The organism is Acidobacteriota bacterium, from assembly GCA_016716715.1.
Lineage (GTDB): Bacteria > Acidobacteriota > Thermoanaerobaculia > UBA5066 > UBA5066 > Fen-183.
Genome location: JADJVE010000003.1, coordinates 283,540 through 514,225, shown reverse-complemented (window position 1 = coordinate 514,225; position 230,686 = coordinate 283,540). Strand labels below are relative to the sequence as shown.

The window sequence follows — 230,686 nt, the reverse complement described above, 5'->3', positions numbered from 1 at the left end:
TGAACGTGTGATCGCTCATGTAGTTCATTTTCCTGTCGATCTCGCCCTTCAGGAAGTGGAGCGACCCGTCCTTCATCACGAATCTCTGATTGCCCTCGTATTCCCCGATGCACGCTTCGACGAACCCGGCCGGAGGCGACTGGGGAGAAATCATCGACGCGTAGTCCTGGGCCATGAAGAGCAGGCGCTGCTTCTCCTTCTTGTCGGTTTTCCGTTCCGAGAGGGTCTTCAACGCGCTCGCCATGGCGTTCGCGAGGGCCCTGTCGGGTGCGACGGCGATGTCGGGAGCGATTCCCGCGCCCTCCCAGTTCGTCCCGCTCACGGCGTTCCTGTTGAGGATCGTCGGAACCATCACGAACAGCCGGTCGTCGATGACGAAGTGCTGGCCGGGGTTCGCCAGCCCCTTCGTTCGCGAGCCGACGATCACGGCGCGCTTCGCCTGCTGGAGTGTGTACGCCACCGCTTCCGCGGCCGACGCCGTCCGCTCGCTGACGAGCACGTAAATAGGGGTCTCGAGCATCTGCTTCACGTCGGGAGAGCGTGTCACGGTCGAGACCGTCGTCTGATTCGTCGTCCGGCTCCACGATTCGCCGATCCGCGTGCCCTCCGGAAGGAAGTAGCTCAGGAGGAAGTCGGACGTCTCCGACGCTCCGCCGCCGTTGTCCGTGAGGTCGAGAACGAGCGCCGAGGAGCTGTGCAGGAAGTTCATCGCTCCGACGAAGGCGTCCCTGACGAACCGCAATTCGACGAAGTTGTCGAACTTGAAGTACCCGACGTTGCCGTCGAGGGACTCGGCCTTCCTGAGCCTGAAGTTGTTCTCCCGGAGCATCCTGAGGAACTCCGGAGAAACGTCTTTCGCTCCGGCGGCCTCGTTCCTTAGTTGCGCGACGATCCGCGGGTTGTTGAGGACCCTGAGGTGCTTGTCCCTGGCAGCCGCCTGCATGTCCTGGTTCAGGGCGTCGAGGAAGTCGTCCGGCTTCACCTTGGCGCTATACGTGCCGGCCTTCGCGTTCGCCCGAAGGGCGGCCTCGACCGCCTTCGCCCTCTCGGGGTAGACGTAGTTGGCGACGACGAGCTCGATCGTCTTATCGATCACGGCCTGCTGCCGGGCCTGATCCAGCGTGGGCCCCTGGGCGACGCAGACGGACTGGAAGACGAGAACGGCGGCGGATGAAAGCGCGGTCGAGAGCTTCATGAATCCTCCGAGGCGCCGGGATCGACGGGTTCCGGGCCTTCACGGCGAGAAACGCCGGGAGGACGGTCTTGGTTAACGGCCGAGGAGCCTCACGTCGCCCAGCCGAAGTACAGCGCCGTGACCCCGTAGGTGTCCACGAAGCCGTGGGCGAGGACGCTCGCCCACAGGTTTCGACCAGAGATCAGGTACGCGGCTCCGAACATGAGCCCTGCAACACCCGAGTCGACGATGCCGGCGGGGCCTTTGTAGAAGTGACCGAAACCGAAAAGAACGGCTACGAAGACCATCCCGGCCAGATACGCGGCCGCGGATCCCTTCCCGATATCGGCCGCGCGTGTGAGCAGGTAGCCCCGATATCCGAACTCTTCGCCGAACGCCGCCCACGTCCAGACGAGCCCGAGCCACAGGAGCGCGGTCTTGAGGTCGCCGGCCATGGCTTCGCTTCCCGCGGGCGCCACGATCGGAGGCCACACCTTCGAGGCGAGCGTCTCGACGAATCCGCCCAGGACGATCCTGAGCGCCGCCGCCGCGACCGCGACCGCGACGATGCGCCACCACGACTTCGGGCGGCGAAACGGCAGCGCGGCCCAGCCGCCGCTGCGCACCCGGAACGAGATCAGGCCCAGCACGGCGAGGATGGGCACTTCGTTGGGCAGGACCCGAAACACGTTATGCCCGATCACGATGCCCGTGCCCAGCAGGAGCTCGAGAGCGCTCAGAGCGCGAGAGTCGGTGAATTTCATGTCAGGCTTCTCCTGCCGGACCCTCGCGCCGCAGCTGGCGAACGCCCCATCGGCCGAAACGCATCGTGAGCAGATAGAGCCCGAGTCCCAGGGCGAAGCCAATCGGTACGATCCACCAGCCCAGGAGCTCCCGGCCTCCAGACGGAGAGGCGCCGAATCCCAGCCGAAGGCTCAGGTCTCCTTCCGGGCCAATCCAGAGGCCGGCAGTGTCGGGGTGTAACACCTTGAGCGCCGCGCACAGAACAATCGCGGCACAGAGAGCGAAGCCCACGGCGGAACCGGCGAGTACGAAAACGCCCGCGAGGCTGATGCTCGCCGCCCGGAGGAGACCGCGGAGGATCGTCAGCGGGGAGCGGGCCGACTGCGCCCGCAGGAGCACGTGGTTCGTCCGGTACTGGCGAGCCAGCTCCTCGGGGCCGCCCAGCCCGGCGAGGGCCGATTCGACCGCGTCGGAGGTCAGACCTCCGCCGACGGTCGCCTTGTCGAGAACGTGGCTCCGCAGCTCGTTCACGATGTCGGAGACGTGCTCTTCGGGAAGCCCTCGGAGCGCTCTCCGGACATCGTGGAGGTACCCGTCGAGGCGGTGTTGCGGGGCGTGGTCGTCCGGCATCAGCGTTCCCCTTTTCGAAGCGGCTCGATCAGCCCGTCGAGATTCGAGGAGAACCTCGACCAGAACCGTGCCATCTGCGCGGCCCGGCGGCGGCCGCCGACGGTGAGCCGGTAGTACTTCCGCGGATGGCCGGCCTCGGCCTCTACCCATTCCGACTCGAGGTAGCCCTCCGTCTTCAGCCGGCTCAGCAGCGGATAGACGGTCCCCTCCGGGACGTCGAGGTCCGCGACGTCGGCCAGGTGCCGCAGGATGTCCAGTCCGTAGCGTTTCCCGGACCACAGGGCGGCCAGGATCGCCAGCTCGAGACAGCCTTTCCGGATCTGGACTTCCCACTTGTCGAGCGGGTCGAGCGCCTTCGCCGATGGAATCCCGGAACCAACCATACGACGACACGATACCTCGTTATACGATGTATGTCGAGGCGAGTTTGGGCGCAAATCCCGCCGCCCGTACCACCAAACCGGCAATTCGCGGGTTTTCGCCAGGCCCGGGCAGGCCCTTGCGCCCTAGGTTGCGAAGCACGAGAACGGCAGAGCAGCCGAACAGGACCGGCTGCGGGAGAACATCGATGGAATCGACCAAACGACGCCGCGTGGGCGTGACGGCGGCCTTCTTCGCAGCGCTCGTTGCCGCGTTCGTCGCGGTCCGTTGTCCCGGCGGCGCGAGGGCGAAGAGCAAGGCCCTGGCGAACGGAGCGGAGTCGCTTCGACGCCGTGCCGACCTCGGGTTCGCGGCCGGGAACCTCACGCCCGGCAAAGGGCTCCAGGTCGTCCGGGTTGCGCCCGGGGCGGCGGCCGAGCGTGCGGGCCTGCGGGCCGGCGATCGACTCGTCGGCATCGGCGAGCGGACGTTCGCCACGGGGCTCGACGCGGACGCGGGCCTGGCGGCGCTCCGGTCCGGGGAGCCGGCAACGCTCCGGATCGTCCGCGGGGAAGAGCCCTTCGCCGTACGGGTCGTCTTCGATGCGATGCCCCTCGACGACATGCCGGGCGTCGAGTTCTCGTACGAGGAAATCCGAAACCCGCGCTCCGGTGCGCGGCAGCGTGTCATCGTCTCGCGGCCGCGCGCGGTCGCGAAGCGGCTGCCGGCGGTGTTCTTCATCCCCTGGCTCAGCTGCGATTCGGTCGAGGCGGCGCCGGGAGCGCGCGGCGGGATCGAGACACTCCTCTATCGCATCGCATCGGAGTCGGGGCTCGTCCTCATGAGGGTCGAGAAGCCGGGCGTTGGGGACAGCGAGGGCGTGTGCAGCGAGACCGATCTCGACACGGAGCTCGCCGGGAACCGGTCTGCGTTCGACGCGCTGAAGAAGCACCGCTGGGTGGATCCGGCGCGGATCGTCGCGATGGGCCAGAGCTTCGCCGGCGGCCTGCTCCCCCTCGTCGCGCCGCGCGAGGAGACGCGGGGGTACCTGTTCCTGAACAGCTGGGTGCGGACGTGGCTCGAGCGGCTCCTCGAGTTCGAGAGGCGGCGGCTGGAAGCCGCAGGCCTCTCCGCGGGCGACGTGTCGACCCGCATGCGCCGTCTCGCCGAGCTCTACGGTCTCGTGCTGGAGGGCGGCCTGACGCCTGCGGAGGCGATCCGGAGGAAGCCGGCGCTCGGGCTCGTCTGGGAGGATGCGCCGGCGCATCAGTACGGGCGGCCGATCCGATTCCTTCAGCAGCTCCAGGCGACGAACGTGAGCGCGGCGTGGGAGAAGGTCGATCGGCCCACGCTCGCCGTCTTCGGAGAAGCCGACCTCGTGATGAGCCGGAGCGATCACGAAAGGGTCGTGGCGATGGTGAACCGGAACACGCCCGGCGCCGCGCAGCTCCTGACGGTACCCGGAATGGACCACGGCCTCTCGGCGCCGCTTCCTGGGGGCGGAGAAGGACTTCCGGAACTCGTGGCGACGACGGTCCTGAACTGGCTCAGAAGGGTGGCCGGTTCGCCGTGATGCTCAGACTCGCAAAGGACGTCGTACCCCGTATGGACCCGCTGGCGCGAGACAATGGGCAAGCTCCAAATCGTTCCCACGGGAAGGTGGACATGGCATTCCCCACTCGACCAGCCCTTTCGCGAGGCGCCGCCGCGGCCCTTGCTCTCTTTCTTTCCGAGAATCTCCTCTCGTCTCCCCTCCCCGATCCCCTCGACGCCGCGCCGTCGCGGTTCGCGACGTCCGAGGGCGTCAAGGTCCACTACAAGAGCCTAGACGACCCCGCGGCGAAGACGGCCGTCGTCTTCATCCACGGCCTCGCGTGCGACATGACGTCGTGGCGCGCGCAGGCGAGCGCCTTCGACGGCAAGGCACGGATGCTGTTCGTGGACCTGCCCGGCCACGGAAGGAGCGACCGGCCCAACGTCGACTACACGATGGATCGGTTCGCCGCGTCCGTCGACGCCGTCATGCGCGATGCCGGCGTGGAGCGCGCGCTTCTCGTCGGCCACAGCATGGGGACGCCCGTGGCGCGGCAGTTCTGGCGCAGGTACCCCGCGAAGACGCTCGGAATCGCCGCCGTGGACGGGGCGCTGCGGTCGTATTTCAAGGACCCTGCGCAGGTCGACGCGTTCGTCGCGCGCTTCTCGGGACCGGACTTCGAGAAGGCGATGAGCGGGTTTTTCGAGTCCACGTTCACGCCGGCGACGCCGGACTCCGTCAAGGCCGACGTCCGGAAGATGGCGGCCGGATTCACGCAGCCCGTCGCCGCGAGCGCGATGAAGGGGATGTTCGACCTCGCGGTCTGGACGGACGATCCGATCAAGGTGCCGCTCCTCGTCCTCGTCGCGAAGAGCCCGATGTGGAATGCGGATTACTTCGCCTACGTGAAGACGCTGAACCCGGACGCCACGATCGTCGAGATCGCCGGTACTGGACATTTCGTCATGCTCGAGAGACCGGCCGAGGTGAACGCCGCCCTCGTCGCGTTCGCGGCGGCCGCGGGCGCGATCCCGATGCGGGCGGCGCGGCCCGGCCGGCCCGCCGACGTCTCCTCACCGGAGGCGCTCGTCGCGGCCGTGTACGACGTGATCTCCGGGCCGGCCGGACAAAAACGGGACTGGGAGCGCTTCCGCTCTCTCTTCGCGGACGGCGCGCGGTTGATCCCGACCGGGCCGCGCCCGGCGGGCGACTTCGGCCCGCGCGTCTATGACCCGGACGGCTACATCCGGCGCTCGGAGCCGGTCTTCGAGACGACGGCGTTCTTCGAAAAGGAGGTCGCGCGCCGCGTCGAGAGATTCGGACACATCGTGCAAGTCTTCTCGACCTACGAGGCGCGGCACGACCCAAACGGACGCGGCGCCGTTCGTCCGCGGCATCAACTCGTTCCAGCTGCTCTTCGACGGGACGCGCTGGTGGGTCGTGACGATCTTCTGGGAAGCCGAGTCCGAGGCCGTGAAGATCCCGAAGGAATACCTTCCCTAGCGTCTCCCCAGCTCCAGCGCCTTGAAGCCCGTCCCCGCGCCGCGCGGGTCGAGGAGGAACGCGAGGGCGGGCTCGCGCGCCGCGCGCGCCACGGCATCGGGGACGTGCCGGGCGAGGAACGCGCCTTGCGTCTCGAGCGGCGAGACGTCGAACCCCGCCTCGGAGGCCCACGCGGCAATGTCCGTGAAGTTCACATCAGCCGTCACGTCCGCCTTCCCGCCCCAGCGGTAGAGCTCCTCCCCCTCCAGGCGCTGGTGGTGCGCGTAACCGCGCACCGTACCAAGAGGCCTCCGGTCGTAGAGCGTCTCGATCGTGTCGCCGTAGTCGAGGAGGAGGACAGAACCGGACAGAAGAGAAGAGAAAGACTTCTTTGAAAGGAAGAGGGAGCGGACGGACGGTGCGATTTCGACGCGCTGCCCCTCGGGCCACGTCCGAGAAAGAGCGCTGAAGGCGCCGGGCGCCGCGCCTCCGGGGCCGTCACTCGGCGCAGGCCGCCATACCTCCCGCCACTGATCCCCTTTCAAAGAGATCCAGAGCGCCTGCCACCCGCTGCCCGACCGCCTCAGGACCCGCACGGGAAAAGCGTCGAGCAGCTCCGAGGCGTAGACGACCGCCCGGCCGCCGCAGGCGGCGAGCGCGTCCTCCATCGTCCCGTGCCACGTCGCGCGCGCCCCAAGGCGCGCACGCTGCGCCTCCGCAAGTACCGGCGAGGTCTCGACGAGGTGTAGCTTGACCGTCCGCCGGGCGAGCAGCGGCAGCGACGCGAGGACCGCCTCGGCGAGCGCGCCCGAGCCGGGGCCCAGTTCGACGAGATCCCAGCGCGCGAACGGGCCGCCGAGCGCGCGCCGCCGCCCGGCCGCCCACGCGGCCACCGCCTCGCCGAGCGCGGGGTGCAACGTCGAGGCCGTCGCGAAGTCGCCGCGCCGGCCGACGTCCCGGATATTGCGCGCGTAGTACCCGAGCTCCGCGTCGTGCAGCGCGAGATCCATCCACCTCTCGAACGGAACGGCTCCGCCGGCCTCGGCGACGCGGCGGGCGAGAGATGGGGCGGCGGCACGGTCCACGCGCCCATGATCCGCCAGGGTCCGTCCCGGCGCCCGAGACGCCGTCGCAGAAGAGCGCGTAAACTCCATCTCCTATGCGTAAACCCTCGCCGGACTGGGTAAACATCCTCTTTCTCTGCCTCACGCCCGTGGTCGGCTTCGGCGGCACGGCCTGGTACGCCGCCACGCACGGAATCGTTTGGTGGGAGCCGGTTCTCGCGCTCGCGCTCTTCATGGCGATCGGGATCGGGATCGGCTCCGGCTACCACCGCTGCTTCGCGCACCGCACATACGACTGCCACCCCGCGGCCGAGTCCGTCCTCCTCTTCTTCGGGGCGCTCGCGCTCCAGAACTCCGCGCTGCGCTGGGCGCGCGACCACCGCGATCACCACCGCTACACGGACACGGACCGCGACCCGTACTCGGTGAACCGCGGGTTCCTCTGGGCGCACGTCTTCTGGGTGTTCTACAAGCAGCCCCCGGACGCGAGCTTCGAAAACGTGCCCGACCTCCTGAAGAACCCGCGCGTCATGTGGCAGCACCGCTGGTCCCGCTTCCTCGGGATCGGCGTCGGCCTCGGCCTGCCGACGCTCATCGGCGCGTTCTTCGGGCGGCCGCTGGGGGGCCTCCTCTGGGGCGGGTTCCTGAGGATCGTCCTCGTCCACCACACGACGTTCCTCATCAACTCCGCGGCGCACGTTTGGGGCAAGCGGCCGTACTCGACCGAGGTCTCGGCGCGCGACAACTGGTTCCTCGCGTTCTTCACGCACGGCGAAGGGTTCCACAACTTTCACCACACGTTTCCGTCCGACTTCCGCAACGGCCTCCGCTGGTACCACTGGGATCCGAACAAATGGGCGATCCTCGTCCTGAAGGTCACCGGTCTCGCGCGAAACCTCCGGCGGACGCCGGGGCCGCTCATCGAGCGGGCGCGGGAGCGCGTCCTCGAGGCGGCGTCGGGACTCTCGACGAGCTCGACCGCCTGAGGCGGACCAGCCCCCCACGCGTCGAAGCCCGGAATCCCCTCGTTTGACCGGGAGCGGGGGTGATGCTACTTTCCCCGGTCTCTCCGACCCGGGTGGGGCTGTAGCTCAGTTGGGAGAGCGCCTGAATGGCATTCAGGAGGTCGACGGTTCGATCCCGTTCAGCTCCACCATTTCATTCTCTCACCTCCCACCCGTCCGGCCCCCGCCTCGCCCCCCCAGGGAGCGTGCGCGCCAGGCAGGCGGGCGCGTTCGATCCCGTTCAGCTCCACCACTTCTTCACCGTTCGATCACGTAGATGTTCCCGGCCTTCTTGTGGATGCTGAAGAAGACCTTCTTCCCGTCGCGCGTGAAAGAAGGGTAGTCGAGGAAGAACGTGCCGTCCTGCTTGACGGGCAGCTCGCGGACGCGGCCGGTCGCCACGGAAATCACGCAGATCCGGCGGTGGTCACGCAGGAACAGGATCTCGTCGGGGTTCGCGGGTGACCAGCGGGCGTGCGAGTCCTCGAACGCACCGTCCGTGAGCCGCCTCGGCGCGCTCCCGTCCGCGGGGAGGATCCACAGCTCGCGCGTCGCATCTTTCTGGACGTGCGCCGCGAGAGCCCGTCCGTCCGGCGACCAGGAGGCGTCCCCGACGTTCCGGGCGCCCGGGACCGCCCCGAGGCGGCGAACCGCCTTCGTGGCGACCGTGTAAAGGGAGAGCGGCTCGCCCGGCACCGCGAACGCGAGGGTCGTCCCGTCCGGGGAAAACTCGCCCGCGCCCGAAGACCGGATGCCGGTGTCAGTCCCGCCGACGTTCCCGAGCGTGTGGAGGTGGATCGTCCCCCGGAGGACGTACGCCACCTGACGGCCGTCCGCGGACCACTGTCCGCCGTTCTGGTCGATCGCCGAGACCTGCTCGCGGAACCTGCCGGAAGGGTCGAGCGTCCAGAGGGCGATCCGGCCCGTGCGGTCCGACTCGGCCAGCAGCGTCTTGCCGTCGGGCGAGAGCGCCGGATACTGCTCGAGCGTGGTCTCGGACGTGACCTGCCGGAGCGCCCCCGAGGGAAGTGACAGCTCCCAGATGTCGCCGTTGGTCCTTGTCGTCGCGAACGCGATGGATTTGCCGTCGCGGCTCACCGTGGCGTCCACGTCCTGTCCCGGGCCGAGCGTGACGCGGCGGGGCGCGCCGGCCACCTTGCCGTTCGAGACCGGCAGCTCCCAAAGGTTCGTGACGTTGTCGAAGGCCGAGTAAACGAGGGAGCGACCTTCGGGCGACCACGAAGGGTGGAGGACGAGCGCCTTCCCGCGCGTCAGCTCCGCCGGCGCGCCGCCCGCCGCGGCGACGGCGCGCAGACTGAAGACGCCTCCCGCGGCGCGCGATGCGTAAGCGATCCACTTTCCGTCGGGAGACCAGCTCGGCTGGTAGTTGAAGTCGGCGTCGTCGGTGAGCCGGGCGGGCGGCCCGCCCTCGGCGGAGATCGTCCAGAGGTCCCATTTCCCACCGCGGTTCGACTGGAAGACGACGCGCTTCCCGTCCGGCGACCAGGCCGGGTAGTAGCCGTCGTCCACGAGCTTGACGGCCGCCCCGCCGAGAGCGGGCGCGATGAAGAGGTCTCCGGCGCGCCCGTCCACGAGCTCCGTGAGCTCCGTCTGCCCGAGGACGACGCCGAGCCGCCCGCCGTGGTCGCGGGCGGAGCAGAAGGCGATCTTCGTCCCGTCGGGGGACCAGGCCGGGTGCGTCTCGTCGGCATCCGTCGCGGCGACGCGGATGGGCGCCCCGCCACCGCGCGGCTCGACCACGACGTCGAGGCTCCCGCGCTCGTCCGTGACGTAGGCGAGGAATTTCCCGTCGGGCGAAAAGGCGGGCTGCTGCTGGAGTCCGGGCGAGAGCGTGGCGCGCGTGAGCCGCGGCGAGGTCTCGGGTCGCGAGAGCCCCCGGACCCTCACCACCGCGAAGGCGGTGAGGAGACCGAGGACGGCGCCGAGGAGGACGAGGAGAGAGCGCGCGCCTGCGCCCCGGCGCGGCGCGGTCCCCGCCGCCGCCGGACCCGGTTCAGACATCGAAGAGAGCCGCGCCGCCGTCTGCGAAAGATCGCGAGCGAGATCCCTCGTCGAGGCGTAGCGGTCGTCGGGATCCTTCGCGAGGCAGCGCTCCACGATCCACCGCAGCGGCGCCGGCGTCGCGAGGGCCGTCGACGACAGGGGCTCGGGCTCCTCCCGGAGGATCGCGGTCAGCGTCTCCGGACGCGTCGGGCGCTCGAACGGGCGGCGTCCCGCGACCATTTCGTAGATCACCGCTCCGAGCGAGAACTGGTCCGACCGGAAATCCACCGGCCTGCCGACGGCCTGCTCGGGCGACATGTACGCCACCGTGCCCATGATCATTCCCGGTTCCGTGCCTCCCGACACGGTCGGCGCGACCGACGCCTCGCCGGACGCCTCGGGCGGACCCGAGAGCTTGGCGAGGCCGAAGTCCAGGATCTTCACGAGGCCGTCGGGCGTGACCATCAGGTTCTCGGGCTTGAGATCCCGATGCACGATTCCCGCCGCGTGGGCCTTCGCGAGCCCTTCGGCCACCTGCGAGGCAATCGAGAGGATCTTCTTCGTCGGCAGCGGACCCTCGGCGAGCTTCGCGCGCAGCGTCGCTCCCTCGATCAGCTCCATGACCAGGATGTGGCGTCCGCCGCTTTCTTCGAATGAATGGACCGCCGCGATATTTGGGTGATTCAGCGCGGCGAGCGCCCGGGCCTCCCTTTCGAACCGCAGCTTTCTCTCTTCACCTTCTAAGAAATCCTCCGGCAGTACCTTTATTGCGACTTCCCTCGCGAGCCGAAGGTCCTTCGCGCGGTAAACCTCCCCCATCCCGCCCGCGCCGAGCGGCGAGAGGACTTCGTAGGAGCCGAGACGGGTGCCGGGAGTCAACAACGTGCTTCGGGTGAGTCTACGCGGTCGTGGCCTCCGGCTTCCGCCCGTAGCGCTGCGTCGCGTAGCCGGTCAGCAGGCCGACGATCGCGCCGGGCAGCATGATCTCGAAGTAGTACTTGCCCTGCATGTTCGCGACGAGGAACGCGAAGATGAGACCAAGCGCGGTCCCGAAGACGAGCGTGGCGGGCACGGACCGGACCTTCCGCGCGAAGACGCCGATCAGGACGCCCGCCACGAGGCCCTTGAACGTCGACCCCGCCACGATGCCTACGATCTGCGATCTCACCTCCGGCGTGAACCACGCCGTGAGTCCGTCGACGGCCCCCAGCGCCGCCCCAACGAGCAATCCGAGCAGAACCTTGTTCATCGTGTCCTCCTGAGGATCCATTCAACGCGCCGGGGAATTCCTTTAACGTCGCAGCAGGATAAAGAGCCCGCGCGTGATGAGATAGACCGCGACGAGCCCGACCGCGACCCGGTGACGCTTCAGGATCCGGAGCGCCCGCTCGGCGGGCCCTTCGGCGTGGGCCTCGACGCGCTCCCCGTCGAGGAACCTCGCGACGTCGGCTGCGAGCGCGGAAACGTCGGGATACCTCTCGCCGCGATCCTGCGCCGTCGCCCGCGCCACGATCGCCGCGAGGGCTTTGGGCGGATCCTGCGCCGGCGCCACCCGAAGCAACGCGTCAAGGACCGCGCCCAGCCCGTAGACGTCCGCGCGCACGTCGACGGGACCGCCCGCGGCCTGCTCCGGCGCCATGAACCCGGGCGTGCCGGATGCGTCCGCCGTCACGGACGCCGCCGCGCGGGCGAGCCCCCAGTCGAGCACGAGCACCTCGCCGAACGGGCCCACCATGACGTTGGAGGGCTTGAGATCCCGGTGGACGACACCGGCCGCGTTCGCAAACGCGACGGGCTCGCACACCCTCAGGAAGAGCCGCAGCCGCTCCGGCAGCGTCCCGGTTCGCGCGGCGGCCGCGGCGAGGCCTTCGCCCCGGACGAGCTTCATCGCGTAGAACGCGCGCCCGTCGGGCAACAGGCCCGCGTCGTGCACGGGGACGAGGCCGGGGTGTTCGAGCCGGGCGAGCACCCGGGCTTCGGCCATCAGCGCCTCAGCGGGCCCCTCGCCTTCGAGGGACACGTCCACGACTTTGAGCGCGAGGCGCCGGCCGAGGATTTCGTCCTCCACCTCGAAGACCGCGCCCATGCCACCGGTCCCGACCGTCCCGGCCAGCCGGTAGCGCGTGCCGGAGAGATCCGGCGAGCGCACCGCCTCCCGCAGCCGCGCGACGGCCGAATCGGGGAGCGTCACGGGGGCGGCTCCACTCCGAGAAGCGCGCGCGCCTCGGTACGGAACTCCGCGTCGGAGACCGTCAGCTCCCGAAGGACGTCGAGGACGATGCGGCGGAAGTCGCGCCGGGCCGCCGCGAGCTGGTTCGTGACGTCGACGGCGGTCGTCCCGAAGCGGAGCGCGAGGTCCTCGTACCGCGGCCGCGCCGCGGCCGCGTCCCCTTCGAGGTCGTAGGCTGTGAAGAGCGCGAATCGAATCGAGTGCCCATTCGAGGCGCACAGGGCCCGGAAACGCTCGACCGCCACCGAAAAGACGCTCCTCGCCCACTCCCTTTCGAAGAAGTCTTCCGGCGAAAGGTCGCAAGCGCCCGGACGTTCCTCGACCTCGCGCCGAACGGCGTCGACGTCGAACGAAACAAACTTCATCTCTCCGCCGCGCTTGAGGCGGGTCCGGGCCTTCCATTCGTTCGCAACCAATCCGTCGACGAGGACGCGCAGATACGTCCTCAGGCGCGCCTTCGACGGGTCGAAGCGGGACAGCCATTCCTTTTCGACGAGCTTCGTGAAGAGCTCCTGCGTGAGGTCGGCGGCTTCCTCGTGCGAGAGTCCGGCCTTCAGCCGCACGTACGTGTAGACCGGCTTCCAGTACGCCTCCGCGAGCGTCTCGAGCGCGCGCGAGCGCGCGGCGGCGTCGCCGCCCGTGACCGCGGCGACGAGGGACCCGCGCGTGTCGGGAAAGGGCGCCATGAGAGCGAAACGCTAGCACGCGCCGCTTCCGGCGGCCCCACGCCGTGGGCTCCGCCGCGAACGGCCGGCGGCACGACGGCATGATAGCATGACGGCAGGAGAACAGCGCATGCCTCAGGTCAGCGGTTCGGACATCAAGGTCGTCGGGAAAAGCGGCCAGATTTCGCTCGGGAAGAGCTACGCGGGCAGGGCCCTCAGGGTCGAGCACCGCGGAGAAGGGGTCATCGTCCTCACGGCCGTGGCGGTGGTGCCCGAGAGTCAGCTCTGGACACTGCAGGAGCCCGACCGCTCGCGGATCGCGCGCGGCCTCACCTGGGCCGCCGCGACGACGCCGGAGCAGACCGACGTCGACGGTCTCCTGACGCGCGCCGTGAAAGGAAAGGCCCGTTCGCGTGGCCGCCGCCGCTAAACGGGTCCGGCTCGACCTCAACAGTCCCGAGTTTCAGGACGTCTTCTTTCGCCTCGAGACGCAGGAACTGAAGCAGGTCGTCGCGTCCTTGCTCCGTCTCCGCGAGCTGGACTGGAGCGCGGTCTATCGGCATACCGGCTTCCGCTGGGAAGAGATCCGGCATCTGAAGGCTCCGAACGGCGCGGGCGTCCATTCGCTCCGCCTGAGCCAGAAGGTCCGCGCGTTCGCCTTCCGGGAAGGCGATTTCCTCCGCTTCATCTCGCTGCATCCCGATCACGATTCGGCCTACCGCCGCTGAGTCCGGACGCCGGCCCGGGGCGGGCCCCCCCCGCCCCCGCCCCCCCCCCCCCCCCCAACCCCCCCCCCCCCCCCCCCCCCCCCAGGCGCCCCCCCCGGGGGGGGCCCCCCCCCCCCGCCCCCCCCCCCCCCCCCCCCCCCCCCCCCCCCCCCCCCCCCCCCCCCGCCCCCCCCCCCCCCCCCCCCCCCGCCCCCCCCCCCCCCCCCCCCCCCCCCCCCCCCCCCCCCCCCCGCCCCCCCCCCCCCCCCCCCCCCCCCCCCCCCCCCCCCCCCCCCCCCCCCCCCCCCCCCCCCCCCCCCCCCCCCCCCCCCCCCCCCCCCCCCCCCCCCCCCCCCCCCCCCCCCCCCCCCCCCCCCCCCGCGGCCCCCCCCCCCCCCCCCCCCCCCCCCCGGGGCCCCCCCCCCCCCCCCCCCCCCCCCCCCCCCCCCCCCCCCCCCCGCCCCCCCCCCCCCCCCCCCCCCCCCCCCCCCCCCCCCCCCCCCCCCCCCCCCCCCCCCCCCCCCCCCCCCCCCCCCCCCCCGCCCCCCCCCCCACCCCCCCCCCCCCCCCCCCCCCCCCCCCCGAGCCCCCCCCCCCCCCCCCCCCCCCCCCCCCCCCCCCCCCCCCCCCCCCGGCCCCCCCCCCCCCCCCCCCCCCCCCCCCCGCCCCCCCCCCCCCCCCCCCCGGCCCCCCCCCCCCCCCCCCCCCCCCCCCCCCCCCCCCCCCCCCCCCCCCCCCCCCCCCCCCCCCGGCCCCCCCCCCCCCCCCCCCCCCCCCCCGCTCCCCCCCCCCCCCCCCCCCCCCCCGCACCCCCCCCCCCCCCCCCCCCCCCCCCCCCCCCCCCCCCCCCCCCCCCCCCCCCCCCCCCCCCCCCCCCCCCCCCCCCCCCCCCCCCCCCCCCCCCGGGGCCCCCCCCCCCCCCCCCCCCCCCCCCCCCCCCCCGCCCCCCCCCCCCCCCCCCCCCCCCCCCCCCCCCCGCCCCCCCCCCCCCGGGGGCCCCCCCCCGGGGCCCCCCCCCCCGGCCCCCCCCCGGGGGGGCCCCCCCCCCCGCCCCCCCCCCCCCCCCGGGGGCCCCCCCCCCCCCCCCCCCCCCCCCGGCCCCCCCCCCCCCCCCCCCCCCCCCCCCCCCCCCCGCCGCCCCCCCCCCCCCCCCCCCCCCCCCCCCCCCCCCCCCCCCCGCCCGGCCGGGGCCCCCCCCCCCCCCCCCCCCCCCCCCCCCCCCGGCCCCCCCCCCCCCCCCCCCCCCCCCCCCCCCCCCCCCCCCCCCCCCCCCCCCCCCCCCCCCCCCCCCCCCCCCCCCCCTTCCCCCCCCCCCCCCCCCCCCCCCCCCCCCCCCCCCCCCCCCCCCCCCCCCCCCCCCCCCCCCCCCCCCCGGGGGCCCCCCCCCCCCCCCCCCCCCCCCCCCCCCCCCCCCCCCCCCCCCCCCCCCCCCCCCCCCCCCCCCCCCCCCCCCCCCCCCCCCCCAACCCCCCCCCCCCCCCCCCCCCCCCCCCCCCCGCCCGGCCCCCCCCCCCCCCCCCCCCCCCAACCCCCCCCGCCCCAACCCCCCCCCCGCCCCCCCCCCCCCCCCCCCCCCCGGGCGCCCCCCCCCCCCCCCCCCCAACCCCGCCCCCCCCCCCCCCCCCCCCCCCCCCCCCCCCCCCCCCCCCCCCCCCCCCCCCCCCCCCCCCCCCCCCCCGGCCCCCCCCCCCCCCCCCCCCCCCCCCCCCCCCCCCCCCCCCCCCCCCCCCCCCCCCCCCCCCCCCCGGCCCCCCCCCCCCCCCCCCCCACCCCCCCCCCCCCCCCCCCCCCCCCCCCCCCCCCCCCCCCCCCCCCCCCCCCCCCCCCCCCCCCCCCCCCCCCCGGCCCCCCCCCCCGCGGCACCCCCCCCCCCCCCCCCCCCCGGGCCCCCGGGCCCCCCCCCCCCCCCCCCCCCCGGCGCCCCCCCCCCCCCCCCCCCCCCCCGCGCCGGAACCCCCAGCCCCCCCCCCCCCCCCCCCCCCCCCCCCCCCCCCCCCCCGGGCCCCCCCCCCGGCGCCCCGCCCCCCCCCCCCCCCCCCGCCCCCGCCCCCCCCCCCCCCCCCCCCCCCCGCCCGCCCCCCCCCCCCCCCCCCCCCGGGTCTATACCCGTTGGCCCCCCCCCCCCCCCCCCCCCCCCCCCCCGCCCCCCCCCCCCCCCCCCCCCCCCCCCCCCCCCCCCCCCCCCCCCCCCCCCCCCCCCCCCCCCCCCCCCCCCCCCCCCCCCCCCCCCCCCCCCCCCCCCCCCCCCCCCCCCCCCCCCCCCGCCGCCCCCCCCCCCCCCCCCCGCGGGCCCGGCCCCCCCCCCCCCCCCCCCCGGGCCCCCCCCCCCCCCCCCCCCCCCCCCCCCCCCCCCCCCCCCCCCCCCCCCCCCCCCCCGGCCGCCCCCCCAGGGGAACCCCGGCCCACCCCCCCCCCCCACCCCCCCCCCCCCCCCCCCCCCCCCCCCCCCCCCCCCCCCCCCCCGCCCCCCCCCCCCCCCCCGCCGCCCCCCCCCCCCCCCCCCCCCCCCCCCAACCCCCCCCCCCCCCCCCCCCCCCCCCCCCCCCCCCCCCCCCCCCCCCCCCCCCAACCCACCCCCCGGCCCGCCCCACCCCCCCCCCCCCCCCCCCCCCCCCCCCCCCCCCCCCCCCCCCCCCCCCCCCCCCCCCGGAAACCCCCCCCCGCCACCCAACGCCCCCCGCCCCCCGAGCCCGCCGACCCCCGGCAATCACCTCCGGCAGGAGTGTCCTCGGGTCGTTCGTGACGTTGTCGATCGCGGACGCGTAGGCCGCGAAGCTGCCCCCCGCCGTCGGCGTCGAAAGCACGAGCCGCGCCCCGGAGACATCCGTCCCGACGCCCACGTCCCGGACGACCCTCGATACCTGCGTCATCCCGAGGGGCTGCAGCGCGTACGTCTTCGTCCCCAGCGTGGCCCCGTCCCCGCCCACGAGCCTGACGTCCACGGCCAGCGCGGCCTCGGTGGCGTTCGTCAGGATCAGGTTGGTCCGGAAGGCGCCGTCCTCGCGCACCGCGAGGATCGAGCGCTCCGTTCCGTTCCGGATCAGGTCCGCCGCCGTCGCCGCCGGCACGCTCTGCCCGAACGTGCCGCCGAAGCCGGGCGTGGACGTCTGGCCGAGCACGGCCACGAGCGCGCTGTCGGACGCCGGAAACTGCGACGCGACGCGAATCGCTCCGTAGTCCGAGGCGAGTCCGAACACCGAGCCCAGGACGTCGGCGTAGGCCACGGATCGCCGGGCCGCGAGGTCGAACGTCTGCTCGGCCCCCGTCCGCCCGTCCTTGTTGTTGCCGAGGAACTTTACCGTGTACCGCGCGGAGACGTCGCCCGTGTACGCGACCGCGAGATCCGTCGTGTAGAACGCGCCGCCCGCGCCGGCGGCCCGCGCGCTGGAGGGCAGGATCCAGAAGTCCGCGCCCGGCCGCGCGCTCGCGATCGGGCCGATCGGCAGGAGCGTGCGCGGGTCGTTCGTGACGTTGTCGATCGTGCTCGCGTACGCGGCGAAGCTCTTTCCCGGGGTCGGCGTGGAGAGGACGAGCCGCGCGCCGGACACGTCCCCCGAGACGCCGAGGGCGCGGACGACGCGCGAGACCTGCGTCATGCCGAGCGGCGGCAGCGTGTACCGCGCCGAGGCCAGCGCGGTCGGCTGGGCGGCCGGCACCCGCTGAAGAGCGAGCGACGTTCCGTTGTCGGCGACGAGCGTCACGTCGACGTCGAGCGCGTCCTCCCCGGCGTTCGCGAGGATGAGGTTCGTGCGGAAGGCGGCGTTCTCGCGGACGGCGAGCACGGACCGGGGCACGCCGCCGCCGACGAGGTCTTCGGCCATCGCCGCCGGAACGCTCTGGCCGAAGGTGCCGCCGAAGCCGGGCGTCGAGGTCTGCGCGAGCGCCCGGACCGCGGCGGAGGCGGAGGTGACGCGGATCGCGCCGAAGTCGGCGGTCTTTCCGAACACCGACCCGAGGACGTCCGAAAACGTCGTCGACCGGCCCGCGGGGAGCGGGAACGAAAGCTCGGGCCCGCCGCGCCCGTCCGCGTCGTGCCCGAGGAACTTCAGCTGGACGGTGGCGTCGGACGCTCCCGTGTTCGCCACCGTGACGTCGGTCGTGTAGAACGCGCCGCCCGCGCCGGCGGCCCGCGCGCTCGAGGGGAAGAGGGCCGACATGCCCGCGGGCGCCGAGTCGACGACCGCCCAGTAGGCCGGCTTCGCCTGGAGTTCGGTGTCGAAGAGGAGCGGAAGATCCAGCCGGGGGATCGGGAAGGTCGTCAGCCATGTGTTGTCGTCGGCGACGCCCCAGAGCGTCACGGAGCTGACGGAGGCCTTCAGGCGCCGGTACTCGCGGAAGAAGTCCCGGTACCGCGTCGCCTGCTGGTAGAGGAGCTCGGGCGGGATCTCCGGGTAGCTCGACGTCGTGTCCGTGTAGACGCTGACGTCCATCTCGGTGATCTGGTTGTCGAGGCCGAGGGCCGCGAACGCCTGGATCGCGGCCGAAGCGTCGGAGGCGGGCGGCCCGGCGAGGTTCACGTGCATCTGGTGTCCGACGCAGCTCACGGGCACGCCGCGCGCCTTCATGCCCTGCACGACCGCGACGAGCGCCTGGCGCCTCCGCGCGTCCGTCGTGCTGTACTCGTTGATGCAGAGCTTTGCGCCGGGCGCCTCCGCGGACGCGACCTGGAACGCCCTGTCGATGAAGTCGGTCGGGCCCGCGAGCCGGTACCAGTCGCTCCGCCGGAGGCCGTCGGACTGATCGGGGTCAGTCACCTCGTTCACGACGTCCCACGTCGACACGACGTCCCGGTAGCGGCGCACGACCTTCCGGATGTGGTCGTCGAGGCGCTGGAGCATCAGCGCGCGGTTCGAGGGTGTCGCGGCGAGGTCGGCGCCCGAGGCGTCCTTGAAGAGCCACGCCGGGTTCTGGTCGTGCCAGAGCAGCGTGTGGCCGCGCAGCGTCAGCCCGTTCGACCGCGCGAAGTTCGCGATCGCGTCCGCGTCCGCGAAGGCGTAGTTCGCGTCCGCCTCCCCCAGCGTCGGGTGAATGGGGCCCGTCTTCATGGCGTTCCCGGCCGTGAGGCTGCCGAGGTGCTTGCGGATCAGCGACGCGTGAATAGGGTCTGCGATCAGCGCGGGCGAGACGGCTCCGCCGAAGCGGAACTCGCCCGCAAGGACGTCCTTCAGGGAGGGGATCGACGTCTGGATCGGGAGCGCCGGAGCGTACGCCACCGAGACGTCGTCGACGTAGAAGGAAGCCTTCGAGGGGTACGTCGTGCTGCCCGAGGGCGGGGCCGGGTCGGCCTCGCCGGTCTCGACGTAAAGAGCGAGCGCGTCCGCGTCGTCGGCGGGCGTGTAGAGCGCCGACAGCTTCGTCCACGCGCCGGCCGTGACCGTGGCCTGGGGCACGACGTTCACGTAAGTGGTGCTGCCCGAATACGTGCGCTGCAGGGTCACGCCCATGGGCACGCTCGGGAAGGACGGATCCGCCACGAGCCGCGCCCACACGGTGACGCGGTAGCGGAAGCCCTTCGTCATCTTCCCGAGGACGTTGAGGCTCGGCCCCTGATACGGCCGGCGGCGGCCGGTCGTCTTGAGGCTGCGCGTTCCGCCGTGGGCCTGCTCCGTGGAGTTGGCGACGGCCGCGTCGCCGCCGCGCGGGCCCCAGTTCCGCACCGTCGTGCCGTCCGGCAGCACGTAGCCCTTCAGCGTGCCGTCCTCGAAGTCCGACGTGAAGCCGGTCTGGTCCGGCCCCGTCTGGGCGGCGGCCCGGAGCGACAGGGCGAGAGCGGCGGCGAGCCCCAGGCGGATCGCCCGGGACGAGCGGTTCGGGCGGGAAGAGAGCGGTGTGCGGGTGCGCATTTGCCCTAGACGCGAGAGCCGGTCGGCCGACGGACCTGATGCAGACGCATTAGTCCGAAATCCCTCGTGGGATCCGGGGGCTTAGACTCGGCCGCCGAAGGGGGCGCCCATGCGCTGGAACGACCAAGGCGGCGGACTCGGGCCGGACATCGAGGACCGGCGGGGCGAAGGCGGCGGCGGCGGCTTCAACTTCGGAGGCGGCGGCATGCGCCTCGGCTGCGGCGGGATCATCCTGCTCGGCGTCCTCTCGCTCATCTTCAAGCAGAACTTCTTCGCGCTCCTCGCCCCGCAGGGCGGGGGATCTCCTCAGGCGAGCGTCGACTCGCGGCCCGTGGCGCCGCCCTCGGCGAAGGAAGACGAACGCGCGCGCTTCGTGAACTTCGTCGTCAACGACGTGCAGAAGACGTGGGACCAGGTCTTCCCGTCGCTCGGGCGCAACTACACGCACGCAAAGCTCGTCCTCTACCGCGACGCGACGCGCTCGGGCTGCGGCTTCGCGCAGGCGCAAATGGGGCCGTTCTACTGCCCCACCGACCGCAAGGTCTACCTCGACATGGGCTTCTTCGACGAGCTCGGCCAGCGCTTCGGCGCGCCCGGCGACTTCGCGCAGGCGTACGTCATCGCGCACGAGTTCGGCCACCACGTCCAGACGCTGCTCGGCATCGAGGGCGGCGTCCGGAAGGCCATGGAGCAGAACCCCTCGCAGGAGAAGGCGCTCTCCGTGCGCCTCGAGCTGCAGGCCGACTGTCTCGCGGGCGTCTGGGGCCACGGCACCGCCGAGCGGAACATTCTCGAGAACGGCGACGTCGAGAAGGGGCTCGCCGCGGCGGCGGCCGTCGGCGACGACCGCCTCCAGCGCGCCGCCGGGCAGCGCGTGAACCCGGAGAGCTGGACGCACGGCTCGGCCGCCCAGCGCACGGAGTGGTTCACGAGGGGCCTGCGGGAAGGCACCGTCGGGGCCTGCGACACGTTCAAGTCCGGCCGCTGAGCCGTCCCCCCGGGAGGCCGTGTCAACCCGGCAAGGCTCTTGCACGTCCAACCGGCGGAGGGACCCACCCGTGAGGAATCCCACTGCTCCCGTTCTCGCGCTCGCCGCTGCCGCCGCCCTCCTCGCGGGGTCGGGCTGTTCGAGCGTAACGACGACCGTCGATTACGACCCTGCCACGAACTTCGGCGCCTACAAGACCTTCGCCTTCAAGGACGTCCACGGGCGCGGCGAGTTCCAGATGAAGCGCGTCGAGGCCGCGATCGAGAAGACGCTTGCCGCGAAGGGCCTCACGAAAATGGACCTCAAAGCGGACGGGAAGCCCGACCTGTGGGTCGTCCTCCATACGAAGTTGAAGAACGACAAGCAGATCATGACGTACAACTCGGGCTGGGGATGGGGATGGGGCGGCTACGGCTGGCGCGGCTACGGCGGGGGCTGGGGCGGCGGTGGCTGGACGACGGCCCGTGTCTACGACGTCCCCGTGGGCACGCTCGTCGTGGATCTCGTCGACACGAAGGAGAAGGAGCTCGTCTGGCGCGGCGCCGCCTCGCGCGACGTGAGCTCCAGCGAGACGCCGCAGGACCGGGCCGAGATCACGCAGAAAGCGATCGACAAGCTCTTCGAGGGCTTCCCGCCGGGCGTCCCGCCGAAGAATCCCTGAACCCTTCCCTCAGGCCCCGCGGCTGCCGCGGAGACGCTCCAGCGCGACCATCTGCTCGGTCGCGCGGAGCGTCAGCTCGTCCTTGCCCAGCTCGCGGAGCGGAGCCCACGCGGCCCGCAGGCTCCGCGCGAGCGGGTCGGGCAGCGTGCGGAGCCAGCCCTCGATCCTGAGGTCCACGAACTCGCGCTTCTCCTCGATCGTGAGCTCGCGCGCGAGCAGGAGGCGCGGCGCCTCCTCGGAGTCCACGAGCGTCTGGAGGATGGTCCAGCGGCCGCCGGGCTTCTCCGCGCAGAGCGCGCCGAAGACGCCGCTCGACGTCTCCCGGATGAGCTCCTCCTCGCGCGTCGTGAGGCTCTCGTGCTCCTTCGTCTCGTCCCAGCTGTCGGAATCGTCCGCCATGTAGCGCAGGTAGAGCATCGCGAAGAGGCACGTCGGCTCGACGAGCTCCGCGCGCGAGCGCACGTCCGCCCACACCGCCGCCGCGGCCCTCAAACACCGGCGCGCGGCCGTCTCCGCGAACTTCTTCCCGAAGACGAGCGCGACGGCCTCGCGCACGAAGTGCGGCAGCTCGCTCGCGAGGATCTCCCGGTAGCCCGGCACCTGCCGGTCGAGCAGAACCGCCGCGCGCTTGTCGAGCGCCGCGAGGTCGCTCGTGACGGCGGGGAGGCCGAGCGTCGTGCAGCCGAGGTTGTAGTTGATCGCCCGCGGCAGCGTCACGCCCTCCGGCCACGCGTCCCGGAGGTCCCGGTTGTCGGGCAGCCCGTGGCCCCCGCCCCACTCCTCGGGGTAGACGGGGATCGAGCGGCCGTAGTTCACGGAGCCCGTCGCTCGGATCCTGACGCGCGTCTGCGGGACGAGCCCGCTGAACGGCGCGAGGAGCGGCGCGATCCGGAGGAGCGTCTCCGTGTGCGCCTTCACGCCCGCCTCGAGCAGCTCGAGGAGCGACTCGCGCTCCCCCGCTCCGACGGCGGGCGCCGGCCGCTTCGCCGCGGCCGCCTCGCGGAACTTCGCGGCGAGACGGAGCGTCGCCTCCGGCGAGTCCGCGCGGATCCCCTGCAGCGTGACGCCGTCCGCGCGCGCGAACTGCGTGACGACGCCCTCGTGCTCCGGGTCGAAGCCGCCGCGGAACCCGGCACGGCCCGCGCCGATCAGGAACGTCACCCGGGGCGCGGGCTCGCCGATCCGGTGGGCGCGCTCCGCGAGCCGGCGCTCGGCCTCGTCGCGCGCGGCGATCGTCAGCGTGTACGCGGCGTCCGTCGCGATCTTGCCGCTCTGCTCCGCGGTGTCGGACATCGCGACGAAGACGCGGACGACGGACTCCTTCGCGTCGAAGCCCGTCCGGAGGCCCTGCGGCGTCGGGAGGTCGCTCGCGCCGTGGTTGCGCGCGAGCGCCTGGTAGTAGGCCTCGAGAAGGTCCGGGAGGCGCGCGAGGGCGCCGACGTTCTCGACGAGCGGGACGAGGCGCACGCGCGACACGCGGGCGACGACGTCCGCGCGCCGCGCCTGCGGAATCCGGGCCGAGAGGAACGCGTCGATCCGCTCGGGCGGGCCGTCGAAGAGGCCGGCCACGGCCTGCTGGTAGAGCGTCCCGATCTTGACGACGGCGCCGATCTCGGCGCGCGCGTTCACCTGCGGGATGCTCAATTCGTAGATCGCGTTGCGCGCCGGGACGATCCCGAGCTTCTCGCACGCGAGCAGGAAGAGCACGTTCGCGCGCGCGACGGACGCGAGGATCTTCGAGATCTTCTCCTCGTCCTGCTCGATCCAGGGGTTCGGCACGCGGAACAGCAGGTGCCGGTCCTCGCCCGGGACGAGCCCGTGCCGGAGGAGCGCGAGGACGGCCTTCTCCGGCACGTCCACCCACTCCGGGCTGATCTGCCGGCCCTCGTAGTCGAGCAGGACCTCCGAGCAGGGCCCGAGGAGGTCCGCGATCGTCTCCTCGAACTCCGCGCGCGCGTCGACGAGCGGGTTCCACTCGAGGTACGTCAGCGCCTCGTGCGCGCGGTCGGGCGTCCCCTCGGGCGCCGCGCGGAGCGCCCGCGCAAGCTGCTCCGCCCGGTGCGCCGTCGAGTCCGGGTGCTTCGTGCCCGTGAGGCGCGCGGGCCCCTGCTGCGGGCGGGCGGCGGCGCGGCTCCGCGCCTCCGCGAACGACCGGGCGTCGAGAGCGTCGAGCGCGTCGTACCCGCCTTCCGTGCAGGCGCTCTCCCACACGGACGCCTCGACCGTCCGCCCGGCCGGCGGCGCGGGCGCGCTGGAGCCCAAGCGCGAGGCCGCCTCGATGCGCGTCTTCACGCGGTCCATGAAGACTTCGAGCTCCGGCACGTCCTTCGAGCCGTACGAGAGCCGCTGCCACGTCCCGTAGCGCGCGGCGTCCGGCCCGGCGAACGCGGCGAACGGGATGCCGCCGACGCCGCCGGTGAGCAGGAGCTCGAACGCGTCCACCGACGTCTTGACGACGGCCCGCTCCTTCACGCCGTTGCGGAGCCGGTCGAAGGACGCCCCGACGAGACCCGGGAACGCGAGCGGCGCGTAGAACGTGCCGCCGAAGTCCGTCCGCTCGACGCCGAGCGGGGCGAGCGCGTCGGCCGCCTGCAGCATGAAGTCGCGGCGCTCGCGCATGTACGGGGACGGCCGCCGGAGCGCCGCGAGCGGGCTCTGGAGCGCCGCGAGCGCCCAGTCCTGTGCGAGCGTCGACGGAGTCGCGACGAGCCACGCGGAGAGGTTCGCGAGGATCTCGCGGGCCCTCACGCCGTTCGACCGGATCTCGTCCGAGAGGACGAGCCAGCAGGCGCGCGTCCCCGTCGACGCGCCGAACATGTCCATCTTCGACAGGCCCGACATCGTCACGACCCAGTCGCGCCACTCGGGGTTCGCGAACGCCGGGTTCACGAAGGAGTCGACGTAGTCGAGGCGCTGGTAGACGGAGTCGTACAGGACGAAGACGCGCCGCTTCACGGCGACGCGCACGATCTCCTCGACGAGCGCGCGCGGGTAGACGCGTCCCGTGGGGTTGTGCGGGTTGTTCAGGATGACCGAAGACACTCCGCCCTTGGCGAGGATCCGGTCGAGCGCCTCGGGGTCGGGCAGGAAGCCGGGCGCGTCCGTCGGCAGCTCCACGACGCGCTTGCCCGCGCGCTCGATGAACCAGTCGTACTCCCAGCTCGGCCGCGGCACGACGACGCCCGACCCGTCCGCGCCGAGGACCTCGAGGACGATCGCGAGCCCTGCGCGCGTCCCCGGCGTGAAGAGGATCTCGTCCGGCAGGAACCGCACGTCGGACGTCGGGTAGTCCCTCAACCCGTCGCGATTGAAGAAGTCCGCGATCTCGCTCCGGACGTCCATCCGGCCGACGGCGGGCCCGTAGCTGTGGACCGTGTTGCGCGTGATGCGCTGGGCCGCGCGGACGACCTCCGGGTGGGGCGCGAAGTCCGAGTTCTTGTAGTCGCCTTGCGTCAGGTCGAGGGCGCCCTCCTGCTGCACGCGCCGCGCGAAAGCGCGGACGAGCGGCTCGGGAGTCGAAAGCGCGCGCGTGGAGAGGATCCTCACGCGCGCCGTTTTAGCACCTTCCCGCCGGCGCGACCGGATCTCAGAAGGACGCTTCGATCCCCGCGAGATATCGCCGGCTCGGGGCCGGGAAGCCGTTCACCTCCGCGTACTCGCGGTTGAACACGTTCGTGACCCGGACCCACGGCGAAAGCGACCAGACGAGGGGCGGCAGAGTGACCGCGGCGTCCATGCGGAAGTACGACGGGCTCTCGACGACCGTCGTGAAGTCCGCCGCGTCGCGGTCGGTCCGCGCTCCGACGAGAATCCCGGTCACGCTCCACGAACCGCCCTTCCCGAAACCGGACCCGGCCGTCAGCGACGCGCGGTTGCGGGGCCGGCGGATCAGCGGGACGTCGAGATCGAGATCCTGCGCGTCGAGATACGTGTACGAGGCGCGCAGGAAGGCCCGGTCGCCGACGGCGGTTCGGACGGCCACCTCGACGCCTCGCGTCCGCGCGTGGCCGACGTTCGCGTTGGAGAAGGTCTGCGCGTCGTACTGGATGAGGTCCCGGATGTCGTTCCAGAAGCCCGTGGCCTCCGCGACGACACCTTCCGCGATCGTCAGCTCGCCGCCGACCTCCCAGCCCGTGGAGCGCTCGGGCTGGAGGTTTGGGTTCCCCGAATACGGGTAGTAGAGCTCGCCGAGCGACGGCGCGCGGAACGCCGAGCCCGCGGCCGCGCGGAGCTTCAGCGACGGCAGCGCTCGCCACGCGATCGTCACGCGCGGAGAGACGGCGCCGCCGAACGCGCTGTGGTCGTCCCAGCGGGCGCCGGCCGTGGCGACGAGCTTCTCGCCCGCGAGCGCGATGCGGTCCTCCGCGAAGAGCGCGAACGTGCGGGACGTCGCCCCGTCCAGCGCGACGCCGAAGTTGCTCTCGCTCGAAACCTCGGTGCGCTCGTAGTCGGCGCCGACCGCGAGTCGGTGCGCGCCCCACGTGCCCGACGCGGCGACACGGCCCCCCGCGCGGCGCGCGTCCGTCGTCGACGACGTGAAGAACGGGTCGGCGGGATCGGCGTAGCCGGGCATGTCGCGGACGTAGCGGACCGAGGCGGAGAGAGAGAGATTCTTTGCGAGTGAAAGAGAAAGAGGAACCTCGACGGTGGTCGTCTCGCCGGAAGTCGAACGCTGCGGCGTCGGCACGGCGCCATCCGTGGGGATGCCCGTCCGGCCGGTGTCCCGCCGGACGACGACGCCCGCCGTGGCGCCCTCGCCGAGCCGCGTGGTCAGCGCCCCCGAGAGGGTCGTTCCAGAGAAGAATTCGTTGAATTGGTCCCCGGAAGAGAGAGTTCTTCGAAAGGCGAACGTGGAGGAAAGCGCACCTTCCGAGAATCCCCCTTCCAGGGAACCTTCTTTCCCCCCGGCATTTCCGAGCGCCAGGCTCGCGTGTCCGCTCACCCCCGCGTCCCCCGCCCGGCGCGTGAAGATCTGCACGACGCCGCCGATCGCCTCCGAGCCATAGAGCGCCGAGAACGGACCGCGCACGACCTCGACGCGCTCGACGTTCGCGGTCGAGATCGCCGAGAGGTCGGTCCCGCCGAAGTACGGACTGTTCAGGGTCACCCCGTCGAGGAGGACGAGCGTCTGCGTCGAAGAGGTGCCGCGCAAAAAGAGCGACGTCACGCCGCCGGCGCCGCCCGACTGCACGACGTCCAGTCCGGGCACGGTGCGCAGGAGGTCGAGGACGGTGGCAGACTTCGCGCGCGCGATCTCGGCGGCGTCGATCACCGTCGCGGCGGCGCCGAGCGAAACCGAAGGCTCCGGCGCGGCCTCGGCCGAGACGACGACGTCGGCTGCGATCGGCGCGGCGGCGGGAAGCGGGGCGGGTTCCGCCGCGAGGAGCGGAAGCGGGCACAGGACGAGGGCGCGGGAGAGCCGGGCGAGACCGCGGAAAACCAAGGGAACACCTCCGTTCCGGTGGCCTCGCCCTCCCATCGGGAAGGAGCGGCGGGCCCGGCGCGCGGAGGCGGGCGAGCCGCGACTTCCCGAGCCCCGGAGAAGGCGACGCTGATGCGATGTTCCTCGGGCAGGTCTCCTGGCTCCCGGATCGTCCGCGCCCGGCCCCTTCCCGGCGGCGCGACCGGCTGAACCGATCTCTCGCCGCCAGTGGGATCTCGCCGGGCGCGTCCCCGGTCACAGTGGCGGGGGCCGCGCGGGAATCACACCCGCTTCCCTCTTTCACCCCCCGGAGGTCGAGGGGACTCGAGGACGATTTAAAAGAACGCGGGAGAGAGTCTACTTCTTCTTCTGCTTGCTCTTCGGGTTGTTGAGCGCTTCGAGGAGCGACGAGCCGAAGATCGAGACGGAAGGCGCCGCGGCCTTCTCGCGCTTCGCGGATTCCTCGCGGTAGCTCCGGAGATCGCCGCGGTCGGCCTCGGCCTTCGCGCCGGCGGCGGACAGCGAGATGCGCTTTCTCTGGGTGTCGAGGCCGATGACCTTGACCTCCACCTTCTGGCCGGAGGCGAAGTGCTTCGTGACCGTTCCGGGCGGAACCCCCGTCTCGCTGTTCGGGATGAGGCCCGTGAGGCCCGCCTCGAGGCGGACGAACACGCCGAACACCGCGACGCTCTCAACCTCGCCCTTCACGACCGTGCCTTCGCCGTAGCGCTCGCCGATGCCGGACCACGGGTCGCCCGTGGCGACTTCGCGCAGTGAGAGCGACAGGCGGCGGTGCGCCGCGTCGACTTCCTTCACCCAGCCCTGGACGGTCTGCCCGACGGCGACCTGCGGATCCTTCGCGGAGACGCCCGGCGGGAGCGCCGAGACGTGCACGAGGCCGTCGATGCCCGGCTCCACCTCGACGAAGAGACCGAAGTCGGCGTGGCGGGCCACGGTGCCGGTGAACGAAGCGCCGGGAGCGAAACGCTCGCCGAGCGTCGCCCACGGGTCCACTTCGAGCTCCTTCATCGAGAGCGAGATGCGCTTGCCCTCGCCCGCGAGCTTCGTGACCTTCACGGTGACTTCCTGGCCGACCGTGAGGACGTCCTTCGGGTGCGCGACGCGGCGGCGCGAGATCTCCGTGACGTGGACGAGCCCGTCCACGCCGCCGAGGTCGACGAATGCGCCGAAGTCGGTGAGGGAGCGGACCTTGCCCGTCATGACGGAGCCGAGCTCAATCTTCGCGCGCGTCTCGGCGGCCTTGGCCTCGTTGTCTTCCTTGAGGAGGGCGACGCGCGAGACGACGACGCGGCGGCCGTCCTCGGAGTACTCGATGACCCGGAAGTCGAAGTTCTTGCCGACGAACTCGGCGAGGCCGGGCTCGTCGTGGCGGCCGAGGTCGATCTGCGAGACCGGGCAGAACGCGCGGAGGCCGTGCGCCCCGCCGATCAGGACGTCGAACCCGCCCTTGTTGCGGGCGGAGACCTTGCCGGCCACGGGGATCTTCGCCTCGGCGGCGGCCCGGAGCTCGGCCTTCGTCTTGTGCCCGATCGCCAGCTTGCGGCTGATCCGGACGTCCGGCGAGGCCTTGATCACGACGGCCTCGATGCGGTCGCCGACCTTCTCGCCGTCGAGCTCCTTGAGATCCATGATCGCTTCGGATTTCCCGCCGATCGAGACGAGGACGACGTCGGGCGTGATGCCGGCGATCGTGCCGTTCACGACCTGGCCCTCGACGAGCTTCTTGCGGGGCTTCGCGTCGTCGGCGGCCATGGCGGCTTCGAAAGTCTTCTTGTCCGCCGACTCGGCTCCGTCGGTGGGGTGAGCGGCAATCAGGGTCTGAGACACGGGGGAACTCCTACCCGCACGCGCAAGCTCCGCGAGGAGTCTCCGGACGGCGGGAGGCGGATTCTAACCGAAGCGGTAAGATGAGACTTCTTCTCGTAATCCCCCTACCCGAGGAGTGGGAAAGATGACTGAACCCGGTGTCCTCTCCGCGCCCGTGGCGTTGCCCGCCGCCGCCGCTCTCGCGGCCGTGGCGCCGACGCGCGACGAGCTCAGGAGGTGGTATGCGCTCATGCATCTCGCGCGCATCCTCGACGACAAGGCTCCGAACTACCTGAAGCAGGGCCTCGGCTGGTCGTATCACGCGCCCTCCGCCGGCCACGACGGCATCCAGGTCGCGCTCGGCGTCACCTTCCGCCCGAATGTCGACTATCTCTTTCCCTATTACCGCGACCTCACGACGTGCGTCGCGGCCGGGCTCAGCGCGGACGAGATCCTCCTGAACGGCATGTCCAAGCGCGCGGACGTCGCCTCCGGCGGGCGCCACATGTCGAACCACTTCGCGAAGCCCGCGATCCACGTCCAGAACGTCTCGTCCTGCGTCTCGAACCACGCTCAGCACGCGACCGGGCTCGGAAGGGCGATCAAGACGTATGGCGCCGACTCGGTCGTCTACTGCTCGCAGGGCGAGTCCTCGACGTCCGAGGGCTACTTCTACGAGGCCGTCAACGGGGCCTCGCGCGAGAAGCTGCCCGTCGTCTTCGTCGTGCAGGACAACGGCTACGGGATCTCCGTCCCGAAGAGCGACCAGACGGCGAACCTGTACGCGTCCGACAACTTCGCGGGCTTTCTGAACGTGAAGATCGTCCACTGCGACGGCAAGGATCTCTTCGACTCACTGCGCGCGATGCGCGAGGCCGTGGCCTACGTGAAGTCCGGCGCTGGCTGCGCGCTCGTCCACGCCGATTGCGTGCGCATCAACTCGCACTCGAACTCCGACCGCCACGAGCTCTACCGCACGCCCGAGGAGCTGGCCGCCGCGAAGGCTCTCGACCCGCTGCCGCGCCTCCGCCGGACGCTCGTCGAAGGCGGCGCGTTCACCGAGGACGAGATCGCCGAGATCGAGGCCTCCAACGTCCGCCTCTACGACGACGCCGCCGACCGCTGCCGCAAGGCGCCGGACCCTGACCCCGCGTCCATCTTCGATTTCGTCTCACCCGAGCCGTGGGTCCCCGCGGGCGACGGTCTCGCGTCCGTGGCCCGCACGCCGGAGGCGGTGGACGGCGCCGCGGCGCCCGAGCTCACGCTCATCCAGTCGCTGAACCTCACCCTCAAGGAGATGTTCCGCGAGAACCCGGACACGTACATCTGGGGGCAGGACGTCGCGTACAAGGAAAAGGGCGGCATCTTCAACGTCACGAAGGGCATGCAGCAGGAGTTCGGGGCGAAGAGGGTCTTCAACGGCCCGATCGCCGAGGACTTCATCCTCGGGACGGCCGACGGCTTCTCGCGCTTCTCCGACAAGATCCGCGTCGTCGTCGAGGGCGCCGAGTTCGCGGACTACTTCTGGCCCGCGGCCGAGCAGATGGTCGAGATGTCGCACGAGTACTGGCGCACGAACGGCCAGTTCGTCCCGAACGTCACCGTGCGCATCGCGTCGGGCGGGTACATCGGCGGCGGCCTCTACCACTCGCAGAACATCGAAGGCTGGCTCACGACGCTTCCCGGAATCCGCGTCGTCGTCCCCGCCTTTGCGGACGACGCGGCGGGACTCCTCCGCACCGCGATCCGCTCGCGCGGGATCACGGTCTACCTCGAGCCGAAGTACCTCTACAACGCGCGCGAGGCGCGGACGCACGTACCTGTCGACTTCGCCGTGCCGTTCGGCAAGGCGCGCCTCCGCCGCACGGGGAAGGACCTCACGATCGTCGCGTTCGGGACGCCCGTCCACTTCGCGCTCGACGCGGCCGCCGCGCTCGCGAAGGAGGGCAAGGAGGTCGAGGTCCTCGACCTGCGCTCGCTCGTCCCGCTCGACTTCGAGGCGATCGCCGCGAGCGTGCGGAAGACGTCGCGCGTCCTCGTCGTCCACGAGGACAAGGTCCACGGCGGCTTCGGCGGCGAGATCGCCGCGCGCATCGCGTCCGAGCTCTTCGAGCACCTCGACGCGCCCGTCGACCGCGTGGGCTCCACGTTCACGCCCGTCGGCTTCAACCGCATCCTCGAGCGCGCGATCCTGCCCGACACCGCGCGCGTGCTGGCGGCTGCCCGCAAGACGCTCGCGTACTGACGCCGCCCGGCGCTCCTCGCCGGTGATAGGTTTCCCTCAGGAGGAGCGGCCTCTTGCGAATGCGTTTGTGTCTCGCCGCCGTCTTCGCGCTCGTCTTCGCGGCGCCGCTGCGCGCCCAGAACCTCGTCTCGGATCCCGCGTTCACGCAGGGAGTCGGCGCGTGGAGCAGCCTCGGCGTCACGGGCAGTTTCACGATGACGTTCAACGCGGGCGTCAGCCGGCGCCCGGGCTCCGGGAGCGCCCTTCTGTCCTTCGACTCCCCCGCCTTCGGCAGTTACGTCACGTGCGTGAACGTCGTCCCCGGCCAGCAGTACGACTGGGGCTACTCGATCCGCTACCCGGACGCCGCGAGGCTGATCGGGCTCAACGAGCTGTTTGACAGGTTCACCGGGCCCGGATGCACGGGAACGAGTCTCGGCGGCTATTTCCTGCCGCTGTCCCCCGGAGCTGCCAACGTGAACGTCTGGCTCGACACGTTCGCCGCCCGGTTCGTCGCTCCCGCAACCTGCCAGAGCGTCCGCATCGGCTTTGGCGCCGTCGGCCTCGGCGGCGCGAAGATCACCGCGCAGCTCGACGACGTCTACGTCGGGGCCACCGGCACCGTCCCGCCGATCGACCCGCCCGCGCCCGCCCCGGCTCTTTCGACGCTCTCCCTCCTCGTCCTCGCGGGCGCGCTCGCGCTCGCCGGGGCGTACCGGTCGGCGGCCGGGTGACGCGTCAAGGTCTCTGCGCGGCGCTCGCCGCCGCCGTTGCCGTCGCATTCGCCGGCACGGCGCGGAGCCAGAATCTGATTCCGGATCCCGCCTTCAGTCAAGGCGTCGGCGCGTGGAGCGCAGGCGGCATTTCGGGCGGCTTTTCGATGACGTTCGCGCCGGGTTTCAGCAAACGCTCCGGTTCCGGCTCGGCGCTGCTCGCCTTCGACTCGCCGGCGAGCGGCGTGTATTCGGTCTGCGTCAACGTCACCGGAGGGCAGACCTACGAGTGGGGGTATTCGATCTTCTTTCCGGATCCCGCTCGCACGACGGGCCTCTACGAGACGCTCTCGGGATACAGCGGGGCGGGCTGCACGGGCTCGGTCGTCGGGGGCTACGCGCTTGGGATCGTGCCGGGAGCGACGAACGTCTGGGGAAGCGTCAAGGCCTTTCTCTTTCCGGCTCCCGCGAACTGCCGGAGCATCCTCGTCGGATTCGGCACCGTCGGCGTTCAGGGTCTGAAGGCCACGGCATACGTGGACGACGTGTATCTCGCGCTCGCGGGCAGCGTCCCGCCGATCGATCCGCCCGCGCCGGCCCCGGCTCTTTCGACCCTCTCCCTGATCGCCCTCGGTGGAGCGCTCGCGCTGGCCGGCGCACGTGTCCTCAAGGCCTGACGGACTTGCCCACCGCCGAGGCGCGCACGCGACGCCTCGTGTCCTGATGCGGCTGCATCGGTGACCCGCGGGACTGAGACCCGTTATCGTCGGGCCTCTCGCGGCGTCGGCCTCCCGCCCGACCGCCCGTTGCTGGAGGCCCGATGAAGAAGCTCCTCTCGAACCTCGCCTCGCTCAAGCTGACCGTCGTCCTCGTGCTCCTGATCGGCGTCGTCCTGTCGGCCGGCACGATCCTGGAGTCCATGCGCGGAACCGAGGCCGCAAAGGCCGTCTACGAGGCCTCGTGGCTCTACGCGCTGCTCATGCTCTTTGCGGTCAACGTCGTCTGCGCGCTCGTCGACCGCTGGCCGACGAACCGCTGGCGGATCGGGTTCGCGATCACGCACCTCTCGATGCTCCTCATCCTCGCCGGCGCCCTCGTGACGCTCGTCGCGAAGACCGAGGGCCAGATGCCGATCTGGGAGGGCGAGCAGTCGAACTCGATCCTGCGCGAAAAGGCCGGGCAGCAGGTCCCGCCGATCACGCTCCCCTTCGCGATCCGCCTCGACGCGTTCGAGCTGGACACGTACCCGGGCACGGGCATGCCCATGCAGTACCGCAGCCGCGTGCGCATCGTCGCCGGCTCGGCGCAAACCCCCGGAATCATCGAGATGAACAAGCCGCTCTCGTACGGCGGCTACAGCTTCTTCCAGAGCAGCTACCGCATCGAGGAGGGGCGCCGCGCGACCATCCTCTCCGTCTCGCGCGACCCGGGGCAGCCGATCGTCTTCGTCGGCTATTACCTCCTCGTCGCGGGCATGATCGTCGTCTTCGCGACACGCCTCATCCAGTTCCGGATGGCCGCGGCGACGCGCGCTCCCGTCCCGCTCACGATCGGCCTCCTCGCGGCCGCGTTCGCGCTCGCCGCGCCCGCGCGCGCCCTCGAGGTGCCCGACGCCGCAACCGTCGAAAAGCTGCGCGTCCTGCCGGTCCAGCACGACGGCCGGACGATGCCGTTCGACACGCAGGCGCGCGAAGCGATCCGCAAGGTCACCGGGATGTCCTCCTGGCCTGGCGTCGACCACGTCGCAATGGCCGCGGGCTGGGCGTTCGACGCGCAGGGCTGGCAGAGCGCGCCGATCGTGAAGGTCGGTGGCGCCGCGTTGGCTCAGGCCGCCGGCCTTCCCCCCGGCACGCGCTACGCGAGCTTCGCGCAGCTCCTCGCCTCGCAGGCGTTCCGCCAGGCGAGCGCCGCCGCGCACGAGGCCGAGCACGAGCACGAGGGCAGGAAGCCCTCGAACCTCGACAAGGACGTTCTGAAGCTGGAAGGGCGCCTGGAAACCCTCTATGGGTACTTCCAGGGCGACGCGATCCACCCGTTCCCGTCCCCGGACGCGAAGGGCGCGTGGCGGTCCGCGAAGGGCCTGCGGTCGGCCCCCGAGCTCGCGTCGGTCCCCGACCGCGTGCGCGCCTCCGGCGCCCCGTCCCACTACCCAGACGCGAAGGCGATCGCGCGCGAGATCACGTACAACAAAGTGCGGCCGGGCCGCATCGCGTGGCTCCTGCTGCTGCCCGCCGCGATCGCCGCGGGGCTCTCCGTCGGCGACCGCCGCGTCCGCCTGCGACCGATCGCCGCCGCCCTCCTCGTCGCGGGCTTCGCCGCGATGACGTGGGGGATCGCGCTGCGCTGGCAGATCGCCGGCCGCGTTCCGGCCTCGAACATGTACGAGTCGATGCTCTTTCTCGGCTGGGGCGTCGGCCTGTTCGGCGTCGTCGCCGTCCTGCTGAGGCAGCGGCTGCTCCTCTCGAACGCCGCCGGCATGGGCGCGCTCGCGATGCTGCTCGTCGACCTCCTGCCGATGGACCCCTTCATCCATCCGATGATGCCGGTCCTCTCCGGCACGCCGTGGCTCGCGATCCACGTCCCGATCATCGTCGTGAGCTACTCGGTCCTCGCGATGGCGACCGGGCTCGCGCATCTCGTCGTCGGCGTCGAGATCTTCGCGCCGAAGCGGCGCGACCTTTCGGCGCGCTGGAGCGAGCTCCTCTACTGGTACATCCACGTCGGCTCGATCCTGCTCATCGCCGGCATCCTGACCGGCTCGATCTGGGCCGCCTCGTCGTGGGGCCGTTACTGGGGCTGGGACCCGAAGGAAGTCTGGTCGCTCGTCGCGTTCCTCGCGTACATGGCGATCCTGCACGCGCGCTTCGACGAGCAGATCCGCGAATTCGGCGTCGCCGTCTGCTCGATCGCGGCCTTCTGGACGATCCTCATGACGTACCTCGGCGTGAACTTCGTCCTCGCCTCGGGCCTCCACTCCTACGGCTTCGGCAGCTCCAGCCTGCTGCAGTCGATGGCCCTCGTCGCGGCCGTGGAGATCGCGTTCCTCGCCTGGGGATGGCGGGCGCGAAGGGGGCAAGAGCACGGGCGGAGGCCTCACGCTCCCGGCCGCGAGGACTTGAGCATCGACTCCCACGCCGCTCGCTGAGCCTCGACTGTCGCCTTCGGTCAGCGCTTGTTCGAGAGCGTGTGGTCGATGACTTCCTGGAACGTCTCGAACGGTCTCGACCCGACGTAGGGACGGCCGTCGATGAAGAACGTCGGCGTGCCGTTCAGGCCGAGGGCCTCGCCGGCCTTGCGGTCCGCGTCCACCTTGGCCGCCATCCGGCCGGAGTCGAGGCACGCGTCGAACTTCGGGGCGTCGAGGCCGAGCTTCTTGGCGTGGGCCTTCAGGTCGTCGACCTTCAGTGCCTGCTGGTTCGCAAACAGGACGTCGTGCATGTCCCAATAGCGCTGCTGCTCGCCCGCGCAGTGGGCCGCCTCGGCGGCCTTCGGCGCGTTCGAATGGATGGAGAGCGGAAGGTCCCGGTACACGAGGCGAACCTTGCCCGGGTACGCCTCGAGGACGCGCTTCACCGTGGCCTCTGCGCCGGCGCAGTACGAGCACTCGTAGTCCGAGAACTCGACGATCGTGACCGGGGCATCCGGGCTCCCCTTCGACGGGCCCTCGGCCTTGACGTCCACGCGGTTCGGGAGGTACGGCGGGAACGTGATCTGGACCTTCGCCTCGGCCTTCAGGCGGGCCACGTACGCCTGCCGGACCTGCTGCGTCTGCTCGCCTCTGAGGTATCGGGCGATCTCGGCCTTGACCTCGGGGAACGGCGGCAGCTGCCGGCCGGAGGCCTTCGTCTGGTCGTAGACCGATTGCAGCTGGGCCTCGTCGGGGTCTCCGACCTTGCTCGTGATCTCGCGTGCGACGAGGGCGTCCGTCGTGAGGCCTTCCTTCTTCGCCCTCGCGTCGAGGAGGCGCTGCTCGACGAGCGCGTCGAGCGCCCGCCGCTTCATTCCCCAGACCTCTTCCGCGAACCGCGCTTCCGCGGCCGCCAGCGGGCCCTTGACCTCGGCCGCGAGGTCGGCGTCCGTGATGACCGTGCCGTCGATGCGGGCCACGGCAGCTTTCGGGTCCTGGTTGGCGGGAGTCGCATGCGACGACTCCGCGCAGAGGGAAAGAAGGAAGAGAGTCAGGGAGAGTCCGGCCACGAGCTTCATCGGTCGGTCATGCATGCGAGCGTTCCGGTCAGTTTCTCATGCCGTGGCGCGCGGCCGCCGGCTCCTGACCTCCGCGTCGCCTAGACTTCCCGATCATGAAATCGCCGCTCGCCGCGTTCTGCCTCTTCGCCGCCGTGTGTCTCGCGCCGCCGGCCCCCGCAGCCCCCGGCGCCCTCGAGGCCGTCGAGACGCTCTCGAAGCCGGGGCGATTCGACAAGTACCCGTCCGTGGCCTTCGACGCGGCGGGCGACCTCTGGTGCGCGTTCACGACAACGGAGGGCGGGAACGACCGCGTCGTCGTCCGGCGGCGGAAGGGTGGCGTGTGGTCGGACGAGTCGCGCGTCGACGCGGGCGACGGCCTCGAGACTGGCGCGAAACTCGTCCTCGACGGGAAGAACCGCCTGCGCGCCTTCTGGCACGGCAAGAGGAAGGGCGGGTGGGCGGTCTACTCGCGCACCCTCGCGGGCGGCGCGTGGGGACCGGAAAGAAGGATTTCTCGTGAAGGAAGAGACGCTTTGCACCCGGTCGTCGCACGCGACTTCTCGCGTCGCATTTGGGTAGCGTGGGAGGAGTTCAAACGCGGCGGGTTCGCGATCTCGCTCGTCGCGGAGAACGGGTCGGGATGGAGCGCGCCGGTTCGTGTCTCCAGTTCCGGCACCGACCGCCGCCCGGCTCTCGCGGCGCCGCCGGACGGAGGCGTCTGGCTGGCGTGGGACTCGACGCACACCGGCAACTACGACGTCTTCCTCGCGCGGGCGCGTTCCGCCGGTTCCGGCGCGCCGAGCCTCGGCGTGCCGATCGCCGTCACGTCCGACGCGGCAATCGACGACTCGCCGTCTCTCGCGTGCGGCAAGGACGGCGCGCTCTGGATCGCGTGGAACTCGATTAGAGGCCACTCGGCAGACGCGTTCCGCGCGGACCGCCACTCGGGCGACGCGTTCGTGAGGGTTTACAGGGACGGCTCCTTCTCCGCGCCCCCCGGCACCGCGCCGGCCGCCCTGCCGGGGCAGGTCAGCTTCGGGATGACGGACAAGTCCCTGCGCGACGTCGAGGAGCCCTACTGGCACTGGAAGCAGACGCAGAACTATCCGTCGGTCTTCCTCGACGGCGACGGGCGCGCGTGGATCGTGTGGCGGACGGACGCGACCGGCGCGCACAACTTCGATCTCTGGGCGCGCGTCCACGACGGGCGAAGCTGGTCGTCGGAGCTGCACGTCACGACGTTCTCGCCCGGCCGCGACGAGTTCCCGTCGGCGGCTCTCGCGCCCGACGGCTCGCTCGCTCTCGCGTGGGAAGCGCAGACGCTGCCGAAGGCGGGCGAGACGCTGACGGGCGGGGACGTGGACGCGTACAACACGCACTCCAGCCCGAACGTCGTCCTCGCCGGACGGCTCGTGGCGCCGACCGAGGGCTGGACACCCGGCGCGCTCGCTGCCGCGCCGCCCGACCGCTTCGAGGCAATGCCCGACCTCGAGCCGCGAGCGCCCGGCCCCGAGCCGCGCACGGCGACGGCCGGCGGCGGCCGCTGGCACGTCTACTTCGGCGACCCGCACAGCCACAGCATCCTCTCGGACGCGAAGACGGGCCACCCCCGACCAGCTGCTCGCGCTTTCGCGCGACCGGCTCGGCCTCGACTTCGACGTCGTCTCCGACCACTCCGAGATGGGCCTCCTCCAGCCGTCGGAGTTCGCGGAGCTGCGCGCGACGGCGGGCGCGTTCGACGCGCCGGGCCGCTTCGTGAGCCTCACGGGCTGGGAGTGGACGGCGGGCTCGAGCTTCGGCCACCGCGTCCTCCTCTATAAGGACGACGGGCCGGAGCACACGCACCGTTCCACCGACGCGGAGAGCGACACGATCGAGAAGCTCTACCGGCACGCGCGCGAGCACGGCGCCGTGATGTCGCCGCACCACACGGGGCACGCGCTCTGGGGGCGCTGGAACCCGGCGGCCGCGCACGACGAGGAGCTGGAGCCGAACTTCGAGATCGCCTCGTGGCACGGGCGGTACGAGTTCTACGGCAACCCGCGCGAAGGACGCCGGCAGGTGCCGGGCCACCAGTACCAGGACGCGCTGCGCCTCGGCCGCCACGTGGGCGTCATGGGCGCGAGCGACACGCACCACCTCTCGCCCGGCGAGGGCGGGCTCACGGCGGTCCTCGCCGAGCGGCTGGACCGCGCGTCGATCTTCGACGCGATCCGGAATCGCCGGAACTACGCGACGACCGGCGCGCGCATCGTCCTCGAGTTCACGGCGGACGGCGCCCCGATGGGCTCGATCCTCTCGGGAAAGGGTCCGATGACGCTGGACGTACGTGTCGAAGGGACCGCCCCGATCGACCGCGTCGAGATCGTCCGGAACCTCCGCGACACGTTCGCGGCGGTCCGGATGCGCCAGACGCCCGGCGAGGCGGCGGCCGAGTACGTCCTCTACGACCCGAAGGACCCGCAGGGCGTGAACTGGCTGAAGACGGAAGACGCGCGGCGCATTTCCTTCAGCGTGCAGGACTCTCCCGACGCGGGGGGAGAGACGAGCTGGTACGTACGCGTCACCCAGGCCGACGGCGAGCAGGCGTGGTCGTCCCCCATCTGGGCGAGGCACTGACGACGAGACGCGCGCTGCAAAGAAGAAGGGCGGCTCCCCTCGTGGAGAGCCGCCCCTGCGGGTTCGGAAAAACGTCAGCCAGAGGCTATTCGGAAAGGATCAGAACCTCGACGCGGCGGTTCTCGGCGCGACCCTTCACGGTCTTGTTGTCCCCGACCGGCTTGGTGTCGCCGAAGCCAGCGGTGTGGATCCGCGCCGGGTCGATCCCGCGCTTCACGAGCCGTTCCTTGACGGCTTCGGCTCGCTTCGCGGAAAGGGTCTGGTTGTAAGCCTTGGGGCCCGTGCTGTCCGTGTGGCCCTCGAGGTCGAACTTGGCGGTCGGGTACTTCTTGAGGAACTCGACGGCCTTCTCCACGTCGGCGTCATCCGCCTTGGCGAACGTCGCCTTGTTGGTGGCGAAGTTGACGTGCAGCGTCAGGCGGTCGATGACCCTCGGAACGACGGTGACCATCGCGGAGGCGTCACGCGCCCCGCCCGCGCCGTTCGCGCCCAGCTTGTAGGTCGTCGTCGCGTCGGGGCAGACCTTCTTCGAGCCGTTCAGGTCCACGTTTCCAACGCCCTGGTCGATCATGGCGCCGGAGGCGTTCGACGTCGTCCACGTCAGCGTCGAGCACTCGCCCTGCTTGACCGAAGCCGGGTTCGCCGCGAAGGTGATGACAGGCGCGGCGGGAGGCGCCTTCACGACCGGGGGCGGCGGCGGCACGGGCTTGGGCGGGCACAGCGCCTTCGCGCGGGCCATCGACTCGTTCGCGAGCTCGATCGCCTTCTTCGTGTCGCAAGGCGTGCAGACCGCGAAGGCGTCGTTCTTCAGCTTCTCGGCGGCGGCGAACAGCTCCGGGCAGTCCTTGTCCTTGCCGGCCTTGCGGGCGTCGGCGATGGCCTGGTCCGCGGCGGTCAGCTCCTTGGGAACCCCGCATCCCGAAAGAAATCCCACAGAGAGAAGGACGGCTGCCGTCGCAAGCAGCGATCTGGTCATCCTGATTTTCGTCATCGTGCACTCCATTTCAATTTTCAGTTCCCTTTGAACGTTCTGCCTACTCTATCAAGATAGTCCCTGCGTGCGATCCGCGCCGCCATTGAGGCTCATTTCCCAGGGCGGCTGAGCCAGAGGTACTGGTAGGCGATTCCGTACGAGTCGAAACGGGATCCGACCCGGGCGTCCACGCCCGTTGAGGCGGACACCTTGATCGAGTGGCCCCTCGCGACGGGGACCGAAGCGGTCAGGCCGGCCCGGCTGTTCGCCTGGCGCGTGTCGCCGGGAATGTCGTTCGTGTACGTCTTCCCGCCCGCGTAGTACGTCGCGTCGGCGGCGATCCAGAGGCCGGGCCGGACCGTGTACCCGACGTGGGCCTGCAAGGTGTAGAGCGGGTCCTGCGAGCGGACGTTCTCGCCGGGGTAGGTCTGGGTATTGTCGAGGAACAGCCAGACGCCGGCCGAGGCCTCGAGCGTCCAGTGCCCCGCCGGGTAAGACAGGCCGAACTCCGGACGGAACGCCCAGCGGTTCGTTCCGATGTTGATGAGCTTCTCGTTGCTGTACTGGCCCGTCGGGGCGACGACGATGACGCTGAATCCGAGCGTCGGCTCGGGCTTGCGGGCCATGAACTCCTTCATCGAGAGCGCCGGCCCGCCGAGGAGGTTCACGACGAAGCGCAGGCGCAGGTCCGCGAGGCCCGAGCGGGTGATGGACTGGTACGTCTCTCCCACGTTGCCGTCCACCGACGCCCAGACGTACGGGACCACGACGGCGACGGACGAGATCCGCCCGAAGAGGCTGAACGTGTGCCCGTACCCTCCGACGACGCCGTTGATGAAGGCGCGGACGTCGGAGAAGGGCAGCGAGGGGTCGAAGAGGACCTCGCCCGACTGGTACGAGTAGTTCGTGATGACGAAGTTCGCGTTCATCGGCGCGGGGGCGTAGGCGCGCGGCTCGAGATCCTGGGCGCGGGCGGAGGACGCGGCGGTGAGAAATAGGCCCATCGCCAGCAGCCTCACGAGACGGATTTGCAGGTCTTTCATGGCGCCCGGATCGTATCCGGAAAACGGCGCCCGCGGCGGCGGCGGCAAGTTCATTCCTTCGATCGATCGCAATCGGACCATTGGCCGACCGCGCTAACCTCGGCGCGTGGATCCGATCGCGGCGGCCCGGACGTTTCTGCCCTTCTGGCTGCCGCTCCTCCCCCTCCTCGTGCTCCCCTTCGCCTTTCTTGCGGGGTGGCTCGCGCGCAAGCGCACGCGTTTCGCGGCCGTGATGGTCTCGTCCGTCGCCGGCGCGCTGGTCGCGCACCTCGCCGGGCCCCTCTCGCTCGTCGGGCCGGGCGTGGCCGGCTTCCTCGGAGGCACGGCCGCATTCGCGGGCTACGGACTCGGGAGAAGGCGGGCTCCCCCGACGCCGCCCGAGAGCATCGCCCGCCGGGCTGCCTCATTGGGCGCGGCTCTCCTCGTCCTCGTCGCGGTCGAGGTGGGCCGTCCGAGGGTCATGCCTGTCCTCTCCCGGAGGAGTCCTCTCGCCGCCGTGGCGCTGACGGGCGGCGGGGCGGGGCCGCTGTCCGATCTCGCGAGCGATCGCGCCGCCGGCGAAAAGCCGGCCGCCGCCGTCGCGTTCTACCGCGCCGCGTTCATGCTGGACGGGCGGCCCGGGCACCTCGCGAACGCCGCGTTCGTCGAGAACCGGCTGGCTCGCTGCGCCGAGGCGCGGGCTCTTGCGGACGAGGCCGGGCGCGCGGCGCAGCGCCCGGGCGTCTCGGAGCTGGACCGCCATCTCGCCACCCGCGCCGCCGCCGTGGCGGCCCGTTGCGCAGCCGCGTCGGCCGCCGACGAAAAGCCGGACTGAGCTCCTAGAGCTTCTCCCAGAACTCCTCGTCGCTCTCGACGGACGCGAGGACGTGCCGTTCGTTGGGCGAGCCCATCTCGCCGGCCCCGAGCGGCACGAACCGCCGCCCCGTCGCGTCGAGGCCCTTCACGCGGCCGGTTCCGATGTCGTAGACCCACCCGTAGATCTCGAGCTCGCCCTTTTCGACGAGCGGGCGCACGAACGGGAACGTGAGGAGGTTGCGGACCTGCGCGATCACGTTGTAGTCGACGACGTACTCGAGCATCTCCTCGTCCGACGCGCCCGGGTGCGCCTCGAGGGCGGCGCGCCGCGCGAGGTCCGCGTACGAGACCCACTGCTTGACCGCGGGCATGGCGTCGAGCGCCTCCGGGTGGAGGACGCCACGCATCGCACCGCAGTTCGAGTGGCCGCAGAGGATCACGTCGCGGATGCCGAGGGCGACGAGCGCGTACTCGAGCGACGCCGTCGTCCCGCCGTAGGCCGAGCCCGCGGGCGGGACGATGTTGCCCGCGTTGCGGATGATGAAGAGATCGCCGGGCTCGGCCTGGAGCATCAGGTTCGGCACGACACGCGAGTCCGAGCACGCGATGAACACGGCCTGCGGTGTCTGGTTCTTCGCGAGGCGCTCGAAGAGCTCCTTGTGCCGCGGGTAGGCGATCCGCTGGAACAGCGTCAGGCCTTCGAGAACGTTTCTCACGACGAGAAGTCTAACGTCACCGCGAACGACGGGATTAGGATGCGGGGGAATGGGAGAGGCCATGACTCAGACATCCTCCAGCCCCCGCCGTCCCGACCGACCCTCCCGCGCTCTTCTTGCGCTCCTCTGCGCCGCGCTCCTCGTCCCCGGCGAGGGCGCGCTCCTCGCGCAGGCGGCGTCACCGGCGGCAGCCGAACCGGCCCCGGTGTTGCTCACCCCGGACCAGCTCGATTCGCTGGTGGCCCCGGTCGCCCTCTACCCGGACGACCTGCTCGCCCAGACGCTCGTCGCGGCCACCTACCCGCTCGAGCTCATGCAGCTCCAGCAGTGGCTCGCGAAGAACAAGGGCCTGAAGGACAAGGCTCTCGCCGACGCCGTTGGCAAGCAGCCCTGGGACCCCTCGATCCAGTCGATGGCGCCGTTGCCCGACGTCGTCAAGAGGCTCTGCGACGACATCCAGTGGACGACGGACCTCGGGAACGCGTTCCTCGACCAGCAAAAGGACGTCATGAACGCCGTCCAGCGCATGCGGAAGAAGGCCCAGGAGAAGGGCGCGCTGAAGACAAACGAGCAGCAGAAGGTCGAAACCAAGGTTGTCGAGACGCAGACGGTCATCGTCGTCCAGTCCGCGAACCCCGAGGTCATCTACGTCCCGGTCTACAGCCCGACGGTCGTCTATCCGCCGCCGGTCTACCCCTACCCGCCGATCTACTACCCGCCGCCTCCTCCTCCGGGCGCGGCGTTCATGACGTTCACGGCCGGCGTCATGATCGGCGCGGCCGTCTGGGGCGGCTCGTGCTGCGGCTGCGGTTGGGGGGGCTCCAACAACACCGTGAACGTCAACGTGAACAACAACTACAACAAGAATACGAACGTTCAGGCCGGAAACGTGCAGCACAACTCCGCGCACCGCGGCGGCGCGCCGTACTCGAGCAGCGCCTCGGCGAACAAGTACGGCGGATCGACGAAGGGCGGCGCGGCCGGACGCCAGCAGAGCGCCGGCGCGAGCGCCAACTCCGCGAATCGCAGCGGAGGAGGCGGGGGCACGAGCCCCAGCGCGAGCACCGCGAATCGCAGCGGAGGAGGCGGGGGCGCGAGCCCCAGCGCGAGCACGTCGAGCCGTGGCGGAGGTGGCGGCGGCGGCGCGAGCCCCAGCACCAGCTCGGCGAGCCGAGGCGGTGGAGGGGGCGGTGGAAGCCCCAGCGCCATGAGCGGCGGATCGGGCGGTTTCAGCGGCAGCAGCGCGAAGGCGAGCAGCTCCCGCGGCTCTTCGAGCATGAGCGGGGGCGGCGGATCGCGCGGCGGCGGCGGCGGCGGACGCGGAGGACGCCGGTGAGAGGAGAGACGAAGATGAAGACGAGCCTGCTCCTCGCTCTCCCCCTGCTTCTTTCCTTCGAAGGCAATCTTTCGGCGGCCGCGCCAGCGGCCGCTCCGAAGCAGAAGAGTTTCTCCTCCCCGAACGCCGCCGCAGACGCGCTGATCTCCGCGGCCGCGCGATTCGACGTTCCGGCCCTCACCGAAATCCTAGGGCCGGACGGCGTCGACCTCGTCGTCTCGAAGGACCCCGTCCAGGACCGGAACGCGGCCGCGGCGTTCGCGAGGAGGGCTCTCGAGAAGCACTCCGTGGTGACCGACCCGAAGAACGCGGGCCGCGCGACGCTCGTCGTCGGGGACGAGGGCTGGCCGGCGCCGATCCCGATCGTCCGGAAGGGCGGCCAGTGGCTCTTCGACACGAAGGCGGGCCGGCAGGAGATCCTCTACCGCCGCATCGGGAGAAACGAGCTGGACGCCATCGAGGTCTGCCGCGATTTCGTCACGGCGCAGCACGCCTACGCGGTCGAAAAGCACGACGACTCCCGCGTGAACCAGTACGCGCAGAAGATCATCAGCACCCCCGGGAAGCAGGACGGCCTCGCGTGGCGCGGGCCCGACGGGACGCCGGCCGGACCCCTCGGAGACACGATCGCCCAGGCGATCGCCGCGGGCTATTCGAAGAAGTCCGAGCCGCTGCACGGCTACTACTTCAAGGTGCTGAAGGGCCAGGGCCCGGCGGCGCCGCTCGGGGAGATGGACTTCGTCGTGGAAGGCGCGATGATCGGCGGCTTCGCCCTCGCCGCGGCGCCGGCCGACTACCGCGTGACCGGCGTGAAGACGTTCATCGTGAGTCACACCGGCGTCGTCTACGAGAAGGACCTCGGGCCGAAGACGCTCGAGCAGTTCGAGGCGATGGACCGCTACAACCCGGACAAGACGTGGAGGCCGGTCGAGGAGCCCTGACGACCACCAGGCACCCCGACTCCTTCGTCACTGCGTCGAGCCGGACTTCTGCGCAATGAGCAGCTCGAGAAATTGCCGATCCAGGGCGTCCTTCTCCCTGACGGTCTGCTTCAGTTTCAGGAGGAGCGCCGGGGATGCGAACGGCACCTCGACGCCCTGGATGACCGCCGGTTCGACCCCCTCGATCGCCTCCGCGTAGTCCACGCCGCAGGCGCTTTTCATCAGGTCTACGACGACCTCGTCCGCAACTCGGACGACGACGTACCGGTTCAGATCCGTCGGCCGCACCTCTCGCACGGCCTTGTCCGGGAGGACCGACAGCGCATCCTGGATCCGTTCGAAATTCTCCGGCGAGTCGTCGACGAGGAGGTCGATGTCTTCCGTGGCGCGGACGAACCCGGCGTGAATGACGGCCATGCCGCCCACGACGACATACCGTGCACCCCGCTCGTTCAGCGCGCGGCAGATCGTCAGGAGGTCTTCGAGGAGGGGGGGACGCGACTCGAGGCCCGCGCCATCATCCGGATCGACCATTCTTGGCTCTCCTCGAAGGTCTGGAACCGGTGGACGCCCCGTGGCAGGAAGGGGCGGTTGCCCCGCAGATCGACCACGAGCTGAAGGAGCCCGGAGGCCTTGTCGAGGCCCGCACGAGCGGCCCGGCGCCGTCCGACCTGCCTGAGCGGAAGGGGATCCTCGATCACGTCTTCATGATACAGCGGGAACGCGGGAACCAGACGGAGACAGAAGTCCGCTCCGTCGCCTCACTTCGAGGGCTTCTCGTGGTGTCCGCCGAACTGGAAGCGCATCGCCGAGAGCAGCTTGTTCTGGAAGTCCGCCTCGCCGCGCGAGCTGAAGCGCTCGTAGAGGGCGGCCGTGAGGACCTCGGCGGGCGTGCCCTCGTCGATCGCGGCCATGATCGTCCAGCGCCCCTCGCCCGAGTCCGAGACCCGTCCCGAGAAGCTCTCGAGGTCCGGCGACTCGAGAAGCGCGATGGCCGTCAGGTCGAGCAGCCAGGACGAAACGACGCTCCCGCGGCGCCAGACTTCGGCGATGTCCGCGAGGTTCATGTCGTACTGGTAATGCGCGGGATCGCGGAGAGGCGTCGTCTCGGCGTCGACCTCCCGGCGCGTCTTGCCCACGTTCGCGTTCCTGAGGATGTTGAGCCCTTCGGCGTAGGCGGCCATGAGCCCGTACTCGATCCCGTTGTGGACCATCTTGACGAAATGGCCGGCGCCGTTCGGCCCGCAGTGGAGGTAGCCCTCCTCCGCGGTTCCCTTCGCCTTCTCGCGCCCCGGCGTCCTCGGGATATCTCCCTTGCCGGGAGCCAGCCGCTTGAAGATCGGGTCGAGACGCTGCACGACGTCCGTCTCGCCGCCGATCATCATGCAGTAGCCGCGCTCGAGGCCCCACACGCCGCCGCTCGTGCCGACGTCGACGTAGTGGATTCCCTTCGCCGCCAGCTCCTTCGCGCGGCGGATGTCGTCGACGTAGTACGAGTTGCCGCCGTCGATCAGGACGTCGCCCTTCTCGAGAAGGGGCAGAAGGTCGGCGATCGTCTTGTCGACGACGGCCGCGGGGACCATCAGCCAGATCGCGCGCGGCTTCGCGAGCTTCTCGACGAAGTCGGCGAGGGAGGAAGCGCCGACGGCCTTCTCCTGCGCGAGGTGGGCGACCGGCTCCGGCGCCCTGTCGAAGACGACGCAGTCGTGGCCGCCGCCGATCAGCCGGCGAACCATGTTCGCCCCCATCCGCCCGAGTCCGATCATTCCGAGTTGCATGGCGTGCTCCTGCCCACATTCTCGCTGAGCCGGCACCAGGGCGGGCGCTCTTCAGCCTGTCAGTACTTCGCGATGTACTTCTTGCCTTCCATGCAGGCGCAGAACGCCTTCTTGAAGCTGGTCATCTGGGCCGCCGTGGCCTGCTGCGCCTGCGCGCCCTGCGCCTGCACCTGCTCCGCCTGCGCCTCGGCCTGCTTCTTCTTCCTGCGGCCCGCGACGGCTCCGACGGCGGCGCCAACGGCGGCGCCCGTCCCGGTATCGCCAGCCACGGCTCCGATGAGGGCGCCGCCTGCCGCGCCCTTCGCCGCAGTCTTGACGCCCTGGCCCTCGCCGGCCGCCTGCGCCTGCGCCGTGGCTTGCGCGGTCTGTTGCTGCTGCGCCTGCGCCTGTTTCTGGAGCTCGAACGGGTCGGTCCCCGTGTTCTTCACCGCCCAGTCGTAGCAGGCGGACTCGTCCTTGGACTGCTGTTGGGCGTTCTGCCCGACCTGCGGGAAGGCGGCGATGTTGAGGCTGGAGGAAAGAGACTTTTGCTGCGCGAGAAGGGTGAGGCCCTCGCCCGCGAGGATCGTGAACAGGATGGCGGCAATGGTCTTCTTCATGGCCGTACGCTTCCTTCCGCTCTACTTCTGGGCCGCCGGCATGGGCGTACACATCGCGGAGACGGCGAGGACCAGATCCTCCCGGGCGATGGCCACCGACGCGCTGCCCGTCTTCTCGGCAATGACGAAGCTGAAGGCTCGGCCGTTCTCGAGGCCCTGAAGGACGATGAGGCCGCCCTCGCGCCGCAGGGACTCGATCGGGGTCGTGCGGTTCTGGCCGCTCGCCGGCGTCGTGGAGATGAGCTTCGCTCCGAGATCGACGTTGACGAACTGCGGGACGAGCGCCCCGTCGGGGGTGTCGTCCATGCAGCCGTCGATGTAACAGCGCGAGATCGTGACGACCGAGCACAGGAAGCGGTTCGAACCGGTCAGATCGTCCGCAACGGCCGCGGGCGCCGCTGCGACGAGGAGCAGGGCGCTCAGGCCGATAGTCGCGAATAGTTTCTTGGACACTTGATTCCTCCAGTAGTTTGGCTCGACAGGTCAGAAGTCCGGGTCCGGGAAAGCCGCCTCCCGGCCCTCGGTGAATGCACGGATGCCCTCGATGCGGTCTGGATGGACGACGGAGCGCCAGTGCGCTTCCATCATGATCGAGGCCGCCTGCTCGGAGGTCTCGCCCTGGCTCATGCGCACGGCCCGCTTGACCGCCTGAACCGCCGTCGGTGAGTTGCTCGCGATCTTCTCCGCGACGCGCAACACGGCCGTCAGAAGGCCGGCCCGCGGGTGGATCTCGTTGACGAGGCCGAGCCGGTGCGCCTCGCGCGCCGTGATGGGGTCGCCGGTCATCAGCATCTGCAGGGCCATGCCCGGCGGAAGCGCCCGGGGCAGGAAGACGGGAGCGCCGCCGCCCGCCGAAAGGCCGACGATCGCTTCCGGCTGGCCGAACGAGGCCTCGTCGGAGGCGATGATGAAGTCCGCGCTGATCGCCATCTCGCAGCCGCCGCCGTAGGCCATCCCGTTCACCGCCGCGATCACGGGCCTGCGCAGCTCGCGAAGGGTATAGAGGACCCGGTCGAAGACCTGGCGCTGGCGCAGCCATTGCTCCTTCGTCATCTCCTTGCGCTGGTACAGGTCGCCGCCGACGGAGAACGCTCGGTCGCCCGCACCGGTGAGGACGGCGCATCGCACGGAGGGCCGCGCGGCGATCGTCTCGAGAACGTCGATCAGGCTCGCCGCCAGCTCCGTCGTGATCGCGTTGTCGGCGTGCGGCCGGTTCAGCGTGACGACCGCCACCCGCGCGTCCGACACGTACTCGAGGAGCACGAGTCGTTCGGGCTCCGGAACGCTCCCGGGCTTGACGTAGCCCATCCGTTGCATGCGTGTCCCGGCTTTCAACTGGTCCATGTTTTCTCCTCGTAGGAACGCGAGGGGGCCCGGAAACCCGGGCCCCCTTTGCCACCGGATCTCTTTGGCCTTACCCGACCCGCCGGGACGCCGCCTGCAGCTCGGTCGTCGAGGGCAGCTTGGAGGTCGTCGTCTTCTTCCACTGCTCGTCGAGCAGCTCCTTCGCGGCCTGCTCGAGGAACTCGGGCGCCGCCCACTTCGCGACGTCGAAGTCGTTCTTGATGTACCCGTTCTTCACCATGAAGTTCTTGCCGACCTCGACGGATGCGAGGTTCAGGGGCGACAGGTTCGGAACCATGTCGACGTCCTTGATGCCCCGGTACGTGTCCTCGACGTCGAGGTAGTACGTCTGCTTGTCGAGGATCGCCGCGGCGGCGCGCTTGTACTCGTTGGCCCAGCGCCCGACCTTGATCATGCCCTTCATGAACGTGACGGCGAGCTCCGGGTGCTTCTCGGCCATGACGTCCGTGCAGGTGATGGCGGCGGGGATGTTGGCGACCTGCAGGCGCCAGTCGGGACGCTTCGACAGGTCCTCGATGATTGCGAACTTGCCCGTCGCCTCGGAGAGCACGCTCAGGACCTTGCTCTGGCTGTACATCGCGTCGATCTTTCCGCTCTCGAGAGCCGTCTCTAGGGGCCGGAACGCGAGGTCGTGCTTGTGGTCGCGCTTGAGCTGCCACTCGGAGGGGTTCTCGATGGGCGTCAGCATCTCGGGCTTGTTGTACCAGTCGTCCGGATACGGGAACTCGACGATCTCGACGTCCTTCATGGACATGCCGTTCATCCGAAGCATCAGCTCGATGCCCTGGTGCTCCTGGATGCGCCACCAGTCGTTCTTGATCGTGTTGAGGCTCTTGGAAAGCCCGATCTTCTTGCCCTTCAGGTCCTGCATCCGGTAGACGTCGTCCTTGGCGCGCACGAGGAGCACGCCGCCCTCCTTCGGGACGTGCGTGACCCCGAGGAGGCGGGTCCGCCGGATGTCGGCGTGGACCGCCACGGGCGGAAAGAGGCCGCCGAAGCGGATGAGATTGTCGAGGTTGTGGATGTAGTGCGGGTACCAGTCGTTCTCCGCCGCGGAGCGCAAATAGGCGTACTTGACGCCGATCTTCTTGTACTCCTCCTTGGTCCAGCCCAGCTCCTGGTCCACGTTGCTGGCGGAAATGAGGGGGCAGTTCGTGTACCACACTTCTTTCCAGTTCAGCTTCACCGTGCTGAGTGTCAACTTCGCTTCGATGGTGGCAGTGGTCATGTTCTTCTCCTTTCGAGAGAGATCGCCCGGGGAGCACGCGGTGGGATCCCCGCTCTTTTTCGTTGCCGTCGTCATGCTTTTTCTACTTGGCGAAACGCCTGAGCGGCGTGTCGGTTGGTCGGGTAGAGACGGTCCTTTCCGATCAACGTCAGCAGGTGATACCGGGATAACCAGGAGAGGGTCGATTGATTGGCGCGGCTGATGGCAAAGATCACGCCACGCTTCGCAAGGCGGGACGCCACCTCGTGAAGGGCCTGCTCGCCGGTGGTGTCGATGTCCACCATGGCCTCCGCGTCCAACACGAACCATTTGACGGGGGAAGTCGCGCGCGCTATCACCTTCTCCACTTCCTCCTCGAACAGCGGAGCGTTGGCGAAGTAGAGCGGCGCGCCGAATCGATAAATGAGAAGCCCCGGCGTGTCGGCCGCATGCTCTTCATCCTCGGAGACGAAGTGACTGCCGTCCGGCGCCTCCTTCAGCACCCACGTGCCGGGCCGGGAGGCGCGACGCAGCAGGTCGATCGTGGCCATCAGGAAGGCAATGACGACCGCCTGCATGGGCCCGAACACGAGCACGCTCAGGAGACACACCATCGCAACCCAGAACTCCGAGCGCCGCAGCACCCACAGCTCGCGAAGCTCCTTGACTTCGATGAGGTTCAGGACGGCATTGGCGACGACGCCCGCGAGGGCCGCCGTCGGCAGGTAGGCGAGTTGACCGGTGAAGAACACCATGACCAGTGCGACGGTCGCCGCGGCGACGAGGCTGGAGAGCTGGGTGCGCGAACCGGCAGCTTCCATGGCCGCGGTGCGGGAGGCGCTCGGGCCGGAGACCAGTGAGCCGGTGAAGCCGGACGCGACGCTGGCCATGCCGTAGGCAAACATCACCTGATCTCCGTCGGCCTTCGTGTCGTGCCTGCGGCCGCAACTGCGGACGAGGAGCAGCGCTTCGCACATCGTTATGCCGACGATCGCGAGGGCTCCGGGCAGAACGCGTAGATAGTCGGCGACCGGGATCCCGGGCACGGTCAGAGACGGCAGGCCCGCCTGCAGTTTCCCCAGCACGGTGACCCCTTTGGCATCCAGACCGAGCGCCCCCACGGCGATGGTCGTCAGAGCCAAGGCGATCAGCGCCGCCGGCGCCTTGGGCGCGAACCTCTTCATCAGTCGGACGATGGCGAACGCGCCGACGCCAACCGCCACCGAGTAGAGGTTTGCACGGGGGATGGACTCGATCAGGACGACCACCTCGGCAAAGTAGCCCGTGGTGTTGACGGAGGTCGCGATGGAATCGTGCACCTGCTCGGCGAGCGCCCCGATCCCTGCCGCGTGCCCGTGAGAGGCGCCGAGAATCCTCCGAATCTGGTTCGTCAGAACCTCGATCCCGAGGCCGGTGATGAAGCCCGCCAGCACCGCGCGGGATAGAAAATTGGCGAGAAATGCCAGGCGGAAGAACCAGAACACGAAAAAGAGCAGGCCGCACACCAACGCCAGCGCCAGGGCGTACTGTGCCCGCATCGGATCGCCGATCGGCGCGAAGCCGATCAACATGGCTCCGAGGATCGCGGAGATCGGCGCGTCCGGGCTCCCGACCACATGACGCGAGCTGGTGAACAGGGCAAAGACCGCCAGCGGGATGATCCCAGCATAGAGGCCAAAGACGGGAGGCAGTCCGGCCACCTGCGCGTAGCCGATGTTCAGCGGGATCATCAGGGCGGCCAGCGTGACGCCCGCCGAGACTTCCCGTGGAACGTCCGCGAGCTTGAGCCCCCGCAGCCCGTCGAACGGACGCGGCCACCGGATCGAGGCGAGCGCGCCCGAAGCATTCTCACTCATGAGGTCAACCCTCCATCTCGATCCGCGTTAGCGCGCCTCAGGAAGAAGAGCTTCCGGATCGTGCCCTCTCCCATCACCCGCCCCAGTTCCTTCACGCCGAAGTACGGGACGAAGGCCACGAAGACGATCAGGCTGTTCGCGACCAACTCGTGGGAGTTCTTGGCCAGGAGCGCGTCGACCCCGCCCATGAACCCCTCCCCCGTGAAGAGCCCCTTGATCCCGAACTCGACGACCTTGAAGACTGCACAGAACAACGTGAAGACGAGGGTCTTGTAGACGGTCGGGAAGATGAGCGGTTTCGCCCCCAGGCCGCGGCCGAGGCGGAAGATGCTCCCGATCATGATGACCTTCCCGAGGATCACCGCCTCGATGAGGGCGACCCAGTAGTGCGTGTACTCGATGTCATGGGCAGCCAGAACGAGCCTTCGGTAGATCGTGAAGGCGGCGAACACGATCGTCAGGTAGACGATGTTGATCCCGTACTCGATCAGCTCGTGCTTGGCCTTTTCCTTCAGGCTCTGCTTCGTCGTGTCGGATTCGGCCATGTGTCCCTCCCGGCCGCTCACCGGACTGTGAGCGCCCGCGACAGCAGCCCGCCGGACAGGCTCCTCGCCTTGAACCCGTTCTGCAGGAGGACGCGCGTCGCGTAGTACGCGCGCTGAGCGGAGCGACAGATGACGAGGATCTCCTTGTCCTTTGGAAGCTCCCCGAGGCGGGCGCGGAGCAGGTGGAGCGGAATGTTGACGGCGCCGGGGACGCTCTCGACGGTCAGCTCGACCGGCTGGCGCACGTCGAGGAGGAACGCGCCCTTCGTCTCGTTCCAGTGGGCGAGCGGCATGTCGCCATGCAGGACGTCGGCAGCGACCATCCCCGCGAAGTTCACCGGGTCCTTCGCGCTCCCGAACTGGGGCGCGTAGCAGAGCTCGGCCTCCTCGAGGTCGTAGACGGTGGCGCGCATCTGGAGCGCCATGGCGAGGGCGCTGATCCGCTTGTCCACCGCCGGGCCGTCCACGCCGAGCGCCTGCGCGCCGAGGAGCTTTCCGTCGGACTTGCGGAACAGGACCTTGAGTCCGAGCATCTTCGCGCCCGGGTAGTACCCGGCGTGCGAGTTCGGGAAGAGGTAGATCTTCTCCCAGTCCTTGTCGCCGAGCTTCCGGAGCGTCCGTTCGTTCACGCCGGTCCAGGCCGCCGCGCCGCCGAAGAGGCCGATGATCGAGGTTCCCTGCGTGCCGCGGTAACGGGACTTGCGTCCGGCGATGACGTCGGCCGCGATCCGCCCCTGTCGGTTCGCGGGCCCCGCGAGGGCGACGAGGCTCCACTGGCCGGTCACCCAGTCCTTCACCTCGACCGCGTCGCCGACGGCGAAGATGTGCGGGTCGCTCGTCCTCATGTGCTCGTCGACGCGGATCCCGCCGCGCTCGCCGATCGCGAGGCCGGCGGATCTTGCGAGCGTCGTGTCGGGGCGGACGCCGATCGCGAGGATCACGACGTCGGCGGGGTACGTTTTCCCGGAGGTCGCCTTCACCTCGAGCGCCCCGCCCTCGAGCTGCGTGAAGCCCGCCACGCCGTCGCCGAGGACCAGCTTGACGCCGTTCCGCTTCACGTGCTCCTCGACGAGGCGGGCCATCTCGGGATCGAGCGGTCCGAGGAGCTGATCGAGCTTCTGGATGAGCGTCACCTCGAAGCCGAGGTGGACGAGGTTCTCGGCCGTTTCGAGACCGATGAACCCTCCGCCGACGACCACGGCGCGCGTCGTCGGCTTCACGAACTGGATGCCGGAGTAGCTGAACATCCCGGCGAGGAACGTCGTGCCCTTCTCGATCCACTCGCGGATGGCCTTCACGTCCGGCACGGTCCGCACGTGGAAGATCCCCGGCAGGTCGATCCCGGGCAGGGGCGGATGGAAGGACGGCGCCCCGGGCGACAGGACGAGCTCGTCGTAGGGCTCCGCCGTCACCTTGCCCGTCTTCACGTCCCGCAGGTCCACCGTCTTCTTCTTCGGGTCGATGGAGACCGCCTCGCAGTTCGTCCGGACGTCGATCCCGAGGTTCGCCTTGAAGTACTGCTCGTTGGCGACGAGGAGGCTCGACTCCTTCGCGATCACCCCCGAGACGTGGTACGGGAGCCCGCAGTTCGCGTACGAGACGTACGGCCCCTTATCCACCATGAGGATCTCGGCCTTCTCGTCCAGACGCCGCAGGCGCGCCGCGCACGACGCTCCGCCCGCCACTCCACCCACGATGACGACTTTCATGACGAACTCTCCTTTGCCCCTGCATGACGCTCGTGGAAACGCAGCCTGTCGACCGCCGGCAGCAGGTCGGTCACGATTGCGCGTTTGAGAACGAACGCGTCGGCGCCGGCCCCCAGGGCCGCTCGGCGCACGTTCGGCTCGTCGTGGACGCTGAGGACGATCACCTTGAGGCCGGGACAGCGGTCCCGCAGCGCTTGCAGCCAGCCCAGGCTCCTGTCCTTTGCCAGGGAGAGATCCACGACAGCCACGTCGGGCTGGAGCCGGCCTGCTCCATCGAGCAAGGACGCCTCATCAGCGACCATGACGACGGTCTCGAAAGCCGTCTCGAGCATTCCGCGGACGCCTTCCGTGAGACCGTGGTGGCGATCCGCGAGGAGAACGCAACTCAGCGGTTTCTCGCGCATGGAGCAACCTCTCCCGCGGCCAGACTTCACCGCGGGTCCGGCTCACTCCGGACTCCCGGGCAAGCTAGTCGGGCGACAGAGGGTTGTGACCTCGGAAAACTACGGGGCCCGGCGCTGGGGATTTACGGGGTCCGGTCCGAAGGTCAGAGCTCGACGAGGCCGTGCTTGATGGCGAAATGGGTCAGCTCGGCGTTCGTGTGAAGGTCCAGCGCTTCCATGATCTGGTACTTGTGGAACTCCACGGTCCGCGCCGAAATCCCGAGATGCGACGCGATCTCCTTCGCCGAATGCCCCTCCGCAAGGAGCTGGAGAACCTCCCGCTGCCGCGGCGTGAGGGCACCGATCGGGCCGCCGGCCTTCTCCGGCCCCTGTTTCATGGCTCCCAGGACCTCTCCCGCGAGCTGCGGCGTGAGGTAGGTCTTCCCCTCGAGCGCGGCGCGAATCGCGGAGATCAGCTCGGCCGACGCCGAGTGCTTGAGCACGAAGCCCGCCGCCCCGGCGTCGAGAGCACGCCGCGCGAACGTCGCATCCCGGTGCATGGTGAGGAACACCACCGGAACGCGATCTCCGCCCTGCCTCAGCTGGACCAGGGCGTCGATGCCGTTGAGGTGGGGCATGGTGACGTCGGCGACGATGACGTCCGGCCGCAGCATGCGGGCCGCCTCGAGCAGCGCGCGCCCGTCTTCCACGACGCCCACAAGGTCGAACTCGACCGCGAGCAGGCTCTTCAACGCCTCCGCCACCAGGAGGTGGTCGTCGGCGAGGAGCACCCGAGGGCGGCGGGGGGAGTTCATCGCGGCCCTCCCTCCGCGGGAACCCAGGCGACGATCGCGGAGCCCTGGCCCGGCGCGCTCTCGACGTCGAGCGTGCCGTTCACGAGCCGCACGCGTTCGCGCATGCTCGCGAGGCCGAGGCTCCTCCCCGTCCCCGGGCCTGCCGGATCGAAGCCGACGCCGTCGTCACGGACCGCGAGGAGGAGGCCCCCATCCATCGGCCGCAGGGTGACCGCCGCGGCGCGCGCACCGGCGTGGCGGACCACGTTGTTGAGCGCCTCCTGTGCCACGCGAAACAGACAGAGAGCCGCGTCCCTCCCGACGACGCCGGACAGCGGGTCGAGCCTGAGCGAGACGTCGAGCCGGCCCTGCCGTCCGAGCCGCTCGCATTCCGTCCGGAGAGCCTCTGCAAGGCCGAGCTCCTCGAGAACCGAAGGGTGGAGCTGATACGCCAGGGTGTGGACGTCCTCGCTGAGGCGCACGAGCCCCTCGCGAACGGCCTTCATCGTGTCGGCCTGCGGCGTGCCCGGCGCGGCGAGCTCGGCGCGGCCGACGTCAATCGCCAGCACGGCGAGCCGCTGCGTCAGGTCGTCGTGCAGCTCGCGAGCCAGGAGCGCGCGTTCCTCTTCGTGGGCCTGGATCAGGCGCTGGCTCAGGTCGCGCAGCGTGTCCTCGGCGCGCTTTCGTTCCGTGATGTCGCGGAGGACGCCGAACGTGCGGATCCTCCGTCCGGCGGCATCGCGCGCGCTCACGCCTGACAGATGATGGATCCAGATCTCCCCGCGGGTGGGATGCAGGTAGCGATACTCAAAGGAGAGCCGGTCCCGCCTGCCGTCATCCAGCTGCTGGCGTGCGTCCAGCACACGCGGACGGTCGTCTGGTTGCAGATGCTCTATCCAGAATTCCAGGGCTCCGAGTCCCCGGTCCCGGTCCGGGGGAATGCCGCAGAGATCGCGCAGCCGCTCGTCGAAGTACATGACACCCTGGTCGAAGTCGACCTCGTAGAAGGCGAGGCCGGCAAGATCGGCCCCGGACGACAGGCGGGCCTCACTCAAGCGAAGCGCCTCTTCGGTGCGCTTTCGGATCAGCGCGTTACTGAAGACCTGCACGACCAGCTGCAGCCGATTCACCAGCATATCCGGCCAGTCGCGGTTCGCCTGGACTGTGTTGAAGGCCAGCGCGCCCAAGGGCGGCTCGCCCCCAACAGCAAGCGGGAGCGTCAGGTTTGACTTGATGCCGACACGCCGGGCGGAGTCCAGGTCCACGGAGGCCTCGGCCGGCAGCTCCTCCAACGAACAGAGGACGATCATCCGACCGGCCAGCATCTTCTGTACGGTCCAGGGGTACTGCTCCTGGTGTAGCGGCTCGGAAGGTGGCGGACCTTCCTGGGCGTAATAGAAGTGGGTGGGCATGATGGCGCCCGGAGTCGCAGCCGACCACTGCCACAGCACCGCGAGGTCTATGCCGAGAAGCTCGCAGACGCGGCTCAGCGCGTCTTCGATCTCGCGGTCCACGTCGCGAGGGGCGAGGTTGATGAACCGGGAAGAGAGGTTGGCGAGCAGCGCCTCGAACTCGAGACGGCTCTCGAGGCGTTCCGCGGAAGAGCTCGCCTGTTCGGTCATCAGGATCGGCCAAGCGCCTGATACCGTTCGATCGCCGCGCGCGCGTTGAAGAGCATGCGCTCGCGGCCGAGGCGCTCGTCCAGCCCGGCCTTGCGCACGACCTCGAGGACGCCGGGGTTCATCCCCACGAGCCAGACCACGACGCCGCCGTCGGTCACGCGTCTCTCGCGCTCGATCAGCATCTGGAGGGCGGAGTACTCGATGTCGTGCACGCGGCTCAGGTCCAGCGCGACGACGCGCGGCCTGTACTGCTCCACGAGCGCTCGAATCTGGTCGCCCACGTTCTGGGCGTTCGCGAAGTAGAGGCGACCCTCGGGCCGCAGGATCAGGAGGCCCTCGAACGTCTCGTCGTCGGGGTGCTCGGGCGAGAGCGGCCGGAGGACATCGGCTCCGCGCTTTCGGCCGATGACGGAGACGCGCGGATGGGCCGTCTGGCTGGCCAGACCGATCATCGAAAGGATGACCGCCACGACGATGCCTTTCAGCGTGCCGAACACGAGCACCCCGAGCATGGCGGCGATCGCCCATCGGAACTCCATCGTGCGCACTTTGAGAATGCCGCGGAATTCCGAGGGCTGGATCAGCCCGATCGAGTAGACGATGACGACCGCCGCAAGCGTGGCGTTCGGCAGCAGGCCCAGCAGGGGCGCCAGAAACAGCATGGTCGCGAGCGCCGTCCCCGCGGTGACGAGCGACGCCTTCTGCGACCTGCCGCCCGCGGCGCGCACGACCGCGGTCTGCGAGGTGCCGCCGCCGGCCGGCATCGCGCCGAGCAGCGCGCCCCCGAGGTTGGCGGCCCCCGTGGCGACCAGCTCGCGGTTCGCGTCGATCGGCGGATCGTCGGGCGCCGCGAAGGCGCGGCCCGCCGCGATCGTCTCCGTGAAGCTCATGAGGGCGATTCCGAGCGCGCCCGGGGCCAGATGGGCGATCAGGGCGGGATCCGGCAGCGTGAGCGACGGAAATCCCCGCGGGATCAGGCCCACCGTCGAGACGCCCAGCGCCTCGAGGCCGAAGAACCACGACGCGGCAATCCCGCCGCCGACGGCGACGAGCGGCGCGGGCGAGTGAGGCCAGAGGCGCTCCATGCCGATCAGGACGAGCAGCGTCGCGCCGGCCACGAGAAGCGTGACCTGCGAGGTCTCCGGGACGTGGCGCGCGACGCCGAGGACGTCGCGGAAGAAGCCCTGCTTCGCGATGTGGACTCCGAGGAGCTTCGGCACCTGGTCCAGCACGATCACGAGGCCGATGCCGGCCTTGAAGCCCGTCAGAACCGGCGTGGAGATGAAGTTGGCGACGAACCCCAGCTTCAGGAGCCTCGCCACGACCAGCATCGCGCCCACGAGCGCGACGAGCGTGGCGGTCGCCGTCACGAGCTTCGCCGGATCGCCGTCCGGCACCGCGAGGCCCAGCTGCGTGCCGGCGAGGATCCCCAGCGTGGTGGTGCTGCTGACGCTGAGGACGCGCGACGAGCCGAGCAGCGCGTAGACGGCCGTCGGGACGAACGCGGTGTAGAGCCCGACGGCGACGGGCAGGCCCGCGACCGACGCGTAGGCCATCGCCTTGGGCAAGACGACTGCCGCGGCCGTGAGCCCGGCAACCGTGTCGAATCGAAACGTGGGGGCGCCTGGCGGACCTGCGGCCGTGCTGGTCATGCTCGAACAGTGGGCACGATACCCGAGCCCAACGCGAACCGCGAGAGAGACCCGCCATTTCAGGCCGTACGCCGTTCAGGAGTCCCGCCGCTCTGGTACGCTGGTTGCGTGCTGAGCTACACGCCCGCCGAGCGGCTCGCCGATGCGCAGGATCGTCCTTACTTCCTCTGGGACTGCGGTCTCACGCTGAACCAGTTCCGCAAGGGACTGACGGATCCCGACCCGGAGGTGCGCGCCTATCTGGTCGGCAAGCTCATGCGTCAGGCCAAGCCAGACGACGTGTTCCTGTTCGTCCGCCCCCGCGAGATCCTGGATCTCTGGCCGCGGCTGACGCGCTATCTCGGGCGCACGCGAGAGTTCTGGTCATGGCTCTTCGAAACGTGGGAGGGTCAGGGCTGTGTCTGGCGATAGGCTCACGGCCCTCCAGCGCCGCATCCTTGGAGTGCTTGCTGAGATCACTCCGCGCTGGACGTTGACGGGTGGAGGCGCCCTGGCGGGGGTGCACTTGGGCCACCGTGGGACCAGGGATCTGGACCTCTTCTGGAGGAACCGATCGGAGCTCGGCAACGTCGTAGCCGACGCCATGTCGGTGTTGCGAGCGGCGGGCCTCGAAATTCATGTTCTCAGGACGGCACCCGCGTTCAGCGAGCTCCGCGTGTCGGACGGACGAGAGACCTGTGTGGTGGACCTCGTCGCCGAGCCCTTCGCCGCAATCGAGCCTCCAGAGCAGACACTCATCGATGGTGCGGCCATTTCAGTGGATAGCAAGCACGAGATTCTCGCGAGCAAGCTCGCAACATTGCTCGAGCGATCCGAAGTCCGTGACCTGGTCGACGTCAAAGCGCTGCTGGACGCAGGGGGCGATCTCCAAGCGGGCTTGCGCGACGCCCCCAAAAAGGACGCCGGGTTCTCGTCCTTGACGCTGGCCTGGGTACTGAGAGACTTCGACCCGCTTCCGGCGGTGAAAGCGCTCGGCTGGAGCGCCCGCGAAGTGGAGGAACTGGTGTCCTTCCGTCAGTGGCTGATAACGCAACTCACGGCCAGCGCTGCTCCGGAATAGTCGTCGTTCTCCCGCATCCGGCGGAGACTGTATCGACGGATCAGTCCAGGCGGATGCCGAGTCGGAAGCTGAGGATTTCCTTCGCCGTGAACGGAGAGGAGTTCCACGCGAGCGTCGGACCTTCGACGAGGATGTCGATGATCCCGGCGTTCAGCATGACGCCGAGGCGCGTGCCGGCCTGGAAGTAATACTGGCTGCCGGCGTCGCCGTGGACTCCCGGCGACACGTCGAACTCCTCGTCCCCGCGGACCTTCGGTCCGTATTCGACACGCACCGGCGTCAGCGCGAGGCCGACGACCTTGAGCGCGTACCAGCGCACGGTGGCGGCGAGCGTGCCCGTGAGGTACTTCGACTCGCCGGAAGTCACGCGGTGGCCGACGGCCAGCGACACCGCCGGAACCCACTCGAACCGGCCGCCCCAGCGGTTGCGGTCCCACGCGACCTCGCCTCCGAGCACACCGAGCCCGTAGTTGCGCCCCTCGACGGCGTTCTCGGGCTTCTCCGCGACGGTCACGCCCGTAACGACGTACCACGAGGGCCTCCGGCCCTTGAGATGGCCGTAAGGCGCGGGCGGCGGAACCCACGTATCGTCCTTGCGAACGGCCAGCGTCTCCTTCGAAAGGAGGAGGCCGCGGTCCTTCTCCAGCCGGCTGGAGGCCGGGGCGTAGAGGAGGCCGACGCCGAACGTCCACTCCACGCGGGGCTTCAGCCAGTTCACCTCCATCGGCGCATCGACCGAGAGGAAAAGGCCGTCCTTCAGCTTGTAGTTGAAGCGGAAGAAGCGCGAATAGAGTTCCGGACCGGCCCGGTCGCCCCCGTACGTGACCCGCAGGCCGGCGGCCGTGAAGCCGAGCGACGCGCGTAGCCCGACCGGGAGCACGAGGTCGACCCCGATCCCGACGAGGCCGGCTCCGCCGCCGCCGTCCGTGTACTGCCGGTAGCCGGCGTTCGCGTTCAGGGCGTAAAGGAACGGATTCAGATCCTCCGAGTACTTGAGCAGCGTGCCGCGAGCGGCGATATCGACGAAGTGGCCCGTCGGGTTCCAGGTCGCGTCGAGTCCAAACAGCGCAAATCGACCAGGCGCGGGATCCGCCTTCTCGCGCTCGGCGCACTCCGCACCCGCGCAGGGGTGGGCGGGCGCGAACCATTTGTCCTTGTACGCGCGCCACGCGTCCGAGCGCTCGGGCGCCGTCTCCGTCCCCTTGGGAGCCGCGAGCTGAATGGCGCGCAGCTCTCTCACGAGGACGAGGAGATCGACGAGCGCGCGCCGCGCGTGGTCGCCCTCCGGCGAGAGGCACTCGTAGGGAACGCCGTAGGGCTCGTCCGTCCGCTTCTCGCAATGCGCCTCGCCGCCTTCGATCACGTACGTCTTGTCGCGGTGGTCGTCCCACTTGTGATACGAGGCGTCCGGGATGCGCGCGGCCCGCTCCGTGGGCAGCTTCACGAGCTTCTCGATCGGCTTCCAGACCCTCAGGTAGCCGATGCGCCCGTCCTCCGCCCGCTCGGTGTGCGATCCGGAGAACGAATCGCCCACGGCATGCATGAACTCGTAGAGGCCATGCGAGCTGCGGCGCGTCGCGGGGCCTCCGACGACGACGACCTGCCGGAGGAGCCCGTCGAGGAGGTCGTTGCAGCGCACGACCGCGCTCGTCGCGAGGGCGCGCGGCACCGCGGTTCCGGGCAGCGCGTCCGTCTGCGCGTCGTCGAGCGTCGCCATGTAGTGGAAGCACTGGCCGACGTCGCTGAACTGGCGGCGGAAGGCGGCGTCCGGCCTGTCGGTCAGCGGCTGCGGCCAGTCGAGGAGCGGGTTCGACGCGGGAGCGTCGATGCACGCCGCGGGCGGCGTGCCGGCGCGCCCGAAGCAAAACGGAAGGTCGAGGGCGCCGTCGTTGATGAGGTCGCGGAGGACCTCGGGACGGGGCGGCCGGCCGTCGTGCCCCTCGACGAGCGTCCGGTACGCGAGCGCCTCGAGGACGACGTGGCCCTTGCTGTCGAACGCGGACGCGGGCGCCGACACCACGAGCGCCGCGAGCGCGATGAGGGCGACCCGTCTCGCAGAGGCCAAGTTCAGGCGGGGGCCGCGTCAGAACGCGAAGATCACGTAGGCGAGCGGACCGCTGTACTTGTAGTCGAACGCGACGTCCCCCTTCTCGCCCGTGTGCGAGAAGTTGATCGTCGTGTACTGGTACATCCCGCCGACGCCGACGTTTTGGCTGATGAGCCAGTCGATGCCACCGCGGAAGTCCCACATCTCCCCGTGGTACGCGTCGACCGTTCCGGAGATGCCCTTGGCCGCCGCCTTCAGGAAGACGCGCGGGTAGAGGGAGTAGGCGAAATACGCCTTGATGGCCGGAATCGGCGCGACGGCGTTGCGCGATTCGCTGCTGAAGCTGGCGGAGCCGCTCTGGCCGCCGCCCGAGACCGTGCCCGAACCCGAGATCTCGAACGCGTTGAAGTAGACCGAAACGCCAAGGCCGAGGCCAAACTCGAGGTCGCCGTTGTTGATGAACGAGTACGAGTAATACAGCTCCCCGATGTTCGAGCGCAGTCTGTTGTCGACCTGCACCCCGGCGTGGTACGTCGTGTCGCCGACGACGATGTCCTTGTCCAGTTTGTGCGACGCGGACCGGGACCACCCGCGGTAAGACAAGTCGAGGCGGCCGTGGCGGCCGAACCGCCAGTAGCCGTCGGCGGCGAAGCTCGTCTGGCGGGAGTCCTGGCCGAGTTCCTCGAGGTTGATCGACGTCCCTGCCGTGCCGGCAGAGTTCGAGAGACTGAGCGTCGTGTCGAAGGTCTGGAAGAAGCCGCCCAGGTCGATGCGGAAGCTCTCGTCCATCCCTCTCTGCTGCGAGTAATACGCATTGCCCGTCTGGGCGAACGCGGGAACCGCGAGGAGCACGGCGGCCGCGGCCAGGATGCCGGCGGATCGGAAGCGTTTCATGTGTCCCCCTTATCGGTCACAGTTTAGGTCCAAAACGAAGAAACGGCCGCCCGGAGACGGGGACGCACATGGGACCTTTGTCCCATGAGACTCCTCACGCCAGGGGGTTGACGTGCCGGACGCCCGGGAAACGGCCGAAGTCGCGATCGGTTGAACCAATCTCCGCGGAGATCTCAAGGGAAAGCGCCGCCAGGTGCGCGTCCGAGGTCAGGTTGCCCGCGGCACCCGTCGCGGCGAGCAAGGTGCGAAGCAGCGGCCAGTGCTTCTCGCCCGGTCCGACAAGCTCGACGAACGGCTGCTCCAGCCACTCGTCCACATAGCGCAGGGCACGCTCGACCGCGAGCGGCCGGCGCATGACGGCAGGGCTGGTCGTCAGGCGAAGGAATGCGAGCACGACGACCCAGGCCAGGCCGACGCGCGTCGTTCCCGAAAGCGTCTCTTCGAGCCAGCGTCGGGCCTTCGCGTGGTGGGGAGAATCGGCATCGACGGCGTAAATCAGGATGTTCGCGTCGACGAGGATCACTTGCGCAGCGCGAGCTTCTCGGCGATCGCGCGTTCCTCCAGAAGGTCAGCCAGGCGGAGCGCCCGATCGAGGTCGACCCCCGCCGAAGCACCGCCGAGAGAAGCCGGCGAGAGGCGGTAGCGCCGCGGGCGCGGCTGCCGGCCTCCCTTCGTCAGGCCGGCGCGGAGCGTCTCGTTGACGACGGAGGTGAACGACTGACCCTCGCGCCGGGCTGCCTTCTTGAGGACGGTCGCCAGATCCTCGTCGAGATTCAGGGTCGTTCGCATACGAGGCATCATATCAGTTGATGCCGAGACATCACCGACAGCCCGGAAACACGAAGGGCCGCCCCCGCGAACGGGAGCGGCCCGAAAAAAGGCGAAAGGAAACCGGGTTCAGTTCGCGGCGACGGGCTTGATCTCGCCGACTGCGGCGACGATCTCGACGCGGCGGTTCTTGGCGCGGCCCTCGGCGGTCGCGTTGTCGGCGACCGGGCTGGCCGGGCCGAGGCCCTGGAAGGCCAGACGCGTGTCCGCGACGCCCTGCGCCTTGAGGAAGTCGTAGACGGCCTTGGCGCGAGCCTCGGAGAGCTTCTGGTTCGACGCGGCGCTCCCGACGTTGTCGGTGAAACCCTCGACGCGAAGGTTGACGGCCGGGAACACCTGCGCGATGCCCGCGAGCTTCGCGAGCGTGAGCTGGGCGGACGGCTTCAGCGCGGCCTTGCCCGTCTCGAACGAGATCCCGGGGAGGCTCATGACGGCGCCGCGGGCGCTGTCGCGCGTCTCCATGATCGAGGACATCGACTTCCCGAGGCGGCCCTCGAGCTCGGCCTTCTCCTTCTGGAGCTGGGCCTGGTCGGCGAGAAGCCTGGCCTTGTCGGCCTCGAGCTTGGCCTGCGCCTCGTGGAGCTGGGCGACCGTCATCTGGCTCTCGGCGAGTGCGGCCTTCTTCGCGGCCTCGGCGTCGGCCTCGACCTTGCGGCCGTAGTCGCGCATCGCCTCGGAGGACAGAGAGACCGCGCGGCTGGAGTAATCGTTGATGACTTTCTTGCTGCCGCCGGCCACCGAGTTCTGGGCCTGCGTGAGGGTGCGCTTGGCCTCCTCGGCCGCCTTGGGGTTGAGCCCAAACGCGCCGGTGCGGTCGGCGAGGGCCACCGCCCGCTCGGCCTGGACGACCGCGACGGGCTTCTTGTCCTTGTAGGTGAGGCCGGCGATCGTGTTCGTGTCGGCCTTCACGATGCCCGTGCGGAAGTTGCTGAAGGCAAACGTCGAGCCGGTGGCCTTCTTCGGGTCGGCCGGGCCGGACGTCGCGATGACGAATTCACTCGGCCTGCCGACGAGGGAGAACGGCTCGGCCGTGATGATGAGGCCGAACGCCTTCTTGCCCGTCTGGTACTGGCCGGAGCCGGACGCATTGTTCTCGTTCACGATGAGCTCGCCGAGGTTCTCGGCGGCGCCGTCGCGCGTGATCGCCCAGACGACGTACGACGAGACGTCGCCGCCGAAGAGGATCGCGGGCTCCATCTTCTTGAAGGAGACTTCGATCTTCGCCTGGCCTTCCTTGTACCGAACGGCCGCGTCCAGCTTGGCCGCGTTCGGCGTGGCGTTCGTGCGCGCCATCGAGAGGTCGATCGTGGTGCCGTCAGGGAACGTGACGGCATTGAGGTTGAACTCCGTCGCGAAAGCGGAGCCGGCCGCGAGCAGCGCGACCACGGTCGCGCACGCAAACGCGCGAAGAAGGCTGAATCGGGATTTCATGGTTTTCTCCTGGTTGTCCTGACGGTTGATTCTCGCGGGGAAGCCCGCGGCTGGAGGCAAGGCGCCTCGTTCTCGATTCTATTACAGCCCGCTATTTCTTCTTCGGCGGGAACTTCTTGAACAGCTTCTGCATCGCCTCGTCGACCAGCTCCTGCTTCTGCTCGGCCGAGGCCTCGGAGTCGAGCGGACTCCGCGCGGCGCCGCGCCAGACCAGCTTCTTCGTCGAGGCGTCGACGAGGTCGACCATTACCGTGCCGATCGGGATGGACTCTCCCAGGCTCGAGCCGGTGCCGATGTCCCCGAACGGGGGGGCCCAGGTTCCCCACCCGTATTCCCACCCGGGGTCGTACGAATGGGCCGGGTATTCCTTCGAAAGGCTGGGGTGCACCACCACCCTGAGGTCGGCGGCGCCGTCGTCCTTGCGCGCGAAGCCCTTGCGCTTGAGCTGCGCGTCGACCGCGGACATGATCCGTTTCTTGACGGCCTCGCTGCGGATTTCCTTCATTTCGGTCCACGAATAGGTCTTGTAGCGGGAGAAGTCCGCGCCCGGGTCGGCCTTCGAGTCGACGGTGATGGAAGAGGCGGCGCCGGCCACCTGGGCCGCCGCCGCTGCGGCGAGTACGAGCGCGCCGAGCGGCATCCTCATGGCATTTGCCTCCAAATCAGGGAGTCGTGTCGAGAAGGACCTTGCGGCCCGAGAGGGGCTGCACGGGCCGGTTGGTCGGCGTCATGTGGGGGAGCGAAACGAAGGCGCCCAGCTGCTCGCCCGTGATGCCCATCGGGCTCTGGAGCACGTACCAACGGATGCCTTCCGTGCACGGCGGCGTCGTGAGCGAGCCCTCGTATGCGAGGTACGTCCTCGAAGCCGGCAGGAGTTTGTCCAGATCGACCGTCACGGCGGCGTCGTCTCTCTTCGCTCCCTTTTCCCTCGGGAGGCTCGCGAAGACCGGGGCGAGCGCCGGGGTATCGCCGCCCTGCACGAGAAAGACGCCGACGACGAGGCCGGGCTTGCCGTCCGGTCCCGCGTGGACGAGGTGCATCTCCATCGGGTAGTGGAGGCCGTCGAGGCTGTGCTCCGACGGCGCGTGGAAGTGGAACTGCAGGAGCGTCCATACGCCGCCGTCGATTTCGACCGTGCTGCCCTTGTCCACGTCGGCCCGCACGGTTTGGCCGTTGTTCACGAGGTGGAGCTTCGTCGTCCCGTACTTGAAGACGAGGTTCGGGAGGTCCTTCGCCTCGACCGGGAACGGCATCCGCGTCGCGAGATCGACGGGCGACTGCCGCTTGCCCGCCGCGCACGCGGCGTCGCCCGGCAGGCTTCCCCACTCGGCAGGCCCGGCCGTCTCGGCATTCGACACGTAGCCCCAGTGCTTCTCGCGGACGACCGGCGCCGGAGCCGGCGTGACGGACGTAGTCGGCGCCGTCGTGCTGCAACCGGCCAGGAACATGGCCGAGGCGAGAACCGGGATAGCTCCCTGCGCGAAACGAAACCTCATCCACCCTCCTTGGGCGTTCACCTTGATCCTACGCCCTCAACGGGGCCGCTTCCTGATGCAAGCACATCAAGGGATTGGATTTGCAGCGGGCGGATCGAAGACCGTGACGGGCAGCGTCACGGTCCGCTCGAGGATGCCGACGAGCCCCTTCCCGACGTCCCCTCCCGGGCGTGATGGTGACCTTCGGGTCGCCGATCGTCCCGGTCACGCCCACCGCCACGGCAAGGAAGTTGCGCCCGAGGATGTGGCGGACGACGGGAACGGCCTGAACGATCTTGTCGATCGTCGACAGGGGGTGCGAAAGGACGGCCAGGTCCAGGGATTGATCCAGGACTCCGATCGATCCGGTCGCCGCCATCGTGATCGCCGGTGATTTCAGGGCCGCTTCGCGGATCGAGACACGGCCGTCCGCCAGCTCTCCATCGACGGTGATCGCGTCGTAGGGCATCGCGTCGCCCGCGCGCGTCCTGGACTTTCCTTTGAAGACGTCCGTCGCATTGAGGACGCCGAGGATGCGCGTCAGCAGCGTGGCCTTCCCGACACGGCCCTTCGCGGCCTTGAACGTCAGCGGGCCCCGGACGGCGCGCAGGAGATCGGATGCTGCGCCCTCTCCCCTGACTTGCACGCCCGCCTCGTAACCTCCGGTCATCCGGGCGTCCTCGAATCCGAAACAGGTGAGCGGGACGTTGATGTCGGGGCCCGCAGCCTCCGCTCGCGCGTCGACCGCAATCGCGCCGCCGGGCAGGAAGCGCGCCTCTCCGGTCGTCGAGATGCCGCAGATCTCGGCCTTCTTGACTGCCACGGCGACGGAATCCCTTTCGAGCCGAACGTCGGCGAGAACCGGCTTCCAGACGAACGCTCCGTACGCGAACGAGTCGACGGAAACGCGAAGGTTCCCGCCGGCCGCCAGAGATGCGGGGGCGGCCGTCTGCGGTGACGCCTTCTTCGCCTCCTCCAGCCGGGCGAGGACCTTCTCGACGCTCGTCCACGCGAGGTCGCCGGTCGAAACGTCCATGTCGAGGTCGATCGCTCCGTCCCGGAGCGTCGCGCTGCCCGCGGCCGAGAACCGCTGCCCGCCGAGGACCAGTGAGGACGACGCCAGGTCGAACCGATTCTTCTCCGCGCGCAGATCGGCGCGCTCGATCGACACCGGCCCCGCGGGCGTCGGCACCTCGAAGTTCGTCGCCGTGAGCGCGCCCTCCACCGTCAGACCGCCGGGATTCCCCGCAGGCACAAGCGCGCGGAAGTCGCCATCGATCGCGCCTCCATGCCACTTCCGCTCGCTGAAGAGTTTCGCGAGCGTGGAACCGCCCAGGCGCCCCTTGAACCGCAAGTCGAACGCCGCGTCCGGGCGAAGGAGAGCCATGGAGGCGGTGGAGTCGCCGTCGGCCACCGTGAGGTTGCGGACGTCTATCTTCTTCCCGTCGCCCGCGAGGTCGAGCGTCAGGCGAGGCCCGCTCGCGACGACGAAGTCTCCGCCCACTGAGAACGCACCCCCGCTTGCGTCGACGCGCGCGCCGTGCAGCGCGATCGGCGCCGCCGGCCGGAACTCCGCCGGGAGCGACGCACGGTCCCATCCCCACCGGATCGCCTCGGGCCCGAGCTCGCCGTCCGCGGTGGCGTCGATCGTCGACGCGCCCCCGCGCCAGCCGCTCCACGCGCCTGAGGCGAGGAGGGACGCGTCCAACGTCCGAACGGCGGCGTCAGACACGCGGACAGCGTCGTTGTCGGCGGCAAAGCGGCCCGAAGGGATCGAGACTGGCGGAAGAGAAGGAGAAGAGGAAGAGTCGAAGAGAATTTCTTTGAAGGTGCCAGAGGCAGAGAGTGACGCCTCGCCCAGACGAGCGAGCGGCCCCGCAAGCCGCTGGACGTCGACGGAAACAGAGCCCGAGACGCGCCGGACGTTCCTCGCGAGCGCCTCCGCCCCGGGCCTGGTCCGAACACCTTCGAAGAAATCTTCGAGCGAAACCACGACCGAGCCGGAGCCCGATTCGAGAACGGTTCCTTTCCCCAGCCTCACGCGCGCCGCGAGGCCGGAGAACGTCGAGCGGCCGAGGCTGCCGGACATCCGGCTCACGCCCACGCGCTTCCCATCGAACGTGAACTCCCCGCGGTCCACCTGGATCGGCCACGGGAGCCGCCGGTAGTAAGCCGAAAGACGCAGATCAGAGATGGAGACGGCCGTGTTCAGGTCGCCCGCGCACTCTCCGATGGCGATGCGGCCCGTCGCCCGCCCCTCGAACCCCTCCACGAGCGCGAGCTCTTCGCGGAAGGACCTGTCGGGGATCGCGCGCCCGAGAATGGCCGGCACCTCAGCGAGATCGGCCTTCACCTGCGCTTCGACCCGCAGGCGGCCGTCCCCGGGCGCCAGGCCGACGAGGACCCTCCCATCGAAGGCCTTCGACCGCCCGAGGCGCGCGGAGGCGCGTTCGGCGGTGAGGACGCCCCCTTCGAGCGCGACGTCGGCGGAGACGTCCCTGAGGTCGAGGCCGGGGCCCTCGACCAGGATTCTCGCGTCCTCAGCCTTCGCCCGGATCTTCATCCGCTCGAGTACGAAGAGGTCCGAAGGCGAAGGGGCGGCCGACTCGAACGTGAAGGTCTCGAGGTTCCCGCTGCGAAAGATCTCGAAGATCTGCGCGATCGTCCGGTCGTCGCCCGCGAACGCGAGGAGCTGCGAGCGCACGGCACCGCCGTCGATGCGGCCCTTTGCGGAAACCTCCGCGCGAGGCGCCGCCGGGTCCCACTGATAGGCACCCTCGAGCGCCAGCCTCGGCGACTCCGCCGAAAACCGCGAGAGGACGACTTCGGTCTTCCCTTCGAAGGATTTCGGGGACGCGTCCGCACGAATGCCTTCGACCCAGAGGCCCCGGCCGTCCGGACGCGACAGAAAGACGTCCGCCCCCTCCACGACGATCCGCGACGGGACGAACCGCCCGCGGAGGAGCGGCAGGAACGCGAACGCGACCCGCACGGTCCGGACCCTGCCGTGGGCCGCCCCCGGAACCGACACGGTCGCCGCCCGAAGGACGGCCTCCGTGCGCGGGAACCACGCGAGGTCGATCCGCTCGTACGTCACGGCGCCGCCGAGGGCCGAGGAAGCGGCGCTCTCGATCCGCGCGCGCACGGCCCCCGCGTTGATCCACCGCGGCGCGAGCGCCACGCCGGTCACGGCGACGACGAGGGCGGCGGCGACCGCGGCGACCGGGTGGCGTCGAAGGAGGGATTTCATCAGGCGGCTGCGACGAGAGTGTCACAGAGCCGCACGAGAGGTTGCATCAGAACCGGACGATGACTCCGAGCTTGAAGTCCCACTGGGAAATGATGTGGTCGTTCGGGTAGTAGGTGCACCCGTAGAAGGGGTCGCACCACGTGCCGCCGTCGGTGGAGTACAGGTACTGCGGCATCCAGCGGATGTCGCCGCGGATTCCGACGCGGTCGCTCGCGTAGTACTTGACGCCGCCGCCGAGCGTGAACGCGAAGTTCGTGATCGAGTCGAGGCTGCCGTCCGGCGCGAGGATCGCCGCCCCGACGCCGCCCAGGACGAAGGGCTGGAACCGGGGGTTCCCCGTGTCGAAGAGGTAGAGGCCGTTGAAGAGAACGTTGTGCTGCCCGACGTTGACCGTCCGTTGGGAGGTCGCGGCCGAGCGCGGCACGGCCGTCGCGTCGTACCCGGAGTACGTGTACTCGATCTCGACGGACGTGAAGGGGCTCGTGTTCCAGCTCGCCGCGATGCCGAACGTGGCGGCGTCCGCGAACTGGAGCTGCGAGTACCTCGCGACGTCGGTTTCGTTGATGTCGGAGTTCAGGCGGTAGCCGATCATCGGCGTGAGCTCGAACCGGCCCTGCTGGGCGTCGGCGCGGAACGCGCAGGCGGCAAGGACGAGCGCGAGCGAGACGAGGCTGAACCAGTGCTTCTTCAAAAAGGACTCCTCCATCTCTCATTCAGGGACGTGAATCGGGGCCGGCGGGAGCCGGCCCCGGACGTCCTTATCCTACCTAACGAGGAGTCGACGCGAGCGGATTGGCTTTGAGCGCGTTCGAGATGTCCGCGATCGCCTTCTGGCCTCGGACGCTGTTGCCGGCGTCGTCGAGGGGCGGCGAGATCACGGCGATCCCGAACTTGCCCGGCGCGACGGCGATGAGGCCGCCGCCCACGCCGCTCTTGCCGGGAAGGCCCGTGCGGTAGAACCACTTGCCCGAGTCGTCGTAGAGGCCCGCCGTCGCCATGACGGCCAGGGTCCCCGGGACGTTCTCGGTCTTCATGACCTGCTTTTTCGTGAGCGGGTTCTTCCCGCCGTTGGCGAGCGTGGCGGCCATCGCGGCGAGGTCCTTCGCGTTCACGTTCACGGAGCACTGCTCCGTGTAGATGTCCGTCGCGCGCAGGGGCTCCTTCTTGATGTACTCGTAGGCGTACATCAGGTAGCCGATCGCCTGGTTGCGCTGGTTCGTGTCGGACTCGGACTTGAAGACGTCCTGGTTCACCGTGAGAGGGCGACCGGCGAAGTCGGAGTACGTCGCGAGGAGGCCGTTCCAGATCTCGGCGCGGTCCTTGCCCTTCAGCATGCTCGTCGCCGTGATCGCGCCCGGGTTCACGAGCGGATTGATTTCCGGACCGCCGAGGGCCTTCTTGGCAAACTCGATCGAGACGATCGAGTTGAACCGCATGCCGGTGGCATCCACGCCGATCGTCTTGACGATCGCTTCGAACCCCGACTCCTCGGCGACCTTCGCCATCGTGAAGACCTTCGAGATCGACTGGATCGAGACCTCGGACTTGACGTCGCCGGCCGTGTAGATCTTGCCGTCGGCCGTCACGAGGGCAATGCCGTAGATCTTCGAGTCGACCTTCGCGAGCGCCGGGATGTAGTCGGCGTTCTTGCCTTCCTGGAGGCCCTTGTATTTTTCATAGGCCGCGTTGATGGCCTTCTGGATGTCGTCCGGCGTCTGCGCGGACACCGAGGGCGCGAGCCCCACGACGAGCGCGAGGGCCGCGGCGGCGGCGAGGATTCGCTTCGTGACGTTCATTTACTTCTTGCCTCCCAGCATGGTGTCGAAGTTGGCCTTGAATGAGACCTGGATACGGTAGTCGTCGGACGAGAAGCCGTCCGAGTTGTTCTTCCGGTTGCCCCAGAGGAATTCGGCTCCCGTCATGACGTTCTTCACGGGCGTCCAAAGGAGGTTCACGGCGGCGTACTGCCCGGTCTTGAAGTCGCTCGGAAGCTGCCCGTCGGAGTTGCTGATGTCGACGCGCGAGTAGCCGATCGCCGTCGAGAACTTGTCGCTCCAGTTGTGGTCGAGGAACGCGACGATCCCGAGGACCGGGAGCGCCTTGCCCTTGATGGGCTTCGTCTTGTCGCCGGGGTTGGTCTGGACGCCGACGTCGAGCGGGGCGTCGTTCATGTAGTTCTCGACGCCTTCGCCGTAGATGACCGAGGCGCGGATCACGTCGTTCGCGCCGGCCTTCAGGTTCGTCGACAGGTTGAGGCCCCAGCCCGTGGCGCTCCCGGAGAGGTCGTACTGGTCCACGAGCGTGTCATCCCACTTGATCTGGCGGAGAACGCCGGCGAGCTGGACATGGCCCCATTTCCCCGAGCTCCGAAACTGGGCGGTCAGGTCCGGAAGGGAAAACCGTGCCTGGATGTTCTGAAGCTCGACGCGGTCCGAGTACACGCCGCCGTCGCCGCTCGCGCCCGGCTGCTCCAGTGCGATCCAGACGCGCGTGTCCCCCTGCACCGGCATCCAGCGGAGCTGGATGTTCCGGTAGAAGACCATTCCGTTCGGCCCCCAGTAGTCGAGGGTGTTCGGGAAGACGTCGAGGTCCATGAAGACGCTCTGCGTCTGCCCGACGAGGAAGGGCCCCAGCTCGGCCCAGGCCTGCCTCACGCGCATGGTCGTCTGACCCGCGTCCCCGCCCACGCCGAAGAGATCGAACTCGAAGCAGGTCTTCAGCTCGCCGAAACCCGTCGGCAGCCACCCCTTCACGCCGAACCGGGTCTGCTTGACGTCGGCGTAAAAGTGCCCGCCGGGCCCGAACTCGTCCTTGTAGGAGGGCAGCCTGGTGGGCCGCAGCGTGTCAGCCCAGTCGGGGTTCACGGCGTTGAAGTCCGCGATCATGTCGAGCTGGACGAAACCGTAGATCTGCAACCGTGGCCCGGCCGGGGGGTCCGAAACCGTCTGGGCCCACGCGGCGCCCCCTGCGCCGAGAGCGAGAACCACGGCCGCAACCGTCGCACCCCTCAGAAACACTTTCATCTCCAACCTCCTGCGGGCCGTGCCCGCGATTCACTTGACGTTTGCTTTTTCCCACGCGCGGACCCGCGTCCGCGCCGCGTCGAAGAGACGCTCGTAGTTGCCTTTGAGGACCATTCCCCGCGCCTCCGGCGTCAGGGCGGCCCAGAACGGCGCGTACATCTCGTAAACCTTCATGTACTTCGCGGGGTCCGACGGCGCGACCTCGTCCGTCCCGAACAGGAAGCGGTCCGGGTGCCGGTTCACGACTTCGGCCGTTCTGCGGATCGCCTCGGGGCTCGCGACGATGTACTTGGCGACCTCGTCCCACGAGAGGTCGAGGTACACGTGCGCGAGCGCGGGGTTCGAGAGCATCTTCTCGACGATCCCGAGCTGGTCGGGAACCGGCCGCACGACGCGCCCGAGCCCGATGTGCGCCCAGATGATCGTCGTCTTCGGATGCCTCAGGAACAGGTCGCTCAGCTGGAAGATCTGGTACGGCTCCTGATTGGGCTTCGGGAAGGGCATGTCGATGTCGTTGTGGAGGAGGACGACGAGCCCGATCTCGGCCGCGACGTCGAAGAGGCGGTCGAGCGCGGGATTCGTCAGGCTCGCGGTCTCGCCCGCGATCTTGGACGAGACGAACTCCTTGTGGATCGAGAACTCGCCGATCCCCGAGAAGACGCCGGGGAACGTCTTCAGGACGCGCTTGACGTGGTCCGCGGCGTACATGTCCGACGGGTTGAACCCGACGATCATCGGGTCGAGCCGCGCCTGGTCCGCCGGCGGCAGCGACCGGTACGCCATCGCGATGGACGCGTCGACGAACGAGTAGTAGTAGAGCGGCGCGTCCGTCTGCAAGTAGTACGTCGGCGCGAAGTCGCCCGTGTTCCCGTACGACCACATCTGCTGGAGAGGCAGGCCGAAGACGGTCGAGCGCCCCACCTTCGTCCCCATGAGCTTCACGAAGTCCCTAAGGTCCGTCCCTTCCTGGACGAAGTTCGTGAGGTGCATGTGGGAGTCGTGAAAGAGAGGCGGCTCCGCCGCCCGAAGTGAGGATGCTTCGAATGAGAACGCGAGCGAAAGGGCGACAGCACAGCCGATGCCGCTGCCGCGCCGCCAATTAACCTTCATAGAAATCCCTTCTTCTTGCTTCTTCCCGTCAGAAGCCCAGCTCGAAGTTCACGTGGTAGACGTCGCCATTCGCGCCCACCGAGAGGGGGAGAGCCGTGTAGCCCGTCGGGCAGTTGTTCAGGTGGATCCATTCGGCGTTCAGCCGGACGCCCCGCTCGCCCTTGACGTACCAGTTCGCGCCCGCGCGGACTTCCGAGGCGTTCCCGTATGGGCCCCGGATCTCCGAGCCGCTGAGATAGGCCTGCACGAACTTCGGCACGACCATCGCCGACGCCTGGATCTGGTAGCCGTGGTCCTCGATGTTCGCGATGCCGGCCGTGTTGGGGCCCGCGAAGTTGCTCAGCCTCCGCCAGAAGTACTCCGCCTCGAGCGCGAGGCCCTTGTACTTGATCCCCGCGTCGACGGTGGCCATTTCGTACGTGACGCGGTCCACGGAGATCCCGGGACCGAACAGGTCACGCGTGAAGACGATGTTCCCGTCCGAGAGGCGGGTCTGGCTGTTGTCGACGGCATTCGGGTTCGACTGGTTCTGGGCGTCCTCGCGGCTGTGGGTGTAGTGCGCGCCGAGGCGCGTCGCGACGTTCTGGTGCTGCTCGTAGTCGCCGAAAGAGCCGAGATAGCCGAACTCCCCCGTCGTCGGCGTCCAGGCGAGCTGGAACGACTGCGTGTTCAGGCCGGTCGAGAGCTGCGCGGCGCTGATCCCCAGGTTGCTGAGGTTGTTGCCGAGCATCACGGCATACGAGAGGGACGACGGGAGCTTTCCCCGAATCCAGATCCCCATCGTGTACGAGCCGCGAAAGAACTCGTCTGCCATCGTGCGGTCGTCCACGCCGAGCCAGTACGGAAACTGGTTCTCGTTGCTCCGGACGGTCGGCAGGGCGCCGAGCCCGCCGCCGAGGGTGATCAGGTCGCTGAAGACGTAGCTCAGACTTCCCCCGCCCACCACCTGCCCGCCTTCGCCAGCCGCGGCGTTCGACGTCCAGAACCAGAGGTAGTAACGGAACTTCGGGTCGAGAAACCAGCCGGAGAAGGGCAGGAACACCTTGTTCAGCTGAACGTCCTCACGGGTCTGAACCGACTTCGTCGTCCCGAAGGAGTCGACGTACGTCGCGTCGAGCCCGTTCTGGTTCAGGTAGCGCAGATACGAATAGAGGCGGACGTAGACCTGCCCCTTGTCGCTTTCGAAGATGCGGAAGCCCACGGTCGGCAGGTACTCGAGGAATTTCTTCTTCTCCTCGGGCGTCTGCTCCTCGGGAGTCTTCGCCTCTCCAGGCTCCGGCCTCCCAAGAACGAACGTGGCGGAGCAGCCCTCCGTCACCCAGACGCCCTTCTGGTCGTAGCCCCACGTCTGGCCGAGGAGGCACGGCGCCTTTCCATGGGACTCGGCGAGGACGACGCCCTTCGACGTGTCGGCCGGACAGTGCTGGCGCTCGCCGGGTTTCGACTCGCACGTCACGCGTGGCGCGGGCGCGTCGGCGGCGAGCGCCGAGCTCGCGATGAAGAAAGCGGCGGCCAGCGCGAGCGCGGCGCGGCGCGCCGAACGCCACTCTTCAATTCGCGGCATGTTCTCTCCTCGAGTCGAGCAATAGACCGATGAACGGCGAGACGTCGGACAGTTCCGCGCCGGACGCGCGCAGCGCGCGCAGGAGGGAGAGGCCGAGCTCGTCGGCCTGGAGCAATCCTGCGAGGTCGATGCGGAGGGGACGGAGCGATGCGGCACAGACCCGGCCCAGTTCCTCGACGCCCTCGCCCACCAGACGCCCTGCAACATGCACGACTGTGAAGTCCCCAAGACGTTCATCCGTGATCCGTAGAAGCATCGGAATCACGGATTCCATTGCGAACCGCGTGCCCGCAACGAACCCTGGGACATGGATCACCTAGTCTTTTGTTTCCAGACTCTTAGGGGCGCTAGCCAAGGCCAGGATTCCAGCCCGAACCGAAGCCGGACGGGATCCCGCCACTCGTGGCGGAATGCCGTCAGCGGGGCGTCGGGACCATGGGTGTGTCGCCCGGCTTGGCGACCGTCCCGCCCGAAGGCGCGTAGGCGTCGTAAGCACCGGGTTGGCCCTGGTAGGTCCAGTTCCCGGGCCCGGCCGGGTCGCCGGGCGCCGGCGAACCGGAAGCCGGCGCGACGTTCACCGGGGCGTTCCCCCCTTGAAGCCGGGTGTCATGGACGCGCCCTCGAGGACGATGAGTCCCAGCGCGAGCTGCTCGGCCTTGAAGGCCTCGGGGCCGGTCAGGCGCGTGATCCTCACGACGTCCGTCTCCGGCACGCTCACGAGCGTGTTGTTCTTCCAGGTGTACGCGATCCAGTTCTTCCCTTTCTTCACCGGCTCGTTCCGCGCGAGGTGCATGCCGGCCAACCCCGCGAGCTCCACCCGCCACACGACATGCTTGGTGTAGTCGGTCGACCACCGCGCGACCGACTTCACCTTTGTCCTCGGAACCTTCATCTCCGTCCGTTCCGGCAAGGCGCTGAAGACCCAGTAATCGCCCTCGAGCACGGGCTGGCCCATCGCGAACATGGACCCGACCGGGACCAGGTCGATCTGGTAGACGATGAGCCCGGGGTCGACGGACGGCGACGCGCTCGCGGAGCCCGGCGCAGCAGGCTGCTGCCCCTGCAGGACGGAGGCGAAGGAGACGAAGACCGCAAGGGAAGCGACTCGCATGCTCATGTTCGTTCTCCTCGACTCAATGTAGCACCGGCCCGACGGCTTCACCACGAGCCTTCCAGATGCGCATCCCCAGAACCAGCTCGTTTCAATCGAGCGCCAGCGCGATCCGGAGAGCCTCGTCGAGCGCTCGAAGCCGGGTCGGCCCGAGACTCGACACGTAGTCGGTCAGGGATGTCTTGGCCAGGCTGACCAGCGCGTCGCAGTGGATGCTGGATTCGTGCTTGAGCCCCTCGTCGATCCCGACGTCCACCTGGGTCGTGAGGCCGTCGCGGCGGCTGTAGACGGGGGCGCAGACGACGGAGGAGAAGCGGGACTCGATCAAGGCCTGCCGGCTGACGACAGCGAAAACGCGAGAGCGCTTCGGGTCGCCGGCCGGGTGGCGCACTCGATAGAGGTCGCCTCTCTTCACACGTCGGCCTGATACTCGAGCACGTCCCGGAATTCACGATTAAGGCGATCGGCCGAGCGATTCAGGATCGCCAGGTCTCGGGCTTCCCGGGCGGCTCGCTGCCGGCGGGCCAGGTAGTCGCACACCGCCTCCTCGATCAGACGAGACCGATTGGAGTTTGGCGCGGCAGCCCTGTCGAGTGCGCGAATCGTCTCCCCCGACAACGTGACCGATGTCTTGACTCTCATACCGCGAATATACCCCAGAACATCCTCCCGCCCTCCTAACCTGGGCTTGTTCTGTGAGGCCGGCGGACTCGAGCCCGACGGGCTCGACCCGTTTCCGTTCTCGTCGCGCTTGTAGACGTTTCCGTCCTTGCCCGCGTAGACGTTTCCCTGCCCGAGTGCTCAGAACGAGATGTTGACGGCTCCGACCGGCCCCTGGACCGTGACCCTCCACACGAAGACGTCGGCGGCGCTTCCGGTTCCGTAGTCCTGATAGAGCGCGCGATAGCCGAGGCCGACGCCGACGACACGCGAGATCTGCCAGTTCACGCGGCCCTGGAGCATCCACGTCAGGTCGCACCCGACTCCGAATCCGCCGATGTCGCCATATCCCTCGAGAGACCACCCCTTCCCGATCGGCGTCTTCGCGCGGACGCCGACGATCGGGTCGAGCCAGCTCTTCGAGAACCCGGCCGACTGAAAGCTCCCACGCACGGGCGTGAGGACGGAAGTGCCCGAGACCGACGTGAATCGCAGGCCCGCGAGCGCCTCGAAGACCGGCGTCACGCGCCAGCTCCCGTGGGCCTGGACGATCCACTCGTCCACGTCGACCTTCGTCGTCTGCAGCGTGCTCTCACGCGAGGCGCCGAGGCCCATGAAGATGACGTCGGCGGTCACGGCGAACCTCTCGGCCTCGCCGCGGTAGTTCAGCATCGCCCCGAACTGGAGGTTCTCGATGAGCTGGGACGCCGAGAGGTCCACCTCGGCCTCGACAGGCCCGGCAACTGCCGTGCCGGACATCGCGCCTCCCAGGAAATAGACCTCGGCCGTGTTCTTCCACTCCGCGGACTGTGCGTACGCGCCGCCCGCGGCGAGAAGGGACAGCGAAACCGCGAACCCGAGACTACGAATGAATGTGGACATCCCGCCTACTTCGCCGGCGTGTACCAGATCGGCGACGTGTACGCACGGTCCGTGACCGTCATCGGAACGTAGTCGGGCATCTTGATGCCGTAACGCTTCTGGTCGTAGGCCGTCCAGCGCGGCGAGGGAATCTGGATCACGCGCACGTAATAGAAGGCGCGCTGCGTGGCGTCGAATGACGGGTCCTTCCAGTACGCGGACAGGGACGCGGCGCCGATCGTGTTCGTGTAGCTCGCGTTCGCGATGTCCACGGTGTTGCCGACCGGGGTCTTGCAGCGGCCGTCCGGGCCGATCGCGCGCCCGCCGGAGACGGCGACGTCGAAGATGCGCTCGTGCGTCTTGCCGTCCTTGCCGAGCCAGCCCTTGATGATCTGGACGCGGTCGAGGTTGGGTCCTTCGGGGTCGCGCAGCGCCTGGACCATGAAGACGGGCCGCTTGCCGGCCGGCGCCGCGCGGAGGTTCCCGCCCATGGGCACGCCGTGGGCGTAGCCGTTCGCCGCGAAGTCCGAGCGGTCGCGGTCCTTCGGCGTGAAGTCCCAGCCCGCGAAGACGCGGACCGTCGGCCGGTCGCCCGTCGTCGCGTAGACCTCCCTGCGCTTCAGCGCGTCCCAGACCGCTTCGCGGGTGTTCTCGGTCGCCCACACGCCGCCGAGGCCCGCGGCCTGTTCGTTCCAGATCGAGATCAGCACCTTGCCGTCCTCGCCCGCGAGGAGCGGCGCCTTCCAGCGGTCCGGCGAAGGTAATCCGTTCGCGAACTCGCCAAAGAAGTTGTCTTCCCTCGTGGTGACGACGCCTACGTGCGCGTCGTTGCCGCCGATCATGCCGGACTGGTAGGGGTTGGCTCCGAGCTTCGCGTCCAGCTCCAGTCCCAGCTTCAACGCCGAGCGGACGTAGTTGGCGTGGAGGACGCTCTTCTTCGCGAGCGCCTTCTTTTCGAAATCGAAGTCCCACTTCTCGAAATTGGCGAATTCGTCCTCCGGCGAGAGATAGGGGTGCGTCTCGCTGTCGCCCTTGATCTGCGTCGCCTCCTGGAGCGGCTCGTGGCTGGCGCGCGCCTCGGCGTAGGCGCGGTCCATGGGCTTGCCGTCGAAGGTCTCCGCCGTGTACATGATGCCGTTGCTCAGGTTGCCGTTGTGCGGGATGGCGAGCACTTGGCCGCCCGTCTTCTTCGCGTACGCGTCCATGTACTTCCAGAGCGCCGCCGGGTCCTGACTGTCGAAGGTGGAGAAGGGAATGACCTGGCTCACGCGGTCCGCGCCGTCGCGGAAGATCACGGTGCGATGCAGGTTGTTGCCGCCGGGCGCGCAAGTCCACTCGAAGCCGTGCAGCGTCGTGAAAACGCCCGGCTTGTTCCACTTCTCGGCCGCCGCGGTGGCCTGCGCCCAGGCCGAGCCGACGAGCTTGCTGGCGTCGAACACCGGCTTACCAGACTGCATGGAGACGACGGCCTCGATGGCGGCCTTGACGCCCTCCTGAGGACCCTTCTGCGACATCTCGTACCAGCGCTTGCCCTGCGGGTTCTCGAGGAGCTCGGGGCTGCCGGCGCGAATCTGGTCGGAGATGCCCATGTACTCGGCGTGGTCCGTGATGGACACCCAGTCGAGCGGCCGGTCCTGCTTGAAGCGCTGGCCGTTGTCCATGACGACTTCCCCGCCGGTCGCGACCCGGAAGAGGTCGTCGGGGGTGACCGTGACCCCGAACATTCCCGAGTCGAAGGAGAAGCCGGTGTGGACGTGGGCGACGCCCCAGAGGACGCGCGCCGGGATCTTCCGGTCCGGGTACGGCGAGTAATCGGGCTTCTTCGCCTCGATCGGCTTGCGAGCCGTTTCGCCGGGAGGTTGCGGCTGGGCTCCTGCGCCGGGGCCGAACTGCAATCCAGGGCGAGGGCCGCCATGGCTGCGAGCCTTGCGTTGCGGAGTCGTGCGTTTCGCGTCATGCCGGCCTCCTGGGGAGTTGAGTACGTGTCTCGTATAGCATTCGTTCGATTCGGGCTCTATCCGTTTCGGGCAAACGCCCGTCAAAGATGGCCGTCACCACCGAGTTTCTCGACTACGAGATCACGGACGCCGAGTCCTACGCCGCGGTGCTGCGCGGATCCGACGTCGAGTTGTCGCAGCTGGCGCCCGGGCCGCTGCGGGGTCATCACCTGCGTGCCGGGCTGCCCGGCGGAGGCGTTTCCTGGGTGGAGACCAACCTGCCCCTGCGGGGCAGTGGACGGTTTCCGCAGGGGATGTGGACCCTGAGCGTCGTCACGGGCGCGGGCACCCGCTCGTTTCAGCACGGCACCCAGGTCCGGACCGGGACGATCTTCGCCCACGCGCCGGGCGCCGAGCACGACGGACTCTACGGCCGGAACTTCTCCGTGGTGTGCGTGGCGCTGCGCCAGGGCCTCTTCGAGACAATCGTGAAGCGGCAGTTCCCGGAAGCCTCCGGCCTCCTGAAGCGGGAATGGAGCGTCTGCGAACCGCGCGGCGCCCCGCGACGCGACCTCGTCGTCCGCTTCCGGCAGGCCGCGAAAATCCTGCGATCCGACGAGCAGGTCCGGAGGTCGACGGCGGCGATCACCGCGATCCAGGACGAACTGGTCGACGGCTTCCTCGGTGCGTTTGCGCAGGCGTCGCCGGCGCCGCCGGTTCGACCGCTCGCCCAAGCTACCGACCTCGTTCGCCGATCGGAAAAGCTCGTCGGGAAGGCGGGCGATCACTCGCTGCAGGTGGGCGACCTGTGTGCCGCATGCGGCGTCCCGAGGCGGACGTTGAGCCTCGCCTTTCACGAGATCCTCGGCATGGGGCCCGCGACCTATCTCCGGCGCCTGCGTCTCAACCAGGCGCGCCGGGTCCTGAGGAGCCCGCGCGCCGGCGGCGCAACGACGCGCATCGCACGTGTCGCTCTCGACCACGGGTTCTGGCACCTGGGCCGCTTCAGCTCCCAGTATCGTGGTCTGTTCGGGGAAAGTCCGCGCGAAACCGCGAGGTCTTAAGTCGCGTCCACCCGCATCGGCGCGCGCGCTTTCCGCGCGCCTCGCCTCACCACGAGCTTCCGAAGACGACGTAGAGAGCCCACTGCTCCGGACCCTTCGCGACGTCGAGCCCCGCCAGAATCCCGAGCTTGCGGGCGACGAGGTAGCGGAAGCCGAAGCCGCCGGCGTGGACCGATTCGTCCGTGAGGGCGCGCGCCGTGCCGGCGTCCGTCCAGCCGGCGCCCGCGAACGCAACGAGCCACCACCTCTTCGTCAGGGCCCAACGCGCCTCGCCATCGAGCGACACGGCCGTCTCGCCCTGGTAGCGCATCGCCGGGATGCCGCGCAGCCGGATGAACGGGCGCGCATAGAAGGGCGCGTTACCCGCGACGTTCTGCGTTCTCAGGCGCGTCGAGAGGACGAGCCGCGGGTCGACGTCCCAGAAGAAGAACCCGTCCAACGTGTAGCGCTGGTAGTCGTTGTCGCCGCCGAGGTACGGCCCGTAGAACGTGCCGGACGCCTTGACCTGCACGCCCCGGTTCGGCGTGAACGTGTTGTCCCGCGAGTCGAACTCGGCAACGGCGCCGAGGCCCGAGTCGCGGCTCGTGAACTCGGGCCTCGGGACGTCGGGCGGGGCGATCTCCGCGTCGAAGCGCGTCGTCGTGTCCATCCAGACGAACCGCGCGCCGAGGAAGAGGTTCGACCGCCCCACGCGCCGCTTCAGCTCCTGGTAGACGACCCAGCCGTCGAGGTTGAAGCCGTAGGCGCGCCCCTCGGCGTCGTACGTGTCGAGCTGCGGCGACATGCGGCCCAGGACGCCCGTGTACCGCCACCGGTCGCCGCCCCAGTAACCGAGGTGCGCGACGGCCACGGCCCACGTTCCGTTCTCCGTCGCGGCGCCGGCGAGCGCCGAGACGTCCGCCGGAACGGGCTTGCCCGTGACGCCGAGCGGGGCGTCCTTCGTCCCGGCGAGTCCCCCGCCGTGGATCTTCACGAGCCCGAGCGCCAACCCGTAGCCCACCGCGGGCTCGGTGATCGGGACGGGGATCGGGAGGATGCCCGTCCGCGTCGCGGCCCAGCGGCCGACGTCGAATGCGCCGTCCTCGGAGTCCTTGAAGAGCGAGCGCTTCGCGGGCGGCGCCTGCTCGCCCTCGGGAGGCGTCTGCGCGAGCGTCCCCGGCGCGACGAATTGCAGGGCCGCCGCCACGACGAGCGCGACGACAGCCCCGCGGCGCATCAGAAGTACTGCCTCCAGTCGAAGGCGAGTCGCAAGTAAACGGACGACGACGTTTTCAGATACGGCGCGGCAGCGCCAGGCGGAGCCTCGACCGTGATCTTCGTGGGCTTGTCGAATGCCGCGCCGATCTGGATCAGGACGGCTGCCGCCTGCGTCGTCGCGTAGCTGCGGAAGGGACGAACCTCCACGATGGGGAAATCCCAGCGGATCGACCGGAGCGAGATCGCCGTCAACGAGCCGCTGCCGGACCCGGGAGTGGCCACGAAGAGCTGATCCTCGCCGCCCGAGTAGCCGAAGAACGAGGCGCCGACTTCCCGCCCCAGAATGAACTGCACCCGGCCGAGGAACGTCGAGAGGCCCGTCTGCCAGGGAATGACGCCGCCGCTCGCGGCCACCATCGCCATGCTCTCGTACGTCTTCGGCGCCAGGAACCCGAGGATCGGCGCGGCGAGGATGAGGTCGCCGGGGATCAGCCAGAAAGGCATCCGGATGCGCGTCGCGATCGCCTTGCGCGCGGGCGTCCTGAGCGCGAGGTTTGCCACGAGGCCGGAACCCGAGCACGGGTCGGCACAGACGTTCTTGGACCCGATCTCCTGGAGGACGCCTGCCTGCAGGAAGATCTGCCCGTCGCCCGCATCGCCGAGGAGCGCCTCGAGCCCGAGACCCGCGCGCGCCCCGATTTCCATCGTGCCGCCGGCCCGGGCCACCGACTCGGTCGACTCCATCCCGCCGTCCGCCCAGCCGGCCGAGAGCCCCGCCGCGAGGCCGATGAATGGGCCGATCTCGGATCGGAACCGCGGCATGGCGCCCTCCGGCGGCTTGCGGCCGGGCTTCGGCGTCGTGAGGAGGATCGGAACGCCCTCCTTCTCGAAGAACGACAGCGGGACGCCCTCCCCGGAGGGCATCTTGGTCGACTTGCACGTGTCAAAGGCCGGGACGGCCTTCGACCAGTCGAGGGAGACCGCGTCCGCCTCGCCCGCAAGGGCCCAGCCGGGCGATGCGGCGTCGAGGAGCTGCTCGAAGCTCTCACGCACCGCCGCCGCCGTCCGGGCGAGGTCGGCCGGCTTCATGTTCGCGTCGCCGAAGAGGAGCATCGGCTTCCCGCTCCACGTGATGGCGTCGAAGCCGTTCTGGTTGTAGTAGTCGTGCGTTCCCTTGCGCGTCGCGACGTCCCCCCACGTTCCGGCGACGTGCCCGGACGCGAACGCGTCCTCGAGGAAGTGGTCGCCGAACGCCTCGGCGGCGAGCGCGGTGAGCGCCACAGCGGGCCGCTTGTCCTCGGGCACGCGGCCCGCCTCGAGCTCGTGCGCGAGGCGCATCGCCGCGACGTGGTAGCGGGCCCAGACCCCGAGGCCGTTCAGCTCGACGTCCTTCTTGATGCTCGCGACGAGGAATTCCGTGACGTCGTCCGTGTCGCGGGTCAAGAGAAAATGAACGTTATTGGAGCCCGCTCGGGTCGCGTATTCCGGGTCCTTGCGCTGGAGCTCGAGGTCGGATTTGGTAAGGCGGTTGCGCGCCTCGTTCTTGTTCTTCGCCGTCGCGAGCCCCTTGTCGAGGACGGACGTGACCGCCGCCACGTCGAGGACCCACTTTGTCTCGAGGACGGTGTTGAGCAACTGATCACCCGAGCAGGAGTGATCTCCAGCGAGCGCGGGGAACGCCGCGAGGTCGATGCAGGCCGGCTTGTTTCCCTGGTCGCCGGCCCACGGCTTCTCGCACAGCCGGTCCTCGTGGCCCTTGCGGGCCTCGGCCCAGAGCTTCTCGAGCGCCGCCTTTCGCGCGGGGTCGAGGCCTTCGAACGCGCTGCCCGCGATGTTCCGGTGCTCCGGGTAAATCCACGCCGCCGCCGGCGGCGCCACGAGAGCGGCGGCCAGGAGGAGGACGGTGGAAACCCGGGCGCGGCTCACTTCAGAACCCGACGACCAGACCGAGGCGCGGGCCTGTGTAGACGTAGCTCGCGGAGATCGTCTGGTTGTCGTTCTTGTACTTCCGGATCGACAGCCTGTTGACGTCCGCCCCGCCGACGACGCCGAAGTTCTTCGTCGGGTACCACCCGAACGAGAGCCCGGCCTCCAGGATGCTCCCGGCGATGTCGGTCGAGCTGAAGCCGATCGCCCGCGTGTAGAAGTCGAACGTCCAGTGATTCGAGATCGCTCCCGACACTCCAAGTCCGATCAGCGGCGCCGGAAGGCCCACGCTGTAGTCGGCGACGACGGCGCCCTTCGTGATCGTCCCGTCGGGGTTCGTGATCGAGGCCTGGCCGGCGAGGCCCGTCTCGAAGTGCTCATAGGCGATCGAGAGGCCCGTCCAGACCTTGATGTTGTCGGCCCGGAAAATGTCGTAGTGCCAGCCGACGTACGCGTAATAGTTGTCGAACTTCCCGTCGACCGTGGCGCCCGCCTTGTACGTGTAACCGTTCCAGACGACGTCCTCCTCGATCGCGCGCGTGCCGGAGCGGTTCAGAGACGAGTAGCCGAAGTCGATGTAGTTCCGCTTCGAGAAGCGCCAGGAGCCGTCGCCGCGGAAGTCGACCTGGGTCGTGGGCACGCCGAACAGTTTTTCCATGTCGAGCGTGGTCCCGATCGTCGCGAGCCCGCCCCGGGAGACGTCCAACCGGGCCTGCGTGTCGAACGAGTTCCAGACGCCGGCGAGCTGGATGACGACGGGCTTGTCCACGGCTTCGGGAAATTCGGAGAAGGCGACGTCGGTGGCGAGAGCGGACGCAGGGGCGAGCGCGAGGAAGAAGAGCGCAAGCGCCACCCCGAACACGAACCTTTTCATCGAATACCTCTTTTCTTCGGCCAGAAGCCTCAGCAATTCTAGCTTCGAGCATCACGATGCTAACCCCGTACCGCTCTCCCCGGACGGCACTCTCGGGCCTCAAACGGAACCAGGTAAATGAGTTTGCTGAATCATTCGGTCAACCGATCGGAGATGATGCGGCGAGATCAATGCGGGATTTCGCCACCTATGGTGATATGTCCCCATGACCTCCGGCGGTCTCGTCGACACGAGCGACTTCGAGGCGAAGCTCGCGGAGGTTTCCGCGAGGCTCCTCGCGGCACCGGTCGAGACGTTCGAGGCGGAGCTGGACGGGGCGATCGAACGCCTCGCCCTCTTCTGCGGCGCTGACCGGGGGGCCGTCATTCTCTTCGGCGCCGACGGGGCTCCGAACATCGCGGCCTTGTGGCCGCTCTCCGCGTTCCCCGGGGTCAAGAGAGGGCCGACGTCCTTGCTGCCGAACTGGATCGAACGCGCGCGGCAGGGCCAGGGCTGGGCGATGAAGATGCCGGGCGAGCTGCCGGAGGCCTGGACGGAAGAGCGCGAGTTCGTGGCGAGTTACGGCATCACGTCGAACCTCATGTTTCCCCTGCGTGTCGGGGAAAGGCCGATCGGGCTCCTCTCGTTCTCGGCCAGCGTCGCGGAGCGCGAATGGACGCCGGAGCTCGTCGGGCGCTTCCGGCTCTTCGGCGAGATCCTTGCGAGCGCGATCGTCCGCGCCCACACGGAGCTCGAGTTGCGCGCGAGCCTCTCCGAGATCTCGCGCCTCAGGGAGCGCGCCGATGCCGAAAACGTCGTTCTCCGGGAAGAGGTCCGCGACGCGCAGGGCTTCGACGAAATCGTCGGCCGCAGCCCCGCCCTGATGGAAGTCCTCTACATGATCGAGCAGGTCGCGCCGACGGGGAGCGCCGTCCTCCTGACCGGCGAGACGGGCACGGGGAAAGAGCTCCTCGCGCGCGCGATCCACCGGAAGAGCGCCCGCGGGGAGCGGCCGTTCGTCGCCGTGAACTGCGCGGCGCTGCCCGGCACGCTCATCGAGAGCGAGCTCTTCGGCTACGAGCGCGGCGCGTTCACCGGCGCGCTCCAGCGCCGCCTCGGGCGCTTCGAGGTCGCGAGCGGCGGCACGATCTTCCTCGACGAGATCAGCGACGTCCCGGCCGACATCCAGGGACGGCTCCTGCGCGTCCTGCAGGAAGGGACGTTCGAGCGCCTTGGGTCTTCTCACACGATCAAGACCGACGCCCGGGTCGTGGCGGCCACGAACCGCGATCTCGAGACCGCCGTCGCCGAGGGGCGCTGGCGCGCCGACCTCTACTACCGCCTCAATGTCTTCCCGATCGAGGTCCCGCCGCTCCGCGAGCGCCGCGAGGACGTCCCCCTCCTCGTGTGGTACTTCGTGACCCGCAAGCGGACGACGCTCGGGCGCGCCGTGACGCGGATCCCGGACAAGACGATGACCGCGCTCCAGCGCTACGACTGGCCCGGCAACATCCGCGAGCTCGAGAACGTCATCGAGCGCGCTCTCATCCTCAGCCCCGGGGAGGCGCTCATCCTCGACGAGCGCACGTTCGCCGTCCCGGCACGGGCGCGCGGCGAATCCGGCGTCTGGAGCCTCGAGGACGTCGAGCGCGCGCACATCCTGAGAGTCCTCGGCGACTGCGCCTGGCGGATTGCGGGCCGCGGCAACGCCGCCGAGCGCCTCGGAATGAACCGCAGTACGCTGCGCTCGCGCATGGAGAAGCTCGGAATCGAGCGGCCGCAGGCGTGAGACGCCTGCCGCTCATCGCCGCGACGCTCGCTGCGTTGGCGGGGAGTCTCGCGTGGGCTCAGGAGAAAGACGAGAAGAAAGAGATTTCTTCGAGTGAAAGAGCGCAAGCGGCGGTGCCCGCTCAGGAGGCCCCCTCGATGCAGACGGCTGCGTCGCCTAAGAGCCCCCTTCAAAGAAATCTTCATCTTCAAAATCTCCTCATAAGAAATCCGCTCCCGCCACGGAGGCCGAGATCGAGGCGCTCAAGAAGCGCCTCGCCGAGCAGGACGCCACGATCGCGAAACAGGACGAGACGATCCGCGCCCTCGAGGAGCGGCTCGCGAAGCTCGAGGCCCTTGCCAAGGCGAGCCAGGATCGGCTGCTGGCCATGGAGCGGGAGACGCCCCAACCGCCGGCGTCCGCCGAGCTCGAGGCGCGGCTCAAGCAGCTCGAGACGGAGGTCAAGAAGCTCCCGGAAGCCGAGGACGTGGTCTCGGTCGGCGAGTTCCCCGGCTCGTTCCGCATTCCGGGCACGGACGCGGCCCTCAAGCTCGGCGGGCAGGTGCGCGTGACGGCGGTCGAAAGTCTCGACGCGATCGGGACCGACGACCGCTTCGTGACGTCGTCGATCCCCGTGGAGGGAAGCGAAGCGGCCGGCAAGGGCGCGCGCACGACCCTTGCGGCTAACGCCAGCAGGTTCAACTTCGACTTCCGGACGCCCACGGGCGTGGGCGCAATGCGCGCCTTCATCGAGGTCGGGTTCGACATCAACTCGAACGCGGTCCTCCGCCACGCGTTCGGCCAGTGGGACCACTGGATCCTCGGCCAGACCTGGTCCACGTTCTCCGATCCCGAGGCCGAGCCGTTCGGGATCGACAACGAGGGCCTGAACGCGATCTCGCTCTTCCGCCAGCCGCAGATCCGGTACACGACGAACTTCAGCGACGCCTACACGTTCGCGGCCTCGATCGAGAACCCGGCGCCGGACGTCACGAACGCCTCCGGCGTGAACCTGATCCCCGATTTCGTTTTCCGCGCGCGTTGGGACCCCGGCAAGGGTAAGGGGTCGCTGCCCGTCCTCGGCCAGCTCGGGCACGTGCAGCTGGCGCTCCTGCTCCGGCAGATCCGCGCCGAGTCGGACCTGGACCCGAATCAGACCGCATCCAGGGGCGGCCTGGGCCTCGGACTCAGCGGTGTCCTTCGGACGGGCTGGTGGGCCGAGACGGACGACGTGAAGTTCTCCCTCTACGGTGGGAACGGGATCGGCCGTTACATCACGGACCTTCGCGCCGCGGGCGGCCAGGACGCGTACTTCGACACGGCGACGGGCGACATGACCCTCCTCGGGGTCACGGCCGCCTATCTCGGCTACGAGCACGCCTGGTCGAAGACTCTCCGCTCCACGATGACCATGGGCTGGGTGTGGGTAAACGTCCTCGACAATCAGCCCAACGACGCGCTCAAGTACACGCGGCGCTTCTCTCTCAACCTCGCGTGGTCGCCGATCACGCGGCTCGATCTCGTCGCGGAGCTCCTTACGGGCATGCGCGTGAACAAGGACCTCCAGAGCGGAACCGCGACGCAGATCCAGCTCGGCTCGCGGTTCCGGTTCTGACGCGATGCGGCGCCTCATCCGGAGGACGACCTCGGTCTGGGAGCGGGAGGATGGGTTCTCGTTCCTCCTCGTCCTCCTCGTCGCGAACCTGTTCGTCGCGCCCCTCCTCAAGGACGGATTCCCAGGCCTCGCGATCGCGGCAGCCGCGCTCTCCTTCCTTCTCTTCGTCGTCGGCGCGCTCGTCGTCGCCAAGACCGTCTGGGGGGCCATATTCGTCGCCCTCCTCGCGGGCAGCGCGACCGCCCTCGAGATGGTCCGCCAGATCGACGCGTCGGACCCTCTCGCGAAATGGCGGCTCGTCGCCGCCTGCCTCACGTTCGGCGTGTTCGCGCTCGTCACCCTCATCCGTGTCTTCTCGCCGGGACCCGTCACGTCGCACCGGCTCGTCGGCGCGGTCGTCGCGTACCTTCTCATCGGCCTCACGTGGGCCTGCGCCTACGAATTCCTCGCGTCTTTGCGCTCTGCGGCGTTCCAGATGGCGCGGGCGGAGGGCTCGTATCCGCCGTTTCTCTACTACAGCTTCGTGACGCTCACGACCGTCGGGTACGGCGACATCACACCCGTCTCTTCGGCCGCGCGCGCACTGTCCAACCTCGAATCGCTGATCGGAGTCCTCTTCCCCGCCGTCCTCATCGGAAGGCTTCTCACGAAGCAGGGCGCCGGCGCCCCGCCGGAAGCGCCGGACGCGGGCTGAGTCAGCCGGCCGCCGGCGCGTCTCCGGAGTCGATCCACGCCTCGAGAAGCGTGTGGCTCACGGCGAGGACGACCGGGCCCACGAAGATCCCGATGAGGCCGAACGACACGAGGCCGCCGATGACGCCCGCGAAGATCAGGAGGAGCGGGAGATCGGCGCCCTTCTTGATGAGAATCGGCCGGATGACGTTGTCGAGCGTGATGAGCGGGATCGTCCAGACGAGAAGGAACGTCCCCCATCCCGCCTGGCCGCTTCCGTAGAGCCAGACGATCGCCGGCAGGAGGACGAGAATCGGCCCCACCTGCGCGATGCACAGGACGAGCGCGACGACCGTCAGCACGCCGGCGAACGGGACGCCCGCGATCGCGAGGCCGATGCCCGCGAGCACCGACTGGCCGACCGCGGTCAGGACGACGCCGAGTGCGATGCCGCGGATCGACTGTCCCGCGAGGACGACCGCCTTGTCCCCGCGGTCCCCCGCGAGCCGCCGCGCGAATCGGCGCACGCGTTCGGCCGCTGCGTCGCCCATGTTGTAGAGGACGGCGCAGACGATCACGGTGACGAGGAGATGGCCGAACAGCGCTCCGATGCTTCCGAGAGCGCCGACGAACCAGTTCAGGGCCTGACGCGCGTAGGGCGCAGCCTTCTCCGCGAAATCCCGCACGGCTGCTCCCGCGTTGTCCTGCCACGCGGCGGAGGCGCGCGGACCGACCATGGGAATCTTCGCGACCCAGGAGGGAGGGGGCGGAACTTCAGCGGTCTTCAGCTGGTCGACCTTCAAGGCGATCGCGTCCCGGCTCTCGAGCAGCGTCCCGAGCCCCGCGAGGAACGGCACGACGACGACGAGGAGGAGGACGATCGTCAGGACGGCCGTCGCGGGACCCCGGCGGCCTCCGAAGAGCTTCTGGAGCCTCAGGAGCACCGGCCACGTCGCGACGACGATCGTCGTCGCCCAGACGAGCGCCGCCGCGAACGGCGCGATGATCCAGAGCGAGAGCGCGATCAGCCCGCAGATGATCAGGATCGCGAAGACGAGCTGCGGAAGGTCGGGGCGACGGTCGTTCATGGTGTTCCTTTGCGTGATCGCGGCGCGAGTCAATCATTCGGCAGGTGGTACGCGGGCAGGCCGACGCCGCGACGCAGCGACAGCGCCCGAAGCACGAGGGTCGTCAGAATTCCCACACCCGCGGCCAGCGGCCGGCCGGCGCCCGCCGCGGAGAGGCCGACGTACGCCGCCGCGCCCGAGAGGGCGGCCGTCGCGTAGAGCTCGCGGCCGTGCAGGATCATCGGGACGTCGCCGCAGAGAACGTCGCGCAGCATTCCGCCGGCCGCGGCGGTTACGGCTCCCATGAGGACGACGACGAGCCTCGCGTCCGTCACCGTCTCGGCGATCTGCGCACCCGTCACCGAGAAGAGCGCGAGGCCGAGCGCGTCGGCGGCGAGGAGACGGTTCTCCTTCGGCATCCTGAGACGCGTGAAGAGAATCGTCGCCACGGTGGCAACGGCGACGACCGCGAGGTACTCCGGCTCGCGCACCCAGAACACCGGGAGCCGGCCGAGGAGGAGGTCCCGGAGCGTGCCGCCGCCGATCGCGGTCACGACGGCGACGACGAACACGCCGAAGAGATCGAGGCGCTTGCGCCCCCCGGCGAGCGCGCCGCTCACCGCGAAGACGAAAACGCCCGCGAAGTCGAGAGCCTTGAGAAGAGTCTGCGAAACGATGAGGGCCCCTTTTACTTGCAGCCGCTGAAGCACAGGAACGGCGGACTGAACAGCATGACGCCGATCTGAAAACCCTGCCCCGTCGAACCGTTGAACTTCGCCCCGTACGTGAGCGCGATGTTCACATGAGCGTTCGGTTCGTAGCGCAGTCCGACGTTGTATTCGGGATCGAGGTACGCCTCGCCCGTCGCGCCGAACGCCTCGCCGACGATCGCCCAGACCGGCCCCTTCGGATACCAGGCGAGGCGCGTCGAGTACGTGAAGGCCCACTTGTCGTTCCCGGTCCCTCCCGCGTTCGGGGTCACGCTGAAGCCCGGCTGGACGTCCCAGGACAGCTGGTTGTCGAAAAACGGAATCGTCGCGACCGAATTCATCCACCACGACTGGGAGGACGACTGGAACCCCTCGCCGTCGAGGATGTAGCTCGGCTTCATCCCCGTGCCGCCCTTGACCGCGAACCCGCCCGTCTTCGCCGCGTTCTCGTAGAACATGTACTTCGCGTAGAGCGAGCCCTGGGTCCCGTCCGCCGTCTTCCGGTCCGCGTCCGTGTTGAAGAAGTACCCGGCCGCCGTGAGCTCCCAGTTCGGGAAGAGCGAGAACGTCATCATGAACATGGTCGTGTGCTCGCCCGTCGTCAGGATCGAGGTCACCATGCCGTGGGGCTTGGAGATGTAGCTGTCGGAGTTGAACTGCTGCGCCGCTGCCGGTCTCCCCGCCGCGAGGCACAGGCAGACGAGGGCGGCGCCGGAAACGCTCGCGAGCGCGGATCTCATTGACGCCGCCTTTCTTTCGTCAGTACTCTTCGAAGTACTTCTGGATCTTCGCGACGTCGTTGGTCTGCGTGAGCGCGACGCGCAGGAGGACGCGCGCCTTCTGCGGGTTGAGATCCATGCCTGCGACGAAGCCGAGCTTGTCGTCGTCGAGCTCGACGTTGCGGCGCACCATCCCGAAGCCGACGTGCGAGGTGCGCACGACGACGATGCCGGTCTTCGCGGCCTCGGAGAGCGCGTTGATCATGTCGGTCGTTGCGTTGCCGTCGCCGACGCCCGCGAGGACGATCCCCTTCGCGCCCGCGGCAACGGCCGCCTTCACGAGCGTCCCGTCGCAGCCTTCGTGCGCGAAGACGATGTCGACGCGCGGCGGGAAGATCGAGCGCGGCGCGTTCGCAAACTCGCTCGTGACCGTGTGCTTGTACGTCGGGACGTAGCCGTACCGGACCTTGCCGTAGTAAACCTTCGCGATCGTGCCGCGCGTCGTGGAGACGAACGTGCTGACGGAGGTCGTGTGCGTCTTGTGGACATCGCGGCCCGTGTGGACCTCGTCGTTCACGACGACCATGACACCGCGCCCCTGGGAGGACGGGTCCGCGGCGACGGCGACGCCGTTGTAGAGGTTCAGCGGGCCGTCCGCGCTCTGAGAGGTCGCGGGACGCATGGAGCCGACGAGGACGACAGGCTTGTTGCTCTTGAGGACGAGGCCGAGGAAGAACCCCGTCTCCTCGAGCGTGTCGGTCCCGTGGGTCACGACGATGCCGTCCACGTCCGGCTGCGCGAGGAGCTCGTTCGCGCGCTTGGCGAGCTTGCCCCACACGACGTCGTTCATGTCCTGGCTGCCGATGGAGGCGATCTGCTCGCCGTCGAGCTTCGCGAGCTTCTCGATGCCGGGGGCACCCTTGATGAGGGCGTCGATCGAGAGGCTGCCAGACTTGTAACCGGGCTCCCCTTCCTTCGGCTGGACGCCGGCGATCGTGCCGCCGGTCGCGAGGATCACGACGTGCGCGAGCGCGGGCTTGGCGGCAGGGGCGGCGGCCGTCTGAGCGAAGGCGCCGGGGGCCACGAGGAGAGCGACGAGTAGGACGAGCGAAACGGAGACGACGCGTTTCGATGACATGTGAGGACTCCTATTTCGTGAGCATGACGATGACGGGTCCCCACGCGGTCAGGAGGATGTTCCCGATTGCGTAGGGGACTGTGTAGCCGAGGACCGGAAGCTTGCTTCCCGCCTCGTCCTGGATCCCGCGGAGGGCGGCCGTGACCGTGCCGGCCCCGGCGCAGGCGCCGAAGAGGAGGACGGGGTTCATCTTGAGGACGTACTTCCCGAAGAAGAGCGCCGCGATGTGCGGCGTCACGGCGACGACGAGGCCGACGAAGAGGAGGCTCGGCCCCGTCTCCTTGATGCCCGAGACGAAGCTCGGCCCGGCCGACAGGCCCACGATGCCGATGAAGACGGCGAGGCCGACCGTGTCGAACACCCATAGAGCGGGCTCGGGGATGCGCCCGAACGTCGGGCGGACGGAGCGCAGCCAGCCGAAGACGAGGCCCATGATGAGCGCGCCGCCCGACGCCGTGAGGCTGAGCGGGAGGCCCCCGACCGTGACGGACAGGAGTCCGACGAACCCGCCGAGAACGATGCCGAGACCGACGAACACCACGTCGGTCTCGCTCGAGGGCCGCTCGACGTAGCCGAGAGTCTTCCCGATGCGCTCCATGTCCCTGGGCGCTCCTGCGAGGCGGAGGAGGTCGCCGCGGTCGAGGGTCGTGCTCGGCGAGACGGGCATCTCCTCGGTCCCGCGCACGAACTGAATCAGAGCGCAAGCCCGTGCCCGTGCTCCTCGGCGAGCTGGCCAAGCGTCCGGCCCTCGATCTTCTTGTTCGTCACGACCAAATCAGCGACGGTCACGGGGAAGTCCAGAAGCTCGCGGTCTTCGACTTCAACGCCGAACAAAGAGGAAGAGGAAGATTTCTTAGAAAGGTGGACGGAGCGGCGTGCCGCAATCGCAGGGACGTCGCCCGCCGCGAGGGCGATCCCCTTTTCACCCTCTAAGAAAATCCCATTGCGCCGTAACCGTTCGACAAAGACTCGATCGGGCGCGAAGGACTTCTCGAACTCTCCGACCGTCTTGCCGACGGCGCCCGCCGGCAGCTCGTACGCCCGGACGTCCCATTCGCGGTACGCGGACTGGACGCCTTCCTCGCGCTGCTCGGCGCCTCCCGAAAGCGCCTCTCCGAGCTTCTTCGCCTCCTCCTTGAGGTTCACCTTCAGGAGCTTCGGCGCGAGGCCCGAGAGGAACCACACGACGAAGCCCGTGCCGACGAGATAGCTGACGGCGTAGGCCACGGGGATCTGGTCGAGCAAGCGCTTCTTCTCGGCCTCGGAGACCGGCAGGCGGTTGATCGTCTCGCCCGCCGTTCCGATGACGGTCGACTCCGTGAACGCCCCGGCCATGAGGCCGGCCGCCGTCCCGCAGTCGTAGTGGAAGACCTTCGCGGCCGCGACCGTCGTCACGAGGCTCGTGACGCAGAGGACGAGCGTGAGCGAGACCTGCGTGAGCGCGTTCTTCTTGAGCCCGCGGAAGAACTGCGGCCCGACCTTGTAGCCCGTCGCGAAGAGGAAGAGGTCGAAGAAGACGAGCTTGACGACCGGGTCCACGTGGACGCCGATCTGGCCGACGACGACGCCCGCGAGGAGCGTCCCGACGACGTTGCCCAGCTTGAACGTGCCGATCTTGAGACGCCCGACGAGAAAGCCGAGGGCGAGCGTCAGGAAGACGGCGAGCTCGGGGTTCTGCCGGAGAGAGTCGAAGACGTATTTCATGCGGACGTTCTATCTCAGCGCGTCACAAAAAGGAGCCACGGAGTTCCGATCAGGAGAAGGACGAGGACGTTGAAGACGGTCGTGATCGTCCCGAGCTTGTAGAGCTCCCCTTGTGTCAGGTAGCCGCTGCCCACGACGAGGAGGTTTGCGCTCGAAGCCTGGGGCGTGATCGTCGAGAGATAGCTCGTCGAGATCAGGAGCGCGAAGCCGAGCGGCGCGACCGGCACGCCGAGCTGCACCCCGACGCCGAGGAAGACCCCGAAGAGCGCGAGGACGTGCGCCGTCTGGCTCACGAACAGGTAGTGGATGAGGACGTAGGCAAGGACGAGGAGGAGGTACACCGCGAGCCACGGCAGCCCGCCGAGCGCCGCCGCGAGGCGCTGCCCGATCCAGCCCATGAAGCCGAGCGTGTTGAGCTGGCCGCTGATCGCGAACAGGATCGCGAACCAGATGAACGTCGCGAGGACGTCCCCCTGCTGGCCGATGTCCTTCAGCGTCAGGACGCCCGCCGCGAGGAAAATGCCGAGGCCGAGGAACGCGACGGCGGTGAGATCGACGTGGAGCGTGCCGGCGAGCGCCCACAGGGTGACCATGCCGACGAACGTCACCGCGACGATCTTCTCGTTCAGGCTCAGCGGCCCCATCGCCGCGAGCGCCTTCCTCGCCGCCGCGGGCGCCTCCGGCGTCGCCTTCAGCTCGGGCGGAAGGACCCTGTAGATGAGGTACGGGAGGACCGCGAGGCACACGAGCGTCGGGACGATCGCGGCGACGAGCCACGAGCCGAACGTCACGTTGAAGCCCAGCGACTTGCCGATCTCGGCGCCGAGCGGGTTGCCCGCCATCGCCGTCAGCCAGAGCGCCGACGAGCACGTGAGCGTCGCCATCCCGCAGAACATCAGGTAGGCGCCCGTGCGTTTGCGCGTCGCCTCGTCCGGCTTCGAGCCCGAGCCCTCGGCGAGGGAGAGGACGAGCGGGTAGAGGACGCCCGAGCGCGCCGTGTCGCTCGGGAACGCAGGCGCGATGACGGCGTCGAGGAAGAAGATGCTGTAGCCGAGGCCGAGCGTCGACTTCCCGAAGAGCGTCACGACGAGGTGGCCGAGGCGCTGGCCGAGGCCGCACTTCACGATGGCGCGCGCGACGAGAAAGGCGACGACGATGAGGAGGATCGTGCCGTTCGCGAACCCGGCGTATGCCTTCGCGGGCGCGAGGACGCCGGAGAGGACGCAGACGGCGACGGCGAGGACGGACGCGGTCAGGATCGGGAACGCCCCGACGATGACGGAGAAGATCGTCGCGGCGAAGATCGCGAAGAGGTGCCAGGCCTGCGAGGTGAGGCCCTCCGGCACCGGCCAGAACCAGATCGCGGCGCCGAGGGCGACAACGGCCCCGCGCGAAACCCAGGCCTTCGCGGCGGGTGTCATTTCTTCTCCGCCCGGCGCGCCCGGCCCTCGACGTTCACCGTGAACGCGTGGATCTGGTCGTCATCGGATTCGACGACGGATTTCCACGAGAATGTGAATTCGCCCTCGAGGTCGGTCCACCGCCCTGTCCCGCCCGTGATCGTCCCGGTGGCAGTGCGGCCGGTGGCAAGGGGCTGGGCCTTCAGCGTGGCGAAGACCCTTTCACCCCTTTCATCGGTGAAAACGGCCCTCCCGACGAGCAGAGACCCACCGTCGTCGAAGCCGACCAGCTCGCCGAAGAAGCCGCGGCCGACGACGTCGCCCTTCGTGATCACGAAGGACCCTGTTGCATGGACGATCGCCGCGTGGCGCCCGCCCTCGGCCGCAATGGACGTCCGCTCTCCCGAGAGCGACCAGGTGGCCGAGAAGGACCGCCACTCCTCGGCCGCCGCGGGCCGGGCCAGGAGGCACGCCGCGATCCCCACGGCGGCGAGGAGTGCGGTCCGCCGGGATCTCATTTCTTTCCGGTGCGCTTCTGGCCCGTCATGGCGGCCGGGTCGAGGACCTCCGCGATCTGCTTCTCCGTGAGGACCTTCTTCTTGCGGATCAGCTCCATGATCCCGGCGCCCGTCTTCATCGCCTCGGCCGCGAGCTGGGTCGCCTTTTCGTAGCCGATGATCGGATTGAGCGCCGTGACGGTGCCGATCGAGTACTCGACGTAGTGCTTCATGACGTCCGGGTTCGCCGTGATTCCGTCCACGCAGTGGACGCGAAGCGTCCGGGCCGCGTTGATGAACATCGTCTGCGCCTCGAAGATGCAGGCGGCGATGACGGGCTCGAAGACGTTGAGCTGGAGCTGCCCGGCCTCGGCCGCCATCGAGACCGTGAGGTCGCTGCCAATCACGCGGAAGCAGACCATGTTGACGACCTCGGGGATGACGGGGTTGACCTTGCCCGGCATGATCGAGGAGCCGGGCTGCTTGGCCGGGAGGTTGATCTCGCGCAGGCCGCAGCGCGGGCCGGAGGAGAGGAGCCGGAGGTCGTTGCAGACCTTCGAGAGCTTGATCGCGAGGCTCTTCATGCAGGACGAGTAGAGGACGAAGGCCTGCGTGTCCTGCGTCGCCTCGATGAGGTCCGGCGCGAGCGTGATCGGGAACCCGGTGACCTTCGCGAGGTGCTTCGTGCACTTCTCCGCGTACCCCTCGGGCGCGTTCAGGCCCGTGCCGATCGCGGTCGCGCCCATGTTCGTCTTGCAGAGGACGTTCTGGATCCGCTCGAGGGCGAGGACCTCGCCCTCGAGCGTCCCGGCGAAGGCGTTGAACTCCTGGCCGAGCGTCATGGGGACCGCGTCCTGCAGCTGCGTCCGGCCCATCTTGAGGATCGGCGCGAACTCCTTGCCCTTCTTCCGGAAGGCGGCGATGAGCTCGCGCATCGCGGCGACGAGCCGCACGTTTCCGAGCGCCATTCCGACGTGAAGGGAGGTCGGGTAGGCGTCGTTCGTGGACTGCGAGCAGTTCACGTGGTCGTGCGGGTCGCAGGCCTCGTAGTCGCCCTTCTTCTTTCCCATGAGCTCGAGGGCGCGGTTCGCGATCACCTCGTTCGCGTTCATGTTCGTGGAGGTGCCCGCGCCGCCCTGGAACACGTCGAGGCGAAACTCGTCGTGGAGCTTGCCCGCGATGATCTCCTCGCAGGCTCCCTCGATGCCCTTCAGGATCTTCTTGTCGAACTGCCCGCAGTCGAAGTTCGCGCGAGCGGCCGCGAGCTTGACCATCGCGAACGCCTTGATGAGGTCCGGGTACAGGCGAAGCTCGACGCCCGAGATGTGGAAGTTCTCCAGCGCGCGCGCGGTCTGGACTCCGTAGTAGGCGTCGGCGGGAACGGCGAGGTCGCCGAGCAGGTCGTGCTCGAGACGGGTGGCGGGTTTGGACATAGATCCTCCTGAAGCCTGGCCCCGCTGAGAGCGAAGGCGGTGCCAGCGCCCGGAGCCGATCATCTTTCAAGAAGTCTTTCTCCGGCCTTCACTTGCGGATGCGCCGCTCCGGTGAAGGACCCTTGCCCAAGCCCCTCTTGGCGATCCGCCGTCAGGGATGGCGGCATGCCGCCACCGGAGAGGCAAGGCCGCAGCGCGATGCGCACATTCGCTCCACAGGTATGATTCCGCCAGCCATCTTCCCAACAGCAGGAGTGGGCGCACCATGAAACGACAGACGAACTCAATCGGTGTCCCGGGCCGTGCCTGGCGGAGCGCCATCGCGATCGCCTGCGCGGTCCTTCTCGTGCCGGGCGAAGGGATTCTTCTGGCCCAGTCGGCGACTCCGCCGGCGGCACCGGCCGCCGCGGCCGAAGCCGACGATCCGCCGCTCACGGCCGACCAGATCGACTCGCTCGTCGCGCCGATCGCCCTTTATCCGGACGATCTCCTCGCGATGGTCCTCGCGTCTTCGACGTACCCGCTCGAGCTCATTCAGCTCCAGCAGTGGATGGCGAAGAACAAGGACCTGAAGGACAAGGCGCTCGCGGACGCCGTCGCCAAGCAGCCGTGGGATCCCGCGGTGCAGTCGATGGCGGCCGTCCCGGAGGCCGTCAAGCGGCTCGCGGACGACATCCAGTGGACGACGGACCTCGGCAACGCCTTCCTCGACCAGCAGAAGGACGTCATGGACGCCTGCCAGAGGATGAGGAAGAAGGCGAAGGACAAGGGCGCGCTCGCGTCGAACGAGCAGATGAAGGTCGAGACGAAGGTCATCGAGACGAAGGAAGTCATCGTCGTCCAGTCCTCGAACCCCGAGGTCATCTACGTGCCCTCGTACAACCCGACGTACGTCTACCCGCCGCCGGTCTACCCGTACCCGCCCGTTTACTACCCGCCCTACACGGCGGGTGCCGCGTTCTTCACCTTCACGGCGGGCGTCATGATCGGCGCCGCGTTCTGGGGCGGCTCGTGCTGCGGCTGCGGCTGGGGCGGCGGCAACGTCAACGTCAACGTCAACAACAACTTCAACCGCAACACGAACATCAACGGCGGAAACCGCGGCCAGGGCGGCGGAGGCAACTGGAATCACAACGCCTCTCACCGCGGCGGCACGCCGTACGGAAACAAGGCGACGGCGAACAAGTACGGCGGCCAGACGCGCGGCCAGCAGAACAGCCGGGCGGGCGGGTCGCCGAGCGCGAGCAACCGCGCCTCGGGCGGCGCGGGGAACCGCGGCGGCTCGCCGAGCGCGGGCAACATGTCCTCGGGCGGCGGGAACCGCGGCGGGGGCTCGAGCCCGAGCGCGAGCAATCGCTCGTCGGGCGGCGGAAGCCGCGGCGGAGACAGTATCGGCGGCCGCGACATGGGCGGCGGCGGCTCGTCATCGAGGGGAGGAGGCAGTTTCGGCGGAGGCTCCGGCGGCTACAGCGGCAGCAGCGCGCGCTCGAGCAGCTCCCGCGGCTCGTCGAGCATGAGCTCGCGCGGCGGCGGCGGCGGCGGCTCACGAGGCGGCGGCGGCGGCGGGCGCGGCGGCGGCGGGCGGAGGTGAGGAGATGAACACGATGAAGAACGTCCGCGGATTTCTTCGAATGATCCCGCGCGCTGCGCGCGGTTGGGTCCTGGCCGCCATCGTCTTCGCTCTGGGCTCGGCGCGATTCGCGTCGGGCGCGCCCGAACCCTCTTCACCTTCTGAGAAATCCTCTTCTTCTCCCTCGTCTTCCTCTTCGCAGAAGAGTTTCTCTTCGCCGAAGGCCGCCGCCGAGGCGCTGATCTCCGCGGCCGCGCGGTTCGACGTCCCGGCCCTCACCGAGATCCTCGGTCCGGACGGCGCCGACCTCTTCTCCACCGAGGACCCGGTTCAGGACAGGAACACGGCCGGCGCGTTCGCCCGGCAGGGCCTTGCGAAGCACCACGTCGAGATCGATCCGAAGAACGCGGGCCGCGCGACCCTGTTCGTCGGCGACGAGGACTGGCCCTCGCCGGTCCCGCTCGTGCGGGGGCCGAAGGGCTGGCGGTTTGACACGAAAGCGGGCCGGCAGGAGATGCTCTACCGCCGCATCGGCGGCAACGAGCTGGACGCGATCCAGTTCTGCCGCGGATACGTCGAAGCGCAGCACGAGTACGCCTCGAAGAAGCGGGACGGCTCGCGCGTGAACCAGTACGCGCAGCGCACGATCTCGACGCCGGGCAGGCAGGACGGCCTCGCGTGGAAGACCGCGGACGGGAAGTGGGAAGGGCCGGTCGGCGAGAACATCGCGCAGTTCATCGCCGAGGGTTACACCGACAAGATGAAGCCCTTCCACGGCTACTACTTCAAGATCCTGAAGGGCCAGGGCCCGGCGGCGCCGATGGGCGCGATGGACTACGTCGTGAAGGGCGTGATGATCGGCGGCTTCGCGCTCGTGGCGGCCCCCGCGGACTACGCGGTCACCGGTGTGAAGACGTTCATCGTCAGCCACACGGGCGTCGTCTACCAGAAGGACTTCGGGGAGAAAACGCTCGAGGCGTTCAAGACCATGGACCGCTTCAACCCGGACAAGACCTGGCAGGTGGTTCCGGGGGAATAAAGGAGACGGCCCTTACGGTCGAGGACGCTCAGCCCTTCAGGGCGTAGATGCACTTCCGACAGATGAAGTCATCCGGAGCGTCCTCGAGGCCGTAGCTCCACCGGCGGAGGCGCGCGATCTCGGGGCCGCGCAACACCTCGGCGACGCTCGACTTCGTCAGGTCGCCCACGACGTAGCGCTCGTCGTAGTCCTCGCAGCAGAGGACGCACTCTCCGTGCGGCGTGATGTGGAGGTGCTGGAGCGGCCGCGAGCCGACGTTCTCGCAGCCGCGGAGGCGCGCGATGGGCGCCTCGGGCTTGAGGCCGAGATCGAGATGGCCCGCGCGGTCCATGACCTCGTACGTCCGCACCTCGAAGCGCGTCCCGGCGTAGCGTGCCTTGATGTCCTCGAAGTCCTGCTTGTGCACGGCGTCGCCGCGGCCGAGGACGACGACGACCATCTCCTTGGCGACGGGCTTGTCCTTCACGTACTCGAGGTTCCTGAGGACGATCGGCAAATGGTCCGCCCCGCGGTCCTTCGCGTAACGCTCGCGGTCGAGCGTCGAGAGGTTGATCGACAGGTACCGGAGGCCGCCCATCTCGAGGAGCGCGTCGACGCGCTCGGGCGTGAGCCCCCAGCCGTTCGTGAGGACGGCGGCGGGCAGGCCGTTCTTCTTCAGGACCTTCACCTGCTCGAGGAAGCGCGGGTCCGCCGTCGGCTCGTTGTAATTGATCATGAAGACGCCTTCGAGCGTGTCGCGGTAGGCGGCGAGCTCGCCCGCGATGCGCTCGTACATCTCCATCGGCATCGCGTGCGGGGCGCGCGGCGCGATCGAGACGGGGCAGAAGTAGCAGGCCTGGTTGCAGACCGTGTGGCCTTCGAGCGAGACGTACTTGAGGCGGAAGCGCGACGCGTCCGCGCCGTTCGCGACGAGCCAGCCGCCGTCGGCGAGCAGCCGCTCGGTTTCCGGCGGGACGGACGTCGGGATCGGCGGCCGCGCGGCGAGCGCTTTCACCTCGGCGAATCCCGGCTCTCCGGCCTTGAGCGTGCGGTCCGTGAGCGGGTTGTAAACCTGCCCTTCGTGCACCTGGAGGAACTGTTCGATCGAGAAGACCGCGCTCACCGAGAGATCCTAACAAAGAAGAAAACGGGCGCCGAAGCGCCCGTCTCGGAAGTTCTGCGACGAAATCGGTTCAGTCGACCTGCGCCTTCGCGTGTTTCTTCTCGGCCATCGCGCGGACGGTGGCGCCGGGGAGCGTGCCGTTGATCGAGACCGTCGCCTTGTCGCGCGTGACGGTGAACTTGCGGAGGACGGCCACCGTGTCCGGCGACTTGTCCTGCGCCGCGAGGCGCCAGGCGGCGAGGACGCCGCGGAGCGCGTCCTCCATGAGGCCGGCCGTCTCCTCGTCGCTCGCGACGCCCGTCGCGCTCAGCTTCAGCGCGTCGCCCTTGGCGGTCGCCTGCAGCGCGAGGAGCGAGACGTTCTTCATGGAAGACACGAGCGACATGGCCGCGTCCTGCGGCCCGGACTGCGCCTTCACGTCGAACTCCTTGCCGTTCAGCGTGCCGGACGCGTGGAAGGTCTTCGCCTTCTCTCCGACCGGGAGGCGCGTGACGTCCACGAGCGCCCACGCCGACGCGCCGGAGTCGATGCGGCCGAGGTGGCGCCCGAGACCCGCGCCCGAGCGGAATGCCGTGCCGCCCGCGCTCCGCTGAGCGAGCGCCGCGACGACGGACGCCTCGTTGCCCGCGATGACGAGGTGGTTGCTCGCGAACGCGATCGCGCCCTGCTCGTGCCGCGCGCCGTTCTGGCCCTTGTCGGGAAGGAGGAAGTAGTCGCCCGCGGGCGTGGACTTCTTCACCGCGCCGCGCTCGGCGATCGCGGCCGAGAGGGCCGCCGGATCGAAACGGCCCTCGAAGAGGACGAGGCCCCATCCGGCGGCGCCGCCGGCGCTCTTCGGCGAGCCGGCCGCGACGACCGTGTCGACGTCTTCCTTCGGGTTCAGGCGCGCCTCGGCGAGGAAGTGCGCGGCGTCGCCGTCCACCGTGAGCCTGTCCGTGTCGGAGAAGACGCGCGCGGCGAGCGGGCTCGTGCGCAGGTCCGCGACGTGGATGACGCCCACGGAGGTCGCGTCGGCCGGAACGAGCGCGAGGGCGCTGTCGGTGGCCGCGGCGGCCGGGAGCGCGAGCGCGGCGGCAAAGGCGAGGGCGGCGGAGGAGGCGGCGAGTCGCTTCATGGTCAGAAGTCCTTTCTCCGGAAACGGAGGCACGCGAGAGTGAGGCAGCCGGCGCCGAACGCGCCGGTCGTGAGGAACGGCTGGAGGGCAAGGGCCTTCTGGATCCGCGCCGGGCCCTGGTCGCCCATGACGAGGGCCACGACGGCCGTGCCGAGCTCGGCCGTCTTCGGGAACACCCAGTAGAGACCGTGGACGAGCTGCGCGGCCCACTCGTACGACATCGCGGCCGCGATGCGGTCGTGGTTCGAGAGGATGGCCGAGAGGAAGAAGACGGCGAACGTCGCCATGATGGAAACGGCCGTCGACGACGTGAGAGTCCCGATGAGGAACGCAAACGCCATGAGAGCCGCGATGCCGAACAGGATGATCCCGGCCGCGAAGAGGAAGCGCGGGTGGACGAGTCGCGTCTTCCAGATCACGAGCAGCCACATCGACCCGAGAAGGTAGAGGAGGTTCGACGCCGAGAGGAGGACGCCGCCGAGATAGCGCGAGAGAAGCAGGGGCACGCGCCCGACCGGGCGCGAGAGGTAGAGGTCGACCGTGCCTTTTTCCATCAGGCGTGGCACGAGGTGCGCGGTGGCGAAAATCGCGAGGAACGTCCCGACCACGTAGAGGAAGCCCGCGAAGCCGGACTCGAAGCCGAGGACGAGCTTGTCGAGATCCACGGACTGACGGCCCATGTGGACGTCCGCGCCGAAGATCTTCGCGCCCGCGAGCGCGCCGTTCACGACGTCGAGGTTCACGGCGACGGCGAAGAGGAGGATGAAGAGCGACGACAGCGCGAAGTACGCGAGCAGCGTCCAGCGCGCGGCCGCTTCGCGGAAGACCTCTTCGATGTTGGCGGCGAGCGCTCTCATTGCGTCTGCTCCGGCGTTGCCTTGACGAGATCCACGAACACGTCTTCCAGGGACGATTTCTCCGGAGTGAGCTCCGTCAGGAGCGCGCCGCGGGCGCGCGTCGCATCGACGAGCTCGTTGAGGTGCGCCGCATCGCGGGCGGTGAGCCGAACGTGCCCGTTCACGCGCTCCGCCCCCGCACCGAGAGCCCGGAAGTCGGCGATCAGTTCCTCGGAAAGCGGGGACGCCACGAACCGATAACCATTCGAAGAAATCTTCTCTTCTTTCTTTCTTGTCAGCTCTTCGACCGTCCCCATCGCCGCGACCTTGCCCTTGCGCAGCACCGCCACGCGGTCGCACGTGAGCTCGATCTCGGAGAGGAGGTGGGAGTTGAGGAGAACGGCGCGGCCCTTTGCCGCCTCGGCGCGCAGGAGGTCGCGGATCTCGCGCCGCCCCACGGGATCGACGCCGTCCGTCGGCTCGTCCAGGAGGAGGACCTCGGGGTCGTGCACGAGCGCGGAGGCAAGGCCAAGGCGCTGCGTCATGCCCTTGGAGAACTTCTTGACCTTTACGTCGATCCAGTCCGCGAGCTTCACGCGCTCGAGGAGGCCCGGGATGCGCGCCTTGAGCGTCGCGTGGTCGACGCCGGACATGCGGCCGAAGACCGACAGCGTCTGGCGGGCCGTGAGATAGCCGGGAAAACGGTGTCCCTCCGGCAGGTAGCCGACGCGGCGCCGGCTCTCGGGGTCGCTCGCGGGCAGGCCGAGGAGCGACGCCTCGCCCGACGTCGCGTGCGTGAGGCCGAGGAGGATCTTGACGGTCGTCGTCTTCCCGGCCCCGTTCGGGCCGAGAAGGCCGAAGAGCTCTCCCGGCTGGACGGCAAGGTCGATCCCCGCGAGCGCGTCGATCGAGCGCCCGCCGAACGCGGGACGGTACGTCTTCCGGAGCCCCCGGACCTCGATGGCGGCCGTCATGACAACATTCCCACGCCCCCTGATACGCGAAAGGGGGGCAGGTTGTTCCCGGAGGAGGCCCGGTGTCCCGCGAAGTCGAGGCGTTCCTGTCAGTTGAGGTTCCTCTGCGCCTCCTCGCGCGCCGGCCGGAGGAGGGCCCGGGCCCCGCGCCCGTCCTCCTCGGGATGCACGGCTACGGGATGGACGCCGAGTCGCTCCTCGCCGTCCTCGCGAAGGCGGCGCCGCCGTCCTTCCTCGTGCTGTCGCTCCAGGGTCCGCACTCGACGCTCCTTTCGGGCCTCGACGACCCCGAACCGAAGCGGGGCTTCCACTGGGGCGTCTCGCCGCGCGCCGAGGACAACCGGCTCGTCCACCGCCGCGCCGTCCTCGCCGCGCTCGCATGGGCCGCAGCGAACGGCGGCGACCGCGCGCGCACGGTCCTCGCGGGCTTCAGCCAGCCGTGCTCGTTCAACTACCGGCTGGCCGCGGCTCCGCCGGACGGGCTCTCGTTCTCCGCGGTCCTCGCGTTCTGCGGCGGCGTGCCCGGCGAGTGGACCGGCCCGGGCGAGCCGACCGAAGCCTCGCGCGCGGTCGACGTCCTCCACGTCTCGACGAACCACGACCCGTACTACCCCGCCTCGCGCATCGCGCCGTACAAGGAAATTCTCGCGACGCGGTTCCGCTCGGCGGAGCACCGGATGTACGACGGGGGCCACCGCGTGCCGTCCGCGTCGTTCGCGGATGTGAGAGAGTTTCTCGGAAGATTCTCTTAGAAGGTGAAGAGGGCGGGCCGCTGGTATCGTGTCCGTCGACATCGGAGGTTTCAATGAAGAAGATCCTCCTCGCAACCGGCATGCTCTCGCTGCTTCTCGGGGCCGCGCTCGTGGCCGGGCCCGCGTCGGGGCCCGCGGCCGTTCGGCCGCAGCTGGCCGGAAAGTTCGTGTGGTTCGACCTCCTCACGAACGACGCGGCGGCCGCGGAGAAGTACTACGGCGGCCTCTTCGGCTGGACGTTCGAGCCCTCGCCGGGCGCGAGAATCCCTACAAGGTGATCCGCGAGAAGGGCCAGCCGATCGGCGGCATCGTGGACATGTCGGCCCGCAAGTCGGACCTGCCCGAGTCCACCTGGCTCGGCTACGTCTCGGTTCCGGACGTCGACGCCGCGGCCGCCGCCTTCAAGACGAAGGGCGGCGCCGTCCTGAAAGCGCCGCTCGACGTCGCGGGCCTCGCGCGCGCGGCCGTCGTCACGGATCCCCAGCGCGCCCTGCTGGGCCTGATCCACATCGCAAGAGGCGATCCACCGGACGCTCCGCCCGCGGACGGCCGCTTCCTGTGGATCGAGCACATGGCCAAGGACGCGCCTGCCGCGATGGCGTTCTACCGGGACGTTCTCGGGTACGACGCCAAGCCGCTCGACGCGGGCATCGCCGGCGTCGACTTCCCCTATTTCGTGCTCGGGAAGGGCGGGAAAAATCGTGCGGGGCTTTACGTGACGCCGTGGAAGGAGCTGAACTCGAACTGGCTCCCCTACGTCAAGGTCGCGGACGCCGGCGCAGCCGCCGAGAAGGCGAAGTCGCTCGGCGGCCGGATCGTCCTCGCGCCGCGCGCGGATCTCCGCGACGGCAGCCTCGCGATCGTCGTCGACCCCACGGGCGCGGCCCTCGCGCTCCAGAAGTACCCCTTCGAGAAGAACGGAAAGTGACGAGGAGGATGCGATGAAGAAGACCCTGTCCCGCGCGCTCGCGCTCGCCGGCCTCCTCGCCCTCGCGGTCACGGCCTCCGGCTGCTACCCCTACGAGGGGCCGAGCGATTCTTACGGCTACGGCTACTCACCCGGGGTGAGCGTGAGCGTCTACGGCGGCTACTACTCCCCGGGCTGGGGAGGCTGCTGCTACGGCGGCCCGATCGGAATGCCCCGGCCCATGCCGGTCCACTACTGACGGTCACTCGATCGGCGGGAGACGTTTCGCTCTCAGAACCTCACTGAGGCCCGGGATGTCCTTCGCCGCGAGCCCGGAGGCGCGCGCCTCGACGTCCTTCAGCTCGCGCTCGAGGACGGCGACGCGCTCGACCTGGTAATCGCCCGGCCGGCCCTCGTACGAGAGGATCGCGTCGTAGACGTACGCGAGGTGCTCGCGCAGGCGCTCCTCGCCCGTGATCGCTCCGCCCTCGGACGTCGCGACGACGTCCTTGCGGATCGCGTCGGCCTTCGCGGAGAACGCGTCGAGGTCCTTGCGGAGCGCGTCTCCCGCGGGGAGTCCCTTCGCGCGCTCGGCCGCGACCGCCCGGTACCGGTTCAAACGGTCCACGGCGTCGCTCATGCGCCCGAAGAGCGCGTGCGCCTGCATCGCGGCGTCATACTGGGCCTTGCGGTCGGCGAGCGTGAACGGAGCCTTCGGGTCGAGCGAGACGACGAGCGGAGTCTCGACGACGTCCTTTCCCTTCGTCAGGCGCACCGTGTACGTGCCGGGGAGAACGCGCGGCCCCGCTCCGGCGCCGCCCGCCTGAGCGGCCGTCGGGACGCGCGGGGGTTTCTCCTGCATCGACCACACGACCCGGTTGATTCCCTTCCTCTTGCCCGCGGCGAGCGTGTCGACCACGCGGCCCGACGCGTCGAGGACCTCGAGCCTCATGCGCCCGAACGTGTGGCGGGTCTTCTGGACGTAGGAAATGACCGCGCCGGACGGCGGGTTCGGGCCCGCGTAAGAGGCGTCGCCTTCGGGCCAGCCGCCCTGGCCGCGCGGCTTCTGGACGACCGGGCGTCCCGGGAGGAACGCGACGTCCTTCGCGAGGACGTCCTCCGTGAGCGCGCGGAGCGGCGTCAGGTCGTCGACGATCCAGATCCCGCGCCCGTGCGTCGCGACGACGAGGTCGTGGTCGCGCGTCTGGAACGCGAGGTCCCGCACGGAGACGGACGGGAAGTTCCCGCCCTTGAACTCCCTCCACGTCTTCCCGGCGTCCCCCGAGATCCACAGGCCGAATTCCGTGCCGAGATAGAGGAGGCCCTCCCGCACGGGGTCTTCCCGGATCACGTACGCCCAGCCGCGGACGCGTGAGGACGGGCCCGCAATCCGCTCCCAGGTCTTCCCGAAGTCCTTCGTCGCGTAGACCCACGGCGAAACGTCGCCGAACGTGTGGCGGTCGAACGCCGCGTACGCGGCGCCGTCGGCGTGCGCGCCGGCCTCGACCCACGAGACCCAGCTCGCCGCCGGGAGGCCCGGGACGTTCTTCACGAGGTTCGTCCACGCGGCCCCGCCGTCGCGCGTGAGCTGGAGGTTGCCGTCGTCGGTGCCCACCCAGATCGTCTTTGCGTCGCGCGGGCTCTCGGAGATCGAGTAGATCGTCGTGTGCATCTCGGCGGCGGAGTTGTCCACCGTGATGCCGCCGGATTTTTCCTGCTGTTGTTTTACGGCGTCGTTCGTCGTGAGGTCGGGCGAGATCCGCTGCCACGACTGGCCGCCGTCCTTCGTCACGAACAGGAACTGCGCGCCGAGGTAGAGCTTCCCCTTCTCGAGGCGCGAGAGGTGGATCGGCGTGTTCCAGTTCCAGCGGAGCTTTTCCTTGTAGAGAGCCTTCGGCTGGATGTCGCGCGCCGCGAGCGTTTTCCGGTCGATCCGGCCGATGAAGCCGCCCTGCATCTCGGCGTACACGAAGTTCGGGTCGGTGGGATCCACGAAGACCCAGAAGCCGTCGCCGTTGTAGAGGTTCTCCCAGCGGCCGTTCGTGATGCCGCCGGGATACGCGGAATCGCCGGCCCACGAGCTGTTGTCCTGCAGGCCGCCGTACACCTGGTACGGCTCTTTTTCGTCCACGGACACGTGGTAGAACTGCGAGACCGGCAGGTTGTTGCACTTCCACCAGCGGTTCGCGCCGTCGTGGGAGATCCACAGGCCGCCGTCGTCGGCCGTCACGACGTGCTTCGGGTCCTTCGGGTTGATCCAGACGTCGTGGTGGTCCCCGTGCGTGCCGCCGCCCACGTCGCCGAAGCTCTCGCCTCCGTCCTCGGACGCGATGAGCGTCAGGTTCGGCTTGTAGACGCGGTCGGGGTTCGTCGGGTCGACGATGAGGCGCGAGAAGTAGAACGGCCTCCAGACCATCCGCTGGCTGTCGTCCTTCCGGGCCCACGTCTTCCCGCCGTCCTCGGAGCGGAAGAGCGCCGACTTCACGCCCTCGATCACCGCGTAAACCCGGTCGGGCTTCGACGGGGCGATCGCGACGTCGAGGCGGCCCCACGGCCCCTCGGGCAGGCCCGGCGCGGACTTCGCGTCGAGCGTCTTCCACGTCGCGCCGCCGTCCTCCGTGAGGAAGAGGCCCGAGCCGGACGTGCCCGCCGGACCGTCGCTCCCGGAGCGGAACGTCCAGCCCTTCCGGCGGAAGTCCCAGAGGCCCGCGAAGAGTCGGTCGGGATTGCGCGGGTCCATCGCGAGACCGGAGCAGCCCGTCGAGAGGTTGCCGCCCTTGAGGACGAGCGACCAGCTCTTCCCGCCGTCGGTCGTCTTGTAAAGGCCGCGATCCGCCGAGTCCGACCAGAGCTTTCCGGGCACGCACGCGTAAACGACGTCGCTCCTCTTCGGGTCCACGAGGATGCGGTCCACGCGCTCGGCCTCGGGGAGGCCCATGTGCGCCCAGGTCTCGCCGCCGTCGCCGGAGCGGTAGATCCCGTTACCGACGGACACGGAGTTGCGCGTCCAGCTCTCGCCGGTGCCGACCCAGACGACCTTCGGGGCCGACGGGTCGAGCGCGATCGCGCCGATGGACTGCACGGGCTGCCGGTCGAAGACGGGCTTGAACGTGGTTCCGCCGTCAAGCGACTTCCAGACGCCTCCCGATGCCGCGCCCACGAACAGAGTCACCTTTCCGTCGTCCTCCACGCGGCCCGCGAGCGCGGCGATGCGGCCGCTCATCTGGGCCGAGCCGATGTTGCGGGCGCCGAGGCCCGAGATCGTTCCGGCGTCGCCCGCGGGGGGCGCGGCGGATACGGCGGATGCGGCGAGGGAAGAGGCGAGCAGGAGCGCGGCGGCTCTCATCGGCCCGCTCCCGCCGGCGCGGCGATTCGTGCCGGGAACGCGAACGTGTCCGCGGCGACCGCGACGCTGGCTTCGGCCTTGTCGTAGACCGACTTGCCCCGCGAGGCCGGGGGCGAGCCCACCGGCCCGCTCTCCTCGCTCATGGCGACGTAGACGCCGCCCACCTTCTCGTAGTCGCCGTAGTCCGTCTCGATCACCTGCTCGGCCCCGCGAACCATGTTCTTCTGCAGGTCGCGGATCACCATCCAGGTGTCGGGGTCGATCCAGACGAGGACGTCGCCTCCCCACTTCAGGCGCACGCGCAGCTTGTGCGCGAGCGTGCCGTCCACGTCCTCGGTCCCGAGGTACTCGAGCGTGTGACCCTTCGCCTTCGCATCCACGAACGGGCCGTCCAGGTCGGCCGCGAGCCGGAACGGCTTGACGTCGTCCTCGGACATGAGCGAGGCCTCCTTGCGGCCCTCGAAGGGCTGCACCTGCCAGCCCCTCTCGCCGTCCCACGCCTGGATCTGCGTGAGACCCTGATACGTGGACTCCTGCCGGACGCGTCCCGGCCGTTCCTTCACGTCCATCGTCGTGATGAGAAGGTTGCGCCCCGGGATCACGAACCGGCCGGTGCGGCGCAGGCTTTTCAGCGACGCGAGGGCGGCAGCGCCGCCGCGCGCCTCGACGTTTTTCACGACGATCTCCTCGGCCGTGATCGCGACGGCGGGCGCGGCCGCGAGGAGGAGGATGAGGGCGGGCAGGGTCCGGAGGGTCTTCGGCATGGGTTGGATCTTAAGCGGGCCGGTGTACGCTTCGCGACGTGCTGGGAATCAAACGCGAAACGGACTACGCGGTCCGGACCGTCCTGCACCTCGCGTCTCTGCCTCCCGGAGCCCAGGTGCAGGTGAAGGACGTCGCCGCCCAGAAGCTGCTCCCGCTTTCTTTCGTGCGGCGCATCGTTGCGCGCCTCGGCGCGGCCGGCCTTCTCACCACGACGCGCGGCCTCAAGGGCGGGATCGCGCTCGCGCGGCCGGCCTCCCAGATCTCGCTTCTCGACGTCGTCCTCGCGATGGACGACCCCGTGACGCTCAACCAGTGCCTCGACCCGGATCACACGTGCCCGCTCTCCGCCGCGTGTCCTGCCCACGTCGCGTGGGGCGAGGCGACGGAAATTCTGGAGACACACCTCGCCTCCGTACGCTTCGACGCCCTCGCCGGGGGCGAGCGCCACGCCGGCGCCCACCGCCGGCTCGCCCGCACGAACACACGCCGCTCCTAAGGAGACAAGCATGACCTTCCGCAGAACGGCCCTCTCCGCGCTCCTCGCCGCCACGACCGCCTTTCCCGGTCTCGCGGCCGGCCTCGATCCGGCCACGCAGGCAAGGCTCGCGGCCGACAAGGAGGCGATCCGCCAGGCCGACGCCTCGCGGCGGGCCGTACTCCTGACCCGGGGCACCGAGCAGGGGGACCGCAACCGCGCGCTCGAGGACTTCCGGGACCGGCGGCGCAAGGCCGTCCTCGACGCCGTCGAGGCGCTGCTCGCCGTCCGCGGCTCCGTCCCGAAGGAGGAGTGGAAGGCGATCGTCGCCCAGGTCGGCGCGGGCGGGGGGATGCCGTTCCTCGCCGAAAAGGCGCAGAAGGAGCTGCCCGCGGTCGTCGCCGATGCAGGACGGCGGGCCTCCGCCGACAAGACGCTCGCGGACCTCGCCGCGGCCCTGAAGAAACAGGGCGCGGACCCGAGCTCGGCCGGCCAGAAGTTCCTCTCCCTCCTCGACAAGAAGAATTCCACCAAGGACGACTTCATCACGGCGATGGAGAAGGTCACGGCGGCCCAGGAAAAGCTCGACCAGAAGGTCCTGGACGGCCTCAGCAACCTCCAGAGGACCCTCACCCCCGAGGAGTGGGACGAGCTCGTCCGGCGGCTCGCGGCTCCCTGATCCGCCTGTATCAGGGCTGTCCCGGCAGACCTGCGTCTAGAATGCCCCGCCCGCCGGTTCCGGCGGGACTGCCGGAGGACACATGCAGGACAGTTTCAAGACCAGGGCCAGCCTGAAGGCCGGCTCGGCGACCTACACGTACTACAGCCTCAAGACGCTCGAGAAGAAGTTCCCCAGGGTCAAGAAGCTCCCCTTCTCGCTCCGGATCCTCCTCGAGAACCTCCTGCGCCACGAGGACGGCCGGACCGTCACGAAGGAGGACATCGAGGCGCTCGCGAACCGCGACGTGAGGAAGCCGACGGACCGCGAGATCGCGTTCCGCCCCGCGCGCGTCCTCCTGCAGGACTTCACGGGCGTCCCGGCCGTCGTGGACCTCGCGGCGATGCGCGAGGCGCTCGCGGCGATGGGCGGCAACCCCGAGAAGATCAACCCGCTCGCGCCCGCCGACCTCGTGATCGACCACTCGGTCATCGTCGACCAGTTCGCGACGTCGCAGGCCTTCGGGAACAACGCGAAGCTCGAGTTCGACCGGAACCGCGAGCGTTACGCGTTCCTCCGCTGGGGGCAGAACGCGTTCCGCAACTTCCGCGTCGTCCCGCCCGACACGGGCATCTGCCACCAGGTGAACCTCGAGTACCTCGCGAGCGTCGTCTTCACCGGCAAGGGGAACACGGCCTACCCCGACACGCTCGTCGGGACGGACAGCCACACGACGATGATCAACGGGCTCGGCGTCCTCGGCTGGGGCGTGGGCGGGATCGAGGCCGAGGCCGCGCTGCTCGGCCAGCCGCAGTCGATGCTCATCCCGGACGTCGTCGGCTTCAAGCTCGTCGGGACGCTACCGGCCGGCGCGACGGCGACCGACCTCGTCCTCACCGTCACGCAGATGCTCCGCAAGAAGGGCGTCGTCGGGAAGTTCGTCGAGTTCTTCGGCCCCGGCGTCGCGGGCCTCGCTCTCACCGACCGCGCCACGATCGCGAACATGGCGCCCGAGTACGGCGCGACGATGGGCTTCTTCCCCGTCGACGCCGAGACGATCAAGTACCTGAAGTTCACGAACCGGCCCGCGAAGACCGTCGCGCTCGCCGAGGCTTATTGCAGAAAGCAGGGGCTCTTCCGCACGGACGACTCGCCCGAGCCCGTCTTCACGGACACGCTCACGCTCAACCTCAAGGACGTCGAGCCTTCCCTCGCGGGCCCGAAGCGCCCGCAGGATCGCGTGCCGCTGAAGGACTCGAAGAAGATCTTCCGCGAGTCGCTGAAGGGATTCCTCGAGAAGGCGCCGGCCGGCTCCGACACGAAGACCTCCCCGGTGAAGGACGGCCGGACGACGTACGAGCTCCCGCAGGGCGCCGTCGTCATCGCGTCGATCACGTCGTGCACGAACACGTCCAACCCGTCCGTCATGCTCGGCGCCGGTCTCCTCGCGAAGAAGGCCGTCGAGCGCGGGCTGTCGGTGAAGCCGTGGGTCAAGACGTCGCTCGCGCCCGGCTCGAAGGTCGTCACGGACTACCTGAAGGACGCGGGGCTCATGCCCTACCTCGAGGCCCTCGGCTTCCACCTCGTGGGCTACGGCTGCACGACGTGCATCGGCAACTCGGGCCCGCTGCCCGACGCCGTGTCCGAGGCCGTGAAGACGGGCGACCTCGTCGTGGCGGGCGTGCTCTCGGGCAACCGCAACTTCGAAGGCCGCATCAATCCGCAGGTCAAGATGAACTACCTGGCCTCGCCTCCGCTCGTCGTGGCCTACGCGCTCGCGGGCGAGATGGACAAGGACCTCACGGTCGAGCCCATCGGCACCGACCGGAGCGGCGCGCCGGTGTACCTCAAGGACATCTGGCCGACGCAGCAGGAAGTTCTCGACGCGATCGGGACGGCGGTCAAGCCCGAGCACTTCCAGAAGGCGTACGGAGAGGTCTTCGACGGCGACGCGAGCTGGCAGGATCTCAAGATCCCGAAGGGCCGGACGTACGTGTGGGAGGAGTCCTCGACCTACGTGAGGAAGCCCCCCTTCTTCACGAACATCCCGAAAGTCCCCGCGCCCGCGAAGGACCTCGCCGGGGCGCGCGCCCTCGTCATGCTCGGCGACTCCGTGACGACGGACCACATCTCCCCGGCCGGCAACATCGCGAAGAACTCGCCGGCCGCGAAGTACCTCGTCGCGCACGGCGTCGCCCCCGCGGACTTCAACTCCTACGGCGCCCGCCGCGGCAACCACGAGGTCATGATGCGCGGCACGTTCGCGAACATCCGCCTCAAGAACCTCCTGATCCCCGGCAGCGAGGGAAACGTCACGATCCACTTCCCGAGCGGCGAGCAGATGTCGATCTACGACGCCTCGATGAAGTACCAGGCCTCGAAGATCCCGCTCGTCGTCCTCGCGGGCGCCGAGTACGGCACGGGCTCCTCGCGCGACTGGGCCGCCAAGGGCACGATGCTCCTCGGCGCCCGGGCGGTCATCGCGAAGAGCTTCGAGCGCATCCACCGCTCGAACCTCGCCGGCATGGGCGTCCTCCCGCTCCAGTTCGAGGCGGGCCAGGACGCGGCGAGCCTCGGGCTCTCCGGACAGGAGACGTTCGCGGTCTCCGGCATCGCCGAAGGCCTCGCGCCGAAGAAGAAGCTCACGGTCACGGCGACGGACACGGAGGGCCGCAAGAAGACGTTCACGGCCGTCTGCCGCCTCGACACGCCGAACGAGGTGGACTACTACCTCCACGGAGGCATCCTCCACTTCGTCCTGAGGCAGCTCGCGGCCCCCCCCCCCCCCCCCCCGCCCCGCCCCCCCCCCCGCCCCCCCGCCCCCCCTCCTCCGGGCCGCCTGACGCGCCGCGGAACGGGCGTCTCGTGGGGAGATTCGTTCTCGACTAAGATCTCCCCACCTTGAGCGCACGCGCGGCGCAGTGTCCGAACTGCGGAGCGGAAGTTCTGTTCTCGGCCGGGTCGTCCCTCGTGACGATCTGCCGGCAGTGCCGCTCCGCGGTCGCGCGCCGCGGCGTCGACGTCGAGGCGATCGGCGTCGTCGCCGAGCTCGTCCCGACGTCCTCGCCGTTCAAGGTCGGGATGCGCAGCCGCGGGTCCAAGACCGTCAAGCCGTTCACGATCGTCGGGCGCCTCCAGCTCTCGACGGGCGAAGGCACGTGGGACGAGTGGCACGTCGCGCTCCAGGACGGCGGCTTCGCGTGGCTCGCCGAGGCGCAGGGCGGCTTCTGGATGATGCTGCCGCTCAAGGCCCCGCCCGTGCCCGATTGGGCGCAGCTCTCGCCGGGCCAGTCCCTCGACCTCGGCGCGTACGGCCGCTTTGCGGTCGCCGAGGTGCGGCAGGCCACGTACGTCTCGGCCGAAGGGGATCTGCCCTTCATCGCGCCGCCCGGGTCGGTGTTCCGCTACGCGGACATTTCGGGCGCCGACGGCTCGCTCGGCACGCTCGACTACGGCGACGACCCGGGCCTCGACGGCTTCTACGTCGGGCGGAAGCTCGAGCTTGCCGACCTCGGCATCGAGGGCCTCGCGGCCTGGAAGGACCGCAAGGCCTCCGCGAAGGCGCAGGCGCTGAACTGTCCGGCCTGCGGCGGCGCCCTCGAGCTGAAGGACCCCGCGAACACGGTCCGCATCGCCTGCTCGCACTGCGGGTCGATCCTCGGCGGCAAGGACGAGACGAGCCCGCCGGACAAGTTCGCGGTCATCCGAAAACTCACGGCCGTGCCGTTCAAGCCCTCGCTCCCGCCGGGCGCGGAGGGCACGCTGAACGGCCACACGTACACCGTCCTCGGCGCCATCCAGAAGGAGACGACGTCCGACGGGACGACGTATCTCTGGGTCGAGTACCTGCTCAAGGAGCAGAAGAGCGAGGCCTACCACTGGCTCGCGGAGTCGAACGGCCACTTCACGCTTCTCGAGCCCGTACCGGGCGGAGGGGTCGAGGCGACAGCCCGATACGCGACGTACAAGGGTGCGCGCTACCGGATCTTCTCGCGCAGCCGCGCGAGCGTACGCGCCGTGGTCGGCGAGTTCTACTGGGCCGTCAAGAAGGGCGAGACGACGACGGCGACCGACTTCGTCGCGCCGCCGCGCATGCTCTCGAGCGAATCCGGCGACTCCGAGTCCGCGTGGACCGAGGGGGCCTACGTTCCGCACGACGACGTCGCGGCCGCCTTCCCCTCGGCGGCGCTTCCCTCGCCGTCCGGCGTGGGCGCGGCCCAGCCGTGGCCGCACGCGGGGACGAGCCATCTCTGGTGGAAGACGGCCCGGATCCTCGCGCTCGCCGCGATCGTCATCTTTGCAGTCGCGAAGGTCACCGCGCCGAAGCGTGTCGTGTTCGACCACACGTACGACCTCGTCGACGCAGATCGCATGCTCTACGCCGAGCGCGGCACGGCTGCCGCCGCCGGCGCCTGGGCGCAGCAGACCGCGCCCGCTCCCCAGAACCCCGTCGCCGCCCGCGAGGCGCGCGAGGAAGCCGAGGCCGCCCAGCGCGTGATCCTGAGCGAGCCCTTCGAGACGAAGCGCACGGCGAACCTCGAGGCCGTGATCTGGTCGCCGACGGACAACAACTGGGTCGGCGTGGGCGTGAGTCTCATCGCCGAGGGAAGCGGCGACGTGCGGACGTTCGGCCTCGTGTCGGACCGGTACCACGGCGTCGACGGCGGCGAGAGCTGGAGCGAGGGAAGCCAGAGCCGCACGGTGCGGGTCTCGCGCATTCCGGCCGGCAAGTGGGTCGCGCGGCTGGATCCGGAGTCCGAGCGCGGGAAGGCGCCGCCGCAGTTCCGGATCCGGCTCACGAGCGGCGTGCCCCACCTCTCGCACCTGATCTGGACGCTCGTGTTCCTCCTGGTGCCGCCGTTCCTGCTGGTCTTCTCGCGGATCTCGTGGGAGGGCCGGCGCTGGGCGGAGAGTGATTTCACGTCGGCTGGCGGCGAGCGCACGGACTCGGATTCCGGTTCGGACTCGGACGACTAAGGGGAAACCATGCGACGGATCTTCCAGGCCTTCGGCTCTCTCCTCCTTCTCGGGTACGCGTGGGCCGCGTTCACCGGGTGGGAGACGGGCGGTGGCGTCACGCACCAAACCCTTCCGCCGGGCGCGCGCAACGCCGGCGGCTACCGTACGTACCACTTCTGGAGCGGAGGAAAGTGATGATGGACTGGTGGAACCTTCACGGGCATCAGGTGTTCTCGACGATCGTCTTCTCGGTCGTCGGGCTCGTCCTGTTCGGGATCTTCTTCGCGACCCTGCCGAAGGTCCTCCCCTTCTCGCTCAAGAAGGAGATGGAGGAGGATCAGAACGTCGCCCTCGCCATCGTCATCGGCTCGATCGTGATCGCGATGGCGATCATCATCGCCGCCGCCGTCACGGGCGGCTGACGATCCCCCCGGAGGGCGCGTGAGCGCGGACCGCGCGGAGGGCCGCGCCGCCGGGTCCGCCCGCGGCGTGACGCCCGTCTACCTGACGGTCTTCGCGATCGCGTCGTGCGGGCTCGTCTACGAGCTCGTCGCGGGCGCCCTCGCGAGCTACCTCCTCGGCGACTCGGTCACGCAGTTCTCGCTCGTCATCGGCGTCTACCTCTCCTCCCTCGGGCTCGGGGCGTTTCTCTCGCGTTACGTCGTGCGCGGCGTCGCGCGCCGCTTCGTGGACGCCGAGATCGCGGTCGCCCTGATCGGCGGGCTCTCGGCCCCGGCCCTGTTCTTCGCGTTCTCCTCGCCCCGGTGGTTCCCTCCCGTCTTCTACGGCGTCGTCGTCCTGATCGGGACGCTCGTCGGCCTCGAGATCCCGCTCCTCATGCGCCTCCTGAAGGACGCCGTCGAGTTCCGCGACCTCGTGTCGCAGGTCCTCACGTTCGACTACCTCGGCTCGCTCGCGGCCTCTCTCCTCTTCCCGCTCGTCCTTCTCCCCCGCCTCGGCCTCACGCGGACGTCCGTCCTGTTCGGCCTCGTGAACGTGGCGGTCGCGTTCTGGTCGCTCCACCTCTTCCGGGACCGCATCGGCAACCCGGCGGGCCTCTACGTCCGGGCGGCGCTCACGGGCGCGATCCTCGTTGCCGCGTTCGTCCTCGCCGACCACCTCACGGCCGTCGCCGAGGAGACCCAGTACGCCGACGAGGTCATCGTCGCGAAATCGACGGCCTACCAGCGCATCGTCGTCACGAAGAACCGCGCGGGCTTCCAGCTCTTCCTGAACGGGCACCTGCAGTTCTCGTCCGTGGACGAGTACCGCTACCACGAGGCGCTCGTCCACCCGGCGTTCGCGGCCGCCGGAGGGCGCGGGCGGCGTGTCGCCGTCCTCGGAGGCGGGGACGGCCTCGCCGTGCGCGAGGTCCTCAAGCACCCCGAGGTCGAGAGCGTCACGCTCGTGGACCTCGACCCGGGGATGACGGGGCTCGCACGAACGCACCCGCTCTTCGTCGAGCTGAACGGCGGCTCCCTCGCGTCGCCGAAAGTGCACGTCGTCAACGACGACGCGATGGTCTGGATCGCCGCGGGCAAGGACCTCTTCGACGTCGTGATCGTGGATTTCCCCGACCCGAACAGCTACGCGGTCGGGAAGCTCTACACGTCGCGCTTCTACGCGCTCCTCGCGAGACGGCTCGACCCGGAGGGCGTCGTGTCGGTCCAGTCCACGTCTCCGCTCTTCGCGCGCCGGAGCTTCTGGATCGTGGACGCGACGCTGAAGGCCGCCGGCTTCACGACGAAGGCGTACCACGTCGCGGTGCCGTCCTTCGGCGAGTGGGGATTCGTTCTCGCGGCGAAACGGCCGTTCACGGTCGGCTCCTCTCTGCCCGAGCACCTCCGCGCGCTCTCGACGGAGCTCCTCCCCACTCTCTTCGTCTTCGGCCCCGACACCGGCCCGCTGGAGTCCCCCGTGAACCGCCTCAACGACCAGGTCCTCGTCCACACGTACGAGCGCGAGTGGAAGCGCTTCGACTGACGCGCCGCGACGCGATCGCGTCGCTCGTCGGGGCCCCCGCGCTCGCGGCGTTCGCGTCGGCCCTCGCGGGCTGCTCGCGAAAGGACGTGCGCGCCCTCGAGTTTCCGGGCGGGTTCGCCGTGCCCGACGCCTCTCTCGGCCACCTCCTGCGGGGCGGCGAACTTTTCGCGCGCCCCGCCGTGAGAACCGAGCGCGTCGGAACCGCGATCGTCGGCGGCGGCGTCTCCGGCCTCTCGGCCGCATGGCGCCTCGCGCGCGCGGGCGAGACGGACTTCCGCGTCTACGAGCTCGAGCCCGAGCCGGGCGGCACCGCCGTCTCCGGCGGCAGCGACGTGAGCCTCTTTCCGTGGGGCGCCCACTACGTCCCCGTCCCGGCCTTCCGCAACCCCGCGCTCGAGGCTGTTCTCGAGGAGGTCGGCGCGCTCGTGGGGCGCGACGCGGACGGCGCTCCCGAGTGGGCGGAGGAAATGCTCTGCCGCGAGCCCGAGGAGCGCCTCTACCACGGCAACCGCTGGCACGCGGGCCTCTACCCGTACGAGGGGGCCTCGCGCGCGGACGTCGAGCAGCTGAACCGCTTTCGCGTCCTCATGGACGCGCTCGCCGGCCGCAAGGACGGCGAGGGGCGCCGCGCGTTCGCGATCCCGACGCGCCGCTCCTCGGACGACGCGGACCTCCTCGCTCTCGACCGCACGACGATGGCCGAGTGGCTGGACGCGAACGGCTTCGCGTCGAAGCGCCTGCGCTGGCTCGCCGAGTATGGCTGCCGCGACGACTTCGGGACGAACCTCGACCGGATCTCCGCGTGGGCCGGCATCCACTACAACGCCTCGCGCCTGCCCGGGGAGGACGAGGACGAGGAGCCGTCGGACTTCCTGACGTGGCCCGAGGGAAACGGCCGGCTCGTTCAGCACCTCGCGAAATCCGCGGCAGGAAAGATCGACTCGCGGGCGCTCGTCTTCGACGTCGTGCCGTCCGCGGCGAAGGGCGCACCCGTTCGCCTGCGTTACCTCGACGCAAAGACGAAGGAGGTCGTCGCCGTCGAGGCGAAGGACGCGATCCTCGCGCTCCCGAAGTACGCGGCGCGGCACGTCTTCGCGCCCTGGCGAACGGCGCCGCCGACGTGGCTCGACGCGCTGTCCTACGCGCCGTGGCTCGTCGCGAACGTCACGCTCTCGGGGCGCCCGAAGGAGACGGGGCATCCCCTCGCGTGGGACAACGTCCTCTACGACTCCCGCTCGCTCGGCTACGTCGTCGCGACGCACCAGGCCGGGAAGGACCACGGATCGACGGTCTTCACGTACTACCTGCCGCTCACCGACGAGGAGCCCGTGAAGGCGCGCGAACATCTCCTCTCCGCCGAGTGGAAGGACCTCGCGGCCGCGGTCCTCGCCGACCTCTCGCGCGCGCATGCGGACCTGCCCGGGCTCGTGACGCGGATGGACTTCGCGCGCTGGGGCCACGCGATGCTCCGCCCGACGCCGGGCTTCCTCTCGAGCCCCGTGCGCCGCCTCGCGCCCGAGGGCGGCGTCCACTTCGCGCACGCGGACTCGGCCGGCCTGCCGCTCTTCGAGGAGGCGCAGGACGCGGGCGTCCGGGCCGCCGAGGCGATCCTCGCGGCGGGCTAACATCGGAACGATCGTGCCCGACACCGCCTCGAACTGGCTCTTCTCGCGCCGCGCCGACCTCCTGCTCTTCGGCGGGTCCGCGGCGCTCGCGCTCGCCCTCCTCGCGCTCGGGAAGGCGGCCGGAATCCTGGACGGCGACGCGCCGCCCTGGCTGTTCCTCCTCGCGATCGTCGGCGTGGACGTCGCGCACGTCTGGTCGACGGGGTGGCGCGTCCTCGCGGACGGCGCCGACGCCCAGGAGCGGCTCCTCCTGTACGCCGGCGTCCCGCTCCTCGCGTGGGCCGTCGGCGTCGCCGCGTACTCCGTGTCGGCCCTCTTCTTCTGGAGGGTCCTCGCGTACCTCGCGGTCTTCCACTTCGTGCGCCAGCAGTACGGCTGGGTCGCGCTCTACCGCCGCAAGAACGGCGAGGGCGAGGAGGGAGCGTGGAGCCGGCGCCTCGACGCGGCCGCCGTCTACGGCGCAACGCTCACACCGCTCCTCTTCTGGCACGCCCACCTGCCGCGCCGGTTCCAGTGGTTCCTGCAGGGCGACTTTCTCGCCGGCCTGCCGCCCACCGTCGCGCGCGCCGCATTTCTCCTCTACGCGGCGGTCTTCGCGGCCTGGATCGTCAAGGAGATCGCCCGCTCCCGCGCCGGCCGGCGCGTCTCGTGGGGCAAGATCCTCGTCGTGCTGACGACCGTGGCCACGTGGTTCCTCGGGATCGTCGTCCTCGACTCGGACTACGCGTTCACGGCCACGAACGTCTTCGTCCACGGCATCCCGTACCTCGGCCTCGTGTGGTTCACGTCGAAGGCGCGGGCCGAGAGCCGCCGCGCGGCCGGGGCTCCTCCCTCCCTTGCTGACCGGGGACTCGCGAGCCTGCCGCTCTTCCTCCTGCCTCTCCTCGCGATCGCGTTCGCGGAGGAGTGGGGCTGGGACCGCCTCGTCTGGCACGACAACCCGCGCTTCTTCCCGGGCGCCGCGGCCGAGCCGGGCGCGCTGGCTCTGGCTCTTCTCGTGCCGCTCCTTGCTCTTCCGCAGGCGACGCACTACGTGTGGGACGCGTTCCTCTGGAAGGTCAAGCCCGCGAACGAGGGCGCCGTCGGCGCGCTGGGGATCCGATGAAGCCGCTCGGCGTGCATTTCCTCCTCGACGTCGCGGGCGCGCCGTTCGCGACGCTGGACGATCCCGTCCTCGTCGAGACGCTCCTCGTCGACGCCGTGAGGCAGATGGGCGCGAAGGTTCTCGGCATCCACATCCACCGCCTGAGCCCGCAGGGCGTGAGCGGCGTCGTCGTGATCTCCGAGTCGCACCTCACCATCCACACGTGGCCCGAGCGCGGCGAGGCCGCCGTGGACCTCTTCACGTGCGGCGACGCGGCCCGCGCGCGCGTCGCCGTCGGCGCGCTCGCGAAGGCGCTCGGCGCCGCGCGGTCGAAGGTCGAGGAGCGCGTGCGCGGCGTCGGGGACGCGTGAGCCGCTAGAACCAGTCGGACCGCATCCGCGCGTACGAGTCCTCGTTCTCCTCGCAGACCGTCGCGAGCGCGGCCGCCTTCGGGAGCTCGGCTCGGATCCAGTACTGCGCGGCCGCGAGCTTGCCCTCGTAGAACGCTTCCGGCCCGCGGCCCGCGTCGATCCCCTCGCGCGCGACGGCGGCCTGCAGCAGCCACTGCCACGCGACGACGAACGTGGAGAAGAGCTCGAGATAGTCCGCCGCGTGGCGGAGCATGCCTTCGACGTCCCCGCCCGCGCCCTTCTTCCCGAGAGACGCCGTGAGTGCGCCGATCCTCTCGCCCGTCCCGCGCACGGCCGCGATCCAGTCCGGCGCGACGCCGGCCTTCTGCGCCCGCGCGCACGCCGACGCGACCTCGCGGCCCAGGGCCGCGAGCGCGGCGCCGTTCTGCGCGACGGCCTTCCGGCCGAGGAGGTCGAGCGCCTGGATCCCCGTCGTCCCCTCGTGGATGGAGTTGAGCTTCTGGTCGCGCCAGAGCGCCTCGGGCAGGTACTCGCTCGTGTACCCGTAGCCGCCGTGCACCTGAACGGCGAGGGAAGTCGACTCGAAGCCCTTCTCGGCCGGGAAGCTCTTCGCCACCGGCGTCAGGAGGTCGAGGAGGAGCTGCGCGCGCTCGCGTTCGGCCGGCTCCGGCGCGTGCTCGGACACGTCCGCGAGCCGCGCGACGCAGAGGATGAGCGAGAGGCCGCCCTCCACGATCGCCTTCTGACGCAGGAGCATCCGCCGGACGTCCGCGTGCTCGACGATCGGGACCTGCGGCTTGCCCGGATCGCGGCTGCCCACGGGCCGGCCCTGCGGCCGCGTCCGCGCGTACGCGAGGCTCTCGTGGTAGGCGACGGAAGCCGTCGCGACGGCGTCGGCGCCGACCGAGATGCGCGCCGCGTTCATCATCTGGAACATGTAGGGGACGCCCTGGTTCGGCTCTCCGACGAGCCAGCCGCGGCAGTCGCCGGCCTCGCCGAAGGAGAGGACGGCCGCCGGAAGCGCTCTCCAGCCGATCTTGTGGACGAGCCCGGCCGTCGTGACGTCGTTCGGGGCGAGGGAACCGTTCTCGAGGCGGCGCTTCGGGACGACGAAGAGGCTGACGCCACGGATCCCGGCGGGCGCGCCGTCGATCCGGGCGAGCGCAAGGTGGACGACGTTCTCCGAAAGATCGTGGTCCCCGCCCGAGATGAAGATCTTGGAGCCCGAGAGGAGGAAGTGGTCGCCGGCCGGCGTCGCGCGCGTCGCGACGTCCGACAGGCTCGAGCCCGCCTGCGGCTCCGTGAGCGCCATCGTCCCGGTCCAGCGCCCTTCGTAGAGTGGCGCGAGATACGTCGCCTTGAGCGCCGCGCTCCCAAACGCCTCGACGAGATGCGCGGCGCCCGTCGTGAGGCCGGCGTAGCTGTAGACGGCGCAGCAGCCCGCCATGACGTAGAGGTGCGCCGCGGTCGCGACGGTGAGCGGCAGCTGCGCGCCGCCGACGTCGAACGGGCGCGAGGCCGCGACGACGCCGATCTCGACGAGCTTCGGCCAGATTTCGTGAAGGAGTGGATGCACCGTGACGCGCCCGCCCTCGAAGCGCGGCGGCTCGGCGTCGAGCACGCGGTACGCGGGGAACAGCGTCTCGCGCGCGAAGCGCCGGCAGACGCCGACGTACGCATCGAACGTCTCCCTCGCGTGGTCGGCGAATTGGGGGTACGCGAGGAGCGACGCGGCGTCGTGGACCTCGTAGAGCAGGAAGTCGAGGCCGCGGTCGTCGACGAGAGGGTTCAAGGCTGCTTTCTCGGGGGACGGTTCCCGTTGTCCATGTCGGACACGATCATCCAGCGGCCGTCTCTCTCCTTGCGGAGCGTGAGCGTGAACTTCCCGTCGTCCGGATCGCCCGCCTTCCGGGCGTAGCCGCCGAGGATCCAGCCGGTCGCGCCCTCGACGCCGAATGCGAACGCGCGCAGGGCGAGCGGGCCCTCGTGCCCCTCGTAGGCGGCCTGGATAGCCCCACGCCCGCGCACGGGAGGCTTGCCGCCCTGGAGGACGAACCCGTCCTCCGCGAACAGTGCCGCGAGGCCCGCGGCGTCGCGCGCAGACCACGCTTTCTCGTAGTCGCGGAGAACGCGGTCGAGCTCCGCGGGAAGGGGGACGGAGGGAATGGGAGTCGGAGAGGGAGACAGCGAGGGAGAGGAAGAGGGGAGATTCTGCGAAGGTGCCCGTGCGGCGAGGGCCACGGCCGCAATCAGAAGGAGCAGGCGCGGCGCGGCGCTCCGCCGCGAATATTCACCTTCTAAGAAAATCCTCATCTTCTCTTTCTCTCTAATCCTCTCCGAGCTTCTTCTTCAGCTCGCCGAGATCGCGCCCGAGCGCGGCGACGGCAGCCTCGAGCGATGCGAGGCGGAAGGCAAGCTCGCTCGGCGGCGGTCCGGGCGTCGCGTGCCGCGCCGCCTCGACGTCCGCGACCGGGCCTCCCACGAGATGCGTCCAGCGCGTCTCCTTCTGCCCGGGCCGGCGCCCGCGCTCGGCGGCGAGCGGCTCCGGCCCCGCCGCGAGAGCCCGCAGGGCGTCCTCGACCTCGCCCGGCGTCGCGAACGCGTGCAGCCGGTCGCTCCGGCCGCGCAGCTCGCCGGGCGTCTGCTCGCCGCGCAGGAGCAGGAGCGTCATCACGGCCTTGCCGGCCGCGTCGAGACCCCACCGGCGGTCCACGTTCTGCTCCCACTTCTCGGCGCGCGCGCCGCCCGTCTTCCAGACGAGGACGTGCTCGCGGAGCCGCTCGAGAGCCGCGAGCACCGCTGCCTCGTCCAGCTCCGTCACGGGCTCGCGGTTCGTTTTCTGGTTGCACGCCGCGACGAGCGCGTGGAGCGTGAGCGGGTAGTACTCCGGCGTCGCCTGCTGCTTCTCGAGCAGGGCGCCGAGGACGCGGATCTCGGCCGCGTCGAGCGGCCGCGGCAGCCGGGGAGGCGGCGTGTCGTCGGTGAGAGGCATGAGAACGGAGATTATGCGTCGAGAAGGACAGCGGATAATTCCCTCGCGCGGAGGAACGATGCGGCTGACCATCCCCTCTTCACCCTCAAAGAAATTCCTCCTCCTCCTCGTCCTTTCTCTTCTCTTGTCGAGACTCGCGCAGGCCGACGCCAAGGACGTGAAGCTCGAGACAATCAAGCTTCCGCCCGGATTCACGATCTCGCTCTACGCGGAGGTCCCGGGCGCGCGCTCGATGGCGATGGGACCCGGGGGAACGCTCTTCGTCGGGACGCGCGAGGGCTCCGTTTACGCCGTCGTCGACGCGGGCGACGGGACGAAAGCGAGAGAGGTCCTCACGCTCGCGAAGGGTCTGAACGAGCCGAACGGGGTCGCCGTGAGGGACGGCGCGCTCTACGTCGCGGAGGTCTCGCGCATCCTGCGTTTCGACGGGATCGAGGCGCGCCTGAAGAGCCCGGGACGGCCTGTCGTGGTCACGGACGCGCTCCCGAAGGACGGCCACCACGGGTGGAAGTTCATCGCGTTCGGGCCCGACGGCTGGCTCTACGTGCCGGTCGGCGCGCCCTGCAACATCTGCAAGCGGAGCGACCCGTACGCCGCGATCACGCGCATGAAGCCGGACGGGACCCACTTCGAGGTCTACGCGCGCGGCGTCAGGAACACCGTGGGGTTCGACTGGGACCCGGCCACGAAGGAGCTGTGGTTCACGGACAACGGGCGCGACTGGATCGACGACGACACGCCGCCGGACGAGCTGAACCACGCGCCAACGCCGGGGATGCACTTCGGCTTCCCGTGGTGCCACGGGGGCGACGTGAAGGACCCGGAGTTCGGCAACGAGCGGCCGTGCTCGGAGTTCGTGAAGCCGGCCGTCCGGTTCCAGGCCCACGTCGCGCCGCTCGGGATGCGCTTCTACACGGGCTCCGCCTTCCCGGCCGAGTACCGCGGCCGGGCCTTCGTCGCCCAGCACGGCTCGTGGAACCGCAAGAGGAAGGTCGGCTACCGCGTCGCGACGATCCCGTTCAGGGACGGAAAGCCCGGCGCCGAGGTCGTCTTCGCGGAAGGCTGGCTCGAGGGTGAGAAGGCCTGGGGCCGGCCCGTGGACGTCCTCGTGAGGCCCGACGGCTCCCTTCTCGTGTCCGACGACAAGGCGGGCGTGATCTACCGGATCGCCTTCTCCCGCTGACGCAGAGAGCGGCCCGCGTTATGATTGGGGGGCTCGCGGGGAGAAGGAGACTTCATGAAACCGGCTCGTCCGGCGCGGAGAGCTTCCGCATGAATCCCTCGAATCTCTTTGAGGTCAAAGGCGTCATGGGGATCGCCTTCCTCGGGTTTGCCGGCCTTCTACTCTTCATCCTCATCGTGTCGTTCCGGGCGCGCGCGACCGTGTTCTGCCAGTACCTCAAGGCGATGACCGGGATCGAGCTCAAGCCGCGCGACGTGGGCAGCGTCTTCAAGGCCCAGGGCCAGGACGGCGTGCGCGAGCTCTTCCTCGATCTCATCATCAAGGAAGACCTGCGGCAGACGGGTCCCCTGCAGATTCCGCCCGAGTTGCGCGCGGGCAAGCCCGGCACGCCGAAGTCCCAGGGCTGACCGGCGGCACGCGCCGTGCTGGCCGGTCCCGCGATGAGCCCGCTCGTCCTCCGTAGAGTGCGCGCCGGCGCCGTCCTGCTGCTGGCGGGGCCGCTTCTCGCGCAGGCGCCGCCCGGAGCCACCCCCGTCCCGACGCCCCGGCCCGGTGTGACCGCGGCGGAAGAGGTCACCGTGCTGCTCCTCGACGTCGTGGCGGTGGACGGCAAGAACCGCCCGGTGTTCGGCCTCGTCGCGGCGGACTTCGAGGTCCGCGTCGCCGGCAAGGTCCAGACGATCGACTCGTTCGAGCCGCCGCGCGAGCCTCGGTCCCCGGCCACGGCGAGGGAAGGGCGGCCCGATTCCGAGGAACGCATCGCGGGAACGACGACGCCGTTCGAGCAGAAGGGCCCGACGCGCCACGTCCTCGTCTGGGTGGATCTCGAGCAGCTCCCCCGCACGTCGATCCTCGACACGGCCAAGGCGCTGCACAGCACGTTCGACCACGCACCCTCGGGCCGCTACGGCTTCGCGACGCACTTCGGCGGCACGTCCGCGCGCGTGTGGGACGCGGATTCGGTCGACGCGTTCCTCTACGAGGCCGACCGGATGAGCGCCGAGGTCGCCGAGGACTCCGGCGGCGCGGCCATGAAGCAGGCCGGCGCCCCCGGCATGGCCTCGCCGCGCGGAATGGAGTCGCCGCTCCAGTACGAGGCCCGGAAGCTCACCGAGGACCAGCTCATCCGGGACCTCATCGCCACCGAGAACGCGAACGGAGACACGCGCCTGATTTTCCAGGCCGTCTCGCAGTACCTCGGGGCCGAGCGCCGACGCGTGAAGACCCTCGTCGAGGACCTCCGGGAGGCCGCGCAGCGTTTCTCCGCGCTGGACGGCCCGCGCCACCTCTTCTACGTCTCCGAGGGTTTCGAGCGCGTGCCGGGCTTCAACTTCCTCGCGCGCCTGAGAGCCGAGGAGACCGCGAGCTTGCGGCCCGCCGCGACGGGAGGGAGCATTCCGGGCCTGCCTTCCGGAAGCTCGCGCGGCCGCTCGGGCGCCGGGAGCTTCCCGACGATTCCGGGGGCGCCCGGAGCCTCGCAGGAGCTCGGCGCCGGCCGCTTCGTGTTCGACCCGAGCGCGCTCCCGGAGGCCGACGACCTCGCGCGCTTCCTCGCGACGTCCGGGGTGATCGTCCATTTCATCGACCCCGGCTCGCTCGGCCGCGGGCTCCCTTCCGCCGCGGACCGGTACGCGTTCAACGCGAGCCTCCGCCAGGACGAGGCGCGCAACCTGCAGGACACGCCGATGCGGTACGTGCAGGAGACGGGCGGCATCGCCCGGGTCTCGACGAACGACATGTCCGCCGCGTTCGAGGGCCTCCTCGACGCGACGGCCGCGACGTACCGGCTCGGCGTCCGCCTTCAGGGCGTCGACCCGAAGAAGACCTACTCCGTCAAGGTCGCGACGCGCAAGGCGGGTGTGAACATGCTCGCGCGCTCCGCGTTCAAGCCCGCGGGGCCGTCGCCGAAGGCGGCCGCGGCCCTGGCGGAGGACGCGCGCCACGCCGGCGTCGCGGCGCGGGCCGACGCGAACCGCCCGGGCGCGGCGCGCACGGCGAAGAAGGCGATTCCCCTGACGCTCGAGTGGAAGGGCCGCGCCTCGACGGCCTCGCCCGACCCCGGCAAGCCGTTCTGGAAGCTCGAGGTGAGAATCCCGCACGAGGAGCTGACCTTCGAAACCGAATCGGACGCCTTCGTCGCGAGCGTGAAGATCGTGGTCGAGGCCGCCGCGCTGGACGGACCCGCGCGCGATTCGGCGAGCGACGACTGGTTCCTCTCCTACGCGAGCGACGAGTACAAGGCCGTCCGGGACACGCCGGCCTCGCGCCTCGTCACGCTCCAGCTCCCGCCCGGCCGCTACAGCCTCACCGTCTCCGTGAACGACGCCCTCGGCGGGACGTTCGGGCAGGCCACGCTGCGCGTCGACGCGCGCTGAGTAGACTCGGGCCATGGCCCGAGACACGCGCCTCCCCGGCCCTCCCCCGCCGCACGGCGACTTCTCCCCCGAGGACTTCCGCCGCATGGGCTCGGCCGCCGTCGAGCGCCTCGCGCGGTACTTCGAGACGCTCGAGGCGCGGCCCGTCCTCGCGCGGACGAAGCCGGGCGAGGTCCTCGCGCAGATTCCGCTCCGCGCGCCCGAACAGCCGGAGCCGTGGGAGGCGATCGAGCGCGACCTCGACCGCCTCGTGGAGCCGAACCTCACGCACTGGCAGCACCCGGGCTACCTCGCGTACTTCGCGAACACGGGCACGTCGCCCGCCGTCGTGGGCGACTTCCTCGCCGCCGGCTACAACCAGGTCGGCATCCTCTGGCGCACGTCGCCGGTCCTCACGGAGCTCGAGCAGGGCGTCGTGCGCTGGCTGCTCGACCTCGTGGGTCTGCCGTCGGGCCCGGACGGCTTCGACGGCCAGCTCGCGGACACGGCCTCGACGGCGTCGCTGATCGCGCTCGCGGCCGCGCGCGAGGAGGCGTACCCCGACGTTCGCAAGACGGGCCTGGCGGGCCGGCCGGCCGGCCGCGTCTACTCCTCGGAGCTCGCGCACTCCTCGATCGACAAGGCCTGCGTCGTCCTCGGCTTCGGGACGGAGGGCCTCGTGAAGATCCCGGCGGACGCGAACTTCCGCATGGACGTCGAGGCCCTCGCCTCCGCCATCTCGCGAGACCGTGCCGCGGGCCGCGTTCCCGTCGCCGTCGTCGCGACGGCCGGGACGACGACGGTCACGTCCGTCGACCCGCTCCTCGCGCTCGCGGACCTCTGCGCGAAAGAGCGCGTCTGGCTGCACGTCGACGCGGCGTATGCGGGATCGGCCGCGGTCCTGCCGGAGATGCGCCCGCTCTTCGCCGGCTGGGAGCGCGCCGACTCCGTCCTGTACAACCCGCACAAGTGGATGCTCGTGCCGCTCGAGTGCACGGGCCTCTTCTTTCGCCGGATGGAGCGTGTGCGGCGCGCGTTCTCGGTCGTACCGAACTACCTCGAGACGCCCGAGGGCCAGACGGTGCGCGAGTACATGGACTACGGCGTCCAGCTGGGCCGCCGGTTCCGCGCCCTGAAGATGTGGATGACGCTGCGCGCGTTCGGCGCCGCGGGGGTGAGGACGCGCATCGCGGACGCGCTCGCGCTCGCGCGGTGGCTGAGGGCGGAGCTCGAGCGCGAGCCGAACGTGAAGCCCGTCGCCCCGACACCGTTCTCGGTCGTCGCGTTCCGCTGGCAGCCGGAGGGGATGGATGACGCCGCGGCCGACGCCGCGAACGCGCGGATCCTCGCCCGGATCAACGAGGACGGCCGGACGTTCGTGTCGCACGCCCTCGTGAAGGGCCGGTACGCGCTGCGCGCCGCGATCGGGAACGCCCGGACCGAGCGCCGCCACCTCGAAGGCTTCCTCGAGGCGTTCCGCGCCGCGGCGGCGGCGGAGCGGCCGTAAACTTTCGCGTGAACACGCCGTCTCATCCAAAGATGCCCCGCCCGAGTCTCGCGCTCGTCTTTGGATTGACGACCCTGTGTTCGGTCGCGGCCGCCGCGTCCACGAGCCTCTCCCTGCCGGGCATGGCGAACACGTCGGGACTGAACGGGACGCGATTCGAATCCGCCGTCACGCTCACGAACCTCGGACAGACGGGCGGCACGGTCGAGATCGGCCTCGTGACGCCGGGCGGCGTTCCGGCGCCCGCGGCCGTGACGCGCGCGCTGGCGCCGGGACAGACCCTCCGGATCGCGAACGCGCTCCGCGATCTCTTCGGCCTCGACGGCACGTTCGGGACGCTCACGCTCCGCTCCGAGCTGCCGATCGACGGCCGGGCGACGACGGCGAACACGCAGTCCCCTGCCGGGACCTACGGCCTCGGGCTCCCGTCCGCCGGCGCCGGCGACGTCCTCCTGAGCGGCGAGACGGGCCACGCGCTCTGGGTGTCGCACGGACCCGACAGCTCCCGCGGGTTCCGCACGAACGTCAACGTGACGTTCCTGTCCGCGGACAGCGCCGTCACGATCTCCGTCTTCGACGAGACGGGCCTCTTCCGCGGCAGCCGCACCGTCGCGTCGCCTTCGCCCGCCGTCTGGCAGGCTTCGATCGCCGACATCGCCGCGAGCGCGGACCTCCCCCTCGCCCGCGTCGAGATCGCCGTGACCCGTGGCAGCGCGATCGCCTACGCAGCCGTCGTGGACAACGTCACGGGCGACGGGATCGCGGCGGCGGCCGTCCGCGACGCGGTGGGCCCGGCCGACTGGACGCTGAACGGCGTGGCCCGGACGCCCGGAGCGAACGGCACGCGCTGGTCGACGGACGTCCGGCTGTTCAACCCGTCCGCGGCGCCGCTCGCCGTCACACTCGACGCGGTGGGCTTTGCCGCGCCCGTCTCCTCCCTGACGCGCACCGTGCCCGCGCGCGGACTCGTCGAGATCGCGGACGTCCTCGGCCCGTCGGGCCTCGGGCTGCCGGACGGCGTCGCGGGCGCGATTCGCGTGCGCGCGGGGGGGCCGCTCCTCGTCGCGGGCCGAACCGCGAACGTGGATCCCCTCGGGCGCGCCCGGGACGTTCAGCGCCTACGAAAGTCCCGTCGCCACGGGATCCGGGTTCCTCGCCGCCGGCCGGAGCGCGGCGCTCGTCGGGGTCTTCCAGGACACGGGCGCGCCCGGCTTCCGCACGAACGTCGCGATGCTCGGCGGCCCGGGCGGCGCGACGGCGGCGCTGACGCTCCGCGCCGCTTCCGGCGCGATCCTCGCGACGAGCGCCGCCACGCTCGGCGCCGGCGAATGGCGGCAGCTCTCGAGCTCCGGCTGGTTCGGCGGAGCGGCGGTTCCCGCGGCGAGCCGATTCGAGATCGCCGTCTCCGCCGGCTCGCTCGACGCCTACGCGAGCCAGATCGACAACGGCACCGGGGACCCCGTGGTCTTCGCTCCGGCGGCGTTCCCCTCGGCGTGCGGGGCGCCGGCGATCCTGAGCTTCTCCGCGTCGGCGCCGTCCGTCGCGCCGGGCGCGGCCGTCACGCTGACGCTCGCCTCGACGGGCGGATCGTCCGCTCGCGTCACCTCCCCGACGAGCGACCTCGCGATCGCGCCGAACGGAAACGTCTCCGTCTCGCCCGGCACGACGACGACTTACCGCGCCACGGTCACGGGCTCCTGCGCGCCCGACGCCGCGGCGTCCGTGACCGTGACGGTTGCCCCGCAGACGGACGTCGCGCTCACGACGGAGGGCGCTTACCGCGGCGTGCACGATGAGAGCTCGATCGCGTTCAGGGGCATCCGCTACGCGGCGCCTCCCGTCGGGCCCCTGCGCTGGAGGCCGCCGGTGGGAGTGGAGCCCTTCTCCGGCGTCCGGCCGGCCGATGCGGCCGGAAGCACGTGCCTGCAGTTCCAGGATCCGGGAACGGGCCCGCTGGAGGGCGCCGAGGACTGCCTCTTCCTGAACGTCTGGAAACCCGCGGCACCGCCGGCCTCTCCGGCGCCCGTCCTCTTCTTCATCCACGGGGGCGGCAACGTGCAGGGGTCCGGGACCGAGTTCATCTACGACGGAGCGCACCTCGCGTCGCGCCAGGGCGTCGTCGTCGTCACGATCAACTACCGTCTCAACGCGCTCGGCTTCCTCGCGCAGCCCTTCCTCGACGCCGAGAGCCCGCGCCGCGTGTCGGGCAACTACGGAATACTCGACCAGATCGCGGCCCTCGGATGGGTCCGGCGCAACGCCGCCGCCTTCGGAGCCGATCCCGCGAGGATCCTCATCTTCGGTGAGTCGGCCGGCGCCGTGGACGTCTGCGCGCTCGTCGCGTCCCCGCTCGCGAAGGGACTCTTCGCGAGCGCGCTCATGGAGAGCGGGGGCTGCGGGCAGGAGACGCTCGCGAAGGTCGAGGTTTTCGGAAACACGATCGTCCAGGCCGCCGGCTGCGGCGCGGCGGCCGACACGGGAGCGTGCATGCGCGCTCTCCCGGCGGCGGCGGTCGTCTCGGCGGTCCCGGGCCTCGCGAACGTCGTCTCGAGCGCCGGCCAGCTCTACGGACCGAACGTGGACGGCTGGCTGCTCGAGGACAGCCCGATCGTCGCCCTCACGAAAGGCACGCACAACCACGTCCCGTTCGTCGTGGGCGCGAACGCGGACGAAACGTCGGCCTACGCGCCGACGCTCTCCTCGGACGCGCAGTACCAGGCCGCGGTCGTCGCGCAGTACGGGGCCCTGCTCGGGGGGCTCGTGCTGAACCGGTACCCCGCGAGCGCCTACGCGACGCCGACGAAGGCCTACGTCGCCGTGACGACGGACTCCCGGTTCGTGTGCCCCGCAAGGCGGATCGCGCGCGCCGCGCGGGCAAGTCAGGCCGAGAGCGTGTTCCGCTACTTCTTCACGCACGCCCTCGACTCCGGCGCGAAGCGGGCGCTGGGCGCGTACCACGGCCTGGAGCTTCCCTTCGTGTTCCGGACGCTCACGGACGTGCCTCTCTTCGCGCCCTCGTCCCTCGAGCTCGCTCTCGCGGACTCGATGGGCGGTTTCTGGAGCCGTCTCGCGGCCACGGGCGATCCGAACGGCGCGGGCGCACCCGCCTGGCCGCGCTACGAGGTCGCCTCCGACCCGGTGATCCTGCTCGACGACGTCGTGACCTCCGGCTTCGGAGTCCGGACGGCGAACTGCGATTTCTGGGACGCCTTCGTCGCGCCCTGAGCGGCCCGCCGTTCGCCGGTCGGGACCGTCCGTTCGCCGAAAAACGACCCCATCCTGAAACGAGCGCCCATCGGATATCGTACTGTCGAGTCTGAATTGCTTATGGAACCCATCAACAAGTCCGCCGACCTCACAGGCCTCCGCATCGACCGCGCCGACGAGCCCTCCCCGCGGCGCCTCCTCTGGGCCGGCGTCGCGACCGCGTGCGTCGCGGCGGTTGCGGTCCTCTTCTTCCTCGCCCGCAGCAAAGGGGTCGCGATCCGGCCGCCCGAGGTCGCGACGACGCGCGTCGCGATCGTGACGCCGACGCAAGCTTCGACCGTCCTCACGGCGTCGGGTTACGTCGTCGCGCGCTCGAAGGCCGAGATCTCCCCGAAGTCGGTCGGGCGCGTCGCCTGGCTGAACCTCGAGGAAGGCCAGAAGGTGAAGAAGGGCGAGCTCGTCGCCCGGCTCGAGTCGCAGGAGCTGGAGGCGCAGAGGCGGCAGTACGTCGCGTCGCGCGACCAGGTCCTCGCGCAGCTCGAGAACGCGCGCCGCGAGCGCGACCGCGCCAAGTCCCTCCTCGACCAGAAGATCGGCTCGCAGCAGGCGTTCGACGCCGCGGACTCGCAGGTGCGCGCGCTCACGGCCCAGATCGCCGCGGCCGAGCAGCAGGTCAAGTACACCGACGAGCTCATCAAGAACGCCGAGATCTACGCGCCGATCGACGGCGTCGTGACCGTGAAGAAGGCGTTCCTCGGTGAGACGGTCGCCCCGCAGGGCTTCGGCGGCGCCGGCTCGGCGGGCGCGACGTTCGCGGTCATCGTCGACCTCTCGTCCCTCGAGATGGAGGCCGACATCAACGAGCAGAACGTCGCGAAGCTCTCGATCGGCCAGCCCGCCGAGGTCGCGCTCGACGCGTACCCCGACAAGCCCTACAAGGCGCGCCTGCGCCAGATCGTCCCGACGGCCGACCGCCAGAAGGGCTCCGTGAAGGTCAAGATCGAGATCTCCGGCAAGGACGCGCGGGTGCTGCCCGAGATGTCCTGCCGCGTCGTCTTCCTGAACCCGGAGACGAAGGTCGACGAGAAGGCGAAGCCGAAGGTCATGGTGCCGTCCGCCTCGGTCGTCACGATCGGAAGCGAGAAGGGCGTCCTCGTCGTCGCGAACGACAAGGCCGTCTTCCGGCCGCTCGTCCTCGGCGCGGCGTCCGGCACGCAGGTCGAGGTCGCCTCCGGCGTTTCCGGCGGCGAGGAGATCGTCGCCGACGCCGCGGCGGCGACGCACGCCTGGCGCCGCGAGCAGAACGTCCGCCTCAAAAAAGACTGATCCCCCGGGAACGAAGGAGAGCCGCATGGCGACCCCTCTCATCCAGATCGACTCGCTCGTCAAGCAGTACACCCGCGACACGCAGGTGCTCACCGTCCTCGACAAGCTCTCGCTGAGCGTCGAGGACGGGGACTTCGTCGCGCTCATGGGCCCTTCGGGCTCGGGCAAGACGACGCTCCTGAACCTCATCGCCGGGATCGACCGCCCGACGTCGGGGCGCATCCTCGTCGGCGACGCGGAGGTCTCGAAGATGAGCGAGGCGGCGCTCGCGAAGTGGCGGAGCGCCAACGTCGGTTTCATCTTCCAGCTCTACAACCTCGTGCCCGTCCTGACCGCCTACGAAAACGTCGAGCTGCCGCTCCTCCTCACGAACCTGAACCGCGCGCGCCGCAGGAAGCAGGTCGAGCTCGCGCTCTCGGTCGTCGGCCTCGCGGACCGCATGGACCACTACCCGCGCCAGCTCTCGGGCGGGCAGGAGCAGCGCGTCGCCATCGCGCGCGCGATCGCGACCGACCCGAAGCTCCTCGTGGCGGACGAGCCGACGGGCGACCTCGACTCGAAGAGCGGCGAGGAGATCCTGATCCTCATGGAGCGGCTCAACGCCGAGTTCAGGAAGACGATCGTCATGGTGACGCACGACCCGAAGGCGGCGTCGCGCGCGCACCGGCTCGTCCACCTCGACAAGGGCGTCCTCAAGGAGGACGTCCACGCCGAGAAGGGCAAGGCCGTCGGCATGGCGGCCGCGATCTCGGCGTCGGCCACCTGAGATCCCCGGAGGAGAGGTGAAGTTCTTCCCGTACGTCTTCAAGAGCCTGTTCCGCAAGAAGACCCGCTCTCTGCTGACGCTGGGTTCGATCCTCCTTCCGCTGTTCGTCGTGTGTCTCTTCGGCACGCTCATCCGGACGCTCGACCGCCCGGCCTCGGGAGCGGGGATGTACCGGATCGTCGTCCGCCACAAGGTCTCGCTGTCGAACTGGATTCCGGAGTCGTACCGGGGGCGGATCCAGACGCTCCCCGGCGTCGAGGAGATGTCCGTCTGGTGCTGGTTCGGCGGGAAGTACGTCGACTACGCGCCGAAGAACTTCTTCGCGCGCTTCGGCGTCGAGCCCGAGAAGCTCCTCCGGATCCTCGACGAGGTGCGCATCATCGAGGGGAGCGCGCAGGATTGGTTCGCCGACCGCTCCGGGGCGATGGTCGGCACGGAGCTCGTGAAGAAGTTCGGCTGGAAGGTCGGACAGAAGGTCGTCCTCCAGGGCGACATCTACCCCGTGAACCTCGAGCTCACGATCCGCGCGATCTACGACGGCCCGGCCGGGAACAGCGCCGCCCTCTTCTTCAACTGGGCATACGTCGAAGAGGCGCTCCCGCGCGTCAAGGGCCGCATCGGAACGTTCTACATCAGGGCGAAGGACGCGGAGGCCGTCGCCCGCCTGCCGAAGCAGATCGACGAGATGTTCGACAACACCGACGCGCCGACGAAAACGGAGACCGAGAAGGAGTTTCAGAACGGCTTCGTCCAGATGCTCGGGAACGTCAAGGTCATGCTGAACGGCATCAGCAGCGCGATCGTGTTCGTGATCCTCCTGATCGCCGCGAACACCATGGCGATGGCCGCCCGCGAGCGCGTCAACGAGATCGCCGTCCTCCGGACGCTCGGCTACCAGAAGGGGACGATCCTCGGGATGATCCTCGCCGAGAGCCTGCTCCTCGCGCTCCTGGGCGGGCTCCTCGGCCTCGGCCTGTTCGCGCTCGGGTTCGGGGGCTTCAAGGCCTTCCTCATGAACACGCCGATGGCAGGCTTCGCCGCGGGCATGACGATCTACCCGTCCGTCCTCGCCGTGGGCTTCGGGATCTCGGTTTTCATCGGCCTTTTCGCCGGGATCGTCCCCGCCGTCGGAGCCGCGAGGCGCTCCATCACGGACGGCCTGAGGCGGGTAGGCTGATGAAGTTCTTTCCGTTCGTCTTCAAGAACCTCTTCCGCAAGAAGACGCGTTCGCTGCTGACGCTCGGATCGATCCTGCTGCCCCTCTTCGTGATCTGCATCCTCGGAACGCTCCTCGCCGCGCTCGAGACGGATCCGCCGGAGGGCCGCGCGATGTGGCGGCTCATCACGCGGCACAAGGTCTCGATCACGAACTGGCTCGTGGACGGCCACACGGCGAAGATCCGCCAGCTGCCCGGCGTCGCCGAGGTCGTGCGGATGCAGTGGTTCGGCGGGCAGTACGTCGACCAGTCGGCCTTCAACAACTTCGCGCGCTTCTCGACGCAGGATCCCGAGGCCCTCCTCAGGGTCTTCGACGAGGCGAAGATCGTCGAGGGCACGGGCGACGAGTGGGCGAAGGACCGCACCGGCGTCCTCGTCGGCCGGCTCCTCATGAAGAAGTACGGCTGGAAGCTCGGGCAGAAGGTCACGCTGAAGGGCGACATCTACCCCGTGAACCCCGAGCTCACGATCCGCGCCGTCTTCGAGGGGCCGGACGAGTCGGGCGTGTACTTCCACCACGCGTACCTCGAGGAGGCGCTCCCGCGCGTGAAGGGCTTCGTCGGCTGGTTCTGGATCAAGGCCGACTCGGCGCAGTCCGCCGGCCGGCTCCCGAAACAGGTCGACGACCTCTTCGACAACGGCTCCTATCCGACGCGCACGGAGACCGAGAAGGAGTTTCAGAACACCTGGGTGTCGATGCTCGGAAACGTGAAGTTCCTCCTGACGTCGATCTCCGTGATCATCGCCTTCGTCATCCTCCTGATCGCGGGGAACACGATGGCGATGGCCGCGAGAGAGCGCGTCACGGAAATCGCGGTCCTTCGGACGCTCGGCTACCCGAAGGCGACGATCCTCGGCCTGATCCTCGGCGAGAGCGTTCTCCTGTCGGCCGTCGGGGGCCTTCTCGGGCTCGGCGTTTTCGTCGCGGTTTTTCCGGCCTTCAGGCAAGCGCTTCTCTACTCGCCGATGGCCGGCTTCGCGGCCGGGATGAAGATCTTTCCGGCCGTCCTTGCCGCGGGGTTCGTCGTGACTCTCCTCGTCGGCCTCTTCGCGGGTCTCGTGCCCGCCATCCGCTCGTCGCAGCGCTCCATCACGGACGGCCTGAGACAGGTCGGCTGATGAAGTTCCTGCCGCTCGTCCTGAAGAACCTGCTGCGCAAGAAGACGCGCTCGGGTCTGACGATCGGCTCGATCCTGCTGCCGTTCTTCGTGATCTGCCTCCTCGGGACGTTCGTCGCGATGCTCGACGCCGACCCCTCCATGGGCAAGGGGATGTTCCGGATCGCGGTGCGGCACAAAGTCTCCTTCGCGAACGTCCTGCCCGCGGCGCACCTCGAGAAGATCCGGCAGATGCCCGGCGTGAAGGCCGCGATGCCGTTCAACTGGTTCGGCGGGCGGTACGTCGACTTCTCCGCCTTTCACGTTTTCCAGCGCTTCGCGGTCGACCCGGTCGCCTTCTTCGACATCTTCGACGCCTCCGGGATCGTGGCCGGCTCGGCCGAGGCGTGGAAGGCCGACCGGAGCGGCCTCCTCGTGGGCGACATCCTGATGAAGAAGTACGGCTGGACGATCGGCCAGCAGATCACGCTCGTCGGCGACATCTGGCCGGGGACGTACACGTTCACGATCCGGGCCGCGTACCGCGGCCAGAACGAGGCCTCCGTCTTCTTCGACCAGAAAGTCATCGACGAGGCCCTCCCGTCCCGAGCGGGCCTCTACACGATGATCTGGCTCAAGGCCGTGGACGCGGCGGCGACGCGCGACCTCATCCCGCGCATCAACGCGGCCTTCGAGAACTCGACGTGGCCGGTGCGCGCCGAGACGGAGAAGGAATTCCAGAACAACTACGTGGCGCTGCTGGGGAACGTGAAGCTCTTCTTCCGGACCCTCACCGCCGTCATCGCGGCCGTCGTCCTCCTGATCGCCGCGAACACGATGGCGATGTCGGCGCGCGAGCGCGTCACGGAGATCGCCGTCCTCCGGGCAATCGGCTTTCCGCGGCGCACGCTCTTCGGGATCCTGCTGTCCGAGAGCGTCCTCCTCGCGCTCTTCGGCGCGACGCTCGGCCTCGGGATCTACGTCGCGGTCTTCCCGCGGCTGCGCGCCGCGGTCATGATGACGCCGGTCGCCTCGCTCGCCGCCGCCCTGCGCCTCTACCCCGACGTCCTCGCCGGGGCGTTCTGCGTCACGATCCTCGTCGGCGTTCTCGCCGGCCTCGTCCCCGCCATCAGGTCCGTCCGCCGCCCCATCACGGACGGCCTTCGTCTCGTCGCGTAGGAGGAGCCCCTCGATGCTCGGCATCCCCCTGAAGTACAACATCCGCAACCTCTTCGTCCGGAAGGTCACGACCTCGCTCACGGTCCTCGGGATCGGGCTCGTCGTCGCGGTCTTCCTCTGCGTCATGGCGCTCGGCGAGGGGCTCACGCGCGTGTTCACGGCCTCGGGCTCGGACAGCAACGTCCTCGTCCTCAGGCAGAACTCGCAGTCCGAGCTGCAGTCGGGCGTCTCGCGCGACCAGGTCCCGCTCATCCTGACTCTCCCGGGAGTCGCGCCGGACGCCGACGGCAAGCCGCTGGCGTCGCAGGAGCTCGTCGTCGTCCTGAACCTCGAGAAGCTCGGCGGCGGCTCCTCGAACGTGACGATCCGCGGTATCGGCGAGAAGGGGATGAAGCTGCGCCCCGGCCTCACGCTCGTCGAGGGCCGCTGGTTCGCGCCCGGCAAGTCGGAAGTCGTCGTCTCCAAGAGCGTGAGCAAGCGTTTCAAGGACTGCACGACGGGCCAGACGATCCGGTTCGGCGCCTACCGCTGGACCGTCGTCGGCCTCTTCGACGCCGGCGGCACCGCGCCCGACAGCGAGATCTGGACGGACGTCGAAGGGATGGTCACGGACTTCAAGCGGGGGGGCTACTCGTCGGTCCTCGCGAAGACGTCCGGCCGCGCGGCTCGCGACCAGTTCGTCGCCGGCCTCGCGGGCGATCCCCGCCTCGCGCTCGAGGGCAAGGTCGAGCGCAAGTACTACGACGACCAGACCTCCACGGCGGCGCCGATCAAGTTCCTCGGCTTCTTCGTCGGGATCGTCATGGCGATCGGCGCGTGCTTCGGCGCGATGAACACGATGTACGCGGCCGTCTCGGCGCGCACGCGCGAGATCGCGACGCTCCGCGCCCTCGGCTTCGGGCGGCTCGCGGTCCTGGTCTCGTTCGTCTTCGAGTCCCTCTGCCTCGCACTCCTCGGCGGGATCGTCGGCTGCTTCCTCGGCCTCCTCGCCGTCAAGCTCGCGCTCTCGGGCGTCACGGGCACGACGAACTTCGCGACGTTCTCCGAGGTCGTCTTCGCGTTCCGCCTCACGCCCGCCCTCCTCGCGACCGGCATCGTCTTCTCGCTCGTCATGGGCTTCTTCGGCGGCCTCTTCCCGGCCGCGCGAGCCGCGTTCACGAAAATCACGAACGCCCTCCGGCAGGTGGGCTGAGGAAGACGGGCGAAGGAGGCGGAGGATGGCGGACTGGCTGGTGAAGACGGAACCAGGGGACTATTCGTTCGAAGATCTTCTTAGAGAGAAAGAGACGGTGTGGACGGGCGTGAAAAACCCCGTGGCGCTGAAGCACTTGCGATCGTTGAAGAAGGGCGACCGTGTCGTCATCTACCACACGGGCAGCGAGAAGGCCGCAGTGGGTGCCGCGACCGTGGCCACACCCACCTTCGAAGAAAATCCTAAAACGGCCTCGGAACCGCGAGTCACCCTTCGCGCGGGCAGCCCCCTCCCTCGCCCTGTTCCACTCAAAGAAATCAAATCTTCTTCCCTCTTCTCCGACTCCCCGCTCGTCCGCATCGGCCGCCTCTCCGTCGTCCCCCTCACGAGCGCGCAATACGCCTTCCTCGCGAAGAGCTGATGTTCTTCTCCCGCGCGCAGGAGATCGCGCTCGAGGCGCTGCCTCTCCTCGACCCGCGCGGTCCCGCCGGGAAGGGCCGGGGCGTGAAGGATCTCGCGGAGGTCTCGGGCGTCCCGGCGCCATTCCTCGCAAAAATTCTCGGCCGCCTCGTCGACCGGGGACTGTTGCGAAGCAGGCGTGGCCGGACGGGAGGATTCGTCCTCGGCCGGCCGGCCGTCGAGATCACGCTCGCCGACGTCGTCCTCGCGCTGGGAAAGGAGGGCGACCTCGAGGCCGCCTTTCCCGAAGCACCGGCGGCGGCGGCCCGCCTCCTCGCCCCGGTGCGGCGCGAGTTCCTCGCGCGCCTCAGGGCCACGAGCCTCGCCGACCTTGCGCCCCCCGCCCCGCGGGCCTGACGCGCGGAGGACCCCGGACTCTGGCAGGATGCGGGCGGAGGTTCGCATGTCGCACCCGGTCAAGGACCCCGTCAGCTGGCTGTACCCCCCGATCGAGCCGTATCGCACGGGGATGCTCAAGGTCTCGGACGTCCACACCCTCTACTGGGAAGAGAGCGGAAACCCGAAGGGCAAGCCCGCCGTGTTTCTCCACGGCGGCCCCGGCGGCGGCTCGGACCCGAAGGTGCGCCGCTTCTTCCACCCGGACAAGTACCGCATCGTGGTCTTCGACCAGCGCGGCTGCGGCAAGTCGACGCCGTACGCGAGCCTCGAGGCGAACACGACGTGGGACCTCGTCTCGGACATCGAGAAGCTGCGCGCGCATCTCGCGATCGACCGCTGGCAGGTCTTCGGCGGCTCGTGGGGCTCGACGCTCGCGCTCGCGTACGCCGAGAAGCACCCGGACCGCGTGACGGAGCTCGTCCTGCGCGGGATCTTCCTCCTGCGCAAGAAGGAGATCGACTGGTTCTACCAGGAGGGCGCGTCGATCATCTACCCGGACGCGTGGGAGCCGTACTTCGCGCACATCCCCGAGGCCGAGCGCGGCGACCTCGTCACGGCGTACCACAAACGCCTCACGAGCGACGACCCGGCGGTGCGTCTCGCGGCCGCGAAGATCTGGAGCGGCTGGGAGGGCGCGACGTCCAAGCTCCTGCCGGACGCCTCGTTCGCCGGCCACTACGAGGAGGACGAGTTCGCGCTCGCCTTCGCGCGCATCGAGGCCCACTACTTCGCGAACAAGGGCTTCTTCGAGGTCGACGGCCAGCTGCTGCGCGACGCCGGGAAGATCCGCCACATCCCCGGCGTCATCGTCCAGGGCCGCTACGACGTCGTCTGCCCGATCTTCAGCGCGTGGGCGCTCCACCGCGCGTGGCCCGAGGCGGACCTCATCATCTCGCCCGACGCCGGCCACAGCGCCTGGGAGCCGCCGAACACCCGGGGCCTCGTGGCCGCGACGGACAAGTTCGCCTGAGAGACCTGCGCGCGTTCCTCGACGCGCTCCGCAAGGAGAACGACCTCGCCGTCGTCGAGGCCGAGGTCGACCCGCGCCTCGAGATCCCCGAGATCCACCGGCGCGTGATCGAGGAGGGCGGTCCCGCCCTCCTCTTCACGCGCCCCCGCGGCTCCGACTTTCCGGTCGTCACGAACCTCTTCGGCACGCCGAAGCGCCTCGCGCTCGCGTTCGGCGGGCGGCCGCTGGAATTCGTGAAGACCGCGGCGCGCGCCGCGACGGAGCTCGTCCCGCCGACACCCGCCTCGCTCTGGAAATTCCGCTCGTTCTTCGGCGAGGCGCTGCGCGTCGGGACGACGCGGGCGCACGCGGCGCCCGTGACCGACGTCGTCGAGACGACGCCGGACCTCACGCGCCTGCCCGCGCTCACGGGGTGGCCGGAGGACGGCGGGCCGTTCCTCACCCTCCCTCTCGTCTACACGGAACACCCCGACAGGCACGAGTCCAACCTCGGGATGTACCGCATCCAGATCCACGGCCCGCGCACGACGGGCGTCCACTGGCAGATCGGCAAGGGCGGCGGCTTCCATTACCACGCGGCCGAGGCGAAGGGCGAGGCGCTGCCGCTCACGATCTTCCTCGGCGGCCCGCCCGCGCTCATCCTCGGCGCGATCGCGCCTCTCCCCGAGGGCGTGCCCGAGCTCCTCGTCGCGTCGCTCCTCCTGGGGAAGAAGCTCGAGATGGCCGACGCCGCGGGCGCCCCGCACCGGCTCGTCGCGCGCGCCGAGTTCGCGATCACGGGCAAGGTGCCGCCGAAGGTGCGCCGGCCCGAGGGGCCGTTCGGAGACCACTACGGCTACTACTCCCTCCAGCACGCCTACCCCGTCCTCGAGGTGGACCGCGTCTTCCGCCGCAAGGACGCGATCTTCCCCGCCACGGTCGTCGGCAAGCCGCGGCAGGAGGACTTCTACATCGGGGACACGCTGCAGGAGCTGCTCTCGCCGCTCTTCCCGCTCGTGATGCCGTCCGTCGTCGCCCTCTGGAGCTACGGCGACACGGGCTTCCACTCTCTCGCGGCCGCGGTCGTCCGCGACCGCTACGGGCGCGAGGCGATGGCCTCGGCGTTCCGGATCCTCGGCGAGGGTCAGCTCGCGCTCACGAAGTTTCTCCTCGTGACGGACGCGCGTCGCGACCTCCGCGACTTCAAGGGACTCCTCGGGCACGTCCTCGCGCGCTGCCGGTTCGAGACGGACCTCTTCGTCTTCGGGAACCTCGCGATGGACACGCTCGACTACACGGGCCCGAAGGTGAATGAGGGCAGCAAGGGCGTCCTCCTCGGCCTCGGCGAAGCGATCCGCGACCTCCCCGCGGAGTTCCGCGGCCCGCTCCCGGCCGGGGCGGCGGCCGCCGCCGTCTTCGCGCCGGGCGCGCTCGTCGTCGAGGGGCCCGCGTACGCGGACGACCGCGCCTACGCGGACCGCCTCGCGTCGGACCCGGCGCTCGCGGCGTGGCCGCTCGTCGTCCTCGCGGACGACGCGGCGGCGACCGCGAAGGACGAGCGCGCGTTTCTCTGGAGTGTCTTCACGCGTTTCGAGCCGGCGGCCGACATCCACGGCGCCACGCGCGTCGTGCGGAATCACCTCGCGTTCTCGCCGCCGGTCGTGATCGACGCCCGGACGAAGCCGTGGATGCCCGGCGTCGTCGAGGCCGATCCGTCGACGATCGCCCTCGTCGACCAGAGGTGGCGCGAGTACTTTCCGAAGGGCTGACCGACAGTTTCTGTCGGGCCGCGGCCCCCCGAAGTCGGGGCTGGCGGCCTCGAGCGACACGTTTCGTCGGTTTAGCGCCCGCTGGCCCCGGCCCGGATCGTGCTAAATATTCGGTGGACATGCCCGTCAACCTGGGAGTCGGAGACCTGCTCGCCGAGGCGGGCGACCTCACGGTCCGCCGCCTGAGCCGCGCGTCCACGTGGCAGAAGACGCACGGGGGGACGATCGAGCGCGCGCTTCTCTCGACCGGCGCCGTCAGCGAGGAGACGCTGACCGCCGCCCTCTCCCAGGCGTACGGACTGCCCGGCGTTTCCCGCGCGACCCTTCTCTCGGCCGACCCGGACATCGTCGAGTGCCTTCCAGCCAAGGAGCGGCGGCGCTTCCGCGCGTTCCCGTTCTCCCTCTCGGGGAAGATCCTGCACGTCGCGATCTCGGACCCGCAGAACATCGTCCTGCAGAAGAACCTCTCGATCGCGAGCGGCTTCTCCGTCGAGATCTTCGTCGCGCCCGACCCGGTCCTCGAGGACGTCATCGAGAAGTTCGAAGCCGGCCCCGCGGGCCGCGCGCCCTCGCCCGTCGCGGCGGCGCCCGCCCCGGCGGCCGCACCCGCTCCGGCGGCAGTTCCCGTTCCGGACGAGGACTGGATCGACCGCCTCGGCCGCGCGCTCCTCGCCGAGGCCCTGCGCTTCGACGCCACGGAGCTCGAGCTCGGCGCCGACACGCACGGCGCCTTCCTGCGCACGTTCGACGCGGCGCACCCCGCCGTCACGCGCCGCCTCTCGGTCGCGCTCCTGTCTCCGCTCGTAGCGTGGTTCCAGGGCCGTTGCGCCCGCACCGAGGGCTTCGTCGCGGAAGCCGCGCTGCCCGGCGCTCCCGCGACGCGCCGGCGCGTGGACCTCATCGCCGCGGACTCGCACGGCGTGCGCGTACGCCTCGTACCCGTGGACGACGCGGTCGAGCTGCCCGCTCCCGCCCGGTTGGACGTGAGCTGCGCGCACGAGCAGACGGACGGGTTCGTCTTCTGTCCGCGCTGCGGCGCCGTCCTCTGAGCCTGAGCTAGCCCGACGCCGGAGGAGGCGGAGTCCCGCCGCCCTCGGTCCCCGGATTCCCGCCCGGACCCCGGCCGCGCCCGCGCCGCCGCCGCCGCCGTCCGCCTCCGCCGCCCTCGGGCCTCGGGCCGCCGGCCTCGCCGCCGGGAGTTCCCTGCGGAGGCCGCTGCTGCTGTGGGGGACGCTGCTGCTGCGGGGGACGCTGCGGACGGGGCTCTCGCGGCGCCTGGGCCTGAGGGGCCGCCTGCCCCTGCGCCGCGGGCTGCCCGGCGCCGCCGGGCGCGGCGCCCCGCCCCGAACCGCCGCGGCCGCGCCGCCGCCGGCGCTTGCCGCCGCCCTCGCCGGGCTGCTGCGGCGCCGCTGGGGCTTCTCTCCCGCTGCCCTGCGCGGCGCGCTGGCGCTTCTCGCGCTCGCGCTGCGCCTGCCGCCGCGCGTCTTCCTGCTGCTTGACGCGCTGGCGTTCGCGCTGCCGGCGCTCGTCCTCGGCCTTCTTCGCCGCGAGCTCCGCCTCGTGCTTCTTCCTCCACTCGGCCTCGATCCCGTCCGCTTCCACCCGCTCGTCATCCGTCAGGAGCGCGCGGATCGTGACGAGGATGCGCGGACTCGCGGACTCCCTCCGGATGAGGTCGACGATGCGGGCGCGTACCGGCGCCGCGGCGTCCGCGACGATTGCGGGAATGCGGTCCGCGTCGCTCAGCACCATGCGCGTGAAGGCGACGCGGCGGGTCTCGCCCGTGTCGGCGTTCGCCACCGTCAGGACGTAGAGGTCCTGCTCGTGCTCGAGCCCGTGCTCGCTGAGGGCATAGCCCGGAAGCGCTTCCGTCGCGAGCGCCGTCAGAAGGTCGATGTGTTTCTCGCCGATCTCCTGCGTCTGCTCCATCGAGACGACGCGGTCTCGGAACATGCGTACCTGGCCCATACGCTCTCGAGTCTACCAACCGCGCGCGATCAGGCCGTCACGCCGCCGAGCGCGAGCACGCGGCGCGCGTGGTCGTCGGGTCCGAACGAGGCCCGGAGGCGCGCGGCGCCGGCTCCGAGACGCGGCCCGAGGTTCTCGCGGACGAAGAGAGCCATTGCGCGCGCGAGCGCAGCCGCATCGCCGGGAGGGACGAGGAGGCCGCTGTGTCCGTCCTCAACGACGTCCTCGAGGCCCTCCACGCGCGAGCCGATCACGGGCCGGCCGTACGCGAGCGCGTCGGCGGCGATGCCCGAGCCCGTCGCGTGACGGTACGGGCAGACGACGGCGTCCGCGGCGGCGAACCAGAGGCCGCGCTCCTTCTCGGGCAGGTAGCGCAGCTCGAGGCGGACGCCGGCGGGCGCCCACGCCTCGAGCCGGCGCGCCTCGCCCCACGGCTCGCCCGCGAGGACGAGGAGCGCGCGCGGCACCTCGCGGCGCAGCGCCGCGAACGCGTCGAGGAGGACGTCCCAGCCCTTGTAGGGCCTCAGGAGGCCGCTGAAGAGAAACACGGGCACGTCGAGCGGGACGCCGAGCTGCCCGCGCGCCGCGTCGCGGTCCGGGAGGACCGCGCGCGGCTCGGCCGGGTGCGGCACGACTGCGATCGGCGCGTCCGGCCGTTCGGCTGCCACCTCGCGCGCGCTCCGCGCGTTCTGGACGGCGAAGCGGTCGGCCCGGCGGAGCACCGCGTGCGTGAGCGCGTCCTTCAGCGGATGCGCCTCGTGGTCGAAGACGTTGTGACAGAGGAGGAGGCGGACGGCGGAGGGCCGCTCGGCGCCGAGAGTGGAGAGAAGGAGCGTTACGTGGGGGGCGAAATACGAGGTCCACCAGGGAAGGATGAGGAGAGAGATTTCTTCGAGTGAAAGAAAGCGGGCCGCCCGAACGAACGAGTACGGGTTGAGCCCATCGAGCGAAGGAGCGCTGCCGGGCCGCGGAAAGACCGCCGGCCGCCCTGCTTCTCTCCCCTCTTCACCTTCTAAGAAAATCTTCTTCTCTTCTTCCGAGTATTCCGAAGTCCCCGGATACAGGAAGCGGGGGTACATCCGCGAGAAGCCGACGACGAGCGGGTCGACGCCGAGCCGCCGCAGCGCGGCGAGGAGGCGCGCGTCCTGGTCGGCGATGCCGCTGCGGACCGGCGGGAACGGCCCGACGAGGGCGACGCGCGGCAGGGCGGGAGGCATCTCCCTCGATTATCGACGCACGGCGGCCTGTCCGTCCCGGACCTCGACGAGCAGGAAGCCGGCGTCCTTGCCGACCTCGTCCCAGACGCCCACCGAGATCCGCGCCTCCCCGGAGCCGACCACGACGGGCACCTCGTACGTGAAGTGGCCCGCGGCCGCCTTCTCGGCGTCCGCCCGCGCGATCTCGAACGGTCTGCGCTGACGCACGACCTCCGTGAACGCGCCGTCCGCGGCGGCCGACACGACGAAGACCGAGAACGCGCCGCTCTCCCCGCGCGCCGACGGCGTCTTCGCGAGGCCGCCGATCGGCACGCGCACCCGCAGCGTCGCCGTCGTCTTCTTCTTCGCCGCCTCGACGGAAGCCGAGTCGAGCGACACGCGCAGGCGCGACGGGGGCTCGGGCCGGAAGAGGTTCGAGAGGACGCGCGCCTCGACGCGCTCCTCGGGAGTGCGCTCGAGGGCGGCCCGGCGCGCCCTCACCGTGAGCGCCGGGTTGCGCACCGTGACCTTCACGGCCTGCGACGTTCCCGGCTTGCCGCCCGTCGCGGCGACGCCGAGCGAGTACGACGACTCGACGTCCGCGACGACGCGCGCCGCGAGAGCCGGGCCCTCGCGCCAGCCGAGCGAGAACGTCCCGCCCGTCCTGTCGGCCACGACCTCGAGCGCCGCCGCCTCGTTGTGCACCACGGCGTCCGAGAGGCCGAGGACGTTCGTCCCGACGCCCGCGGCCAGCGCGCTGTGCCTGATGTCCGCGCGCACCGATGTCCCGTCCTCGTTCCAGCCCTCGGGGAAGAACGTGTACATCGTGACGCCGTTCGCGTTTGCCGCCTCCGCGACGGAATCCACCATCGCCATCGCGTTGAACTCCTGCGCGTCGAGCCCCCCGGCCGAGAACTCGAGCCCCGCGATCCGTGAGAAGCGGTGGCTCGCGTGGACGAGGACCTTTCGGCCCGGCAGCCCGCCGATCGCCGCGCAGACGGCCTTCAGCGCCGCGGACTTCGCGCGCATGGCGGCGTACGCCTCGGCCTGGGCCGCGCGCTGGCTCACCTCGACGCCGCCCGCTCCCGAGGACACCGGGTTGGTCGCGAACCACGTGGCCTCGTCGACGAGCTGGCGGATCGTCGTCTCCTCCGGGAGGGGCTGGCGGCTCCGCATCCGCTCCTTCTCGAGAAGGCGCTCGAGGGGAACGAGGTCGGACGTGAACGGAATCACCGCGCCGATCGCGCGGTCCCACGTGACGATCATCGCGTCGTCCCCGGGCTCGGCAACCATCCGGTGGAGGACGTCCCGAAGGGCGTCGAAGGTGGCATCCGACTTCCACTTTTCCCACAGGTAGAGGCGGTCCAGGAAGAGAACGAGGTGCCGCGGCGGGCGCCGCACCCCGGCCGCAGCAGCTGCCGCCGGCGCGGCCGGCTGCCCGGGTTCGGGCGCGCCGGATTCCGCGGCGCCGGCAGGAAGGGTCCTGCGCTCGTAGAAATTCTCGATCGCGACGCGCTTGCCGCCGATCTTCACGTCGAAGTCCGAGGCCTTGAGGCCGGACACGGGTCGCCCGTCCTTGTCCGTCACGACGGCATCCAACTCGAGGATCGACGTTTCGACCGATCCCGCGACGCGGTGCGGCGCCGTCGGCGCCTGCGCGAGAGTCGTCACGGGCAGCGCTAACGCCGCAGCGAGGAGCGTCCGGAAGCATTTCATGCGACGCGATGCAGCAGGACCCGTGCCACCCCGGGGCGTCCCATGGACTGGAGACGGACCGCGCCGGCCCCTTCGATCTCGAGAAGCAGGAACCCCGCATCGCGGCCGACGTCGTCGAAGACGCCGACCGAAATCCTCCCGTCGCCGCGCCCGATCGCGACGGGCAGCCGATAGGTGAAGGCGCCCCGCCGCGCCCGATCGAGATCCTCGCGGGGGATCTCGAACGACTTTTTCTGAGTGAGAACCTCGGAGAAGGAGCCGTCTACCCCCGACACCGCCACAAAGAAGGTGAGGCTCACTCTCCGCCCGCGCGCCGACGGCACGCCCGCGAGGTTCTCGAACGGGACTCGCAGCGGGATCGTCACGAGCCGCTTCCCCGAGGCGACCTCGACTCGCGCGGCCTCCGCGAGGGAGAGTGCGATCCGCGAGGCGCTATCCGGGCGAAACAGGTTGGAGAGGACCCGGTCCCGTACGCGGTCCTCCGCCGACTTCAGGACGAGCGAGCGCCTCGATCGCACGGTGAGGCGCCGGTCCTTCGCCCGCACGGACACCGACAAGCTCGCGCCGAGGCGTCCTGGGGGCAAATGCACCGCCAGGACGTAGGCATGGTCGAGGTCGCCGAGGATCCCCGCGACCGACTCCCGCGCCCCCACCGGGCCGACGGCGAGTCGGCCGCCCGTCTGCTCGGCGAGCGGGCCGAGCGCGGCGGTTTCGTTCATCACGCGCGTGGCGGCATCCGCGCCCATGACACCGGACTGGATCCGAGGATAGGAGGTCGGACGGTCCGCGGCGGACACGGGAAACAGGCGCCCCCCGGTGTAGCCAGTCGGGAAGAACGGATAGAGCACGACGCCGTTCGCGTTCGCGGCCTCGATCACCGAATCCACGAATCCCCGCGTGTTGAACTCGCGGGCGTTCGCCGGGAGATCCGGACCGCTCCTGCGGTCGAGGAAGAACTCGAGCCCCGCCAGGAGGGAGAAGCGCTGGCTCGCGAACACGAGGACTCGGCGGCCCGGAAGCCCGCCGAGCGTCGCAATTACCGCGCGCAGCGCGCCCGCTTTTGCCCGGATCCGCGCATAGGCCTCGGCCGCGGCCACTCGCTTCGTGAAGCTGCGGGCATCCTCTCCCGCCGCGGCGCCCGCACCGGGCGGCTGCGTCGCCGAAGCCGCGAACTCGTCCTGGATGCGGTCGCGCGTCTGCTCCTCTTCCGAAGGGCGGAAGCTCCGCTGCATCTCGGCCTCGAGCGCCCGGTCCAGCGTCACGGCATCCGCCGTGAAGGGGACGAGGGCCTTCGCACGGCGGTCCCACGACACGATCGACGCCGCATCGCCGGGCCCCATGGCGGCGCGCAAGAGCTCGCGCAGCGCCTCGAACGTGCCCTTCGCGTCGATCTTGTCGGGCAGCTCGAGCCGGTCGAGAAAGAGGACGATGTGGCGCGGCGGGCGCGCTGCGGGCACGAACGGCCGAGAAGGCTCCTCGGCCGGCCTGCGCAGGGGCTCCGCGGCTTGTGGCGCGAGCTCGGGCGCGGCCGCCGTGCTCGCGGTTTCCGAGACCCCCGCGATCTCGGCAGGGCGCCCCCCGACCCGGACCTCGAAATCGGCGGCCCCGAGCCCGCGCACGGGCTTTCCGTCCCGATCGGTCACGAAGGCGTCGATCTCGACGAGCGACGTCTCCACGGCACCCGCCATGCGCGGCGCCTCGGGCGGGACCTGGGCGTACGAAAGGAACGAGACGAAGAGGAGCGAGGCCCGTAGAGATCTCGCAACTCGCATGGCGCCTCGCCTTTGCACGGCGCGTGCCACGGCCCCGTCAGCGCGAGAGGAGGAACGCCTTCAGGTACTCACCCTCGGGGCAGTCGATCGACACGGGGTGGTCCGGGCCCGCGCCGCGCTTCTCGAGCAGGCGCGCCTCGCAGCCCGCGTCGAGCGCGGCCGAGAAGATCACTTTCTGGAAGAGATCGGCGTCCACGGGGCCCGAGCACGAGCACGCGAGGAGGAACCCGCCGGGCGCGAGGAGCTTGAACGCGAGGCGGTTCACGTCCTTGTAGCCGCGGCAGGCGCGGTCCACGTCGCCGCGCCTCTTCGCGAACGCGGGCGGGTCCGTGACGATGAGGTCCCACGTCTCCCGCGCGGCCGCGCGGACCCGCAGGTCCTCGAAGACGTCCGCGCAGACGGACTCGGCTTCGGCACCGGGTTCGTCCACGCGCTGGCCGTTCGCGCGGTGGTTCTCGCGCGCGAGGTCGAGCGCGGGCTGCGAGACGTCCACGTGGACGACGCGGGACGCGCCGCCCGCGAGCGCCGCGACGCCGAACGCGCCGGAGTACGAGAAGAGGTTCAGGACGCGCCGCCCGGCGGAGAGCCCGCGCACGAGGTGCCGGTTCTCGCGCTGGTCGAGAAAGAAGCCCGTCTTCTGGCCGCCCGCGAGCTCGGCCACGAAGTTCAGCCCGCGTTCGCGGAACGCGGCGCGCGCGGGCAACGGCCCGCCCAGAAGCACCTCGTCCTCGAGCGGCAGGCCCTCGCCCTTGCGCGAGGGAAGGTCGTTGCGCTGGACGATCGTCGCGCCGGGAAACCGCTCCGCGAGCGCCGGCAGCCAGAGGTCGCGCGCCCGCTCGGTCCCCTCCGTCGTCGCCTGCACGGACAGAACGCGGCCGTAGCGGTCCACGACGAGACCCGGCAGAAAGTCGCCTTCCGCGTTCACGAGGCGGTAGCCGTCCGTGTCGGGCGGGACCACGGCCGCGCGCAGCGCGACGGCCGCGTCGAGCCGCCCGGCGACGAGCGCCGCATCCAGCGGGCGGTCCTCGAACGTCCAGACGCGCGCCGCAATCGGCGACGACGGCGACGCGAACCCGCGGCCCACGTACCGGCCGTCCGCGTCCCGCACCTCCACGGCGCCTCCGGGGACGGGCGCGCCGCGCGTGAGGCTGCCCGAGAAGAGCCACGGATGGCGGCGCTTCGCGGCGGCCTCGCGCCCCCGGGCGAGCGTCAGCGTCTGCATGCCCCGACGATACCCCGGAGGCGGCGCCTTGACGCCGCGCGGCGGGGGGCCGACACTTCAAAGCGAGCCGTGCGTGAAAACAGCGTGATCCCGGCCCATGTGCTGGCGGAAGCCGGCACAAGCGACCCGATGCTGCTCACGAAGCTCGGGGTCGCGGCGGTGCGCGAGCAGAAGTGGCAGAAGGCGCTCGTTCTCCTTTCCGAGGCTTACAGGATCTTCGCCGCCGATCCCGAGTTGAAGGAAAACATGCTCAGGATCGAGACCGACGCCGAGGAGCCGGTCGCGCGGATCCAGGCCCGAGGCCGCATGTTCTCGTACTACGGCCTCGCGCTCGCGAAGTCCGACCATTCGCGCGTCCAGGAGGGAGCCCGTTTCTGTGAGATCGCGATCCAGAAGGAGCCGTACCAGGCCGAGCACTTCGCGCACCTCGCGCGCATCTGGCTGACGGGCAACAACCGCCTCAAGGCGGTTCAGGCCATCGACCGGGGTCTCAAGGAGGTTCCGAACAGCCAGATCCTCCTCGAGCTGCGGGGCGAGATCGGGTGGCGCGAGAAGAACGCCGTCGCGTTCCTCCCCCGGAACCACCCGGTCAATGTCTCGCTCGGAAAGCTGCTGCGCAAGAAGCGCGACCGCACGAAGAGCGGCGTGCAGACCCGCCCGCCCGCGCCCTCGCCCGCAAAGCCGAAGTCCTGAGCCGCGAGCGGCTCCCGTTCAGCGCGCGAGGGCCGACGCCGCGAGCCAGACGAGCCCGGCCACGACGGCGGACGCCGGAATCGTGAGGATCCACGCGAAGACGATCGTCCGCGCGACGCCCCACCGCACCGCCGAGAGCCGGCGCACGGAGCCGACGCCCATGATCGCGCCCGTGATCGTGTGCGTCGTCGACACCGGGATGCCTCCGAGCGAAGCCCCGATGAGCGTGACGGCGCCCGCGAACTCGGCGCACGAGCCGCCGATCGGCTTGAGCTGCGTGATCCGCATCCCCATCGTCCGCACGATCCGCCAGCCGCCCGTCAGCGTCCCGAGGCCGATCGCCGCGTGGCAGATCAGGACGATCCAGAACGGGATCTCCATCGACTTCAGGTGTCCCGTCGAGAAGAGCAGCACCGCGATGATTCCCATCGTCTTCTGCGCGTCGTTCATCCCGTGCCCGAACGAGAACGCCGCCGCCGAGACGAGCTGCACCTTGCGGAACGCCTTGTCGAGCGGCTCGGGCCGCGCCCGCCGGAAGATCCACGTCGCGGCGAGAAAGAGCAGGAAGCCGAGGAGCATGCCGAGCATCGGCGAGAGCACGATGAAGACCAGCGTCTTGACGAGTCCGTGCATCACGAGGACGCCGGGGCCCGCCTTCACGACGGCCGCGCCCGCGAAGCCGCCGATGAGGGCGTGGGAGGACGAGGACGGAAGCCCCCACCACCACGTCAGGAGGTTCCAGACGATGGCGCCGATGAGCGCCGCGAGGATGAGGAGCGGGTCGACGACCGCCGGATTCACGATGTCCTTGCCGATCGTCTTGGCGACGCGCGTCTCCAGCGCGAACGCCGCGACGAAGTTGAAGAAGGCGGCCCAGGCGACGGCGATCTTCGGCGTCAGGACGCGCGTTCCGACGACCGTCGCGATCGAGTTCGCGGCGTCGTGGAAGCCGTTGATGAAGTCGAAGGCGAGCGCGACGAAGACGACGAAAAGGACGAAAGACATCGTCGTGGGCGCTACGAGGACTTCAGGACGATCTGCTCGAGGACGTTCGCGACGTCCTCGCAGCGGTCGGTCGCTTCCTCGAGGACTTCGTAGATCTCCTTCCATTTCAGGAGGGTGATCGGGTCCTTCTCCGTGTCGAAAAGGGCGCCGATCGAGATCCGGTTCAGGCTGTCCGCCTCGTTCTCGAGCCGGTTGATCTCGACGCAGATCTCGAGGATTGCCGGCGAGTTCTTCATGTCGCCGAGGAACCCCATCCCGCGGCGGATCGCCTCCGCCGACTGGACGAGAATCTCCGTCGCCTGCTTGACGCCGGCCCGGGGCGCCGGGATCTTGTAGAGAACGAAGCGGTTCGCGGCGGCGTCCATGAAGTCGAGGACGTCGTCGAGCGCCTTGACCAGGGCGTGGATGTCCTCGCGGTCGATCGGCGTGATCCACGTGCGCGAAAGGAGCCCGAACGTCTGGTGCGCGACCTGGTCGCCCTCGTGCTCGAGGTGCTTGATCCGGGCGACCTTGAGAGAGACGTCGGTGAAGTCGCCGGCCAGCGCGTCGAGGGCGCGCGCGGCTTCCACGATGATGTCCGCCGCGCGAACGAACTGCGGGAGGAAGGTCTCCTCGCGGGGGAACAGCTTGATCACGGAGCCTCCGTTGCGGGGGGAGATTACCAAAGGCCTTCATGCGGACTTAACGTCTCGTTTACACGCTCCTCCGTGGCAGGATGGGCGCATGACGCGACGTCTCACCGCGGCCCCGCTGGCCCTCGCCCTCGTCCTCGCAACCCCGGCGCTCCTCGCGGCCCCGGCGTCACCGGCGCCCGCATCGGCGGCGAAGCCGAAGCTCGCCGTCGTGATCTCGGTCGACGGCCTCTCGCAGGCCCGGCTCGAGAGCTACCGCCCGCTCTACACGTCGGGCTTCAAGCGTCTTCTCGACGAGGGCTTCGCCCTGCGTGCCGCGCGCTACCAGCACCTGAACACGGAGACGGGCCCCGGCCATGCGTCTCTCGGCACGGGCGCGCCGCCGCGCGTCACGGGCATCGTCCTGAACAGCTGGTTCGAGCAGGGACCGGGCGGCGGGCTCGTGAACGTCTACTGCACCGACCAGAGGGACGCGGCCGGCAAGAAGATCGCGGGTCCGGCGAACCTCCGCGTTCCGACGCTCGGCGACCGGCTCGTGGAGAAGCTCCCGGCGGCTCGCGTCGTGTCCGTTTCCGCGAAGGACCGCGGCTCGATCTTCCTCGCCGGGAAGAACCCGGCACACGCCGTGTACTGGTGGGACGGCGAGACGGGGCGCTTCCAGACGTCCGCGGCGTACAGGCCGCCCCCGGCGGCCGCCGCGATCGTGAAGAAGTACAACGACACGCAGGCCGGCGGAATGCTGCCCGCGCGGCTCGGCCTCGTTTGGGACAAGCTCCCCGAGCCCGCGGCCACGCCCGGGGCAAAGTCCTACCCGACCGCCGTTCCCGCACCCGTCGTCTCGCGCTACCAGCTCCCCGTCCACGGTCTCGGCTTTCCGCACGACCTCTCGACGTACGGCCGCGTCCCGGCCGGTTCCCCATACGGTTACTTCGGCGGCATCTACCGCAGCCCCTTCATAGACGTCGTCACGGCCGACCTCGCTCTCGCGTTCCTGAACGACTCCGGGTACGAACTCGGCCACGGCGACGTCCCGGACCTCCTCGCGATCTCGTTCTCGGGGCACGACCCCATCGCGCACGACTACGGGGACGAGAGCGAGGAGTCTCGCGACGCGCTGCGCCGCCTCGACATCCAGATCGGGCGCGTGCTCGACGCGCTCGAGGCGAACTACCCGAAGGGAACGGTCCTCCTCGCGCTCTCGGCGGACCACGGCTTCCCGACGATGCCCGAGGTCGCAAAGGCCCTCGACAAGAACGCGAAGGGCGGGCGGCTCGACACGGGCCGCGACTCGCTCGGGAACGCGCGCGACCGCCTGAACCGGATGCTCGCCGACGCGCTCTGCATCGACCGCTCCGCGAAGATCGTCGGCGCGGTGGACGGCTGGAGCCTCTTCTACAGCAAGGCGTTCCCGTACAAGACCGTCGCCGGAGCGTGCGGGCCCGCGGGCTCGCCCGTGACGTCCGCCGACGTCGACCGCGTCCTTCCGAAGATCGTCAAGAGCGTCTGGGAGGAGGAGATCGAGGACGTCCTCCCCGTCCCGGCGCTCGCCGCGTGGCCAGAGGGCCCCGTGAAAACGTTCGTGCTGAACGACTTCGACAGGGAGCGTTCCGGCGACGCGTTCGTGATCCCCCGCTTCGGCGTCATGAGCTCGTACAACCCCGGCCGCGGGGCGATGCACGGCACGCACCACGAGTACGACACCCACGTGCCGCTCGTCTTCTGGGGAGCCGTGAAGGCCGGCGCCTCCGACGCGGCGACGACGCCTTACGACCTCGCGCCAACGCTCGGCCGCTGGCTCGGCGTCGCGCTGCCGGACGCGGTCGGCAGGCCGGTCGACCTGCCCCGGTGACGGAGGCTCCCGGACCGCCGCGGAAGAGGCGCCCGCGCTACGCGGGGACGCACCCGCGGCGGTTCGACGAGAAGTACAAGGAGCGCGACGCCGCACGCTATCCCGAGGAGCGCGAGAAGGTCCTCGCCTCCGGCAAGACGCCGGCGGGAAGCCACGTGCCCGTCCTCGTCGCCGAGGTGCTCGAGGCGCTCGCGCCCACGCCGGGCGACGTCGCGGTGGATGCGACGCTCGGGTACGGCGGCCACGCATCGGAGATCCTGAAGCGGATCCTCCCCGGCGGCCGGCTCCTCGCGCTGGACGTCGACCCGGTCGAACTGCCGAAGGCGTCCGCGCGGCTCGCGCAGCGAGCCGCCGAGCTCGGGGCCGCCGACGCCATCCGGACCGTCAGGCGCAATTTTGCGGGTCTCCGAAAGCTTCTCGACGAGGAGGGCCTCGCGCGCGGAGCGGACCTGATCCTCGCCGACCTCGGCGTCTCGTCCATGCAGCTCGACGACCCGGAGCGCGGCTTCTCGTGGAAGCACGATGTTCCCCTCGACCTCCGGATGAACCCTGAGCGAGGGCAACCGGCCGGAAGTCTTTTGCTTCGGATGAAGAGGGAGGAGATTGAAGATTTTCTTAGAAGGTTGGCAGACGAGCCAGAAGCGGCGGGGATCGCCGCGGCGCTGCAGGAGACGATCGAAGCGCGCCGCGGCCCCTCCCCTCTTCACCTTCAAAGAAATCTTCCTCTTCCGCTCTCTCTTCCTCTTCTCCGAACCTCGGACGTCGCGGCTGCGGTCGAGCTCGCCTACGCAGGACGAACTTCGCGTGATGCGTCCGAAGCAAAGAAATCCTCCCTCCAGCGGACCCTCCAGGCGATCCGCATCCTCGTGAACGACGAGCTGACGGCCCTCGACGCGTTTCTGCGCGATCTGCCCTTCTGCCTCGCGCCCGGCGGACGCGCCGCGGTCCTCACGTTTCACTCCGGCGAGGACCGGCGCGTGAAAAAGGCCTTCAAGGCAGGCCTCGAAGCGGGGCTCTACGCGCGCGTCGCGGACGAGGTCGTCCGGGCGACGCCGGAAGAGCGGGGCAAGAACCCCCGCTCTTCCGCCGCCAAGCTGCGCTGGGCGGTGCGTGCCACCCGATCACTTCCGGGTTAACGTAGGCTGCCATGCCGAACTCCAGCTCTGCGCACAGGCGCCCGGAAGGGTTGCGCGGGATGCAGCTCCTGCAGTCTCCGGCGTGGAACAAGGGGACCGCCTTCACGGCCGCCGAGCGGACGCGCCTCGGCCTCCACGGCCTCCTGCCGCATCAGATCGAGACGATCGACGACCAGCTCGTCCGCGCGTACGAGGCCTTTCTCGCCAAGCGCACGCCCCTCGGGCGGCACATCCAGCTGCGCGCCCTGCAGGACACGAACGAGATCCTCTTTTACCGCCTCCTCCTCGCCCACATCGAGGAGATGCTGCCGATCGTCTACACGCCGGTCGTCGCCGAGGCGTGCCAGCAGTTCAGCCACATCTACCGGCGCCCGCGCGGCCTCTTCATTCCCTACGACATGCGCGATTCGATCTCCGAGCTGCTGCGCAACCGCCCGAACCCGGACGTCGACGTCGTCGTCGTGACGGACGGCGAGCGCATCCTCGGCATCGGCGACCAGGGCGTCGGCGGCCTCGGCATCCCGATCGGCAAGCTCACGCTCTACACGCTCATCGGCGGCGTCCCGCCGGCGCGCACCCTTCCGATCGTCCTCGACGTCGGCACGAACAACGAGGAGCTGCTGGGCGACCCGCAGTACTTCGGCTTCCGCCAGAAGCGGGTGTCGGGCGAGGCGTACTTCGAGTTCGTCGACCAGTTCGTCGAGGCCGTCAAGACGGAGCTGCCCGGGACGCTCCTCCAGTGGGAGGACTTCGCGACGCCGAACGCGCGGCCCCTCCTGAACCGCTACCGCGATTCGCTCCTCACGTTCAACGACGACATCCAGGGCACGGCGGCCGTCGCGCTCGGCGCGCTCCTCGCGGCGACGCGCGTTGCGGGCCGCAGCCTGCCCGAGCAGACGATCGTGTTCCTCGGGGCGGGCTCGGCGGCGATCGGCGTCGCCGACACCCTCCGGGCGGAGATGGTCGCCGAGGGACTGTCCGACGCCGAGGCGCGCCGTCGCTTCTGGATCGTGGACGTGGACGGCCTCCTCCTGGACACGCGGGCGGGGCTCGCCCCCGAGCAGCGCGTCTACGCGCGCGCGGCGGAGGACGTCGCGAGCTGGCCGCGCACGCACCGCGGCGCCGTCGGCCTCGCGGACGTGATCGGCGGCGTCGAGGCTACGGCCCTCATCGGCCTCTCGACGGCGGCCGGCGCCTTCACGGAGGCGATCGTCCGCGCGATGGCGGCGAAGACACCGCGGCCCGTCATCTTCCCGCTCTCGAACCCGACCGCGCGGGCGGAAGCGCGCCCCGAGGACCTCATCAAGTGGACGGACGGGCGCGCGCTCGTCGCCACCGGCTCGCCCTGTCCGCCCGCGGTCCTCGGCGGGCGCGCGTGGATCATTTCCCAGTGCAACAACGTCTTCATCTTCCCGGCCGTCGGCCTCGGCGTCGCCGCCGCGGGCGCGCGGCGCGTTTCGGACGGGATGCTGCTGGCCGCCGCCCGGCGCCTCGCGGAGCTGTCGCCCGCGCTGACGGATCCGGCCGCGTCGCTCCTGCCGCCGCTCGGCGAGCTGCGCAGCGTGGCCGTGGAGGTCGCGTGCGCGGTCGCGGAAGCGGCCGTGCGCGAGGGCCTCGCGCCGGCCGCCGCCGCTGCGCAACTTCGCGCCGGCGTCGTGGCGCGTCAGTGGTTCCCCGCCTACGACGAGGAACCCTGACGCTCCGTTCCTAGGGCTTCTGCGCCGCCATGTCGGGCGGAACGGGGGCCTTCGGGTCCTTCCACGCGCCCGGCTTCTCGAGCTCCTTGAGGAGGACCGCGACGCCCTTCTCGAGCGTCGGATCGCCGCCCTTCACGCGCGAGCCGGCGTCGTCGAAGACCTCGATGTCGGGCGCGACGCCCTCGTTCTCGACGACCCACTTCCCCTCGCGGTCGTAGATCCGGAACGTCGGGACCTGGACGGCCCCGCCGTCCACGAGCGACGGGCCTCCGGAGAGCCCGATGAGCCCGCCCCACGTGCGCATCCCGATGACGGGTCCGAGGCCGTTCACGCGGAAGAAGTACGGCAGCGCGTCGCCGCCCGACGACGAATAGGAGTTGATGAGCATGGCCTTCGGGCCGTCGTGCGCGAAGCCCGGCGCGCGGTTGCTCTCGAGGCCGCGGCGCGCCCAGAACGCGAGCGTCTTGCGCGAGAAGACCTCGATCATCCGGTCCGGGATGAAGCCGCCGCCGTTGTAGCGGTCGTCGATGAGGAGCGCGGGCTTCGAAGCCTGCGAGTAGAAAAGCTTCTGGAGCATCCGGTTGCCCGGCTGCGCGGTGTCCGGAAGGTGGAGGTAGCCGACCTTGCCGCCGGAGAGCCGATCGACCATCGCCATGCGGCTCTTCACCCAGTCGAGATAGCGCAGGTTCTGCTCGGACGTGATCGTCCGGACCTGGACGGTGCGCGCGCCTTCCCGTGCGGGCTTGTCCGAGACGAGGAGGGAAACGAGCTTTCCGCCCTTGCCTTCGAGGAGCCGGTACGGGTTGTCAGCCGTCGTCAGGTCGCGGCCGTCGATCGCGAGGAGGAAGGTCCCTTCCTTCACGCCCACGCCCGGCTCCGTGAGCGGCGAGCGCCAGCCGTCGTCCCAGTTCTCGCCCGCGAAGACCTTCGCGATGCGGTAGCGGCCCGACGCGTCGGCCGCGAACTCGCAGCCGAGCATCCCGCCCGCGACGCGCGGCACCTTCGGCTCGTCGCCGTTCGCGACGTACGTGTGCCCCGCCTCGAGCTCACCCATGATCTCGCCGAAGAGGAAGTCGAGGTCGGCGCGGTGCGCGACGTACGGGACGAGCGCGCCGTACCGCTTCTTCAGTCCGGCCCAGTCCACGCCGTGCATCTTTTCGTCGTAGAACCAGTCGCGGACGATGCGCCAGGCGTCGTCCCACATCTGCTTCGTTTCGGCCGCGACGTCGAGCTTCACCTTCAGGCCCGAGAGGTCGAGCTTGCCCTCACCGTTTTTTGCGGCCGCCTTGGCGTCCGTCACGAACCAGTCGGAGCCGGCGCGATAGAGGATCCTCTTGCCGTCGCGGGAGAGCTCCCAGCCGGCGACGCCGTCGAGCGCCTTCTCTTCCTTGCGCTCCTTGAGGTCGAAGCGGTACAGGGCGCGCCCGGCCGCACCGCCGTCAACGTCTCCTCCCCGGGCGTACCAGACGGCGTCCGCGGTCGCGGCCATCTCCGGATAGTTGCCCGCGGGGACGCCCGGCAGCGCCTGCGTGCGAAGGACGAAACCGTCCCCGTCGACCACGGTCGGAGACGCGTCCTTCCTGTCCGGCTTTTCGTCCTTCTTCTTGTCGGCGTCCTTCTCGGACTTGTCCGTCTTGTCCTTCTCGGCCTTGTCCTTCGCGTCCGTCCCCTTCTCCTCGTCGTTCTTCGGCGGGAAGAGGGACGGCGTGCCGGCCGCGAGCGCCGCGACGTAGACGCGCGTCGCGCGGGGGTACACGTAATTGAACTCGTACGCCGAGAAGACCAGCGGGTAGTCGCGCTCGGAGAGGAAGAAGAGGTACTTGCCGTCTGCCGAGAACGCGGGGTTGTGGTCGCGCGTCAGCCCGTCGCCGAGAAGAGACGTCTTCTTCGTGTCGGCGGACCACACGGCGATCCCCGGCAGGCGCGTCGGGTGGCTCTTCTCGTAGGCGAGCCACTTCGAGTCGGGCGACCACGTGTAGGTGTCGAGGTCCTCTCGTGTGCCCGTGTCCACGTCGGCGATCGCGCCCGACTCCACGTCTAGGACGCGCAGGCGGTGTCTCCGGTCGCCGTACGCGAGCTTCTTGCCGTCCGGGCTCCACGCCGGGTCGAACTTCCACGGCGCGCCGTCCTTCGTGACCTGTTTCGGCTCGCCGGAGCCGTCGGCCGCACGAACCCAAATCTCGTACTCGCCGGTCGCGTCCGAGAGGTACGCGAACCGCTTCCCGTCGGGCGACCACGCGGGCGCGCGCTCGCGCACCCCCTGCGTGTCCGTGAGGGCGCGCGTCTGGCCGTCCTTCGCGGGCACGCTGAAGAGGTCGCCGCGCGCCTCGAGGATCACACGGGCACCGCTCGGCGAGAGGCTCGCGCCGCGGACGAACTCCTTGACGTCCTTCCACGCCGTCCCGAGCGGGGCGCGGTCCGACGCGAGCGTGATCGCGACCTTCGCGGCCTTCTCCGTCTTCGGGTCGAAACGCCAGACGTGCCCGCCGTTCATGAAGACGATCGCGCTCCGGTCCGAGGCGAGCGACGGCCACAGCACGTCGAAGTCCGTGAAAGCCGTGGCCTTCCGCGTCTTCTTCGTCTTCACGTCGTAGCCGAAGAGGTTGAGCGTGTGGTCGCGGTCGGACGTGAACCAGATCGTGTCCCCGTTCCACATCGGGAAGTTGTCGGTGCCCTTCCAGTCCGTGACGCGCTCGGACGCCTTCGAAGCGAAGTCGTAGACGTAGACGTCCTGCGCGCGCCCGCCGAGCGTCCGCTTCCACGTCCGGAACTCGCGGTCCACCGGGCAGTAGGCGAGCTTCGTCCCGTCCGGCGAGAACGAGGCCGAGCCGCCCTCCGGGATCTCCAGCGGCGTCTCGAGGCCGCCCTTGGGGTCGACGACGAAGTAGCGGCCCATGCGGCTGTTCCACGGGACGCGGTTCATCCGGACGAGGATCTTTCCGTCCTTCGTCCAGCCCATCACCCAGTCGTCGAACCCGCCGCGCGGCGGCATCGGCCCCGCGTCGTTGTAGAACGTGAGCTGCCTCGGCTCGCCGCCCCAGGCCGGGATCACGTAGACCTGCCGCGTCCCCGAATACTCGGCCGAGAACGCGATCCACTTTCCGTCGGGCGAGATCTTCGGGAAGACCTCCTGCCCCGCGTGCGTCGTGAGGCGGTACGCGGCGCCGCCCGCAATGGGCGCGCGCCAGAGGTCGCCTGCGTACGTGAAGACGACGAAATCGCCCCACGCGTCGGGGTAGCGCAGGAGCCGCGCCTCGGGCGGGCCGTCGGGCCCGGCGGCATCGAGGGGCGAAGGGAAGAGCAGGCACACCGGCAGCAGGAGGGCGAAGAGGCTCAGGCGGTTCTTCATCGACTGGAGAATACGGCCGGGGCGCGAAAAGGGTTGCGCGTCAGCCGCGCCGGCCGGCTCTCACGAGGAACGCGCAGACGAGGAGCAGGAGAGCGAACGTGACGGCCTCGCCCGGCACCCCCCCGACAAACGGCGGCCGGCCCTTCGACGCGGCGCCGAGAGCGACGAGCGCGGCAACGACGACGCCCACGAGCCCTTCCCCGGCAACGAGGCCGGACGCCGCAAGGACGCCCGTGTCGGTCTCCGGAGCCGGCTGGCCCCTGCGCGCCCTCTCGACGAGCGCCCGGGCGCACCCGCCCGCGAAGATCGCCGCCATCGAGGCGAGCGGGAGGTAGACCCCGATGGCGAAGGCGAGGCCCGAGATCCCGCACAGGATCACGGCCACCGAGAGGCCCGCGCCCGAAAGGACGAGCCCCCACGGCAGCGCGCCCGACAGCACGCCCTCGATGATGGTCTTCATGAGCGTCGCCTGCGGCGCCGGAATCTCCTTCGTCCCGAACGTGTAGACGTTCCCGAGGAGAAGGACCGTCGCCGCGACGCCCCAGCACGCGAACGCGGCGCCGATGAGCTGGCCGAGCTGCTGGCGGGCGGGCGTGGCGCCCACGAGCCAGCCCGTCTTGAGGTCCTGCGAGATGTCGCCGGCCTTCGACGCCGCGACCGCGACGATCGTCCCGACCGTGAGGACCGCCGCGCGGGCGCCGCCGTCGGTCCAGCCCGCCGCCGCGAAGAGCGAGGCGACGCCGAGGAGCGTCACGAGCGTGATGCCGGACGTGGGCTGCGAGGAGACGCCGACGATCCCGACGATGCGCGCCGCGACCGCGACGAAGAGAACGCCGAAGACCCCGACGCCCGCCGCGCACACGGCCCGCTGAAGGGGACCCATCCCGCCCGCGAAGACGCCGGGGACGAGGCCCGCGACGAGGACGACGGCCGCGATGCCGCCGAAGACGAACCAGCCCGGCAGGTCGCGGTCGGTGCGCTCCCGCCCCCCCGCGTGAGCCCCGCCGCCGCGCACGCCGCGGATCACGGCGAGGAACGCGCCCGCCATCGTCGGGAGGTTCCTGAGGACGGTCAGGATGCCCGCCGTCGCGACGGCGCCCGCGCCGATGTAACGCACGTACCGCGACCAGATCTGGCCCGCGGTCATCGCGGACACCAGGTTCGTGGTCTCGGGATAGAGCGGCGCCGAAAGGCTCGCGCCGAAGAACGCGATGAGCGGGGTGAGGACGAGGGCGGAGACGACCGAACCGGCGACGAGGACGCCGGAGGAGCGGTACCCGAGGATGAAGCCGACGGCGAGAAGCGCGGGCGCAAGCTCGATGGCGACCTCGGCCTTCGGAAGGAACGGCAGCGCCATCCCGACCTCGCCCGGCACGAGGACGAAGAGGCCGACGATCAGCTTGACGGCCGCCCCGACCGCCATGCCGCGGAAGATCCAGACGCTGCCGCTCGAGTCCGCGGCCGTCGCGCGCAGGACCTCGGCGCAGGCGGTTCCCTCCGGGTACGGCAGCTCCGCGTGGGCGTCGACGATGAGGAGGCGCCGGAGCGGGATCATCGCGGACAGGCCGAGGAGCGCGCCGAGGAAGCAGAGGACGACGACCTGCAGGTAGGGCGGCGCGACGCCCCAGAGGAAGAGCGCGGGGATCGTGAAGATCGTCCCGGTCGCGAGAGACGTCGACGCGGAGCCGATCGTCTGCGAGAGGTTCGCCTCGAGGATCGAGCCCTTCGCGCCGAAGAGGCGGAAGAGCGCGACCGTCATGACGGCGGCCGGGATCGACGCCGAGACCGTCAGGCCGACGCGCAGGCCGAGGTACGCGTTCGCGGCGCCGAAGACGAGGCCGAGCACGACGCCTGCGGCGACGGCCTTGAACGTGAACTCGGGAATGGACTCCTCGAGAGGAGAAGTACCTTGCGGCGCGGACACGGTCTCAGGACTCTAGCAGCGGACGGGGCGCCCAGTCCGATATCGACTGACCCACAGGTTCGCCAAGGAGTTCACCGCATGACGCCGCCGCACGTAACCGTCCTGATCGAGTACCGCGCCCAACCCGACCACGCTGCGGAGGCCGTTTTCGAGCTCGACACGCTCGTCGCGAAGGTCGTGGCTTCGGAGCCGGACTGCTTCGGGATCCGCCTCCTGCAGGATCCGGCGGATCCGACGCGCGTGCTCCTCTACGAGGAATGGTCGAGCCGCGAGGCCTACCTCGGCCCGCACTTCCAGACGCCGCATCTCAAGGCGTTCATCGAGCGGGGACCGGCGCTCTTCGCGGGGCCTCCGGAAATCCGGTTCTGGGTCGAGCAGTCCCGCCATGCGCGCTGAGCGCGCGCGCTGAGCGCCCGGATGGAGAACGACGCGCTTCGCGCGAAGATTTCTTAGAAGGCTAATAGGATGCGGTCATGAGCCATCGTAGAAGCTTCGTCTTCGCCCTTGTCGCGGCCGCCGCTCTCTTCTCATTCGCAGAAATCTCTTTCTCTTCCTCTTCTCCTTCGGTCTCCTCCCCTTCCGCCTTCGACGCCGCGTTCACGCGGCGGACGATGCGGCTGGACCTGTTCCACACGGGCGGGCCGAAGGGCGAGGTCGTCGCCGTGGCCGGCGCGGGGGCGGTGGACGACGGGCCATGGGCCGGGAGCCTCACGCGCCTCCTCGACGACACGAACCTCGGGACGTATTTCTTCGAGATTCGCGATCCGAAGACGAACCGCGTACTTTTCTCGCGCGGGTACTCCTCCATCTACGCGGAGTGGGAGTCGACGGGCGAGGCAAAGAAGGCCTCGCGCACGTTCCCGGAATCGCTGCGTTTCCCGTGGCCGAAAGAGCCCGTGCAGGTCGTTCTCTCGAGGCGGGACTCCGAAAACGTCTTCCAGCCCTTCTTCTCGACGACCGTCGACCCGGCCGCGGCAAACCCCGCGCCGCGCGCGGCCGCCGGCAAGGTCTGGACCGTGTTCGAGAACGGCCCCTCGACCGAGAAGCTCGACCTCCTCATGCTCGGCGAGGGCTACGCCGAAAAGGACCTGCCGAAGTTCCACGCGGACGTGAAGAAGCTCGTCGACCTCCTCTTCAGGTACGAGCCGTTCAAGTCCCGGCGCGGAGACTTCAACGTCCGCGCGCTCGACCTCCCGTCGGCCGAAACGGGAGTCTTCCGGCCCGACTCGAAGATCTTCCGGCGCACGCCGCTCTCGGCGCAGTACGGGATCTTCGGCTCGGAGCGCTACGTCCTCACGTACGACGACCGCGCCCTGCGCGAGGCGGCCGCAGCGGCGCCGTACGACTTCCTCGAGATCCTCGTGAACGACGCGCGCTACGGAGGCGGCGGGATCTTCAATCACCAGGCGACGGCAGCCGTCGACTCGTCGTGGGCCGAGTACCTGTTCGTCCACGAGTTCGGCCACCACTTCGCGGCGCTCGCCGACGAGTACTACACGTCCGACGTCGCGTACGAGACCGGTGCGGCCGACAAGCCGGAGCCGTGGGAGCCGAACGTCACGGCGCTGAAGGACGCGAAGAAGCTGAAGTGGGCGGACCTCGTCGAGGCCGGGACGCCGCTGCCGACCCCGTGGGAGAAGGAGACGTTCGAGAAGCGGAGCCGCGAGATCCAGAAGACGCGCCGCGCGATCGTCGCCGCCGGCAAGCCACCCTCGGCCCTCGACGAGCTGTTTCGCGAGGAAGCGAAGGAGGAGACGGCCCTCCTCGGCTCCATGAAGTGGTCCGGCAAGGTGGGCGCGTTCGAGGGTGCCGCGTACGAGGCGAAGGGCCTCTACCGCTCCTCGGCCGACTGCATCATGTTCACGCGCGACAACGTGGGCTTCTGCCCCGTCTGCCGCCGCGCGATCGCGCGGATCATCGACCAGTACGCGCGGCCGTAGGCCGCGCCGTCCGCTACCAGCCCATCCGCGCGCGCAACGCCGTCACGTGCGCCACGTGGTGGCGCCCGTGCCACGCGTAGAGCGCGAGATTCTTCTCGAGCAGCACGACGCCGAGTTCCGGATGGCGAAACGTCCGCGACCAGTCGGACCCGTCGAGCGACCGCAGGAAAGCGACCCACCGCTCGTGCAGGGCCTCGAGGAGCGCGAGGGATGTCGCGACGGGGACCGTCTTCACGTCGGCGAGCTCGGCCCAGGCCGCCTCGTCGTACGGCTTGACCGTCGGCGTGTTCTCCGTGACTGCGAGCTTGAAGCGCACGTAGGCGTTCATGTGGCTGTCCGGCACGTGGTGGACGACCTGCCGGACGCTCCAGCCGCCGGGCCGGTAAGGCGTGTCGAGTTGCTCGGCGGTGAGACCCGCAATCGCCGCGCGCAGCGCGGCGGGCACCGCGGCGATCTCGTCGATCCGCCGCGCGCGATCCGCCGCCGTGCCGGCGCCCTCCCACTTGAACTTCCCGACCGGGTACGAGAGGTCGCTCACCGCTTTCCCCTTTCCGCGAAGAACTTCTTCACGAGCTGAATCTGGCCCGCGTGGTAGAGGTCGTGGGCGGCGACGCCCGCGATCATCTCCTCGGCCGTCCAGGAGCCGCGCTTCTCCCCGAAGACCTCGTCGGGCAGCGCCTCGACGGCCGCGACGAGGGCGCGGTGCGCCTCCTCGAGGACGGCTCTGGCCCCGAGGACGGCCGGGGCGGCCTTTACCGCGGGCTCGGGAAAGAAATTCGAGCCCTTCAAGGGGAAGGAGCCGCGTTTCTCGCCGGTGAGCCGCCGCCGCGTGACGTACTTCCAGTACGCCGCGTGGAGGACGAGGTCGTAGACGGTGTGACGCCCGCGTCCGGGGCGATAGAACGCCTCCTCCGGCGTGAGGCCCCGGATCGAGCCGAGGAGGTTCGGGCCGTGCCAGGAACGGCCGTCGTAGGCGCGAGCGAGAGCGGTCAGAAGGGATGTGCGGGCGTCCATGGCCGAGGGTCTACCGCGTCACGGGCCGGGGCGCAACGACCCGGTGAGCGGGAACCGTCCAAGCGGCGTGTGGACGGGCGGTCCCGCGCCGAGGTCGCTCCGGTAGAGGACGAGGGCGTCCACCCTCTGCGTCCCGAGCGCGCCCACGGACGGCGCGAGCGCGGCCACGGCCCTGGCGTTCTCCTTCGAGCCGCGCGGGTCCCGCGCACGAGCGAGCGTCAGGTGCGGCGCGAACGGGCGTTCCTCCGCCGGAAACCCCCGCGTCTCGAGCTCGCGCGCCAGCGCCAACGCGAGCGCGACGAGCGGATCGCGCCCGTCGCCAAGCCCGGCCCAGACGACGCGCAGCGGGCCGTGCGGCGGGAAACGCCCGAGGCCGCGCACCTCGAGGTCGAACGGGGCGGCCGCCGCGCACGCCGCCCTCGCGGCCTCGGCAACCGGGTCCGCGAGGGCGGGCGGGAGATCGGCGAAGAACCTCAGCGTCAGGTGGAGCTGCTCGCCCTGCACCCAGCGCAGGTCGCGCGACCCCGAAAGAGAGGCGCGCGGCCTCGAGAGGGCCTCCCGGAGGGCCGCGTCCCCGACAGGCACGGCGACGAAGGCGCGGATCTAGACGTCTCCCTTGTCGAGCTCCCCGCGTTCCACGGCGTCCTCGGACTCTTCCTCCTCGTCCGCGAAGAACCAGTTCTTCGCGCAGGCCTTGCCGCAGAACTGCTGCTGGCCGGAGCGAACCGCGCACGAGCGGCAGAACCGCTTCTCGCAATACGGGCACTCCGCGATCAGCGCGCGCTCGTACATCTGCTCGCACTTCTCGCAGAAGAGGTACGGGGACTTGGCGTCTTCCTCGGTTTCTTTCCGCCGCACGGTGGAATCATACGGCGGCGGCGGTGCCCAACCACACGCCCCCGAACGCTCCCCCCCCGCCCTCCCCCCGGCCCCCCGGGCCCGGCCCGCCGCCGCCCCCCCCCCCCCCGGAAGTGGTGGCGGCGGGCGGAATCGAACCGCCGACAAAGGGCTTATGAGACCCCTGCTCTGGCCATCTGAGCTACGCCGCCCCTGATCGTTCCCGGGGCCCGGGCGAGGGGCGGATGATAGCGCAGCATGGCCGAGACCCTCCCCGACCGCTTCGCCCGGCACCTTGCGGAAACCGGCCTCCTCGAAAGGGCGGACGTGCTCGCCGTCGCCTGCTCGGGCGGCGGCGACTCGACGGCGCTTCTCCTCCTCGTCCACGGCTGGGCCCTCCCGCTAGGGATCCCCGTCGTGGCGTTGCACGTCGCCCACGGCCTCCGCGGCGAGGCCGGGCTCGCCGACGCGCGGTTCTGCGCGGAGCTGGCCGCGCGCCTCGGCGTGCCGTACGGCTTCCTGTCCGTGGACGTCCCGGCGCAGAAGAAGAAGGGCGAAAGCGTCGAGTCCGCCGCGCGACGGCTGCGGTACCGCGCGCTGCTGTCCGTGGCGGGCGAGATGGAGGCCGCCGTCCTCACCGGGCACACGCGCGACGACCAGGCCGAGACCGTCCTCCTCCACCTCGAACGCAGGCTCGGCCGCGGGCGCGGCGGAATCCGCGCCAGCCGACCCGACGGCGTCGTGCGGCCCCTTCTCCCCTTCTCGCGCTCCGAGCTGCGCGCGTATCTCGAAGGCCGGGGCGTCCCGTGGCGCGAGGACGAGACGAACGCGAACGAAGGTTTCGCGCGCAACCGCGTCCGCCGCACCGTGCTGCCGGGCCTCGAGCGGCGCATGCCGGGCGCGACGCAGCGGCTGGCGCGGGCGGGCGAGGCGTACTCGGAGCGCCTCGACGCGCTCGACCGGAGGGTCGACAGGATGCTCGGAGAAGAAAAGATTTCTTTGAAAGGTAATTGGCCGAGGAGCTTCTTCACGCGGCTCACCGACGGCGAGGCGGCACGTCTTCTCCTCCGGGCGGCCGGCGCGATCGGCGCCGGCCGCCCCCCCGGCCGCAAGCAGATCGAGAAGGTGCTGCTTCGCCTGCGCCGCGATCCCGTTTTCCACGAGACGTTTGCGGGCCATCGCCTCACCGCGAGCCCGCGCTTCGTCCGCCTTTCACCCTCGAAGAAGAGCCCTTGATAGACTTCCCTCGGTGGCCATCGCCTTCGACGAACGGTACGGTCCGGCCGACATCGCGCGGCGTGTGGCGGACGTCGGGCGGCGGATCGCCCACGATTACCCGAACGGCCCCATCGTCCTCATCGCCATCCTGAAGGGCGCCGGGTTCTTCGTGGCCGACCTCGCCCGGGCGGTGCCGCGTCCCGTCCGCTGCGAGTACATCGACGTGCTGCGCGACGGGGAGGCCGAGAAGGTCGTCAACTACCACTTCCTCGCGCCCTTCGACGTCAGGGACTCGCACCTGATCGTCCTCAAGGACGTCATCCGCAGCGGAGTCGTCGAAACCTGGCTGCTCAGCCAGCTCCGGGAAGAAAACCCCCGTTCCCTGCGTTTCGCCTGCGTGGTGGATCGTCCGCAGGAACGCAAAAGCTCGCTTCTCGCCGACTACGTGCTGTTCCCGTCCGAGGAAGGGGTCCTCGTCGGATACGGCATGGAGTACCAGCGGGAAGGGGGCAACCTCCCCTTCATCGCCCAGGTCCGGACCGAGGGGGAATCGCCGTTCGAGACGAGCGGCGAGATCGCCCGGCGCACGCGCCCCTGAACCGCGTGAGCCCGTCTGACGTTCAGTAAGGAAGCCGAGGGCATTTCAAGGTGAACACAACCGTCAAGAACATCCTGCTGTGGATGGTCATCCTCGTGGTGATCCTCCTCCTGTTCCGCGTCGTCGACGTCGGCCGCACGAACACGGCCACCGTCTCCTTCACCGAATTCATGGAGATGGTGAAGAAGGGCGACGTCGAAAAGGTCACGATCCGCGGACAGGAGATCCGCGGGTTCAAGAAGGGCGCCGTGGAGGGCCGCGAGCCCGGCGTGCGCGCCTACGCCCCGGCCTACAACGACCTCACGGCCGACCTCATGAAGGCGAACGTGAAGATCACGGCGGAGGAGCCGCGCGAAGGCTCGTTCCTCGTGATCCTCCTGCAGTGGGCCCCCATCCTGTTCCTGATCGGCCTGTGGATCTTCATCATGCGGCAGATGCAGACGGGCGGAAACCGCGCGATGCAGTTCGGAAAGTCGCGCGCGAAGATGCTGACGCCGAACCAGAAGAAGGTCACGTTCAAGGACGTCGCGGGCTGCGAAGAGGCCAAGGAAGAGCTCTCCGAGATCATCGACTTCCTGAAGGAGCCCGCGAAGTTCCAGAAGCTCGGCGGCAAGATCCCGAAGGGCGTCATCATGATGGGCCCCCCGGGCACCGGCAAAACGCTCCTCGCGCGCGCGGTCGCGGGCGAGGCGAACGTGCCGTTCTTCTCGATCTCCGGCTCCGACTTCGTCGAGATGTTCGTGGGCGTGGGCGCGTCGCGCGTCCGCGACCTCTTCGAGCAGGGCAAGAAGAACGCTCCGTGCATCATCTTCATCGACGAGATCGACGCCGTCGGCCGGCACCGCGGCGCGGGCCTCGGCGGCGGGCACGACGAGCGCGAGCAGACGCTGAACGCGCTCCTCGTCGAGATGGACGGATTCGAGGGCAACGACGGGGTCATCCTCGTCGCGGCCACGAACCGCCCCGACGTCCTCGACCCGGCGCTTCTCCGCCCCGGCCGCTTCGACCGCCGCGTCGTCGTGGACCGTCCGGACGTCAAGGGCCGCGAGGGCATCCTCAAGGTCCACACGCGCACGATCCCGATGTCCGACGACGTCGACCTCTCGGTCGTGGCGCGCGGCACGCCCGGCTTCGCCGGAGCCGACCTCGCGAACCTCGTGAACGAGGCCGCGCTAGCGGCCGCACGCGTCGACAAGAAAAAGGTCGACATGGTCGACTTCAACTACGCGAAGGACAAGGTCCTCATGGGCGCCGAGCGGAAGTCCATGGTCATGTCGGACGACGAGAAGCGCGTCACGGCCTTCCACGAGGGCGGCCACGCGCTCATCGCCTCGTTCGAGGAGCACACGGACCCGCTCCACAAGGTCACGATCATCCCGCGCGGCCGCGCGCTGGGCCTCACGCAGCAGCTGCCGCTCGAGGACAAGTACACGTACTCGAAGGAGTACATCGAGGCCGAGCTCGCCGTCATGATGGGCGGCCGCCTCGCCGAGGAAGTCTGCATCGGCCGGATCACGACCGGCGCCTCGAACGACTTCGAGAAGGCCACCGAGATGGCGCGCCGCATGGTGTGCGAGTGGGGCATGAGCGAGCTGGGCCCGATGTCCTTCGGCCGGCCCGAGGGCGAGGTCTTCCTCGGCCGCGACTTCTCGCGCCAGCCCGACTACTCCGAGGACACCGCGCGGAAGATCGACGACGAGGTCAACCGCATCGTGACGACCTCGTACGCGCGCGGGAAGAAGATCATCGTCGAGCACCGCGCCGCGCTCGAGGAGATCGCGAAAGTGCTCCTCGAGAAGGAGTCCCTGGACGGCGAGGAGATCTACGCGATCATCAAGCGCGTCACGGGACACGAGGTCGCGAAAAGGCCGCCCGTGAAACCCGAGCCGCCGAAGCCCACCGCGCCCGCCACCGTCGCGCAGACGGACGAGGGCGCCGCACCGGCCGGGGGACTGATTCCGGTCCCTGCCTGAGGTGACGTTCCATCTGACGCTTCCGGAGGGCCGCGAGCTCGCGCTCGGGGCCCTTCCGGGCGTCATGGCGATCCTGAACGTCACTCCCGACTCCTTCAGCGACGGCGGACGCTTCGCGAGCGCGGAGGCGGCCGGCGAAGAAGGCATGCGGTTCGCCCAGCTGGGTGCCGCGATTCTCGACATCGGAGGAGAGAGCACGCGGCCCAGAGGGGCAACCTACGGAGCGGGGGCTACGGAGGTTTTCTTAGAAGGTGAATTGGGCAGGGTGCTCCCCGTTCTCTCTTACCTTCGAAGAAATCTCCCGTCTTTCCCTCTCTCTGTGGACACGCGGCGCGTGGAAGTGGCGCGGGCGGCGCTCGACGCGGGCGCCGACATGGTGAACATCGTCACAGGCCTCGACATCCCCGACGAAATGCTCTCGCTCGTCGCCGCCCGCGGCGCGGCCCTGGTCGTCAACCACTGCCGTGGAACCCCCTCTTCCACCTTCGAAGAATCTTCTTTCCAGAACGTGACCCATGAAGTGGCGGAAGATCTTCGCGCCACCCGTGAGCGCGCGCTCTCCTTCCGAATCCCAGCAGAGAATCTCTTCCTCGACCCCGGCCTCGGTTTCGGCAAGACGCCGGAGCAGAACTTCGCGCTCCTCGGCGCGCTCGACCGGCTCGCGCCGCCGGGCGTGGCGCTCGTCGTCGGCGCGTCGCGCAAGGCGTTTCTCGGGACCGTCGCAGGGGCGCCCGTTTCGGACCGCCTTCCAGAGTCGCTCGCGGCCGTGGCCGTCTGCGCGGAAGCGGCGCGGAAGCGGCCGATTCTCGTGCGCGTCCACGACGCCGGCGAGACGCTGCGTTTCCTCGCGACGCTGGGACGCGCGGGACGCCCGCCGCTCACGTAACATCGGATTCGAATGCGCAAATTCTTCGGCACCGACGGCATCCGCGGGAAGGCGGGCGAGCCGCCGCTGGACGCCGCGACGGTCTCGCGCGTCGGCGCCGCCCTCGCGGCGTCGCTCGGCCACGCGAACCCCACCGTCGTCGTGGGCTGCGACACGCGCGAGTCCTCGGGCGCCATCGTCCGGGCCCTGACTGGCGGCCTCACGAGGGCCGGAGGCCTCGTGCGGTTCGCGGGCGTCGTCCCGACGCCTGCCGTCGCGTTCCTCGCAAAGGAGCTCGGCGCCGACGCCGGCGTCGTCGTCTCGGCCTCGCACAACCCGTGGACGGACAACGGCGTGAAGATCTTCTCGGGACTCGGCCGCAAGCTTCCCGACGAGGTCGAGCTCGAGATCGAGCTTCTCCTCGAGTCGGCGGCGCCCGCGCCGCCCGCGCCCGCCGCCGTCGAGCCGGACCTCGGCCGGGCGTACGTGGACCATCTCGTCTCGACGCTTCCCCACCGTCTCGACGGCCTGAAGGTCGTGATCGACGCTGCGAACGGCGCCGCGTTCGAGGCGGCGCCCGCCGCCTTCGCAGCCGCTGGCGCGACCGTCATCGCCCGGAACGTCTATCCGGACGGGAAGAACATCAACGAGGCCTGCGGGGCGCTCCACCCCGGTGAGATGCGCGACGCCGTGCGCGTCGCCGGCGCCGACCTCGGAATCGCGCTCGACGGAGACGCCGACCGGATCATCGTCGCGGACGATGCGGGGACGCTCCTCGACGGAGACGACGTGCTCTTCCTCTGGACGCTCGAGATGGAGCGCGAGGGCAAGCGGCCCGACTCCGTCGTCGGCACCGTGATGTCGAACTGGGGGCTCGAGAAGGCGCTGAAGGAACGCGGCGTCGTGCTGCTTCGCGCGACCGTCGGCGACCGCTACGTCGTCGAGGAGATGGAGAGATCCGGCGCGCTTCTCGGCGGCGAGCAGTCCGGGCACCTCATCCGCGCCGACCTCACGACGACGGGCGACGGCACGCTCACGGGCCTGCATCTCGCGGCGCTCGTCGCGGCCTCGGGCATGAAGCTCTCCGCACAGCCCCGCTTCGCCCACACGCCGCAGGTCCTCCGAAACGTGAAGGTCAAGGAGCGCGTGCCGTTCGACGAGATCCCGGGCTTCGCGCCGCTGTGGCGCGCGGCCGAGGCGAGGATGTCGGGCGTCGGCCGCATCCTCCTGCGCTACTCGGGCACCGAGGCGCTCGCGCGCGTGATGGTCGAGGGCAGCGACGCCGTGCTCGTCGACGCGGTGGCGGCGGACCTCGCCGCGCACATCGGAGCGCGCCTCGGCGCCTGACCTCGTGGGACTCCCTCTCGAGCCGTCGGAAGAGCAGCTGCGGGCGCTTCTCGACGACGCCGTCCGGCGCGTCGTCGCCCACGTCAACTCGCTCCCGGCACAGCCGGCAGACGGCACCGCCGGGGCCGGCGCGCTTTCCCGATCGCTGATCGAACGAGAGGCTCCCGAGCAGGGAACCGCAGCCGGCCCGCTGCTGGATCTTCTGTTCGAGAAGGCGATTCCCGCGAGCTTCAACAACGCGGGGCCCGGCTTTCTGGCGTACATCCCCGGCGGCGGGCAGCCCTACGCCGCGGCCGCGGACCTCATCTCCGCTTCCGTGAACCGTTACACGGGCGTCTTCGCGCCCGCCCCCGCGCTCGTCCAGCTCGAGACGAACGTGATCCGCTGGTTCGCGCGCGCCGTGGGTTACCCGGGGAGCGCCGGCGGGTTCCTGACGTCCGGCGGATCGCTCGCGAACTTCTCCGCCGTCGTCGCGGCCCGCCACGAGAAGCTGCCCGAGAACTTTCTGAAGGGCACGCTCTACGTCTCCGACCAGGGCCACCACTGCGTTCGGAAGGCCGCGCTCCTCGCGGGCTTCCCGACGGCGAACCTGCGCGAGATTCCGTCCGACGGCGCGTTCCGGATGCGCCTCGACGCGCTCGCCGGCCGGGTGGCCGAGGACCGCGCTGCGGGCTTCACGCCGTTCCTCCTCGTCGCGAGCGCGGGTACGACGAACACGGGCGCGGTGGACGACCTCGACGCCCTCGCGGACTTCGCGGCGAAGGAGTCCCTGTGGCTGCACGCCGACGCCGCGTACGGCGGGTTCTTCGCGCTGACGGAGCGCGGCCGCGGGGCGCTCACGGGCCTCTCGCGCGCCGACTCGATCGTCCTCGACCCCCACAAGGGCCTCTTCATGCCCTACGGCTCGGGGTGCCTCCTCGTGAAGGACCCGGGCGCGCTCCGCCGCTCGCACAGCGTCCAGGCCCACTACATGCCCGGCATGCAGGAAGACCCCGACAGCGTCGACTTCTGCGAGATCTCGACCGAACTCTCGCGCAACTTCCGCGGCCTCCCCGTGTGGCTCGCAATCAAGCTTTGCGGCCTCGCGGCGTTTCGCGCCTCGCTGGACGAGAAGCTGGACCTGGCGCGGGTGGCCGTCGACGCCGTGCGGGAGATCCCCGGCGTGGCCATCGTCGCCGAGCCGCAGCTCTCCCTCTTCGCCTTCCGCCTTGCGCCGCCGGGCGCGTCCCTCGCGGATTCGAACCGCCTGAGCCGCGACCTCATGGCGCGCGTGAACGCCCGCCAACGCGTCCTCCTGACCGGGACTCTCCTCGGGGACGCATTCGCGCTCCGGATGTGCATCCTGAGCTTCAGGACGCACGCCGACCGGGTCCGCATGGCGCTCGACGACCTGAGGGACGCCGCGGCAGCGCTCCAGAGGGAATAATCCGGGTCCGAACCGACTAACGTAGTTGTGGACATGCACCGCCGCCGCCTCGTCCTCGCCGCGACCCTCCCCATCCTCGCCGCCGGCGCCCTCCTCGTGGCCGGCCCCGAGCCCTCATCCAAAGGAGCTCCGATGACCGCGTCCGCGTCGCCCGCCGCCTCACACGACCGCGTGATCAAGACCGACGAGGAGTGGAAGAAGATCCTGACGCCCGCGCAGTACAACGTCACGCGTAAGAAGGGCACCGAGCGCGCGTTCACGGGCCCGAACTGGGACAACCACGCCAGGGGCACCTACTCGTGCGTGTGCTGCGATCTCCCGCTCTTCGACTCGGAAACGAAGTTCGAGTCCGGGACGGGCTGGCCGAGCTTCTGGCAGCCCATCGCGAAGGGCGCCGTCCGCGAAGAGAGCGACAACACCTTCTTCACGGTCCGCACGGAGGTCCTCTGCCGCCGCTGCGACGCGCACCTCGGCCACGTCTTCCCCGACGGGCCGAAGCCGACCGGCCTCCGTTACTGCATGAACGGGACGGCCCTGAAGTTCACTCCGGCGAAATGACCTCGTGCAGGTGCTCGCGCGCCGCGTCCGCGCGGCGCGCCATGTCGGCCGCGAGGGCCGGCAGGAGCCCCGGCAGGTGGAGCGCGTTCGGGACGAACCTCACGTAACAGAGCCGCGGGGCACCGGCGAGAGTCCCGAACTCGAAGCTCGCCTCGGGCGACTCGATCGTCCAGGCGCCCGTCGCGTCGATCGCGAACGGCATCTCGCGCTCCTTCAGGTTGAGGTTCAGGGCGACGTCGGGCGTCGCAGGAGCGGCGTCGGCGGGCAGGAAGAGGCGGATGAAGACGCCCGTCCCCATCTCCGGGTGGCGCTCGGAGTGCCGCGCCTGCAGGAGCGCCGAGAGTCGTGGGCCGAGCGGATGCGTGCCCTCGAGCGGGTCGAGGAACGGCAGCCGGGCGTCCAGCCCCCGCGGCGAGGCTTCCGCGCGCGCGCCGAACGGACCGAGCGCGTCCGCGGCGGCATGCCAGTCGGCGGGGTCCGTGAACCGGGAGAGGTGCTTGCCCTCGGGGGCGATCCGCGCCGAGAGCAGGTCGAGCATTCCGTCCGGGTGCGGACGCGAGCCGGACTTCGGATGCTCGCTCGCGGCGGCGGGCAGGCCGAGCTCGTCCTCCAGCCCCTCGCGCCCGCCCTCGGCATAGATCGCCTGAAGGGCCGCCGACGCCGAGAGGAAGCCGAGCGCGACGGGCGCCGTCTCCTTCGTGACGAGGGCCGCAGACCAGAGCCGGACCACGCCGTCCTCGCGGTCGACCACGAAGGACGCAAGCGGCGGATAGCGCAGCAGGTCCGCGAGGACGGCCGCCTGCCGGACCGTGACGGCGTCCGCGAAGAGGACATCCGTCTCGACGTGCACGCGGCTCGCCGCACCCTCGCCCTCGCCGACCGGCTCCTCGGCGTGGACGCGCTGCACGACCCGGTGCGGCCACCAGGAGAACGAACGCTCGTCCCGGAGCGCCCATGCGTCGTCGATCAGGAGACGCGCGTAGAGGTCGTCGACGAAGCCGGGGCCCGGGTCGAAGGGGGTGGAGCTCAAGTTCCCTCGCCGCCGGGCAGCGCGTGCTCCACGATCACGTATTCGGCCACGGGCCTGCCGCCCACGAGGTGCTCCGTGATGATCCGCTCGAGGACCGGCGGGTCGCAGTCCCGGTACCACGTCCCCTCGGGATAGACGACGGCGATCGGGCCGCCCGCGCAGACGCGCAGGCAGTTCGCCCGCGTCCGGAGAACTTCGCCCGAGTCCGCGAGGCCGAGCTCCCTGAGGCGCGCCTTGAGGTAGTCCCACGCGGCGACGCCGCGGTCCCGGTCGCAGCACTTCGGCTTCGCGGGGTCCGAGCACAGGAAGATGTGCCGCCGCGCGTTCGGGATCCCGAGCGACCGGGCGATCCCCGCGAGCCCCCCGGTCGAATCGTCCCGCTCGTCCATGAGGGGAGAAGGATAATCCCCGGCATGAAGATCTTCGTCACCGGCGCCACCGGCCACATCGGATTCCGCGTCGCGACGGCGCTCCGCCGCCGCGGCCACCACGTCCTCGGCCTCACGCGCACCGACGCGGGCGCGGCCCGCCTCGAGCGCCACGAGATCCACGCCGTCCAGGGCGCCCTCCAGGACCCCGGCAGCTGGAGGGGCGCCGAGGACTGCTCGACGCTGATCCACGTCGCCGCCGACTACACGACGGACACGATGGCCCTCGACCGGGCGGCCGTGCATTCGCTCCTGTCCCTCGCCGGGCGGGGGGCGGGCGTCAAGACGGTGGTCTACACGAGCGGCGTCTGGGTCTACGGGCCTACGGGCGACACGCTCGTCGACGAGACGTCGCCGCTCGCGCCGCTCCCGATGACTCTTCCGCGCCTCGAAACCGAGAAGGCCGTTCTCACGACGCACGGCGTGAAGGGGCTCGTGTTCCGGCCCGGCTGCGTCTACGGCTACGGCGGCAGCATGACGGCCTCGTGGTTCGCGGGCGCGGCGGCCGGCAACCTCGAGGTCGTGGGCGACGGCTCGAACCGCTGGGCGACCGTCCACGCGGACGACGTCGCGGACGCGTACGTCCGCGCGATCGAGAGCGGGCTCGCGGGCGAGGTCTTCAACGTGACGGACCGCTCGCGCGCGCCGGTCCGCCGGCTCGTCCTCGCCGCGGCGCGCGCCGCCGGGTTCGGAGGCGAGATCCGCTGGATCCCGCTCGCGGAGGCGCAGAAGACGATGGGCGACTTCGCGACCGCGCTCGCGTTCGACCAGCACGTCGACTCGCGCAAGGCCGTCGCGCGCCTCGGCTGGCAGCCGACGCACGGCGGCTTCGAGGACGAGGCGGCCACGTACTACGCCTCCTGGAAGGCGGCGCAGGGCTGAAGGATCGCCTCGCTCAGCCGAAGCGCGCCCGGTAGTCGTCGCGGCTCGCCGCAAGGACGGCGAGGGCCTCGTCGCGCCCGTAGACGTGCGTGATCTCGACGGACTGGGCCGGCTCGCCGGGTTTCTGCTTGTACGTGAGGAAGTAGTGGCGGAGCCGGTCCACGAGCGACTTCGGCATCTCGGTGACGTCCGCGAGCGCGCCGTAGACGGCGTCGCCCTTGAGAACGGCGAGGATCTTGTCGTCCACCTCGTCGTTGTCGAGCATCCTGAAGCCGCCGATCGGGACGGCGGGCACGAGGATCTGCGCGTGCGTGATGGGCTTCTCCGTGAGGACGCAGACGTCCATCGGATCGCCGTCGCCCTTGAGCCCCGTGCGGCCGGTCTTCTCCTCGCAGACCTTCGCGACGCGCGTCCCGCAGAACGTACGCGGGACGAGCCCGTAGAGCGTCGGGCACACGTTCGAGAAGAGCTGGGGCCTGTCCACCTTCAGGATGCCGGTCGCCTTGTCGAGCTCGTACTTGACGGTGTCCGTCGGGACGATTTCGATGAACGCCGTGAAGACGGCCGGGAACTCCGGGCCGGGGTCCACGCCGTGCCAGGGGTGGGCCGCGAACTGCGCTGGTACGTCCATGCGTCAAGGTTATCCTGAGCGCGATGGAAGCGCTCTCGGCCGCCGACCGCGCGGCGATCGCGTCTCACGGGCTGACCGAGGCGGAAGTCGCGCGGCAGCTTGCGCTCTTCCGCGAGTCGCCCGCCCCCCAGAGGCTCGCGCGCGCCGCGACGACCGGCGACGGCGTCCTGAGCCTCGCCGAGAAGGACCACGCGGAGCTCCTCGCGCTGGCCGACGAAGCCGCTCGGGCCGGGCGGCTCACGAAGTTCGTGCCGGCCTCGGGCGCTGCGAGCCGGATGTTCGAGTTCCTCGGCGCGGGCGGAGAGGAGACCGCCGAGAGGAAGAGATTCTTCGAAAGCAGGGGGGCGTTCGCGTTCGGCGACTCCGGCGATCTCGGTGCTCTCGGTGCTCTCGCGGCAACACCCAAGGGGCTTCTGCCGTTTCACAAGTACCCGGACGGCCCAAGAACCCCTTTCGAAGAACATCTTTATGAGGCCGCTGGTACTGTGCTCGACGCCGCCGGGCTCTGCCGCGTCCATTTCACCGTGTCGCCCGAGCATCGCAAGGCTTTCGAGGACAAGCTCGCGGAGATCCGGCCGCGCGTCGAGCGCGCGACGGGCGCGCGTTTCTCGGTCTCGTTCTCGGAGCAATCTCCCTCGACCGACACGATCGCGGGCGGCGCGGACGGAGGCCCTTTCCGCACGGCCTCCGGCGGCCTCCTCTTCCGCCCCGGCGGGCACGGAGCGCTGCTGAAGAATCTCGGCGACGTGGCGCGCGCGGGCGGCGACGTCGTCCTCGTGAAGAACGTCGACAACGTCGTCCCGGACGCGCGCCGCGGCCCGACCCTCCTGTGGAAACGGCTCCTGACCGGCCTCCTCGTCGAGCTCGAGCGCGCGAGCCGTCGCGACCGCCCCATCCGGGTCTGCGGCGTCGTGCGCAACGAGGGCGAGCCCGGCGGCGGGCCGTTCTGGGTAGCCGGGCCGCAGGGCGAGAGCCTCCAGATCGTCGAGTCGGCACAGGTGGACCTCGCCGACCCGGGTCAGGCCGCCATCTGGAGGACCGCCACCCACTTCAATCCCGTCGACCTCGCCTGCTCCCTCAGAAACACGGCCGGCGACCCCTTCGACCTCGGCCGTTTCGTGGACGAGAACGCAGTCTTCATCGCCTCGAAGACCAACGAGGGAAGGCCGCTCAAAGCATTGGAGCGGCCAGGGTTATGGAACGGAGCGATGGCCTTCTGGGAGACCGCCTTCGTCGAGGTCCCGAAGGAGACGTTCGCTCCAGTCAAGACCGTCCTCGACCTCCTCCGGCCCGAGCACCGCTCCTGAACGCCGCGTAAAAGGCCCGCTTCACGCGGCAGGGGTATCCTTCCCCTCCCGTCACGGGCCCCGCCATGTTTCACAACGAACCCCGACCCAAGCGCCGCCGCAAGCTCGTCCTCGTCGAATCCGAGCCGTCCGCCGCGCCCGTTCCGGCGGGCCCCGGGCAGCCCCTCCTGAACCGCGAGCTCTCGTGGCTCGCGTTCAACCAGCGGGTCCTCGACGAGGCGTTCGACGAGCGCTGGCCGCTCCTCGAGCGCCTGAAGTTCCTCTGCATCACGGAGACGAACCTCGACGAGTTCTTCATGATCCGCGTGTCGGGCCTCCTCGACCAGCTCTCCTCGGAGGTCGTCGAGCACGCGGACGACCGCCTCCAGCCGGCCGAGGCGCTCGCGCAGATCCGGACGACGGTCCAGGAGATGGAGGCGCGCCAGACCGCCTGCCTCGTGGCCGACCTCCTTCCGAAGCTGGCCGCCAGCGGGATCGCCGTGCTGACGTGGGACGCCCTCACCGAGGAGCAGCGCACGGGCGCGACCGCGTACTTCCGGCGGAACGTCCTGCCCGTCCTCACGCCTCTCGCCGTGGACCCGGGCCACCCGTTCCCGTTCCTCTCGAACCTCTCGATGAACTTCGCCGTCGAGGTGAAGAACCCCGAGACCGGCGACGTGAAATTCGCGCGCGTGAAGGTGCCGCAGGTCCTGCCGCGCCTCCTCCCGCTGCGCGAGATCCTCGAGGGCAAGAAGAAGGTCAAGCCGGAGAAGGCCGAGTTCCTCTTCCTCGAGTCCCTGCTGCAGGCGAACCTCGCCGACCTCTTCCCCGGCCTCGAAATCGTCTCGTCGCACCTCTTCCGGGTGACGCGCGACGCCGACATCGAGATCCAGGAGGACGAGGCCTCGGACCTCCTCGCGACGATCGAGCAGGAGGTCCGCCGCCGCCGCTTCGGGGCCGTCGTGCGCCTCGAGGTGGCCCCGAAGACGCCGAAGCGCGTCCGCAAGCTCCTCGTCAAGCAGCTCGAGATCACGGAGAACGAGATCTACGAGGTGGACGGGCCGCTCGGCCCGGGCGACCTCATGTCGCTCCTGAAGCTCGACCGCCGCGATCTCAAGGACGCCCCGTTCTCGCCAGCCGTGCCGGCGATCCTCACCCAGCCCGACACGTCGATCTTCGCGGCGATCCGCGCCGGCGACATCCTCCTCCACCACCCGTACGACTCGTTCTCGCCGGTCGTCGAGATGATCGAGCGGGCGTCGGAGGACTCGAAGACGGTCGCGATCAAGATGACGCTCTACCGGACGAACCCCGACTCGGGGCTCATCCCGGCCCTCGTCCGCGCGGCCGAGAACGGCAAGCAGGTGGCCGTCCTCGTGGAGCTCAAGGCGCGCTTCGACGAGGTGAACAACATCACGTGGGCCAAGTCGCTCGAGCAGGCGGGCGTCCACGTGGTGTACGGCGTCGTCGGCCTCAAGACGCACGGGAAAATCGCCCTGGTCGTGCGCCGCGAGAAGGACGAGATCCGGCGATACGTCCACCTCGGGACGGGCAACTACAACTCCTCGACGGCGCGCACGTACACCGACATCGGCCTCATGACGTGTCGGCCCGAGTTCGGCGAGGACGCGACGCGCTTCTTCAACGCGCTCACGGCATTCGCCGGGCGGACGACGTACGCGCGCCTCGTGACCGCGCCGAAGGACCTCCACAAGTGGGTCCTCGAGGCCATCGCTCGGGAGACGGCGCACGCGCGCGCGGGCCGGCCGTCGGGCATCCGCGCGAAGATGAACGCGCTCGTCGACCCGAAAGTCATCGCCGCGCTCTACGAGGCGTCGCAGGCCGGCGTTCCGGTCGATCTCCTCGTGCGCGGCATCTGCTGCCTGAAGCCGGGCCTGGCGGGCGTCTCCGAGACGATCCGCGTCCGCTCGATCGTCGGCCGCTTCCTCGAGCACAGCCGCGCGTTCGTCTTCGAGAACGGCGGAGAGCGGGAGGTCTGGCTCTCGTCGGCGGACTGGATGCAGAGAAACTTCTTCCGCCGCGTCGAGATCGCGTTCCCGGTCGTGGAGCCCGCGCTCGCGAAGCAGGTCGTCGAGGCGCTCGACACGATGTGGCGGGACAACGTGCGCGCGCGCGAGCTGAAGGCCGACGGGACGTACGTGCGCCTCGTGCCGAAGGAAGGCGAGGCCGCGGTCGACTCGCAGACCCTCTTCGTCGAGGACGCGCGGCGGAGAGTGATGAAGGCCGTCGAGGCGTTCCAGAACCGCGGCGCCGAGGTCTTCGAGGCCGCCGAGCGCGCTGCGGGACCCGAGCCGGTCGAGACGGCGAGCTAGGTCCGGCGCTCCTACCGCTCGACCTCGAAGCTCGCGGGCGGGCTGAGGACGGGCTCCTGCGCCGTGAGGGTCGTGCCGTCGATGGGTACCACGATCAGGTGCGTGTTCGCGCCGAAGGCGACGTTCACCTCGTAGAACCCGTGCGGGGACACGGCGATGAGCGTCCCGGGCACCTGCTTCAGGTCGGCCATCGGGCACGTGACGTAGACCTTCAACGGGACGTCCATGGCGCTCTCCTCTTCGAGTGCACAGGATAGCGCGAGCCGCAGCGGCGCGCTGACCGGAAACGTGCGCTGGGTCACGGCGGGCGCGGACGTCCCGGGGGGACGATAGCGACGTGCCGCTTCTCGCCGCGCTTGCCCTCGTCCTGCCGTTCGCCGCGGCTCCGGCCCCGAAGCCGACGCTGCCGCCGACGCCACCCGGCGTCGCGATGCGGATGAGCGGCCTCTTCGCGACCGCGACGCCGGCCGTGCGCACGTGGGTCGACGGCGAGGCCCGGAAGCTGCGCCCCCTGCCCCGGATCGACGGGGCCGTCGTCGCCGCCGACGCGCGCCAGGCGTTCCCGGCCGCGCGGCCCCCGCTGACGCCCGTTCAGGCGGACCTTCTCGCCGCGATGGCCCTCTATCAGGTCGCGAACGACCTCGACAGCGAGGCTCGTCTCGCGGGGGACGCAGCACCGGAGAAGCTCGCGGACTACCAGAGCCGCAAGCGCGGGGTCATCGAGACGCTTTCGAACATCATGTCGAAGATCTCGACGACCCAGGATTCCCTCGTCCAGAACGTGAAGTAGACGGGCGCTACGGACCGTCCTCGCCGTCCTCGTCGCCGTCATCGTCCCCGACCGGTTCGCCGCGGTACTCCTTGAGCTTCCGCTGGAGCGTGCGCAGGCCGATGCCGAGCGCTTCGGCGGCCTTGCGGCGGTTGCCGCCCGAGATCTGGAGCGCCGTGAGAATCGCCTCACGCTCGATTTCGTCCATCGTCTTGCCCACGAGGCTGCCCCCGAACGCCGGCGCCTCGGCCGAACCGCCCGCGGGAGCCGCGCCCGCCTCGGGCGCGGGGGCCACGGACACCGCGGGAGCCGCGGCGGCCGGCGCCGGGAGCTTGACGGCGGCCCACTCCCCCGAGCGCGGCCGGCCCGGGGCGTGCGCGCGGATCGCGGGCGGGAGGTCCGCGACGTCGATGCGCGGGCCCGCGGCGAAGAGGACGGCGCTCTCGAGAACGTTCTTGAGCTCGCGCACGTTGCCCGGCCACTCGTACGCGACGAGGGCCGCGAGGGCGGCGGGCGTCGCGCCCGCGACGGACTTGCCGTGCTCCTCGGCGAAGAGCGCGCGGAAGCGCTCCACGAGGAGCGGGATGTCGTCCTTCCGCTCGCGCAGCGGCGGGATCTCGAGCGTGACCACCGAGAGGCGGTAGAAGAGGTCCTGGCGGAAGCGCCCGGCCTCGATCTCCTTGACGAGGTCGCGGTTCGTCGCCGCGACGAGCCGGAAGTCGACTTCCTTCGACTCGTTCCCGCCCACCGGCGTGACGCGCTTTTCCTCCAGGACGCGCAGGAACTTCACCTGCAGGTCCGGCGGCATCTCGGACACCTCGTCGAGGAAGAGCGTGCCCCCGGCCGCCTGCTCGATGCGGCCCATGCGCTTCACGAGGGCGCCCGTGAAGGCGCCGCGCTCGTGGCCGAACAGCTCGGACTCGATGATCTCGCGCGGGATCGCGCCGCAGTTCAGCGCCACGAAGGCGCGCCCGCGCCGCGGCGAGTTGTGGTGAAGCGCGTTCGCGACGAGCTCCTTGCCCGTGCCGGACTCGCCGACGAGGAGGACCGTGGTCTTCGCCGGTGAGACGACACGGAGCTTCTCGAAGAGACGCTCCATGGGCTTCGAGATCCCGAGGATCGCCTCGAAGCCGAAGCGCTTGTCGAGCCGCTCGCGCAGGTCGCGGATCTCGCCCGCCTGCCGCGCGCGCTTCAAGGCCGCCTCGGCGCGCAGGCGGAGGTCGTCCTTCGCGAGCGGCTTGGCGACGTAGTCGACGGTGCCGAGGGCCCGGGCCGAGAGGAGCGTCTCGACGTCGCCGTGCGCCGTCACGAGGAGGACCGCCACGTCGGGGCGCGCGGCCGCCAGCTCGGAGGCGAGCTCGAGACCGGTCTTGCCCGGCATCTTGAGGTCCGTCACGACGAGCGCGACCGACGGGTCCTCGACCGCGCGCTCGAGAGCGGAGTCCGCGTCGCCGAACTCTTCCACGCGGCGCCCGTCCGTCTGCAGCGTCAGCGCCATCGCCTTGCGGCTGGCGGCGTCGTCGTCGACGACGAGGACGAGCGGCGGCACGCTCACGCCTTGCCGCCCTTCAGCTCGCGGTCGAGATCGTCCTCGGTCCACACGGGGATCCCGAGGGCCTTCGCCTTGTCCAGTTTGCTCCCGGCCTCTTCGCCGGCGATGACCGCCGTCGTCTTCTTCGACACGCTCGAGCTCACTTTCCCACCCGCCATTTCGATCGCCTCGGCGGCCTCGTCCCGCGTCCGCCGGGGCAGGGTCCCCGTCAGGACGAAGATACCCCCGGACAGGGCTCCGCCCGGCCCCGCGGGCCCGGCTTCCTCCGTCATACGAACTCCGGCCCTGCCGAGTTTCTTCAGGAGGTTCCGGTTCGCCGGATGGGCGAACCAGTCGAGGATCCCGCGGGCGGTCTCGGGGCCGATCTCGGGGACGGACGTGAGGGCCTCCTCGTCGGCCGCCACGAGCGCGTCCATCGAGAGGAAGCGCCGCGCGAGGACCTTCGCCGTCTTCTCGCCGACCTGCCGGATCCCGAGGCCGAAGAGCAGCCGGGCGAGGCCCGCGCCCTTCGAGCGCTCGATCTCCGCGACCACGTTCGAGGCCGACTTCTCGCCCCAGCGCTCGAGCGGCGCGAGCTCGGCCGCCGCGAGGTCGTAGAGCGACGCGACGTCCTTCAGGAGGCCCGCCTCGCGCAGCTGCTCGATGCGCTCGTCGCCGAGCCCCTCCACGTCCATCGCGCGGCGTGTCACGAAGTGGCGGAGCGACTCGGCGACCTGCGCCGGGCAGCCCGGGTTCACGCACCGGACCGCGACCTCGCCTTCGCGCTGGACGACCGGCTCGCCGCAGGCCGGGCAGCGCGCGGGCATCGAGAACGCCTTCGCGCCATTCGGCCGCTTCTCGAGGAGGACGCGCGTGACCTTCGGGATCACGTCTCCGGCCTTCTCGACCGCGACGGTGTCCCCGATCCGCACGTCCTTGCGCGAAAGGTCCTCCATGTTGTGGAGCGTCGCGCGGCGCACCGTGGAGCCCGCGAGGAGGACGGGAGTGAACTCCGCGACCGGCGTCAGGACGCCCGTGCGCCCGACCTGCACGACGATGTCCGCGACCACGGTCGTCGCCTCCTCGGGCGGGTACTTGTAGGCGATCGCCCAGCGCGGGAATTTTGCCGTCTGGCCGAGACGCTTCTGGTCGGCGAGCGCGTCCACCTTCACGACGACGCCGTCCGTCTCGAACGGCAGCTCGTGGCGCTTCGCCTTCCACTCCTCTAGAAACTTCAGGACCCCCTCCACGTCGGACACGACCGTGCGATGGGGATTGACGGGGAGAGAGATTTCTTCGAGTAGTAAGAGGCTTTGGCTCTGGCGTTGCGGCTCGTCCGCGCCTTCCCATCGTGCGATGGAGTAGAGAAATGCCGACAGCTTCCGCTGTGCCGTGATTTTCGCGTCCAGGAGGCGCAGCGACCCCGCCGCCGAGTTCCGGGGGTTCGCGAAGAGCGGCTCCCCCGCCTCCTCGCGCGCGGCGTTGAGCCGCGCGAAAGACGCCTTCGACATGTAGACCTCGCCGCGCACCTCGAGAACGGCGGGAATATTCACCTTCAAAGAGATCTTCCGCGCCGCGCGAGCGGCGTGCAGATCCAACGGGACGGCATGGATCGTCTTCACATTGGGGGTGACGTCCTCCCCCGTCGTCCCGTCCCCACGCGTCGCGGCGCGGGCGAGGCGGCCGCCCTCGTAGACGAGCGACACCGAGAGGCCGTCGATCTTCAGCTCGCAGACGAACTCGGGCGTCCGGCCGAGACGGTCCACCACGCGGTCCGCCCAGGCCTTCAGCTCCTCCGGCGAATAGGCGTTCTCGAGCGAGAGGAGCGGGATCTCGTGCTTCACGTTCGGGAGGCTGGAGACCGGGGGCCCGCCCACGCGCTGCGTCGGGGAGTCCGGGGTCACGAGGTCGGGATGCGCCGCCTCCAGCGCGATCAGCTCGCGCAGGAGCGCGTCGTACTCGGCGTCCGTGATCTCGGGGCGGTCCTCCACGTAATAGAGCCTCGCGTGCTTCGAGATCTCCTCGCGCAGCTCGGCCGCGCGCGCCGCGGGGGCCTTCGTCTTCGCCACGGGCCCGATTCTAGGCGGCGAGGCCGCCGATCGCCCTGCTAGCATCCCCCGTCGTGATCCACCCTCGCGCCGCGCGGCTGGCCGCCCTCGCCGCACTCCTCGCCGCCACGCGTCTCGACGCGGGCCCCCGCGTGCCGCCGGTCGCCTCGTACACGATCGAGGCGTCCGTGAACACCGAGCACGTCGTCGCGGGCAAGGAGACCGTCCGCTTCACGAACCGCACGACGCATGCCTTCACGGACCTCGCGCTCCACCTGTACCTCAACGCGTGGCGGAACGACCGCTCGACGTGGCTCGTCGAGCAGGCCCGCGGCGGCGGGCGCGGCGACCGCGGCCTCGCCGCGAAAGACCCGGCGCGCTGGGGCTGGTCGGAGATCCACCGGATCGCCCTCGACGACGGCACGGACCTGACACCCGGCTTGAAGTACGTCTCCCCCGACGACGGCAACCCGGACGACCGCACGCTCGTCTCGGTCCCGCTGCCGCGGCCCGTCGCCCCGGGCGAGACGCTCGTCTTTCGCGTGGACTGGGAGGCGAAGTTTCCGCGCGCCGTGGCGCGGACCGGCTGGAAGGACGACTACCTTCTCGGCGCGCAGTGGTTCCCGAAGCTCGGCGTGGCGACGGACGCCGGCTGGAACGCCCACCAGTTCCACGCGGGCACAGAGTTCTTCGCGGACTTCGGCGACTACGACGTGACGCTCGCCTTGCCCGCGGCGGACAAAGGGCACATCGGGGGAACCGGCGTCCTCAAGGAAGAGACCGAGCTCGCGGGCGGCCTCGTGCGCGCGCGCTTCGTCGCCGAGGACGTCCACGACTTCGCGTTCGCGGCCTGCCCACGCTTCGAGGTCGTGCGCGACACGTTCAGCGCGAAGGGTCTCCCGAACGTCGACATCGTCCTCCTCCTGCAGCCCGACCACCGCCCTCTCCGGGACCGATACCTGAAGGCGACGAAGGTCGGCCTCGAGGACTTCGGGACCCGCTACCTCCCGTACCCCTACCCCGTCGTGACGGTCGTCGACCCGCCGTGGGGGAGCCACACGGAGGGAATGGAGTACCCGACGCTCTTCGTCGGCGGCGGCCGCGAGATCGCGCCGAAGAAGGCCCACTCGCCCGAGAGCGTCACGATCCACGAGTACGGCCACCAGGTCTTCTACGGGATGCTGGCGTCGAACGAGGTCGAGGAGGCGCACCTCGACGAGGGGTTCAATTCTTACGCCACGGCGAAGGCGCTCGAGGCCGCGTACGGCAACCCGTCCCTCGTCGTCCGTTTCTACGGCCTCCCCGTGACGTTCGCGGGCGTGACCGTGCCGTATCCCTTCGGTTCGACGGACCGCTTCCACCGCTGGCAGCTCGCCTCGCGCTCGGACGCCCAGGCCGTCCCCTCGTACCGCCAGCTGAACGGCGACGCCGTCCGCAACAACGCGTACCTCCGCACGACGCTGCTCCTCCGATCGTGCGAGCGCACGTTCGGCGAAGGCCTCTGGGCGAAGGTCATGAAGACGTACGCGACGCGATTCGCCTTCGAGCACCCGACGACGGCCGACTTCCTCGGCGTCGTGAGCGAGGTCGCGGGCGCGGGCGCGGCCGGCTCCTTCGCAGGGATCGTCGCGACGGCGGGTTCGGTGGACTACGCCGTCACGTCGGTCGAGACGCGCGAGGCGTCCGGCCTCACGGGCTTCTCGGGCGAGGGGTCCGAACGGAAATTCGAAGCCGCGAAGAAGGGCGGGGCGGGCACGTACGAGTCCACCGTCGTCGTTCAGCGCTACGGCGAGGCGGTCTGGCCGGTCGACGTCGTCTTCACGTTCGCGGACGGCTCGACGCTGATGCGGCCATGGTCCGGCGCCGACTCCTGGATCCGATGGAAGCTCCGCGGGCCGAAGCTCGTCTCGGCCGAGGTCGACCCGGCGCGCAAGTGCCTGCTCGACGGCAATACGCTGAACAATGGCCGCCGCACGGAGCCCGACCCGCGCGCCTCGCGCGCGTGGACCGCACGGTTCATGTTCTGGGCGCAGAACCTCCTCGAGGCGTTCTCCCTGCTCGGATGGACGGTGATCCCGTGAAGCGCGACTCCGTCCTCGTTCTCGCCTCGCGCGGCGTCCTCTCGGCGCTCGGCACGTGGAAGGCGCTCCTCCTCGCGCTCGTCTTCAACCTCCTCCTCGCGTACGCGTTCGCGCACCCCGTGAACGCGGCGCTGCGGCAGGCGCTGGACAAAAGCCCGTGGGCGGCCCGGCTCGCCGCGGCGAACGCGCCCCTCTTCGAGTTCTACGGCGAGATCTCGCGGGCCCGCCCGGACGTCTTCGGCGACCTGTCCGCGTGGGACGCGATCGCGACCGGCGACGACGGCGAGCGCGGGGCCGGCCGACGCAGGCCGCTCTCCGGGTTCCTGAGCACGACCGGCCTCGCGAGCTCCGCCGCCGGCTTCGCGGTCCTCGCGGCGGCGCTCGCGGCGCTCCTCGCGGGGGGCTTCGCGGGGCGCTTCGGCGCGGAAGAGGACCGCGGCAGCCTCGCGGCCTTCGGAGCCGACGCCGCGCGTTTCGCGCCGGCCTCGCTCCTCCTCGGCGCGCTCTCGCTCGCCGGGATCGCCGCCGCGTACCGCTGGATCTACGTGGCAACCGGCACCCTCTACGAGGCCGAGGACCTGCGCTACGAGTGGGAGGCGATTCTCCTCTCCCTCCTGAGGCTCGGCGCGTTCCTCGTCGCCGCCGCGCTCGTGCGCCTCGTCGTCCTCTACACGCGCGCGGCAATGGGACGCGCGGGGAGGGCGAACCTCGTCGGCGCGTTCGGGACCGCACTCGGGTTCCTCGCGCGCCGGCCGGCCCGGGCGCTCGCGCTCGAAGTCCTCTTCGGCGCCTTCGGCATCCTGCCCCTGCTCCTCTGGGCGCTCCTCGCGCCCGTGTGGGACGGGAAGGACGCCGCCGCCCTCGCTCTCGTCGTTCTCGGCCAGCAGGTCGTCGTGTTCCTCCGCATCCTCGCCCGCGCCGCGCACCTCGGCGCCGCATCGGCGTTCCTCGCGCGGGCGTCCGAGTCGCCCGCGACGGCGCCGTCGCCGAAGCTCACGTCCGAGTCCGAGCCCGCGGCGGAGCCGGCGCCCGGGTCGTGAACGCGATCGCCCTCCGCTCGAAGACACCGGTCGCCTGGGCCGACCGCGTCCTCGCCCCGGAGAACCTCCCGGCGTTCCTCGCCGACCACGCCGTCTGCGAATTGCAGGCCTCCGTGTATGCGCTCTCGCTCGTCGGCTCCTACCCCGGCGTGCCGGGCCTCGCGGACGCGCTCTCGGCGCTCGCCGCCGAGGAGCTCACGCACTTCCGCAAAGCGTCGCGCGAGGCGAAGCACCACGGCGCGCCGCTGCACACGAAGCGCCGCAACTGGTACGTCGCCGGGCTGCGCGCGGCCTGCCGCAGCGGGGCCGAGCCCGCCCGCGGTCTCGATCTCCTCCTCGTCGCCGCGCTCATCGAGGCCCGCAGCCACGAGCGCTTCGAGCGCCTGCTCGAGCGCGTCACGGACCCGCGCCTCGCGAAGTTCTACGGCGAGCTCGCCGAGGCCGAGGCCCGGCACGGCCCGGTCTACCTCGATCTCGCGGCGGCGCACGCGGGCGACGCGGCGACCGAGAAGAGACTCGACGAGATGCTCGACGTGGAGGCTGCCGCCCTCGCGGCGGTCCCCCGGCGCGAAATCGCCGTCCACGGGGCGGCCTGATCCCCGACTGATCCGTTTGCTTCATGGCGCCGGGCCGGCGCCGCTCCGAGATTCAGGATGTGCTCGCCGGGGTGATTCTTGCCCTGTCCGCGGCCGCCGCGCCTCCCCCCATGCAGAAAGTGGTCACGAAGAGCGCGACGTTCGTGCTCTACGCGCCGAAGGGCTGGGAAGTGTCGGAGGGCGAGCAGCCGGGCTTCAAGACCGTCTCGGTCTCCGCTCCGGGCGGCGCGTCCGAGGCGGCCCTCTTCTTCGGGACGAGCCCGGCCGGGAACGACGTCCCCGCGCTCGTGCGCCGGTTCACGGGCGGGATCGCGGCGCGCTTCCCGGACTTCTCCATCACGGCCTCGCGCGTCTCCCCGGACCGGCGGCGTGTCGTCTTCGACGGGCGCTTCACGCACCCGCGCCTCGGACGGCGCGAGATGCGCGCGTGGGTCTCGGGCGGCGCCGACCGGACGTTCCTCTGGGAAAGCATCGAGGCCGGCGACGGCCGGCTCAGCTCCGAGCGGCGCATCCTCCTCACCGTCCTCGCGAACGTGCGCATCCTGCGCGGGGCGTACGCGGCAGCCGGCCGGGCCGCACCGGCCCCGCTCCCGCTCGTCTCGTACCGGCTGCGCGAGGGCTCGGCGTCGTTCTCGATCCCGCGCGACTTCCAGGTCCTCGAGCTCGGCCGCGGCCACTTCCTCGCGGCGGACGCGTCCGGCTCGCGCAGCTTCGCGGTCGCGGACGCGAACTTCCTGACGCCGCGCGTCGGCGTCCACCCGAAGGGGACGATCGTGTCGCCGCTCCTCGAGCCGCACCGCGCACTTCCCTTCCTCATGTCGGTGGCCGGTCTCTCGTCCGACATGCGCGCCGACCGCGTCATCCCCCGGCCGGACCTCGCGAGGGAAATGGCGCGCGTGTACACGGCCGGCTCGGTGACGGTCGAGGAGTTCCTCCACTCGTCGACCGCGAAGGGGCGGCGCTGCCGCGGCTACACGTTCGGGATCTCCTTCGGCTCGCGGATGGACACGAACTGGAGCTTCCTCCACCTGTCCGTCGGCGCGCCCGCCGAGGAGTGGAGCGGCCTCCTCCCGACGTTCGTCGAGATGCTCGCCTCGTATCGCGTGAACGACGCCTGGGCGAAGCAGTACGTCGCGAACGGCCTCGCGCGCCTCAGGCAGCTGCAGCAGGAGACGGCCGCGATCGTGGCGCGCAACGCGCAGGAGATCCGTTCCATGATGCAGGCCGCGTACGACGAGCGGCAGCGCAGCCAGGACTACATCGACTACCAGCGCACGTCGTACATCCGCGGGACGTCGGACTGGATCTCGTCGGTCGAGGGCGGCGTGGTCTATCACTCCGACAGCTGGGGCACCAAGAACCTCGCGACGGGCGAGCGCTGGGATGGCCAGCCCTACAACGCCGTGAACTTCGACGGGGCGAGCCCGAAGCACGACGAGACGCTCACGCGCATCGACTCGCGCGAGCTCTACGAGAAGGCGCTCAGGTGAAGAGGACGCAGCGCATCGAGAGCGACCCGAGGTCGAAGCCCGTGACCGGGAAGCTTGCCGCGTCCTTTGCGTCCGAAGCCCCGAACGCGTAGAGGATCGGCAGCCAGTGCTCCGCCGTCGGATGCGCCCGGCGGCCGTCCGGCGTCTCGAGGGCCTGCGCGAGCCACGTTCCGTCGCGCGCCTCGAGCGCCCGCGCCGTGTCGCCGTCGAAGCGCTCCGCCCAGTCGGGCGTCGCCCGGTCGCCGCGGCGCATGCGCGAGAACGCGTCACGGAGATCGTGCGTGAGGTTCCCGCTCGCGAGGATCAGGACCTCCTCGTCGCGCAGCGGCGCGAGCGCGCGCCCCGCCGCGAGGTGCCCTTCGGCGTCGAGCCCGACGTCGAGGGAGAGCTGGACGACGGGGACATCGGCCGCGGGGTACATCCGGTGCAGCACCGCCCACGTCCCGTGGTCGAGGCCGCGCCCGTCCGCGGCGGAGCCTCCCGCGAGCGCCGCGGCGCGTTCGGCCAGCGTGGCGTCGCCGGGCGCCGGATACCGCATCGCGTAGAGCGCCGCCGGGAAGCCGCCGAAATCGTGAATCGTGGCGGGCGGGTCGTCCCGCGTCGTGAACGTGCCGTCCGACTCCCAGTGCGCGGAGACGGCGAGGATCGCGCGCGGCTTCGGCACGAGGGTCGCGAGCGCCGCGTGGCCGCGGCTCCATGGGTTGTCCTCGATCGCGTTCATCGGCGACCCGTGGCCCACGAAAAGAACCGGCATTCGCGTCATCGCGCCGCCCCCACGCCCGAAGCCGCCTCGCCGCGCATCCACCGGCCCGACGGGAAGCCCGCGGAGAGGAGACGGCCCGCCGCGTCGTAATGCACGACGTACGTGAACGGGTCGACCTCGGGCGCGAGATACCCGAACCGGACGTCGCGCAGGACGACGCGGACGCTTCCGTCGGCCTGGTTCTCCTCGCGCGCGGCCGGGAAGCGCGCAAAGCGGCCGAAGACGCCCGCCACGCCCGTCTCCAGGGTGCGCGCGGCGAAGGGCCCGTTCGCGTGCGGGATCGTGCGTGTCAGGAGGTCGTCGCGCGAGCGGTAGACGCCGCCGAGGTGCTCGAGAATGGCCGTGAGGCCGCCCGCATAGCCCGTGCGCGCGAGCTCCTCGGAGCCGGCCGCGCGTGTCCCTTCACGCCCGCGCTTGCCGAGGTCGACGAAGGACGCCGAGACGTTCGTCCCGTCGCCGGCGAGGAGCAGCCAGCGGTCGGGCGAGCCGGGCTGCGGGATGGCGGCGCGGGAAACCGGGGAGGGCGCGAGGCGCGCGAGGAGGCGTTCGGCCTCGGCGTGTCTCGCCCCGCAGAAGAAGACGTAGGCCGTCGCCGCAAGGAGGCCGGCACGCGCCGCGACGCGCGAGCGCGCGAGTCCGCGGCGCGACGCGACGGCCCACATGCCCGCGAGGCCGAGGAGCAGGAGGCCCGTGAGGATCGCGTCGAGGATGAAGACCCAGTCGAGCGTGAAACGCGACCAGTCGAGGGGCGAGAAGAACATCGTCCCCCAGGACGTGATCCAGTCCATGAGGACGTGCGACAGGACCGCGACGCCGGAGACGGCCGCGAGGCGCGCGTGGAACACGCGTCGCGCGGGGCTGCCGGGTTCTCCCGCGGCGGCGGGCGGCCGGAGACGCCGCGGCGAGCGCCAGCAGGACGGCCCAAGCGGGCAGGAGGACGAACGAGTGCGTGAGGCCGCGGTGCTGCGTGATGTAGAACTCGGGCGAGAACGGCGAGACGAGCGCGTCCGCGTCCGGGAACATGGCGGCACAGAACCCGAGCCAGGCTTCGCGTCGCGCAAAGGCGCGGTCGAGGCTCTCGTCCCCCGTCCCCGGGAGGGCCCGCGCGAGAAGCACTCCCGCGAACCCGTGCGTCAGCGTGTCCACCGGCGGACTTTACCCGCAAAGGGCGGGCCCGCAGCCATTCGCTATCCTCGCCCGCGTGAGGCCGCCTCTCTTCGTCTCCCTGCGCGCGGTCGGCGCCAGCCTGGCTCTCGGCCTCGGCCTCGCGCTGCGGGCCGCCGCGCAGGACGGCCCGGAGCCGGACGACCCGCCGCGGGTCCGCCGCGAGGTCACCGTCGTTTCGAGCCGCCTCGACGACGCGCCTCCTACAGCCGTCGTCCGCGTCGTGTCACGCGAGGAGATCGACGCGCTGCCGGGCGCGCACACGGTGCCGGACGTCCTGCGCTCCGTCCTCGGCGTCGACGTGAGGCGGCGCGGCCCCGGCGGCGTGCAGGCGGACGTCGGAATCCGCGGCGGCGACTTCAACGGGACGCTCGTCCTCGTGGACGGGCAGCCCGTGAACGACCCGCAGAGCAATCACCTCTCCTTCGACCTCGACGTCCCCGTCGCCGCGATCGAGCGCATCGAGGTCCTCGCGGGCCCCGGCTCGGCCGTCTGGGGCTCGAACCCCGTCGGCGGCGCCGTGAACATCGTGACGCGCGGCGGCGCCCTCGGGCGCGCGGCCGTCCAGCTCGAGGGGCGCTACGCACACGGGACGCAGTCCCTCGACCAGGGAGGCGCGCGCCTCGCGGTGCGCGTGGCCGAGCCCGTCACCGTCGGCGTGGACTGGTGGCGCGCGGAGACGGCGGGATTCCGCGAAGACACCGAGTCCGCGACGGAGATCCTGCGCCTTTCGAGCCGGTGGGACACCGGGAAGGGGCCCGTCACGCTCGGCCTCGGGATCGCGGATCGCCGCTTCGGCGCGTACTCCTTCTATGGAACGGCGTTCCCGAACCAGCAGGAGTCGACGCGCACACGCACGGCGACGCTCGGCGGCTCGCTCGCGCTCGGCGGCTTCACGCTGACGCCGTCCGTCTTCGCCCGCGCCCACCACGACGACTTCGTGCTCGACCGCGAGAACCCGTCGTTCTACGAGAACCTCAGCGACACCGTCACCTCGACGGCCCGAATTTCCGTGAGCCACGCGGCGCTCGGCGGCTCGGTCGCGGCCGGCGTGGAGGGCGGGCGCGACACCATCGCCTCGTCGAACCTCGGCGAACACGCCCGCAACCGCGGCGCGGTCTTCGCCGAGTTCGCGCGCGCGTGGAACGCCTCCGCGCCGGGCTCCGGCGGATTCCGCGCCGGCCTGAGGGCCGACACGTACGGCGACTACGGCTCGCGCGTCTCGCCCTACGCGGGGCTGACCGTGCGCGTCGCGCCGCCCCTCACGCTCCGCGCGTCCTTCGGCACGAGCTTCCGGGTCCCGACGTTCACGGAGCTCTATTACAGGGACCCGCAGTCCGCCGGGAACCCGGACCTCGAGCCCGAGACGGCGTGGTCGGTCGATGTGGGCGTGAAGCTCGCGGCCGGGCCGGTCGGCCTCGACGCCGGGTATTTCCACCGCGACGCGACGAACCTCATCGACTTCGTGCGGACGCCCGGCGACCCCGTGTTTCACGCACGCAACGTCCTCTCCGCCGTCACCGACGGGATCGAGATCTCCGCGGCGTGGGAACGCGGGCGCCCGGCGTTCCTTTCGACGCTGTCCGTCCAGGCGGCCTGGATCTTCACGGACCTCGCGGCTCTCTCCGCCGCGGCCGGCGGCGCCGCCGAGGGGCGCTACGTCCTCGATCCCCTCCACGTGAAGACCGACGCGGTCGTCGGCCTCGCGCTCCCCGTCTCCCTCGGGCTCACCGCGCGCTTCACGTACTTCTCGCGCCCGAGCTTCGCGGACGGCGTCTGGCTGCTGTCCTCCCGCCTCTCGTGGCAGGCCTTTCAGGGCCGCATCCTCGAGCTCTTCGTCGAGGGCGAAAACCTCGGGGACGTCCGCTACGAGGACGTGCCGGGGGTCCCGCAGCCCGGGCGAACGGCCCTCGCGGGATTCAACCTGACCTGGTGACGGGCCGCACAGTCGCGGGCGTTTTCGGCGCGTAGACTCGCGGAGGTTCGCGACACTTCCCCTGAACACATGGACGACGTCCCTCAGAAGACCCGCGCCCCCCGCGTTCCCCTCGATGCCGAGCTCACGTTCTGGCGCGACGGGAACCATGCCGAGGGCCGCTTGACGGACCTTTCGGAGAGCGGGTTCTTCACGGCCACGGACGAGCCCGCGCCCGTCGGCTCGCGCCTCGAGATCAGCTTCACGCTTCCCAACGACCGGAGCGGGAAGATCGTGACGGGCGAGGTCATCGTGGTGCGGCGCGCCGAGAAGGGGCGCCCGGGTTTCGGGGCGCGCTTCTTCCGCCTTCCGCAGGCGGCCGCCAGGATGGTCGAGGAGTTTCTCGCGCGCTCCGCGCGCCGGCGCAACTGATCAGGCGGGCGGCGGCGAAAGGGTCGAAAGGGCCGAGAGGTCCACGAGCTGGATCCCCACCTTCTCCGCGTAGTCGTGGATGCGCTTCTCGCGGTAGAACTCCCCGAAGTACACGGCCGAAAGGCCCGAGTTCGCGATGAGCTTGAAGCAGTTCCAGCAGGGCGACGCCGTCGTGTAGATCTCCCCGCCCTCGATCCTCACGCCGTTCATCGCGGCCTGCAGGATCGCGTTCGCCTCCGCGTGAACGGTCGCGACGCAGTGGCCGTCCTCCATCAGGCAGCCGGCCTCGTCGCAATGCGGGAGGCCGCGCAGAGAGCCGTTGTAGCCCGTCGAGAGGATGCGCTTGTCGCGCACCACGACCGCGCCGACGTGCTTGCGCGGACACGTCGCCCGGCTCGCGACTTCGTGCGCGATGTTCATGAAGTAGCGGTGCCAGTCGACCCGGGGCGCCATCGGGCCGGAATCATAACCGGGCGCCGCCGGGTCTCTACCTCAGGCCGAGCTGCGGCGTGATCGTCTGCTGGGCGACCGACGGCGCGAGCGAGCCGCCGCCGAAGAGAACCGCGAGGCCCGCCCCGAACCGCCGGTCGCGCGTGATCGCCTGGTCCTCGGCGTGCGGCGCCATGGCGGACTCGAGGTACTGCGCCCAGAGGGCGAAGCCGCGGATCTTTCCCCACGTGCGGACCGTGAGCCGTCCGCCCCAGCTCCACGAGCTCGAGTCCGAGAGGCCGCCCGTCGCCGTCTGCCGCGTCCACGACCCGAGAGGCGTGATGTTCACCATCCGGTTGAACAGAGCGACGTCGGGCGTGATGGCCACGTTGAGGCTCGTCGTGACGTCGCCCGTCAGACGGTTCTCGGACTGGTTCACGCCGGCGCTCGTCTGAACGGAGAAGACGTTCCCCTGCCGCGAAAGGCCGAATGTCGCGCCGCGGGTCTCGGCCTGGCTCGTGGAAAGGCCGTCGGTCTCCTGGCGGCCGCCGAGGAGGCCGAGGGAGAACTGGAACTCGCCGAGGGGCTGGGCGGCCGAGAGGTTCAGATTCGTGGACCTGTTCGTCGAACCCGCCGACTCCGCCTTGTTCTCCTGCAGCGAAGCCGACACGGACGTGCGGGTCGCGGCGAAGCTGTAGGACGCCGTCAGGGCGCCCGCGTCGGCGCGGCCGGTCGGAGTCGTGAATCCCGTCGTCCCGGACCCGGCGCCGCCCGAGTCGCCGGTGTGGGCGTAGTTCGCCGAGAGCGAGAGCGCGCCGAACGATCGGGAGATCGAGCCGTCGTAGACCTTGCGGCCCGCGATCAGCGCGGGGTTCGCGGGCGCGCCGAAGTTGTCGCCGATGAGGCGGACGCCGCCGGCGAACGAGAACCCGAGCGGGTTCGCGGTCAGGAGGATCGCGTAGGCCCAGTCGGTCTGGAGCGGGCTCGACGTCCGGTCGCTCGTGAACTCGCTCCGGACGGCCTCGCCGCGGAGCGTGAGGTTCGACGTCGGCTCGAGGAGAAGGTCGGCCGAGAAGGAGAGGAGCTGGCCCTTCTTCGGCGCCGAGCCGTAGAACGCGGGCTGCGTCTGGGCCGTGCCCGCCGCTCCGGCCTCGCCGTACGGCGGGGAGAGGGCCGGCGGCGTGACGAAGAGCGGGTCCTTTTCGTCCTCGACGTACTGGTAGAGGACGCGGACCTTGAGGCGATCCGTGCCGAGCTTCGGCATGACGGCGACGCCGTAGAGCGTCTGGCGGAACTCGTTGACGCCCGTCGAGGCCGGGAGCCCGTCCTCGAAGTTGCCGAAGGCGCGCATCGACACGAGCTTCGTGTCGAGACCGAGCTCGATGCCGCGGCGCGTCGACACCGTCTGAAGAAGCGGAGACGGCGCGAACGTTTCGACCGGGCCGTTACCGAGCGCACCGGATACGGCCCCGGCCTTCGCGGTCACGACGACCGCGGGCGGCGTCACGTGCTGCGGCAGGGCGCTCGGGTCGACGTTCTGCGCCAGCGTCCCGTTGAACGCGGTCTGGACGCCCGAGACGTTGTCGGTGACGGAGCCTTCGAGATGCGGGACGCCCGTGATCGTCGTCCCGTTCGTCGTCGGGCCCTCGCGGCCGACGGGCTCGCCGTGCGTGCGCGCGATCTCGGCGCCGAACGACCAGCCGAAGGCGGACTCGGGGTGCGGCGGCGGCGCCGACGTGTGAAACGTCCACGCGACCGCCGAGGAGACTCCAAGCGCCGTGTAAACGACGTCCACGGTGTGCGCGCCGCCCGAGATCTCGACGAAGGGCTCGAAGCGCCAGATGCCCCCGTTCGCCGAGACGAGCTGCGTCACGATCACGCCGTCGAGCGTCATCTGCACGAGCGTGAAGTCGGAAGCGGCGGGCCGGAACGTGATGACGGGCCGCACGGTCGCGACCTCGCCGAGCGGCTCGACGAGCACGAAGCCCGGCGGCGGAGCGTCCGTGGCGGCGGCAGCGGGAGGCGCCTCCGGCGGCGCCGCCAGAGACGCGGCGGTCGCCGCGGACGCCGCGACCGGCGAGGCGCCCATCGGCGTCACCTGTGCGGACGCGGTTCCCGCGAGCACCGCAAGCGCCGCGGCGAGCGCGAAGACGCGGGCGGCGCGCCTCACCGCCCACCTCCGGCGACCGGAACGGGCGCGGCGGCCGTGGTGCCGAGCGCACGCCCGTCCTTGTCGAGCGCGGAAACCCGCCACAGGAAAGGGCCGCCCCGCGGCAGGGCGCTGGTCGGAATCAGGAGCAACGGCTTGTTCAGGAGCTCGGTCCTGACCCGCTTCAGGCCGTCCGGCGCCTGCTCGTAGAGCGTGTGGACGTAGAGCGCGCCTGCAAGCTCGTCCCAGACGAACCGCACGCCCGCCGTGTCGGCGGTCGCGCGGCCGTGGAGGTTCTGCAGGGCCGCCTCCGCGCCGCCGATCGAGAACCGGCCTTGCGCGGACGAAACCGTCCAGCCCTCGGCCATGTCGAGAGAGCCCTCGCTCGTGGGCGGCGCGGACGCGCCGCCGCTCTGCGAGTCGAGGAACGCGCGGCCGGTGTTCGTGAAGCCGCGCACGCCCCACTCGTACTCGCCCTCGGAGAGCGAGGTCCAGAGCGAGGCCGGCGGGCTCCAGCGGGTGTCGGTCGTGTAGGACCAGCGCCAGGGCGCGCCCGGAGCGCGCCGCCTCAGGCCCACGCCGTACCGGGCGATGCCCGGCACCGGGATCCACGCGAAGGTCGGCGCGCCGAACGCAGGGGAGAGAACCGCGCCCGCCGTCGGCGAGACGAGCCGGAGCGTCTGCTGCCCCTCCTCGACGTAGATCTGGACCGGCGGCGACGAGAGCGTGTTCGGAGCGAGGACCGAGAGGGCGATCTCGTGGTTACCCGAGACCAGCGTCGGAAGGGTGATCGCGTTCGACACGGACGTCGGCGTGCCGTTTTGGAGCGGCACCGTCGCCGTCTCGACGAGGATGCCGTCGAAGAACCAGCCGACGAGCAGGTTCCCCGTGCCGCTGCCGACGACGAGCCCCTGGGCGCGCAGCGAGTTGCCGCGCCCGACGAGCGTGCCGGACGGCGGGTAGACGATCGAAATGCGCGTGGCCGAAGCCGTCGAGAGGAGCGAGTTCGCGGCGGTGGCCGTGACGGTCGCCGTGGCGTTCGGGACGTAACCCGTCGCGTCGGGCGTCGCGCGGAACGTGCGGTCCGCGAGGACGACCGGCGGGGAGCCGGCCTTCCCGAACTGCTCCCCCGTCACGAGGACCGTGTTCGACACGATCACGGTGCCGCGCGGCGGGAGCACGAGAGAGAGCGGCTCGACGACGGAGCCGAGGACGACGCCGGAGCGGTCGCGCAGCAGGTACGTGTCGCCCGTGATCGTGAGCGGCGCGTCCGAGAGGCTGCGGAGCTCGTAGCGGACGGCGACGGCCTGATCCGGCGATACGAGGGCGGTCGTCGGCGAGACCGTGACCGTGAACCCGCCGGACGCCGCCAGAACCGTGAGCGGGAGGTTGAGCGTCTTCGACAGGAGGAGCGGCCGGCGGCGCACGGTCGGTGACGGGACCTCATCCGCGCGGAAGACGAGCGTATACGAGCCGGGCGAGAGGCTGCGGGGAATCGAGAGCGTCGCGGCCTGCGGGACGTTGGGCGTGAGAGAGGGCTGCGGCGGCGTGAGCGTCACGCCGGGCGGCATGGAGACGGGCGTGACGACCACGGTGCCGCCGAACCCGCCAATCGGCTCGAGGAGGAGCGAGAGGTCCGCGGTCCGGCCCGCGACGATCGAAGGTGCGGGCGGCGTGATGCGCACGTTGAAGTCCGCGGCCGCGACCGAGACCTGGACGTTGACGGTGCGCGTGACGGTGACGCCCGCGCCTCCGTTCGCGCCGGAGGCCTTGAAGAAGAGCGTGACCGCTCCCGGAGGCGCGTCGTCCGCCGCGCGGATCTCCACCGGATAGGGGACGCCCGGCAGCAGCGGGAACGCCGCCGGCACGACCGAGATGCCCGAGGAGCCGGTCGCCGCGACGTCCACGCCGCCCGACCAGCCGTTCAGCGGGACAAGGGTGACTTGAGCCGAGGCGCGGCCTCCGGCCGGAAGATTGATGACGGACGGCGTGACGGTGAGCGTGAAGTCCGGTGTCGTCTGGGAGGAGATGGCGACGCTCGTCGAGTGCGACGGGCCCCCCGGCGTTGTGCCGTTGAACGGAAGGCTCACGAACGAGGCGGCGCCGGGCAGGAGCGAGACCGTGACGGTCTTCGCCTCCCCCGGCCCGAGCGTGAACGATTTCTGGTCGACGTCGACGCCCGGAGGAAGCGCGGGGACGACCGTGACGATGCCCGAGAAGCCGTTGATCGGGCTCGACGTGATCGTCACGGGCGCCGAGCCGCCCGGCGCGAGAACGAGCGATGCCGGGACCGCCGTGAGGGTGTAGTCCTGAGCCGGAACCGAGACGCGAAGCGTCGTGGAGCGGAGGAGGCCGGTCTGCGTCGAGGTCGCCGTCACCGGAACGTCGAATACGCCCGAAATCCCGGAGGCGACCGTCACGATCAACGGGGTTGGCGTGTTCCCGGCCACGTTGGGGATCGAAAGCGGAGCGACCGTGATCCCGGCCGGGGGCGCGACAGCAACGTTGAAGGTGCCTGCGAACCCGTTGATCGGAACGACCGACACGCTCGAGGGGCCCGTCGTGCCGGGCGGAAGGACGAGAGAGGGAGGCGTCAGCTGGACTTGGAAGTCCGGCGCCGCCGTGATGGAGACTGAGTACGTCGCGGCGCGCGAGCCCGTCACGCCCGCCGCCGTGCCCGTGAAGCTCCCCGCCGAAGTGCCGCTTGCGACGGCGCTCGCCGCGACGTCGAACGTCCGGCTCCCTCCGGCCGGGATCGAGGCCGTGAGCGGGCTGAACGAGATGCCCTGCAACGTCGTCGGCGCCGTGACGTCGACGGAGCCTGCGAAGCTGTTGAGCGCCTGGACCGTTACCGTGACCTGCGTCGTCCCGAGCGGCGCGAGGGTCGCGCTCGGCGGCTGGACGATCAGACTGAAGTCGGCTTTCGGATCGACGGTGAGCGAGAAGCTCCCCGTGCGCGGCCCTGCCACGCCCGGCGCCGTCCCCGAAACAGTGACCGTGCTCGTCCCCGCCGGCGTCGACGGCGCCGTGACGACCTGCACGTTCGCGCTCGCGCCGGCCGCGAGAGAGAACGTCTGGGGCACGAAAGAAACGCCGCCGACGGCAGGCATCGTCACGGCGACCGTGCCCGCGAAGCCGTAAAGCGGGTTCGCCCGGACTGTCACCGTTCCCGTATCGCCCTGCAGCACCTTCAGCGACAGCGGCGTCACCGTGAGCGAGAAGTCCGGCGGGGGCTGGATCACGATCGTGGCCGCCGCCGACCGCGTCGCCGCGATGTTCCCGACAGGCGTCGATGCGGTGGCCGTGAAGGGCAGCGTCCCGTTCGGTGCGCCCGCCGCCGCCGTGAAGGTCACGTCGATCGAGCCGCCCGTGCCGGGGAACGGGCCCGTCGTCGGAGACGCCGTGACGTTCGGGATCGCGGGGATCGAAAGCGTCGTCGGCGTGTTCCACCCGTTGAGTGCGGTCATCCTGAACGTGATCGTCCCGGTCGCGCCTGGCGAGAGGGTGAGAGTCGACGGGTTCGCCGTGAGCGTGAAGTCCGGCGGCGGCGGCACGATGATCGAAACGTTGACGGTTCGCGTTCCCGGCACGCCGGCCGCGGTCGCGTTTACGGGAGCCGTGTACGTCCCCGGCGCCGCGTTGGCCGCGACGGTGAAGGCGATCGTCGCGGGCCCGCCCCCGAAGATCGTGAAGTTCGGGCCGCCGTTCCCGCAGTTCGGCCCCGGGACGCAGCTCGCCGTGATGCTTTGAATCGCGGGCACGTTCCCGTTCGCCGTGGCGGTGAAGCCGTTCAGCGGGTTCAGCGAGATCACGACGTTGCCCGTCTGGCCCTGCCTGATCGTGATCGGGCTCGGCGCGGCGCTGAGCGTGAAGTCGGGGCCCCCGGAGACGTTCACCGTGACCGGGACGTTTCCCGACTGGCCCGTGGCGGCGACGTTGAAATGAACGTTCGCGGGATACGAGCCCGGCACGACGCCGGCGCCCGCGGAGATCGGGAGCGCCGCCGAGGGATAGGTGAACCCGACCGGGTTGACGCTCACGGTTCCCGGCAGCGTGAAGCCGGCCGGCAGCCCGGTGACCGTGTAGTCGACGCGGAGGGAGACGCCGCAGCTCACGGGCGGCGGGGCCGTGTTCGCCGTGAAGGCCTGGCTCGCGCCGCCTGCCTGCAGCGAGATCGAAGCCGCCGTGGTCGTCGCGGCGACGTCGGGGTTGATGACCGTGAACGCGACCGGGAACGTCTTGTTCACGGCCGCGGCCGCGTCCTGCAGCCGGTACGTGACGGACTGCGCGCCCAGCGGCGCGCCCGCGGCCTGAATCGCGAAGGCCTGCCCGCCGAGGCTCTGCCCGGCCGCGAGCGTGATCGATTTCGGCGACGTCTCGGTGATTCCCGCCGGGACGGAGATCGGGTTGATCAGAGCGTTTCCGGCGTACCCGAACACGCTGTTGAACGTGTAGAGGCCCCTCTGACTCGGGCCCCCGTTGCAGACGGTCAAGGCTCCCGGCGGGATGATCCCGACGTCCGGGATGTTCAGCGTCAGAATCGCGTTCGCGCTCTGGGTCAGGCGCGTCGTGCCCGTCCAGAACGCGATGACGGGGACGGTGTACGTGCCCGGGACGACGGCGCCCGTCCGGCTGAAGGGAAACCCGAGCGTGGCGTTGTAGGGCGCGAACTCGTTCTTCTGGCCGCCGGCCGTCACGTTCGCGGGCGTCAAAGGCGGAAGCGGCACGTTGTCGACCGAGAAGAGGAGGGGCACGCCGGCGGCTCCCACGTTTGCCCCGAATCCCGGGTCCGGCGAAACACGCACGAGGACGTTCACGGTCGCCGAGCCGAGCGTAATCGTCGGCGTCGTGATCGAGAGATTGAGCTTCGGCTCGAGGATCGTGAGGTTGAACGTCGCCTGGCTCGCCGTGACGGTGTCCCGCACCGTGATCGCAAACGGTCCGCCCGCGACGGCGTTCGCGCCGACGGCGAACTGGAAATTCACGACCGCCGTGAACAAGGCGAACCCTCCCGAGCCGTTGTAGCCAGGGGTCGCCGGCACCGTCGTGACGCCCGCCGGAAGGCCCGTGATGACGAGGGGGTGGAATCCGGGCGGCAGCGCCGCCGCGCTCGAGACCGTCGCGGTGACGGGCGCCGACTGCGTCGGGAAGGCGCTCCCGGCGTTTGGCGCGAGGACGATGGCGGCGTCCGCGCGGTTCGCGAGAAGAAGAAAGACGCCGGCCGCAAGAAGGCCGGCCTTCAGGCTCCCGGTTCCGAGGCCCCGTCTCATCTTGTTGTCCCCCTCAGGTTCCCGCAATCCTGCCACGGATCGGCCGGGGCCCGCAGCCCGCTTTCATTCCGCATCGCAGCATTACGGGATCGAGCCTTCACTGGTACGGGTTCGTCCCGGCGGGACCTTCGATCGTGACCTTGGCCTGGACCTTGACTCTGCCGTTGGCGCTCGCCCAGACGTGCATCTTCATCGACGGGTCGTCCGTGCCCTTCGCCGGGACCTGCCGCCACTGCCAGTCAGAGTTGCCGCCATGGATGTTCTCGCCGATGGAGTAGTCCTTGACCTTCCAGCCGTTCTTCAGGCGGAAGCCCATGAACGCTTCTGGCGTCGCGCGAACCCCGTTGGGCATGAGCGTGCAGTCGGCCTTGAAGACGACGCCCGCGGAATGGTCGTTGACCCAGCTGACGCTGTTGAACTGCCCGACGTCGAGGCAACCGCCCTGCGCCCCCTCGACGCCGTTCGAAAACTGCGCCCCCGCGTTCTTCGCCTTCTGATAGTCGAGGGCCTGCGTCTCGAGCGCGGGAGCCGAACCCGCGGGGGGCGCCTGCTGCGCGGCCGCCTGCGGGATCGTCAGCTTCAGCCGGCTCTCGTTGTTGGCGCGCTGGACGATGGGCTCGTGCAGGATGTCGTCGGGGTCCACGCGCGCGAAGTAGTCGCGGACGCCGGGGCCGACGTTGACTCGCGCCCCGACGGTCTGGCTCGCGCCCGGCGCGAGGTTGTTGACCGTGGTCTCGAGCTCGAGGACGTCGGGCTGCGGGTTGGTCCGGAGCACACGGATCTTGAGGCCGCTGAGCGTGACGCCCTGAAGCCCCCCGGTCACGTTCTTGATCGTGACCTTCAGCGTCACCTGCGTCGTGCCCGGCGGGATCGGACTGGGCTCGCAGACGAAAGCCGTCATCGCGACCTTGTCGAGCGCCGGCGCGACCTGCGGCGCCGGCGGCTTGAACTCCTTTGGCTGGGCGGACGCCACGCCCGCAACCGAGGCCAATCCGACGACGAAGAGCGCGGACTTCAGGGACATTTGCATGGAAGACTCCTTTTTCTGGTTTCCGTCATAGAAAGCGCCCTTTCGGGTCGGGAGGGGTCACGGGAAGACCTCGCCGAGGTTCAGGGAAATCGTGCGCGGGAGGGTCGGCACGACGGGCGGAGAGGGATGGCCGGACCGGCAAACGTCGAGAGCGCGCTGGAGCGCCTGCCCTACGAGCGTCCGGCGCGCGCCCGCCTCGCACGCGTCGCGCATCCCCTTCTCGGCGTCCGCTGGGGTCGGCAGCACCGGGAGTGGACAGGGCGCAAACGGCGCAGGGGGGGCGGGGATTTTCGCGACCTCGAAAGGCCCGTCCGCCATGGTGCCGCCACTGCCGCGAGTGCTGGCCGGGTACATCGACGCGTAGGCCCACGCGGAGCCGTCGGGCTTTTTCGCCGTCGTCCTTGCCGATACCTTGAGCGCGGAGAACGTCAGAGCAACCGTCGGCCCTTGAAGTCGGAGGTCCAGCTTCGGACCTTCGATCCGGTACTCGGCCTCGACACCCGGGATGCGTGTCCACGGCGTGTCCGGCCCCGAGAGCTGACCGCGCGCCGCCAGCGCGCCTTCCGAGGCCGAATAGGACATCGCGGCGCTCTTGCCCCAGGCTGAAAGTGTCCCGCCCCCGGAAAGGCCGCTGCCTTCGACCGTGAGCGTCGACGCCGTCACCGTCCACGGGCCGCAGTGCAGCGAGCCCGCGAGAACCAGACGGCCCGCCGCAAGCCTCGAGCCCGGGCCCGCCGCGTGAACGCACGAGCCGAACGGAGCCTCACCCGCTTTCAGGGCGATCGTGCCGCCCGGCAGGCTTTCCAAGTCGCTCCCGCGGACCGTGACGAGGCGCGGGCCGACGAAGATCTCGAAGTCGCCCGTTCCCTTGAAGCCCGGCCGAACCGTGACGGCGCCGCCCTTCGCCCCCGGGCCGACTGCCACAACACCCGCTCTCGCGGATGAACCCGTGGCCACGGACCCCTTGGGCAGGACGAGACGCGCGTTCTTGAGGGTCCACTTCAGGCTGGGAGTCGCGACGGGCCAGATCGTGACGGTTCCCGCGAGAGTGTCCACCTCGGCGCCCTGCGTGAGTGCGCCGCTCTCGAGCTTCACGTGAAAGCCCGCGGCCTCCGCCTCGAAGACGTCTCCGGCCCATGCCGGGACGCCCGGGAAGCAGGCCGCCAGCACGAGGACGGCCGCGATGCGCGACGGCCTCGTGGCCGCCCGGAAGACATGTTTCCTCTCGCGAGATCTCATCGGAGAACCTCCCCAACCTTGAGCGAGACCGAACGCGGCAGCGAGGGCACGGACGGCGGCGACGGGTGGCCGGACCGGCAGACGTCGAGGGCGTGCTGGAGCGCCTGCCCGGCCAGCGTCCGGCGCGCGCCCGCCTCGCAGGCGTCGCGTGCGGCTCTTTCGGCGTCCGAAGGGGCCGGGAGGGCCGGCAACGGCACGGGGATCCCGTCCGTCGGCGGAGCCGGGACCACGACCACGTCCGGCGTCAGCGAGGCGGACGACCACGGATTTCCGTCCGGCTTCTTCGCGATCGTCCTCACGTTCACTTTGCCGGCCCCGAACGTCGGCGAGAGCGCCGGGCCGTCGAGCTTCAACTCGAGCTTCGGGCCTTCGATCCGGTACTCCGCCTCGAACCCCGCGACGCGGGTCCAGGGCGTGTCGGCGCCCGAGAGAGATCCGCGCGCCGAGAGTCCGCTGCCTGAAGCCGCGTAGGACATCGCGAAGCTCCTGCTCCAGGCCGTGAACGTCCCGCCGCCCGAGAGGCCGTTCGGGTCGACCGTCAGCGTCGACGATCCGATCGTCCACGACCCGCACCGCAGGGAGCCCGCGAGGGTGGCGCGCGACGGCGCGAGGAGAGAGCCCGCCTCGACGGAGTGCGTGCAGCCGCGGAGGGCGGTCCCGTCGCCGAGGAGCGTCAGGGCGGTGACGCCCTGCGACCCGACCGCGGCGTTCGGGATCGTGAGGGCCGGGCCGAGACCGGTGAGGCGCGCCGTGCCGTGGCCGCTCAGCGCGACCCATGCGCCGCCCGTTCCGGCCGTCAGCGTCGCGTCGCCGTCGAGCGTGAGCTTCACGTTGGGGTTCGACGCGGAGGTGATCCCGACTGTCCCGTGCAGCGAGGCCCGGCCGGCGAGGCGCGTCACCTGGCCGCTCTCGAGCCGGACGTGGAAGCTCGCGCCGAGGTCGCCGTCGAACGTCGTGGGCGCCTGGCCGAGGTCCGGCTTCTTCGGCGCCGGGCGCAGGCGCGTCTGCGCGGCCTGCGTCGCGGAGCTGGCCTCGTGAAGGGACGCGATCGCGGACTGGATGTCCGCGAGGGCCGCAGCCGCCCTCTGGACGTTGCGCCTGATCTCCTCCTGCGACTCGGCGGACTTCGTCCGGCGCGCCTCGTCCTCCTCGGCCGCCTGGAGGACCTTTATCTGCATCATCAAGTCCGTCAGCGAGGCGTCGAGTTTCGCGAGCTCCCCCGCAATCGCCGAGAGCGTGGCCCCGGCAGCGGCCACGTCAGAGCCGAGCGTGAAGATCGTCACGACGATGGCGATGACGGCGACCGTTACGGCGATGGAGACCGCGAACACCTGACAGGCTCGCGCATAGTCGCGGGCCGCCACGTAGACCTTCGTGGTCGTACCCAGATCCTGCGCGAGGATGCGCGCCTTTTCCTCCTTGAAGGCCCGGAGCGCCAGGAGCCCCTTTCGCAGCGTCTGGAGGTTTTGCTGGTGGTCGCCGCCCGTAAGCGCCGCGGCCTGCCGGATGAGCTCGTCGAGCACGGCCTCGGCGGCCGCAGCCGCCTGGTCGGAGCTGTGGACGGCGGCGGCGAACTTCCGGCGTGCTTCGGCAAGGTCGGGGCCCGCCGGGGTCGCCGGGGGCGGCGCGGCCTTCGGGAGGGCCTGCAGCCGGGCCTGGGCATCCCGCGCCGCGGCCTCCGCGCTTCTCAGGCCGCTCTCGGCGGACAGCGCGCTCCGGAGGATCTCCCCGACGAGCTGGAGGATCGCGGCCGAAACCTTGATCGCATTCCGGACCGGCTGCGAGTTCTCGTTCCTGTCCCACCACCGTCCGATCGAATCGAGGCTGTCCCCGGCGTCCGCGAACCCCATCGCCCGCAGGATCTCGCCCACGCACTGGAAGAGCGCCGGCAGGTTCGCGAGGATCGTGAGGACGAGCATCACAATCGCGCTTACGACCACGAGGACGACGGCGCCCATCACGAGCGCGGTCCCGCCCGGGACGGCGACCACCGCGACGATCGCCACGATGGTCACCATGACGGCGACGATGATGGCTGCGACGGCCGCGATCATCCTTTCGTAGTCGTTGATGGCCCGGAGCAGCTGCTCGGGAGAACCGAGGTCCCGCGCGAGGATCCTTTCCTTCTCGGCCGCGAAGTCCGTCAGCCCCTTCTTCAGGGTCCGCAAGGCGTCGCGCGCGCGCTGGTCCTCGGCGCCGAGCGAACCAGCCGCGTTCGCGAGCGCGGACTCGACGGCCGCCCGGGCGGTTGCGAGCGCCTGGTCGGACGCGCGGACGGCGGCGGCGAACTTCCTCCGCGCCTCGCTGAGGTCGCGGGCGGCGGCCCCCTGGGCGTTCGCGGGGAATTCCTGCAGCGCGAGCGCGAACACGAGAGAAAGAACTACCGATCTCTTCATGCCTGTTGCTCGGTCACCGCGACCAGCTCGTGCCCCGGGGGCCTTCGATCCTCACGTAAACCTCGATGAGGACCTCGCCGCCCGGCCCCGCCCAGAGCTTCCCCTTGAGGAACGGCTGGTCGGAGCCGGGAGCGGGCTTCTCGAGGTCGAAGCCCGCCTTGGAAGATCCCGTGACGACGACGCGGGTGTCTTTGACCTTCCAGCCGTTCTTCAGGCGGAGGCCCACGTACGCCGGATGAGACGACTTGGTCCCGAGCGTGCCGGGGCAGCGCAGCGAGAAGAGGACGCCGCCGGAGCGCGCGACGCCCGTCGTCGCGCGGCAGCCGGCGGACGCATCCGCGACCGCGGGCTCGGGCAGCGTCGCACCCGCCTGCTGCGCCTCCGGCCACGTCACGTCGCGCTCCTCGAGCGCCGGCGCAGGCGCGGCCGGTGTTCCGAGGAGGGCGAGGACTGCAAGTAGAACGTTCATGCGCGTGGGTTAGGGCGTGAACGTGACGACTGCCGCGACGATCTCGGGAAGACCCGCGCCCCCGAGGCGCGCCCACACGCAGCGCCTTTCCTGTGCAACCGGGGCGTTCACGATGCTTCCGCGAAAATTCGGCGGGAGCGGCTGCGCGGGCGGGTTCGGATTCGAGAAGGTGAACACGTAAGGGCCCTGTCCCGAAGGGCTGGACGCGGACGGCAATACGTTGAACGAAGACGGCGTCACACCGACGAGTGACCCGTGAACCGTCAGGGTCATCTGCTGACCCGGCGGTGGCGTCGGCAGCGGGCTGGTCACGAAGACCCTCCCCGCGATCGACTGCCTGGGTCCCGCGCTCGGAGAGTCAAGCGCGATTCGAAGGTGCCCGGTCTGGACAGGGCTCAGGCACTCCGGGTCTCCGGCAACGGCCATCGGAGGCACGACGTCGACGTACAGGTCCACCGAGGCCGAAGCGAACTGGTGCGGGGTGAAGAGCGTGAGCTTCTGGCGCCCCGTTGGGGCGTTGGCGAGGTTGTCGAGAGCAACGACCTGGCAATTCGGCGGAAGGCAGGTCCCGCTCGGCGACGCGCCAAGCCGCTGCGCGGCGTCGCCGACCGAAACACTGATCCCGCCCCCGATCGACGCCGAAACGCCGTTGGCCACGCCGTCGCCTTCGAGGAGGAGCTTCATGGGGTAGGCGGACTTGTGAACGACGTTGTTCGTCAGGGCCAGGCCGTCGAGGTTCTTGACGCGGGTGATCGAAATCTTCAGGCCGCGCTCGCAGGCCTCCCGAGGATTCGCCGGCGTGTTGGGTGCCGTGGCGACGACCGCCGGGTAGCGGCAGCGGAAAACGCCGTTGTCGTCGAAGCGGTCTCCGCCCGGCAGGCACGTCGTCTGTTTCTTGCACTGCCCGTTGCCCCGGTTTCCGACCATCATTTCGCACTCCCAGTGCTTCGCGCCGTCGTTGTAGTCGAGGCCGTTCCCGAGCGGATCCCGCTTGCCGGGAACGGGCGGGCCCAGGCAGGCGTTGCAGAGCGCGTCTCCGATTCTTTGCGGCGAGACGATCACCTTGTTCGTCGCCGGGAGGGCGTCGCAGGGCGTGGACGCACGCCCCGCGGGAGCGGCGAGGATCGCCGCGACGACGGCCACGAGGGCGGTGCGGTTCTTCATTTCAGGGCTCCTTCTCTCCGGAACGCGCAGGTGCGGGGAGAAGGGGGTCATCGCCCCGACTAGAATCCGCACAGCAGGAAACAGACGAATGGCCGCAGACCCGTCCTCCGACGTGACGCGGATGCTCCGCGAGTGGAGCGCGGGGGACCCGTCGGCCGCCGACCGGCTCCTGCCCGTCGTGTACGCCGAGCTGCGCCGCCTCGCGGCCGGCTACCTGAAGCGCGAGCGCACGGGTCACACGCTCCAGCCCACCGCCCTCGTGAACGAGGCGTGGATGAAGCTCGCGGGCCAGAACGCGCCCTGGCAGAACCGCGCCCACTTTCTGGGCGTCGCGGCGGGGGCGATGCGCCGCATCCTCGTGGACCACGCGCGCCGGCGGCAGGCGCAGAAACGCGGCGGCAGTGAGCTGCGCGTGACGCTGACGGACGCCGCCGCCCCCGGCGGCGGGAGCGAGATCGACCTCGTCCGCCTCGACGAGGCGCTCGAGCGCCTCGCGGCCCTCGACGAGCGGCAGGCGAAGATGGTCACGATGCGGTTCTTCGCGGGCCTCACCGTCGAGGAGACGGCCGAAGCCCTCGGCGTCTCCGAAAAGACGGTCAAGCGCGACTGGGCCGCGGCGAAGGCGTACCTCCACCGCGAGCTCGGGGGCGGGCGGTGACGCCCGAGCGCTGGCGCGAGGCTCAGCGTCTTTTCCACGAGGCCCGGGAGAAGCCGGCCGCCGAACGGAGCGCGTTCGTCGCCGCCGAGGCTGCCGGGGACGCAGAGCTCGCGGCCGAGGTGACGTCCCTCCTCGCGGCGGACGCGGACTCCGGGGGTTTCCTCGAGACGCCGGCCGCTCCGCCCGAGGCTCCGCGCACGCGCGTCGGGGCATGGCAGATCCTTCAGGAGATCGGCCACGGCGGGATGGGGACCGTGTACCTCGGCGAGCGCGCGGACGGGCCGTTCAAGAAGCGCGTGGCCGTGAAAGTCGTCCGCCGCGGCATGGACACGGAGGCCGTCCTCAAGCGCTTCCGGCAGGAGCGACAGATCCTCGCGGGCCTCGAGCACCCGAACATCGCGCGCCTCCTCGACGGGGGAAACACCGACGACGGCCTCCCCTACCTCGTCATGGAGTACGTCGAAGGCGAGCCGCTCACCGCCTGGTGCGCGCGCCGGGGCCTCGACGTCCCGGCGCGCCTCGCCCTCTTCCGGACGGTGTGCGCGACGGTCCAGTTCGCCCACCGGAACCTCGTCGTCCACCGCGACCTCAAGCCCGGGAACATCCATGTCACGGCGGACGGCACGCCGAAGCTCCTCGACTTCGGGATCGCGAAGCTCCTGAACGCCGACCTCGCGGGAACGACGCGCGACCTGACGGTCGCGGGCGGCGGCGCGTTCACGCCCGAGTACGCGAGCCCGGAGCAGATCCGCGGCGAGCGCATCACCACGGCGTCCGACGTCTGGTCGCTCGGCGTCCTTCTGTACGAGCTCCTCTCGGGCGTCCGCCCGTTCGGCGCCGCGGGGGCACCGCCCGGCGAGGTCGCGAAGGCGGTCCTCGAGACGGAGCCGGAAAAGCCGAGCGCCGCGGCCGCTCGCGCCGGCGGCGAGAGGATGAGACGCCGGCTGGAGGGCGATCTCGACACGATCGTGCTCAAGGCGCTGCGCAAGGAGCCCGAGCGCCGGTACGCGTCCGCCGAGCAGCTCTCCGAAGACCTGCGGCGCCACCTCGAAGGCGCCCCGGTGAAGGCGCGGCGCGACACGTTCACGTACCGGACCGGAAAGTTCCTGACGCGCCACCGCACGGCCGTCGCCGCCGCCGCGGTCGTGCTCCTCGCGCTCGTCGGCGGCATCCTCGCGACGGCGCGCCAGGCGCGCATTGCGCGGGCCGAGCGGGCGCGCGCGGACCGCCGGTTCGAGGACGTCCGAAAGCTCGCGAGCTCGTTCCTCTTCGAGTTCCACGACTCGATCCGGAACCTCCCCGGGTCCACTCCGGCGCGCGAGCTGCTCGTGCGGCGCGCGCTCGAGTACCTCGGCACGCTCGCGAAGGAGTCCGCGAGCGACCCCGCCCTCCAGCGGGACCTGGCGGAAGCCTACGAGAAGCTCGCGGAGGTGCAGGGCCTCCAGGGCGGAGCCGCGCTGGGCGACGCCGCCGGCGCGCTGTCGAGCATGCAGACCGCTGTCCAGATCCGGGAGGCTCTCGTCGCCCGTCCCGCACCGGATCCGGCGGACCAGCGCAACCTCGCGAAGTCGCTCTCGAATTACGGCGCCGCCCTCGCGACGACGGGCGACGTGAAGGGTGGCGTCGCCGCGTCGCGCCGCGCCGTCGAGATCCTCGAGAACGCCGTCCGGAAAGCGCCCGGGGACCGCGATCTCAAGCGCGGCCTCGCGGAGGCGCACTTCTTCCTGAGCAACAGGCTCTCGTCCGCGAACGACCTCCCGGGGACCCTCGGGGAAATGCGCAGTGCTCTCGCGACCTACGAGAGCCTGCTCGCCGACGCACCGCGCGACATCCGCCTCCGCCGCGCGGTCGCGCTCTGCAACAAGTACATCGCGAGCAGCTTCGCCCTGCCGCAGAACCCCGTGTACGACCCGGCCGCGGCGCTCGCGGGATACGAAAAGTCCCTCGCGATCGAGGAGGGGCTCCTCGCCGAGGACCCGACGAACGCCCTCTTCAAGCGCGACCTCTCGCACAGCCTCGGCGGGTGCGGCGAGGCCCTGTTCCGACTGGGAAGGCCCACCGAGGGCGCGGCGGCGTACGCCAGGGCGATCGCCCTGCGAACGGAGCTGGTCGCCGCCGATCCGAAGAACACGGGCATTCGGCAGGCCCTCGCCCGGGCGCATGTGAACCTGGCCGAGAACCTCACAGCGTCAGGAAACCCCCGCGACGCTCTCGCCTCGCTGCACCGCGCACAGCCGATGATCGACGACCTCGCCGCGAAGGACCCGTCCAACGCGATGCTCGCGGGCGAGCACGCGATTCTCGCCAAGTACTTCGGACAGGCCCACGAGGCGCTCGGGGACGTCCGCGAGGCCCGGCACGCCTACGACCGCGCCGCCTCGGAGTACGAGCGGCTGAAGGCCGCGGGGCGCCTCCCCGCGGCCTCCGAGCTCTTCCTCAAGGAGGCGCTCGCGGGCCGCGACCGGTGCGACGCGGCGCTCGCCGCGAAGGCCGCTCCGAGGAATCCAAAGTCCGGGCCGACCCCGTAAGATCCCCCCGATGTCGGAACGCCGCGTCGTCGTGACGGGACTGGGAGCCGTGACTTCCCTCGGAAAGGACCTCGCGTCCACGTGGGAAGGCCTCGTCGCGGGACGCAGCGGCATCGGCCCGATCACGCTCTTCGACTCGTCCGCCTTCCGGACCCACCTCGCGGCCGAGATCAAGGAGCTGCCCGGTGGAATCGAGCCGTCCCTCCGCCGGCGCCTCTCGCGCACGGACGTCGCCGGCCTCGGCGCGGCGGCCGAGGCGCTCGCCGATTCCGGCCTCGACCTCGGGCGCGAGGACCTCTCGCGGATCGGAGTCGTCCTCGGCGCGGGCGTCTCCGGCCTCCTCGACAGCGAGAACTACCTGCACGCCCTCCTCGCGAAGGGCCCGCGCGGCGCCCGCCCGACGCGCGTCCTGAACCACCCGCCCGACCAGACGACGGACCGCATCGCGGAGCGCTGGGGCCTCCTCGGCCCGCGCTCGTCCATCACGACCGCCTGCTCGTCCTCGGCGACGTCCCTCGGCTACGCGGCCGACCTCATCCGCCACGGGTACTGCGACGTCGTCGTCACGGGCGGCGCGGACACGTTCGCGCGGCTCACGCACGGCGGGTTCAACGCCCTGCGCTCCGTCGACCCCGACCCCTGCCGCCCGTTCGACAGGCGCCGCAAGGGGCTCACGATCGGCGAGGCCGCGGGGCTCCTCGTCTTCGAGGAAGAGGAGCACGCGAAGCGCCGCGGCGCAACCCTGCGAGCGCGCTTCCTCGGCTACGGCGTCACGTCAGACGCCCACCACATGACGCAGCCCGAGCCAACGGGCGAGGCGGGCGCGCGCACGATGGCCGCATGCCTGAAGGCGGCGGGCCTGAACCCGGGGGACGTCGACTACGTGAACGCCCACGGGACCGCGACGCCGCAGAACGACTCCGCCGAGACGGCCGCGATCAAGCGGGCGCTGGGCGCGCGCGCGTACGAGATCCCCGTCTCGTCCATCAAGTCCATGCTCGGCCACTGCCTCTGCTCGGCCGGCGCGATCGAGGCGGTCGCCACCGTGCGCACGATCGAGACGGGCATCGTGCCGCCGACGATCAACTGGGGCGAGCGCGATCCCGAGTGCGACCTCGACATCGTGCCGAACGTCGCGCGCGAGGCGCGCGTCAGGGTCGCGCTCTCGAACTCTTTCGCGTTCGGCGGCAACTCGACGGTCGTCGCGTTCGGGGCCGCATGAAGGCCCCGGTCGTCACCGGCGTCAGCGCCGTTACGGCGCTCGGGCGCACGCTCGCCGAGACGCGCGCCGCGCTCGAGGCCGGCCGCTCCGCCGTCGCATCCATCGAGGGCCCCGGCGTCCCCGAGCGCGCGGAGCGCTCCCCAGCCGCGCGCATCGGCGCTTTCACGACCGAGCCCGAGCTTCCGAAGAGCAAGGCGCGCCGCCTGGATCGCGGCAGCCAGTACGCGATGGTCGCCGCCCGTCAGTGCCTCGCGGACGCGGGCTACGCCGTCGCGGGACGCGAGGAGCGCATCGGCATCCTCTTCGGCACCGGCTCCGCCGGCGCCGGGCCGCTCACGGAGTTCGAGCGGCAGATGGCCGAGTCGCCGGAGTCGGCCTCGCCGTTCCTCTTTCCGAACACCGTCTCGAACGCTCCCGCCTCGCAGGCCGCGATCGAGATCGGAATCAAGGGCCCGAACGTCACGATCACGCAGAAGGACCCGGCGCCGCTCAACGCGCTCTTCTACGGGCGAATGCTGCTCGCCGACGGCCGCGCCGACGCGCTGATCGTCGGCGCCTCCGACGAGTGGAACCTCGACTACCACCTCGCCTACGAGCGCGTCCGCGCGACGCGCACCGCGACGCGCCCCGGGTTCGTCCTGGGGGAAGGCGCCGGCGCGCTCCTCGTCGAGGACGAGGCCGCCGCGCGGGAGCGCGGGGCGCACGCCTTCGCGCGCGTGGCGGCGGTCGTCTCACGGGGCGCTCCCGTCTCGCCGCAGCACCGGCGCGCCGATCCGGCGACGCTCGCGGCGGTCATGAACGCCGCGCTCGCGGAGGCCGGTGTCGGGCCGCGCGACGTCGGTCTCGTCCACCTTTCGCGAAACGGCGTCCCGGCGACGGACGCGGCCGAGGACGCGGCCCTCGCCGCCGTCTTCGGCCTCGCGCAGCCGCCCGCCGTCGCGATCAAGGACGTGCTCGGCGAGAATCCGGCGATCGGCGCCATGCAGCTCGCGCTGGCCGCCGACGCGCTGCGCACCAGGCCCGGCCTCGGCGCCGTCCTCGTGAATGCGTTCGGAGCCGGCGGCAACTTCCTGGCCGCCGTGCTGACGGCGCCATGAGCGGCCGCGTCTTCTCCGTCGCGTTCGAGGTGCGATTCCCCGAGGTCGACTCGTACGGCGTCGTCTGGCACGGCCACTACGTCCAGTACTTCGAGGTCGCGCGCAACGCGCTCTGCGCGGCGTTCGGCCTCACGCCGGCCGACGCGCTCGCACACGGTTACAAGGTGCCGATCACGAAGGTGTCGATGGACCTGAAGCGCCCCGCGCGCCTCGACGACCGGCTCGTCGTCACCGCCCGCCTCGCGCCTCCCGAGGTCGCAAAGCTCGTGATGAGCTACGAGATCCGGCGGGAGGCGTCGGGAGAGCTCCTCGCGTCGGGCGCGACGGAGCAGGTGCTCCTCGACCCGTCCGGCCAGCTCCTGCTGACGTTTCCCGCGCCCGTGAAGACGCTCGTCGCGCGCATCCTCGCGTTCCAGCGCGGCGAGGCCGAGCCGGACGCGTCGAAGATTCTCCCGCCAGCCTGAGTCAGCCCGCCTTCGGAAACGTCGCCTCGGCGCGGGTCGGCTCGCCGGGGCGCGACGTGAGCGTCAGAGTGCCGCCGTGCGCCTTCACGATGCGCTCGGCGATCGGAAGGCCGAGTCCCGTGCCGGCGGGCTTCGTCGACACGAAGAGCTTGAAGAGGTCCGCGGTCTTCGCGGGCGGGACGCCCGGGCCGCGGTCGGCAACCGTGAGCCGCCACTTCGCGCCGGCGTCCTCGACCCGCACGTCCACCTCCCGCGCCGACGCGCCCTCGGCCTCCACGGCGTCGAGCGCGTTCGCGACGAGGTTCAGGACGACCTGCCTCACGCGCGCGGGGTCGAGGCGCGACGACGCACCGCCCGCGTGCGGCGTGAACGTGAGCCGGATGGCGCGGCGCTCCGCCTCGGGCGCGAGGAAGGCGACGGCATCCCCCGCCGCTTCGTTGAGGTCCGCGGGCACGGCGCTCAGGGGCGACGGGCGGGCGTAGGAGAGGAAGTCCGCGAGGAGGCGCGAAAGCCGGGTCGTCTCCTGCCGCGCGGCCTGCGCGAGCTCGGCCGGCGGCGGCCCGCCCGTGCGCGCGGCGTCGCGCAGCTGTTCCTCGAGGAGCTCGAGGTTCAACCCCATCGCGTTCAGCGGATTGCGGATCTCGTGCGCGAGGCCGGCCGCGACCTCGCCGAGCTCGGCGAGGCGCTCGGCCTCGACGCGGGCCTCCTCCGCCCGGCGCGTCCTGCCGATGAGAAGGAGGACGGCGGCCGACGCGGCGGCGATCCCGAGCAGCGCGACGCTCGCGGCCGCGAACGTGCGCAGGTACAGCTCGCGGCGCAGCTTCTCGACGCGCTCGGCGAGGACCCGGCGCGAGACCCCGAAGCGCAGAACGGCGAAGTCGCCGACCGGCACCTCGAGGTCGTACGGGTTCGCCTCCGGAGCCTCGTAGCCCCAGCTGCGCGACGCCGTCCCGGGCTCGACGGGACGGACGTTCAGCACCTTCGGGTCGTCGACGACCGGGCGCGCGCGCTCCGGCACCGTAAGCGTGCCGTTGTAGGAGTAGAGGACCTCCTTCTTCGCGTTGTCGAGCACCTCGACCTCCGCGAGGATCTGGCGCTCGGACACGCCCGCCCGCACGAGCCGGTCGATCTCCGTCACCTTGAGCTTCAGGAGGTACGGATCGCCCGCGGAACGCTCGGCGATGCCGCGCGCGAGCCGCTCGGCGTCGAGCCTCGTGTGCAGGATCGCGTCGTTGACGACGTCTTTCGACAGCGCCTTGAAGAGGAGATGCCCGAACAGCAGGACGGAGCCCGCCGTCAGCAGGCCGAGCGCCGCGAGGACGAGCGTGATGAGCCGCCGGAACCGGGCGTCGGGATCGGCCACGGCCGGAGTCTAGCGGGACTCCGGCCGTGTCCGTCGCAGCTACTGGAAGTAGCCGTTCACGTCGAGGACGAAGTGGACCGGCCCGGTCGACGCGTTGTTCACCTTCACGGTCCCCGACCCGTCGAGCGCGAGCTGCACCAGCGCGTTGTTCGCGCGCGTCTTGCCCGCGTTGAACGAGATCGACCCCATTCCCGAGGGTGCGCCGTCTCCCCGGTACACCTCGAGGGTTCCTCCGGCGGGCGGGCTCACGACCGTCAGGTTTGCCGAGACGGCCGCCGCGCCCGACGGGATCCCGCAGCTGCCCGCGAGAACGAACGTGCGGTCCGCTCCGCCCGCGGGGAGGGCCGGCCCGCCCGCCGGTCCGGTCGCGCCGCGCGTGTCGACGATCCTGCAGGGCGTCACCGTGTAGAACGGAACGGCGGACCCGGCCGGCAGGACCGTCACGTTCGCGGACGCGCCACCGTACGGACACGGCCCGAGCGTGAGGCTCACGTTCAGGGTCAGCGGCGTTCCGGCCGATCCCGCCGTGAAGGTGATCTCGTTCGTGCCCTGGCCCGCCGTGATCGTCCCGTTCGTGATCGTCCAGAGGTACGCCGCCCCGGTGATCGACGCGACGCTCGCGGCGCGGTTCGGCGAGCCCGCGCCCACGAAGGACGGCGCGGTCATGACGGGCGGCACCTGCGGCGGGGGCGGGCTGACGACGATTTGCGCGCTCCCCGAGGCGGTGCCCGGCCCGTTCGCATCCGCGACCGCCGTTACCGTGTACGTGGTCGTCACCGTCGGGTTCACGACACGCGTCGCCGGGCTCGACAGGACGTTCGACTGCACGACGCTGTCCGACCAGGTCACGCTCCACGGCGGAGTGCCCGTGAGCGCGGCCTGGATCGTCGTCGCGGAGCCGAAGCAGATCGTCGCGTCGCCGCTCACGGTCGCCGTCGCCGGCGCGGGAAAGCGCACGTACGCGACGGCCATGTCGTGGTCCGAGATGCGCTCGGGCCGGTTCGGGTCGTTCCGGAAGCTCTCGGGGAAATCCGCGTTGCTTCGCGCGTACGCCACCCTCGAGACGAAGGGCAGCAGCGCGGCGTTGACGAGCTCGTGGTCGAGCACCTGGGCGTTGCCGTCGAAGCTGTACGAGTAGCGGTCGGCGGCCGGGAGGAGGTCGAGGAGATCGGTCAGGTCCGGGTTCACGAGGTCGGCGCTCGCGAGGACGACGTCCGTGGCGGGCGTTGGGGTCCCCTTGACCGTGCCGATGACGTCCACGTAGCCGTCGTTCACCTGGAACGCGTTGTAGTCGCCGAGAGAGATGATCCTCTCGGCGGAATTTGCGATCTGGCGCGCCTGGATGAGGTTCGCGAGGGACTCGGCCTGCGCGCGGCGTTTCGTGCGGACGCGGTTGCCGTCGGCCGGGTCGTCGACGCCCGAGAGCGAGCGCAGGTGATTCACGATGACCGTGATCGGAAACGCCGGGCCGGAGGGAGGCGCGACCGTCGCGCGGAGGACGAGGGAAGGACGGTCGTTCAGGAGAGCCGGGTTCCCGGTGTTCGGGTCGGTGTACGTCTCGTCCTTGTTGACCTGCGTGACGTCCACGACGCTCACGCGGGAGGACTTCACGAGGAAGCCGACGTCGATCCCGCCGACGTCGTTGCCCTCCACGAGGAACGCCTGGTACGACGGATCGGGTTCGGACGCGGCCACGGCGTCGGCGTTGACCTTCGTCGCGACCGCCTGGAGCGTCGTAAGGTTCTCCATCTCTTCCACGCCGATGATGTCGGGCGTCCGCAGCACGCTGCGGATCGCGAGCGACGCCTTGTTCAGGCGGTTGTTGAACGCCGTCCCCGTGAGGACGACGTCGCTGACGCCCGGCTCGTCGGCGGTGTCGAAGAACCGCTGCATGTTGAACGAGGTCACCGTGAACTCGTCGCTGGCGGGGAGCGGAACGGGCGTGAACGTCACGTTCCCGCTGACCCCCGGCGACGAGCCCGGGTCCGGCAGGATCGTGTACGTGCGGAATCCGTAGTCGAGGGGTCCGACGAGGTTCGTGACGACGGCGCCGGAAGTGACCTCGAGCGCCGTGCCGCCCACGAGGCCGTCTCCGTCCACCCGCAGCCGCTCCGGATTCGCGTCGAAGCGCGGGACGCAGCAGGGCGCCCCGGAGGGCAGCGGGTCCGGGACCTCGACGCCCGCCTCGCGGAAGGGCCGTGCGATGCCGGTGATGACGCCGTAGAAGACGCCGTTCGACGTCGCCGTCGCGCTCGCCTCGCTGACGGTTCCCGACGTGGGGGCCACGACCGTCATCGAGGCCACGGAGACGCGCATGCCCTCGAACCTCTCGAGCTGGTCGATCGCCCCGAGCGGACTCGTGTCGGCCGCCGTCAGGACGAAGGGGGCCGGGAGCGGATTGCCCGTCGACAGGAGCGACACGGTCGGCGAGAGCGCCAGCTCCGTCATGGGCGGGCTGTTCGCGTCCGCGGACGGGATGAACTCCTGGACCGTCCCCGTCACGAGAACGGAATTGCCCACGGCGGCCGCCGCCGGCGGCGCGGACGACGTGAACACGAAGATTCCGTCCGACGTGTTCGGGTTCCCGTCGCCGAGCGGGTCCTGGAGGAAGAAGCCGTTCGACTTCACGCCGATCACGATGCCCGACGTCGAGACGGCGGTGCTCACGAGGGGCGAGGTCGCACCGCTGCCCTGGATCGTGTAGATCGGCGTCAGGACGACGTCGTCGTTCGTGATCGTCCCGACGCCCTGGCCGTCCGCGACGGTCACGCCCGTCCCGACGACGCTCGTGACGTTCACGAAGAACGTCTCGTTCGGCTCGACGGTCGCGTCGCCGTTCACCGTGACGTCGAACGTGTACGTCGAGTTCCCCGCGGAGATGCTCTGACCGATCAGCGAACGCGTCACGTAGTCGCTGTCGACGACGGTCGCCGTGCTGTCCTGCGTCGCGATGTTGAACGTCACGCCGCCCGCCGGCGCGGGCGCGGAGAGGCTCACGGTGAACGTGAACGTTGTCGTGCCGGAGTTGCCCTCCGCGAGCGCGACGTCGTTGATCGAGAGCGCGAGCGAGCCCCCCGAGCAGGGCGCGAGCGTCGTCGCCGTGTTGCGGGGGTTCGGAGCGCCGGACGCAAAGTCCGTGCTGTTGGCGTCGGTTTCCGTGCAGCCGCCCGATCCGCGAAGATCGGCGGTCGTGTTCGATGGCGCGGGCGCCGGAGCCGTCTCGGAGCAGTTTGCCGTCGTCCCGAACCCGACGAAGTCGACGATCGCCCCCCCCGTCGGGCAGGCGCCCGAGAGCGCCGTGGTCGCGCTGACGAGGGCGATCTTCCCGGCGGTCGCGCCCATCGCGATCGTGCCGGTCGCATCCGGCGTGGGCAGGTTCACGCTGCCGCCGGCGCCCTGCGCCTCCTGAACGAGGTAGTACTGCCCGGGCGCGAGGGAGACGTTCGTGAGGTTCGTTACCTGCCACGTCGTTCCCGTCGCCGAGCCGTATTGGACGGACCAGCCGTTCAGGCTGACCGTCGTCGTCCCGCGGTTGAAGAGCTCGACGAAGTCGTTCTTGTACGTGGCGCCGGAGTTCCCGCCGCCGCCATACACCTGGCTGATGACGATGGTGTTCGAGACGGCGGCGATCCGCGCGGCCGGCAGGAAGGACAGAAGAAGAACAAGGAGACGGAGGACTCTGGAGCGCACGAACATGCGTCTACTCCTCGGCCGGCATCGCGCCGAGCCCGGATTCCGAGCCTACTCCAGAAAGAGAAAGGGCCGCGGCGAGTACCGCGGCCCAATGTTCCGAGAACGCGTCGCAGCTACTGGAAGTAGCCGTTCACGTCCAGGATGAAATTGACCGTTCCGGCCGCCGAGTTGTTCACCTTCACGGTGCCGGAGCCATCGAGCGCGAGTTGCAGGATGGCGTTGTCGGCGCGGGTCTTCCCCGCGTTGAAGCTGATCGAAGACGTCCCCGTGGCGGCCCCGTCCCCGCGATAGATCGCGAGAGATCCTCCGGCGGACGGGCTCACGACGGCCAGGTTCGCCGAGACGGCCGCGGCTCCCGACGGAATCCCGCACGTTCCCGTCAGGGTGAACAGACGGTCCGGACTGCCGGAGGCGGCGAGCGCGGGTCCGCCGAGCGGGCCGTTTGCGTTCCTCGTGTCCACGATCCGGCAGGGCGTCACGCCGTAGAACTGAAGCGCGGAGCCGGCAGAAGCGACCGTGACGTTTGCGCTTCCGGGGCTGGACGCACACGTTCCGACGGTCACGATCACACCGAGGGTGAGCGTCCCCGGCGTTCCCGCCGTGAAGGTGATCTGGTCCGTCCCCTGGCCCGACGTGATCGTCCCGTTGGTGATCGACCAGGCGTAGGTGGCGCCGCCGACCGCCGGCACGCTCGCGACCCGGTTCGGCGAACCCGCTCCGACCGTCGCGGGAGCCGTGATGACCGGAGCGGCCGGGGGAGCGCCGATCGTGACCGTGACCGGCGAGCTCGGGGCGCTGGCGCAGCCGTTCGCGTTCGAGACCACGACCGAGTAGGCGGTCGTGACGGTCGGGGACGCCGTCGGCGTGCAGGTGTTCGGATTGCTGAGGCCGGTCGCCGGCGTCCAGACGCAGGACGTGCCGCCGGAGCCCGTCAGGCCGACGGAGTTTCCGAGGCAGATCGTGCCGCCGCCCGAAGCCGCCGCGACGGGCCGCCCGCCGTCGGAATCGTCGAGGAACCCCGTGACGTTGTACGTGATCCCGGCGCAGTTGACGAAGCCTGCAGTGGTGGCGGAAACAGCCTGCGAAACGAGGACGAGCGGCTGGCCGGCCGGCAGGGTGACGCTGAATGTCACCGATCCCGGATTCGGACTGGATCCGTAGTCTCCGAGGAAGTTCGTGCAGAGGTTCGCGGGGTTGAAGGACGTTGCGTACGCCACCGGATGAACCATGCTGGTGCCGGAACAGGACGTGCTCGCCGTCACGGTGACGCAGCGGGCCGTCGAACTCGGGTTGGAGACCGAGTACGCGTCGTAGTAGTGAGGGTTGGCGCCGTCCGTGAGACCCGGGCAGGCCTTGCCGGCGCAGGTCGCAGGAACTCCGTTCCGGGTGGTCCGGCCCGCCTCGGTGGGGCTGGCGGTGGTCACGCTCCTGGTCACGACCACGGTCGGCCTGCAGGTCGGTAAGGTCAGGGCCGAAACCTGCATGCCGGCGGACGACGTCACGGTCAACGTCACCGCGATGTCCGTTCCGCAGACGAAGGCCGCCGTCGTGGCCAGGGAGAACGGGGTCGTGCCGAACGCCTCGGTGGCGCGGGCGATGTTCGGGTAGGAGGACGAGCCGACGAGGATCTCGACGCCCGGCGTCGACGTCGTGATGGCGGCGGAAACCCCGCTCGCTCCCAAGCACCCGACGTTCGTGAGATCCACATCGAGCTTGAAGCACTCGTTCCGGTTGATGACGCCGTTGCCGTTCCCGGAGCTGTCGTCGATGGCCGTGCTCTTGACAACAAGGCTCGCGGCCCCCGTCAGGGTGAAGTTCCGGGTGGTCGTCGCGCCGTTCGTGACCGTGGCCGCCTGCGAGGCCGACGGCGTGCAGCCGGCGGCCGGATCGGTTGCCGTCGCGGTATAGGGGCCGGGCGGAAGGACGATCGTGTAGCGGCCGGTCGCGTCCGTGGCCCCCGAGAACCCCGCGTCGACCTGAACCACGGCGTTCGCGATCGGGTTCCCCACCGCGTCCTTCACGAGCCCGGTGATCGTCCCGCGCACGGGCGCCACGCAGTTCGGAAAACGGAACGACCCGATCCGCGTCTTCCAGTTGAATGATCCGGACGCCGGCTGGTACTGGTTGATGTACCAGAAAGAACAGCCGTCGCGGGGATCGACGGACATCTGCGTGTAGTCGCCCCAGCGGTTCAGGCCGCCGGTTTGCGCTCCGAGGCCGGTGAACATGGCGATCTCGCCGCCGAGGGTGCCCAGGGGGTCGAAGGTCTGACGGCCCGTGATGTTGATCGAGGGAAACATCGTGGCGTCGGAGATGCTGTAGCCGGCCGCGATGTTTCCGACCTCGTCCATGGCGATGCTCGAGACCCAGCGATTCGCCGTCGTGGGCGCGTACGTCCCCTGCTGGAAGATCGTCGGGGTCGTCGCCGGGGTCCGGATCTCGTACCACCGGAATGCGGCCTGGTTCGCGGGCGGGACGAGCGCATTGACGGTGTGCGACACGAGGACCGACTCGGTGGCGCCGACCTTGCGGTAGGCGGCCCGGAACATGAGCTGGCCGGTCAGAGAATCGAGCTTCTGCGTCGTTCCCGACTGTGGAATGCAGTCGCGGCTGAACCCGCAGAGGTTGGTGTTGTACGCAGCCGTGGCGACGTCGGCTTTCGGGGTAACGGTCAGGGTCGGCGTGCCGCCCCACGTGGAAGCCGCGGTCCAGAAGTGGAGACCCGGCGTGGCCGTTCCGTCCCATTCCGGCGAGGCGGGAGCGAAGACGTAAGCCGGAGAGCCGGGCGGTGGCGGCGTGAGGCCGTCGAGATCGGCCACGAGGTGGCCGAAAACGTTCCCCGTCGGGTCGAGATTCACGGACTGAAAGGCGGCCGGAAGCCCGGCCAGCATGCTCCCGCGGTCGAAGGCGTAGAGCGGCGCGCCGAGGAACGCCGTGCCCGCCGCGTTGAAGAGGTGGGCCGTCATGTAGTAGGCATCGGTCCACGTCGTCCACTTCGGGTAGTCCACGAAGTTCGTCGCGTCGGTCGGGAAGTCGTAGAGGTAGTAAGCCCCGAGCGGATCGCCTGTCTTCGACACGGCGACGCACTGGTGGGAGAAGGCCGGAGCCGGAGCCCCGACGACGAACTGCGTGAGGACCCACCGGTCGGCCAGCCCGTCGTACTGGACGACGGGGTCGCCGTCGTTGAAGGCCGAGCAGGCTCCGCCGAGGCTCGTGAAGAGAGTGTTGCCCGAGGCCGGGCCGTAGAGAATCGTGCCGGCCTTGTCATAAATGGCGAAGACGGTGTTGATCCACTCGACGAAATGATTCGGGCCGACCCTGCCGCTGGAATCGGGCGGCGCGGAGCCGTTCGCGGCCAGGCCATCGAAGTTGGTGCCTGTTGCGTTCGGCGCGTTCACCCCCGGAGCCGACTGGAGCGCTCCGTCCGCCTGCCGGGCCGGAGCGGCGCCCGGGAGGGCGCCCTTGTACGGAAGCCACTTGCGGTCCCTGGGCTTGCCCGGATCCCGGGTCACCTGAATCGGGGGAATCTCACGGAGCGGAGGGGACAGCACGGGTGCGACAGGCCTGCCCACGACGGGGTCAGTCGTCTGGGCCGTTGCGGCGGCCGCCGGGAACAGCAGCGAGCCAGCAAGGACAACGAACGCAACGGGCCGACAGGTGCGGGCCATAGAGCCTCCAGACTCGCTTGACTTGAACGATTTGACTGGACGAAGCCTATCGCGCCCCGCCCAGGAGTCAAAGCTTTCCGATCGTCTCTTACTGGAAGTAGCCGTTCACGTCGACGACGAGATGCACGCTCCCGGCCGACCCGTTGCGCACCTTCACGCTCCCCGTGCCGTCGAGCGCGAGCTGCAGCACGGCGTTGTTCGCGCGCGTCTGCCCGGGAGAGAAGTTGATCGTGCTCGTCCCCGGCAGGACTCCGTCGCCCCGATAGATCACGAGATTGCCCGGCGCGCCCGGAGCCGTCACCGTGACGTTCGCGGACACGGCGGACGCGCCCGGCGGAATGCCGCATGCGCCGGCGAGCACGAACGCCCGGTCCGCGCCGCCTGTCGCAAGCGCGGGTCCGCCGGACGGACCTGCCGCGCCGCGCGTGTCGATCACCCGGCAGGGCGTCACCGCGTAGAAAGGAACCGCCGACCCGAGCGGCAGGACCGTCACGTTCGCAAAACCGCCGCCCCCCGGACATCCGCCGACCGTGACGCTCACGGTGAGCGTCAGCGGCGTCCCGGCCGCTCCCGCCGTGAAGGTGACCTGGGGCGTCCCCTGGCCGCCCGTGATCGTCCCGTTCGTGATTCCCCAGACGTAGGTCGCCCCGCCGATCGGCGCGATGCTCGCGACGCGATTCGGCGAGCCCGTCCCGACCTCCGAGGGAGTCGTCACCACGAGGGAGGGCGGCGGCGGCGGACACCCGGCCCCGAGGATCACCGAGTCGATTCCGACGACGTCGGCGTTCGCCGCGCTGTTCGGGACCACGTGCCGGAACGCGATGCGGCCCGTGACCGGTCCCGCGCCGATTCCCGAAAGGGTGGCCGTGAAGAGAGTCCACGCCGTCGGGTACCCGCCCGGAGTCAGCGTGGGGTTGACGGTGAGGAGAAGGGTCGTGAAATCCCCGACACTCGCGTCCGTGGCGCCGACGTTCGTGCTCGAGCCGTTCGTGCTCAGGCGAACCTCCAGCCGGTCGGTGGCGGGGGCGGACGCTTCGGTCCGGGTGTAGAAGGTGAGGACGACACCATCCTGAAGGCTCGTGAGCGCCGGCGTGATGAGCCAGTTGCTGACGTTCCCCCCGAACGTGGTCCCGTTGAGGTTCGCCGCGATGTAGCTGCCGGCGGCGCCGGCCTGAGACGAGAAGACGGCCGTGTTCCCCTGGAACCAGGCCGTCGTCCCCGCGGGGTTGCTGTTGTTCGTCATGACCCATCCGGCCGCAGCGAGGCCGGCGACCGAATCGAAGTTTTCCGAGAGCGGCTGGCTCGCCGCGGGACTCGACAGGAACACGATCCCCGTCGCGAGGAGGAGGGACGAAGCGAAACGTCGCATCTTGGCCTCCTTCCTAGTTCCAGCCGATGTCTTTGAGGAGGGGGAAGGTCAGGTCCTGCGGCGGCGCGACCTCGTGCGAGAGATCGCCGTTGATGGCCGGCTCCATGAGCTGGTTGGGAAACGCGATCGTGTCCCAGTGCGAGACCGACGAACCGGACACGAACGGATTGGGGGTATAGAGGAGGGCCCGGTTGAGGGCGTCGGCGCCCGAGCGGATCGCGAGGTTCAGCCCCAGGTTCGCCGACATTCCGGAATGGAGCCGGGATCGGGTGGCGAGCGCCCCCTTGAACGCGTTTCCGTCCCCGAGCGTGATCATGGCGGAGGGAATGGTGATGGTCGGATCCGAGCCGCCCATCCCCGGCGGCGGAGACCCGGCCGCATTGTTGACGACGACGGCGGCTACGGCTCCAGCGTCCTGTGCGGCTTTCACCTTCACGGCGAAGCCGCAGGTCCCGCGGTCGACGAGGGCGACCTTCCCGCTCACAGCGGCCGCGTTCAGGGCCGAGAGCGCCGAGCACGCGAGCCCGGAGTTCGGCGCCGTGTCGACGACCGGCATGACTTCGGCGGCCACGCCGGGGCTGGCCAGCGCGGGCCCGAAGCTCGCGCTGCCGACCGAGTAGGCGCCCGCGACGCTGGCGGGGGCGGACACGGTCAGGGCGGGAGTGCCGGCCTGCAGGACCGTCGGCACGGCCGCGGTGACGTTCGCGCCGGTCCAGGCGAGCCGGCGCGAGTTGAGGGCGGACGTCTGGCGCTCAGCGGCCGACATATCCGTCCACGTCTTTCCCGTCGTCGTGTCGAGAAGGAAGTCGTCCCAGATCGCCGGAAACCCGCCGAGCTGGTTGCCCGTCGAACCGCTCGTGAACGTCTGGAAGCCGAGCCCGTGCGCGAACTCGTGCTCGAGCACCGTCACGAGGTCGACGTTCGAGCCGTGGTTGTTGTCCAGGCCGAGATAAAAGAAGACGCCGTCGAGGCATCCGGTCTGGCCGAGGTTGACGTTGAACCGCGCCCGGATGTCTGCATGGATGAAACCATCGGGGGCTTCCGGGTCGACGTCGGCGCCGAAGATCTTGCTCGCGAGCGCTGCCGGGTACCAGTGTCCCCCCACGGGTACGCCCGTGAAGTCCCGCCAGACCGTCACGGCTCCCGCACTGCCGAGAACGGCCGACGTCGCGTTGCACGTGAGGGCCTCCCAAGTCGCGTAGACGACGATCGTCACGCCGCTCGTGAGCGTGGCGCCCCACTTGCTCGCGGCGGCCTGGAAGGCGTTCAGCCGCTGCTGGCCGAGCGTCGTTCCCGGGTTGCCCCCGATCGGGGCGACGACCGTCGGATCGTTGAAGCCGACGCCCGCGGGGTCGGCGTTCTGGATGACGATCGTCGCCGCGCCAAAGGCGTGCGCGCCGAGGAGGACGGAAAGGAGCCCGAGGAAAACGACACCCTTACGGAACACGGGGCGCCTCCTTCGTCTTCCTCTCCGCCGGCTTCGCGGCGGCAGCGACGGCGGCGTCCGCGCTTCGGCCGCCCGTGACGCATTCCGTCGCGAGCGTCCCGTCGGGCTTCTTCGTGACGACCACGAAGCTCTCGTACCGGCTGTCGAGGACGACGCCGACGGCGCCGCCGGGGCCGATCTTCATGAGGAGAGGCGGTTCGACGGCCGGGGCCGCTGTCGCCGCAGGCGGCGCGGTCAACGCCCCGATCTCGGACGGCTCGGGCTGGCGGATCTTCCCTGTCACGGGGTCGATGAAGACCACGAGGCCCTGTGCCGGGGCGGCGGAGCCCTCGCGCGCCGGAGCGGCCTTCTTTTCAGGGGGTGGGGCCGGTTGCGCGAAGGCGAGGGACGAGGCGAGAGACAAGGGGACCAGGAACGCGAGAGCACGCCCAGCTTTCATCGCAAACCTCCGGCAGCTGTCTTGGAGTGACTCGGACCCGACTGGACTCACCCCGAAAAGGCAGAAACCTAGTCGCCCCGCTTCAGGTACCGGAAGTCCTTGATGTCGTACTCCTTCATCTTCGCGATCAGGCTGCCGCGCGAGATGTTCAGGAGACGCGCCCCGAGCGACTGGTTGCCGCGCACCTTGCGCATGACGCGCTCGATGACCTGCCGCTCGACCTTCTCGACGATCTCCTTGAGGTCGTCGCTCTCCTTGAGCGCGAGCTCGACGTGCTCGCCGGAGAACTTCTGGTCGAGGTCGGGGAGCGCGACCGCGCCCGAGCCGATCTGCGCGGCGAGGCGCCGGACCTCGTTCTCGAGCTCGCGGACGTTGCCCGGGTACTGGTAGTTCAGGAGCGCGTTCATGGCCTCGACGTCGAAGCGCGCCGCCGTCGGGCCGCCGTGCCGCGCCGCGAGCGCGTCGAGAAGCGCCGGGATGTCTTCCTTGTGGTCCTTGAGCGGCGGCAGGCGCAGCGTGAGGGCCGAGAGGCGGAAGTAGAGGTCGTCGCGGAAGTGGCCGTCTTCCACGGCGCGCGTGAGCGGCCGGGACGTCGTCCCGATCACGCGCACGTCGAGCGGCACCGTGCGCCCGCCGGGCGCGGTGACCTCCCGCGCCTCGAGAAGGCGGAAGAGGAGCGCCTGGGTCGGGGCCGGCAGGTCGCCGACCTCCTCGATGAGAAGCGTCCCGCCGTCCGCCTCGAAAAGGCGGCCCGTGCGCCGGCGGCGGTCGCCGGCGGTCGCCGCGAGGCCGACGAGGTCTTCCTCGAGAGCCTGCGGGCTCGCGGCCGTGGCCGCGATGCGGACGAGCGGACGGCTGCGGCGCGGGGACAATGCGTGCAGCGTCTCGGCGACGAGCGTCTTGCCCGAGCCGACGTCGCCCACGAGGAGGAGCGGCGCGCGCGCCGAGGCGACGCGCGAGAGCGAAGCCTTGAGGTTCTGGAGCGCGAGGGACGCGCCGACGAGGGCGGAGAGCGGGTCGTCGAGCCCGCCGGGGGCGGGCATGGGCGCCGCGTGGCTCGTGCCGGCGTGCTCGCCGAACGCGGCCTCGCTGCGCTCGGCGTGGACGAACCCCACGGCCGCGGAGGCGTGCGCGGCAAAGTCGAAGAGGGCCGGGTCGGAAAGCGTGTCCGCGGGCAGGACGAGGACTCCGACCGGGTCCGCGCCCGGGCGCAGGACCGGGAACATCCTGAGGCGCGCGCCACCCTCGACCAGATCGCCGGGTCCCGTGAGGGCGCGGGCGTCGGCGAGCGCCTTCGCCGAGAGTTTCGGCAGCGTGCCCTTCCACACCGCGGCGATCGCCTCGCCCTCGTTCGCGGGCTGGAGCGAGATGAACGCGAGGCTGTGGAGCGGCGTCGCCGAGGAGACGTAGGTCACGAGGTCCTGCAGGAGCTCCTCGAACGGCACGGGCCGCCGAAGCACCGCGTAGAAGCCGGCCCACGGATCGGCGGGGCGCTCGTCGGGCCGCGGGGCGTCCGTCGCCGCGGCAGGACGCGGCGCTGGAGCCGGTGTCACATGGCGCGGCAGCGGCGCGGGAGCGGGCGCGGGCCCGGCGGGAGCCGCCGGCAAGGGAGAGAGGGCCGCCGACGCGAGGGAGAAGGCGTCGCGGCCGCGCGGCGGAGGCGCCGAGATGCGGTTCGGGTTGGGCGCGGGGCCGTTCAGGAGCGTGATGGTGGCCTCGCCGATGTTGATCCGGTCGCCGGCGGCGAGCGCCGCCGTCTTGACGACGGAGCCGTTCAGCGTGACGTCGGATCCGGGCGCGCTGCCGAGAACCTCGAGCCTGAGCTCCTCGCCCGCCACCGAGATGCGGGCGTGCCGTCCGAGCACACCCCGCGCGCGGACGACGAGGTCGTTGCCCGTCGAGGCGCCGATGTGAATGACGTCCCGGTGAACCTTGCGGATTTCAGATTCGCCGCCCGTCTTGCGGATCTCGAAGCTCAACATTGAGAAGTGTCCTCCGCCAGAGGAAGGGGGGTGCTTTGATCAAACACGAGACTATCACGCGAAGGGGCGTTGTCCAGAGGCCGTCGACACGAATTGAACGGACCCGAAAGTCCCGCCGTAGAATGCAGGCGAAGGCTGACCGCACCCCACATGCCCGCTTCTCCCCTCGACGGACCGCCCTTCCGCGGCCGCAACGCCCAGGCGCTGCAGCGGATCGTCGACACCGTCCGGTCGGTGCTCGAGCCCGACGTCGTGGACCTCGAATACGTCTTCGAGCCCCAGGGGCAGCGCTACCGCTGGCGGATGACGGGCAACCAGGTCACGCCGCTGAAGGTCGTGAGGACCGCGATCCGCGGGGGCGGCCCGTCCGTCCTGTCCGCCCCCTTCGCGGTACCGGGGCTCGTCCGCGGCGTCCTCGCGCTCGCCCGGGGCCCGCGCCGCCCGTGGACGGGACCCGAGACGCTCCGCTTCGAGGTCCTGCGCCCCATGCTCGCGCAGCTACTGGAGTTCGCCGCCGCGTGCGAGATTCACGCCGCAGCCCGCCGGCGCCTCGAGAGCGCGGCCGACGCGGCCTCGACGCCCGTCCTTCTCGTGCGCGCGTCGGGCGCGATCCTGTATGCGAACGCGGCCGCGACCGCGCTCCTCTCGGCGCGCGGCGCCGCGCCCCACGTCGTGACGGACGGAGGCCGCGAGATCCCGCTGTACGGCTACCTTCAGCGGCTCGCCGCGCACGCGCCCGCGGGAACGCGCCGGCGCGAGTCGCTCGGCGACGGCCGCTTCTTCGAAGCGTCGGTCGCGCGCTTCTCCGACGAGGAGGAGGATGTCGCCGTCCTCACGCTGCGCCTCCTTTCGACGGTCTCGCCCGAGGACGTGCGCTCGCGGCTCGAGGAGCGCGGCGTCTCCGGCCGCGAAGCGGAGGTCGTCGGCGCCGTCCTCGAGGGCCTGCGCAACGCGGAGATCGCGCGCCGGCTCTTCATCACGGAATGGACGGTCAAGGACCACCTCAAGCACGTCTTCTCCAAGCTCGGCGTGTCCTCGCGCGGCGGGCTGCTGCGCGCGCTCGACGCCGGCCCCGGCTTCCCCTGCCCGGAGGAGACGAGGCCGACCAGACCCCAGCCGGTGGAGTCCCGGACCCGTCGGACCCTCAAAATGTAGTGGTTGGGCCCGGGAGCGCGTGGTAGCGTCCCGCCCCGAAGAACCGTCAGCCACGTCGGGAACTGCGGAAAAAAGGCGTTCATGTTTCGACTGAAGAAACTCGACATCCAGGGCTTCAAGTCCTTCGTGGACAAGACCTCGGTCACGCTCCCGACGCGCATCACCGCCATCGTCGGCCCGAACGGCTCGGGCAAGTCCAACATCTGCGACGCCGTCCAGTGGGTCCTCGGCGAGCAGTCCGCGCGCAACCTGCGCGGCACGACGATGGAAGACGTCATTTTCAACGGCGCCGCGCGCCGCCGCCCGCTCGGGATGGCGGAGGTCACGATCACGCTCGAGTCGCGCAGCGGCGAGGAGTGGGCCGAGACCGGCGGCGAGGTCACGATCGCGCGCCGCGTCACGCGCGACGGCGAGAGCGACTACATCGTGAACGGCAAGCGCTCGCGCCTGAAAGACGTGCAGGAAATCCTCACGGGCACGGGCCTCGGCGTCCGCGCGTACTCGATCATCGAGCAACAGAAGATCGACCTGATCCTCTCGACGAAGCCGCAGGACCGGCGGCGCCTCATCGAGGAAGCCGCGGGCGTCTCGAAGTACAAGATCAGGAAGCGCCAGGCCGAGGTCAAGCTCGAGGAGACGCGCGGCAATCTCCTGCGCCTCACGGACATCGTCTCGGAGATCGACCGCACGTGCGCGTCGCTCAAGCGCCAGGCTTCCCGCGCCGCGCGCTGGAAGGAGCAGGCCGACGTCCTCGCCGCAGAGAAGCGGCGGCTCGCGCGCCTGCGCGCGGACCGGCTCACGTCCGGCTTCACCGAGGGCGAGAAGGCCCTCGCCGCCGCGACGGATGCCGAGGCCGCGGCCCTCACCGAGCTCGGCCGCCTCGAGGCTGAGCTCGCGGAAGCCCGCCGCCTCGCCGACGAGGACGAGCGCGCGGTGCGCGAGGCAGGCGACGCGTTCGCGCACGCCCGCGAGGCCCTGCTCGCCGCCGAGGCCGCCGCGGCCGCGGCCGCGCGCGAGGCCGAGGAAGCCGCGGCCCGCCGCGAGCTCCTCGAGGGCCAGAAGAAGGAGACCGAGGCGGACCACGTTCGCTTCGTCGAGGAGGCCGGCCGCGGCGCGAAATTGCGCGAGGAGACCGAAGCCGAGCTCGCGAAGGCCGACGAGGCCGCGCGAAAAGCCGCGGAAGCCCTCATGGCCGCCGCCGCGAAGGAAACGGACGTCACGGGCCGCCGCGAGGGCGCGCGCCGCGACCTCCTCGCCGCCTCCGGGCGCTCGGCCGAGGCCGCAAACCGCGAGCGCGAAACGGCTCTCCTCGAGGATCGCCTCGTCTTCGCGCTCGCGAAGCTCGAGGAGCGGAAGGGCCGGGCGAGCGAGGTCCTCGCGGGCCGCCGCGCCGCCGTCGAGGACGCCGCGCGCCTCGTCGCCTCCGCCTCGGAAACGCTCGACGCCGCGCGCGCGAAGCTCGAGGGCGCGACGCACGGCCGCAGGGCCGCCGAGGAGCAGCTCTCCGTCCTGAAGACGTCCCGCGAGGCGCTC

Annotated in this window: 197 protein-coding genes, 2 tRNA genes, 3 pseudogenes and 1 riboswitch (2 of these 203 running past the window's edge); of the genes and pseudogenes, 89 read left to right on the top strand and 113 right to left on the bottom strand. The window is 70.3% G+C overall.

Annotated elements, in window-relative coordinates; all coding sequences use genetic code 11:
• The 4 genes from IPL89_07180 to IPL89_07165 form a co-directional block, all read right to left on the bottom strand.
• A protein-coding gene (locus tag IPL89_07180) for a S41 family peptidase (protein ID MBK9062964.1) crosses the window boundary here: on the bottom strand, window positions 1-1,195 show its 5' portion. It extends 116 nt beyond the left edge of the window; the window shows 1,195 of its 1,311 coding nt (coding positions 1-1,195); the start codon lies at window positions 1,193-1,195; its stop codon lies beyond the left edge, outside the window.
• A gap of 89 nt (window positions 1,196-1,284) precedes the next feature.
• Window positions 1,285-1,938, bottom strand: a complete 654-nt coding sequence (locus tag IPL89_07175) for a CPBP family intramembrane metalloprotease (protein MBK9062963.1) — start codon at window positions 1,936-1,938, stop codon at window positions 1,285-1,287.
• Window position 1,939: 1 nt separating this feature from the next.
• Complete coding sequence (locus IPL89_07170) at window positions 1,940-2,548, bottom strand: hypothetical protein (protein ID MBK9062962.1); 609 nt, start codon at window positions 2,546-2,548, stop codon at window positions 1,940-1,942.
• A complete protein-coding gene (locus IPL89_07165) occupies window positions 2,548-2,931 on the bottom strand; it encodes a helix-turn-helix transcriptional regulator (protein MBK9062961.1) in 384 nt (127 codons plus the stop codon). The genes IPL89_07170 and IPL89_07165 overlap by 1 nt, the downstream gene beginning before the upstream one ends.
• Window positions 2,932-3,116: 185 nt before the next feature.
• Between IPL89_07165 and IPL89_07160 the strand changes: the two genes are divergently transcribed.
• On the top strand, window positions 3,117-4,481 hold the full coding sequence (locus IPL89_07160) for a PDZ domain-containing protein (protein ID MBK9062960.1): 1,365 nt from the start codon (window positions 3,117-3,119) through the stop codon (window positions 4,479-4,481).
• Window positions 4,482-4,890: 409 nt separating this feature from the next.
• Here the strand turns inward: IPL89_07160 and IPL89_07155 are convergent, their stop codons facing one another.
• Together IPL89_07155 and IPL89_07150 are read right to left on the bottom strand one after the other, a co-directional pair.
• Window positions 4,891-5,286, bottom strand: coding sequence for a hypothetical protein (locus IPL89_07155; GenBank protein MBK9062959.1), 396 nt, complete (start codon window positions 5,284-5,286; stop codon window positions 4,891-4,893).
• A gap of 655 nt (window positions 5,287-5,941) precedes the next feature.
• Entirely contained in the window at window positions 5,942-7,009 is a 1,068-nt protein-coding gene (locus IPL89_07150) for an SAM-dependent methyltransferase (protein MBK9062958.1), read from the bottom strand.
• Window positions 7,010-7,083: 74 nt separating this feature from the next.
• Between IPL89_07150 and IPL89_07145 the strand changes: the two genes are divergently transcribed.
• The gene (locus tag IPL89_07145; GenBank protein ID MBK9062957.1) at window positions 7,084-7,974 is read left to right on the top strand and encodes a fatty acid desaturase; all 891 of its coding nucleotides are present in this window, start codon (window positions 7,084-7,086) and stop codon (window positions 7,972-7,974) included.
• Window positions 7,975-8,068: 94 nt separating this feature from the next.
• Window positions 8,069-8,144: transfer RNA gene (locus IPL89_07140), tRNA-Ala, on the top strand.
• Window positions 8,145-8,250: 106 nt separating this feature from the next.
• Here the strand turns inward: IPL89_07140 and IPL89_07135 are convergent.
• From IPL89_07135 to IPL89_07120, 4 genes are read right to left on the bottom strand one after another with little or no spacing between them, the layout of a single operon-like run.
• A complete protein-coding gene (locus IPL89_07135; GenBank protein MBK9062956.1) occupies window positions 8,251-10,878 on the bottom strand; it encodes a serine/threonine-protein kinase in 2,628 nt (875 codons plus the stop codon).
• Between the two features lie 16 nt (window positions 10,879-10,894).
• The gene (locus tag IPL89_07130) at window positions 10,895-11,245 is read right to left on the bottom strand and encodes a hypothetical protein (GenBank protein ID MBK9062955.1); all 351 of its coding nucleotides are present in this window, start codon (window positions 11,243-11,245) and stop codon (window positions 10,895-10,897) included.
• Window positions 11,246-11,287: 42 nt separating this feature from the next.
• Window positions 11,288-12,187: a serine/threonine protein kinase gene (locus tag IPL89_07125; GenBank protein ID MBK9062954.1), complete on the bottom strand. Its 900-nt coding sequence runs from the start codon at window positions 12,185-12,187 to the stop codon at window positions 11,288-11,290.
• Window positions 12,184-12,912, bottom strand: coding sequence for a sigma-70 family RNA polymerase sigma factor (locus IPL89_07120; protein MBK9062953.1), 729 nt, complete (start codon window positions 12,910-12,912; stop codon window positions 12,184-12,186). Before IPL89_07120 ends, IPL89_07125 begins: the two co-directional genes overlap by 4 nt.
• A gap of 109 nt (window positions 12,913-13,021) precedes the next feature.
• On the opposite strand from IPL89_07120, the gene IPL89_07115 reads away from it, so the two are divergent.
• The 8 genes from IPL89_07115 to IPL89_07080 all read left to right on the top strand — a co-directional run bounded on the left by IPL89_07115 (window position 13,022) and on the right by IPL89_07080 (window position 18,596).
• Window positions 13,022-13,321 carry a hypothetical protein gene (locus tag IPL89_07115; GenBank protein MBK9062952.1) on the top strand — a complete coding sequence of 100 codons (300 nt, stop codon included), beginning with the start codon at window positions 13,022-13,024 and terminating at the stop codon, window positions 13,319-13,321.
• The gene (locus tag IPL89_07110; protein ID MBK9062951.1) at window positions 13,305-13,619 is read left to right on the top strand and encodes a hypothetical protein; all 315 of its coding nucleotides are present in this window, start codon (window positions 13,305-13,307) and stop codon (window positions 13,617-13,619) included. The genes IPL89_07115 and IPL89_07110 overlap by 17 nt, the downstream gene beginning before the upstream one ends.
• Before the next feature lie 2,886 nt (window positions 13,620-16,505).
• Window positions 16,506-16,775: a hypothetical protein gene (locus tag IPL89_07105; protein ID MBK9062950.1), complete on the top strand. Its 270-nt coding sequence runs from the start codon at window positions 16,506-16,508 to the stop codon at window positions 16,773-16,775.
• Window positions 16,776-17,063: 288 nt separating this feature from the next.
• Entirely contained in the window at window positions 17,064-17,261 is a 198-nt protein-coding gene (locus tag IPL89_07100; GenBank protein ID MBK9062949.1) for a hypothetical protein, read from the top strand.
• 84 nt (window positions 17,262-17,345) lie between these two features.
• Window positions 17,346-17,702 carry a hypothetical protein gene (locus IPL89_07095; protein MBK9062948.1) on the top strand — a complete coding sequence of 119 codons (357 nt, stop codon included), beginning with the start codon at window positions 17,346-17,348 and terminating at the stop codon, window positions 17,700-17,702.
• 108 nt (window positions 17,703-17,810) lie between these two features.
• Entirely contained in the window at window positions 17,811-17,966 is a 156-nt protein-coding gene (locus IPL89_07090) for a hypothetical protein (GenBank protein ID MBK9062947.1), read from the top strand.
• A gap of 75 nt (window positions 17,967-18,041) precedes the next feature.
• Window positions 18,042-18,338 (top strand): hypothetical protein, encoded by a 297-nt coding sequence (locus IPL89_07085; protein ID MBK9062946.1) that lies wholly within the window; start codon window positions 18,042-18,044, stop codon window positions 18,336-18,338.
• Between the two features lie 72 nt (window positions 18,339-18,410).
• Window positions 18,411-18,596, top strand: a complete 186-nt coding sequence (locus IPL89_07080) for a hypothetical protein (protein ID MBK9062945.1) — start codon at window positions 18,411-18,413, stop codon at window positions 18,594-18,596.
• Between the two features lie 287 nt (window positions 18,597-18,883).
• On the opposite strand, the pseudogene IPL89_07075 reads toward IPL89_07080, so the two are convergent.
• Window positions 18,884-19,441: pseudogene (locus IPL89_07075) on the bottom strand (carbohydrate binding domain-containing protein).
• 109 nt (window positions 19,442-19,550) lie between these two features.
• Here IPL89_07075 and IPL89_07070 point away from each other — a divergent pair.
• Window positions 19,551-20,429 (top strand): zinc metallopeptidase, encoded by an 879-nt coding sequence (locus IPL89_07070; GenBank protein ID MBK9062944.1) that lies wholly within the window; start codon window positions 19,551-19,553, stop codon window positions 20,427-20,429.
• Window positions 20,430-20,499: 70 nt separating this feature from the next.
• Window positions 20,500-21,090 (top strand): DUF4136 domain-containing protein, encoded by a 591-nt coding sequence (locus IPL89_07065; protein ID MBK9062943.1) that lies wholly within the window; start codon window positions 20,500-20,502, stop codon window positions 21,088-21,090.
• A gap of 9 nt (window positions 21,091-21,099) precedes the next feature.
• Here the strand turns inward: IPL89_07065 and IPL89_07060 are convergent, their stop codons facing one another.
• The 3 genes from IPL89_07060 to IPL89_07050 form a co-directional block, all read right to left on the bottom strand.
• Window positions 21,100-24,636, bottom strand: coding sequence for a phosphoenolpyruvate carboxylase (locus tag IPL89_07060; protein MBK9062942.1), 3,537 nt, complete (start codon window positions 24,634-24,636; stop codon window positions 21,100-21,102).
• A gap of 40 nt (window positions 24,637-24,676) precedes the next feature.
• Window positions 24,677-26,533 (bottom strand): TonB-dependent receptor, encoded by a 1,857-nt coding sequence (locus tag IPL89_07055; protein MBK9062941.1) that lies wholly within the window; start codon window positions 26,531-26,533, stop codon window positions 24,677-24,679.
• Window positions 26,534-26,641: 108 nt separating this feature from the next.
• Window positions 26,642-26,855: riboswitch (cobalamin riboswitch) on the bottom strand.
• Window positions 26,856-26,869: 14 nt separating this feature from the next.
• Window positions 26,870-28,360: a S1 RNA-binding domain-containing protein gene (locus tag IPL89_07050; GenBank protein MBK9062940.1), complete on the bottom strand. Its 1,491-nt coding sequence runs from the start codon at window positions 28,358-28,360 to the stop codon at window positions 26,870-26,872.
• Between the two features lie 124 nt (window positions 28,361-28,484).
• Here IPL89_07050 and IPL89_07045 point away from each other — a divergent pair, with 124 nt between their 5' ends.
• The 4 genes from IPL89_07045 to IPL89_07030 all read left to right on the top strand — a co-directional run bounded on the left by IPL89_07045 (window position 28,485) and on the right by IPL89_07030 (window position 34,421).
• On the top strand, window positions 28,485-30,584 hold the full coding sequence (locus IPL89_07045; protein ID MBK9062939.1) for a 2-oxoisovalerate dehydrogenase: 2,100 nt from the start codon (window positions 28,485-28,487) through the stop codon (window positions 30,582-30,584).
• Between the two features lie 53 nt (window positions 30,585-30,637).
• Entirely contained in the window at window positions 30,638-31,297 is a 660-nt protein-coding gene (locus tag IPL89_07040; protein MBK9062938.1) for a hypothetical protein, read from the top strand.
• On the top strand, window positions 31,294-31,953 hold the full coding sequence (locus IPL89_07035; protein ID MBK9062937.1) for a hypothetical protein: 660 nt from the start codon (window positions 31,294-31,296) through the stop codon (window positions 31,951-31,953). Before IPL89_07040 ends, IPL89_07035 begins: the two co-directional genes overlap by 4 nt.
• 143 nt (window positions 31,954-32,096) lie before the next feature.
• Window positions 32,097-34,421, top strand: a complete 2,325-nt coding sequence (locus IPL89_07030) for a cytochrome c biogenesis protein ResB (protein MBK9062936.1) — start codon at window positions 32,097-32,099, stop codon at window positions 34,419-34,421.
• 20 nt (window positions 34,422-34,441) lie between these two features.
• Here IPL89_07030 and IPL89_07025 read toward each other — a convergent pair whose 3' ends face one another.
• Window positions 34,442-35,497 (bottom strand): thioredoxin domain-containing protein, encoded by a 1,056-nt coding sequence (locus tag IPL89_07025; protein ID MBK9062935.1) that lies wholly within the window; start codon window positions 35,495-35,497, stop codon window positions 34,442-34,444.
• Between the two features lie 1,416 nt (window positions 35,498-36,913).
• Here IPL89_07025 and IPL89_07020 point away from each other — a divergent pair.
• Window positions 36,914-38,083, top strand: a complete 1,170-nt coding sequence (locus tag IPL89_07020) for a CehA/McbA family metallohydrolase (protein ID MBK9062934.1) — start codon at window positions 36,914-36,916, stop codon at window positions 38,081-38,083.
• Between the two features lie 85 nt (window positions 38,084-38,168).
• On the opposite strand, the gene IPL89_07015 is transcribed toward IPL89_07020, so the two are convergent.
• Together IPL89_07015 and IPL89_07010 are read right to left on the bottom strand one after the other, a co-directional pair.
• Complete coding sequence (locus IPL89_07015; protein ID MBK9062933.1) at window positions 38,169-39,086, bottom strand: OmpA family protein; 918 nt, start codon at window positions 39,084-39,086, stop codon at window positions 38,169-38,171.
• Between the two features lie 80 nt (window positions 39,087-39,166).
• A complete protein-coding gene (locus IPL89_07010) occupies window positions 39,167-40,099 on the bottom strand; it encodes a transporter (protein ID MBK9062932.1) in 933 nt (310 codons plus the stop codon).
• A 106-nt stretch (window positions 40,100-40,205) separates the two neighbouring features.
• On the opposite strand from IPL89_07010, the gene IPL89_07005 reads away from it, so the two are divergent.
• Complete coding sequence (locus IPL89_07005; protein MBK9062931.1) at window positions 40,206-40,913, top strand: hypothetical protein; 708 nt, start codon at window positions 40,206-40,208, stop codon at window positions 40,911-40,913.
• A gap of 4 nt (window positions 40,914-40,917) precedes the next feature.
• Here the strand turns inward: IPL89_07005 and IPL89_07000 are convergent, their stop codons facing one another.
• Window positions 40,918-41,610 carry a carbonic anhydrase gene (locus IPL89_07000; GenBank protein MBK9062930.1) on the bottom strand — a complete coding sequence of 231 codons (693 nt, stop codon included), beginning with the start codon at window positions 41,608-41,610 and terminating at the stop codon, window positions 40,918-40,920.
• Between the two features lie 61 nt (window positions 41,611-41,671).
• Between IPL89_07000 and IPL89_06995 the strand changes: the two genes are divergently transcribed.
• Entirely contained in the window at window positions 41,672-42,946 is a 1,275-nt protein-coding gene (locus IPL89_06995; protein ID MBK9062929.1) for a DUF3300 domain-containing protein, read from the top strand.
• Window positions 42,947-42,960: 14 nt separating this feature from the next.
• Window positions 42,961-43,887, top strand: a complete 927-nt coding sequence (locus IPL89_06990; protein ID MBK9062928.1) for a DUF2950 domain-containing protein — start codon at window positions 42,961-42,963, stop codon at window positions 43,885-43,887.
• 27 nt (window positions 43,888-43,914) lie between these two features.
• Here the strand turns inward: IPL89_06990 and IPL89_06985 are convergent, their stop codons facing one another.
• The 13 genes from IPL89_06985 to IPL89_06925 form a co-directional block, all read right to left on the bottom strand.
• The gene (locus IPL89_06985) at window positions 43,915-44,421 is read right to left on the bottom strand and encodes a nucleotidyltransferase (protein ID MBK9062927.1); all 507 of its coding nucleotides are present in this window, start codon (window positions 44,419-44,421) and stop codon (window positions 43,915-43,917) included.
• Between the two features lie 227 nt (window positions 44,422-44,648).
• On the bottom strand, window positions 44,649-45,665 hold the full coding sequence (gene gnd / locus IPL89_06980) for a decarboxylating 6-phosphogluconate dehydrogenase (protein MBK9062926.1): 1,017 nt from the start codon (window positions 45,663-45,665) through the stop codon (window positions 44,649-44,651).
• A 59-nt stretch (window positions 45,666-45,724) separates the two neighbouring features.
• A complete protein-coding gene (locus IPL89_06975) occupies window positions 45,725-46,231 on the bottom strand; it encodes a hypothetical protein (protein MBK9062925.1) in 507 nt (168 codons plus the stop codon).
• 54 nt (window positions 46,232-46,285) lie between these two features.
• Window positions 46,286-46,717, bottom strand: coding sequence for a hypothetical protein (locus IPL89_06970; protein MBK9062924.1), 432 nt, complete (start codon window positions 46,715-46,717; stop codon window positions 46,286-46,288).
• 30 nt (window positions 46,718-46,747) lie between these two features.
• Window positions 46,748-47,608: an enoyl-CoA hydratase/isomerase family protein gene (locus IPL89_06965; GenBank protein ID MBK9062923.1), complete on the bottom strand. Its 861-nt coding sequence runs from the start codon at window positions 47,606-47,608 to the stop codon at window positions 46,748-46,750.
• A 70-nt stretch (window positions 47,609-47,678) separates the two neighbouring features.
• Window positions 47,679-48,857 carry an ABC transporter substrate-binding protein gene (locus IPL89_06960; protein MBK9062922.1) on the bottom strand — a complete coding sequence of 393 codons (1,179 nt, stop codon included), beginning with the start codon at window positions 48,855-48,857 and terminating at the stop codon, window positions 47,679-47,681.
• A gap of 71 nt (window positions 48,858-48,928) precedes the next feature.
• Entirely contained in the window at window positions 48,929-50,692 is a 1,764-nt protein-coding gene (locus IPL89_06955; protein ID MBK9062921.1) for a SulP family inorganic anion transporter, read from the bottom strand.
• A complete protein-coding gene (locus tag IPL89_06950; protein ID MBK9062920.1) occupies window positions 50,689-51,237 on the bottom strand; it encodes a hypothetical protein in 549 nt (182 codons plus the stop codon). Before IPL89_06950 ends, IPL89_06955 begins: the two co-directional genes overlap by 4 nt.
• A 17-nt stretch (window positions 51,238-51,254) precedes the next feature.
• The gene (locus IPL89_06945) at window positions 51,255-52,946 is read right to left on the bottom strand and encodes an FAD-dependent oxidoreductase (protein MBK9062919.1); all 1,692 of its coding nucleotides are present in this window, start codon (window positions 52,944-52,946) and stop codon (window positions 51,255-51,257) included.
• Window positions 52,943-53,350, bottom strand: coding sequence for a response regulator transcription factor (locus IPL89_06940; GenBank protein ID MBK9062918.1), 408 nt, complete (start codon window positions 53,348-53,350; stop codon window positions 52,943-52,945). Before IPL89_06940 ends, IPL89_06945 begins: the two co-directional genes overlap by 4 nt.
• A gap of 143 nt (window positions 53,351-53,493) precedes the next feature.
• Window positions 53,494-54,144 (bottom strand): response regulator transcription factor, encoded by a 651-nt coding sequence (locus tag IPL89_06935; GenBank protein MBK9062917.1) that lies wholly within the window; start codon window positions 54,142-54,144, stop codon window positions 53,494-53,496.
• The gene (locus IPL89_06930) at window positions 54,141-55,745 is read right to left on the bottom strand and encodes a PAS domain-containing protein (GenBank protein ID MBK9062916.1); all 1,605 of its coding nucleotides are present in this window, start codon (window positions 55,743-55,745) and stop codon (window positions 54,141-54,143) included. The genes IPL89_06935 and IPL89_06930 overlap by 4 nt, the downstream gene beginning before the upstream one ends.
• Window positions 55,745-57,397 (bottom strand): SulP family inorganic anion transporter, encoded by a 1,653-nt coding sequence (locus tag IPL89_06925; protein ID MBK9062915.1) that lies wholly within the window; start codon window positions 57,395-57,397, stop codon window positions 55,745-55,747. Before IPL89_06925 ends, IPL89_06930 begins: the two co-directional genes overlap by 1 nt.
• 108 nt (window positions 57,398-57,505) lie before the next feature.
• On the opposite strand from IPL89_06925, the gene IPL89_06920 reads away from it, so the two are divergent.
• Window positions 57,506-57,808: a hypothetical protein gene (locus tag IPL89_06920; protein ID MBK9062914.1), complete on the top strand. Its 303-nt coding sequence runs from the start codon at window positions 57,506-57,508 to the stop codon at window positions 57,806-57,808.
• Window positions 57,795-58,457 (top strand): nucleotidyl transferase AbiEii/AbiGii toxin family protein, encoded by a 663-nt coding sequence (locus tag IPL89_06915; GenBank protein MBK9062913.1) that lies wholly within the window; start codon window positions 57,795-57,797, stop codon window positions 58,455-58,457. The genes IPL89_06920 and IPL89_06915 overlap by 14 nt, the downstream gene beginning before the upstream one ends.
• 40 nt (window positions 58,458-58,497) lie before the next feature.
• On the opposite strand, the gene IPL89_06910 is transcribed toward IPL89_06915, so the two are convergent.
• The 20 genes and pseudogenes from IPL89_06910 to IPL89_06815 form a co-directional block, all read right to left on the bottom strand.
• Window positions 58,498-60,522, bottom strand: a complete 2,025-nt coding sequence (locus IPL89_06910; protein MBK9062912.1) for a hypothetical protein — start codon at window positions 60,520-60,522, stop codon at window positions 58,498-58,500.
• An 18-nt stretch (window positions 60,523-60,540) separates the two neighbouring features.
• Window positions 60,541-61,398, bottom strand: coding sequence for a hypothetical protein (locus tag IPL89_06905; GenBank protein ID MBK9062911.1), 858 nt, complete (start codon window positions 61,396-61,398; stop codon window positions 60,541-60,543).
• A gap of 94 nt (window positions 61,399-61,492) precedes the next feature.
• A complete protein-coding gene (locus IPL89_06900; protein ID MBK9062910.1) occupies window positions 61,493-61,921 on the bottom strand; it encodes a type II toxin-antitoxin system VapC family toxin in 429 nt (142 codons plus the stop codon).
• Complete coding sequence (locus IPL89_06895; protein MBK9062909.1) at window positions 61,918-62,187, bottom strand: DUF2191 domain-containing protein; 270 nt, start codon at window positions 62,185-62,187, stop codon at window positions 61,918-61,920. The genes IPL89_06900 and IPL89_06895 overlap by 4 nt, the downstream gene beginning before the upstream one ends.
• A gap of 108 nt (window positions 62,188-62,295) precedes the next feature.
• On the bottom strand, window positions 62,296-63,657 hold the full coding sequence (locus tag IPL89_06890) for an OmpA family protein (protein MBK9062908.1): 1,362 nt from the start codon (window positions 63,655-63,657) through the stop codon (window positions 62,296-62,298).
• Between the two features lie 91 nt (window positions 63,658-63,748).
• Window positions 63,749-64,303 carry a DUF4136 domain-containing protein gene (locus tag IPL89_06885; GenBank protein MBK9062907.1) on the bottom strand — a complete coding sequence of 185 codons (555 nt, stop codon included), beginning with the start codon at window positions 64,301-64,303 and terminating at the stop codon, window positions 63,749-63,751.
• A 16-nt stretch (window positions 64,304-64,319) separates the two neighbouring features.
• A complete protein-coding gene (locus tag IPL89_06880; protein MBK9062906.1) occupies window positions 64,320-65,153 on the bottom strand; it encodes a carbonic anhydrase family protein in 834 nt (277 codons plus the stop codon).
• 28 nt (window positions 65,154-65,181) lie between these two features.
• Window positions 65,182-68,382: an AsmA-like C-terminal domain-containing protein gene (locus IPL89_06875; GenBank protein ID MBK9062905.1), complete on the bottom strand. Its 3,201-nt coding sequence runs from the start codon at window positions 68,380-68,382 to the stop codon at window positions 65,182-65,184.
• A gap of 46 nt (window positions 68,383-68,428) precedes the next feature.
• Window positions 68,429-69,088, bottom strand: a complete 660-nt coding sequence (locus IPL89_06870) for a porin family protein (protein ID MBK9062904.1) — start codon at window positions 69,086-69,088, stop codon at window positions 68,429-68,431.
• 61 nt (window positions 69,089-69,149) lie between these two features.
• Window positions 69,150-70,178: a glutaminase A gene (glsA, locus tag IPL89_06865; protein ID MBK9062903.1), complete on the bottom strand. Its 1,029-nt coding sequence runs from the start codon at window positions 70,176-70,178 to the stop codon at window positions 69,150-69,152.
• On the bottom strand, window positions 70,179-71,405 hold the full coding sequence (locus tag IPL89_06860) for a porin (protein ID MBK9062902.1): 1,227 nt from the start codon (window positions 71,403-71,405) through the stop codon (window positions 70,179-70,181).
• A 30-nt stretch (window positions 71,406-71,435) separates the two neighbouring features.
• Window positions 71,436-72,515, bottom strand: a complete 1,080-nt coding sequence (locus tag IPL89_06855; GenBank protein ID MBK9062901.1) for an amidohydrolase family protein — start codon at window positions 72,513-72,515, stop codon at window positions 71,436-71,438.
• 28 nt (window positions 72,516-72,543) lie between these two features.
• Window positions 72,544-74,079, bottom strand: a complete 1,536-nt coding sequence (locus IPL89_06850) for a DUF3011 domain-containing protein (GenBank protein MBK9062900.1) — start codon at window positions 74,077-74,079, stop codon at window positions 72,544-72,546.
• Entirely contained in the window at window positions 74,066-74,353 is a 288-nt protein-coding gene (locus IPL89_06845; protein ID MBK9062899.1) for a hypothetical protein, read from the bottom strand. Before IPL89_06845 ends, IPL89_06850 begins: the two co-directional genes overlap by 14 nt.
• Window positions 74,354-74,495: 142 nt before the next feature.
• Window positions 74,496-74,657 carry a hypothetical protein gene (locus IPL89_06840; GenBank protein MBK9062898.1) on the bottom strand — a complete coding sequence of 54 codons (162 nt, stop codon included), beginning with the start codon at window positions 74,655-74,657 and terminating at the stop codon, window positions 74,496-74,498.
• Window positions 74,654-75,196: a hypothetical protein gene (locus IPL89_06835; protein MBK9062897.1), complete on the bottom strand. Its 543-nt coding sequence runs from the start codon at window positions 75,194-75,196 to the stop codon at window positions 74,654-74,656. Before IPL89_06835 ends, IPL89_06840 begins: the two co-directional genes overlap by 4 nt.
• A gap of 85 nt (window positions 75,197-75,281) precedes the next feature.
• A complete protein-coding gene (locus tag IPL89_06830) occupies window positions 75,282-75,605 on the bottom strand; it encodes a type II toxin-antitoxin system PemK/MazF family toxin (protein ID MBK9062896.1) in 324 nt (107 codons plus the stop codon).
• Window positions 75,602-75,832 carry a hypothetical protein gene (locus IPL89_06825; GenBank protein MBK9062895.1) on the bottom strand — a complete coding sequence of 77 codons (231 nt, stop codon included), beginning with the start codon at window positions 75,830-75,832 and terminating at the stop codon, window positions 75,602-75,604. Before IPL89_06825 ends, IPL89_06830 begins: the two co-directional genes overlap by 4 nt.
• Window positions 75,833-75,991: 159 nt before the next feature.
• The gene (locus tag IPL89_06820; protein MBK9062894.1) at window positions 75,992-76,732 is read right to left on the bottom strand and encodes a hypothetical protein; all 741 of its coding nucleotides are present in this window, start codon (window positions 76,730-76,732) and stop codon (window positions 75,992-75,994) included.
• Window positions 76,733-76,737: 5 nt separating this feature from the next.
• Window positions 76,738-78,668: pseudogene (locus IPL89_06815) on the bottom strand (DUF3604 domain-containing protein).
• An 87-nt stretch (window positions 78,669-78,755) separates the two neighbouring features.
• Between IPL89_06815 and IPL89_06810 the strand changes: the two are divergent.
• Window positions 78,756-79,712, top strand: coding sequence for a helix-turn-helix domain-containing protein (locus tag IPL89_06810; protein MBK9062893.1), 957 nt, complete (start codon window positions 78,756-78,758; stop codon window positions 79,710-79,712).
• Window positions 79,713-79,758: 46 nt separating this feature from the next.
• Here the strand turns inward: IPL89_06810 and IPL89_06805 are convergent, their stop codons facing one another.
• The 3 genes from IPL89_06805 to IPL89_06795 are packed head-to-tail and all read right to left on the bottom strand — an operon-like array spanning window position 79,759 to window position 83,709.
• Window positions 79,759-80,928, bottom strand: coding sequence for a BamA/TamA family outer membrane protein (locus tag IPL89_06805; GenBank protein MBK9062892.1), 1,170 nt, complete (start codon window positions 80,926-80,928; stop codon window positions 79,759-79,761).
• Window positions 80,928-82,835, bottom strand: coding sequence for a hypothetical protein (locus IPL89_06800; GenBank protein MBK9062891.1), 1,908 nt, complete (start codon window positions 82,833-82,835; stop codon window positions 80,928-80,930). The genes IPL89_06805 and IPL89_06800 overlap by 1 nt, the downstream gene beginning before the upstream one ends.
• Before the next feature lies 1 nt (window position 82,836).
• Complete coding sequence (locus tag IPL89_06795; protein ID MBK9062890.1) at window positions 82,837-83,709, bottom strand: hypothetical protein; 873 nt, start codon at window positions 83,707-83,709, stop codon at window positions 82,837-82,839.
• A gap of 205 nt (window positions 83,710-83,914) precedes the next feature.
• On the opposite strand from IPL89_06795, the gene IPL89_06790 reads away from it, so the two are divergent.
• The 3 genes from IPL89_06790 to IPL89_06780 all read left to right on the top strand — a co-directional run bounded on the left by IPL89_06790 (window position 83,915) and on the right by IPL89_06780 (window position 87,765).
• Entirely contained in the window at window positions 83,915-85,477 is a 1,563-nt protein-coding gene (locus tag IPL89_06790; protein MBK9062889.1) for a sigma 54-interacting transcriptional regulator, read from the top strand.
• A gap of 367 nt (window positions 85,478-85,844) precedes the next feature.
• Window positions 85,845-87,071: a porin gene (locus IPL89_06785; protein ID MBK9062888.1), complete on the top strand. Its 1,227-nt coding sequence runs from the start codon at window positions 85,845-85,847 to the stop codon at window positions 87,069-87,071.
• A 4-nt stretch (window positions 87,072-87,075) separates the two neighbouring features.
• Window positions 87,076-87,765, top strand: coding sequence for a hypothetical protein (locus tag IPL89_06780; protein MBK9062887.1), 690 nt, complete (start codon window positions 87,076-87,078; stop codon window positions 87,763-87,765).
• Between the two features lies 1 nt (window position 87,766).
• Here the strand turns inward: IPL89_06780 and ydiK are convergent, their stop codons facing one another.
• From ydiK to IPL89_06735, 9 genes are all read right to left on the bottom strand, one after another.
• Window positions 87,767-88,831 (bottom strand): AI-2E family transporter YdiK, encoded by a 1,065-nt coding sequence (gene ydiK, locus IPL89_06775; GenBank protein MBK9062886.1) that lies wholly within the window; start codon window positions 88,829-88,831, stop codon window positions 87,767-87,769.
• A gap of 29 nt (window positions 88,832-88,860) precedes the next feature.
• Window positions 88,861-89,508: a trimeric intracellular cation channel family protein gene (locus IPL89_06770; GenBank protein ID MBK9062885.1), complete on the bottom strand. Its 648-nt coding sequence runs from the start codon at window positions 89,506-89,508 to the stop codon at window positions 88,861-88,863.
• The gene (locus IPL89_06765) at window positions 89,499-90,215 is read right to left on the bottom strand and encodes a hypothetical protein (GenBank protein MBK9062884.1); all 717 of its coding nucleotides are present in this window, start codon (window positions 90,213-90,215) and stop codon (window positions 89,499-89,501) included. Before IPL89_06765 ends, IPL89_06770 begins: the two co-directional genes overlap by 10 nt.
• Before the next feature lie 64 nt (window positions 90,216-90,279).
• Window positions 90,280-91,377, bottom strand: a complete 1,098-nt coding sequence (locus tag IPL89_06760) for a type II asparaginase (protein ID MBK9062883.1) — start codon at window positions 91,375-91,377, stop codon at window positions 90,280-90,282.
• Window positions 91,378-91,387: 10 nt separating this feature from the next.
• A complete protein-coding gene (locus IPL89_06755; protein ID MBK9062882.1) occupies window positions 91,388-92,062 on the bottom strand; it encodes a hypothetical protein in 675 nt (224 codons plus the stop codon).
• 8 nt (window positions 92,063-92,070) lie between these two features.
• A complete protein-coding gene (locus IPL89_06750) occupies window positions 92,071-93,081 on the bottom strand; it encodes a hypothetical protein (protein ID MBK9062881.1) in 1,011 nt (336 codons plus the stop codon).
• 14 nt (window positions 93,082-93,095) lie between these two features.
• Window positions 93,096-94,502 (bottom strand): DASS family sodium-coupled anion symporter, encoded by a 1,407-nt coding sequence (locus IPL89_06745; protein MBK9062880.1) that lies wholly within the window; start codon window positions 94,500-94,502, stop codon window positions 93,096-93,098.
• Complete coding sequence (locus tag IPL89_06740) at window positions 94,499-94,999, bottom strand: hypothetical protein (protein MBK9062879.1); 501 nt, start codon at window positions 94,997-94,999, stop codon at window positions 94,499-94,501. Before IPL89_06740 ends, IPL89_06745 begins: the two co-directional genes overlap by 4 nt.
• Window positions 94,996-96,411, bottom strand: a complete 1,416-nt coding sequence (locus IPL89_06735; GenBank protein MBK9062878.1) for an aspartate ammonia-lyase — start codon at window positions 96,409-96,411, stop codon at window positions 94,996-94,998. Before IPL89_06735 ends, IPL89_06740 begins: the two co-directional genes overlap by 4 nt.
• Window positions 96,412-96,676: 265 nt before the next feature.
• Between IPL89_06735 and IPL89_06730 the strand changes: the two genes are divergently transcribed.
• Window positions 96,677-98,002: a DUF3300 domain-containing protein gene (locus IPL89_06730; GenBank protein ID MBK9062877.1), complete on the top strand. Its 1,326-nt coding sequence runs from the start codon at window positions 96,677-96,679 to the stop codon at window positions 98,000-98,002.
• Window positions 98,003-98,042: 40 nt separating this feature from the next.
• Entirely contained in the window at window positions 98,043-99,020 is a 978-nt protein-coding gene (locus IPL89_06725; GenBank protein ID MBK9062876.1) for a DUF2950 domain-containing protein, read from the top strand.
• A 28-nt stretch (window positions 99,021-99,048) separates the two neighbouring features.
• On the opposite strand, the gene IPL89_06720 is transcribed toward IPL89_06725, so the two are convergent.
• The 4 genes from IPL89_06720 to IPL89_06705 all read right to left on the bottom strand — a co-directional run bounded on the left by IPL89_06720 (window position 99,049) and on the right by IPL89_06705 (window position 103,046).
• Window positions 99,049-100,122 carry a radical SAM protein gene (locus IPL89_06720; GenBank protein ID MBK9062875.1) on the bottom strand — a complete coding sequence of 358 codons (1,074 nt, stop codon included), beginning with the start codon at window positions 100,120-100,122 and terminating at the stop codon, window positions 99,049-99,051.
• Window positions 100,123-100,192: 70 nt separating this feature from the next.
• The gene (locus tag IPL89_06715; GenBank protein MBK9062874.1) at window positions 100,193-101,236 is read right to left on the bottom strand and encodes a hypothetical protein; all 1,044 of its coding nucleotides are present in this window, start codon (window positions 101,234-101,236) and stop codon (window positions 100,193-100,195) included.
• A 2-nt stretch (window positions 101,237-101,238) separates the two neighbouring features.
• Complete coding sequence (locus tag IPL89_06710) at window positions 101,239-102,093, bottom strand: ABC transporter permease subunit (GenBank protein MBK9062873.1); 855 nt, start codon at window positions 102,091-102,093, stop codon at window positions 101,239-101,241.
• Window positions 102,090-103,046, bottom strand: a complete 957-nt coding sequence (locus IPL89_06705) for an ABC transporter ATP-binding protein (GenBank protein MBK9062872.1) — start codon at window positions 103,044-103,046, stop codon at window positions 102,090-102,092. Before IPL89_06705 ends, IPL89_06710 begins: the two co-directional genes overlap by 4 nt.
• 62 nt (window positions 103,047-103,108) lie before the next feature.
• Between IPL89_06705 and IPL89_06700 the strand changes: the two genes are divergently transcribed.
• The 4 genes from IPL89_06700 to IPL89_06685 are packed head-to-tail and all read left to right on the top strand — an operon-like array spanning window position 103,109 to window position 104,964.
• The gene (locus IPL89_06700; GenBank protein ID MBK9062871.1) at window positions 103,109-103,798 is read left to right on the top strand and encodes a hypothetical protein; all 690 of its coding nucleotides are present in this window, start codon (window positions 103,109-103,111) and stop codon (window positions 103,796-103,798) included.
• Between the two features lie 53 nt (window positions 103,799-103,851).
• Window positions 103,852-104,076, top strand: a complete 225-nt coding sequence (locus IPL89_06695; protein ID MBK9062870.1) for a hypothetical protein — start codon at window positions 103,852-103,854, stop codon at window positions 104,074-104,076.
• A complete protein-coding gene (locus tag IPL89_06690) occupies window positions 104,073-104,726 on the top strand; it encodes a VOC family protein (GenBank protein MBK9062869.1) in 654 nt (217 codons plus the stop codon). Before IPL89_06695 ends, IPL89_06690 begins: the two co-directional genes overlap by 4 nt.
• A gap of 13 nt (window positions 104,727-104,739) precedes the next feature.
• On the top strand, window positions 104,740-104,964 hold the full coding sequence (locus IPL89_06685) for a hypothetical protein (protein ID MBK9062868.1): 225 nt from the start codon (window positions 104,740-104,742) through the stop codon (window positions 104,962-104,964).
• A 3-nt stretch (window positions 104,965-104,967) separates the two neighbouring features.
• Here the strand turns inward: IPL89_06685 and IPL89_06680 are convergent, their stop codons facing one another.
• Window positions 104,968-108,051, bottom strand: coding sequence for a sialidase (locus tag IPL89_06680; protein ID MBK9062867.1), 3,084 nt, complete (start codon window positions 108,049-108,051; stop codon window positions 104,968-104,970).
• Complete coding sequence (locus IPL89_06675) at window positions 108,048-108,815, bottom strand: hypothetical protein (protein MBK9062866.1); 768 nt, start codon at window positions 108,813-108,815, stop codon at window positions 108,048-108,050. The genes IPL89_06680 and IPL89_06675 overlap by 4 nt, the downstream gene beginning before the upstream one ends.
• Before the next feature lie 38 nt (window positions 108,816-108,853).
• On the opposite strand from IPL89_06675, the gene IPL89_06670 reads away from it, so the two are divergent.
• The 10 genes from IPL89_06670 to speD all read left to right on the top strand — a co-directional run bounded on the left by IPL89_06670 (window position 108,854) and on the right by speD (window position 119,971).
• On the top strand, window positions 108,854-109,312 hold the full coding sequence (locus IPL89_06670) for an Rrf2 family transcriptional regulator (protein MBK9062865.1): 459 nt from the start codon (window positions 108,854-108,856) through the stop codon (window positions 109,310-109,312).
• Between the two features lie 10 nt (window positions 109,313-109,322).
• Entirely contained in the window at window positions 109,323-109,970 is a 648-nt protein-coding gene (locus tag IPL89_06665) for a hypothetical protein (protein MBK9062864.1), read from the top strand.
• An 82-nt stretch (window positions 109,971-110,052) separates the two neighbouring features.
• Window positions 110,053-112,854, top strand: coding sequence for an aconitate hydratase AcnA (acnA, locus tag IPL89_06660; protein ID MBK9062863.1), 2,802 nt, complete (start codon window positions 110,053-110,055; stop codon window positions 112,852-112,854).
• On the top strand, window positions 112,851-114,926 hold the full coding sequence (locus IPL89_06655) for a DUF4178 domain-containing protein (GenBank protein MBK9062862.1): 2,076 nt from the start codon (window positions 112,851-112,853) through the stop codon (window positions 114,924-114,926). The genes acnA and IPL89_06655 overlap by 4 nt, the downstream gene beginning before the upstream one ends.
• A gap of 9 nt (window positions 114,927-114,935) precedes the next feature.
• Window positions 114,936-115,103 carry a hypothetical protein gene (locus IPL89_06650; protein MBK9062861.1) on the top strand — a complete coding sequence of 56 codons (168 nt, stop codon included), beginning with the start codon at window positions 114,936-114,938 and terminating at the stop codon, window positions 115,101-115,103.
• A gap of 2 nt (window positions 115,104-115,105) precedes the next feature.
• A complete protein-coding gene (locus IPL89_06645) occupies window positions 115,106-115,330 on the top strand; it encodes a DUF350 domain-containing protein (protein MBK9062860.1) in 225 nt (74 codons plus the stop codon).
• A gap of 67 nt (window positions 115,331-115,397) precedes the next feature.
• On the top strand, window positions 115,398-116,891 hold the full coding sequence (locus IPL89_06640; GenBank protein ID MBK9062859.1) for a polyamine aminopropyltransferase: 1,494 nt from the start codon (window positions 115,398-115,400) through the stop codon (window positions 116,889-116,891).
• Window positions 116,873-118,516, top strand: coding sequence for an FAD-dependent oxidoreductase (locus IPL89_06635; GenBank protein ID MBK9062858.1), 1,644 nt, complete (start codon window positions 116,873-116,875; stop codon window positions 118,514-118,516). The genes IPL89_06640 and IPL89_06635 overlap by 19 nt, the downstream gene beginning before the upstream one ends.
• Before the next feature lie 13 nt (window positions 118,517-118,529).
• Complete coding sequence (locus tag IPL89_06630) at window positions 118,530-119,621, top strand: hypothetical protein (protein ID MBK9062857.1); 1,092 nt, start codon at window positions 118,530-118,532, stop codon at window positions 119,619-119,621.
• Window positions 119,618-119,971 (top strand): adenosylmethionine decarboxylase, encoded by a 354-nt coding sequence (speD, locus tag IPL89_06625; protein ID MBK9062856.1) that lies wholly within the window; start codon window positions 119,618-119,620, stop codon window positions 119,969-119,971. Before IPL89_06630 ends, speD begins: the two co-directional genes overlap by 4 nt.
• 4 nt (window positions 119,972-119,975) lie before the next feature.
• On the opposite strand, the gene IPL89_06620 is transcribed toward speD, so the two are convergent.
• From IPL89_06620 to IPL89_06610, 3 genes are read right to left on the bottom strand one after another with little or no spacing between them, the layout of a single operon-like run.
• Window positions 119,976-121,763 (bottom strand): acyl-CoA dehydrogenase, encoded by a 1,788-nt coding sequence (locus IPL89_06620; protein ID MBK9062855.1) that lies wholly within the window; start codon window positions 121,761-121,763, stop codon window positions 119,976-119,978.
• A complete protein-coding gene (locus IPL89_06615; protein ID MBK9062854.1) occupies window positions 121,760-122,284 on the bottom strand; it encodes a nuclear transport factor 2 family protein in 525 nt (174 codons plus the stop codon). The genes IPL89_06620 and IPL89_06615 overlap by 4 nt, the downstream gene beginning before the upstream one ends.
• 13 nt (window positions 122,285-122,297) lie before the next feature.
• Window positions 122,298-122,963: a YceH family protein gene (locus tag IPL89_06610; protein MBK9062853.1), complete on the bottom strand. Its 666-nt coding sequence runs from the start codon at window positions 122,961-122,963 to the stop codon at window positions 122,298-122,300.
• Window positions 122,964-123,021: 58 nt separating this feature from the next.
• Here IPL89_06610 and IPL89_06605 point away from each other — a divergent pair, with 58 nt between their 5' ends.
• The 4 genes from IPL89_06605 to IPL89_06590 all read left to right on the top strand — a co-directional run bounded on the left by IPL89_06605 (window position 123,022) and on the right by IPL89_06590 (window position 128,007).
• Window positions 123,022-124,146, top strand: a complete 1,125-nt coding sequence (locus IPL89_06605) for a sorbosone dehydrogenase family protein (GenBank protein MBK9062852.1) — start codon at window positions 123,022-123,024, stop codon at window positions 124,144-124,146.
• An 89-nt stretch (window positions 124,147-124,235) separates the two neighbouring features.
• Window positions 124,236-124,553 (top strand): hypothetical protein, encoded by a 318-nt coding sequence (locus IPL89_06600; protein MBK9062851.1) that lies wholly within the window; start codon window positions 124,236-124,238, stop codon window positions 124,551-124,553.
• Between the two features lie 33 nt (window positions 124,554-124,586).
• The gene (locus IPL89_06595) at window positions 124,587-126,521 is read left to right on the top strand and encodes a hypothetical protein (protein ID MBK9062850.1); all 1,935 of its coding nucleotides are present in this window, start codon (window positions 124,587-124,589) and stop codon (window positions 126,519-126,521) included.
• A gap of 13 nt (window positions 126,522-126,534) precedes the next feature.
• Window positions 126,535-128,007, top strand: coding sequence for an aminotransferase class I/II-fold pyridoxal phosphate-dependent enzyme (locus IPL89_06590; GenBank protein MBK9062849.1), 1,473 nt, complete (start codon window positions 126,535-126,537; stop codon window positions 128,005-128,007).
• Between the two features lie 22 nt (window positions 128,008-128,029).
• On the opposite strand, the gene IPL89_06585 is transcribed toward IPL89_06590, so the two are convergent.
• From IPL89_06585 to IPL89_06575, 3 genes are all read right to left on the bottom strand, one after another.
• Complete coding sequence (locus tag IPL89_06585; protein ID MBK9062848.1) at window positions 128,030-128,398, bottom strand: hypothetical protein; 369 nt, start codon at window positions 128,396-128,398, stop codon at window positions 128,030-128,032.
• Between the two features lie 18 nt (window positions 128,399-128,416).
• The gene (locus IPL89_06580) at window positions 128,417-128,662 is read right to left on the bottom strand and encodes a hypothetical protein (protein ID MBK9062847.1); all 246 of its coding nucleotides are present in this window, start codon (window positions 128,660-128,662) and stop codon (window positions 128,417-128,419) included.
• 66 nt (window positions 128,663-128,728) lie between these two features.
• Window positions 128,729-128,956 carry a hypothetical protein gene (locus tag IPL89_06575; GenBank protein ID MBK9062846.1) on the bottom strand — a complete coding sequence of 76 codons (228 nt, stop codon included), beginning with the start codon at window positions 128,954-128,956 and terminating at the stop codon, window positions 128,729-128,731.
• 281 nt (window positions 128,957-129,237) lie between these two features.
• Between IPL89_06575 and IPL89_06570 the strand changes: the two genes are divergently transcribed.
• The 12 genes from IPL89_06570 to IPL89_06515 all read left to right on the top strand — a co-directional run bounded on the left by IPL89_06570 (window position 129,238) and on the right by IPL89_06515 (window position 142,617).
• A complete protein-coding gene (locus IPL89_06570) occupies window positions 129,238-131,232 on the top strand; it encodes a carboxylesterase family protein (protein MBK9062845.1) in 1,995 nt (664 codons plus the stop codon).
• A 96-nt stretch (window positions 131,233-131,328) separates the two neighbouring features.
• Window positions 131,329-132,540 (top strand): efflux RND transporter periplasmic adaptor subunit, encoded by a 1,212-nt coding sequence (locus tag IPL89_06565; protein MBK9062844.1) that lies wholly within the window; start codon window positions 131,329-131,331, stop codon window positions 132,538-132,540.
• 25 nt (window positions 132,541-132,565) lie between these two features.
• Window positions 132,566-133,306, top strand: a complete 741-nt coding sequence (locus tag IPL89_06560; protein MBK9062843.1) for an ABC transporter ATP-binding protein — start codon at window positions 132,566-132,568, stop codon at window positions 133,304-133,306.
• Between the two features lie 16 nt (window positions 133,307-133,322).
• The gene (locus IPL89_06555) at window positions 133,323-134,483 is read left to right on the top strand and encodes an ABC transporter permease (protein MBK9062842.1); all 1,161 of its coding nucleotides are present in this window, start codon (window positions 133,323-133,325) and stop codon (window positions 134,481-134,483) included.
• Entirely contained in the window at window positions 134,483-135,643 is a 1,161-nt protein-coding gene (locus tag IPL89_06550) for an ABC transporter permease (GenBank protein MBK9062841.1), read from the top strand. Before IPL89_06555 ends, IPL89_06550 begins: the two co-directional genes overlap by 1 nt.
• Window positions 135,643-136,800 (top strand): FtsX-like permease family protein, encoded by a 1,158-nt coding sequence (locus tag IPL89_06545; protein MBK9062840.1) that lies wholly within the window; start codon window positions 135,643-135,645, stop codon window positions 136,798-136,800. The genes IPL89_06550 and IPL89_06545 overlap by 1 nt, the downstream gene beginning before the upstream one ends.
• 13 nt (window positions 136,801-136,813) lie before the next feature.
• Window positions 136,814-137,992 (top strand): ABC transporter permease, encoded by a 1,179-nt coding sequence (locus tag IPL89_06540; protein MBK9062839.1) that lies wholly within the window; start codon window positions 136,814-136,816, stop codon window positions 137,990-137,992.
• 25 nt (window positions 137,993-138,017) lie between these two features.
• Window positions 138,018-138,413 carry an EVE domain-containing protein gene (locus tag IPL89_06535; protein MBK9062838.1) on the top strand — a complete coding sequence of 132 codons (396 nt, stop codon included), beginning with the start codon at window positions 138,018-138,020 and terminating at the stop codon, window positions 138,411-138,413.
• The gene (locus tag IPL89_06530) at window positions 138,413-138,808 is read left to right on the top strand and encodes an Rrf2 family transcriptional regulator (GenBank protein ID MBK9062837.1); all 396 of its coding nucleotides are present in this window, start codon (window positions 138,413-138,415) and stop codon (window positions 138,806-138,808) included. Before IPL89_06535 ends, IPL89_06530 begins: the two co-directional genes overlap by 1 nt.
• Before the next feature lie 46 nt (window positions 138,809-138,854).
• Window positions 138,855-139,820: a prolyl aminopeptidase gene (gene pip, locus IPL89_06525; GenBank protein MBK9062836.1), complete on the top strand. Its 966-nt coding sequence runs from the start codon at window positions 138,855-138,857 to the stop codon at window positions 139,818-139,820.
• Window positions 139,817-141,568 carry a UbiD family decarboxylase gene (locus IPL89_06520; GenBank protein MBK9062835.1) on the top strand — a complete coding sequence of 584 codons (1,752 nt, stop codon included), beginning with the start codon at window positions 139,817-139,819 and terminating at the stop codon, window positions 141,566-141,568. Before pip ends, IPL89_06520 begins: the two co-directional genes overlap by 4 nt.
• A 119-nt stretch (window positions 141,569-141,687) precedes the next feature.
• The gene (locus tag IPL89_06515; protein ID MBK9062834.1) at window positions 141,688-142,617 is read left to right on the top strand and encodes a hypothetical protein; all 930 of its coding nucleotides are present in this window, start codon (window positions 141,688-141,690) and stop codon (window positions 142,615-142,617) included.
• A 7-nt stretch (window positions 142,618-142,624) separates the two neighbouring features.
• Here the strand turns inward: IPL89_06515 and IPL89_06510 are convergent, their stop codons facing one another.
• The 5 genes from IPL89_06510 to IPL89_06490 are packed head-to-tail and all read right to left on the bottom strand — an operon-like array spanning window position 142,625 to window position 149,442.
• Window positions 142,625-143,521, bottom strand: coding sequence for a hypothetical protein (locus IPL89_06510; protein MBK9062833.1), 897 nt, complete (start codon window positions 143,519-143,521; stop codon window positions 142,625-142,627).
• A 44-nt stretch (window positions 143,522-143,565) separates the two neighbouring features.
• A complete protein-coding gene (locus IPL89_06505; protein MBK9062832.1) occupies window positions 143,566-144,753 on the bottom strand; it encodes a glycosyltransferase in 1,188 nt (395 codons plus the stop codon).
• Between the two features lie 9 nt (window positions 144,754-144,762).
• Window positions 144,763-146,403, bottom strand: a complete 1,641-nt coding sequence (locus IPL89_06500) for a VWA domain-containing protein (protein ID MBK9062831.1) — start codon at window positions 146,401-146,403, stop codon at window positions 144,763-144,765.
• A gap of 41 nt (window positions 146,404-146,444) precedes the next feature.
• A complete protein-coding gene (locus IPL89_06495) occupies window positions 146,445-148,220 on the bottom strand; it encodes a VWA domain-containing protein (protein ID MBK9062830.1) in 1,776 nt (591 codons plus the stop codon).
• A gap of 37 nt (window positions 148,221-148,257) precedes the next feature.
• Window positions 148,258-149,442 carry a class I SAM-dependent rRNA methyltransferase gene (locus IPL89_06490; protein ID MBK9062829.1) on the bottom strand — a complete coding sequence of 395 codons (1,185 nt, stop codon included), beginning with the start codon at window positions 149,440-149,442 and terminating at the stop codon, window positions 148,258-148,260.
• Window positions 149,443-149,511: 69 nt separating this feature from the next.
• Between IPL89_06490 and IPL89_06485 the strand changes: the two genes are divergently transcribed.
• The gene (locus IPL89_06485) at window positions 149,512-150,135 is read left to right on the top strand and encodes a hypothetical protein (GenBank protein ID MBK9062828.1); all 624 of its coding nucleotides are present in this window, start codon (window positions 149,512-149,514) and stop codon (window positions 150,133-150,135) included.
• 18 nt (window positions 150,136-150,153) lie between these two features.
• Here the strand turns inward: IPL89_06485 and IPL89_06480 are convergent, their stop codons facing one another.
• Together IPL89_06480 and IPL89_06475 are read right to left on the bottom strand one after the other, a co-directional pair.
• Complete coding sequence (locus IPL89_06480) at window positions 150,154-151,140, bottom strand: inorganic phosphate transporter (protein ID MBK9062827.1); 987 nt, start codon at window positions 151,138-151,140, stop codon at window positions 150,154-150,156.
• A gap of 11 nt (window positions 151,141-151,151) precedes the next feature.
• On the bottom strand, window positions 151,152-151,775 hold the full coding sequence (locus IPL89_06475) for a DUF47 domain-containing protein (GenBank protein ID MBK9062826.1): 624 nt from the start codon (window positions 151,773-151,775) through the stop codon (window positions 151,152-151,154).
• 88 nt (window positions 151,776-151,863) lie between these two features.
• On the opposite strand from IPL89_06475, the gene IPL89_06470 reads away from it, so the two are divergent.
• Genes IPL89_06470 through IPL89_06460 form a run of 3 tightly spaced genes read left to right on the top strand, consistent with a single transcriptional unit; the run spans window position 151,864 to window position 156,454 of the window.
• Window positions 151,864-153,621, top strand: coding sequence for an alkaline phosphatase family protein (locus IPL89_06470; GenBank protein MBK9062825.1), 1,758 nt, complete (start codon window positions 151,864-151,866; stop codon window positions 153,619-153,621).
• Window positions 153,618-154,757: a 16S rRNA (cytosine(1402)-N(4))-methyltransferase RsmH gene (gene rsmH, locus IPL89_06465; protein MBK9062824.1), complete on the top strand. Its 1,140-nt coding sequence runs from the start codon at window positions 153,618-153,620 to the stop codon at window positions 154,755-154,757. Before IPL89_06470 ends, rsmH begins: the two co-directional genes overlap by 4 nt.
• 59 nt (window positions 154,758-154,816) lie before the next feature.
• Complete coding sequence (locus IPL89_06460) at window positions 154,817-156,454, top strand: NAD-dependent malic enzyme (protein MBK9062823.1); 1,638 nt, start codon at window positions 154,817-154,819, stop codon at window positions 156,452-156,454.
• 10 nt (window positions 156,455-156,464) lie between these two features.
• Here the strand turns inward: IPL89_06460 and IPL89_06455 are convergent, their stop codons facing one another.
• Together IPL89_06455 and IPL89_06450 are read right to left on the bottom strand one after the other, a co-directional pair.
• A complete protein-coding gene (locus IPL89_06455; protein ID MBK9062822.1) occupies window positions 156,465-159,803 on the bottom strand; it encodes a PD40 domain-containing protein in 3,339 nt (1,112 codons plus the stop codon).
• 40 nt (window positions 159,804-159,843) lie between these two features.
• A complete protein-coding gene (locus tag IPL89_06450; GenBank protein ID MBK9062821.1) occupies window positions 159,844-161,727 on the bottom strand; it encodes an oligopeptide transporter, OPT family in 1,884 nt (627 codons plus the stop codon).
• Between the two features lie 78 nt (window positions 161,728-161,805).
• On the opposite strand from IPL89_06450, the gene IPL89_06445 reads away from it, so the two are divergent.
• Window positions 161,806-162,123 carry an antibiotic biosynthesis monooxygenase gene (locus IPL89_06445; GenBank protein ID MBK9062820.1) on the top strand — a complete coding sequence of 106 codons (318 nt, stop codon included), beginning with the start codon at window positions 161,806-161,808 and terminating at the stop codon, window positions 162,121-162,123.
• A 77-nt stretch (window positions 162,124-162,200) separates the two neighbouring features.
• On the top strand, window positions 162,201-163,667 hold the full coding sequence (locus IPL89_06440) for a peptidase M64 (GenBank protein ID MBK9062819.1): 1,467 nt from the start codon (window positions 162,201-162,203) through the stop codon (window positions 163,665-163,667).
• Window positions 163,668-163,680: 13 nt separating this feature from the next.
• Here IPL89_06440 and bstA read toward each other — a convergent pair whose 3' ends face one another.
• The 5 genes from bstA to IPL89_06415 all read right to left on the bottom strand — a co-directional run bounded on the left by bstA (window position 163,681) and on the right by IPL89_06415 (window position 165,730).
• Window positions 163,681-164,205: a bacillithiol transferase BstA gene (gene bstA / locus IPL89_06435; protein ID MBK9062818.1), complete on the bottom strand. Its 525-nt coding sequence runs from the start codon at window positions 164,203-164,205 to the stop codon at window positions 163,681-163,683.
• Complete coding sequence (locus tag IPL89_06430) at window positions 164,202-164,681, bottom strand: DinB family protein (GenBank protein ID MBK9062817.1); 480 nt, start codon at window positions 164,679-164,681, stop codon at window positions 164,202-164,204. The genes bstA and IPL89_06430 overlap by 4 nt, the downstream gene beginning before the upstream one ends.
• Window positions 164,682-164,699: 18 nt before the next feature.
• Complete coding sequence (gene thpR, locus IPL89_06425) at window positions 164,700-165,266, bottom strand: RNA 2',3'-cyclic phosphodiesterase (GenBank protein ID MBK9062816.1); 567 nt, start codon at window positions 165,264-165,266, stop codon at window positions 164,700-164,702.
• A gap of 18 nt (window positions 165,267-165,284) precedes the next feature.
• A complete protein-coding gene (locus IPL89_06420; protein MBK9062815.1) occupies window positions 165,285-165,539 on the bottom strand; it encodes a hypothetical protein in 255 nt (84 codons plus the stop codon).
• 114 nt (window positions 165,540-165,653) lie between these two features.
• Window positions 165,654-165,730, bottom strand: a tRNA-Met gene (locus tag IPL89_06415).
• Between the two features lie 46 nt (window positions 165,731-165,776).
• Here IPL89_06415 and tilS point away from each other — a divergent pair.
• The 7 genes from tilS (at window position 165,777) to msrB (ending at window position 173,503) form a co-directional block, all read left to right on the top strand.
• Entirely contained in the window at window positions 165,777-166,754 is a 978-nt protein-coding gene (gene tilS, locus IPL89_06410) for a tRNA lysidine(34) synthetase TilS (GenBank protein ID MBK9062814.1), read from the top strand.
• A gap of 13 nt (window positions 166,755-166,767) precedes the next feature.
• Window positions 166,768-167,334 (top strand): hypothetical protein, encoded by a 567-nt coding sequence (locus IPL89_06405; GenBank protein MBK9062813.1) that lies wholly within the window; start codon window positions 166,768-166,770, stop codon window positions 167,332-167,334.
• Window positions 167,335-167,417: 83 nt separating this feature from the next.
• A complete protein-coding gene (gene ftsH / locus IPL89_06400; protein ID MBK9062812.1) occupies window positions 167,418-169,307 on the top strand; it encodes an ATP-dependent zinc metalloprotease FtsH in 1,890 nt (629 codons plus the stop codon).
• 1 nt (window position 169,308) lies between these two features.
• The gene (gene folP / locus IPL89_06395; protein ID MBK9062811.1) at window positions 169,309-170,193 is read left to right on the top strand and encodes a dihydropteroate synthase; all 885 of its coding nucleotides are present in this window, start codon (window positions 169,309-169,311) and stop codon (window positions 170,191-170,193) included.
• A 12-nt stretch (window positions 170,194-170,205) separates the two neighbouring features.
• Window positions 170,206-171,519, top strand: a complete 1,314-nt coding sequence (gene glmM, locus IPL89_06390; GenBank protein ID MBK9062810.1) for a phosphoglucosamine mutase — start codon at window positions 170,206-170,208, stop codon at window positions 171,517-171,519.
• Between the two features lie 37 nt (window positions 171,520-171,556).
• Entirely contained in the window at window positions 171,557-172,945 is a 1,389-nt protein-coding gene (locus tag IPL89_06385) for a decarboxylase (protein MBK9062809.1), read from the top strand.
• A gap of 33 nt (window positions 172,946-172,978) precedes the next feature.
• Window positions 172,979-173,503: a peptide-methionine (R)-S-oxide reductase MsrB gene (msrB, locus tag IPL89_06380; protein MBK9062808.1), complete on the top strand. Its 525-nt coding sequence runs from the start codon at window positions 172,979-172,981 to the stop codon at window positions 173,501-173,503.
• Here msrB and IPL89_06375 read toward each other — a convergent pair.
• Together IPL89_06375 and IPL89_06370 are read right to left on the bottom strand one after the other, a co-directional pair.
• Window positions 173,487-174,533, bottom strand: a complete 1,047-nt coding sequence (locus tag IPL89_06375; protein MBK9062807.1) for a hypothetical protein — start codon at window positions 174,531-174,533, stop codon at window positions 173,487-173,489. The two genes, msrB and IPL89_06375, sit on opposite strands and share 17 nt — an antisense overlap.
• Window positions 174,530-174,922 carry a (2Fe-2S) ferredoxin domain-containing protein gene (locus tag IPL89_06370; GenBank protein ID MBK9062806.1) on the bottom strand — a complete coding sequence of 131 codons (393 nt, stop codon included), beginning with the start codon at window positions 174,920-174,922 and terminating at the stop codon, window positions 174,530-174,532. Before IPL89_06370 ends, IPL89_06375 begins: the two co-directional genes overlap by 4 nt.
• A gap of 24 nt (window positions 174,923-174,946) precedes the next feature.
• Between IPL89_06370 and IPL89_06365 the strand changes: the two genes are divergently transcribed.
• Window positions 174,947-175,843: an NAD-dependent epimerase/dehydratase family protein gene (locus IPL89_06365; protein MBK9062805.1), complete on the top strand. Its 897-nt coding sequence runs from the start codon at window positions 174,947-174,949 to the stop codon at window positions 175,841-175,843.
• Between the two features lie 13 nt (window positions 175,844-175,856).
• Here IPL89_06365 and IPL89_06360 read toward each other — a convergent pair whose 3' ends face one another.
• Window positions 175,857-176,474 (bottom strand): inorganic pyrophosphatase, encoded by a 618-nt coding sequence (locus IPL89_06360; GenBank protein MBK9062804.1) that lies wholly within the window; start codon window positions 176,472-176,474, stop codon window positions 175,857-175,859.
• A 23-nt stretch (window positions 176,475-176,497) separates the two neighbouring features.
• Here IPL89_06360 and IPL89_06355 point away from each other — a divergent pair, with 23 nt between their 5' ends.
• Both IPL89_06355 and ppk1 read left to right on the top strand, forming a co-directional pair.
• Window positions 176,498-177,781, top strand: coding sequence for a DUF4301 family protein (locus IPL89_06355; protein MBK9062803.1), 1,284 nt, complete (start codon window positions 176,498-176,500; stop codon window positions 177,779-177,781).
• Window positions 177,782-177,846: 65 nt separating this feature from the next.
• Window positions 177,847-180,093 carry a polyphosphate kinase 1 gene (gene ppk1, locus IPL89_06350; protein ID MBK9062802.1) on the top strand — a complete coding sequence of 749 codons (2,247 nt, stop codon included), beginning with the start codon at window positions 177,847-177,849 and terminating at the stop codon, window positions 180,091-180,093.
• Between the two features lie 11 nt (window positions 180,094-180,104).
• Here the strand turns inward: ppk1 and IPL89_06345 are convergent, their stop codons facing one another.
• Window positions 180,105-180,320 (bottom strand): hypothetical protein, encoded by a 216-nt coding sequence (locus IPL89_06345; GenBank protein MBK9062801.1) that lies wholly within the window; start codon window positions 180,318-180,320, stop codon window positions 180,105-180,107.
• A gap of 110 nt (window positions 180,321-180,430) precedes the next feature.
• Between IPL89_06345 and IPL89_06340 the strand changes: the two genes are divergently transcribed.
• Window positions 180,431-180,883, top strand: a complete 453-nt coding sequence (locus tag IPL89_06340; protein MBK9062800.1) for a hypothetical protein — start codon at window positions 180,431-180,433, stop codon at window positions 180,881-180,883.
• Window positions 180,884-180,890: 7 nt separating this feature from the next.
• Here the strand turns inward: IPL89_06340 and IPL89_06335 are convergent, their stop codons facing one another.
• Both IPL89_06335 and ligA read right to left on the bottom strand, forming a co-directional pair.
• Window positions 180,891-182,417: a sigma-54-dependent Fis family transcriptional regulator gene (locus IPL89_06335; GenBank protein ID MBK9062799.1), complete on the bottom strand. Its 1,527-nt coding sequence runs from the start codon at window positions 182,415-182,417 to the stop codon at window positions 180,891-180,893.
• Window positions 182,414-184,507, bottom strand: a complete 2,094-nt coding sequence (gene ligA, locus IPL89_06330; protein ID MBK9062798.1) for an NAD-dependent DNA ligase LigA — start codon at window positions 184,505-184,507, stop codon at window positions 182,414-182,416. The genes IPL89_06335 and ligA overlap by 4 nt, the downstream gene beginning before the upstream one ends.
• 8 nt (window positions 184,508-184,515) lie before the next feature.
• On the opposite strand from ligA, the gene IPL89_06325 reads away from it, so the two are divergent.
• The 4 genes from IPL89_06325 to IPL89_06310 all read left to right on the top strand — a co-directional run bounded on the left by IPL89_06325 (window position 184,516) and on the right by IPL89_06310 (window position 189,648).
• Window positions 184,516-186,522: a M1 family metallopeptidase gene (locus IPL89_06325; GenBank protein MBK9062797.1), complete on the top strand. Its 2,007-nt coding sequence runs from the start codon at window positions 184,516-184,518 to the stop codon at window positions 186,520-186,522.
• A complete protein-coding gene (locus IPL89_06320) occupies window positions 186,519-187,562 on the top strand; it encodes a hypothetical protein (protein MBK9062796.1) in 1,044 nt (347 codons plus the stop codon). Before IPL89_06325 ends, IPL89_06320 begins: the two co-directional genes overlap by 4 nt.
• On the top strand, window positions 187,559-188,158 hold the full coding sequence (locus IPL89_06315; GenBank protein MBK9062795.1) for a tRNA-(ms[2]io[6]A)-hydroxylase: 600 nt from the start codon (window positions 187,559-187,561) through the stop codon (window positions 188,156-188,158). The genes IPL89_06320 and IPL89_06315 overlap by 4 nt, the downstream gene beginning before the upstream one ends.
• Before the next feature lie 71 nt (window positions 188,159-188,229).
• A complete protein-coding gene (locus IPL89_06310) occupies window positions 188,230-189,648 on the top strand; it encodes a hypothetical protein (GenBank protein MBK9062794.1) in 1,419 nt (472 codons plus the stop codon).
• On the opposite strand, the gene ygiD is transcribed toward IPL89_06310, so the two are convergent.
• The 3 genes and pseudogenes from ygiD to IPL89_06295 form a co-directional block, all read right to left on the bottom strand.
• Window positions 189,641-190,411 carry a 4,5-DOPA dioxygenase extradiol gene (gene ygiD / locus IPL89_06305; protein ID MBK9062793.1) on the bottom strand — a complete coding sequence of 257 codons (771 nt, stop codon included), beginning with the start codon at window positions 190,409-190,411 and terminating at the stop codon, window positions 189,641-189,643. The two genes, IPL89_06310 and ygiD, sit on opposite strands and share 8 nt — an antisense overlap.
• Window positions 190,408-191,256: a metal-dependent hydrolase gene (locus IPL89_06300; protein ID MBK9062792.1), complete on the bottom strand. Its 849-nt coding sequence runs from the start codon at window positions 191,254-191,256 to the stop codon at window positions 190,408-190,410. The genes ygiD and IPL89_06300 overlap by 4 nt, the downstream gene beginning before the upstream one ends.
• Before the next feature lie 34 nt (window positions 191,257-191,290).
• A pseudogene (locus tag IPL89_06295) lies at window positions 191,291-191,557 on the bottom strand (metal-dependent hydrolase).
• Window positions 191,558-191,612: 55 nt separating this feature from the next.
• Here IPL89_06295 and IPL89_06290 point away from each other — a divergent pair.
• Both IPL89_06290 and IPL89_06285 read left to right on the top strand, forming a co-directional pair.
• Entirely contained in the window at window positions 191,613-193,511 is a 1,899-nt protein-coding gene (locus tag IPL89_06290) for a TonB-dependent receptor (GenBank protein ID MBK9062791.1), read from the top strand.
• Between the two features lie 69 nt (window positions 193,512-193,580).
• Entirely contained in the window at window positions 193,581-193,922 is a 342-nt protein-coding gene (locus IPL89_06285) for a PilZ domain-containing protein (GenBank protein ID MBK9062790.1), read from the top strand.
• On the opposite strand, the gene IPL89_06280 is transcribed toward IPL89_06285, so the two are convergent.
• From IPL89_06280 to IPL89_06245, 8 genes are all read right to left on the bottom strand, one after another.
• Window positions 193,923-194,375: a dCMP deaminase family protein gene (locus IPL89_06280; GenBank protein ID MBK9062789.1), complete on the bottom strand. Its 453-nt coding sequence runs from the start codon at window positions 194,373-194,375 to the stop codon at window positions 193,923-193,925.
• A 34-nt stretch (window positions 194,376-194,409) separates the two neighbouring features.
• Window positions 194,410-196,521: a hypothetical protein gene (locus IPL89_06275; GenBank protein ID MBK9062788.1), complete on the bottom strand. Its 2,112-nt coding sequence runs from the start codon at window positions 196,519-196,521 to the stop codon at window positions 194,410-194,412.
• Window positions 196,518-201,770: a hypothetical protein gene (locus IPL89_06270; GenBank protein MBK9062787.1), complete on the bottom strand. Its 5,253-nt coding sequence runs from the start codon at window positions 201,768-201,770 to the stop codon at window positions 196,518-196,520. Before IPL89_06270 ends, IPL89_06275 begins: the two co-directional genes overlap by 4 nt.
• Before the next feature lie 97 nt (window positions 201,771-201,867).
• Window positions 201,868-202,800, bottom strand: a complete 933-nt coding sequence (locus IPL89_06265; GenBank protein ID MBK9062786.1) for a hypothetical protein — start codon at window positions 202,798-202,800, stop codon at window positions 201,868-201,870.
• Between the two features lie 57 nt (window positions 202,801-202,857).
• Window positions 202,858-204,039 (bottom strand): hypothetical protein, encoded by a 1,182-nt coding sequence (locus IPL89_06260; protein ID MBK9062785.1) that lies wholly within the window; start codon window positions 204,037-204,039, stop codon window positions 202,858-202,860.
• Complete coding sequence (locus IPL89_06255; GenBank protein ID MBK9062784.1) at window positions 204,036-206,435, bottom strand: hypothetical protein; 2,400 nt, start codon at window positions 206,433-206,435, stop codon at window positions 204,036-204,038. Before IPL89_06255 ends, IPL89_06260 begins: the two co-directional genes overlap by 4 nt.
• Before the next feature lie 13 nt (window positions 206,436-206,448).
• Window positions 206,449-206,904 (bottom strand): hypothetical protein, encoded by a 456-nt coding sequence (locus IPL89_06250; protein MBK9062783.1) that lies wholly within the window; start codon window positions 206,902-206,904, stop codon window positions 206,449-206,451.
• 9 nt (window positions 206,905-206,913) lie between these two features.
• Window positions 206,914-208,068 carry a hypothetical protein gene (locus IPL89_06245; protein ID MBK9062782.1) on the bottom strand — a complete coding sequence of 385 codons (1,155 nt, stop codon included), beginning with the start codon at window positions 208,066-208,068 and terminating at the stop codon, window positions 206,914-206,916.
• An 88-nt stretch (window positions 208,069-208,156) separates the two neighbouring features.
• On the opposite strand from IPL89_06245, the gene IPL89_06240 reads away from it, so the two are divergent.
• From IPL89_06240 to IPL89_06220, 5 genes are read left to right on the top strand one after another with little or no spacing between them, the layout of a single operon-like run.
• A complete protein-coding gene (locus IPL89_06240; protein ID MBK9062781.1) occupies window positions 208,157-208,726 on the top strand; it encodes a sigma-70 family RNA polymerase sigma factor in 570 nt (189 codons plus the stop codon).
• A complete protein-coding gene (locus IPL89_06235) occupies window positions 208,723-211,254 on the top strand; it encodes a serine/threonine protein kinase (GenBank protein ID MBK9062780.1) in 2,532 nt (843 codons plus the stop codon). Before IPL89_06240 ends, IPL89_06235 begins: the two co-directional genes overlap by 4 nt.
• 10 nt (window positions 211,255-211,264) lie before the next feature.
• Window positions 211,265-212,476 (top strand): beta-ketoacyl-[acyl-carrier-protein] synthase family protein, encoded by a 1,212-nt coding sequence (locus tag IPL89_06230; GenBank protein MBK9062779.1) that lies wholly within the window; start codon window positions 211,265-211,267, stop codon window positions 212,474-212,476.
• The gene (locus tag IPL89_06225; protein MBK9062778.1) at window positions 212,473-213,573 is read left to right on the top strand and encodes a hypothetical protein; all 1,101 of its coding nucleotides are present in this window, start codon (window positions 212,473-212,475) and stop codon (window positions 213,571-213,573) included. Before IPL89_06230 ends, IPL89_06225 begins: the two co-directional genes overlap by 4 nt.
• Window positions 213,570-214,037 carry an acyl-CoA thioesterase gene (locus IPL89_06220; protein MBK9062777.1) on the top strand — a complete coding sequence of 156 codons (468 nt, stop codon included), beginning with the start codon at window positions 213,570-213,572 and terminating at the stop codon, window positions 214,035-214,037. The genes IPL89_06225 and IPL89_06220 overlap by 4 nt, the downstream gene beginning before the upstream one ends.
• A gap of 1 nt (window position 214,038) precedes the next feature.
• On the opposite strand, the gene IPL89_06215 is transcribed toward IPL89_06220, so the two are convergent.
• The 7 genes from IPL89_06215 to IPL89_06185 all read right to left on the bottom strand — a co-directional run bounded on the left by IPL89_06215 (window position 214,039) and on the right by IPL89_06185 (window position 227,998).
• On the bottom strand, window positions 214,039-215,400 hold the full coding sequence (locus IPL89_06215; GenBank protein ID MBK9062776.1) for a HAMP domain-containing histidine kinase: 1,362 nt from the start codon (window positions 215,398-215,400) through the stop codon (window positions 214,039-214,041).
• A gap of 39 nt (window positions 215,401-215,439) precedes the next feature.
• Window positions 215,440-219,096, bottom strand: coding sequence for a lamin tail domain-containing protein (locus IPL89_06210; GenBank protein ID MBK9062775.1), 3,657 nt, complete (start codon window positions 219,094-219,096; stop codon window positions 215,440-215,442).
• A 110-nt stretch (window positions 219,097-219,206) separates the two neighbouring features.
• Complete coding sequence (locus tag IPL89_06205; protein ID MBK9062774.1) at window positions 219,207-222,605, bottom strand: carboxypeptidase regulatory-like domain-containing protein; 3,399 nt, start codon at window positions 222,603-222,605, stop codon at window positions 219,207-219,209.
• Window positions 222,606-222,849: 244 nt separating this feature from the next.
• Window positions 222,850-224,130, bottom strand: a complete 1,281-nt coding sequence (locus IPL89_06200) for a choice-of-anchor J domain-containing protein (protein ID MBK9062773.1) — start codon at window positions 224,128-224,130, stop codon at window positions 222,850-222,852.
• 13 nt (window positions 224,131-224,143) lie between these two features.
• Window positions 224,144-225,577, bottom strand: a complete 1,434-nt coding sequence (locus tag IPL89_06195) for a peptidase (protein ID MBK9062772.1) — start codon at window positions 225,575-225,577, stop codon at window positions 224,144-224,146.
• The gene (locus IPL89_06190; GenBank protein MBK9062771.1) at window positions 225,567-226,016 is read right to left on the bottom strand and encodes a hypothetical protein; all 450 of its coding nucleotides are present in this window, start codon (window positions 226,014-226,016) and stop codon (window positions 225,567-225,569) included. The genes IPL89_06195 and IPL89_06190 overlap by 11 nt, the downstream gene beginning before the upstream one ends.
• 68 nt (window positions 226,017-226,084) lie before the next feature.
• Window positions 226,085-227,998: a sigma 54-interacting transcriptional regulator gene (locus tag IPL89_06185; GenBank protein MBK9062770.1), complete on the bottom strand. Its 1,914-nt coding sequence runs from the start codon at window positions 227,996-227,998 to the stop codon at window positions 226,085-226,087.
• A gap of 150 nt (window positions 227,999-228,148) precedes the next feature.
• Between IPL89_06185 and IPL89_06180 the strand changes: the two genes are divergently transcribed.
• Both IPL89_06180 and smc read left to right on the top strand, forming a co-directional pair.
• Window positions 228,149-229,153, top strand: a complete 1,005-nt coding sequence (locus IPL89_06180) for a hypothetical protein (protein ID MBK9062769.1) — start codon at window positions 228,149-228,151, stop codon at window positions 229,151-229,153.
• An 81-nt stretch (window positions 229,154-229,234) separates the two neighbouring features.
• Window positions 229,235-230,686: the 5' end (the start) of a chromosome segregation protein SMC gene (smc, locus tag IPL89_06175; protein MBK9062768.1), read on the top strand. Its footprint extends 2,088 nt past the window's final position; the window shows 1,452 of its 3,540 coding nt (coding positions 1-1,452); its start codon is at window positions 229,235-229,237; its stop codon lies beyond the right edge, outside the window.

Bases quoted from the DNA above. Each gene is read 5' to 3' on its own strand.
- IPL89_07175 (MBK9062963.1), bottom strand. From the start codon at position 1,938: ATGAAATTCACCGACTCTCGCGCTCTGAGCGCTCTCGAGCTCCTGCTG.
- IPL89_07170 (MBK9062962.1), bottom strand. From the start codon at position 2,548: ATGCCGGACGACCACGCCCCGCAACACCGCCTCGACGGGTACCTCCAC.
- IPL89_07165 (MBK9062961.1), bottom strand. From the start codon at position 2,931: ATGGTTGGTTCCGGGATTCCATCGGCGAAGGCGCTCGACCCGCTCGAC.
- IPL89_07160 (MBK9062960.1), top strand. From the start codon at position 3,117: ATGGAATCGACCAAACGACGCCGCGTGGGCGTGACGGCGGCCTTCTTC.
- IPL89_07145 (MBK9062957.1), top strand. From the start codon at position 7,084: ATGCGTAAACCCTCGCCGGACTGGGTAAACATCCTCTTTCTCTGCCTC.
- IPL89_07130 (MBK9062955.1), bottom strand. From the start codon at position 11,245: ATGAACAAGGTTCTGCTCGGATTGCTCGTTGGGGCGGCGCTGGGGGCC.
- IPL89_07120 (MBK9062953.1), bottom strand. From the start codon at position 12,912: ATGGCGCCCTTTCCCGACACGCGCGGGTCCCTCGTCGCCGCGGTCACG.
- IPL89_07115 (MBK9062952.1), top strand. From the start codon at position 13,022: ATGCCTCAGGTCAGCGGTTCGGACATCAAGGTCGTCGGGAAAAGCGGC.
- IPL89_07080 (MBK9062945.1), top strand. From the start codon at position 18,411: ATGTGGTCGTCGAGGCGCTGGAGCATCAGCGCGCGGTTCGAGGGTGTC.
- IPL89_07070 (MBK9062944.1), top strand. From the start codon at position 19,551: ATGCGCTGGAACGACCAAGGCGGCGGACTCGGGCCGGACATCGAGGAC.
- IPL89_07045 (MBK9062939.1), top strand. From the start codon at position 28,485: ATGACTGAACCCGGTGTCCTCTCCGCGCCCGTGGCGTTGCCCGCCGCC.
- IPL89_07030 (MBK9062936.1), top strand. From the start codon at position 32,097: ATGAAGAAGCTCCTCTCGAACCTCGCCTCGCTCAAGCTGACCGTCGTC.
- IPL89_07025 (MBK9062935.1), bottom strand. From the start codon at position 35,497: ATGCATGACCGACCGATGAAGCTCGTGGCCGGACTCTCCCTGACTCTC.
- IPL89_07015 (MBK9062933.1), bottom strand. From the start codon at position 39,086: ATGGAGTGCACGATGACGAAAATCAGGATGACCAGATCGCTGCTTGCG.
- IPL89_07010 (MBK9062932.1), bottom strand. From the start codon at position 40,099: ATGAAAGACCTGCAAATCCGTCTCGTGAGGCTGCTGGCGATGGGCCTA.
- IPL89_06995 (MBK9062929.1), top strand. From the start codon at position 41,672: ATGACTCAGACATCCTCCAGCCCCCGCCGTCCCGACCGACCCTCCCGC.
- IPL89_06990 (MBK9062928.1), top strand. From the start codon at position 42,961: ATGAAGACGAGCCTGCTCCTCGCTCTCCCCCTGCTTCTTTCCTTCGAA.
- IPL89_06985 (MBK9062927.1), bottom strand. From the start codon at position 44,421: ATGGTCGATCCGGATGATGGCGCGGGCCTCGAGTCGCGTCCCCCCCTC.
- gnd (MBK9062926.1), bottom strand. From the start codon at position 45,665: ATGCAACTCGGAATGATCGGACTCGGGCGGATGGGGGCGAACATGGTT.
- IPL89_06965 (MBK9062923.1), bottom strand. From the start codon at position 47,608: ATGGACCAGTTGAAAGCCGGGACACGCATGCAACGGATGGGCTACGTC.
- IPL89_06960 (MBK9062922.1), bottom strand. From the start codon at position 48,857: ATGACCACTGCCACCATCGAAGCGAAGTTGACACTCAGCACGGTGAAG.
- IPL89_06955 (MBK9062921.1), bottom strand. From the start codon at position 50,692: ATGAGTGAGAATGCTTCGGGCGCGCTCGCCTCGATCCGGTGGCCGCGT.
- IPL89_06950 (MBK9062920.1), bottom strand. From the start codon at position 51,237: ATGGCCGAATCCGACACGACGAAGCAGAGCCTGAAGGAAAAGGCCAAG.
- IPL89_06945 (MBK9062919.1), bottom strand. From the start codon at position 52,946: ATGAAAGTCGTCATCGTGGGTGGAGTGGCGGGCGGAGCGTCGTGCGCG.
- IPL89_06940 (MBK9062918.1), bottom strand. From the start codon at position 53,350: ATGCGCGAGAAACCGCTGAGTTGCGTTCTCCTCGCGGATCGCCACCAC.
- IPL89_06935 (MBK9062917.1), bottom strand. From the start codon at position 54,144: ATGAACTCCCCCCGCCGCCCTCGGGTGCTCCTCGCCGACGACCACCTC.
- IPL89_06930 (MBK9062916.1), bottom strand. From the start codon at position 55,745: ATGACCGAACAGGCGAGCTCTTCCGCGGAACGCCTCGAGAGCCGTCTC.
- IPL89_06925 (MBK9062915.1), bottom strand. From the start codon at position 57,397: ATGACCAGCACGGCCGCAGGTCCGCCAGGCGCCCCCACGTTTCGATTC.
- IPL89_06905 (MBK9062911.1), bottom strand. From the start codon at position 61,398: ATGAAACGCTTCCGATCCGCCGGCATCCTGGCCGCGGCCGCCGTGCTC.
- IPL89_06895 (MBK9062909.1), bottom strand. From the start codon at position 62,187: ATGCGAACGACCCTGAATCTCGACGAGGATCTGGCGACCGTCCTCAAG.
- IPL89_06890 (MBK9062908.1), bottom strand. From the start codon at position 63,657: ATGAAATCCCGATTCAGCCTTCTTCGCGCGTTTGCGTGCGCGACCGTG.
- IPL89_06885 (MBK9062907.1), bottom strand. From the start codon at position 64,303: ATGAGGATGCCGCTCGGCGCGCTCGTACTCGCCGCAGCGGCGGCGGCC.
- IPL89_06880 (MBK9062906.1), bottom strand. From the start codon at position 65,153: ATGAGGTTTCGTTTCGCGCAGGGAGCTATCCCGGTTCTCGCCTCGGCC.
- IPL89_06875 (MBK9062905.1), bottom strand. From the start codon at position 68,382: ATGAAATCCCTCCTTCGACGCCACCCGGTCGCCGCGGTCGCCGCCGCC.
- IPL89_06870 (MBK9062904.1), bottom strand. From the start codon at position 69,088: ATGGAGGAGTCCTTTTTGAAGAAGCACTGGTTCAGCCTCGTCTCGCTC.
- glsA (MBK9062903.1), bottom strand. From the start codon at position 70,178: ATGAACGTCACGAAGCGAATCCTCGCCGCCGCCGCGGCCCTCGCGCTC.
- IPL89_06860 (MBK9062902.1), bottom strand. From the start codon at position 71,405: ATGAAAGTGTTTCTGAGGGGTGCGACGGTTGCGGCCGTGGTTCTCGCT.
- IPL89_06855 (MBK9062901.1), bottom strand. From the start codon at position 72,515: ATGAAGGTTAATTGGCGGCGCGGCAGCGGCATCGGCTGTGCTGTCGCC.
- IPL89_06850 (MBK9062900.1), bottom strand. From the start codon at position 74,079: ATGCCGCGAATTGAAGAGTGGCGTTCGGCGCGCCGCGCCGCGCTCGCG.
- IPL89_06845 (MBK9062899.1), bottom strand. From the start codon at position 74,353: ATGGAATCCGTGATTCCGATGCTTCTACGGATCACGGATGAACGTCTT.
- IPL89_06835 (MBK9062897.1), bottom strand. From the start codon at position 75,196: ATGAGCATGCGAGTCGCTTCCCTTGCGGTCTTCGTCTCCTTCGCCTCC.
- IPL89_06825 (MBK9062895.1), bottom strand. From the start codon at position 75,832: ATGAGAGTCAAGACATCGGTCACGTTGTCGGGGGAGACGATTCGCGCA.
- IPL89_06820 (MBK9062894.1), bottom strand. From the start codon at position 76,732: ATGTCCACATTCATTCGTAGTCTCGGGTTCGCGGTTTCGCTGTCCCTT.
- IPL89_06810 (MBK9062893.1), top strand. From the start codon at position 78,756: ATGGCCGTCACCACCGAGTTTCTCGACTACGAGATCACGGACGCCGAG.
- IPL89_06805 (MBK9062892.1), bottom strand. From the start codon at position 80,928: ATGCGCCGCGGGGCTGTCGTCGCGCTCGTCGTGGCGGCGGCCCTGCAA.
- IPL89_06795 (MBK9062890.1), bottom strand. From the start codon at position 83,709: ATGAAAAGGTTCGTGTTCGGGGTGGCGCTTGCGCTCTTCTTCCTCGCG.
- IPL89_06790 (MBK9062889.1), top strand. From the start codon at position 83,915: ATGACCTCCGGCGGTCTCGTCGACACGAGCGACTTCGAGGCGAAGCTC.
- IPL89_06785 (MBK9062888.1), top strand. From the start codon at position 85,845: ATGGAGCGGGAGACGCCCCAACCGCCGGCGTCCGCCGAGCTCGAGGCG.
- IPL89_06780 (MBK9062887.1), top strand. From the start codon at position 87,076: ATGCGGCGCCTCATCCGGAGGACGACCTCGGTCTGGGAGCGGGAGGAT.
- ydiK (MBK9062886.1), bottom strand. From the start codon at position 88,831: ATGAACGACCGTCGCCCCGACCTTCCGCAGCTCGTCTTCGCGATCCTG.
- IPL89_06760 (MBK9062883.1), bottom strand. From the start codon at position 91,377: ATGTCATCGAAACGCGTCGTCTCCGTTTCGCTCGTCCTACTCGTCGCT.
- IPL89_06750 (MBK9062881.1), bottom strand. From the start codon at position 93,081: ATGAAATACGTCTTCGACTCTCTCCGGCAGAACCCCGAGCTCGCCGTC.
- IPL89_06745 (MBK9062880.1), bottom strand. From the start codon at position 94,502: ATGACACCCGCCGCGAAGGCCTGGGTTTCGCGCGGGGCCGTTGTCGCC.
- IPL89_06740 (MBK9062879.1), bottom strand. From the start codon at position 94,999: ATGAGATCCCGGCGGACCGCACTCCTCGCCGCCGTGGGGATCGCGGCG.
- IPL89_06735 (MBK9062878.1), bottom strand. From the start codon at position 96,411: ATGTCCAAACCCGCCACCCGTCTCGAGCACGACCTGCTCGGCGACCTC.
- IPL89_06730 (MBK9062877.1), top strand. From the start codon at position 96,677: ATGAAACGACAGACGAACTCAATCGGTGTCCCGGGCCGTGCCTGGCGG.
- IPL89_06725 (MBK9062876.1), top strand. From the start codon at position 98,043: ATGATCCCGCGCGCTGCGCGCGGTTGGGTCCTGGCCGCCATCGTCTTC.
- IPL89_06715 (MBK9062874.1), bottom strand. From the start codon at position 101,236: ATGAAGCGACTCGCCGCCTCCTCCGCCGCCCTCGCCTTTGCCGCCGCG.
- IPL89_06710 (MBK9062873.1), bottom strand. From the start codon at position 102,093: ATGAGAGCGCTCGCCGCCAACATCGAAGAGGTCTTCCGCGAAGCGGCC.
- IPL89_06705 (MBK9062872.1), bottom strand. From the start codon at position 103,046: ATGACGGCCGCCATCGAGGTCCGGGGGCTCCGGAAGACGTACCGTCCC.
- IPL89_06695 (MBK9062870.1), top strand. From the start codon at position 103,852: ATGAAGAAGATCCTCCTCGCAACCGGCATGCTCTCGCTGCTTCTCGGG.
- IPL89_06685 (MBK9062868.1), top strand. From the start codon at position 104,740: ATGAAGAAGACCCTGTCCCGCGCGCTCGCGCTCGCCGGCCTCCTCGCC.
- IPL89_06680 (MBK9062867.1), bottom strand. From the start codon at position 108,051: ATGAGAGCCGCCGCGCTCCTGCTCGCCTCTTCCCTCGCCGCATCCGCC.
- IPL89_06675 (MBK9062866.1), bottom strand. From the start codon at position 108,815: ATGCCGAAGACCCTCCGGACCCTGCCCGCCCTCATCCTCCTCCTCGCG.
- IPL89_06665 (MBK9062864.1), top strand. From the start codon at position 109,323: ATGACCTTCCGCAGAACGGCCCTCTCCGCGCTCCTCGCCGCCACGACC.
- acnA (MBK9062863.1), top strand. From the start codon at position 110,053: ATGCAGGACAGTTTCAAGACCAGGGCCAGCCTGAAGGCCGGCTCGGCG.
- IPL89_06650 (MBK9062861.1), top strand. From the start codon at position 114,936: ATGCGACGGATCTTCCAGGCCTTCGGCTCTCTCCTCCTTCTCGGGTAC.
- IPL89_06645 (MBK9062860.1), top strand. From the start codon at position 115,106: ATGGACTGGTGGAACCTTCACGGGCATCAGGTGTTCTCGACGATCGTC.
- speD (MBK9062856.1), top strand. From the start codon at position 119,618: ATGAAGCCGCTCGGCGTGCATTTCCTCCTCGACGTCGCGGGCGCGCCG.
- IPL89_06615 (MBK9062854.1), bottom strand. From the start codon at position 122,284: ATGAGGATTTTCTTAGAAGGTGAATATTCGCGGCGGAGCGCCGCGCCG.
- IPL89_06610 (MBK9062853.1), bottom strand. From the start codon at position 122,963: ATGCCTCTCACCGACGACACGCCGCCTCCCCGGCTGCCGCGGCCGCTC.
- IPL89_06605 (MBK9062852.1), top strand. From the start codon at position 123,022: ATGCGGCTGACCATCCCCTCTTCACCCTCAAAGAAATTCCTCCTCCTC.
- IPL89_06600 (MBK9062851.1), top strand. From the start codon at position 124,236: ATGAATCCCTCGAATCTCTTTGAGGTCAAAGGCGTCATGGGGATCGCC.
- IPL89_06595 (MBK9062850.1), top strand. From the start codon at position 124,587: ATGAGCCCGCTCGTCCTCCGTAGAGTGCGCGCCGGCGCCGTCCTGCTG.
- IPL89_06590 (MBK9062849.1), top strand. From the start codon at position 126,535: ATGGCCCGAGACACGCGCCTCCCCGGCCCTCCCCCGCCGCACGGCGAC.
- IPL89_06580 (MBK9062847.1), bottom strand. From the start codon at position 128,662: ATGTCGGCGATCGAAGCCTGCCAGACGGCGGGCGAAGGCGACGCGACG.
- IPL89_06570 (MBK9062845.1), top strand. From the start codon at position 129,238: ATGCTCGGCGGCCCGGGCGGCGCGACGGCGGCGCTGACGCTCCGCGCC.
- IPL89_06560 (MBK9062843.1), top strand. From the start codon at position 132,566: ATGGCGACCCCTCTCATCCAGATCGACTCGCTCGTCAAGCAGTACACC.
- IPL89_06550 (MBK9062841.1), top strand. From the start codon at position 134,483: ATGAAGTTCTTTCCGTTCGTCTTCAAGAACCTCTTCCGCAAGAAGACG.
- IPL89_06545 (MBK9062840.1), top strand. From the start codon at position 135,643: ATGAAGTTCCTGCCGCTCGTCCTGAAGAACCTGCTGCGCAAGAAGACG.
- IPL89_06540 (MBK9062839.1), top strand. From the start codon at position 136,814: ATGCTCGGCATCCCCCTGAAGTACAACATCCGCAACCTCTTCGTCCGG.
- IPL89_06535 (MBK9062838.1), top strand. From the start codon at position 138,018: ATGGCGGACTGGCTGGTGAAGACGGAACCAGGGGACTATTCGTTCGAA.
- IPL89_06530 (MBK9062837.1), top strand. From the start codon at position 138,413: ATGTTCTTCTCCCGCGCGCAGGAGATCGCGCTCGAGGCGCTGCCTCTC.
- pip (MBK9062836.1), top strand. From the start codon at position 138,855: ATGTCGCACCCGGTCAAGGACCCCGTCAGCTGGCTGTACCCCCCGATC.
- IPL89_06515 (MBK9062834.1), top strand. From the start codon at position 141,688: ATGCCCGTCAACCTGGGAGTCGGAGACCTGCTCGCCGAGGCGGGCGAC.
- IPL89_06510 (MBK9062833.1), bottom strand. From the start codon at position 143,521: ATGTTCCGAGACCGCGTCGTCTCGATGGAGCAGACGCAGGAGATCGGC.
- IPL89_06505 (MBK9062832.1), bottom strand. From the start codon at position 144,753: ATGCCTCCCGCCCTGCCGCGCGTCGCCCTCGTCGGGCCGTTCCCGCCG.
- IPL89_06495 (MBK9062830.1), bottom strand. From the start codon at position 148,220: ATGCGAGTTGCGAGATCTCTACGGGCCTCGCTCCTCTTCGTCTCGTTC.
- IPL89_06490 (MBK9062829.1), bottom strand. From the start codon at position 149,442: ATGCAGACGCTGACGCTCGCCCGGGGGCGCGAGGCCGCCGCGAAGCGC.
- IPL89_06480 (MBK9062827.1), bottom strand. From the start codon at position 151,140: ATGTCTTTCGTCCTTTTCGTCGTCTTCGTCGCGCTCGCCTTCGACTTC.
- IPL89_06470 (MBK9062825.1), top strand. From the start codon at position 151,864: ATGACGCGACGTCTCACCGCGGCCCCGCTGGCCCTCGCCCTCGTCCTC.
- IPL89_06460 (MBK9062823.1), top strand. From the start codon at position 154,817: ATGCAGCTCCTGCAGTCTCCGGCGTGGAACAAGGGGACCGCCTTCACG.
- IPL89_06455 (MBK9062822.1), bottom strand. From the start codon at position 159,803: ATGAAGAACCGCCTGAGCCTCTTCGCCCTCCTGCTGCCGGTGTGCCTG.
- IPL89_06445 (MBK9062820.1), top strand. From the start codon at position 161,806: ATGACGCCGCCGCACGTAACCGTCCTGATCGAGTACCGCGCCCAACCC.
- IPL89_06440 (MBK9062819.1), top strand. From the start codon at position 162,201: ATGAGCCATCGTAGAAGCTTCGTCTTCGCCCTTGTCGCGGCCGCCGCT.
- IPL89_06430 (MBK9062817.1), bottom strand. From the start codon at position 164,681: ATGGACGCCCGCACATCCCTTCTGACCGCTCTCGCTCGCGCCTACGAC.
- tilS (MBK9062814.1), top strand. From the start codon at position 165,777: ATGGCCGAGACCCTCCCCGACCGCTTCGCCCGGCACCTTGCGGAAACC.
- ftsH (MBK9062812.1), top strand. From the start codon at position 167,418: ATGGTCATCCTCGTGGTGATCCTCCTCCTGTTCCGCGTCGTCGACGTC.
- glmM (MBK9062810.1), top strand. From the start codon at position 170,206: ATGCGCAAATTCTTCGGCACCGACGGCATCCGCGGGAAGGCGGGCGAG.
- msrB (MBK9062808.1), top strand. From the start codon at position 172,979: ATGCACCGCCGCCGCCTCGTCCTCGCCGCGACCCTCCCCATCCTCGCC.
- IPL89_06370 (MBK9062806.1), bottom strand. From the start codon at position 174,922: ATGGACGAGCGGGACGATTCGACCGGGGGGCTCGCGGGGATCGCCCGG.
- IPL89_06365 (MBK9062805.1), top strand. From the start codon at position 174,947: ATGAAGATCTTCGTCACCGGCGCCACCGGCCACATCGGATTCCGCGTC.
- IPL89_06360 (MBK9062804.1), bottom strand. From the start codon at position 176,474: ATGGACGTACCAGCGCAGTTCGCGGCCCACCCCTGGCACGGCGTGGAC.
- IPL89_06355 (MBK9062803.1), top strand. From the start codon at position 176,498: ATGGAAGCGCTCTCGGCCGCCGACCGCGCGGCGATCGCGTCTCACGGG.
- ppk1 (MBK9062802.1), top strand. From the start codon at position 177,847: ATGTTTCACAACGAACCCCGACCCAAGCGCCGCCGCAAGCTCGTCCTC.
- IPL89_06345 (MBK9062801.1), bottom strand. From the start codon at position 180,320: ATGGACGTCCCGTTGAAGGTCTACGTCACGTGCCCGATGGCCGACCTG.
- ligA (MBK9062798.1), bottom strand. From the start codon at position 184,507: ATGCTAGCAGGGCGATCGGCGGCCTCGCCGCCTAGAATCGGGCCCGTG.
- ygiD (MBK9062793.1), bottom strand. From the start codon at position 190,411: ATGACGCGAATGCCGGTTCTTTTCGTGGGCCACGGGTCGCCGATGAAC.
- IPL89_06285 (MBK9062790.1), top strand. From the start codon at position 193,581: ATGGACGACGTCCCTCAGAAGACCCGCGCCCCCCGCGTTCCCCTCGAT.
- IPL89_06280 (MBK9062789.1), bottom strand. From the start codon at position 194,375: ATGGCGCCCCGGGTCGACTGGCACCGCTACTTCATGAACATCGCGCAC.
- IPL89_06270 (MBK9062787.1), bottom strand. From the start codon at position 201,770: ATGAGACGGGGCCTCGGAACCGGGAGCCTGAAGGCCGGCCTTCTTGCG.
- IPL89_06265 (MBK9062786.1), bottom strand. From the start codon at position 202,800: ATGCAAATGTCCCTGAAGTCCGCGCTCTTCGTCGTCGGATTGGCCTCG.
- IPL89_06260 (MBK9062785.1), bottom strand. From the start codon at position 204,039: ATGAGATCTCGCGAGAGGAAACATGTCTTCCGGGCGGCCACGAGGCCG.
- IPL89_06255 (MBK9062784.1), bottom strand. From the start codon at position 206,435: ATGAAGAGATCGGTAGTTCTTTCTCTCGTGTTCGCGCTCGCGCTGCAG.
- IPL89_06250 (MBK9062783.1), bottom strand. From the start codon at position 206,904: ATGAACGTTCTACTTGCAGTCCTCGCCCTCCTCGGAACACCGGCCGCG.
- IPL89_06245 (MBK9062782.1), bottom strand. From the start codon at position 208,068: ATGAAGAACCGCACCGCCCTCGTGGCCGTCGTCGCGGCGATCCTCGCC.
- IPL89_06240 (MBK9062781.1), top strand. From the start codon at position 208,157: ATGGCCGCAGACCCGTCCTCCGACGTGACGCGGATGCTCCGCGAGTGG.
- IPL89_06230 (MBK9062779.1), top strand. From the start codon at position 211,265: ATGTCGGAACGCCGCGTCGTCGTGACGGGACTGGGAGCCGTGACTTCC.
- IPL89_06225 (MBK9062778.1), top strand. From the start codon at position 212,473: ATGAAGGCCCCGGTCGTCACCGGCGTCAGCGCCGTTACGGCGCTCGGG.
- IPL89_06220 (MBK9062777.1), top strand. From the start codon at position 213,570: ATGAGCGGCCGCGTCTTCTCCGTCGCGTTCGAGGTGCGATTCCCCGAG.
- IPL89_06210 (MBK9062775.1), bottom strand. From the start codon at position 219,096: ATGTTCGTGCGCTCCAGAGTCCTCCGTCTCCTTGTTCTTCTTCTGTCC.
- IPL89_06200 (MBK9062773.1), bottom strand. From the start codon at position 224,130: ATGCGACGTTTCGCTTCGTCCCTCCTCCTCGCGACGGGGATCGTGTTC.
- IPL89_06190 (MBK9062771.1), bottom strand. From the start codon at position 226,016: ATGAAAGCTGGGCGTGCTCTCGCGTTCCTGGTCCCCTTGTCTCTCGCC.
- IPL89_06185 (MBK9062770.1), bottom strand. From the start codon at position 227,998: ATGTTGAGCTTCGAGATCCGCAAGACGGGCGGCGAATCTGAAATCCGC.
- IPL89_06180 (MBK9062769.1), top strand. From the start codon at position 228,149: ATGCCCGCTTCTCCCCTCGACGGACCGCCCTTCCGCGGCCGCAACGCC.